Here is a 230,686-nt window from a genome sequence, read left to right as displayed (position 1 = left end):
CCGGAGCTGGGCGAGCAGCTCCTTCGCGTCCTGGATCGGGTTGCCCTTCGAGAGCTGGTAGGCCTTGCAGACGATGTTCCCGTCCTCGTCGATGAGCACCGCCTTCGATGAGGTGGAGCCGCCGTCGAGGCCGATGACCCCGCGCACCACCTGGCCGGGCGCGAGCTTCATCGGGGTGAACCGCGGGATGCTGTAGAGCTTCCGGAACTCGTCGACCTCGTCCCGGGTCTTCACGAGCGGCGGGCCCGCGCTCTCGCCGAGCCGGGCCTTCCTGCCGTTCGTCATGTACTCGACGAGCCCCGATTTGCCGGCGTAGCGGCCGACCTCCGGCGCCTCCTTGAGCCCGTAGACGCACGCGCCGAACGCCGCGTAGTACTGCGCGTTCTCCGGGACGAAGATCGTCTCCTCGACCGGCTGGTCCTTCGGCCAGTCGTAGCCGCGCTCGTCCCAGGTCTCGGGGATCCGCTTGCGCCAGCACTCCTGGAGGAAGGGGAGGTAGGTGTTGGGGCCGCCGAGCAGGATCACCTTGTGCTTCAGCGTCGAGCCGCGCGTCAGCACCGACAGGTTCTGGAGGACGATCGCGTCGGCGAGAGAGCAGAGGATCTCCGTCGAGGGGATGCCGCTCTTCACGAGGTTCACGATGTCCGTCTCGGCGAAGACGCCGCACTTCGCCGCGACGTGGTGGAGCTTCGAGTCGTCGAAGTGGATCTTCACCACCTCCGTCGGCGGGAGGCCCACCTTGATCATGCACTTGTCGATGGTGGCGCCCGTGCCGGAGGCGCACTTGTCGTTCATCGACGGCGCGGCGGTCTTGTCGCCCGTCTTCTCGTCCCGCTGGAAGATGATGATCTTCGCGTCCTGCCCGCCGAGCTCGATGACGCTGCCCACGTCCGGGTGCAGGTTCTCGACCGCGAGCGTGACCGCGTTGACCTCCTGGACGAACTTCGCGCCCAGGCCGGGGCAGAGGGGCGCCGCGCCGGAGCCCGTCATGAACACCCGCCAGCTGTCCCTCGGCGACGCCGGGAACGACGCCTCGATGGTCTCGAGGAGCTCGAGCACCTTCTCCGGCTGCTTCGTCTGATGCCGCTGGTAGTCGCTCCAGAGGATCTCGAGCGTCTGCGGATCGAGCACGACGGCCTTCACCGTCGTCGAGCCGACGTCGATGCCGACCACGACCGGTTCCTGGATCTGCCTTCCCATCGGGGCTCCTCCCACCGCCGTCGCCGGTCCCCAGCGTCCGACTGACTGGCTGGTCAGTCGTGATGGCTACAACGGGATGTCCGGGAAATCAAGCAATCCGGTGCGTCTTGGTCGCCGCGCGACGCCGTTCTCCGGGCATCTCGGGCCATCGCTGCGTCCAGGGTGCAAGGTTCCGACGCCACGCTCGGTTGCGGCTGGTTGCGTCTGATGGCGCGTGGTGCCCCCCGCGTCCGCGTGTCGTGCGCTGTGTCGCGAACTTTCCGGATCTTTTCAGACGGCGGGCCTGCTCGACGCCGGAGGGGAGACATCGGTCCCCAGATGGCGGGCCGGTGATGGTAAAGCGACCGGCCCATGGACAAGGCCGAGCGCCGCCAGGCGCTCCTCCGCGCCGCGCGTACCGTGTTTTCCGAGAAGGGGTATCACGAGGCGAAGGTCGACGACATCGTCGCGCTCGCGAAGGTCGCGAAGGGGACGTTCTACCTCTACTTCCCCGACAAGCGCTCGGTGTTCGGCGAGCTCGTGCGCGGCCTCTTCTCGCGGCTCGGCGGCGCCATCCTGCGCGTGGACCCGTCGGCGGACGTCGAGGCGCAGGTCAAGCACAACATCCGCGCGATCGTGGCCGTCCTGCTCGACGATCCGGCGCTGACGAGCATCCTCCTGTCGCACGCGGCCGGGCTCGACCCGGCGTTCGTCAAGGAGCTGCGGGCGTTCCGCCAGGAGGTGAAGCTCCTGCTGCAGCAGAGCCTCGCCGAGGGGCAGCGGCTCGGCGTGATCGAGCCGGGGGACACCGAGCTCTACGCGACGTTCACGATCGGCGCGCTGAAGGAGGTGCTGTTCGAGAACGCCCTCGAGGAGCAGGCCCGCCCGCGCGAGCGGATCGTGACGGCGCTCCACGATTTCCTGCGGCGCGGCTACCTCCGGATGGACCCCGCGGCCGGGCTCGCGGCGCGGGGCCCGGAGGGCGAGCGCGCCGCGCCCGCGACAGGGGACGCCCCCGGCGAGGCGCCGGAGCGGGTGAGCCCGTCGCGCGGCCGGCGGGCCAGGTCGAGAGGCGACTGACCGGCGCGTCAGTCAGGGCGGGGACTACCCAGGTCAGGTCGGCGGCGTAGGGATCAGGCGCCGCGCACGACCACGTGCCGGATGAAATTGTGCAGCGTCCGTGTGCCGAGCTGATCCGGCGCGATGGGGGCGAGGAGCGCCGGGACGTCGCGGCCCTCGGCCTGCAAGATCTCGCTCCGCCACGCGATGTAGCCGGCGATGACGTCGTGGTCCATCTCGGGGTGGAACTGCACGCCGTAGCACGTGCTCGTGAAGCGGATGACCTGGTGGTCGTCGAGCTCGGTGAACGCGAGGCTCGTGGCGCCCTCGGGCAGCGTGCCGACCGTGTCGACGTGGGTCGCGTGCGTCTCGAAGCTCGACGGCAGGCCGTCGAAGAGGGGGTCGTCGGCGCGGCGCTGGACGCGGATCCTGCCGATCTCGCGGCCGCGCGGGTTCCGGACGACCTCGCCGCCGAGGGCCTGGGCGAGGATCTGATGGCCGAAGCAGATGCCGAACGTGGGGGTGCCGGCGTGCACGACGCCGCGCAGCCACGCCTCGCAGCGGAGCATCCAGGGCTCGCGGTGGGGGACGTTGGCCGACGAGCCGGTGACGACGAAGGCGGCGGTCTCGGGGGCGCCGGGCGCGGGGAGCTCGTCCGTGCGGGCGTCGACGGTGGCGTATCCGCCGCTCCAGCTGGCGCCGATCGTCTGCTCGATCAGGTCGGCGAACTGGCCGCGTCGCTCGAGGACCGGGGGGACGGGCTCACCGGTCTTCACGATGACGATCTTCTTGCGATGTCGCACCCTTCCAACATAGCGCAGCGCCGCTGCCGGGCGAGGGCGGGGCTTGGCAGCGCGGGGCCGGGGCGCGAAGATGCGCCCCGATGTCCGCATACGTCGTGTCTCGCCCCGTCTGGCGCCGGTTTCGCCCGCGTTTCCTGAGCCGCGCAGCGGCGCACGTGAGGGCCGGCGGGCACGCGGCCATCGTGCTGCCGGACGAGCGGGTCGATCTCCTGCTCTCCATCGGCGAGGACGGGAAGCTCACGGAGCTCGGGCTGTGGTCGCTCCTGTCGATCGAGCAGCAGCGCTTTCGCCGCGTGGGCGAGGGGCCAGCCAAGGGGCTCGCGACGGCGCGGGTGAAGCGGCAGTACGAGGGCTCGGTCCTCGACTGGTGCGAGCGCGACAGCACGCACCCGGGGGCGATCCGCGAGGTGGCGCTCGACTGCCTGGCCTGCGGCGCCTGCTGCCACGACGCCAACGTGCTGCTCGACGAGGTGGACCTCGCGCGCTTTCGGGGCGCCGGGCGCGGCGACCTCACGGGGCGCGCCTACGTGCGGCGGGCGCGGGACGGCAAGATCACGCTGCGCTTCGCGGCGAGCGGGCGGTGCCAGCACCTCTGCGAGGACCTGCGCTGCGCCATCTACGAGATCAGGCCGGACAACTGCCGCGCGTTCGTCGTGGGGAGCGAGGCGTGCCTGTCGGCGCGCGAGGAGACGCTCGGGATACGGGACGGGGCGCCCGCGGAGCCGTGAGCGGCGGGCTCGCCGCGGGGCCCGCGGTCACGTGACGGCGGGGTGCGGCGGGGCGAGCGTCGCACGCCGTCAGAACAGGAGCCGGACGCTTCCGCCGAGCGGGCCGAGCTGCAGCTCGGCCTGGGTCCTGGCGCGATCGAGCTTCATCTGACCCGTGATCCAGAGCGGTACACCCGTGAGGGTCATGGCGCCTCCGACGCTCATGAGCACGGTGGGAAAGACCCATGCGCGAGACGCGCAACCGCAGGAATCGTCGCCGCTCGGTCGGGTGAGGAAGAACATGCCTGCTCCGACGGAGCCGAGGACCAGTCCGCCCACGGAGAGGCCGGTGCCCACGTCGCGCCGGGTGGTGTCGACCGCGGGCGCCGTCGACTCGGCGTGCGCGTCGCCCACGAGCAACAGGATCACCCCGAACGCGGCGAGACGCATGCCGGCGAGGATCCCTGGTCGCGGCGCGCCCGTCAAGACGACGAGAAGCTTCTCTATCGGTCGCGGAGGTGGCGCCGAGGACGCGCGGGAACGCGAGGCTCGAGGCCACGATGTCCTGGGCAGGGCGCTCACGTCCGAACGCTCGCGAGCTGGCCCGCCACCGCGGCCTCATGGAACGCCGAGAGGTCGTGATAGGTGGCCGCCCGGTCCGGCAGGCCGTGGGTGGCCAGCCAGGCGACGCCTTCCTCGATGCTGGCGAAGACACGATGTGGAAACTGCTGGCGTCCCAGGGCGTTGAGCCCCGTGACGATGCTGCGCACGAGCGACGCGCGAAAGCCCGACCCGATGTGAATCACCGCCGAGTGGGACACGATGCCATCCACCGAACCCAACATCCCGGCGAGGGCGCTGCGGCTGCGCGTGTCGGGTACGATGGCTTCAGGGGTCACGATCTGCAGCAGCCACACCTTGCGGGACGGGGAGCTCGCCTGCGCCCCCAGGATCGCCGCCTTCAGGGAGGCGGCGTGGTGCGGGTGGGTCGTCTTCATCCAGACCGCGGCGGCCAGGGAGCTCCAATAGCCTACCGCGACATCCGCTGTCGCCTCGACGACCTGACAGCTCGCGCGCAGTGGGTGCTGCTCACCTGCCTGGGTGAGCGACCGCTGCGGTGCGTCGATGAGAGGTCCCCGTGCCGTCGACGATCTGCTCACTCCGCTCGATTCTACGCGAACCTGGCGAAGATCATGGCGAAGAACACGGCGAAGAGTGGCCACGAGGGAGCCGCTCGACCGATGGGAACACACGGGGGCACCTGAACGAAAGAACCTGTTGTGAGGTTTCGGAGGGTCGGTACGATGCCAGGTGATGCGGCTTGGGTACTGGCTCGTCGTTGGAATGGCGATGTTCGCGGCGTCTTCGGCCAGGGCAGATGCGCCGAAGACGGACGCCGCGATCCGGAAGGCTCTCATCGCCGAGTCACGAGCGGCGTACAGCGGGAGCTGCCCGTGTCCTTACGATACCGATCGAGCGGGCAGACAATGCGGCAAGCGCAGCGCTTACTCGCGGCCGGGAGGCGCCGCGCCTCTCTGTTATGATCACGACGTGACGAAGGAGATGATCGCCGAGTACCGCGCGCGCGACGCGGGGCGCACCCGCCAGGACTCCGCTTGTTCCGGCACGAGCAGCGGGGTACCGGTGCTCGACGCGACCGGAATCAGGGGGCTCCGGTCCCTGCTTCATCACGGTCCTTCCCTTCCATGATGGTCTTCGCCTGAATCGACGGCTTCCTCGCCGTCGCCCCGCGGAATCGCATACACTGCGCGAATGAGCCACGTCGTGATGCAGGCAGCGGAGTTCTCGACGGTCGCCGCGGCGGAGCAGGCCGCGGCGGAGCTGCGGCGGCTCGTCGCGGACTACGTCACCTACGAGAAGACCGCCGACGCGCCGTGGAGCGAGGGCGCCGTGCCGGCGCCGCTTGTCGAGCTCGGCCGGCGGCACGGTGTGCCGTGGCCGGGCGACGCAACGTCGCGGTTCCTGCTCAAGGGCCTGTTCAACGACGAGGCGAACGTGCTCAGCGTCGATCGCCTTGTGTTCTTCTGGGGCGGCGGCTTCGATCTCGGCGGCGCGTGGCTGCGTGCGGTGCTGCTGCGCGGGCTCGGCGCGGTGCGCTGCACCGACCTGCCGCAGCTGGTGGTGCGCGTGGACGATCCGCAGGCTCGCGCGGCGGCGTCGGGCGAGTTCCTCGTCGAGGAGGACTTCGAGGAGCAGTTCACGATGACGTCGGACGACGCCGTGCTCGACGGTGCGCTGTTCATCATCACGTTCGAGCGCGACGGCGACCGCGTTCACCTGACGTTCGACGACTCGGGCGTGCAGGAGTGGGCGTTCGTCGCGATGCTGCCCCAGCTCTCGGGCGACGATCCCGCGCTGCGCGCCCCCGCGCGGGGCCTGCACGCGAGCGTGGTCGATGGCGGAGGGGCGCTCGGCTGAGGGCGAGCGTCATCGCGTCAGGGTGCCTGTACGCCGACGTCGGCAGCACCGACCCGTGCTCGTGGGTCCAGAGCCGGGTCTCCAGGTCATCTGTGCGGCTTGAACGGCTTCTGAGCCGCTCAAAGCGCTAAGGTCCGCCGTCCTCCTCGCCTGGCCGCAGGAACACCCCCACGCTCCGGAGATCGCGGTGCGCATAATGCACCTTCACGGTCTCCGCGTGCGCGCGCCGCCCGAGCTTCTCGTATGCCATCATCAGCAGCTCGAGCGCGGCGCCGCGGTACTCCTCCTTATCGAGCCAGTGCAGGTCGAGCCCGAACGTCAGCGCCGCCGCGGGCCGCCCCTCGGCGCAATCGCGCTTCGCCGACGCGATCCACGTCTGCACGCGCGGCGGCTGCGTCTTCCACGCCTTCACGCGCTCGTCGGGCGGGCCCACGCGGATGCTCCCGGCGCCGGGCGGCAGCGCGGGCCCGAACGTGCCGAGGGTCGGGATGCGGTCCGCATCGAGCCAGCGTTGCGCGGGCGGGTCCTCGGCGAGGGCCTCGCGGTCGGCCTCCTCGAACCATTCGAGGGCGGCGAGCGCGGCGTACACCTGCAGCGGGGCCGGCTCCTCCTCGTAAGGGCCCGAGATGCGCTCGCGCGCGCGGGCAGCGAGCACCGCGAGCGGCGTGGGCTCGCTGTCTCTCCAGGTCTCCGCGGAGTCGCGGGCGTAATTGTGCGCGATGCACGTCGGCGGATCCGCGGGGTCGTCGTACCACAGGCCATGGTGCAGCCCGTCGGTGTCGCCCCACATCACGGTGACCAGCTCGGGCGGGTCGGCGCGGAACCGGCACTCGAGCCGCGGGTCGAGCCCGCCGCGCGTCTTCCGCTCGAGCCCGCCGTCCTCGAACCAGATCATGATCCCGCCCGGCGATCGCCCGAGGTGGCTCATCCCCTGCCGCTCCAGCTCGTCGAGGCTGCGCCAGAAGGCCGCGAAGGTCGCGAGGTAGCGCGGCAGCCGCAGGCCATAGACCTCGTTCATTCGTGCGGCCACGGCCTCGAAGCGGGCGTTCATCGACGCGAGCGCCTCGGCGCGGCGGCGCGCCCCGAGCTCGTCGGTCGCGAACATGCCCTCGGTGAAGCGCGCCGGCGCGAGGCCCATCGTCGCCTCGAGCGGCGCGTCGAGCTGCGAGGCGAGGCCGCGAGACCTGAGCCCCTCGAGCGTCGCGGCGAGCTCGTCGAGCGCCGCCGCGGGCTCGCTCATCCGCGCGAGCGGCACGACGACCAGCTCTCCGGACGGCCCTCGGTTCGTGCGCGCTTCGAAGAGGCTGAACTCCGCGACGAGGCCGAGCCCCGGCGCGAAGTGCGGCGGGTCCCAGCTCGCGAGCTGGGCGCGCTCGTCCTTGACGGGGAACATCTTCTCCCAGCGCTCGCGCGCCAGCGCGAGCGCTGCCTCGATCTCCGGGTTGCTCATGGCGTTCGCCCTCCTACGCGAAGTCGGCCCCGCCAGGAGCGGAGGCGGACCCGCTGGACGCCCGCCGCGGACCGCGCTCCCTCACCCGCCGAACCTCGGTCCAAAGCACGCGCGATTCGGCGGCGCCTCAGAAGTACTCGCAGGCGTCGGGGCAGTCCATATGGGGCGGGCAATCATCTAGAATGCTGCAGTACGAGTCCTCGGGGCACTCCGAGGAGAGTTCGCACACGAACAAGCAGCTCCCGCGATAGCAGGTGGCGCCCGTCGCACACTCCGTGTCGGAGATGCAGCCCGTGTTCTCCTGACACTCGCCGATCTTGCTGCTGCCCGAGGTGCCCTGGCAGAGCTGACCCGCGGGGCAATTGCTGTCGACGGTGCAACTACCGGGCGCTCTGCATTGACCCGTGCTGTACTGCCCATCCGGGAAGACGCAGATCAGGCCTTCATTGCACCAGTTGTCGTCTTCGCACTTGCCGTCCAGCGGGCTCGTCGGCGGCGGATCTTGCAAGAGCAGGCACCCTCCCGGCAGCAGAAAGAGCAGCGCAGCACACAGCGTGCGGAGCAACATCAGAACGTCCCCATGATTGAAAGTGAGGTGAGCCCGATGCCGGGCGCGCCGACTCCGGCGACGAAGGTGCGGCCCGGCGTCGAACGCCCCCCGGTCGCGGGCGGCTTCTTGTTCGGCGCAAAGACGTACGAGCTCAGCACCATGCCCGCGCCGAGCCCGGTGACGGCCCAACCTACGGTGTTCCAGGTGCGGAGCGTGCCGAAGTTGGAGGGCGTACTGCCGATGAGCGCGGTCGTACCGACCGTGACGCCGCCGGCGACGAACGCCACCCAGCCCCAGCCGTTCGTCTTCCCGACCCAACCCGGCGTCTTGCCGGGCGCGTCCTCGCCCACATAAAACCAGGGCGGATCGGGCTTGTCGGCCGCGACGCTGAGCGCGGGCCCGCCCGACGCCGTCGCCGTTTTACGCTCGACCTTGAGCGCCCCGGTCGTCTCGCCGAAGCTCAGCCCGAGCGACGAAAGCGCGATGGCCGAAGGCACGCCGAAGCCCAGGCCTTCGATGCCCTTCCCGGTCGCCTTGAACGTCATGATCGCGACCACCTGACCCTTGTCGTCGACAAGCGGCCCGCCGCTGTTACCGGGGCTGATGCTGGTGTCGGTCTGGATCAAGCTGGTGCCGTCGAACGAGCGCTGGCCGCTGACGATACCGCGCGTCACGGAGAACGACAGCCTTTCGCCGCCGGGCGCGCCGAGCGCGAACACGTCGTCGCCGGTGCTGGGGGACGGCATGCGCAGCGTCAAGCACGGCGTCTCGCGTGAGCGATCCTTCAGCTGCAAGAGCGCGACGTCCGACTGCTCGTTGACGCGCATCACGGTCGCCGGAAGCTCCTTGCCGTCGCGGAAGCGCACAACCACCTCGGGCGTCGTCGCCACGTGCGCCGCGGTGAGCAGCAAGCCATCCGGAGAGATCACGACAGCGCTGCCGACGCCGTCGTTGAGCTTGACCAGCGCCGTGGCGTTCAAGACGTCCTCGCTCATCTTCGGCATCACCAGGGTGCGGGCCGGGCAGCCGCGCATCTCCCCGGGCGGAAACTCGGGCGCGGCCGGCGCCTCCGCAGGGGTGTCCGAGCCCCGGAGGGCCTGCACGAACATCGGCCGGGCGAGCAGCGAGCGCAGGCTGCCGAGCAGCAGCGCGTTGCCGGCCGCCGCGCGGTCGAGCTCGCGCATCTCCATCTCCTCGTGGTTCGACGTCATCTGATAGACCACGGTGTTGGAGGAGCGATGGAGCAGCTCCCACTTGATGGTGATGCCGCAGGTGAGGCCTCGCTCGTCGGAGCAGTCCGCCGCCGTCAGCGTCCCGGCCAGGAGGAAGGCCGCCTCGCTCGAGCGATCCTGGTTCAGCGCCAGGTTCTCGCGGCCGAGCGCGCGGTAGCCGAGCTCGCGCATCTCCTCCAGAAACATCACGAGGAATTTTTCCTTGACGATCAGCACGTCATCCAGGTTCGGCGCCTTCACGACCACGTTCGAGATCGTGACCGTCCCGAGCTCGCTGCCGTTCACCTTGATCGGCTCCACCGGCCGCACCGACTTCGCCTCCGCGAAGCGCGGCGCCAGCAACAACGCCGAAACGCCGAATCCGGTCAGCAAACCGCGGCGCAACCAAACCCCGAGGGTCCGCAATTGGTTCATCCCGTGCTCACGAAATCCTGAAACCTAGCCTATGAGCTGCCTCTCTGCGTGCGCAGCTCCGGCTGGAAGCCATTTCCAGCGACCAAAGAACCCTATGCTCCTCGGTGGCGCCCACGATATCTACCTCAGGCGCTGTGTCGAGCCCCATTGCACAGTTACGTCGCCATAATCGACGCGGAAATTTCCACTGTTAGCCGATGGGAAATCCATCGATTGGACGCCCCCGTGTGTGCTCGCCGCGGCGCCTGAATGAAAACGTCGACACGGCGTAACACTCGATGCTCCAAACCCGCGCCGCGAGCCGCATCACCCGGCGGGTTACGCCGGGTGACGCTCTCGAAACAGCCCGGGAAGGCGGACCACGAGAACGCTCCCTGACGCAAGCTCGCCCCGAGGTCCCACGGGCAGGCCATGCTTGACAGGAGCGACCGCCCTGGCGTCTCCTGTCCTCCGCGGCGTTTTTCATGCCTTGCCCCATGGAGTCGCTGATCCCCGGCTCGCTCGACGATCTCCTCAGCGGCGCTCGTACCTCCGGGCGCTCGCCGAGCCGGCCCCTCGCCTCACCGCCGAAGGGCGGGGAGGGGCTCGCAGGCCTGCCCACCGTCGAGGCGGTGCTGGACGCGATAGCGGAAGGCCGGGTGCATCCCGAGGCGGTGTTCTTCATCGACGCGACGTCGGAGTACGTGGACGCCAAACGCTTCCTCCGGGCGGAGCCCGACGCTGCGCTCGACGGTGCGGCGGTGCGGCGCTTCTTCGAGGTGGAGGGGGGTAGCCTGCTCCTCGCGGGGGTGCAGGACTGCTTTCCGGCCGTCGGTGCGCTCACAAGCGCCCTGTCCGGAGCGCTCTTGGCCCAGGCCAACACGAACCTTTACCTCACGCCGGGCGGGGCGCAGACCTTCCCCCGCCACTGGGATACCCACGACGTTGTGGTGCTCCAGCTCGAGGGGCGCAAGCGGTGGATCATCTACGAGCCCCTCCTCGAGGCGCCGCTGCACCGCCACCACGCCTGCCGCACCGCGGAGCTCCGCGAGATGACCCCGCGCTGGGGCGAGATCGACATGCAGCCGGGTGGAGCGCTGTACATCCCCCGCGGCTATCTCCACGAGGCGACCGCTGTCGGGGGCCCCTCGCTCCACATCTCCTCCGGGATCCACCGGATCACGTGGCACCGCCTCGTCGAGGTGATGGTGGCTGACGCGCTGCGGGAGTGTGCCGAGGACCTGACCTTCCGGGGAGACTGCCCCGCAGGGGGGGCGCACCTCGCTGCAACCATCCAAGAGGGGATTGCGCCCCGCGTCGAGGCGCTCGTGAAGCGGCTCCGCGAGATCGATGCAGCGGAGGTGCTCCAGTCCCTCACCGAGCCGGCCGACGGGGAACAGAGCTAGGAGCCAGGAGCCAGCCCCGCGCCCGCTCGCGCGGGGCGCTTCTTCTTGCGGACAGGTGCGAATTCTCGGTAACTTGTGAGGGCAACCTCTCCTGCGGCCGCTACACCGCCGCGTACTGATCATCGGCCACTGCTCCAAGGAGATCACGGATGTCTACAACGCCCCGATCCAAAAAGGTGAACGTCCCGAAGCCCGCCGCCAGCGCCCACGTTTGCCGACATGATCCGACGCCCATCACGCGGAAGATCAGCATCCCCAAGCCAGCCGCCAGCGCCCACGTTTGCCGGCACGACCCGACGCCGAGCAAGAAGACCAAAATTTAACCCTAGTGCTGGAGGTGCGTCGCCATTCCCTCCGGCCTCTGGGTGACACGACACGCCCCGGGGGGGACGACCGCCTGCAAGGACTCCCCCTGCATACCGCGCCGTTTCGCCCGTCCCGACCCATGCCGTCGCACGGCGACGGGCGAGCCGGGTTCACGGACTCTCGGGCAGACGTCGTAGACCCCAAGGACGTCTCCTCGCCCGCGGCAGCGGCCTCCTCACGGGAGTGATCCGATGGCTGTCCACATCGGCATGAGCTACCATCCGGAGCTCCACGACCTGCTGTGGCGAGCCAGGGATGAGGGGCTCGTCGACTTCCTGGAAATACAGCCGGAGCGATACATCTACAGTCACTTCGAGAGGGGCCAGATGAAGCGGCTGCTCTCCGACTTCGGCACGTCGTACTGCTTTCATTTCGCCTGCAACTCGCTGGGCAGCGCCGATTATCGCCTCGATCGCAACGCGCGGGCGCGTCGAGACGTCGTCAATCGGTTGGCCCCGCGCTGGTGCTCGGATCACATGACGTCCTGCCGCATCGGCGACCTCGACCTCGAGAAGAACCTGCCTCTGCTGCGGACCGACGAGACGCTGCAGATCCTCGTGGAGAACATCAAGCTCTTTCAGGAGGGCCTCGCCGCGCCGTTCCTGCTCGAGAACATCGCCACGATGTGGGAGCTGAAGCGATCGACGATCGCTCACGACGACTTCTTTGCCCGGGCCGTCGAGATGGCCGACTGCGGCATCCTGCTCGACCTCCACAACCTGTACGCCGACCAGCTCAACCACGGGCTGGACCCGAGAGCGTTCATCGATCACTTGCCGGCGCACCGTATAAGGCAGCTCCACCTCGCCGGAGGCTCCTCTCACGACGGTTACTATTATGATGGCCACGATCACGAGGTCCCCGAGGTCGTCTTCGAGCTGCTGGAGTACCTCCTGGAACGGGCGACCCCGGAGGCCGTGATCCTGGAGCGTGAGGCGCGCTTCAAGGACCTGCCCAGGGTGTGGGATGATCTCGTCCGGATTCGAGGGATGTGCCAGCGATGAGCCGCACGAGCGTCGCCCGCTGGCAGGAGCGCTACCTGAGGAGCCTCGTCCAGGGGGGGACTGCCGAGGGAGCCGAGCTCGGCGACGAGCTATCCCAGTACAGCGAGTCGTGCCTGGCGAGCATCGCCACGTCGTTCAGGGCTTCGATACAGCGCTCGGTCAAGAGCCACTATCCGGTGTTCTGCGGCCTCACGGCGAGGAGGCGGCGGCTCTGGGACTGCCTCTATTCTCACGTCAGCATGGATACCGATCGAGGAGCCATGATCAAGAAGATCTTCGGCGTCCTGTATTCATGGGCGGAGCGCCTGGACGGCGCATGTCTCTACAGAGACCTCCTGAGGGTGGAGCGGGCGGTCGCCCTCGCGCAGTTTCATCAGGCGCGGCCCCGGATCACGGGGCCCCTCAACATGGACACCTCCCGCTTCGGGATCCACGACAGCGGCCACCTTTACTGCATGAAGCTCGCCTCGAACGTCATGGACCTGTATCCAGAGATCGATCGCATCAGCGTCCTTCAGGGCAGAGGAGAATCCATCTACGCGATCTACTACTCCCGCGACAGGCAGGGCGTGATGACGCATCGGCTCTCGAAGCAAGCCGCCGAGGATCCCTGCAACCTGCTGAGAGGTGAGCTGAGCTGAGGCGGACGCCGGGCCCGCCCGCGCCTGCAGCGAGGAGATCTGCGCGATGAAGATCTGCATCATCAGCAAGTTCCCACCCATTCAAGGGGGCGTCAGCACCAGGACCTACTGGATGGCGTATGCGCTCGCCAAGCGCGGCAATCAGGTCTGGGTCGTCACGAACGCCGATGAAGCAGAGGCAGATTGCCGGATGGCCATGACCCCATCCGACAGGCGGCGGCTACAGATCCGCTTCGCGAACGGTGGCTCCGTCCGCTACGTCTCGTCGGAGCGTCCTGGGTACGACCTCTACGTCCCCTGGGCGAACCCGTACGTGACCAAGCTGGCCTCCATGGCGACGGACATCGTCAGGGAACACTCCTGCGACCTGATCTACGCCTACTACCTGGAACCGTACGGGATGGCTGCGTCTCTCGCGGCGCAATGGACGGGGGTCCCCTGCGTCCTGGCGCACGCGGGGAGCGACATATCGGTCCTGATGACGAGGCCGTGGCTGAGGACCTCCTACGCCGAGATCCTGAAACGGGCGCACAGGGTCGTGACGGCGAAGCACTTCGATGACCTCTTCGTGGGGCTCGGCGTGAAGAAGAGGCGGCTCTACTACCTCGGCTCCGACTCCCTCCCCACGCACTGCTTCCGCCCCGGTGCGCCGAGGCTCGACGTGAACGAGCGCCTGGCGGAGGCGCTCGCCGGCAACGACTGGCTCCATGCGTGCTTCCGCGAATCCGCCCCGAAGACCTTCGATCCCCGTGTCCCCACGCTCGGGATGTACGGCAAGATCGATCAAGCGAAGGGCATGTTCGACTTCATCCGGGCGCTGGGAATGGTGAAGCGCCGGGGCGTCGACGTCCAGGCGATCATGATGTGCGGCGGCGCCGAGAGGAGCTGCCGCGAGCTCGCCGCGTTCATCCGTGAAAACCGGGTGGAGGAGAGCGTCTGGCTGCTCCCGTTCATGCCGAACTGGGTGATCCCGAGCTTCATCAACACCACCACAGCGACGTGCTTCCTGGAGCGAGACTTCTTCATCGACTACCACACGCCGGGCGTACCGAGAGAGGTGCTCGCGTGCGGCAGCTGCCTCGTCCTGTCGGGTGATATCCACAAGAAACGAGGTTACAAGGAGGGCCTCGTGGACGAAGAGAACTGCCTCCTCGTGCGGGATCCGAGGGACCACGAAGCGCTGGCCAGCAAGCTCGAATGGGTCGCGCGCAACCCCAGGGAGGCGGAGCAGCTCGGGCGTCGTGGCCTCCTCCTCTCGCGCATGTGGGAGGATTTCGACGAGTACATGGAGGATCTGCATACCATGTTCCATGGATTCGTCGGCGCATAGGGCTTCACGGCGCTCCCCCTCCCGGATGCTGGCCTCTGTTCCTTGAGACATCGCGGGCGATGAAGATACAAGAAACCACGGTCAACGGACGCAAGGTCATCCTCGTGGATCACCTCTTCCGCAAGAAGAAGATCGAGCAGGTCTACCGGACCCTCTCGGAGTCCTACGTCTACTACCGAGGGCAGCTCAGCTCGAGCGCGGATCACTTCCCGAAGATGGTGGCGCACTTCGTGGACCTCGAGGCGTTTCAGGCGCTCTTCTTCTACGAGGAAGTCTTCGGCCTCATGAAGCAGTGCTACGCGGACGTGCCCCACCACCTCTACAAGGCGTACGTCAATCAGACGTCCTACGGCGACGTCAACTACCCGCACGTCGACTGCAAGCCGCGTCGCCGAGACGTGACGGTGCTCTATTACGCCAACCCGCGCTGGGACCGCGAATGGGGGGGAGAGACGATGCTCTACGACGACTCGGGGGCCTTCAACCTGGCCGTCTTGCCGGCCCCTGGGCGCGTCTTGATCTTCCCGGGCGTGACATGGCACTGCGCGGGCATTCCGAGCAGGGTGTGCCCCGTGTCGCGGTTCACGCTGGCCATGAAGTACACGCTGTCCGCCAAGGACGCCCGGGAGGTTCGCTCGAGCAGGCCGCGAGATGCGTGATCGAGGCGCTATGTTCAGGGAGAGAGCGGCGATCCGCGGAACCGGAAACACGAATTCAATCGATGGGGGGTCGCCATGAGGATCAAGACGCACCTGGTGTCGATGCCGTGGGCCGATGTCTATGTCCCCTCGGTCCAGCTCGGCGCGCTGAAGGCGCATCTCGATGCCGCGTTCCCCGGCCGCTTCACGACCAATACGTACTCTGCATTCTGCTCGGTGTTCCTCGACGCCGGCGAGTCGGACCTGTACTCGGAGCTCTCGGAGTTCAGGGAGTTCCCGTACTTCCTCCTCGCTCTGGAGCGGTTCATGAGGCCGCGCGCGTCCGTCGAGGGAGCCCCCTCCCTCGACGAGCTGCTCTCGATCGTGAACGCTCCGAAGCGCGGTCGCGTCAAGCTCACGAAGCGCTCGCTGACCCGCCTGAGGAACGCGACGCACAGGTACATCGACGCAGCGCTGGGGCCGGAGCTCATCCGGAGCGGCGTGAACCTGATCGGCTTCACGCTTAATTACAACCAGGTCTATTCGTCCATTTACTGCGCCCTCTACCTGGGCCAGCGGTACCCGGATCACAGGTGCGTCTTCGTGTTCGGTGGGGCGAGCGCGGCGGCGCCCAGCGTCGCCGACGTGCTGAAGCGGCTAGGCATTCGCGGGTTTGGTGTGCTCGGAGAGGGGGAGAAGAAGCTGGAGCGGCTCGCGGCCGCCTACCTGCGTACCCCCCTGAGCGAGATGGATCGTCTCCACGACAGCATCCCCGGCGAGGTGCAGGGGATCTATGACATCCAGACCAACCAGATGGATCTCTTCACGAGAGATCCGGCGAACTTCGCATCGCAGCTCGCATCCATCCGAGACCTCGGCGTCCCGGATCTGGAGGAGTACTTCCGGGCCGTCAGGAGGGTGTTCCGGGGCGCGGAGGTGATCCGACCGTTCAGCAAGAACGTGATGCTCCCCGTCGAGGGGAGCCGGGGATGCTTCGCCAAGTGCGATTTTTGCGGCATCAACGTCAACTGGGAGGGCTTCAGAAAGCGGCTCGCGGCGGACATCGTCAAGGATGTGCTGTCCATGACCAAGCGCTACGGGGTGCGGCGTGTCCTGTTCATGGACAACGTCTGCGACACATGGGCGGAGGGCTATGCCGATGAGCTGATACGGCTCAACATCCAGATTCCGGCGACGATGGAGCTCCGGGCGCACCACCCTGAGAGGTTCTGGACGAAGCTGGCCCTGGCCGGGGTCGACGCTGCTCAGGTTGGGATCGAGTCCCTGGCCTCGTCCCTGATCCGACGAATGAACAAGGGGACCAGGGCGCGGCAGAACATCCTCGTTCAAAAGTGGCTGAAGGAGCTGGGCATCCGCTCGCTCTCGAACCTGATCATCGGGCACCCCCGCTCGACGATGGATGACATCGCCGAAACACAGCGGATCATCAAGGAGACGCCCCACCTGGGGAACTACAGCCTGTCGGATTATACGTTGTCTTATGGAAGCCCTCTCTTCAACCAGCTCGGTCCTGATGAGATGGCGCGGCTCAGGCCCGATACCTATCTGGAAGGTCTGGAGGGCGTCGAGCGATTCCTCGTGCCCTACTACGGCTACTCGGCGCCCGAGGGGTGGTTTGAGCCCGGCGTGATCGAAGGCTGGCGCAGCTTTGCCGGATGGTACGAGGAGCACGTCCAGTGGGAGCGTGGGATACCAGCCATGGAAGTTCACAGGGTGGGCCCGGGCGAGCTGCTCATCAGGGACGAGCGCTCCGGGGATCTCGTCGAGACGGTTCTCGATGGAGAGCTCGCGTGCATCTATGATCTGTGCCACGCCGGCATGGATCCAGGGCGAGCGGCAGCGGCCGCCGGGCTCCAGCAGGAGAAGGTCTTGCGGCTGCTCGGTGAGCTCGTCGAGCGGCGCCTCGCGCTCGAGGTGGAAGGCCACTTCATCTCCCTGGCGCTGAGACCCAGGGATGAATTGCTCCGGAATCACTACGTAGCATCGGCAAGCCGGCAGACGGAGGCGACGAGGCCCGCGGAGGCGAAGCCGCAGGCGAGACGACTCTCGCTGATAGGATGACGGCGGAATCCTCGTGGCGGCGGCGCCGGCTTCCCGCGGCGCCGACCACGCATCACCCCCCACGCGGCGCCCTCGTTCGCCAGGCATGCTCGCCTCCTCCCGCCCCCCTTCGCTGTCGCGCGCGGGATGCGGCGCCTGGACGACGAGGGCTACGCGTCTTTGGCAAGAGACTTTCCTTCTGCTTCGAGGGCAGCCTTGATGACCCCGATCGCCTTGGGGCCCACGCCATGAAGCGCCATGAGCTGGGCTTCCGTGAGCCGAGCGACCTGGTCCAGGCGAGAGACGCCGGCCGAAGCGAGCGCCCGCAGCGCCGGCTTCCCGATGCCCTTCGGAAGTGGAGATTCCGGTCGTTCTCTCGTTCTGCTCGCCATGCGCCTCGTTCCATGTCGGTTGTCGCCTGGGTCGCTAGCGTTCAGCTTCGCCGGCGAGCCTCAGCGCCATGAACACGTACAGAATGTCAGGTACAGCGACCGTGGTACAACATCGTAGCACTCCCGTGCCGGGGTAGCAGCGGCCGGGCCGTGCCGCGGCCGGACCCAGGTCCCTGTTGCCGAGCATGGCAGTCCTCGAGGAGCCCGTCGCATGAACGCCGACGCCATCGTCCTGCAGACGCCGCCTGGCGCACCGTTCACCTTCGGAGTCACCGTCAACCGCAGAGCGCCGCGCAGCTTCCTGGTGACCGAGCCGGGGCAGGACGGGCGGCGTTATGAGCTCGCCCGGGTGGAGCAGCCGGACTACCTCGACCTCTTCGAGGCGCTGGCGCGCGATCTCGGGACCCGCACGCCGCTCGCCCGCACCCCGCCGCCGCCGCGGAAGGGCGGGGCGCCGCTGCGGCCCCTGCTGACCGAGGCCATCGCGCCGGAGATCCTCTACGGCTATGGCGACCCGTGCGTGGTGCGGGTGGGCGAGCGCGCGTGGCGCTTGCTCGTGACCTCGAACGACGCGCCGAACGCCTTTCCCATCCTGGCCTCGAACGACCTGACGACCTGGCGGCTGACCGGCTTCGTCTTCCCGGAGGGGCGCGCGCCGGCCTGGACGCTGACCGGCCGCAACCAGGCGGACTTCTGGGCGCCGGAGATGCACCGGGTCGGGAACGAAATCTGGCTCTGCTTCACGGCCCGAATGCACGACCGCTCGCTGGCGATCGGCCTCGCCCGAGGCGCGAGCCCGGACGGCCCGTTCGAGGCGGAACACGCGCCGATCGTCACCGGGGATGTGATCGACGCCCACCTCCTCGTGGACGCCCACGGCGCGCCCTGGCTGGTCTGGAAAAAGGATGACAACGGCGTGTGGCCCCGCCAGCTGGCCGCCTTGCTTCACCGGGAGCCCGCCGTGGTGCGCGAGCTGTTCGTGGCCCGCAAAGACCAGCGCACCGCGGTCCTGGCGCTGACGCTGTGGCCGTGGGTGGCGACCCTCGAGCCCATGGAGCAGTTCTTCGTCCTGCAGCCGCTGATCGAGGCGGCGACCTCGGACTTCACGGGGTTCGCGGGGCGGCTGGAGGAGCTGCGGGCGCGGGCGTGCGGCGCGGAGGCGGAGGAGATCGCCGGGATATCGCGGGCGCTCAGGACCCGCATCTACGCTCAGCGGCTGTCGGCGGATGGCCGCAGGCTGGAGGGGGAGCCCGCCGTCATCCTCGAGAACGACCAGCCCTGGGAAGCGCACCTCATCGAGGGCGTCTGGATCACCCAGGAGGGCGGGCGCTATCATCTGCTTTACGCCGGCAACGACTTCTCGACCGCGTACTACGGTATCGGCGCGGCCGTGGCGGACGCCCCCACGGGCCCGTACCGCAAGTTGTCGGAGGTCTTCCTGAGCTCCAGTGAAGAATGGTGGGGGCCAGGGCACCCGTCCGTGGCCGTGGGCGCCGACGGGCGTCACCACGTGTTCCTGCACGCCTTCCGCCCCGGGGAGGCAGGGTACAAGGCGTTCCGGGCGCTGCTCGCCGCGCCGATCCGCTTCGAGGGCGGCGTCGTCTTGCTGGATACGTCGGTCTGGCCGGCGGCGCGACCCGACCCAGGTTGAGGTGACCGCCTGCTACGTGTGTGCGGCGCGTGAGATCACGCCGAGGTCTCGCGGCGCGTATTCGGCCCCTTCGCCGCACGTCTCCACTCGCCGGGCGACTGTCCGGTCCTCTGCCGGAAGAGCTTCGAGAAGTGCTGCGGGTGCTCGAATCCGAGCGCGTAGGCCACCGCGCTCGCGCTCGCGTCCGACGCGAGGAGCCGCGCCTTGGCGGCCTCGATGAGGGCTCGGTGGATGTGGTCGCGCGCGCTCGTTCCCGTCTCCGCGCGGAGGAGATCGCTCAGGTAGTCGGGCGAGTACCCGAGCGCGCGCGCGCAGGATCGAACCGTGGGGAGCCCGCCTTCGACCTGCGCGGCCGACGCGAAGCACGCGTCGAGGTGGCGGTCGAGCCGCTCCGCCACGCCGCCCGCCCGCGCTCGGACCTCGATCTGGCGCGCGTACGCGCGCTGGCAGTACGTGAAGAGGAGCTGGAGCTGCGCCGAGAGCACGTCCGGCGCGAAAGCGTCGGGAGGGACCGAGGACTCGCGCTCGATCTGCCGGACGAGGCCCGTGAACGTCTCTCGCTCCGGCCGTGTGAGGTGGAGCGCCTCGTGCGTCGCATAGCCGAAGAACCGGTACTGGTGCATCGCGTCCGAGAGCGGCGTGTCGCGCAGCACGTCGGGGTGGAAGACGACGGTCCAGCCCTCCCCCTCGTGGGCGAGCTCGCTCTCGCCGCCGATCGGCGTGATCACCTGGCCCGGCGACGCGAAGACGATGATGCCCTCCTGCCCGTCGTGCACCTGTCGCCCGAACTCGGCGTGGCATTCGTCCCCGCGCTTCAGGCTGATCACGTAGAGCCCGGACTCGATGGGTCGTCCGATGATCGGGATCTCGATGCGCAGCGGCTCCTGCCACGACGCGGCGATCACGGAGACCAGCGGATGCGCGGGCGGCGGGCGCCCGATGAGCCTGTGGATCTGCTCTATCGACCCGAGCCTCAGCGCGTCGCGTGTGCCCACGCGATTCGGGGTATCACGCGCCTACCTCGATCACAACGTTGCCCCGCTTGCGCCCCGTCTCGACGTACCTGTGCGCATCCGCGATGGCCTCGAGCGTGTAGCGCCTGTCGATGACCGGGCGGAGCGCTCCGCGCGCGACGAGCTCCGAGACCTCGGGGAGCGCGGTCTTCTTGTCGACGGACATCCCGAAGACGAGCTTCCTGCTCCCGAAGAGCCGGCTCCATGCGTCGCGCAGGTAGAGCTCGGCGCCCCCGACCGTGATCAGGTATCGGCCTCCCCGCGCGAGGCAGCGCCGCGCGCGCGCGAACGAGCTCGCGCCGACCGTGTCGAACACGACGTCGAACGCGTCGGCGCGCGCCGCGTAGTCGTCTCGCGTGTAATCGACGACGTGGTGCGCGCCGAGCGAGCGCACGAGATCGGCGTTTCGCCCGCTGCAGACCGCCGTCACCTCCGCGCCGAGGTGCCGCGCGACCTGGACGGCCGCCGTGCCGATGCTCCCGGACGCGCCGACGATCGCGATCCGCTCGGCGGTCCGGAGCCGCGCCCGGTCGCGGAGGAAGTAGAGCGCGGTGGTCGGTCCGTCGACCAGCGAGCACGCTTCTTCGTGGCTCAGGCCGGCGGGGGCGTGCGCGATCGACGCGTCCTCGGACAGGCACACGTACTGCGCGTACCCGCCGGACCCGAACCCCGTGAAGCCGAACACGCGATCGCCGGGGCGGAACCGCGTGACGCGCCGGCCGACGCGCTCCACGGTGCCGGCGACCTCGATCCCGAGCACCCGGAAGCGCCGCCGCGGCCGGAAGAAGCCGAGCACGACCCGCGCCATGACCGTGTCGCCTCGCCGCATCATCTGGCACGCCGCCGTCGCCGTTGTCGCGTGCACCCGGATGCGCACCTGATCGTCCCGCGGCTCCGGCGCGGGCATCTCGCGCAGCTCGAGGACCGAGGGAGAACCGTATCGCTCGTAGACGGCTGCCTTCATCTGCATAGGGAGCAGACTAAGGACGCGGCGGGTGTGCTCGAAAGCATCGGATCCGGGAAAGATGGATCTCTTTCCGGGATGTGCTCGGCGCGGGCGCGCCGGCGCGGGATCTCACGGGGCGATGCGCCACGCCCGAGCCCCCCGGCGGGCCTGTCAGTCGGTCTCGGGGCGCACCGACGCCGAGATGATGCCGTCCGTCTCTGCGGGTGAGCCGTCGGCGTTCCTGGGGTCGTGGATCTCGATGGTCGTGTAAACCGCCTTCAGCCGGGCGGACGAGCGGTCCTCTGCGGGCTCGCCCGGCTCCTCGGCCAGCAGCGGCTCGACCCGGGCCCTCGATGTGTCGAAGACGCGGAAGAGCGGGAGTCGATGATCCGGGATGAAGTAAAGCTCGCCGTCCGCGCCGCGAAAGAGCGTGCCCGGTACGTGCTCCTTGCCGTCGTGCGCCCGCGGGCGCGCGTCGGATACCGGCTCTGCGGCATCGGCATCCACGGAGAGCAACTCTGCTGCTTGTCGTTCCGCCATGACTCAGGTCCTCCTTGGGCAGCCCGTCGACGCCGCCGAGCGGAGGCGGTCAGGACGTCCGCCGCTCACGATCGACGGATCCTAGAGCGACAAACGGGTTGAAACCACGAGAAAAAACAAAAAATCACGGGGAGGCGGGGAGGCGGGGAGCGAGAGACGGCAAGAGGGAGAACTTCATTTTTTTTCTTCCTCCCCGCCTCCCCGCCTCCCTGTGAAAATTCTCCGGGTTTCAACGTGATTGATCGGCGCTCTAGCGCTCGCGTAGCCGGACATAATGGTACTCGCGGAGCAGCGCGCGCAGGAACATCGGCTCGTCGCGGAACCCGGCCTGGAGCGCGGCCTCCGAGAGGTCCCGCGGCACGAGGCCCTCGCCGCGCCTCTCGACGTACCATCGGAGGAGCCCCTCTCGGGACAGCGGCGCCGTGGCCAGGTCGGGGTCGGCGAGCCCGGCCTCCTCCAGCGAACGCTGCTTGTCGCGGGCGCGCGTCCAGAGCCCCACATACAGGTCGTCGAGGCGGAGCTGGTCCACGAGGTGCGCGCTGATGTGCGGCGCCGCCCAGCGCTGCACCGCCACGACCTGGGTCTCGCTTTCCATGAGGCGCGCGAACTCCTCCGCGCGGAGGCCGTTCGCGCGGAGCCAGCCCTCCATCGCCTCGGCGTTCAGCAGCCCGCGCGCGCGACGGAAGCTCAGGATGGCCTCGTCGACCTCCTCGCCCGGCGGTCGCGGCGCCTGCTCGTCCGAGAGCGCCCGCGAGAGCAGCCGCGTCAGCGCGCCCTTGCGCGCCAGCGTATAGGCGACGGGATGGAGCCGCGCCTCGTCGAGCAGCGCGCTCTGCATCCATGAACCGTCCCCGGGGTCGGCGAGCGGATCGCCGAGCGGCGCGGCGGCCTGGCGCAGCGAATCCCAGAAGATCGTGGCCTCGAAATGGTAGCGCACCTGCTTCGGCGTGAGCCCGGCCGCGAGCCTCTCCTTGATCACACGGAGCATCGCGAGCGCGTCCGCGCGCTTCTGGTCGATCTGGCGCTCTCGCAGGAAGCTCCTTAGCGCCGACAGCTCGCCCGGATCGCTCCCCTGCGCCGAGGCCTCCGAGAGCAGCCGCGGGTAGTCGCGGTCGGGATAGAACAGCCGCTTCGCGATCTGCAGCAGCGCGGCGCGGGTCGTCGGCCGGATGACCCCGCGCTCCTCCGCCGCCGCCAGCGTGGCGCGGATATTGACCATCGCCACCGAGAGCGCGCGGTATCCATAGGCGGCCGGCGCGTGCGCGACGGCGACCTCGTCGTCGTCCTCCAGCTCGGCCCGCGCGTAGGCTTCGAACACCGCGCCGACGCCTTCCATGCCGAAGGGCGACAGCTCGACCGCGCGCAGCGCGCCCATGCTGGCGCTGCCGAACACGTGCACGCCTTCGCGCATCGCCCAGAGGATCTCCTTGTGCCAGACCGCCGGCGTGCCCTCGAAGTAGCCGTCGACGATGCCTATCACCGTCGCGCCCCGCTGCACGGCGCGGTAGATGTCGCCGTGGGCCGCCGGCGGCAGGATCACCGCGTCCAGCACCTCGGCGGCGTCGGCGGCGGCCAGGGTCGGGCCCAGGAAGAGGTGGACCGTCATCCGGCCTGCCCCCGCTGCGCCCGGGCACGCGCGCCGGGCACATAGCTGCGGTCGCCGGACAGCGGCTCGAGGCCGGGCACCACCAGGCGAACGACCGGAACGCCCAGCTCCGGCCGGGTCAGCTCGAACACGATCGCCCGCGTCATGCCCGCGGCGCGCAGGCGATCGAGCTCCCACGCGACATCGGCGTTGAAGGTGTCGGCAGCAAAGGTCGGGCCCTCGGCGAAGGGGCGTCGCGGGCCAGGCCGCCCGAGCTCCTCGCGTGCAGCAGCCGTGATGTTCGGGTCGCGCTGCCGCACGTACTGGCTGGGATAGCGGTCATCACGCGAACCGGCGATCTGGGTGAGCCGGCTCTGGGCCGCCTCGGTCAACGCGCGCAGCAGCGCGATCTCGCGCACGGGATGACAGCCCATACCCTCGTTGACGCCGAGCCTCCGCAGGGCGTTGTCGCGTCGGTCGCAGATCTTGCACAGGAACGCGGGGATGCCGATGTCCGACGTGATCTCCCACACGCCGACGGCGACGTCCGCGCGCTCGTACCTGTCCAGGACCTCGCGGCAGCCTCCCTCCTGGATGCTGTCGAGATCGATCCGGGTGGCCGCGCGCGACGCCGGGCTGCGCTGCCGCCACAGGGTCGTCGCGTCGCGCTCCACCGCCTCGCACAGACCGTGGCTGATCGCCTCGAGCGCGCCGTTGCCGGAGGCCAGGCCGTTCGAGCTCGCGACGAAGCCGACCATGGTCCGGTGCATCGCGACCGTGTAGTTGGTATGCACCACCTCGAACGGCACCCACACCGGCTCGCGCTGGAGCAGGTCGACCCCCTCGATCCAGAGGATCGGCAGATCGTCGTGGAACTGAGCGCCGGAGATGCGCGGGAGCGCCTCGACGTCCACGACGCGGTGGGTGTAGCGGAGCTCCTCGTACGAGGCCAGCTTGAGCGGCAGGTCGATCCGCTCCGCGTGATAGGACTCGACCGACTCCATGAGGCCGGACGCCTGGGCCGACCGGAGATCCAGCCCCTTGCCTTGCGATACGGACAGCGAGCGGGAGTTCGGCCGACACACCATCACGACCGGGACACCGATGCTGTCGAGGCCAGTCACGTCGGCGATGCGGGTGATGCCCATGACGGGCATCAAGCGACGCACGCGGCGCAGCGTCTCGTCCGGATCTATCTGGCGGTGGGTGCCGGCGAAGTAGCCTTTCGGGACCGGGCTGTCCAGCGTGCTCGGCTCGAACCGGAGATGCATGTGGCCTCCGGAGGAGACCCGGAACGCCTCGGGGGTGTCAAGCGCCCAGGGAGCGACCGACCCGGGCCCGGTGAGCGTCAGCGGCGTTGTCCTGCTTTGCGTCGGCGCGTGCTCCGGTGCGGACTCGCCATGACCGTCTGGCCGCATCAACCCCCGCGCAGCGCCCAGCCCATCAGCCCCGCCAGCACGATATAGACGACCATGGGCGCAGCGGTTCGCCGGATCACCTGCCCTTCGCGGCCGAGGATCTGCGCGACGGCGCACGCGGCGACCACGTTGTGAACGCAGACCATGTTGCCGGCGGCCGCGCCCATGCCCTGGAGCGCCAGGATCGCGACCGGATCGTGGCCGGCGTCGGCCGCCACGCCGTGCTGGAACAGGGCGAACAGCATATTGCTGAACGTGGCGCTGCCCGCGATGAACGCGCCAAGCGCCCCGACCCACGGGGCCACGATGGGCCACGCGGCGCCGACGCTGCGCCCGGCGACGTCCGCGAGCGCGAGCGGCATCGCCGGGAGGCCCTCCGCGTTGACCCCCGAGTGGATGAACAGGCGCACGGTGATCACGGCGGCGGCGAGCGGCACCACGGTCCTGGCCGCGACGCCGCCCGCCTCGACGACCGCCTGCCCAACCGCGCGGCGCGACAGCCCGAGGAGCGCCGCGGCCGCGAGCGTCGTCATGACGAACACCGCGCCCGGCGAGTGCAGCGGCTGGAGCGTGGCCGAGATGCCGGTGCCGAAGAGCTCCCCCGGGCCGACCGTGACACCCGCGAGCGCCTCGCCGAGGGGCAGCGCGCGCACGCGCGTCACGGAGAGCAGCGCCGCCAGGAGGACGTAGGGCGCGAGCGCGCGGACGAGGCTCGGCCCGGGCCGCGGCGGCGCCTCGCGCGCGGGCGCCGCCGCGTCGCGGCCCGCCGGTGCGCCGGTCGCCGCGGCATCGGCGGGCGCCGGCGCGGGCGGGAAATCCCAGCGTTGCCTCGGCACGAGCAGCCCGCGCGACGCCAGGAGCAGCGCGAAGAGCAGGCCCACGGCGGCGCCCACGAGGCTCGGGAACTCCGGGCCGAGGGTCCAGGCCACCGCGGCCGCGGCGGCGGCCTGGGCCAGCCCCGTCGCGAGCGCGAACGGCACCGCCTTCAGGCCGTCGCGCAGGCCGCGCCGATCGCCGAAACCGGCGGCGAGCGTCAGCACGAGCACCGCGGGCATGAGCGTCCCGAGCGCGAGGTCGTAGAGCGCGATCTGGCGCCCGATGGCGGCCGCGTCGGGCGCGACCGCCCCCGCGGCGGCGCGCTCCGAGAGCCCGACGAGGCCCTGCCCCATGCCGACGATCATGGGCGTGCCCACGGCGCCGAACGAGACGGCCGTGCTGTCGCCGACGAGCGCGGCGGTCACCGCGGCGAGCGGCGGGAAGCCGAGCCCGATGAGCAGCGGCGCCGTGATGGCCGCCGGCGTGCCGAAGCCCGCGGCCCCCTCGATGAACGAGCCGAAGTGCCAGGCGATGAGCACGGCCTGCACCCGGCGGTCGCGGCTCACCGCGGCGAGCGACGCCTGGATGGCGCCCATCGCGCCGGACGCCTTCATCGCGGCGAGCAGGAAGAGCGCGCCGAAGACGATGTACAGGATGCTGATCGTGATGAAGCCCCCCTCGACGACGGCCGCGAGCGCCCGGACCGGCGGGATCCGCCACGCGAAGAGGGCGATCGCGCCGGCCGCGAGCGCGCACACCGGCATGGCGCGCGACGCCTGCCACCGCAGGCCGGCGAGGAGCACGAGGGCGGTCAGGATCGGGAGGGCGGCGAGCGCTGCGAACATGGGTCCTTGCGGAGCCCCGATCGACGACTGCCGAGCGGCCGTGCAGGCTCCTCGTAGAGCGAATACATGCAACGGCCCGACGGCGCCAGGCGTCGTCGCCGCTCGGCGGGCCCCGCGGAGATCACGCCGCTCCGCCGGGAGGAGGGCTGATCGGACAGGCCACGTCACGTCGGCTCAGACATGGTCCGCGTCCGCCGGGCTTGCGCGCCGAGGCTGGTGCGCTTGCCTCACCCATGGTATCGGTCTCTGCGCAGCGCTCCGTCATGGTGTGTCTCATCGCGTGGGCGCTGTGAGAAGGGTCGTAGATGCGAAGAATTCACATTGCTCTGGGCGTGCGTTCACTGACGGACTCCATTGCGGATTACACGCAGCGCCTGGCGGCCCAGCCGCACGTGATCGTGCCGGACCAGTACGCGCTCTGGCGCACCGACACGGTGAACTTCTCCATCCGTCAGATCCCCGCCGGCGAAGCTCCGGCGTTGCGTCATCTGGGCTGGGAGGACGACGCCGCCAGCGCCTTCTCCGAGACGCGGGATTGCAATGGGATCGTCTGGGAGGAGTTCGGTCCCGAGCAGCAGTTGCAAGAGATCCTCGGGCTCTGGCCCGACGCCCAGATCAAGCGCTGACTCCGAGCTGACAGCGAATCTTCCGGAAGGACCTCGACAGCTGGCGTCCCGAGGGACCCGCCTCGGCGGCCTGCGCAGCGGACGAGAGCCGCCCGCCGGACCGCAATGGCTTCCTCACCGCGCTCGGCGAGTCGACAGACGTTCCAGATCGCTCACCCGACGGCGCGATCGTGAGCCCGGCGCCCGGCGATCGCCTGGAGATCCCCTGAGCGGCGCGCTCCTCGCTGGCCCCCTCGCGCTGACACGCGGAGATGACGCCTGTCATGGGAGGGTGACAGCGAGGGTGTCATGAGCGCGTGACGGTGACGCGCAGCAACCCGGTCGCCGGTCGCGGCCGGCGTGTCGCGATCACGGCCTGATAGCGCCCGATCCGGCGTCTCGCCCCCGGAACAGGAGGCAGCGCCATCGCTGCGCGCGCCGGGTGGCCGCGCGCGGCATATGCGTTGCAATCGCCTTGTCATCGCCTTGTCGCGGTCGCGCCGGGGCAGCGATGGCCGTTATCCAACATCGAACTCGTGGAAAGGAAGCATGTCATGAAGAACAATGCACTGCTGCTGGGATCCCTTGTCGTCGGCATCATGGGCGCAGGTTGCGCCGTGGCGTACGAGGCCGAGGAGGGCGAGGTGGGCGACGCCCAGCAAGCGTTCGTGTCCCGTGCGTGGGCGTATGCGTGGGCGCACCAGGCGACGGGCTCGTTCACCGCGAGCTCGAGCTACTCGCGGAACTCCTCTGGAGACGTGTCCGGGCAGGGCGTGAACAACACCGTCACGCAGCTCGGTGCGGGCCAATATCGCGTGCGGTTTCCGGACGTGGGCGCGGCGCCGGGCGGTCATGTCCAGATCACGGCCTACGGCGCGGGCGCCGAGCGCTGCAAGGTCAATTCCTGGGTCAGGAGCGGCGATGACGTGGATGTTCATGTCAACTGCTTCACCGCCGGCGGCGCGCCGGTCGACACCCAGTTCAGCGTCGCCTATGTCCACAAGTCGGGCACCGGATCCTCGGGCGAGGCGTACGTCTGGGCGAACAACCCGACGGCGTCGGCGTACACGCCCGCCGCGACGTACCAGTTCAACTCGAGCGGCGTGGACAACACGATCGCTCGCGAGGGGGTGGGCTATTATGCGGTGACCCTGCCGGGGCAGACCGCGGGCGGCGCGACGGTCGAGGTGACGGCCTACGGCCCGGGCAGCGATCACTGCAAGGTCGGCAGCTGGGCGCAGTCCGGAGACGACGCGGTGGTCCGCGTGCGCTGCTTCGACAGCTCGGGCGCCCCGTCGGATAGCCAGTTCACCCTCAATTTCGCGCGCTCGAGGCCGGTGAACGGCGGGCTCTCCTACAGCTACGCCTGGGCGAACAACGCCACGGCGGCGGCGTACACGCCGAGCCTCTCCTATCAGGAAGGCTACATCGCGGGGGACCTGGGCGAGGTGGAGGCCGACATCACCGCAGGGCGCACGTCCGCTGGCCGCTACTCCGTCAGCCTGCCCGGCATGTCGGCGTCGGGCTCGAACGTGCAGATCACGGCGTACGGCACCGGACCGGAGTACTGCAAGGTCGTCGGCTGGTCCGGCACCGAGACGAACGCGAACGTCAACGTCGCCTGCTTCGATGCCAGCGGCGCGCCGACGGACACGCGCTTCGTCCTCGTGTACACGGACGACAAGTTCATCGTCCTGTGAGCTGCAGGGCGGGGGGCCTGCTCCGGCCCGCAGGCGATGGGGGCGGCGCCCAGCACGGGCGGTGAATTCTCTTCGGAGATCCGTCAGCAGCCTCGGTGAACTTGCAGGCTGTAGCTCGTTGCCCCGCCTTGCCTCGCCGTCCCACCCCGGGCAGGCTTTGCCCATGGGGCGGCCGGGTTCTTCTCGAACTTGCCGTCGTCGCCATGAAAGACCCGACGAAGCGGCGGTGGGTGGTCGTCATCGCCGTGAGCCTTGTCCCTCCGGGGCTTGCATCGCTGGAGCTCGCATGGTGCATGCCCCGCTGGCACACACCAGACGCGCTCAAGCTAGCGGCCTCGTCTCTCGGCTGTGCGTTGACCGTGTCGGTGCTGGTGCTGGTGCTGTGGCAGGCGTTCGTGAAAATCAACGATGAGGGCGTCGCTCATCCGCTGTCACGGCCGATTTCATGGGCCGAGATCGTCTCCATTCGCGGCAATGACAGGAAGATCGAGCTGAGAACCGCGTCCAGGCGTGTCGTCATCGCGCTGTGGCCCTTCCGCTCTCGTCAGGAGCTCATGGGCTACATCGCGGAGCGGCTCCGCCGGGCAGGGCGCGACGGGCTCGTCCAGTAGACACGGAGCGCCCGAGGCGCTCTCGCCTGCGCTCCGTCATGGCAGGGACGGAGCGCAGGCGCGGCCGCGCAAGCCGACGGCGCCCGGCGAGATCGACACGCTCGTGCCCGACCTCGCGGGCTGGCGCCGCGAGCGCATGCCCGAGCTGCCCGAGACGGCGTACTTCGCGCTCGCCCCGGACTGGAGCCGCGTAGTGGCTTCGCGGCCCAGCGCCGATCTCCTCGCAATTGCACGGAACCGGGACCGCGGGAACAGCGCACCGAGACAATTGGGCCATGAAACTGGCTAAATAGAGGCAGAATCTAGAGAATCAGTTCTGGATCTGGCCAAATTAAAGCTCGATTCAGAGTTTCATCTCTCGGATCCAGGTGATGGAAGGCCACATCGAGAGAATCGACTCTGGGAACCAGATCGATCTACCCAGGATCCAGAGAAAGTTCTCAGGAATCGAGCGAAACGGCCTGCCCGGGCCCTGTCGGATCGATGATCCGTGGACGCGCGGCACCGGATCCGGCCATGCCGCGCGGGAGGACGAGGGGCTCAGCGCTTCAGCTCAGGGCGCCGCCGCTCCCTGCTCGGCCGGCGCGGCCTGCGGCGCGGGGGCGGGCGGCTGCGCGGCGGCGCCCTCCTGCGCCGGCGCATCCATGGCGCAGCGGAAGCCGATCCACGCGTGCGCCGTCACTGGCGCCGCGGCGGTGCGGTACGTGGCAGAGAGCTTCTCGGGGCCGTCCAGGAAGCTGCCGCCGCGCACGACCTTGAGCGGGAAGGACGGGTCGCCCTGCGGGTTCTCGCCGCCGGGCGGCGGGAAGACGAGGCCGTCCGAGACCCACTCGGACACGTTGCCGGCGAGATCGTAGACGCCCTCCGGGGTGCGATCGCTCGGGTGGACGCCGGACGCGCAGGTCGAGACGTCGGCGCCGCGCGCGAGGCAGCCCTCGTTGCGATCGTAGCAGGCGCGCTCGCAGGCCGGCGCCTCGTCGCCCCAGACGAAGGCCCGGCCGGCCGCGCCGCGCGCGGCGACCTCCCACTCCGCCTCGGTGGGCAGCCGCCGGCCGCGGAAGCGGCAGTAGCTCTCGGCCTGGGAGTAGTCGACGCAGTTGATCGGGTGCCCGGTCGCGCCGCGGGGCTCGTTGCAGCGCCGCGTCCAGAGCTCGACCTCCCGCTGCTCCTCGGGCGTCGTCGGCGCCTTCGCGCCGGGCAGGAGCTCGGGCGTCAGCGAGACGTGATCCGCCGTGGAGCACATGCGCTGCTGCATGCAGGCCCGGTAGGCGCGGACGGTCACCTCGTTGCGATCGATGTAGAACCCGCGGGTGAGCGTCACCTGGCGCGCCTCGCCCGCGGCGCCGATCGTGGTCGAGATGGGGCCGATGAAGACCATGTCCGCCGGCGGCGCCGCGGCTGCGGCGGGCTCGGCGGAAGGCGCCGCGCCCGAGGCGCTCGCGGTCGGCGCGGCGCTGGCGGGCGCCGGCACGCCCGCCGCGGCCGTCGCGGCGCGCCCGGCGGACGACGTCGCGGTGGCGCGCGCGGCCGGCGCCTTCGCCGGCTTCTTGTCGGGCGCCCGCGTCAGGACGTACGCCGTCGCGCCGGCGCCGCCGAGCACGAGCGCCGCCACGAACCAGGGAAGCGCCGCGCGCGCGGCGCTGCGGCGCTGCGGCGGCGCTGCGACCGGCGGCGCGGCGTGCGGCGGTCCGCCCGCCGCGGCCTGGGGGTGCGGGGCCGCGCCGGCCGCAGGGGGGCCGGCGGGCGCGACCGTCTCGATCATGGAGTCCTCGACCTGCGCGGTCCTGGAGCCCCCCGTCGCCAGCGCGCCGCCCCCGTCTCTCGCCCGAGGCGCCGCGCCGCCCGTCACGCCGGCGGCCGGCAGCCCGCTCGCGCCAGCGGCCTGCGGCCCGCTCGCGCCAGCGGCCTGCGGCCCGCTCGCGCCGTGGCTCACCTTGACGATGGCAGGCCGCGCCGGGGCGGGCGCGTGCGCGTCGGCGAGCATCGTCGGCTCGCTCGGCCCGACGGCCACGCCGAGCCCCTGCGCGGCCGCGTACTCGGCGGTCGACTGCCCCGCCGCGTGCTCCGCGGAGGAACCGCCGCGGCCCGCGAAGGACCCCGCGCGCTCGCCGTGCGCCGCGGCCGTGAGCGCGTCCCAGAACTCGCCTGCGCTCGTGAAGCGGTGCTTGGGCTCGATCGCGAGCGCCTTGTCGAGCACGCGCTCGATCGCCTCGGGCGCGTCCGGGAGCCCGCGCGCGCGCAGCGTCGGGCGCACCGCCGGATCGGCCGACGCGACGTAGAGCTGCGTGGGGTCGTCCCCCTCGAGCGCGCGCCTGCCGCTCACGAGCTCGACGAAGATGAGCCCGAGCGCGAACACGTCGGTCCACGGGCCCGTCGCGCCGCGGGCCTTGTTGAACTGCTCGGGCGCGCCGTAGCGCGGCGTGAACGCGCTCGGCCCCTGCCGGGTCGCGGCGAGCGCCTCGGTGAACGTCGGGTGATCGGACAGCACCTTGGCGATGCCGAAATCGAGCACCTTCAGCGTCCGCGCCCCGCCGACCTGGGTGAGGAACAGGTTCGCCGGCTTCACGTCCCGGTGCGCGACCTTGTGCGCGTGCGCGACGGCGAGCGCGCGCGCGGCCGGGGTGAGCAGCTGGATCGCCTCGGCGATCGACATGCCGGCCTCGCCCCGCTCGCGCCGCTCCCGGAGGTATTGCCCGAGCGTCTGGCCCTCCAGCCACTCCAGCACCAGGTAGGGCACCCACACGCCGGCCTGGGTGGTGAACGCGCCGACGTCGAGCGCCTGCACGATGCCCGAGGTGGCCCGCGACAGCCGGTGCAGGATCCGCCCCTCGCCCCGCAGCGTCTCGAGCAGCGCGTCGCGCTCCGCGGCGTCGAGCGAGGCCGGCAGCTTCAGGCACTTGATCGCGATGAGCTCGCCGAAGCCCTCGTGCATCCCCCGGTAGACGACGCCGAACCCGCCGTCGCCGATGACGGCGGCGACGCGGTACTTCCCCTCGATGGTCTGCCCCGAGAGGCCAAACGGATCGTCGGACGGCTCCGCCATGCCCCGCTCCTAGCGCGTCGCCGTGCCCAGGCAAAGGGGCTTCCGCGCCGCTCGTCCCCGCAAGCTCGCGCGGCTTGATCCTTGATCTGCTCGCATACGCTCGCTCAGCCTGCGTCCGGCTTGCGCCCGCCAGCGTCCTGTGTGCGTCCGGCTTGCATCCGGCGGCCTGCGGCCCCATGCCGGCGCTGATGAAGACGCCGCGAGCGCTCGTGATCCTTGCCGAGGGAGCCGAGGAGATGGAAACGACGATCATCGTCGATGTCCTGCGCCGCGCCGAGGTCGAGGTCGTCCTCGCCGGGCTCGATGGCCCGGGCCCGGTGCGCTGCAGCCGAGGCGTGCGCCTCGTGCCGGACGCGGATCTCTCGGCCGTGACGGGCGACTTCGACGTGGTGGTCCTCCCGGGCGGCAAGGGCGGGGCCGACCGGCTGGCCAGCTCGCCGGCCGTCGGGGAGCGCCTTCATGCGCAGGCGCAGGCGGGCCGGATCGTCGCGGCGATCTGCGCCGCGCCGATCGCGCTCGCGGCGCACGGGCTCTTCCAGGGCCGCAGGATGGCGTGCCACCCGTCCGTGAACGACGTGGTGTCGGCGCACGGCGAGCTCCTCGCGAGCCCGGTCGTCGAGGACGGGCTGCTCGTCACGAGCCAGGGGCCGGGCACCGCGATGGCGTTCGCGCTCGCGCTCGTCGCGCGGCTCCGGGGCGAGGAGATCGCCGCGAAGGTGCGCGCGCCGATGATGCTGCCGGCCTGAGCGAGATCGGCGCTCGGCCGGCCGGAGTTCCTCTAGGCAATCAAGGCCGTTGGGTTTGCTTTCCGTATTCAGGGAGGTCGAGATGAAGCTTGTTTCCAAGAGCGCAATTGTCACCGGGGGTGGTCAGGGGATCGGTCTCGAGATCGCGAGAGACCTCATGAGTCGCGGCAGCAACGTGCTGCTCTTCGGCCGGACGGCGGCGAAGGTCGAGGCGGCGGCCGAGGAGCTGAACCGCGCGGCCGACGGGCCGGCGCGCGCGCTGCCCTTCCTGGGCGACGCGTCCCGCGCCGAAGACGTGTCGCGCGCCGTCGAGGCGGCGACGTCGGCGTTCGGATTGCCGGGGATCCTCGTGAACAACGCGGGGATCGCCACGCTCGCGCTCCTGACGGACCTGCCGGAGGAGGATTTCGACCGCGTCCTCGACATCAACCTGAAGGGCCCCTTCCTCTTCATGAAGGCGGTCGCCCGCGGCCTCATCGCCGCGAAGCAGCCGGGCGCTGTCGTCAACATCAGCTCCATCAACCAGGTGCTGGCGACCGACGGCATGTCGCATTACTGCGCCTCCAAGGCGGCCCTCGCGCAGCTCACCAAGGTGGCCGCGTCCGAGCTCGGGCGCCACGGCATCCGGGTGAACGTGGTGGCGCCGGGGCTCATCCGGACGCCGCTCGTCGACGGCATCGGGTTCACGGCGGGGCTCAGCGCCCAGAGGTTCCTCGAGCGCACGCCGCTCGGGCGGATCGGGGAGACGACCGACGTGGCGCCCGTGGTCTCGTTCCTCTGCAGCGAGGAGGCGCGCTGGATCACCGGCGATACGGTGTTCGTCGACGGCGGGAACAACCTCCACGGCCTGCACAGCTACTGGGACACGATGAACGCCAGCCTCTGAGGGCCGCGCGTCTCCGAGGGGGGCTCCTCCGGACCGGCACCCTCGGGCTCTGGCGCCGTGATGGGCGGGGGCCTGCGCCCGTCCGGCGACCCACCGCCGCCCTTCCCCTTCGTTTGCCGGACCACTGTCGCCCGCGGATGGCCTTATACTCCGCCGCGTGCTGCCGCTGCTCGCCCTGACCGTCATCGTCGTGCTGTGCCTTGGCTACCGCTTCTACGGGCGGATCGTCGCGCGCAACTACGCGCTCGACGACGGCGCCGTGACGCCCGCGGTGAAGGTGAACGACGGCGAGGACTACGTCCCCACGAAGCCGTTCTACCTCTTCGGGCAGCACTTCAGCGCCATCGCCGCCGCCGGGCCGATCGCGGGGCCCATCCTCGCCGGTCAGGCGTTCGGGTGGCTCCCGTGCATCCTCTGGATCGCGATCGGCGTCGTGTTCATCGGCGCGGTGCACGACTTCTCCGCGCTCATCGCGAGCGTCCGCCACGAGGCGGAGAGCGTCGCCGAGATCGCGAAGCGGCACATCGGCCGGCGCGCCTGGCTGTCGATGATGATCTTCATCTGGCTCGCGCTGTCCTACGTGATCGTCGCCTTCACGGACATCACGGCGAGCACCTTCGTCGGCAAGACCGAGGAGTTCGAGGGCGGCTCGTTCCAGTTCAACCCCGGCGGCGCCGTCGCCGCGGCGAGCGCCGCGTACCTCGGCCTCTCCATCGTCATGGGCGTCGTCGAGCGGTACCTCAAGCCGCCGCTCTGGCTCACCACGCTGATCTTCGTGCCCGCGACGCTCGGCGTCGTCTGGCTCGGCACGAAGATCTCGACAGCGTTCGTCCTGCCGCTCGACAACCCGCAGCGCGCGTTCGGCCTCATCATCCTCGTCTACTGCCTCATCGCCTCGCTCCTGCCGGTCTGGCTGCTCCTCCAGCCGCGCGGCTACCTGGGCGGGTTCGTCCTCTACATCGCGCTCGCGGTCGGCGTGATCGGGATCTTCTTTGGAAACCTCCGTTACCCGGGGGAGTTCGAGCTGCGGCAGCCCGCGTTCACCACGTTCAACGCCGGCGGCGCGACCGGCATGCTCTTCCCGTTCCTGTTCGTCACCATCGCCTGCGGCGCCTGCTCCGGCTTCCACGGGCTGGTCTGCTCGGGGACGACGTCGAAGCAGATCTCGAAGGAGACGCACACCCACCCGGTGGGCTACGGCGCGATGCTGGCCGAGGCGTTCGTCGCGCTGATCGCGCTCGCGACGCTCGTCATCGTGGCGCAGGGGACGAAGCTGGGCGGGCCGGGCAAGATCTACGGCGACGGGATCGGCAAGTTCCTCACCGTCATCATCGGCAAGGAGCACTTCCTGTTCGCCGCGACGTTCGGCGCCATGGCGTTCTCCACCTTCGTGTTCGACACGCTCGACGTCTCGACGCGCCTCAGCCGCTACATCCTCCAGGAGCTCTTCAACTGGAAGGGGCGCGTCGTGTCCGCGGCCGCGACCGCGATCTCGCTGGCGCCGCCCACGCTGTTCATCTTGACCGCGCGCCCGCCCGCGCCCGGCGTGCGGCCCGCGTACCTCGACTTCTGGACGCTGTTCGGCACGAGCAACCAGCTGCTCGCGGCGCTGACGCTCCTCGCGGTCACCGTCTGGCTGCACCGCGAGAAGCGCCGCATCTGGTACACGGCGATCCCGATGGTGTTCGTCATGACGATCACCGTGTGGGCCCTCATCCTCCAGGTGCGGACCGCGTTCACCGCCGTGCGGACCGAGGGGCTCGCGCTCAACGCGACGACGATGAACGGCCTCGTGGGGCTCGCGCTGATCGGGCTCGCTGTGTCGATGATGGTCGAGTCGGTGAAGGCGCTCAAGAACGGCCCGGCCGCCGAGCCGGCGCCCGGGCCGGGTGCGCTGACGCGGTAGCGATTACCCCGCCGCGGCGCGCTCCCGCAGGCGCGCCTCGGCCAGCCGCTCGGCGGCGAGCTGCGGCGAAACGCCGTCGCTCGCCGCGATCTCGAGGACCCTGAGGACCGTGTCGTAGATCGCCTGGACGCGCCGGTGGACCTCGGCGCGGGACCAGCCGAAGAGATCCGCGCCGCCGCTCAGCACGCCGCCTGCGTTGGCCACGACATCCGGGATGTAGAGGACGCCGCGCGCGGCGAGCGCGTCGCCGTGGCGCGGCTCGAGGAGCTGGTTGTTGGCCGCGCCCGCGACGATCTCGGCCTTCAGCTCCTGCACGGCGCGGTCGTCGAGGACGCCGCCGAGCGCGCACGGGGCGAAGATGTCGGCCTGGGCCGAGGCGATCGCGTCCGGCGGCACGATCGTGGCGCCGAGCTCGGCGGCGACGTGGCGGGCGCGATCCGGGTCGACGTCCGCGACGAGCAGCCGCGCGCCGAGCCGGTGGAGCTCCGCCGCGAGCCGGCCGCCGACGCTGCCGCAGCCCTGGAGCGCCACGGTCCGGCCCGCGAGCTCGTCGCTGCCCCACCGGTGGCGGGCCCCGGCCTGGATCGCGCGGAGCACTCCCTGCGCCGTCCACGGCGACGGGTCGCCGCCCTCGCCGGCGAGGCCCTTCACGTGGCGCGTCTCGCGCCGGATGAGCTCCATGTCCGCGGGGGTGGTGCCCACGTCCTCGCCCGTGATGAACCTGCCGCCGAGGCGCTCGATGAAGCGCCCGTGCGCGCGGAACAGCCGCTCCCGGTCCAGCGGCTCCGCGCCGCTGCGGAGGACGACCGCCTTGCCGCCGCCGACGTCCATCCCGGCGAGCGCGTTCTTGTAGGTCATCCCGCGCGACAGGCGCAGCGCGTCCACAAGCGCCGCCTCGTCGCTCGCGTACCCGAGGAGCCGCGTCCCGCCGAGCGCCGGGCCCAGCGCGGTGCTGTGGATCGCGATGATCGCGCGGTAACCCGCGGGCTCGTCCGTGCAGAACAGCACCTGCTCGTGCCCCATGGCGGCAAGGGTGTCGAACACGCTCTTCATGCCGCGCCGAGCGTACCATTCCGCGGCGACCCCCTGGGCCGGGGCGCTCTGTGGACGTCCCGCGCGTCCCGCGCCGCAGCGGCCTGTCGGGCGGGGGCGGTCGGGGGCGGCCGGACCCGTCCGCCCTCACAGGTCCGAAAAGCGCCAGAGCCGCGGCGGCACCCGCGCTACGACGCCTGCATGCGGATCGACGAGGACGCGTGCTACCGCGCGCTCGAGACCCGCGACCGTCGCTTCGACGGTCGCTTCTTCACGGGGGTGCGCTCGACGGGCATCTACTGCCGCCCCATCTGCCCCGCGCGCACGCCGAAGCGGGAACGCTGCGTGTTCTTCCCCTCGGCGGCCGCCGCGCAGGAGGCCGGCTACCGCCCGTGCCTGCGCTGCCGCCCCGAGGCCTCGCCCGGGACGCCGGCGTGGCTGGGCACGTCGGCCCTGGTCTCGCGGGCGCTCCGGCTCATCGCGGAGGGCGCGCTCGACGACGAGGACGCCCCGGCGCTCGCGGCGCGGCTCGGCGTGGGCGAGCGCCACCTGAGGCGGCTCTTCCTGCGGCACGTCGGCGCCTCCCCGCTCGCGGTGGCGCAGACGCGACGCCTGCTCTTCGCGAAGAAGCTCCTCGACGAGACAGCGCTCTCCATGACCGAGGTGGCGCTCTCGTCGGGCTTCTCCAGCGTCCGCCGCTTCAACGACGCGATCCGCGCCGCCTACGAGCGCTCGCCGCGCGAGCTGAGAAAGGCCGTAGCGAAGCGGGGCGGGGGAGGGGAGGGTGGGGAGGCCAGGGGAAGGGAGGGCGGCGCGCCGGACATCGCGCTCCGCCTCCCGTTCCGGCCGCCGCTCGACTGGGGCGCGCTCGCGGGCTTCCTCGGGGCGCGCGCGATCCCCGGCGTGGAGTCGGCGGGCCCCGGCGCCTACCGCCGCACGGTGCGCGTCGCCGGCGGGCACGGCGTCGTCGATGTGCGCGCGGCGCCCGGCGAGCCGTACCTCCTCGCGCGGCTGCGGCTGCCCGGCACGGAGGGGCTCATCCACTGCGCGGAGCGGCTGCGGCGGCTCTTCGACCTCGGCGCCGATCCCGACGCGATCGCCGCGCACCTCGGGGCCGATCCGCGGCTCGCCCCGCGCGTCCTGGCGATGCCGGGCGTGCGCGTGCCGGGCGCGTGGGACGGCTTCGAGCTCGCGGTGCGGGCGATCCTGGGCCAGCAGGTGAGCGTCCGCGCCGCGACGCAGCTCGCGGGCCGCCTTGTCGAGCGGCACGGCGAGCCGCTCGCGGTCCGCGGCGGCCTGCCCGAGGGCGCCGAGGGGCTCCGCTTCGTCTTCCCGGCGCCCGAGGCGCTCGCCGCGGCCGATCTGACGGACCTCGGCCTGCCGCGCGCCCGCGCCGCGACGATCACGGCGCTCGCGGCGCGCGTGGCCTCCGGCGAGGTCGCGCTCGACGCCTCGCGCGGCCTGGAGGAGACGGTGCGCGCGCTCTGCGCGGTCCCGGGCGTCGGCGCGTGGACCGCGCACTACATCGCGATGCGCGCGCTGCGCGAGCCGGACGCGTTCCCGGCCACGGATCTCGGCCTGCGGCGCGCGCTCGGCGGCGTCTCCGGCGCGGATCTCGCGGCCATGGCGGAGGCGTGGCGCCCGTGGCGCGCCTACGCCGCGGTGCTGTTGTGGATAGCGGACGCGCAGGGCGCGCGGCCCGCGGAGAGGGAGGTGTCGAATGGATCTCTTGCTGGATGAGGTCGAGTCGCCGCTCGGGGTCATGCTCCTCGCGGCCGGCGGCGGCGCGGTCCACGGGCTCGATTTCTCGGACTGCGCGCCCCGCCTTCGCACCTTGCTGGAGGCGCGCTACGGCGCGGTCACGCTGCGCAGCGCCGCGGATCCTTACGGCCTGTCCGGTCGACTGAGGGCCTACTGGCGCGGCGATCTCGCCGCGCTCTCCGACATCCCCGTCGAGCCTGGCGGCACCGCCTTCCAGCGCCGCGTGTGGGCGGAGGTCCGGCGCATCCCTCCCGGCGCGACGCGCGCTTACGGGGAGGTCGCGGCGTCGCTAGGTCAACCGTCGGCGTCCCGCGCCGTCGGCCTGGCGAACGGCCGGAATCCTGTCTGTCTGATCATCCCGTGTCACCGGGTCATCGGGGCCGGCGGAGAGCTCACGGGGTATGCCGGCGGCCTGGAGAGGAAGCGGTGGCTGCTCGCGCACGAGGGCGCCTCAGGGGAAGCAGGAGAGCGGCTGCTCCGCCTCTAGGATGTAAACGCAACCCATCAAGGCGAGGCAGCTGCTGTGCTCGTCGAACTCAAACGAGCAGCGGGACTCGCACCTGCTGTCGACGGTCCCGCCGCAGCGCTCCTCGATGCAGCAGTACATCGCCGCCTGGGTCTCCCGGCACATCGTCCGCGCCCCGCAGGCCTCGATCTGGTGGCTGATGCAGTCGAGGCAGTTGAAGGATTGGCCGGCGAACGAGCGGGGGGGTGTGGTGTCCGCTTCGAGGCAATCGAGAAGGCACCCGTCCCCCTCGCACGTCTCGACGCACGTCCGCGTCTCGGCCGTGCACCGCGGCAGGAGCGTGACCGGCAACGCTTCGAACGGCTCCGAGCACGCCGCCGGGACGCACGTGCCGCTTCGCCCGCACTCGGTGAACCGGTCCTCGCAGAGCACGCCATCGCAACAAGGCTCGTTGAGCCTGCCGCACGACAGGCACTTGCCGTCGGTGCAGTTCTCCCCGTCGTCACAGGCGGTGCCGCAGGTGCCGCAATGGTTCCGGTCCGTGGAGAGGTCCGCGCAGGCGGACCCGCACAGCGTGAGGCCCCCCGGGCACGTGCACTGCCCGCCCTCGCAGGTCGTGCCCGCGGGGCACGACGCCCCGCAGGCGCCGCAGTTCTTCGGGTCGGACTGAACGTCGATGCAGTGAAACCCCGAGGAGCCCTCCAGCGGACAGTACCCCTGCCCGGCCGGGCACTCGCACCGCCCGCTCACGCAGCGCGCATCGTCGGCGCCGCAGAGGGCGCTGTCCTCGCCCTCGTCGGCCGTGCCGTTGCAGTTGTTGTCGGCGCCGTCGCACAGCTCGGCGAGCGTCGGGGCGTTGCGCGGATCGTCATCGTCGCAGTCCGTGCCGCCGCAGATCACGGGCAGCGCGTCGTCCCCGTCGCCGTCCAGCCCCTCGAAGACGCACTGCCGGAGCGACTCGTTGCAGCGCTCTTCCTGGGTGCACGGATCCGCGTCCACGCAGTCGGCCGGCGACGCGCACGCCTTGTCGTTGACGCAGGCGCCCCTCGCCCGATCACAGCGCCCGCTCGGACAGCGGGCGTCGTCCGCCTCCGACTCGCACCGACCGCCGACGCAGCGATCGACCGTACAGGGGACGCCGTCCGCGCAGTCCTGCGCGCTCTCGCAGGGATCGCCTGACCCTTGCTGTGGCGCGCTGCCCTTGCAGCTCGCGAAGAGGAGGGCCGCCGACGCAACCAGCGAGGACAGACGAAGGAGAAAGGCGGTACGGCGTGTCAGCAGAGAGGTTTTCACGAGGCGCTCTTACGACGATAGGTTCGGCCGCGACCTCCCCACAAGCCGAGCGCCGCTTTGCGACGGCGCGCCTCGAGGAGCGCCGCGTCGAGCCGCAGGCGATCGGGCGCGGTCATGGCCGCGCGCTCCTGGCGTACGCGCGCGACGAAGCGCGGCGACGCGGGTACCGCGTCCTCGTGATCCAGGGAGATCCGAGCGCCGCGCGGTTTTACGAGGCCTGCGGCGCGCGGCGCGTGGGCGAGAAGGGCTCTGCCAGCATCCCTGGCCGGCTGCTCCCGGCGCGCTCTCGAACAGCTCGGCAGGTGATCTGATGTAGCTGCCGCGCGGCGCTCCGGTCGACCCCACGGGTGGTCTTGTGTGGCTGCCGCGCTTTCAGCAGAACCAGTGTCGATAAACGACAAACGCGTTGAGCCCTGGTGACGGATTTGCCCGCCCGGGCTGTTGAGGAGGCCATCTGTCCACGATAGCGCCGTCGTGTGCGGGGGTTGGTTCGGGCGAGCTCGGGCGAGGTGGGATCCGCGGAAGGCGAACGGCGGCGTCGGCCGCGGTGCCTCGCGGAATGAATCGAGGAGGGGTCAGGATGAGAACCGTGCGTTCTTCGGCGGTGGTTGGGTTGTGGATCGGCGCGTTCGCCATGCCGGGTTGCACTCAAATTGGCTCGGACAGCGACGATGTTGGAGGGGGTTTCCCTTTCCCCCCCCAGCACGTCGTCGGGCTGGGTCCAGCGTAGAGGTGATTCATATCGTGGGTCCGTACGAGTTCACGACCGGCGTGGAGCCGATGAAGATCAACGAGTTCATGCCCGTAGAAGGCTCGCGGCTGACCCACATCGCCGAGTGATCCCCCGGCCCCACGCGGCCCGGGAGAGCTGCCGCTGGCAGAAGGCTACTTCTTCCCGCCGAGCAGCGACGCGATCGTCGGATAGTCGCTGTCCTCGACGGCGCCCTGGATCACGCACGTCACCTGCCCGCTCGGCGCCGCGAGCGCGTGGATCGGCAGCTCGGTCGTCTCCTTCACGCCGAGCGCCCGCAGCCACGCCGCCCGCTGGGGCCCGTCGGGCAGCCAGTACGAGGCGCGCACCCCGGTGCCCGGCTGCGCCTCGAGGAACCGCGACAGCTGCCGCTCGTCGTCGTCGATCGAGATGAACGCCAGGTCGACGAGCACGCCGGCCGCCCGCAGCTTCTGCTGCCACCCGAGCAGCCGAGGCATCTCCTCCAGGCACGGCTTGCACCACGCCGCCCAGAAGTTCACCCACACCCACTTGCCGACGCCGAACCCGATGTTCGCCGGCAGCTTCTCCGCGCCGCCGGCGGCGACCGCCGTGAGCCCGCCCGCCGAGGGCGCAGGCCGCGGCGACTGCCCCGCGCACAGGAGCCGCGGCGCGGCCGGCGCCGCCCCCGCCGTGGCGCTCGCCGGCACCGTGGCGCTCGCGGGCGCCGCGGCCCCCGGCGCCGTCACCGCGTTGCTCCGCCCCTGGCCGGGTGTCGGGGGCGGCGGCAGATCGGCCTTCTTGTCCGCGTCGCACCCGCCCGCGAGCCCCGCGGCCACGGCGAGGGCCACGAAGGCGCCCCGGAGGGCGCCGCTCCTCCTCGCGGGGCTCACAGCTGACAGTCCACCCACGAGACGAAGGCGCTCCGGTTGATGGCCTCGGCCGTACATGCCTTGTTCTTGCGCGAGACGTTCCATTGGCAGTATTCCGCGCCGAGCTGCGCGAACTCGTTCCCGAGCCACAGCATCCCGACCTTCTTGTCCAGGTCCTGCTCCTTGAACTTGTCGGAGATGTCGAAGAACGCGCTGTTCGCGCGCTTGTGCGACAGCGTCCGGTTGAACTCCGGCCCACCCGTCTTCGACGCGCGAGCGACGATGAAGAAATAGCGGGCGCCGCGCCGATCGAGCCACATCTCCTCGATCATCTTCTTGCCGTCGTCGTCGAGCTTCTCCGAGGCGTCGTCGAACATCACGACCCCGCCGCGCTGCCTCAGCGGCGTGAAGAGCGCGTTGAAGTCGTCGTCGCTGATCGACGCGAGCGTCTTCACGTCGGCCGGCTGGCACCCGCGCCGCGCCTCCGCCCCGACCAGGCCGCACGCGTTGAGCACCCGCTGCAGCACCGTCTTGAACGCGGGCGTGCAATACGGCGCCTCGGCGTCGTTGGCGATGGCCACGGCCGGCTTCACCGCCGCGGCCACACCCGTCTTCAGGCGCTGCGACGCGGCCTGCACCTCGCTGTGCACCGTCACCCCGGACGCGACAAGAAGCGCGCACCCGGCCACGATTCCGATGATCCCTGCGCCTCTCATGATCTCCTCACTTCGTCCGGAGCGCCGGCGCGAGCTGCCTTATCGCGTACGACATCCCGATGTCCGTATCTTCGTCGCAGAGCCGCGTCGTGCCCAGGAACATCTGCGGCGTCGAGACAGGGAGCTTGTTGTCCACGATGTAGCGGAGCATACGGTTCAGCCGCAGCGCCGTCTCCTTCGAGTCCATGCATGCGTCGAGCCCCGGCCAGCGCTGCCGGATCGCCGCCTGCACGTTGGCGATGCCCGCGCCCGCCTTCGCGCCCTCGAGCAGCGTCTCCTGGTTCTCGTAGGCCCACTCGAGCACATCCATCGCCCGGTGATCGCTGCACAGGATGGCCTTCGAGAGGAGGCACGCGCCCGGGTGCACCGGCCGGTCGAGCATCCAGTTGCACTCGCTGTCCAGCGGGAAGAGCACCACCGTCGCGTCGAGCTTCTCCCACACCCCCTCGGACACGAGCCGCTGGTGGAACGCCTTGCAGGTCGGGCAGAGCGGGTCGACGAAGAGGGTCGCCGGCTGCACCGCGCCCGGGCGCGTCACGTGGAGCAGCGCCCCGTTGGGCTCGGCCGGCTTCTCCAGCTTGCCGCAGCCGGTCATGTAGCTCGCGTAGCTCGGCAGCGCGCTCGCGTAGAGCAGCGCCGGCGTCACCGTGCACACGGCGAGCGCGACGAGCCACCCCGGCAGGAGCAGCAGCGAGCCCACGCGGCGCGGGGGGGAGGCGGGCGCTGCGGCGGCGCCGCCCGGCCCGTCGACCCCGAGGGGCGCCCCGGGCACGGTGGGCCCCACCCCGGCCGCGCCTGCCGACGAGGGCGCGCGGGGCGCCGCGCTGGACCAGGCCGCGGCGCGGGCCGCCCTGCGGTCCTCGAGGAACGCCCAGACGCCGCCGGCCGCGAGCAGCGCCGACGAGACGTACATGCCGACGCACGTCTTGCAGAACACCCCGAGGCGCACCGCCGAGATGGTCGCCATCAGGAGCGACACGGCGAGCGGCGTGAGGCCCGCGACGAACAGGAAGTGCGCCGCGCGCCGCGGTGCGTGCTGGGCCGAGAGCAGCACATAGAGCGCGAACGCCGCGAAGAACGCGAACGCCCCCAGGGCGAACAGCGAGATGGGGATACCGCCCCAGAAGCTCTCGCGGAACAGGGCGGAGTAGGGGCTGTACATGGCCACGCGGCACGCGGTGTCGGCGCCCGCCTGCGCGCCGAGGCCCGGGACGAAGCTGCAGTGCAGGTCGTGGACCTGCCGGTCGAGGTGCCGGATGTAATCGAACGTCGATGAGGCGCTGAACGCGAGTCCCAGGAGCGACCCGCTGAGCGCGAGCGCCGCAGGCCCGCGAGGTCCACGACTGCCTGACATGGCCGAGTGGATTACGCGACGTCGGGCAACGCGTCAAATAAGGACGTCTGTGCGCGCGGGCGTCGCCCGCCCGCGATGACGCACGCGCCTCGCGATGCGCGGTCCCGGGGAGCGGTCGCCCCGCGCCCCGCGCCACGCGCGTCGCGACCGCGATGCGCTGAGCCCGCCGGCAGGCTTTGCCGAGCCCGCCGGCCCAGCGGCGCGCGCCGCCAGGCGCTGGTCGGCGTTGCCCACGCGATCGGCCGCTGCTAGGAGCCGGCCCGGGGGGATTCGGGATCCCAGAGCCAACCGATGACGACCTCTGCACCCGGCGCGGCGAGCGGCGCGCCCCTTCCTGTGAAGCTCGGCCCGTTCGATGCCGAGTTCCTCGCGGACCTCCCTTACGACCCCTCGGTGCTCTTCTTCGACGAGCTCCTCGAGGTGGACGCCGAGAAGGGCCTCGTGCGCTGTCGCATGCCGACCGACAGGCCGATGCCGCTCGTCGACGCGCAGCGGGCGCACCCGCTGCTGCACCCGCGCCACGTCGCCGGCGCCATCATGGTGCACGCGACGGGGATGCTCGGCTTCGTGCACGCCTACCACCTGCTCGGGTTGCGCCACCGCGAGGGCTGGATCGGTTATGGCACCAACATTCACCGGGTGGTCTTTCGCAAGCTGGTCCAGCCGGGCGCGCCCATCGAGGCGACGTGCGTGGCGACGCGCTCCCGGCTCGGCGTCAAGCGGCACATGATCCGCTATTCGTTCGAGTTCCGTCACGAAGGCAGCGTCTGCTACGAGGGCGATCAGACCGCCGTGTGGATGCGCGTGCACGACGTTCCAGCCACGGATTCCCGACCCGCGCTCGAGGACCCGGAGCGATCCCTCGCTTGACCCGCGCGTTCGTCTCGTCTACCCGCCCTCCCCATGCAGGATTTCGATGCAGGATCGATCGTCCCGTCCACACGCGATCTTCTCCAGGTGATCTCCACCCGCAGGAAGAACATGGCTCTTGTCGGGCTCGTCGGCTCGGAGGCGCCCGCGGAGGACGCGGCGCGGCTGCATGAGCTCAACATCTCCGCGCTCGCGTTCGCCGAGGCAGGGCCCGCCATGCAGGGGGCCGCGCGGGCGACGAGGACGGTGCCGTCGCTCTGCCTGTCGCGGGTGAGCGATCGCGACGGCGCCCTCGCGGCGCGCTACCACGGGGCGGACGGGGTCTGCATCGACGCGACGCTGCCGCTCGACGACTGGGACCGCCTCGCGAAGGGGGCGAGGACGATGCGCATGCTCCCGCTCGCGCTGGCGGAGAGCAAGGAGGGGGCCGAGGCCGCCGCGAAGGTCGGCGCGCGCGCGGTCCTGGTCCGGGGCGCGTCGGCGGAGGCGGTGATCGAGGCCGTCGCGTCGCTCCCGAGGGCGCTCACCGTCGTCGCCGAGGTGCTCTCGGCCGACGTCGACGCGCTCCGCCGCCTCGTCGGCCACGTCGACGCGGCGATCGTCCCGCCGGGCGTCCACAAGTCGGCTCAGTTCCCGGCGCTCGTCGCCGAGGTCGATCCCTGAGCGCTGAAAGTTCGGGCCGCCCCTCGACGGCGCGGGCTCCCTCCTCCACGATCCGGCCTCGATGAGCAACGCTCACGGACTGGAAGAGCGGCGGCGCGCGCTCCGCGAAGGGGCGCTCGTGCAGGCCATGCCCGAGCTCGGGACGCTGATCGTCACCGGCTCGGACCGGCAGACCTGGTTGAACGGCCTGGTCACCTGCGATCTCGCGCCGCAGAAGCCGCTGCCTGCCGGGGCGAAGGCCGCGCCCCCCGCGGGCGGCGCGTACGGGCTCAACGTGGGGAAGACGGGGAAGATCTTCGCCGAGGTGTGGATCGTGATCGCGGCCGATCGCATCTACGTCGGCGCGCTGCGGGAGCGCGTCGAGCAGCTCCGCGAGCTCTTCGACCGCCACCTCATCATGGAGGACGCCGAGGTCCAGGACGCCTCCGGCGAGCACGCCTGGGTCTTCGTCCACGGCCCGCGGTCCGCCGATCTCGCGGAGGCCGGGCGCGCGGCCGGCGCCGAGGCCGCGATCGTCGACTGGACCGGCCTCGGGGGCGCGCTGCTCGTGGCGCCCCGGCAGGCCGAGGGCGCCGTCCTCGAGGCGCTCCTCGCCGAGGGCGAGGCCCGCGCGGTCCTGCCGGTCACGGCGGTGGCGTGGGAGGCGCTCCGGGTCGAGAACAACGTCCCGCGGTTCGGCGTCGACTTCGACGACCAGAACTTCCCGCAGGAGGCCTCGATCGAGGAGCGCGCCGTCTCGTTCAGCAAGGGGTGCTACCTGGGGCAGGAGACGGTGTTCATGCTCCAGGCGCGCGGCCACGCCAAGAAGCGGCTCGTGCAGCTCGCCGTCGAGGGGGAGGGCGGCGTGCCCACGGGCGCGGAGATCGCGCTGCCCGACGGCGCGGCGGTCGGCGCCGTCACGAGCCAGGTCGAGGACCCGCGCGGGACAGGGCTGCTCGCGCTCGGCTACGTCAAATACAAACACGCCGTCCAGGGCACGGCGCTCCGGGTCGCCGGCCGGGCGGCCGAGATCACGCGGGCGCCGAAGGCGGGGGACGGGCCGGGTCGGGCCAAGGTCTAGCGCCCCGCCGTCGCAGACGGACGGCGGGCCGGAGGAGCGCGGATAAGCGATCTCAGGGGAAGATCTCGCGCTCTCCATACACCGCGGCGAGCCGCTGCAGCGCCACGGCATAGGCGGCGAGGCGCAGCGTGCACTTCTTCTGCCGCGCCATCTCGGTCACCTCGCGGTAGGCCCGCTTCATCGCCTTCTCGAGCCGGGAGTCGACCTCCTCGAGCGTCCATGTCTCCGAGCGCTTGTTCTGCACCCACTCGTAGTAGCTCACCGTGACGCCGCCCGAGTTGGCGAGGACGTCGGGAAGGATATGGATCCCGCGCTCCAGGAGGATCTTCTCCCCCTCAGGGGTGCACGGCCCGTTCGCGCCCTCGGCCACGAGGCGGACCTGCAGCCAGCTCGCCTCCTCCACGCCGACCTGGTTCTCCAGGGCCGCCGGGATGAAGATGTCCGCCTTGAGCCGGAAGAACTCCTCTCGGCTGATCGGCTTGCCGGCAGGGTAGCCCGCGATCGAGCGGTTCTTCTTCACGTAGTCCTGCAGCTTGTGCGGATTGAACCCTTCCGGATTGTAGAGATACCCGGTGTGATCGCCGACAGCGACGGTCGAGGCGCCGAGCTTCGACAGGAGCACGGCCGTGTGCGAGCCGACGTTGCCGAAGCCCTGCACGAGCAGCGTCGAGCCCCCGAGGTTCACGTCGTTGTCCTCGGCCCACTCGGTGATGCAGTGGACGACCCCCTGGCCCGTCGCCTTCTCGCGACCGTACGTGCCGCCGGACGCCACCGGCTTGCCCGTCACGACGCCCTTCACCGCCTGCTTGAAGAGCTGGCCGACGGTGTTCATGTACGTGTCCATGGCCCAGGCCATGGTCTTTGCGTCGGTGCCCATGTCGGGAGCCGGGATGTCCGTCTCCGGGCCGATGTTTCCGCCGAGCGCATGGAAGAAGCGGCGGGTGATCCTCTGGAGCTCGGCGCGCGACACCTCGTTCGGGTTGAACTTGATCCCCCCTTTCCCGCCGCCGAGCGGCAGGTTCATGAGCGCGCACTTCCACGTCATCATCGCGGCCAGCGCCTTGAGGTCATCGAGCGATACCGTCTCGTGGTATCGAATGCCCCCCTTGAACGGCCCGAGGAGGTTGTTGTGCTGGATCCTGTAACCCTTGAAGAGCCGGATGCTGCCGTCATCCATCCGTACAGGGAAATTGACGATGATCTCGTTCTTCGGCTGGCTCAGGATCGTGGTGATGTAACCCGGCAGCTCGATCAGCCGGGCAGCCTCGTCGAGATAACCCTGGACGACTTTGAAGAACTCGTATTTGTGCCTGTGGCTCGGAGCAGCAGGGACGCTCACAGGCGAAGTCGTGGTCTTGGTACTGAGCTGTTCTTCCATGGCTATGTAACTTTCTAGTGCGCTGAGCCCTTCCGTTCAACGTCGGGCGCAACCATGCGATGCGTCATCGCGGTTCCGGACGGGCGGGGCGATGCGTCAGGCTGCCAGTGTGCGAGGAGGCGCCGCGTTGACGGCAGGAGAGCCGCGTCGGGGGCGAGGCTGCGGCGCGTGCGTGCGATGTGGGTGTCGCGCATCGATGGATGCGCGGTCTTTGGACGAGGCACGGCGCACGGCGCGCGACGCCGTTCAGGGCCTCGCCCACAGGACATACAGATACGTGATGGTCCCGGTGACGAGCAGGGCATCGACGCGGTCGAGGATGCCGCCGTGGCCGGGCACGATCCCGCCAGAGTCCTTGATCCCGAAGGAGCGCTTGAACAGGGACTCCCCGAGGTCTCCCGCCTGACCGAGGCCGCCCGCGACGATCGCGAGCGCGAGCGCGTCCACGAGCGGCAGCGACCGGAGGAACCAGAAGTGAGCAAGGAGCGCGCCGATCACGGCGAAGAGCAAGCCGCCCAGGGCGCCCTCGACGGTCTTCTTCGGGCTCACGGCCTCGTAGAGCTTGTGCCGGCCGAGGAAGCGGCCGGCGAAATAGGCGCCGGTGTCGGAGAACCAGGAGAGAAGCATCGCCAGCACGACGAACGAGGGGCCGTCGGCGCCCCCGTCGCGGCGGAGGAGCGCCAGCGCGCCGAGCCCGCCGCCCACGTAGAGCGGGCCGAAGGTCATCGCCAGCACGCGCAGCGCCGCGGTGCGCATCTCGCCGAGGCGCACCAGCGTGATGAGCATCGCGACGAACGGGAGCAGGAAGATCAGCGCGAGGAGCGCGCCCGGCGAGCCGCTGAACCGCCAGATCACGCCGAGGACGGCGAGGGTGAGCGCGACACCGATGGCCCGCGCGACGCGGTCGTCCGCGTGCGTCATCGCGAAGAGCTCGAGCGCGCCGATGGCGGCGGCGACCGCGACGAGCGCCGCCCAGCCCCAGCTCGGGCCGAGGTAGAGCAGCGAGAGGAGCAGGGGAGCGGCCACGAGCGCGGTCATGACCCGCATCGTGAGGTTGGAAGCAGCCAATCTCAGACCCCCGTCCGTGAGCCGTCGTGGGACCCGTGCGAGGCGGGCGCGGCGATCTCGCGCGCGCGCCACGGCCGCTCCGCGTCGAGCGCGCCCCGCGCGCTGGCCGGCTCCCCCCCGGCGCCGCCCTCCGCGTCGTGCGCGGGCGGCGCCGCGCCGTCGCGCCGCTGGTAGGCCGCGATGGCGGCGAACAGGTCGTCCTCGGTGAAGTCGGGCCACAGCCGCTCGGTGAACGACAGCTCGGCGTACGCGGCCCCGTAGAGCAGGAAGTTGGAGAGCCGCTGCTCGCCGCCGGTGCGGATGATGAGATCCGGCTCGCCGACGCTCAGGCTCGGCAGCCGCGCGGCGAGCAGCGCCCCGTCGATCGACTCCGGATCGAGCCTGCCGGCGACCGCCTCCATCGCGAGCTCGCGCGCCGCGGCGGCGATCTCCTCGCGCGCGCCGTAGGACAGCGCCAGCGCGAGCGTCATCTGGCGGTTCGTCGCGGACGCCTTCCGGAGCGGGTCGAGCACGTCGCGCACGGCCTCGGGGAGCCGGCTGATGTCGCCGATCGCGACCAGGCGGATGTCGTTCTCGAGGATCTCGCAGCGCTCGCTCATCAGGTACTCGCGAAGCAGCCCCATCAGCGCGTCGACCTCGTTCCGAGGCCGCGCCCAGTTCTGCTCGCTGAACGCGTACAGCGTCAGCGCCTCGACGCCGAGCCTCCGGCAGACGCGCACGATCCGCCGCACGGCGGCGCTGCCGGCCTTGTGCCCGGCCTCGCGCGGCTCGCCGCGCAGCTCCGCCCAGCGACCGTTGCCATCCATGATGATTCCGACGTGGCGCGGGAGATTTCTGGCTTCTACGAGGTTCATCGGCGGGGGCAGTTTCCTCTGTTGACTACCGACTGTCGACTGTTGAGTCTTCACGCCCATGAGCACAGGGGTTGGTCTCACGGTCACGCTGCGCGTCAGGATGGGCGCGCACGACGCACATTACGCGGGCGAGCTGTGCGATGGAGCGCGTATTCTCGCGCTCTTCGGCGACGTCGCAACCGAGCTCCTGATCCGTCTCGACGGCGACGAGGGGCTCTTCCGTGCGTACGAGGCGGTCGAGTTCCTCGCCCCGGTCCGAGCAGGCGATTTCATCGAGGCGACCGGGGTGGTTACCAAGGTCGGCGCCACGTCGCGCACGATGGCGTTCGAGGCGCGCAAGGTCGTCGCCAGCGTCCGCGAAGCCGGGGTGGCGCCCTCGGCGGCCGACGCGCTGGCCGAGCCGCTCATCGTCTGCCGGGCGCTCGGCACCTGTGTCGTCCCGAAGGAGCTCCAGCGTCGGCCGCGCCTCGTCCTGCCAGCGCTGTCGGCGCCGCCCCCGGACCACGCGCAGCTCCCGGAGCCGCGGCCGATCATCACGCCGCCCCCCCGGATCCTTGTCACGCCGCCGCAGAGCGCCCTCATCCTGACGGCCGCGATCGTCGGCGCGGAGACGACCCGGGCGCAGACGCCGCACCTCCCGATCACGGCGCGCGAGCTCGCCGACGAGGCCGCCCGCTGTCGCGACGCGGGCGCCTCGGTGGTCCACCTGCACGTCAGGAACCCGGACGGGTCGCCGAGCCAGTCGCGCGCGCTGTTCGCCGAGGCGATCGCCGCGATCAACGAGAAGACGGACGTCATCGTCCAGACGTCGACCGGGGGCGCCGTCGGGATGGGCGTCGACGAGCGCGCCCAGCCGCTGCTCTGCGGCCCCGAGATGGCCACCCTGAACTGCGGCACGATCAACTTCGGCGACGGGATCTTCGACAACACCCGGCCCCTCATCCGGGACATGGCGGCCCGCATCCGCGCCGGGGGGAGCGTCGCCGAGCTCGAGTGCTATGAGGTCGGCCATATCCATGAGGCGCTCAGCCTTTTCGCCGAGGGGCTCCTCGCGGAGCCGCTCCACTTCCAGTTCGTCCTGGGGGTGCCCGGCGGCATCGCGGCGCGCGAGGACGTGCTCCGGTTCATGATCACCCAGATCCCCCAAGGCGCCACCTGGGGCGTCGCCGCCGTGGGCCGCCACCAGCGCCCGATGACCGAGCTCGCCATGCAGCTCGGCGGGCACGCGCGGGTCGGGCTGGAGGACAACATCTACCTGGACAAGGGGGTGCTCGCCGAGGGGAGCACGCCGCTCGTCGCGCGCGCCGCCGCCTTCGCGCGGAGCGTCGGCCGCGAGGTGGTCGAGCCGGACCGCGCGCGCCAGCTCCTCGGGATCCGCCCGCGCGCCGCGGCGGCTCAGGCCGGCGCGGCCTCCGGAGGGAGCGCGCGCGCGCAGGGATGACGGACCGACCGCTCTCGCCGTGGATCGATCACCTGCGCGGTCGGCTCCCGATCGCGCTCGGCGTCGCTCTTCTCGGGGTCGTCGCGCGGCTCTCGACCCCGCCCCCGCCAGCGCGGACCGCGGACGCCATCGCCGGGATGCTCGGGGAGGCGATCGGCGGCGCCGTCGACCCGGACGACTTCGTCTGGGAGGAGCGCGGCGGGTTCTTCTCCGACGCGCTCCTCGGCCGCCGGGTGCTGTTCCTTGGCGTTCCGCGCGTCCCGCGCGTCCCGGATCCGGGCGCCGCGGAGCGTGGGCCCGAGGCGGAGCGCGGGCCTGACGCGGAGCGCGCGCCCGACGGGCGCGGCGCCGCCGACCTGTACCGGGCGCGCGTGCGGCTCACCCGCTCCGGCCGGCCGGTGAGCCTGGACGGCGTGCGCAACCTGACCGGGACGCCCCTCGGCGACGATCGCGGCCTCGTTGCCCGCGGCAGCCGCGTCGCGGTGACCACCACCGCCTTCGGCGTCGTGCAGGGGATCACCCAGCTCGATCTGGGCGGCGATGGGCGCGCGGGAGCGCGGCCCGTCGGCGAGCGGCTCCGCGCGGCGATCGACGGCTGGCTCGAGACCGGGAGCGTGGACGGCGCGTCGCGCACCGAGATCTCGTTCGACAACCCGCCCGCGTCTGCGCGGCTCGATCTCGTGGACGAGGGCCTGGTGATGGCGCTCGGGCCGGAGGCGGTCCCGGCGGCGCTGAACGCCGGCACCGGCGAGGTCGACACGGGCGGGCGTGATCCGTTCGTCGCCCGCGCGCACCACCTCCCGCGCCGCGTGCCCTCGCTCGGCGAGCTCGCCGGGCCGTCCGCCGAGCGCCTGCTCGGTCCCACGGCGGCGGCCGCGGTCGAGCGGCTCGCGCTCGCCGCGGATCGCGCGGCGGCGGGGCTGCGCGCCGCGCCGGCCGCCGCGTACGTGACCCGCGGCCCCGCGTCTGCCGAGCCCGCGCCGGAGGGGTGGCCTTCGCTCTGGCCGCCGCCGCCGGTCGCGCCGGCGGTCGATCCCCCGCTCCCGGGGGAGGGCGCCTGGGAGCTGGTGGCTCCCTCGCTCCCGCGCGCGCTCCCCGGCATCGAGGAGGATCCGCAGCGCCCCTCCAGCCCGTTCGCCGCGACGACCCTCCGGCCCGATCCGCGGCGGCCAGAGCTGCGCGTCCACCTGCTCGCGATCGACACGCGGCACATCCGGTTCACCTTGCAGGCGGGGCACGAGGCCCCCAGGCCGACCGTCGGCCCGCGCGGCACGGGGCAGCTCCCCCACGCGCCGACGCTCCGCGGCGCCATCGGCCTCGGCGCCTCCGCGCGCGCGCCGGGCGCGCGCCACGCGGGGACGGAGGCGCTCGGCATGGTCGTCGGCGGCCGCCCGCTCGTGCCCCCGCGCGACGGCGCGGCGACGCTCGGGGTCGACCTCTCGGGCCGGCCGTACTTCGGCGCGTGGCCGTCCGGCGGGGACGTCGAGCGCGTCCCCTGGGCGCTCTGGCAGCGCCCGGCGGCGGCGAGCCCCGGCGCGCCCCGCGCGGAGGGATCCGCGCGCTTCCCCTGGGCGCTCTGGCAGGGCCCTTCGCTCTTCGAGGCCGGGGGCGCCGCGGCCCCGCTCGCTCTCCTCGCCGGCCCTCCAGCGGAGCGCGCCCCGGCCAGCGCGACGCTCTCGTCCGGCGACGGCGACGACCTCGTTGTCGAGCGCGCGGCGCTGTGCATGACCGACCGCGGCTTCGTGGTCCACGCGTGGGGCAGCGCCCTCGACGCGGCCGCGCTCCGGGCGGCGCTCGAGCGCGCCGGGTGCCTCGCCGGCGTCTCGCTGGGCAGGGCGCCGGACCCCCTCGGCGTCGCCTTCCTGAGCCCCCAGCAGGACGGCATCCTGACCGCCGAGCGCCTCTCGCCCGCGATGTCGATCGCGCCGCCGGAGCACGCCGCGGCCGCGTCGCCGCGCCCCTTTCTCTTCTTCGAGTCGCGCTGGACGGACGCTCCCCCGGCGCCGGACCTGTCGCTGCCGGGCGAGAGCGTGGGCTGGGCCGCGGACGGCGGCGCGCAGCCGCCCCCGGCGTGGAGCCCGGCCGTGTACGCCGCCGACACGGTGCACCTCGGCGCGCAGGTCCGCGTCCACGCCTTCGCTCCGGACCGGTTCCTGTTCCGACTCCGCGCCGGCTCGCGCGAGATCTCGCCGCGGAGCGCGCCGAAGCTCGACGCCGAGGTGCCGGCCGACGAGCGGCGGCAGGTCCTCGCGGCGATCGGCGTCGGCACCGGCCGGCGGCGGGGCCCGCGCGGGCTCGCCGTGGGCGGCACCGTCGGCCTTCGCTTCCGCGGCGAGGGCGGCTTGCTGCTGGTCCAGAAGGGCCGCGTCGAGATCCGCCCGGCGGGCGGCGCCCCGCTCGCGCCGGGCGCGGACGCGACCGAGCTGCCGCTCACCGCCGACGACGGCAGGCTGCGGCCGGAGGCGCGCGAGATCGGGACCATGCGCCGGCGCAGCGCTGCCTGCGTGCTCGATGACGGCACGCTGCTCGTGGCCACGACCACCTTCGACAGCGACGAGGCGACGACCGAGGCGCTGCTCGACCTCGGCTGCGCCCGCGTTGTCGCGCTCGATCGCGGCGCGCACCGCAACGCGTTCGTCCACCGGGCGTACGGGGACCCCGCCCTCCAGCAGGCCTACGAGGAGACAGCGCTCTTCGCGGTCGGCGTCGCGATGCCCGGCCGGGCGCGCCGGATCACCCCCTGAGCGCGGGCGGCGGTCAGGCGTGGGACAGCATGCCTCGCAGCATGCCGAGCGCGCGCGTGTGCAGCTGCGAGACGCGCGGCTCGCCGATCCCGAGCTCTGCGCCGATGTCCTTCAGCTTCGCCCCTTCGAAGTAGTACATGCCGATCACGCGCCGCTCCCGCTCCGGGAGCTGCGCGATCGCGAAGGACAGCGCCCGCCGGGTCGCCTGCGCCGAGATCGCCTCGATCGGGTCGTCCTCGCCGGACATGTGCACCGACTCCTCGGTCGGGGTCACCTCGCTCAGGCTCACGAAGACCGTCGCGCCGCTGGCCCTGCTGGCGGCTTCCGCCTCGACCGCCTCGCGCGCTCGCCGCGAGAGCCAGTCCTGCGCGCGGAGCTCATCGACGATCGCTCCGCGGATCCGGAGCTTCGCGTAGCCGGCGAACGTCTCGCCGTCGCTCCCGCCGTTCTTGCGGAGCGAGTCGACGAGCCCGAGCATCCCTGCGCTGAGCAAGTCGTCGCGCTGCACGTTGGGCGGCAGGTGGCGCGACACCTGCCGCACCAGCTTGCGGACGAGCGGGAAGTACCCCTGCAGCACCTCCGGGCGGAGCGGCGCGCACGTCGGCTCGTGGTCGCGCGAGCCGCCCGTGCAGGCCGCCTCGGTACAGCGCGGCGGGCTACACGGGCCGCCGTCCGGCTCGATGTCCGGCTCGCCGTCTGGCTCCAACAGCTGCCACGGACCCTCGTAGGTGCAGGCCGACGTGACCTCCACGGATTCCCAAATTTCGTGCGCGCACCTTGACGCGGCCTCCGCGGACTCCCAAACCTCGCGGGAGAGCGACGCCCCCGGCTCCTGCACCGCGACGCTCGGCGATCCATTGAGGCCGAGCGCAGAGGGCCCCTCGATCAGCGCGTGCTCACACGGAACGACCGGACACGTCGCGCCAAAGGCGACCGGCTGGACGAACCCGCCCCCGTCACAGCACGCGGAGAGCGACATGGGAGGAGCGAGCCCCTCCCGCTGCAGTCGGGTCGATTGCTGCACGTGAGGTGGATTGGTGCCACAACTCTCGCAGCGTGCAAGGCAGAGCCGTGCAATTGTGTCTGGTGCGGATGTTCAGTGTGTGGATTATAGCCAGCGAGCGGGACAGCTCACCTTTTTGCGGGCGAGGTTTCAGGAGCAGGGGTGGGTGAACCTGACCCCAGGATCTTCCCCGTCTCGCTGCCGCTGCGCACGGCGTCTGAGTTTGTCCCTGTAGTATTCATGGGTTGCGGCTGAGGGGCACGGGGCTCGCCTGACCCATAGACCTCTTCTTCTGCGGACACGGGGACATCGCGCGCCGCTTCATCGGCCGCGACAGAACCCTTCGCTCCCTCGTAGCGCGGCGCCTCTCCAGGCCCCGAGTAATCCACCCAGTACACTTTATCTGATCTGACGTCCAGGTGAACGAACGTAGAGTTGGGATAATATCCGACACCTGCGTTGCGGAAACCTCGGCAGAAATCGCGGACCACGGTGTTGGGCACACCCTCGACCATGAAATCGACGGCGCGACCGTGGTTGTGGTTGGAGTGCGGGGTGTACTGGGTGGGTGAGTAGGGGCGATAACCGCTGACGACGCGGAGGGGCCTGCCGCCGAAGTGGTCGCTCACCATGGCAATCAGCGTGGCGAGCCGCGGATCGATGGGAATCGAGGCGGTGGGGGACGCGCGCATCAGCCGGCTGAGCTTGGGGAGGGCCTTGGGCACGAGCCGCCCCTTCGGCGTGAGCAGCTGGACGTCCAGCCGCTCGGCGCCTCGCACCAGGCGGACCCATCCGGGGCGCTTGGGTCGCTGCACATAGAGCTTGTTGGGCGGCATCGCCGCGTCCCTCTTCGCCGACCCCTTCCCCGGGGGACGGGCCTCGGCGTCGCGCTCCTTCGCGCTCGCGCCGCGGCTCCGCTCCCGCTCGTCGCGCAGCGCAGCGGCCCGACCGGGCGCGGCGCGCGTGGATCGCGAGCGCGCGCCGGGCTTACCCCGCTCCGGGATCACGAGGACGAGGCCCGGATGGATCCGCTGGCCAGGCTTGAGCCCGTTCGCCTCGCGGAGCGCGTCGACCGTGATGCGGTACCGCTTCGCGATCTTGCCGAGCGTCTGGCCGGCGTAGACCGTGTGCTGGCCGTCCTCGGCGACCGCCGTGCCGGGCGCGGCGCTCAGGAGAAAGGCCGCCGCGAGGGCGGCGAGCGCACATCGCAGCCGCGATGGCCGCGATGACGAAGAGGTGGGCTCCATCGCGGCCCCGGCGCGGGGGCCGATGCCGCAGAAACGGGAGAACTCCGGATGCATGAGGGGACTCTGACCTGACGTCATCCGTGCCCGACGACCGAGCCCCGGACGGTGCTACCCTGGGCTGGCGCGCGCTCGCCGGCACGACCGGCGGCGCCGCACCGCATATCGAACTTCGATAGGCGGGCGGGAGGCGAGCGTAAAGCGGTTTTTTGCCCAGCGATCGTCGGTGGTGCGAAGCTTCGCCAGAAGCGACCAGAGGCGATCACAGGGGATCGGGCGCCCGGGAGCCGGGCAACGCAGCCCGGGCTTCCCTTGCTTCACCACGGCGGGCGCGGAGCAGGACGGACGGGATGTCGGAAGGCAAGAACTTGATCGGGGTCGATATCGGATCGAGCGCGATCAAGATCGCTCAGATCAAGGAAGGCCGCAGGGGCTATGGCCTCGTGCGGCTCGGTTACGCGCCGCTCGCGCCGCAGGCCATCGTCGACGGCCACGTCATGAACGCGCAGGCCATCGTCGAGGCGCTCGGCAGGGCCTTCTCCGAGGCCAAGATCCGCCAGCGCGAGATCGCGCTCAGCATCAGCGGCCAGGCGGTCATCATCCGCAAGATCACGGTGCCGCTCATGACCGCCGCCGAGCTGGACGAGCAGATCCAGTGGGAGGCCGAGCAGCACATCCCCTTCGACATCAAGGACGTCCACGTCGACTACGAGGTGCTGCGCCGGCGCCCCGAGGCCGGGCAGATGGACCTCCTGCTCGTCGCCGCGAAGCGCGACGAGATCAACGACTACACCCAGATCGCCAGGACGGCGAAGCTCAAGCCCATGGTGGTCGACATCGACGCGTTCACCGTCCAGAACCTGTTCGAGGTGAACCGCGGCATCCCGCCGGACCAGACGTTCGCCATCATCAACGTCGGCGCGAGCCTCGCGTCGATCAACATCGTGTCGCGCGGCGCGAGCGCGTTCACCCGCGACATCGGCAACGGCGGCAACTACATCACCGAGCAGATCCAGCGGAAGCTCGGCATCAGCTTCGAGCAGGCCGAGGAGTTCAAGTGCGCCAGCGTGACCTCGGGGCCGGGCGGCGTGCCCGCGCAGGTCATCGAGACCATCGAGCAGGTGTGCGACTCGATCGCGGGGGAGATCCAGCGCTCGCTCGACTTCTTCCTGGCGACGAGCGGTGAGGGCGACATGCACCGCATCTACCTGACCGGCGGCTCGTCCAACCTGCCGGCGCTGCCCGCCGCGATCGGGCGGCGCGCCCGGGTGGCCGTCGAGCTGATCCAGCCGATGGAGCGCATCACCGTGGAAGCGAAGGAAGTCAACCAGGAGCTGCTCCGGCTCCGGGCGGCGCAGTTCTGCGTCTCGCTCGGGCTGGCGATGCGCAAGGACCGGGAGAAGCGCTCGTGATTCGCGTCAACCTTCTCCCGCAGCGGCGCGGCACGCGCGGGGCCGCGCCCCAGGCGAGCCAGCGGTGGCTGCTCGTCACGCTCGGCGTCGTGATCCTCGAGATCGTCGCGCTCTTCCTCTTCCACCAGACGAAGGTCGAGGAGCTCGACGAGCAGAACCGGAAGAACTCGCTGCTGCAGAGCCAGATCCAGGACATCCGCACGCTCGTGGCGAACCACGAGGAGATCAAGAAGGCGCTCGAGGTGCTGCGCGCGCGCGAGGACGCGATCGCGAAGCTCCAGGCCGCGCGCAGCGGGCCGACCGCGGTGCTCCTCGAGCTCGCGCAGCTGCTCACGAACGGCAAGGGGCCGACCGCCGATCCGGACAAGCTCGCGCAGCTCCGCAAGGAGAACCCGCTCGCCGTCTACAACCCGTCCTGGGACAGCCGCCGGCTGTGGCTCACGAGCTACGTCGAGTCCGAGCGGACCGTGCGCGTCGAGGGGCTCGCGCGCGACGGCACCGACGTCTACGAGCTCGCCCAGCGGCTGAAGCTGTCCTCGTACTTCTACGACGTGCAGCTGCTCCCGGGGAAGAAGGAGAACGAGAAGGCGTCGCGGCTCGAGCTCGTCTCGTTCGCGCTGCAGCTGAAGGTGAGGTACTGATGGCCACGAAGCCCATGCCCGTGCAGGCCGGCTCGGCGCTCGACCGGCTGCCGCCGCTCGCCAAGCTCGGCGTCGGCGCGCTCTTCGCGGCGCTCGTCGGCATCCTGTACTTCGTCGGCTTCTACGCCGACGTCGACTCGCAGATCGAGGGCGCCGTGCAGAAGCAGGGCGTGCTCCAGGCGGAGCTCACCAAGGCGCAGGCGTCGAAGGCCGCCTACCAGAAGGACCTCGACGAGAAGACCCGCCGCGAGCAGATGAGCCGCGAGCAGAAGAAGATCCTCCCGGACGAGTCCGAGACGCCGGCCTTCCTCTCGGCCATCCAGGGCGTCGCGACCGTCTCCGGCGTCAACCTGACGTCATGGAGCCCCACCGAGGAGATCCCGCAGGAGTTCTTCTCCAAGGTGCCGATGCAGCTCACGCTCTCCGGCAAGTTCCACCAGGTGGCGAAGTTCTTCCACGGCGTGGGGCAGCTCGATCGCATCATCAACCTCGAGGAGGTCGAGATCAAGGAGCCGAAGGTCGTGGGGAGCGACGTGGAGGTCAAGGTGGAGTGCCTCGCGACCGCGTTCCGCGCCGTGCGCGCCGGGGAGACCGCGACGAGCGGCGTGAAGCGGCGCAGCGGCGGAGGTGTCCGGTGAAGGCCGGCCGGATGATGCTGCTCGCCCTCGGGGCGACCACCGCCGCGGCCCTCGCGCTCGCGGGGTGCGAGGAGGAAGAGCCGCTGACCTCCTCCACCCAGCCGCGCCCGCCCGGGGCGCAGGCCTCCGCCTCGCCGCCGCGCGCGCCCGCGGCCGGCGCCGCGTCCGCGGCCGCGGACGCCGGCGCGCCAGAGCTGCCGCCGCTGCCGCTCCGGGAGTTCCAGGAGGCCGACTTCTCCGAGAGCGACCGGAGCCGCGACCCGTTCCGGAGCTTCGAGTCGCTGTTCGCGACGCAGGCCCGGGGTCGGGTGACGATCCAGCGCCAGGTCCTCGTGGATCGCTTCGCGCTCGACGAGCTCAGGCTGGTCGGCGTCGTCTCGCGCGCGCCCGCCCGCGCGCTGCTCACCGATCCCACGGGGCTCGGGTGGGTGGTGAAGGTGGGCGATTTCGTCGGCAAGGCCGAGATCGTCCACGCGGGCGGCCCCACGGGCGTCGACGTGGCCGTGAACTGGCGCATCGATCGGATCCGCGACTCGGACGTCGTCTTCATCCGCGAGGACCCGTCGCACCCGGAGATCCCGCCGACCACGCGCGTGATCGCGCTGAGGCCGCTCGGCGAGGAGGGCGAGGCGGCCCTCGGCGGCCCGTGACCGCCACGAATTGGGCCCGCGCCGGGCACCCGGAGTAGCCTCCCGGCAGCGTGACGCAGATCTCGCGTCACCGCGAAGCGGGAGTGCAATGAAGAGCAATCGAGACTATCGCCCGAGGCGGGGCGCGCTTCGCCGTGCTGCGGCACTCGGGGTGATGTTGATCCTCGGCGCTCCTGCGGGAGACGCAGACGCCGCCGCCCCGATCCAGGTCAGCGACGTCAGGCTCACGGCACCGGACGAGGGCAAGGCCGAGATCGTGGTCGCGACGACCGGCGAGCCGCGCTTCTCGGCGCGGGTCGCGGACGGCGGCAAGCGGCTCCTCATCGACCTCGAGGGCGCCGAGGCAGGCGGGGCTTCCGGCGCGATCACGAGCGGCAACGCGATCGTGGCCGGGGTGATGACGCAGGGGTTCGGCAAGGCGGCCCAGCGGACGACGCGGGTGCTCGTGCAGCTCGCGCGCCCGGCTGCCTACCGGATCCGCGCCGAGCAGGGCGCGCTCGTGATCGAGCTCGCCGCCGCCGACGCGACGGCGCCCATGGCGGCGCGGGCCCCGGCCGGCCCCGCGGCGGCGGCGCCGGAGCGCGAGCCGGCGGCGATCACCGACGTGCGCTTCGAGCACCAGGCGACGCTCGATCGGGTCGTCATCGAGCTCTCGTCGATCCCGGGCTACCGCGAGTCGACCGGCAAGGGGGGGCGCCGCGTCATCGAGCTCAGCGGCGTCCGGCTCCCCGACGCCCTCCAGCGCAAGCTCGACGTCGGCGCCTTCGGAGGCCCGGTGCGGGCCATCTCGACGTACCGGCGCAACAGCGACGGCTCCAGGGTCGTCGTCGAGGTCGAGCAGGCCGAGGGCGCCTCGGGCGTGGTCGCGCGCGAGGGCAACGCGCTCGTGCTGAGCGTCGCGAAGGGCGCGCTGCCCACGGCGCTCTCGGGGATCGCCGCCGACGGCGGCGCGGCGAGGCGGACCCGCACGGTGGCGCGCGAGGCGGTCCTCGACGACGGGGCGCCGAAGGTGGAGACCTCGTTCGAGGGCGCGGCGAGCAGCCAGGAGTCGCTCGTCGAGCCCGACCAGGCCGGCGCGTTCATGCCCGCGATCGCCGGGCAGCAGCGGCGGTTCACGGGGCGGCGCATCGACCTCGACCTGAAGGACGCCGACATCCACAACGTCCTCCGGCTGATCTCCGACGTGGGGCGGGTCAACATCGTGACCGCCGACAACGTGACCGGGACGGTCACCATCCGGATGCGCAACGTCCCGTGGGACCAGGCGCTCGAGACGGTGCTCCAGGCCAAGGGCCTCGGCGTGGTCCGGCAGGGCAACATGATCCGCGTCGCCCCGATCGCCGATCTCAACAAGGAGCGGGAGCTCGCGATCGCGCGGCGCAAGAGCGAGCTCCAGCTCGCGCCGCTCGAGACGCGGCTCATCCCGATCAACTACGCGGACGCGAAGGACCTCCAGGATCGCTCGAAGGACATGCTCTCGCCGCGCGGCTCGCTGGCGGTCGACGAGCGGACCAACGTGCTCATCGCGCGCGACGTCGCGGGGAACCTGAACCAGATCGAGGAGCTGGTCCGCTCGCTCGACACGCAGACGCCGCAGGTGCTGATCGAGGCGCGCGTGGTCGAGGCGACGAGCCGCTACGTGCGCGACATCGGCATCCAGTGGGGCGGCGACGGGACGTTCAGCGCGGCGACCGGCAACCCGACGGGGCTCGTCTTCCCCTCGGCGATCGGCATCGCCGGCGGCGCGACCGACTCGAACAGCCCGACCGGCGGCCTCTCGCCGTTCTCGAGCACGGTCTCGAACCCGAACTTCGCGGTGAACCTGCCGGCCATCGTCGGCGCCGGGCAGGGCGGCGCGCTCGGCTTCACGCTCGGCTCGATCAACAACACCGTCAACCTCGGCGTCCGGCTCTCCGCGGCCGAGGCGAGCGGCATGCTGCGGGTCGTGTCGAGCCCGCGCATCCTCACGCTCGACAACCGGGAGGCGCGGATCAGCCAGGGGACGCTGATCCCGTTCTCGCAGATCAGCGCCCAGGGCGTGCAGACGACCTTCCAGGAGGCCAAGCTCCAGCTGCTCGTCAAGCCGCACGTCACGTCGGACGGCAGCGTCGCGATGCACGTGAAGATCAACCGCGACGAGCCCGACTTCAACCAGACGTCGGCCCGCGGCGACCCGACCATCCTGAAGCGCGAGGCGGAGACCGACCTCCTGATCATGGACGGGCACACGGCGGTGATCGGCGGGATCTTCACCCGCAACACCGGCCGGAACCTCGATCAGGTGCCGTTCTTCGGGGACATCCCGGTCCTCGGCCTCCTCTTCCAGCGGCGCCGCGCGAGCGACGTCCGGAACGAGCTCGTCATCTTCCTCACGCCGCGCATCGTGAACCGCGCCGAGGCGCTCGGCCGGTAGCCCCCGGGCGCGGCGCGCCTCGCCGCGCCCCTGAACCCCCTCAGGCGCGCTTGCGCCGGGCCGCTTCCCGCGGGCTCGGGGCGGTGTCCGTCACGACGCCGCGCAGCCACGCCCGCGCGGGATCGCCCTCGGTCCGGCTGTTCCACGCCATCGCGATCTCGATGGGCGGCAGCTCGAACGGCAGGTCGAAGGTGCGGAGCGGCACCAGGCTGGAGAACGCCCTGCCCAGGCGCGTGGCCACGGTGGCCACGAGATCCGACGCGGTGATGGCGTGCGGCACGAGGAGCACGTGCGGCACCGTCATGGCCTCATGGCGCGCGATCCCGCGCGCCGCGATGAGATCGTCCGCGACCCCGTCGTGGGCGCCGCGCCTGGGGACGACGACGTGCGGGAGGGCCGCGTAGGTCTGGAGATCGACCTGCCCGCGCGCCGTGGGGTGGCTCATGCGCGCGAGCCCCGCGAAGCGATCGTCGAAGAGGGGCGCGCGGCGCAGGTCGGAGGGGAGGCTCTCCTGCGGGAAGACGCCGATCGCGAGATCGATCTCGCCGCTCCGGAGCGCGTCGACGGCGCGGCCGTCGAGCGGGAGCAGGTGGAGCGCGAGCCTCGGTCCGCCCTGCGCGAGCGCCGCGTTGAGCCGCGGCAGGAGGACGAGCTCCACGTACTCCGTGGCGGCGATCCGGAAGGTGCGATCGCTCGCCGCCGGGTCGAACGCCGGCGTCGTCTCGCCGAAGAGGCCCGCGAGATCGTGGACGATCGCGGCGACCTGCGGCGTCATCGCCTCCGCGCGCGAGGTGAGCGCCATCTGCCGGCCGACCCGGATGAGCAGCGGGTCGGAGAAGAGCTCACGCAGCCGCGTCAGCGCGTGGCTCATGGCGGGCTGGCTGAGGCCCACCCGGCGGGCCGCGAGCGTCACGCTGCGCTCCTGCAGCAAGGCGTCGAGCGCGATCACCAGGTTGACGTCGATCGCCGAAAGATTCACTCCGAGAATATACGATGAGCCATGTATCCATACCGTGGATACTTTCGTTTTCTTGCGCGGGCGCGCGGCGGGCGCGGCGAGGATGCGTGATCCCGCGCCTGCGGGCGCTGTCGTGCGGCCTGCGCGGCTGCTAGGGTCGCGCGCGGCTCCCCCCTGATCGGCGGTGCCTCGCGGAGACCATGACATCGCCCGTTCTGCTCGGGGGGATCGACTTCTTCCATCTCATGAACGATCGCGCCATGCGATCGCGCGGCCAGGCGGGCAACCACTGCCTGTTCGTGATCGAGCTCGACGGTCGCCTCGATCTGGCGCGGCTCGCGGTGCGGCTCGAGCGCGCGACCCGGGCGCTCCCCGAGCTCCGGTTCCGGCTGGATAGCAGCGTGCTCGGGCGGGCGGGGCGGCCCCGCTGGGTCGTCGATCACCACCGGCGCGCGCCCGGGCTGCGCCTCCACGAGGTGGCGGGCGAGCGCGAGCGCGCGGCGCGCCTCGAGGCGCTGCTCGCGGACCGGACCTCTGCGGAGCGGCCGTGGGCGCTCGACGTCGTGCGCGACGTGGGCGACGGCGACACGGTCGTGCTCCGCCACCACCATGCGCTGACGGATGGCAGGGGCGCGGATCGGCTCGCTGCCTGGCTGGGCTCCGGGAGCGGCGACGCGCCCGACGACCCGCCGCCGCGGCAGGAGCGGCACGACGCGCCGGAGCGCCTGCTGGCTGCCATGGACCGCGACGAGCGGGTCGCGCTGGCGCGCGCTTACAAGGCCCACGTGCTGTCGCTCGGCCGGGCGCCCATCCTGTCGCTCGCGCGCGCCTGTCCACAGGTGCGGCCCTCGGCCTCGCGCGTCCTCCGGCTCACGCTCTCGGCGGAGGAGACCCGCGCCTTCGATCTCCGGGTGCGCCAGCGCGCGCGGCTCGCCGAGACGAGCCTCATGCTGATCGCGGCGACGCGGCTCGCCGACCGGGCGCTCGCGGGCCGCGGCTTCGCCCCGCCGCACCATGTGATCCCGCTGCCCCTCTCGCTCGACCCCAAGGCGGGGGCGCGGCGGCTCTTCGGCAATCACCTCACGATGGCCCTGCTCTCGCTCGGCCGCGACGAGCTCCACGACGACGCGCGCGCGGTGGCCCGCCTCGCCGAGCAGCAGCGCGCCGTGGTGCGTGACAGGCTCGATCTCGCCATGATCGCCGCGCTCGATCTGGCCCGCTGGCTCCCCGGCCCGATCTACCGCTGGCTGGGGGATCAGCCCTTCCAGGGGGAGCTCGCCTCGCTGATCGTCTCGAACCCCGGCGCGGTGACGGTGGAGCGGTTCGCGGGGCTCCCGGTGCGCTCGGCGTACCCGCTGCCCGCGGTCGTCGCGCCGCCGGGCTTCCAGGTGATCTTCAGCCGCTTCGGCGGTCGCCTCTCGGCGTCGATCATCCACGGCGACGGGCTGCTCCGCCCGGACGAGGCGGAGGCGATGCCGGGCGCGCTCCGCGCCGAGCTGCTCGGAGAGCCCGCGCCGCCGGGCGGGGGCGCGGTATAAGGGCTCTCGTCATGCGCACGTTCGATATCGTCATCATCGGCAGCGGCATCGCCGGCGGCTTCCTCGCGCGGCAGCTCCGCCTCGCGTGCCCCGATCTCGGGGTCCTCGTGCTCGAGGCCGCCGAGGCGATGGAGGATTACAAGGTCGGCGAGAGCACGGTGGAGGTCGCGGCGAACTACATGGTTCGCCGGCTGAACCTCGGCACGTACCTCTACCAGCACCAGCTGCCCAAGAACGGGCTCCGCTTCTTCTTCGACTCTCCGGACAAGGATCTCCCGCTGCCCCGGATGAGCGAGATCGGCTCCGACCACATGCCGTTCCACCCGAGCTTCCAGCTCGAGCGCGCGCGGCTGGAGCGCGATCTCGTGACCATGAACCGCGCCGCGGGCGCCGAGGTCGAGCTCGGCGCCAAGGTGGTCGACGTCGCGATCGACGGGCGCGGCCGGCACACGGTCGTCTACGAGCAGGGCGGCGAGCGGCGCGAGGTCGCCTGCCGCTGGGTGTGCGACGCCTCCGGGCGGCGGCATGTGCTCTTCCGCAAGCTCGGCGTGAAGGTGCACAAGGAGGCGCGGCTCAACACGGCGGCCGCGTGGGGGCGTTACCGCGGCGTCGCGGGGCTCGATGGGGTCACCGACGCGGCGTGGCGGTCGCGCGCGCGGTACACGTCGCGCCACCTGTCGACGAACCACTTCATGTACGACGGGTACTGGATCTGGTTCATCCCGCTCGCCGGCGATCTGATGAGCGTGGGCGTCGTGTTCGACAAGGACCGGATCGGCGCGGGCAACGTGCCGGCCGGGGCGCTGCCCGGGCCGCGCACGCGCGCGGAGTTCGAGCGCTTCCTGGGCGCCCACCGCGCAGCGCGCGAGCTGCTCGAGGGGGCGGAGCTCGAGGATTTCCAGAGCTATGCCCACCTGCCGTACCACGCGGAGCAGTACTTCTCGACCGACCGTTACGCCGTCACCGGGGAGGCCGGCGCGTTCACCGATCCCTTCTACAGCCCCGGCTCCGATTTCATCGCGACCGCGAACGAGTTCATCACGCAGATGATCCTCTCCGACGTCCGCGGCGACCGCGCCGGGTTCGAGGAGAAGGTCGCGGCCTACGACGCCTACTACCGGTTCAAGTACGACAGCACGCTCCGGCTCTATGAGCGCATGTATCCGGTGTTCGGCAGCTTCGAGCTCTATCGGCTGAAGTATCTCCTCGACTTCAACAACTACTACAACCTCGTCGTCTGGCCGTTCATGGCCGACCGGGTGACGGACGTGGGTTGGATCCGGGAGGAGCTCAAGTTCACCGAGCTCGTGCTGCGCGCCCTCTCGACGATGGGCGAGCACTTCGCGTCGCTGGCGAGCGATCTGCGCGCGCGGGGGGAGTACTTCGCGCAGAACGAGGGGCGCTTTGCCAACGGGCTGAACGGCGTCGCGCAGCTGGAGACGCGGCTCGGACCGGCCATTGACGAGCGCTTCCGGCGGGAGCAGGTCGACCGCGCCTACGGGAGCGTGTTCGCGGCGCTTGTCGAGAGGCGGCTCGGAGAGCAGGGCCTCTCCGACCGCGCTCGCCTGGTCTCCGAGCTCACGCTCCCGCAGGTGCTCGTGTTCCGGGACATCACGCCTGAGCGGCTAGCGCGCCTCCTCCAGCGCATCGGCGAGCGGATGACGAAGGAGCTCCGCGAAGAGCTCCCGGACGCGGGCATCGAGCGGATCGAGCTCGGCGCGAGCGGCGTGATCTCCGTGACAGGGCCTGCCGAGGGGACCAAGGCGCATGCCGACGCCCTGTCCCGGGCAAAGGCGCTCTGGGACGCCTCGGCGGGATCGCTCGCTCACATCGCCCTCTGAGCCTGCTTTCGCGGGCTCCGGGACCGCGGTCGTCGCCGCCGTCGGCGAGCGCCTCGCGCCTGCCTTGTCCAGCGCCCCCGCGGTTTCTCCTGTACGCGCGCCCGTTCCGCAGTATCACAACGGCCGATGCGGTGGAGAGCAGCAGGTGGGCGTCTGGGTCAGTGGGCCGTCTCCGTGGCGCTGTCGATGGGCGCTGTCGGCGCTTGCGTCGGCGCGGTCGCCGAGGGGGGCGCGCCGCCGCGGCAGGAGCCGCCGGAGCAGGGGTGGATCACGGCGTCGGCGCCCGACGCGGGCGGCGCTCCGCGCTGTCCGCACGGCGCGCTGGAGGATCCGCACCGTGGCTTCGTGCGTTGCCTAGAGCCCGGCGAGGCGGATGCCGGCTGGCTCCCGCCGTCGCCGCAGCCCGAGCCCCCCCCTCCCGATGGCGGTGTCTCCCCGCCGGACGGCGGTGTTCCCGGCGACGCCGGCCCCATCGACGGCGGCGTGCCCGACGCATCGATCGTATCGGCCCCGCTCCCTCTCATCGAGATCAAGGAGCCCGAGTTCATGAACGGCGACGTCCCGAACGTGGCCAAGCGGCTCGAAAAGGTCGCCCCCGACCTGGCGAAGTGTGTCGCCGACCACGGCGGCCTCTCTGGCGTGTCGGGCAGCATCAAGGTCCAGTTCCTTGTCCGGGTGCGTGGCCGTGCCGAGGGTGTCGAGATCCTCGACTCGCGTGGCGTCACCCCCGACGCGCAGCGCTGCATCCGTCAGCTCCTCAAGAACAAGCCCATCGGCACGCCCAGCGCCGACCCCGTAGGCGTCACCGTCTCCCTCTCCCTCCGCGCCCCGAAATAACGGCCCCTTACAAACACCTGAGGGCGCATTCCGCGCGCGTCGCCGCTGGGACCACGACCCCCAGCCCCCGCCCCTTACAAAGAGCCAGGGCGGGCGGGGGTGGTGCGCGAGCGGGCGGCGGGGGTGGGCCCCACGAATCCGAGGGCCGGCCCGCCCCTCCGCGCCCCCCTCTCTGACCGAGTCCCCCGTCCAGCCCGGCACCAGCCCCCCAAAAGGCCCGAGTTCGTGGGGGGACCCCCGCCGCCTGCTCGCGCACCACCCCCGCCCGCCCTGGCTCCGTCGCCCCTTGGGTTGACGCAGCCCCCACGGACTCTATCCTGCCGCGCCGCTGTGCCCGACCCGATGCTCACCCGCGAGATCGCCCGTCGAAAGACGTTCGCGATCATCTCCCACCCCGACGCTGGCAAGACCACCCTAACCGAGAAGCTCCTGCTTTACGGAGGCGCCATCCAGCTCGCCGGCGCCGTGAAGGCCAAGAAGGCGCGCGCCCACGCCGTCAGCGACTGGATGGAGATGGAGCGCGAGCGCGGCATCTCCATCTCCACCAGCGTTCTCCAGTTCCCGTACAAGGGCCGGCTCCTGAGCCTGGTCGACACCCCGGGCCACGCGGACTTCAGCGAGGACACCTACCGCGCGCTGATGGCGACCGACGCCGCCATCATGATCCTCGACTGTGCGAAGGGCGTCGAGACGCAGACGAAGAAGCTCTTCCGTGTCTGCAAGCTCCGGCAGATGCCCATCTTCACCTTCGTCAACAAGCTCGACCGCCCCGGGCGCGACCCGTTCGAGCTGATCGGCGAGGTCGAGGAGGTCCTCGGCATCGGCGTCTACCCGGTCACCTGGCCCATCTCGGCGGGCGGCAAGTTCCGCGGCGTCTATCACCGCGAGCGCAAGCAGGTCTTCCTCTTCGAGCTCGTCGCGCACGGCGCCGAGATCGCCCCGATGGAGGTCGTGTCGCTCGACGCGCCCGAGCTCGTCGAGGCGCTCGACGAGGAGGGCGCCCGCCAGCTGCGCGAGGACATCGAGCTCATCGACGCCGCCGGCGACGCGCTCGATCGCGACAAGCTCGCCCGCGGCGAGGTCACGCCCATGTTCTTCGGCAGCGCCATCACCAACTTCGGCCTTCCGCAGTTCCTGGACGCGTTCATCGAGCTCATGCCCCCGCCCGCGCCGCGCGGCAGCGACAAGGGCCCCATCGCCCCGGACGACGACCGCTTCACCGCGTTCGTCTTCAAGATCCAGGCGAACATGGACCGGGCCCACCGCGACAGGATCGCGTTCCTCCGCGTCTGCTCCGGCCGCTACGAGCGCGGGATGAAGGTGCACCACGTGCGCCTCGGCCGCGACATCCGGCTCACCAACCCGGTGCAGTTCATGGCCCAGGAGCGCACGCTCGTGGAGGACGGCTTCGCGGGCGACATCATCGGCGTCTTCGACCCGGGGCTCTTCCTCATCGGCGACTCGCTCTGCAGCGGCTCGCCCGTGAAGTACGCCGCGCTGCCGCAGTTCCCGCCGGAGCAGTTCGCCCGCGTCGTCATGATCGATCCCATGAAGCGCAAGCAGCTCAAGAAGGGCCTCGAGCAGCTCGCGCAGGAGGGCTCGGTCCAGCTCTTCCGGCCGCCCGAGGGGCGGGAGGGCGAGGCGATCCTGGGCGTCGTGGGCGAGCTCCAGTTCGACGTCGTGAAGCACCGCCTCGCGGCCGAGTACGGCGTCGACGCCCGGATCGAGCGGCTCTCGTTCAGCCTGGCCCGCTGGGTCGAGGGCGAGCCGGTGCCCCTCGCCGAGCTCGAGTCGAACCTCTACGGCTACGGCGCCCTCGACGTGCACGGGAATGCGGTCGTGCTCTTCAAGGGTGACTGGCAGCTCGATGCCTGTCAGAAGGCGTTCCCCAAGGCGCGCTTCGTCGAGCTCGGTGGCTCGATCTCCCCGGTCTGACCGAGCGACGCGCGCCCGCTTCGGAGACGGGCCCACCTCGACGTTTTCGGTGCTCAGCGCACTGGAGTGCGCCTCCGCGCCGAAAACGCCGATCTGGGCCCGTCTCCTGTGCGGGAGCGCGTCGCTCTGCTTCGTGGGGGGACCTGGGGCGCGCTACTCGGCGAGCAGCGCGGGGAGGTGCCGCACGGACGGCGAGCCGTGGCTGAGCAGGCGGTCGTGGTAGGCGCGCTCGGTGAAGCCCGGCTTGCGCTCGTGCTCGGCGCGCAGGCGCATCATCTCGGTGAAGCCGTGGAAGTACGTGGTGAGCTGCGCGCTCGTGAGCCGGGCGCGCCGCCACTTGCCGACGGCCTCGCCTTCCTCCTGGAAGGCGTCCTTCGTCATGAGCGAGAGCGCCTCCTCCTCGCCCATCGCGCCCGCGTGCACCCCGTGGTCGAGGAGCGCGTTCACCGACATGCGCAGCACCATCTTCTGGCGCTGCATCCGCACCTTCGGGCCGCCGAAGCCGTGGTGCGCCATCAGCCACTCGGTGTAGACCGCCCACCCCTCGACGAACGGGCCGCTCGAGAAGACCGCGCGGAGCTTCGAGGGGAACTTGTTGTTGTGCATGAGCTGCAGGAAGTGGCCCGGCATCGCCTCGTGGACGGTCAGGTCGGCGAGCATGCTCGAGTTGTACTCGCGGTAGAACGAGTCCACGCGCGCCTTCGGCCAGTCCTTCGGCGTCGGCGCGATCGCGAAGAACGTCTCCTGCTTCGCCTCGAGCGGGCCGGACGCGTCGCAGTAGGCGATCGCGACGCCGCGGCGGTACTCGGGCATCTCGATCACCCGGCAGGGCTCCTCCGGGATGCGCACGAGGTCGCGCGCGCGGACGAAGTCGGTCGCCTCCGCGAGGAGCTTTTCGGACGCCTTCACGATGGTCGCGTTCGTCGGGTGATCGGCCGCGAGCGCGTCGAGCACCTTCCTGATCGCGGCCATCTTCTCGTCCTGCGCCTCGACCCTCGGGAAGGGCTGCTTCCCGAAGAGCGCCGGCCAGAGCTCCCTCGAGGTCTCGAGCATCTCGGCGTGCGTCGCCGCGAGCAGGGCGCGGGCGCTCGCGACCACGCCGTCGACGTCGATGGTCGCGTCGTCCAGCGTGAACCGGAGCTTCTTCTCGAAGCGCGCGCGGCCCAGCCGGAAGTCGCCGTTGCTCCTCGGGAGCAGGTCCTTCTCGAGGAACGCCTGGAAGCCCTCGAGCGCCGCCGCCGCCGCCCTCGCGGCCGCGTCGAGCTCGGCCTGCTGCGCCGGGGCCGACGCGAACAGCGCCGGGAGCTCGGACTTGCAGAGCGCGATGAGCCCCTTGTTCTGCGCGATCGCCGTCTCGGTGTGGATGCGCGGCGGCGCCGCCGTGAGGCGCTGCTCCGCGGCGCGCACGAGCGCGGGGATGCCCGAGAGGCGACCCCCGAGGCTCCGCAGGCGCTCCTCGAGCGGCGCGAAGCTCCTCGTGATCAGGGGATCGAGCCCGTCGCCGACGAGGCCCGTGTACACCATCGGGTTCCACGTCGCCTCGCGGAGCTCGTCGATCGCGAACAGCCAGGAGCGCAGCTGGTTCTCGATCATCGCCGCGTCGACGCGGCTCTGGACGCCGAGGCGCGCCGCGGGCAGCGCCCCGAGCTCGGCCAGCGCCGCCTCGATCGTGCGCCGGCGCGCGGCCTCGCCCTGCTCGGTGACGTCCGGCCACACGGCGTCGTACCGGTGGTCCCCCGCCTCGGTGGCGCGGACCGGCTCGTCGCGCAGGTACTCCTCGAGCACGCGCGCCGACAAGGCCGCGAGCGCCTGCTCGGCGCCGGCCTCCGCGCCGTATCGAGCGTCGGCCGGGCTCACCACGGCCGCCTTCGCGAGGGGTTGCGTGGGCGGCGCGGCGCGCTCGGCCGGCCCGCACGCGCAGAGCAGCGCCACGAGCAGGGAAAGATGGCCGCGGAGCGATCTGCGGGAGAGCGATCTGCGGGAGAAAGAGAGCTCATGGGAGAGATCATGGTGTCGCACCTGCGCGTCCTAGCGCCAGCTCGCCGAGAAGGGAACGCGCCCAGCGGTGGCATCGGCCTCAGTGCGCGCTGCCGAGCGAGGCCTTCGCGAGGCGGGAGATGCCGTCCACGTCGCCGTGCACCGCGTCGAGCAGCGGGCCGAGCGCGAGGCGGAGCGGCTTCGAGTTCGGGTGCCGGAGGATGCGCGCCACGCTCTCGGCCGCCAGCTCGTTCAGATCCTGCTCCGCGTAGCGATCGATGTGGGCGCTCGACAGCGCGAGGCCCGGGAAGGCGGTGCGGCAGAGCGCGTCGATCAGCTCCCCCGCGACGCCCGCCGCGATGTTCGCGGCGCCCAGCGCGACCCGGGCCTTCTGCGCGCTGATCGCGCACGACTCCGTGCGCAGCTGGCTGATCACGGGCGAGCCGAGCACCGTGTGCCAGCGGGAGAGCTCGGCGGCCCGGCTCGCCTCGAACTCACCCGGCGGCGCGTCGGAGACGGGCAGCAGCGCGGCCAGCTGATCGGCGGCGCCAGGATCGATCGCGACGCGGCGCACGATGATCAGATCGTGCGCCCGCAAGCATCCGAGGAGCAGCCGCGTGGACGTGTCGCGCAGGAGCGGCGCGAGCGCGGCCGCGATCACGGTGGGGGGCGAGCCGATGAGCCCCGGGCTCGACGCCCGCGCGGCGCCCGCTCCGGCGGCGCGAGCGCGTGGCGCGCCGGAGCTCGGCGGCGAGCGCACGCTGATGGGCGGCGGGATGCTCGACGGCGTGCTGCGACCGACGGTCGGAGGCGCGCCGGGAGCCAGCGCCAAGGCGCGGCTGCTGGCCGGCGGCGCGCCGGTGGCCCGGCTCGCGCCGCCCGGCGAGGGCTTGTTCGATGGCGTGCGCGCGCCCGCGATCCGCGTGGGATCCTGGACGGGAGGCGCCGGTCCGCCGCGCCGCGACTGCGTGGTGCGCTCGGTCACGACGTGCAGCGACGCGAGCTCGATCGCGCGGAGCCCCGGGAGGCCGCGCGGCGCGCGGGCCGCGATGGCCGCGGCGAGCTCGGCCTCTTTGCCGAGGAGCGCCTCGTGCTCTGCGGTCTCGCGCAGCAGGTCTCCGGCGATCTGCGCGCACCGCTCCGCGGCCCTGTCCGCGGCGCTCCGCGTCTGCGGCTCCTTGAAATAGAGCGTTAACTTTCCCCGCAGGGTCTCCCGATGCGTGCCCGCCGTGACAACCTGCGACGCGCTCTCGACGTTGGCAGGTTCACGCCCCCCGAAAGGCCAGAATCCCATGAGCCCATTGTCGCGCGATCCTGGGCCCGGGCGCGAGCGCTTCGAGCGCTCGCGCCCTCACGCTCGCTCAATGGCGAGGCGGAACGGAGACATAGCGATTGCCGCGTTCGTAGAATCGCCACGGCTTCTTCGCCCACGCACCTGCATAGTCGACGTTGATGCGAGGCGACCTGCCGATGGGCCCAGCAGCGCCGGGCAGCAGCGAGAGCTGCGCTCCGCAGACATCCATCCCGTACGCGGAGCGGTCGAGCCCCAGCGCCTTGCACAGCTTCCCCGGCCCGTTGGTGAGCTCGATCCGCCCAGGCGCGACGCCGCGCCGGCGGCTCATGAGCGGTAGGCCGATCATCGGCTCGATGGCGCGGATGAGGACGGCGTGCGGCTCACCCTCCGAGGCCACGACGATGTTGAACGCCCAGTGCATGCCGTAGAGCTGGAACACATAGGCATAGCCCGCCGGCCCAAACATGACCTCCGTCCGCACGGTCCTTCGCCCGCCCGCGCTGTGCGCGGCGAGGTCTTCCGGGCCGCGGTACGCCTCGGTCTCGACGATGCGTCCGGCGGCGGTGCCCTCGGGCGTCGTGTGGACGAGCACCTTGCCGATGCACGCCCGCGCGACGACGAGCGCGGGGCGAGCGTAGAAGTCACGCGGCAGCGGCGCCGCTCCTTCGAAGAGCGCGGCGCCTTCGCTGGGCGCGCGGGGCTCGGTTGCGGGACGCACGGCGGGCACCGCGCTCACTCACTCCGCGCGGGGGCGCGCCGCCCGGAAGCGCTTGTCGATGAACGAGAGCACGTCGTCGCGGTGCTTCCTGGCCTGGAACTCGTGGTGGAAGACCGCCGCGATCTCCAGGGCGGGCGTGACGACGTAGGTGATCCGCCGGGCGAGGCCGATGAGCGGCCAGAGGACGCCGTAGGCGCGGCACACGCTGCGATCGCGGTCGGCGATCATGGGGTAAGGGACCTTCTGCGCCTCGGCGAACCGGCACTGCGTCCTGTGGTCGTCGGTGCTCACGCCGACGATGCTGGCGCCCGCGAGCGCGATCTCGGCGTGGTTGTCGCGGAAGAGCTGGGCCTCGACGGTGCAGTGGGGCGTGAAGGCCTTCGGGAAGAAGTACACGACCGTGCAGAGCCCACCCTGCGCCGACAGCACGAAGCGCTGGCCGTCGATGGCCAGCGTGTCGATCTCCGGCGCGCGCTCGCCGACCTTCAGCATGCCGACGCAATCTGCCGCAAGTCGCCCCCGGCGTCGACCGTGGCTTCAACCTTCGATTCCGAGCCGCTTCAGCCTGTAATAGAGGGTCGTGCGCTGCATGCCGAACTGCCGCGCGACCTCCGCCTTGTTCCCTCCGCAGCGGTCCAGGGCGGCGAGGAGCTCCCGCCGCTCGATGTCGTCGAGCTGGGAGCTCAGGTCGAGCCTCGGGCGCGCGCACGCCGGCGCGGCGGGCTCTCTTCCGGCCGGGTCCGCCTCCGGCTCCGCCGGCGCGGCGGCCCTGGGCGCGCGCGCGGGCGGTTCGGCCGGCTGCGCGCGCGCCGTGAACGCGAGGTGCTCGGGCAAGATCACGTCGCCGCGCGACAGGATGGCGGCGCGCTCGACCACGTTCTCCAGCTCCCGCGTGTTCCCTGGCCACGTGTACGCCGCGAGCTTCGCGATCGCCTCCTCCGACAGCGCGGTGGCCGCGCGCGCGTTGCGCCGGGCGACCTTGCGCAGGAAGTGCTCGGCGAGCGCGCGGATGTCCTCGCGCCGCTCCCGGAGCGGGGGCAGCCTGAGCGGGAACACCGAGAGCCGGGAGACGAGCTCGGGCAGCACGCCCGCGCGCTCCCAGGCCTCGTCGATGCCGGGCGTGAGCGACAGCACGACGCGCACGTCGACGCGCGTGGTCTCCGTCGATCCGAGCCGCTCGACCTCGCCGTCGGTGAGCACGCGGAGCAGCCTCGCCTGGAGCGAGGGCGTGAGCGGCGCCGGCTCGTCGAGGTAGATCGTCCCCCGGTGGGCGAGCTCGAGCCGGCCTGCGCGCTCGGCGAACGCGCCGTCGAAGGCGCCTCGCCGCCAGCCGAACAGCTCGCGCTCGAGCGTGTCGCCCCGGAACGCGGCGCAGGTCACCTTGACGAACGGCTGCTCTTCCCGCGGGGAGCCCACGTGGATCGCCCGGGCGACGACCTCCTTCTCCGCCCCTTCCTCGCCCTCGATCAGCACGTGCGTCGCCGCCTTCGCCACCTCGCCGATCCGGGCGGCGACCTCGCGCATGGCCTCGCTCTCGCCGGCGATCTCGCCGAAATCGATCGGGTCCCGCTGCTCGCGCTCGAGGTAGCCCGCGTACTGCGCGAGCTGCTCGCGCAGCCGCCGGTTCTCCCGGAGGGTGGCGACCCCGGCGATCGCCTGCCGGAGGATGACGGCGAGCTCCTTCGAGTTCCAGGGCTTCTGGACGTACCGGTCGACCGCGCCCGAGTTGACCGCGTCGATGAGCACCGTCATGTCCGCGTAGGCGGTGAGCAGCACGCCCGCCGCGTCGGGCCGCCGCTCCTTCGCCTGCTTGAGGAACTCGATACCGCTCATCCCCGGCATTCGCTGGTCCGCCACGATCACCGCGGGATCGAGGCGATCGAGGAGCGAGAGGGCCTCGGCGCCGCCCAGCGCATAATGGATCTTGAACGACTTCCTGAAGGCGAACCGGAACGCGTCGAGGTTGTCCTGCTCGTCGTCGACGACGAGGACGTCGAAGCTGTTCCAGTCCAGATCGCGCATCGGGTCGCCCTGCCTCCCAGAGTTACTACAGCTCGGCACGATCGCGACAGTGGAGGTGGCGCGCTGGGCGGGGGGACGGCGCGGCGGCGCTCGGGCGCGTGCGCGTCCGGATGCGCCCAGGCGGAGGCGAGCGCTCTTCCGACCGCGACGCCGGCGAGGTCGGGCGGATCGATTTCTCCGCCGGCCCGGAAATACGCGGTAAGCTCCGCCCCCGCCCGCGAAGAGGGCGGGCTGGGCGAGCCCCACACGGAGGAAGCCGGATCATGCTCGAGGACGTCATCAAGGAGCTGCGCGAAGGGATCGAGAAGGCCATCGAAGCTCTCCGGCGAGACCTGGCGAAGGTGCGCACCGGGCGCGCGAACGCGGCCATGCTCGACGGCATCCGCGTCGACTACTACGGCGTGCCGACGCCGATCGTGCAGATGGCCACGGTGTCCGTGCCGGAGCCGCGGCTCATCAGCGTCAAGCCCTGGGAGAAGAACCAGGTGAAAGCGATCGAGAAGGCGATCCGGGAGAGCGATCTCGGCCTGAATCCCCAGGTGGACGCGGATCTCATCCGACTCCCGATCCCGCCGCTGACGGAGGAGCGGCGCAGGGAGATGGTGAAGCTGACGAAGAAGAACGGAGAGGACGCCAAAGTCGCCATCCGGAAGCACCGCCGGGACGCGAACGAGATGATCGACTCGCTCGAGAAGGACGGCGACGTCAGCGGCGACGAGGCCGACCGGGCCAAGAAGAAGGTCGACGACGTGGTGGCCGAGGGGACGAAGCAGGTCGACACGGTGATCGCCGGCAAGGAAAAGGACATCCTGGACGTGTGAGCGGGCCGTCGGCCGGGCGGGCGTCGGCGACCGAGCTTGGCAGACCGGAGCGCCGTGCGGCCGCCCCTCCCCGCGACCCGCGATGGGGCCGGCCCCTTCGAGGAGGGCGGCGCGGCGGCGTGGCGGCGTGTGATGCGCGACATCGCCTGCCGCGCAGCGCCCCAGCGTGTCGTGACGCCGCGCGCGCCGAGCCCGGCCCGGCCTGGCGACGCTTCGCAGCCTTGTTGTCTCCATGTCCGCGCGCGACCCGCGGCTGCCGCCCGCTCCGGCGCTTGCGTCCGATCGCCACGGGGTGAGGCGTGCCCGGGACCAGCCCAGCTCACAATGAACCGTCCCGTGAAGCGAAGAAGTGAAAAAGAGGCTTGCGGTCCCCCCGGTCGGAGTCGGTAGGATCGGGAAGGTCGGCGGTTGGGCGTGCGCGGTTGGGCGTGCGAAGGCGTGCGAAGGCGTGACAAGACGTGAGAAGACGCGCGAAGACTCGGAAGACGCCCATTAGGGGGCGAGAGGCCCTGCTTGACAGGTTTTCGCTAGCGTGAAATGGTTGGTGTTCGAAGCCGAAGGCCCGGAGCCGTCTCAAGGATTCCCGAGGTTATGCGAGCGATCGCTTCAGGAATGACGGACGTTGGTCTCCAACGCGACCACAACGAGGACAGCTACGCCGTCCTGTCGGAGTACGACCTGTTCATCGTCGCGGACGGCATGGGGGGCCACCGCGCGGGGGACGTAGCCAGCAAGCTGGCGACCGAGTCGATCGCGGACTTCTTCCGGTCCACGTCGCGGGAGGACGCCACCTGGCCATTCCACTTCGACACCAGCCTGTCGGAGGAGGAGAACCGGCTCCAGGCGGGCATCCGGGTCGCGAACCGCCAGATCTTCGAGCGCAGCATCCGGTCGCGCGACTGCGCCGGGATGGGCACGACGGTCGTGGGGGCGCTCTTCTCGAAGAAGAAGAACCGGATCTACGTCGGCCACGTCGGCGACAGCCGCGCGTACCGCGTCCGCAAGGGCTCGATCAGCCAGCTGACGCGCGATCACTCGCTGTTCAACGACTACATCATGGCGATGCCCGAGCTCACCGAGGAGCAGCGGGCCGAGCTTCCGCGCAACGTCATCACCCGCGCGCTCGGGATGCACGACAGCGTCTCCGTGGATCTGCTCAGCGATGAGCCGCAGCCCGGCGATGTCTACCTGCTCTGCTCCGACGGCCTGAGCGGGATGCTCTCGGACGACCAGATCCTCCACATCGTGAGCTCGACCGAGGAGGTCCCGGAGATGTGCCGCCGCCTCATCGCCAAGGCGAACGAGAACGGCGGAGAGGACAACATCACGGCGCTCGTGATCCGGATCGACGAGCAGGACGAGGCCGAGCTCCCCCACAGCGCGACGATCGGCCCGCCCGCCGACTCGCAGCAGGTCAGCATCGGCGATCGGTCGACGGTCCCGGCGGTGTCGGCCTCGCGCTCCGAGAAGAGCTGACGCGCGGGGCACCCCCCCCCGCGCCCGCCTGTCAGCTGCCAGCGCGGCTCAGCCTCCGCAGCTGTCGAAGGCCAGGACGCCCAGCCTGATCTGGCATATCTCGCCTTCGTTCAGCATCGCCGGGCACTCGAAGCCGACCCAGATCTTGCCCGCGTCGACCCCCTGCTTGCCCTCGAACCAGAACTTACACGGGGTCGCCTTATCGGAGTAGAAGGTCTGCTCTGCCGTCTTCGCGGAGGAGAAGCTGATGTCGCCGGTGGCCGGCGCGTCCTGGGTCGCCGCGGGGGAGATGGCGTCGATCTTGACCTGGATCTTCGACAAATCGGCGGGGTTCTTGGCCACCGCCGAGACGGAGAAGGTGCCCGAGCCGGACACGGAGCAGTCGACCGAGGCGCCGTCCTCGCCGTCGGTGAGCAGCTGGACCTTCTGGACATCGGTCACCTCGCCAAGGGTCGCGATATGCCCCGGTTGGGAGCAGTCGATGCCCGGGTCGGCGAAGTTCATCTTGTATGCGCCGCGCGGGGTCGGCGGCTCCGCGCCGCTGCAGCCGAGGCCGAGGAGGGGGAGGAGGCCGAGCACGGGCACGAAGCTGAGGCGAGCGAGACGCATGGAAAGCTCCGGTGGTAGGTGGCGGCCCCAAGGCCGCTCCTCGCTTCTATCGTACTCGGGGGTCCGCGATCAAACGGCGGCAGCGCCGCGCGCGTTCACGCGCGCTTACGTGCCCGTCGCGCGCGCGTGCGCGTGCGCGTCGTCCAGCGCCTGGGCGACGTCGTTCGAGAGGTCCTCGGTGGCCTCCAGGCCCACCGAGAGCCGGAGGAGGCCGTCGGCGATGCCGAGCGCCTCCCGCGCCGCGGCGGGCACGGAGGCGTGGGTCATGAGGGCGGGGTGCTCGGCGAGCGACTCGACGCCGCCGAGGCTCTCGGCGCAGGCGAAGATCGCGAGCCGCTCGAGGAACCTGGAGGCGACGGGGAGGCCGCCGCGCACCACGAACGAGATCATCGCCCCGGGCGCGCGCATCTGCCGCGCGGCGAGCGCGTGGCCGGCGTGCGTGGGGAGGCCGGGGTAGTGCACCGCCTGGACGGCGGGGTGCCCGGCGAGCCTCCCGGCGATGAGCGCGGCCGACGCGCACTGCTGGCGCACGCGCACGCCGAGCGTCTTGATCCCGCGGAGCACGAGGTAGCAATCGAACGGGCTCGGGACGGCGCCGATCGCGTTCTGCAGGAACCCGACCCGCTCGGCGAGCGCGTCCTCGGACGTGACGAGCGCGCCGCTGACGACGTCCGAGTGCCCGTTCAGGTACTTCGTGCTCGAGTGCGCCACGACGTGAGCGCCGAGGTCGAGCGGCCGCTGGAGCACCGGCGTGGCGAAGGTGTTGTCGACGACGAGCAGCGCCCCGTGCGCGCGCGCGATCTCGGCGAGCCCTGCGATGTCGAAGATCTTGAGCATCGGGTTCGTCGGGGTCTCGATCCAGATCATCCGCGTGGCCGGGGTGAGGGCCTTGCGGACGACGTCGAGGTCGCTCATGTCGACCGAGGTCGAGGCGAGGCCCATCGGCCGCATGACCTTGTCGAAGAGCCGGAAGGTGCCGCCGTAGACGTCATCGCCCGAGAGCACGTGATCTCCGGGACGGAGCGTGTGGAGCAGGGTGGCGGTCGCCGCGGATCCGCTGCCGAAGGCGAAGCCATGGCGCCCCCCCTCGAGCGCGGCGATGCACTCCTCGAGCGCCTTGCGGGTGGGGTTGCCGCTGCGGGAGTACTCGAACCCCTTGTGGTGGCCCGGCCGCTCCTGAGCGAAGGTGCTCGAGAGGACGATCGGCGTCATGACCGCGCCGCTCGTCGGATCCGGCGGCTGTCCGGCGTGGATCGCGAGCGTGTCGAGGCCGAGCTTGTCGTGACCTAGGTGGGGCTTCATGCGGGCGAGACTTATCTCATGGGCCGCGTGCGTCCACGGTTTTGGCGCGCAGGAGGGCCGAGTCAGCGCGCTGACTCGGCGCCGTCCTCGGCCCGCGGAGCGGCCGCGTCGAACGCGTCGAGCAGCGCCCGCGCCGTCCCGACGCGGCGCTCCGGATCGCGATCGAGCGCGCGAGCGAGCGCTCGGCGCTGCCCCGGCGAGAGCGCGTCCGCGACGGAGAGCGGGTCGAGGCAGAGGCCAGATTCGCTGATCTCGACGAGCGCCGCGGCCTGCTCGCGCGCGCGCGTGAGGCTCGCGCCGGTGGCGAAGGAGACGAGGGTCGCCGCCATGGAGTAGACGTCGCCGCGCTGGGTCGGCGGGGATTCGCCGCGGGCGATCTCGGGGGCGACGAAGGGAACCGTGCCCCGGTCGGCGGTCTCGAGGTCCGGATCCATGCCGCGGAACCGCGCGGCGCCGAGGTCGACGAGGCCGATGTCGCCGAGCGGACCCAGCAACACGTGATCAGGGCCGAGATCGCCGTGAACGAAGCGGACCGGGCCTCCGGCGTCCTCGATCTCCTGGAGCTCGGCGAGCGTCTCGATCGCGGTCCTGACGACGTGGGTGATGAGCGACGCGGGCGGCGGCCGGCCGCGGCCGCGCCATCCGTCGAGCACGTCGCGGAGGGATGTGCCCTCGCGCCGGCTCTCGAGGAGGAATGGGCCGTGGCGATCGGCGCCGACGCGCGCGAGCGCGGGCAGGGCGGGGTGGCGAACGAGGGAGAGGACCTTTGCCTCGCGGACCATGGCGGCCCGCCCCGCGTGCTCGTGGAGGACGCCGGGGACGAGGCGCTTGCACACAAGCGTGGGGCCGGGCGGCGGGCCTCCGAGCCGCACCAGCGCGACGTCAAACGTGGCGCCGGCGCCGAGGTGCTCGATCAGCTGGGTGCCGTCGGGAGCGGGGTAGGGCATGCCGGCCGCCTGTGGCCTCTCACGCGTCCGCGCGCTGCGCAGCGACGAGCTCGTCGCACGCGCGAAGCCACGCCTGCGCCTCCTCTGCGCCGGCGCCGCCGCGCAGGGCGAGCGGCCACCGCGCGTCGCGCCAGCGCGCCGCAAACTCGGCCCAGCGCGCCGGTGCCTCGCGGCGCCCGGCCAGGGCGGCGACCCTGTCATCGATGCTCTGGAACGGAAACACCGGCTTGCCGACCCCGAATCGCGCCTGCACCCAGTGGACAACGCCGATGAGGAGCCCGTACCGGCAGCGGCGGCGCTCCTCGTCGACGCCCACCACCGGCGATCTCCAGTCGAGGTGAATGTCGTCGAGCTCAGGCGGCCGCGGTTCATGCTTGCCGACGCAGAGGTGGACCGCCTCCTGATCCGGCCGGTGCACCTCGCGCCAGCTGTCCGCGTCGAGCGGCTCGCCGCCCCGGAAGAGCTCCGCCATGCTCGCCGGGAGCGAGCCGAGCAGCGCGCCCCGCTGGTGCTCGATCCCCCCGAGGATCGTGTCGCGCGCCACGCGGCGGCCGCCCGCTCCCGCGAAGTGGCGGTCGAGGCGCTCGCGCATGGCCGCCGGCTCCACGTAGACCACTTTGAATCCAGCGCTCCCGCCGCACCAGACGTTGCGCAGATACCTGATCTGCGTCCACAGGCCGAGCGTCGGGTCGATGCCGCGGAGACGCTCGAAGATGCGCACAACGACGTTGACGCACGTCGGCCCGAACCGGGTGAGCGCCTCGCCGAGGTCGCGCGGCTCGGGGGCGCCCCAGAACGCGTTGTCCAGGTTGAGCTCCGCCCCGGGGCAGCGCGCGAGCCGGTCGGCGAGGCTCCTCTCCAGCGCCTCGCGCAGCGGGCCCGCGAGACCATCCAGGTGCGGGCCGGCCCCGGCGTCGAGTGAACCGGTCATGCGGACATCCTATCACGCCTGCCCGCGCGGCTCCGAGCGCGGCCACGGCCGCCTGTGGGATGACGGCGCACCTGCACGGGAGGAGGGCGGCGGCCAACTTTTCTCCGCAATCTGCGGCAACTCACTGCGTTCAGCGCGAACGTGATAGAAGTCGTGGGCACCGGCATGGATCCCAAGATCTTGGAGATGCTCTTCATCGCCGTCAGCAACGGCGTCGCCCTCTTCATCGGCGCTTACCTGGCGCGGAGATCGGCGGATCTCAGCGCGGAGCGGCGGGCCGAGCACGAGGAGAAGGCGGAGCTCCAGAGACAGCGGCGAGAAGCGCTCTTGGAGCGACTGGCGCTCCAGCGGCGCGCGCTCGACGACTACGCGCGGATGATCGTGCGGTGGTCGTCGGTGCCCCCGTCCGGAGCGCCGCGGACGAAGGAGGAGGACCTCGCGGCGGACCAGGAGTCCATCGCGATGTACGCGCAGATGGCCAACGCGTACGGGAGTCGCCAGTTCGCCGAGCAGGCCGCCGCGACGCTGCACGCCGTGCGCGCCGGCCGGGGCAACGTCCAGGTGTTCCCGTTCGCCGTGCAGATCGCCTCCGCCTGCTACCAGGAGATGATCCGGGCGATCTCCGAGCTCGAGAAGGAGATCGGCCTGCCGGCGCCGCGGTCGCCCGCGCGGCCGTTCCTCCCGGACGAGGAGCTCGCGAAGGAGGCGACTCGGCTGTTCTCCAGGAACGTCGTGGAGCAGCGTTCCGGGATCGATCTCGGCATGGTCGACCAGATCCTCGAGCGCGTCAGGGTGAACCCGTCGCCCGAGGAGACGGACAGCCCCAGGTAGCGCTCACGCCGCCGGCTTCACTGGCTCCATCCCGCCCGGATGAGCGCGTAGAAGAGGAGGAGCCGGGGCACCCGGAACAGCACCATGGTCAAGAAGTAGCGCAGCGGGATCCGGTACAGCCCGGACAGGTAGCAGAGCATCGAGAAGGGGATCGGCGAGATGCTCCCGATCGCGATCGCCCAGTATCCGTAACGCTCGAAGAGCCGGTCTATCCTGGGTCGCGTCCGCTCGATGCGCGCCGCGAAGAGGCGGATCCGCGCGAGGCGGCCGGCGAGGCGGTAACCCGTGCAGCCGCCGACGAGCGAGGCGGTCGAGATGGCGATCAGGGGCGCGACCTGCGAGCCACCCGAGGTGATCGCGGTCAGCATGTAGAACTGCGGCGGGATCGGGAACGAGAACGCGTCGGCGAGGAAGGTGCCGACGAACATCCCGGCGAGGCCGAAGCGGTCCACGAACCCGCGGCCGAGCGCGTCGAGCTGCTCGCGGGCGAGGTGCGCCGCGAGCGCGATCCCCGCGAAGAGCGCGGACAGGCTGAGCGCCAGCTGGACGAGCGTGCGCCACAGATCTCGCCGATCGCCGCGCGGGCGCGGCTCGCCCTGCGGAGGCGTCAGACCGCCTCCAGCCGGCGGCGCTGCAGCCGCTCGATGATCCGCCTGCTGCGGAGGGTGCTTTGAAATATCCGCGTCGCCTTCTCGAGGGCGTCGAGGAGCTTTTGCTCCGCGCCGTGCTTGTCGACATAGGCGAAGGGCCGGTGCGCGTTGATGACCTCGAACGAGTCCTTCTCGTCGTGATGAGCCGAATAGAAGATCACGGGCACTTCCGGCTGCACCTTGCGGATCTGGTCGCAGACCCAGAATCCCTCCAGGCCTGACATCCGCACATCGACGATCACCGCGCACGTGTCCTCGGTGAAGGCGGCGACCCCGTCCACGGCCGAGGAGCATACGACGAGGCGATATCGCTTCGAGAGGAGGGCGCCGAGCGGCTGCCAGATGCTCCTGTCCCCGTCGACCAGGAGCACGAGAGGGAGCCGCGTGGACTCGGGCTTCTCGTGATCCGGTCGCTCGGCTGGATCGGCTTCGAGCAGGGTGTCGGATTCCTTGGAGGGCATTCGTCGTCGATCGTGGAGGCGCGTCAGGACGCGCGATGACGCAATGTACCACGCCCGGCGCGTCGGGCCAGCGCGGTGGGCGGCGGCCAGGGATTCGTCTATGCTGGGTCGCTCGCCGGGGAGAGTCTCCGTTCCACAACCGAGGTGAGCTGCCCATGAAGAACGCAGAACTCCGATCGATCCCGCTCGTCATCGCCGCCGTTGTCGGCCTCTTCGCCGCGGGGGCCGCGGGGTGCAAAGACGAAGAGATCCTGAACGCATGCAGTGAGCTCTGCAAGCACCGCATCCTCTGCGCGGAGGAGAACGACGCTCCGCCGCCGAGCAAGACCAGCTGCGAGACCGCGTGCCTCGGCCTCGAGGGGAATGACCTCGTGGAGCGAACCGAGGAGTGCGTGAACGAGGCGTCCTGTGATTACGTCGCGTGCGCGGACCCTTGAGCAGCGTCCAAGCCCGCGCGCGGGGAGGCGGGGGCGCCTCGCCTCCCGGGCGCGATGAGGGGCGGCGCGATGAGGGGCGGCGCGATCAGGGCTCCGCGTCGCACTCGGGCGCGTCGCGGAGCGGGCCCGAGGCGCGCGGTCCGTCGAAGCGCAGGAGCTCGAGATCGACGAGCTCGAGGCGCTTGAGCGTCAGATCCAGCGGGCCGACCGACACGCCTGCCACCGCCTCGGCGTAAGCCCGCACGCCGCCGTCGACCCGCGCGTCGTACGAGCAGTAGGGCGGCGCGGCCTCCGCCGTGACGCGCGCGTACGCCTGGATTCCGACGTTCGGGCCGACGATGCCGTACAGGCGCGCCCGGAGCTCCGCGCCGGCGCTCACCTTGCCGGACGCCGTGATCGGGCCGGGCGCGCCGATGAAGGCCGAGCCCGAGGCCGAGCCGGAGGGCTCCCAGATCGTGCTCCACGTGCCGTTCCTGTAGTCGACCCCGGCCTCGATCTCGGCGGTCGCCTGCGCCACGGCCTCCACCTCGGCGGCCGTGAAGGACAGCCCCAGATCCGCCTTCGCCCTCGGCACGACGTCCGTCGTGACGACGACGGGGACGGGGCCCACCCAGAAGGTCAGCGTCGGCAGCGGCAGGCTCGGGACGCCCCCGGCGAGCTCCAGGAGATCGACCGAGCAGCTCCCCGTGACCGTGCCGGTGCCCTGGAGCCTGGCGCTCACGTCGAGCTGGCCCGACGCGACGAGGCGGAGCTGCTTCAGCTCCGGCACCGGGTTGAGCTTGCCCCTCGGGCCGATGTGGACCTCGAGATCGAGCGCCGGCGAGAGCTCGGCCGTGACGTCGAGCGCCGCCGTCCCGTGCGCGGTGACCCCGCACGACGCCGGGAGCGAGGCCGAGGAGAGATCGAGGAGCTTCATGGAGGCGCCGGACGAGATCTTCAGGGCCTCCGCCGCGCTCGCGATCTGCTCGCCGTCCTCCGCGCCGAGCTCGCGGATGCGCGCGGCGTGATCGTCGATGGCGCGCGCGTACTCGCGCGCGTCGTAGTGGACGTGGAAATGGCCCTCGGTGATGAACTCCGTCAGAGGAGCGGGCGTCGTCGCGAGCGCCACCCGCGTCGCGTCGATCGCGCGTACGCTCACGACGCGGGCGAGGTAGCCGCCTCCCTGCGTGCCGCCGAGCACGTCGCCCGCGGCGAAGGGCGTCATGCTGCCGTCATGGGTGATGACGAGCTCGTGGTCCCCGAGCGCCGCGGAGACGAACCCCGGCTCCTTCTCGGGCACACGAGCGCGCTCCGAGAGCGTGAGCGGGCGGACGACATCGACGGCGCCGGGGGACGGCAACTCGGTAGGATCCGCGGCGTCGCTCGAATCCACGGCGCACGCCGCGAGCTGAGGTGCGCTGATCGCGATGAAAGCAGCGGAGATGAGGCGCGCCGTCGACGCGCGTCTCCCGGGGAGAGTGGTCTTCATGCGCGCGGACGCTACGCGGGGTTTGTGGCGAGTCGGTTACAAAAATGAGACTTGCTGTCTCCGGGAGAATGGGTAACGGCTCACTGCGATGGATGGATATCCATGAATCGATAGCTCCGAGGCGCGAAGGGCGCTTATCGAAGCGAGCGATTCGCGACGCCGCGCGAGCTCGTCCACAGCTTGGCGTGCGGGCGCGCTCGTCCCTGCTCCTCACCGCCTTGCCTCGCCGCGCGCCCCCGGGCAGGCTTCGCCCATGGGCTAGCCGACGCCATCCAGCGGACGCTGGAGGTGTACGTGCTCGGCGCGGATCGCCGCCGGGGGCCCGCGGTCGTCCACCGCGACGCCGCCCGCGTCCGGGTCGAGCCCTTCGACGCCATCGAAATCGAGCTCGCCGCGCGCCGGGCAAGGTAGCCGGCAGCCCTCGCCAGCGGACCCAAGCCCCCCGGCTTCGTCCACCTGTCGAGCCCTCGGGTCGCCGCTTTCGCCAACGATTTCGGGCTGTTCTACCTGGGGTGAGTAACGGGATTCGAACCCGCGACAACTGGAGCCACAATCCAGTGCTCTACCAACTGAGCTATACCCACCGTTCTTCGCGGCCCGTTGGGCTGCGAAGGCCTGGCAGAATACTCAGCTCCGCGCAGAGTGCAATCAGGGAAACGCACCGCGTGTCGCGTTTCGAGCCCCGCATCCCCGCCCCGGCTTCCCGCGCTTCCCGCGCTTCCCGCCCTGATCCCCCCTCTAAGGAGGCGCCGGCCTCCTCCAGGCAGAGGACCCGGCGGGCCCGTTCACGCCTCGGCCCCGGTTTCCCGGCGCGCGCCGCCGGTCGCCTCGCTCAGAGCGTCGTCCACCGGCGCAGCGCGGCCCGGCGCGCCCGGTCCAGGTCCGCGCGGTGGCGGGTCGAGATCGGCGCGCGCTGCGCGGGCGGCGGCACCGACGCTCCAGCCGGGTCGTCTGCTGCCTCGCAGCCGGATGCCGCGAGCAGCGCGGCCGTGAGCGAGCTCTCGAGCGCGGTCAGGTCGTAGCCGCCCTCCAGGAAGATGGCGAGCCGCCCCCCCGCCTTCGCGGTCGCCATCGCCGCGAGCCGGCGGCCCATCGCCGCGTACGCCGCGCGCGACAGCTTCATCGCCGCCATCGGATCGCGCTCGTGCGCGTCGAACCCCGCCGAGACCAGGATCAGCTCGGGCGCATACTCGTCGAGCACCGGAAGGAGGAGCTCGTCGAACGCAGCCTCGTAGACCGCGTCCGTCGCGCCGTCGGACAGCGGCACGTTCACGGTGTAACCCGCGCCGTCGCCTCCGCCGAGCTCGCTGGCGGCGCCGGTGCCGGGATAGAATGGCCACTGGTGCAGCGAGCAGAACAGCACCCGCGGATCGTCCCAGAAGATGTCCTGCGTGCCGTTGCCGTGGTGCACGTCGAAGTCGACAACCGCGACCCGCGAGAGCCCGCTGCTCAGCGCCGCCCGCGCCGCCACGGCGACGTTGTTCAGGAGACAGAAGCCCATGCCGGCGTCGCGCGTGGCGTGGTGGCCGGGCGGACGGAGCAGCGCGACCCCGAGCCGGCCGGGGCCGGCGAGCACCGCGTCGACAAGCGCCACCGCGGCGCCCGCGCCGCGCCTCGCCGCCTCGACCGAGCGCGGGACCACGTACGTGTCGGGGTCGAGCGCCGCATAGTGGCCGCTGAGCCGGCCGAGCGACTCCAGGTACCGCGGGGCGTGCACCCGGGCGAGCTCTTCCTCGGTGGCGTCGCGCGACGCCACGTGCTCCAGCGAGAGGCCGGCCGCGGCGCAGCGCTCGATGGCGCGGCGGGCGGCTTCGAGGCGCTCGGGGCGCTCAGGGTGCGCGCCTCGCGAGCGATGTTGCTCGAACAGCGCGTCGTCGACGACGTAGAGGCGCGGGGCTTCGGAGTGCGGCGGATTCAAGTGCACCATGAGCTGGGTGGAGAGTTGTAGCAGCGCCGCAGCGGATGGTAGCTTGCCCTGAGCCCCGGAAAGAAGGAGTGGAGACGCAGGATGCGCGGAAAGATCATCGCAGTCTTCGCCGTGATTGTCCTCATGGTCGGAGGGCTTTTTTACGCCCTCACGCGCGCCTCCCTCGCGGAGATGGGGCGCCCCGGCGAGGCGCCGCGCGCGCTCGCGGCCGCCATGGCGCAGCTCCAGGTGGACGGCCTCGTGCTGGAGCGGTGGCTCGACTCCCACGCGAGCGACCCGAAGCTGCGCGAGCCGTTCAACGCCGGCACCGCCCCGGCCCGCGCCGAGGCGGCCACCAGCGCCGCCAACGCCATCCGGGAGGCGGTCGTCGCCTCGCCCGAGCTGGCCAGGACCCCGCCCTCCCTCGTGGTCCTGGTGGACACCAAGGGCGTGGTGCTCGGGCGGAACGCCTCCGCGCTCATGCGCGGAGACGACCTCGGCGCCGTCTACCCGTCGCTGAAGCTCGCCATCGAGCAGGGGGTGACCGGCTCGGACGTGTGGGTCAGCCGGGCGCGCAACGAGCAGCTGCTCGCGTCCTACGCGCCCATCCGCAGCGACGCCGGGCAGATCATCGGCGCCGTCGCGGTGGGCACCGCGCTGAACGACGAGCGGCTGACCAACGCGAGCGAGCGCACGAGCGGGCGCGTGCTCGTCGTCGCGATGCAGTCGGGCGACGGGCTCGACGTGGTGGCGAAATCGCGCGACGCTTCCCCGCAGTTGGTCGCGGCGCTCACGGCGTCGCCGGCGAAGGACGGCGCCCTGAAGGCGCTGCGCTCCGGCCAGACGGTCGACATCGGCGGGCTGTCCGGCGAGTACAGCGCCGTCGGGCACGCGCTCGACGGCTACGGCGACGGGCGGCGGGCGGTGCTGCTCAGCATCGCGCAGCTCCGGACGCCGGGGCTCGCGAGCGCGCTGCTCTGGCCGCTCCTCGGCGTCACCGCGCTCGGGCTCGTGCTCGTCGTGATCGCCGCGTACTTCCTGGACGCGTACATCTCGCAGCCGGTCTCCGAGATCGAGGACGGCCTGCTCGCGATCATGAACGGCCGGACCGACCTCCGGTTCCAGATCGAGCACGCCGAGCTCGGCGGGCTCGTGTTCCGCCTGAACTCGCTCCTGAACCAGCTGCTCGGGGTGCAGGAGGACGAGACCGACGCCGAGGGGCGCCCATCGCGCGCGCCGACGTCGGCGTCCTTCCGGGACGCCCTCGAGGTCGACGAGCGGATGGCCGCGCTGTCCGCGGGCGAGATCCCGGCCGACGCGAAGGCGCTCCTCGAGGAGCCGGAGGACGCCTACTACGCGCGCATCTTCGCCGAGTACATCGCCGCGAAGAAGTCGCTCGGGGATCCGGTGGACCACATCACCCGCGACGCGTTCGTCGCCCGCCTCAAGGCGAGCGAGCAGGAGCTCGGGCGGAAGCACGGAAAGCCCATGCGCTACAAGATCGAGGTCCGCGGCAAGGAGGTCGTGCTCCTCGCCGTGCCGCTCGCCTGACGCGCGCGGCGCAGGAGCCCGGGAGCGAGGGGAGGCGCCGCGCCGCCCGCCGCTCGGCGGCACGCCGCGCGCGCCGCGCCGCGTGTTTCAGTGCAGCACGGCGTCCGGGCCCTCGTGCAGCTCGACGCGCCCCGACGAGGGCTCGCGGCGGAGCGCGATCACGTCGGAGAGCTCGCAGCCGAGCGCGATCGCCGGCGATGAGGTCGTGACGATCCACTGCACGTTGGGCAGCGCGGCGCGCAGGCGCGCGGCGAGCGATCGCTGGCGGTGCACCGGCTGCTGCGCCTCGATGTCGTCGATCAGCACGACGCCCTCGGCGAGGCGAGGATCGCCGCTCGGGTGCGCGGACGCGAGCGCGCGGAGCGCGAGCGCGCCGAACGCGACGGTGTGCCGCGCGCTCCGCCCGAGATCGTCGAAGTCGATGCGCTGGCCGTCCGCGCGCTCGAAGATCGGCTCGAGCCGGAGCGGATCGACGCCGGCGTACGTCACGCCGTGGCCGTCGAGCAGCGCCTCGAGCACCTCCTTGAGCGCGCGATCGAGCGCGCCGAGCCGCTCTGCCTGGGCGCCCGGCCGGGCGTCCGTCTGCGCGTCGGAGAGCACCTCCGGCCGGCTCTTCCGGCCGTCGCGCGCGATCGCCGCCGCGATCGGGACGAACGAGAGCACCTGCTTCGTCTCGCGGGTGAGGTCGGTGCGCGTCGCGTCGTCGAAGCTCGCGGCCGCGCGCACGTCGTAGCGGAGGATGCTGCGCTCGGGCGTCGTCAGCACGATCGCGCTGCGGGAGAACCAGCGCGCCCCCGAGAGCGCGACCAGGACGAAGCCCCCCTCGGCCGCGCGCCGCTCGAACAGCGACTGCTCCCTCCGCCGCAAGATCGCCGCGTCCTCGGGCTCGTCGAGGCGCGCGTTCGGGCTCGTGACCCGCAGCGGGTGCGCGCGCGCCGGGTCGTCCGTGCCGAGCATCCAGTCGGCGACGACGAGCGGCTGCGAGCCGTCGTCTCCGCGCGGCCTCGGCTGCGCGATCGCGTACCCGGGCCGGGTGGACGCGATCGCCGACAGGATCGAGGTCTTGCCCACGCCGTCGCCGCCGAAGAGGACCACGAGCCGGCGCGGCGCGCCGGCGGCGTCCTCGAGCGAGAGCGAGAGGTCCTCGAACGGGCCGAGATGGACGAGGCGGACGCGGGAGAGCAGCACCGCCCGCGAAGCTACCACCGCGCAGCGCGCGTGGAACGCCGCCATTGGCGTGGTCGCGCGGGCGCCCCCGCGCACCCGGTGGCGCGTGGTGGCGCGTGGTGGCGCGGCGGCCTAGATTTGTCGTCCGGGGTCGTCACCGTGCTGCGCAAGCTGCCTCCGCCGGATTTCCGCTACGTGTGGCTCCACCCGGAGCCCGGCTCGACCGGCGCGCTCGCCGCGGCCGGGACCGCGGGGCTGGCGGGCGCCTCCGCGGCCGTCTGGAGCGCCGGGAGCCACGCGCTCTCGCTGGGGCTCATCGCGATGGGGAGCGCGCTCGGCCTGCTCGCGCTGGTCCGCGCCGATCACCGCCCCCCGATCCAGCGCGGCGCGCGCGAGGTGACGATGGCCGTCGTGCCCTGGGGGATCGTCGTCGACCCGGATACGGAGCCGCGGGTGCTGCGGTGGCCCGCCGTCAAGCAGGTGAGCGTGGACGTGTCGCACACGATGCGCGGCGGGACGCCGGCCATCGTGTCGAGCCTCGTGACGGTGCACACCGAGCGCGAGGTGCTGGCGGGTCGCGCCGCTGGCGCGGTGGACCTGGAGCGGCTCCTCGCCAACCTCGAGGGGTATGCGCAAGAGGCGTCGCGGCCCGTCGCCTCCGACCTCGAGGGGCTGGCGGTGCTCGGCGACGGCGTGACCGAGCCGATCGCCGCGGCGCTGCTGCAAGCGGCGGACGGCATCTGCGCGACGAGCCGCGGCGACGCGCAGCTCGCGCTGCCGGTGGGCGGCTACCGCACGGCGGCGGCGCGCGCGGCGGCCCCCGAGACGATCGCGGCGCTGCGCTCGGCGCTGTCGTGGAGCTACGACTGCCCCGCCGATCCGCGGCCGCTGGCGGCGATCCTCGCGGGCGCGTTCGGGGCGGTGGGGCTCGTACCCGAGCTCCTGGGGCTCGCGAGCGCGCCGCACCCGGTGGTCGCCGCGTTCGGCAAGGCCGCCGCGCTCCGTCTGGGGGCGCCGCCGAACCGCGCTGGGTCGCTCGACGAGGTCGCGGCCTTCCTGTTCGAGGAGGACGTGGAGATCGGGAAGCGGTGGATCGCGTCGGGCCCGACACTTTGTTTGCGACCTCGGGCCCAGGCTTGCTAGCTAAAGGGGTCGGCAGCGCGTGCGCTGCGGTTCGAGCGGCCTGCGCGCGGAGGCCGTCGTTCCGCGGCGCTACGTCCTCATGGCGCGCTGCCGGCGGGTCGTCCAACGCGCCGGGTCGGCTATGAAACGGGCTCCGTCGCCACCGAAGCCGTCTTCAACGGGAGCGCGCAGCCGGCTGGCCGTCGCGGGGGTCCTCGGCCTCTCGCTCGCCGCGTGCGCGGAGCACCACGCGGCCGGGCCGCCCCCGTCGCAGAGCACCGCGCGCGCCGCGCCGTCCGCGGCGCCGCCCGCGGGTCTCGCCCTCGTGCCGCCCGCGGGTCTCGCCCTCGCGCTGCCCGCGCCGCCCATGGTGGACGGCGCCTGGGTCGAGTCGGTGCGGCTCGAGCGCTGGGCCGAGGCGGCGGAGCGGCTCGACGCCCTGCCCATGGAGCAGCGCGCGCTGCCCTCGATGAAGTACGCGCGGGCGCGCGTCGCGTTCGAGCTCGGGGATCATGGCAAGGCGGTGGAGCTGCTGCATGGCCTGGAGCAGGGGCTGCCGCTCCTCTCGCGCGAGGTGGCGCGCTACCGGGCGGAGGCGGCGTTCGTGGCGGGGCCGTTCCTCGAGGCGGCGGCGTACTTCGAGCGCTCGGGCAGCGCGACAGGCCTCGCGCGCGCCGCGCTCGCCACCATGAAGGGCGGCGATCTCAAGCAGGCTCGCGCGCTCGCCGATCGGGCCGTGGCCGCGGCGCAGCGCGCGCGCAGGTCGCGCGACGAGGCCGCGGCGCGGATGGCGCGGGCGCGCGTCCAGCTCGGCGTGCGCGACGCCGCCGAGCGCCCGGGGGAGAAGGCCGCCGCGGCGGCGCTCGCGCAGGCCGACCTCCGGTGGATCGTCAAGAGCGCGCCGTCGTCGCCCGACGGGCGCGAGGCCGCGGCGCTCCTCGCCGCCTTGCCGGGGCAGCTCTCGCAGGAGGAGCGGCTCCAGAAGGTCGACGCCATGGTCGCCGGGGGCAGCGCGGCGGAGGCGATCGCCGAGCTCGACAAGATGTCGGGCGTGCCGGCGTCGGAGCTCCACCACCGCAGGGCCACGGCGCTCTACCAGGCGCGCGACTACGAGGCCGCGGCCGCGGCGTTCCTGAAGGTCGCCGCCGCGCCGTCGGCGCGCCAGGCCGAGCAGCTGCACCTCGCGGCGCGCTCGCTCTCGCGGCTCCGGCGCGAGGCGGAGGCGATCGAGCGGCACCTCGCCGTCGCGCGCAGGTTCCGGAAGACCCGCTGGGGTGAGCTCTCGAGCCTGCTCGCCGCGCGGCTCCTCATGCAGGTCGGGCGCTACGCGGAGGCCGTCGCGCAGTACGGCCGGTTCATCGACGCCTATCCGCGGAGCGATCGGCGCGACGACGCTGTCTACGAGCGGGCGCTCGCGACGCTGTCGACGGGCGGCGCCGCGCGCGTGCGGCGGCCGCTGGAGCAGCTCGCGCGCGACGCGAAGCCGGCCGACGCGGCGCGGCTGCGCGAGCTCGCCGGGCTCGCGGCGCTGCGCGGCGGCGACCGCGACGGCGCGGTGCGGCTCTGGACGCAGGTGATGCGGGAGCAGCCGCTCTCGTGGGGCGCGCTGCTCTCGCGCTCGCGCCTCGCAGCGGTGGGCGCGCCCACGCCGCCGCTGCTCATCCCGGCGTCTCTCGGGGACGCCCCTGCGGTGGAGGTGAAGCTGCCGCCGGCCGCGGCGCTGCTCGCGTCGATGGGGCTCGACGGCGACGCGGAGAGCTACCTCGCCGAGAACGAGCGAGAGGCGACCGCGGCCTATGCGGGGCAGGAGAGCGAGGCGCTCTGCCGGATGTACGGCATGCTCTCGCCCGCGAAGCGCCGCTACCGCGTGGGCACGCAGGCGGTCTCCGCCGCGGCGCTCCAGCGCGCGCCCTCGCAGGCCGATCGCTGGACGTGGGAGTGCGTGTATCCGGAGCCGTACGCCGGCGAGGTGCGCGCGCTCGAGGCGCAGCACGGGCTGCCGAGGGGCCTCGTTCACGCGCTGATGCGCCAGGAGAGCGCGTTCGATCCTGTCGTGGTGAGCCCCGCGAGCGCGGTCGGGCTGATGCAGCTCATGCCGTCGACAGCCCAGAAGGCTGCGAGCGAGCTCTCGCTCGGCTTCGACCTCGGGCAGCTCAAGAGCGCGCCGCTCAACCTGCGCCTCGGCGGCTTCTACATCGGCAAGCTGCTCCGGACGTTCGAGGGCAGCCTGCCGCTCGCGACGGCGGCGTACAACGCCGGTCCGAAGGCCGTGTCGCACTGGCTCGGTGGGGGCATCGACCGGGACACCGATGTGTGGGTGGCGCGCATCCCGTACGACGAGACGCGCACCTATGTGGGTCGCGTCCTCTCGAACCTGGCGCGGTATCAGTGGCTGGCCGGCGGGGACGCGGCCGTGGAGATGCTCCCGCTCACGCTCCCCGCGGACGCGCGCGCGCCGGCGGACGCGTACTGAGCGCGGTCGCCGGGGACGGCAGCGCAGGGGTTCCTCCTGCGCTGAAATTGCGCTGTGCGCTTGAACTCGCAGGCGGGTGCCTTCACCGTGGTGGGGTGGCAGGGACCGCTGGAAGTGACGGCGTGTTCAAGCGGTGTGGGGTCCTCATCCAGCCCTACGCCGACGCTCGATCCATCGGCCGGCTGCTCTCGTCGGCGCTGGCGTGGCTCCTCGTCGTCTTCTCCATCGCGTCGCTCGTGGAGCCGATCGCGGGCCCGATCGTGGCGGCCGTCATGGTGCCTTTCGCGCTGCTCGGGTCGTTGCTCGCGCTGCTCTGCCTGGCGTGCTTGCTCTACACGCCGATCGCCTGGCTCTGGGCGGCGGTGGGCTCGTCCGGCGCGGCGGTCGTCCGGGTGAGCAACGCGCTGTGGATCGAGCGCCCTGGCGATCGGCGCGCGTTCCCGCTCCTCTCGCTCACGCGCGCGCGGCTCTCGAGCTCCGGCGGCGAGGTCGCCTTGAAGACCGACGACGGCGATGTCATCCGGGTGCGCGTCGACGATCCGGTCGACGCGGAGCGGCTGCTCGGGGTGATCGCCGCCGGGCGAGCGCAGGGCACGTGGAGCGCGCGGCTCTACGACGACGCGCCGTCGCTGCCGCGGCGCCGCCTGTTCGTCGGGGTCGCGGCGCTCATGTCGCTGCTCTGCTGGTCGGTGCTCGATTTCGACGTGGCGCTCTCGCTCGGCGTCGTCACGGGCGCCTCGGCGTGGGTGCTCGCGGCGCTGCTCAGGGAGGGCTCTGCGCGCCGCGTGCTGGTGGCGGGCAGCGACGGGCTCTCGCTCCGGGACGACGCCGGCGAGCGCTTCATCTCCTTCGCCAGCATCGAGCGGGTCGAGGAGACGGCGCTCGGGGTCGAGCTCGCGCTCGCCGGGGGCGAGGAGCTCTCGCTCACCCTCGTGCCGCCGCAGCTGCTGCGCGATCCCAGCGAGACGGGGCTCAGCATGGTGCTCGCCGAGCGGCGCCGCGAGCACCTGCTCGCGCTGCTGCGGGAGCGGAGCGGGCGAGGCGCCCACGACGCGGGGCGCGCTGTGGCGCTCCTCGGGCGCCGCGGCCTGCCTGCGCCCGCCTGGCGGGCGGCGCTGCGCCGCCTCGTGGGCGAGGCCGGCGCCGACTACCGGACGGCGAAGCTCACGCGGGAGCAGGCGTTCACGGTGCTCGAGGACGGCGGGGCGCCGGCCGAGCTCCGCATCGGGGCCGCGCTGGCGCTCGGGGGCTCGCGCGACGGCCAGACGGAGGAGCGGCTGCGGATCGCGGCCGAGGGCTGCGCGAACCGAGACGTGCGGCTCGCCCTGGAGCATGCGGCCGAGGGCGACGTCGACGACTGGATGCTCGAGCAGGCGCTCTCGTCCTCGGGGGCGGAGCAGGCGGCGGCGGCGCCGCCGCAGCGGTCTGCGGCGCGCGCGGCGTGAGGCGGGTCGCGGCGTTATAGCCGCCGGCGCGCCGGGCGGGTGGGCGGGCTGGGTTCGGCTGGGCTGGGCTGGTCGATTCTTCTCGCCCTCGGGCCTTCCAGTTCTGGGTACTCTCTGTGGAGGACGCGCGGCTCCTCGGGTCGGTGTCCAGCCGAGCCTCCGCGGGCGCCTGCTGCGCGCCCGTGGTCCTCCAAGGTAGACCCCTCCGATGGAAGGCCCGCTCCAGGACCCCTACGCTTCGGCCGCAGTTCACGCGCCGCGCCCCCGTGCGCAGGCAGGCCGCGCCGCGCGGATCGCGCTGCTCGTCGTGGCGCTCTTCGCGTCGGTCGGGTTCGGCGCGCTCGTGGTGGCGCCGCGCCTCGGCGGTCCCGCGCCTGCGCCCTCGAGCGTCGTGGTCGCGCGGCCGTCTCCTGCGCTCGTCATCGCGATCCGCGACCTGTCGCGGCTCGAGACCACGGAGGTGCACGTCGAGAAGGTCGTGGATCTGGCCGACCGGCAGAACCGCCTGTTCGGTCTGGTGCAGGCCACCGATGCCCTCCTGCTCGTCGCGGTCGGCCACGTCACGATCGGCGTCGATCTCGCGCGGATCGGCGAGGGCGACATCGCGATGGATCCGGAGACCGGGGTCGCGCGGCTCACGCTGCCCGCGCCCGAGGTCTTCTCGACCCGGCTCGATGAGGACGAGACGTACGTCTACACGCGGTCGACCAGCCTGCTCGCGCGGCGCAACGAGCAGCTCGAGGCGCGGGCCCGGAAGGAGGCGACGGCGGCGATCGAGAAGGCCGCGCTCGAGGGGAACGTGATGGCGCGCGCGAAGGCGCAGGCCGAGCGGCAGATCACGGCGCTCGCGACGCAGCTCGGCGCGAAGCGGGTGGAGATCCGCTGGCGCGAGGTCGGCGGCGGGGGGGGCTGACGCGGGGCGGGCGTTCAGGGGGATCGGGGCTTCTGAGCTCCAGCATCTCCACGTCGAGCACGCCCCTCATCCTATCATTGGCTGGCCAACAGCGGGGCGCAGCGGCCTCTCCGACGCGTATCGATGAGGTCTCCAGCTACTGGCGGTCTCTCACCAAAGGCGCTTTGCGGTGCGACGAGAGCACCGGGCGATCAGAACGACGCGGACCCCTCCCGCGAGTCGCGATCCAATACGAACCATGTGATCGCCTCGCCACCGACGTACTTCGTCAGTGCGTAATTCGCTCCGGAGCCAATGACAACTCCGATGCCGAATGGGAGCGCCTTCTCGAGCGCCTTGCGGGTGAAAATGATGCCGAGCTTCTTGAACAGCTCTTTGATCGCCTGGAGCGTGGCGCCCTTCAAATACTGGCGCAGCATGTTCACCCCGGCCTTCGAGGCGATGCGCGCTGTGGCTTCGATGCCTGCCTTCTCGAGGGCGCCTCCTGCGGCGATCAAGAAGCAGAGGTGACGAGCGTCCTCTCTGTCGAGATCCCAGCCGAACGCAGCCGCCAGACACATGCACATGTCGACCTGCAGCTTCATGCAGATAGCCGCGTCGGCGAGCCCTCCGCCGAGCATCGTCACGGCCGTGCCAAGCCCGGGGATCACGCCAGTTAGCGCGGTGGCTCCTCCGCTCGTCGCCGCGAGGCGACAGTAACGTTTGACGACCATCCTCGCGACGGCCTCCTGATGGGCCTGCTTCGACGCGTCCGGGTTGTCCTTTCGACTCTGATCGAGGTACTTGTCAACCATCGATCGGGCATCGCTGTGGCTGATCGAGATGGCCTCGACCGCTTTCAGGAGGCGGCCTCCGGCTTCGTCATATTCTGCTGTCATGAGATCCTCTCTCTGTTCGCCGAGCGGCTGGAATTTTAGCCGCAGCGCGAAACACCATCTCCCGCGACGAAGGCGGGCGTCTGCGCGGCGAGCGCCAGAGCGCGATCGTGGGTCGCGCTCGCGGCCCACTCGACCACGCGTCGCGAGAACAGGTCCACGATCACGGCCAGGTACAGCCAGCCCTCGCCGGCGCGGATGTACGTCACGTCGGTCACCCAGACTCGGTCGGGGGCTTGGGCATCGAGCTGCCGCTCGATCACGTTCGGCGCGATCGGGCCGTTGTGCCGCGAGTCGGTGGTGCGGCGGGAGCGCCGCTTCCTGCGTGCCGCGAGCCTTTGAGCACGCATCAGCCATACGACCCGCTTTTTGCCGACACGCATGCCGCGAGCACGCAGCTCGGCTTGGACGCGCGGGCTGCCGTATCTGCCCCGACTCTTTTGGTGCACGGTCCCGATCTTCGCGCAAGTTGCGCATCGGCCTTGGCCCGCGCGGATTCCGAGCGTTTGGCCCATGTGTAGTAGCCGTTGCGCGCGACCTGCAGCACCGCGCACAGCACCAGCACCGGGTAGCGCACCTTCTCAGAGTCGATGAATGCGAACCTCACTCGCTCTCCTTCGCGAAGACGGCCGCCGTTCTTTCTCAGATGTCACGCTCCTTCTCCAGCCGCTTCACATCGCGGCGCAGTCGCTGCAGTTCCCCATCCCATCCCTGCCTCCTGGTGCCTCCGGGGGTGTCCACGGAAGCGGGGGGAGGACCACTCGTCATCGGCTACTCTTCGCTGCAGCCATCCACAGCACGGACGCGGGACGTCCACCGCCAGTCTCCTCAACGCGCAAGATTAGGTCACGGATGTCCGGAACCGAGCGTCCTACGGTGAGCTCGACCACGGCTTCGAGACCGCGAGCCTTCCTAGACTCGAAGGGATACTGCGAGAGCGGAAGGAAGGTGTCGTGTCCGCGTGGGTGAGGATATGGCCTGGTGTTTCCGCTGTTCATAGGCGAGAGCCGCACGCGGTCCCCGTGACGTTCGAGGAGCCGCGCGGTATCGATCGTGAGCACTGTTTGTCGTCTATCACGATACTCCACGGCTTCGAGCAGGCGCTTGAGCCTCTTCTCGGTCAGCCAGAAAAAGACCATTGAATTCAGGATCCGGTACCACTCGGACGGTGACAGACTGCCCCCGAGGGCGCGACGGAGCGCCTTGTCGCTCATGGGCTTCTGGTCCCGTATGACTGCCGTCCCGTGGACCGGGTGCGTGATCGTAAGCGATCCAGGTCGGTGCGCGGACTCGATGGCGTCTCGCTTCGGTCCGTGGACCTCAAAGAGATCTAGGAGAGCGCTTGTGCTCAGCAGCCCGTGTCGCATGATTCCAGGCCAGCTTCCGGCCTCAGCCATGTGATAAAGGCGAGGGTAGCGCATCGCAAGGGTTTCGCGAGTCACTCCCATCACCACCGCCTCCGGTCGACGATGCTGCGCAAGTGGAACCTGGTTGTGATGAGCGATACGGGCGCTGATGTCACGCGCTCAACCTCGTCGATGAAGCGGATGGTTTCCGGTGTGAGTTGCTCGAAGCGGCGGGCGTCCTTGTTCGCGATGTGGATGTAATCGACGAAGGTCAGCGCGACGTCGGTCGGTCCATTGAGGCTCGCCGCGCTCCGCAGAAGGGCCCAGTCGAACTCGCCCACGCGCCGGTTGCGCTTCGTCGTCGAGGTCTTCTCTGCCTTTCGCAGTTCATCGGCGTCGATGCCTGAGCGCCTCGCGATCTCGTCCCAGTCAAGCTCGCCCGCCAGCGTTCCGGACGTCCCGCCGCTCGGGTTCTGTACCCGGATGGGATAGGTTCGGCAGACCATGATCGTCTTGCGTACCCGGCTCGGAGCGATGCCAGCCTCGGCGAGGCAGCCGCTCACCGTCGTATCACGTGAAGTGACGAATGGGTACTGGCCGTGGTGCAGGCTCAGGCCCGTGCCCTGGGTCCCTTCAAGCAGTATCCGACTGGCCGAAGAGAACGCGTCGTCCAGGACCTCCCGCGTCGGCCGGATATAAGGCGCAAGCTCCGGCACGTCGAGAGCGCGACGGACCGGCGGGGCCGCCGCCGTCCGCAGGATCTTGCGCGATGTTGCCGCCCCCACGCCTCGTCCGGTCGAGCCGATCGAGCCCGCGAGCTTCTCTGCCTCGAACGTGATGTCTGCTGCCTCGATGACCATGGCCTGCGGATCGATGAAGAGCCGGCCCTGTGGCACCCGGCAGTCCGCGACCTCCCTGCACAGCGTATCCACGTCGAGCGTGGCGCCGGGACCGAGCACAAGCTTCGCTTCGGAGCGCCGGGTGCCCGAGGGGAGGAGGTGGAAGGTATACGGCTCCGGCTCCTCGTATACGGTGTGCCCTGCGTTCGGGCCGCCGACCCGGACTAGAAGATCGTACTCGGGTGCGAGATACGACGCGATGTGCCCCTTGCCCTCGCTGCCGTACTGACCGCCCACGATCACGTCGACGACCTGCTCGACGCCCCGGCCGTAAAGCCCGAGGTGGCTCGCGACGCGGACGAAGACGTCCTCAGGAGAGCTGCGCGCGGTGTCGATCACGACATCGGCGATGTCTTTGAGCTTCTCGATCCCGCTCTCTGTGGCGTTGGAGCGCACCTCGTCGTAGGACGTGAACTCTTTCACCGCACGGTTTCGATCCCGGTACCGCTGCGCGAGAATGCCGCCGGAGGCCGTGAGGTGCACGTGCGTTGTACGGAGGCCGAACGCCCTCCGGATGGCGTCGACCTGAGCCTCGATGCGCACCGCGTCCACGACCACCGTCACGTTCTCCCCAAGCTTCGAAACCGACCTGGTCAGCGCCTCGGCGACCCACAGCCCTCCAGTCTCGCGATCCAGCCGCTCTCCGGCCTCCTGGAGCGCACCCCGCTCCGCCGCAGTCCCAGCCATCGCGTGGATGAGATCGCGGGTCTTAAGCCGCTTGAACGGGTATCGGTTCACCAGCGCATCGCCGAGCGTCGTCTTGCCGGACGCTATAGGCCCCGAGAGAAGGATGACTCGATTCACCATCGTGCACCTCCGAAAGACGAAACGCTTGCGAGATTCATTGAATATCACCCCTTGAGGGCGCCCTCTGGCCTCTACCGGCAGGTGATGAGCTCCGTGTCTCAACGGCACTTGCGGAGCACTTCCACCACCCGATCGACATGGATCCCTTCGTTGCGGAAGAAGCGGTCCTTGGTTCCTGGCTCGAGGAGCCATCCGCCGCTGTGATGCAGCGCGACGAGCTCCCAGTGCTTGTTGAACACGGGCGAGCCGGATGAGCCGGGCAGCGTGTCGGTCAGGTACTGCACGCGGCCCTCGCCCACGTAAACAACTAGGTTGTGGAAGAACGAGAGCTGCTTCTGATCGCCGCCGGGGTGCTGGATGATGTTGACCCGTTCGCCGAGTTCGACCCGGGATGGCTGGAGGGCGATCGTCCCCCAGCGCGCGGAGGGCCCGCCCGCGACCTTGACGATCGTGCAGTCGTCGTCGCTGGAGGTAACGAAGAAGGCGTCGGGGTCGAAGCGCAACTCCTCCGGTTCCGCGTCGCGGCCCTCGACCGTTTTCTGGTAGTTGAACTGGGCGGTCGCGGCGGCAGCGGCGTCTCGGTCACCGAGGACGTGGTGATTGGTGACCAGGACGTCACCGGCGATGAGAAAGCCCGTTCCGAGCGAGCCGTCGGAGACCTGAATTCGCGCGACCGCCTGAGCGCGGCGAATGCCGATCTCGAGGTAGCTCACGGGGACGAGCGAGCTCTGAGTAGCGAGGATCTTCTCGAGCGGCGGACCGCCGCTGCCCCGCCACGGGAGCGAGTTAATGCTCGGCCCTTCGGCGTAGCGTACCGCGGCACCCTCGCGCAAGCGCCTAAGGATCTCGTCCTCGGGGTACTCCTCGATGGCGCGGTCGAGCACCGCGTAGACCCACTGCGCGCCCCGCTTCTGCGCCTCGTCGAGGACGCTGTGCCAGGTGAGGTCCGCTCGGTTGTGGAAAGCGATGCGGGTTGCGTCGAGCTTGATGTCAAAGAGGAATCGGCGCACCTCGGCGTCGGACGGGTACTTCCACGAAAGAGCCTCTCGTAAGGTGCGTATCCCTTCGCGGGAAAGAGCCTGGTTCATCATCTCCTCGTTCTCCGGTTGAGCACGCCGGCGTCGTCGCCGCGCGCAAGCCGCGCCGTGCGTCTCTCAGAGCTTCTGTGCAAGCTCTAAGAGATTGTCGTCGTCGCGGTATTCTCTCAGCGCGCAATGCACAATATCGGCGAGGCAATGCTGTTTTCTGGCCTCCTCGAGGATGGCGTCCCAGATGTCGATGATGCTCCCGGAGATGTTGACCAACAGCAGGCCGATCCCCGCTTCCCTGGCGATGCGCCGTGCGACCTGCTCAGTGTCGTAGAGCACAGCAAGAGTGTTTCGTAGGCGGACTGTGTCGCTGTCGGACAGCGTGGGTCTCCGCCTAGTGCTCCTCTTCGCGCGGGGGTCGGCAGCGGCCAAGCCTTCGACGATCATCCAGAGGTTGCCTTCCTCGTCCCCGGCGCAGAGCAACCCGGAGCACGCTGCGACGCATCGGAACCACGAGGTCCCGACCAGGGTTCCCAGAGGCCTCCCCGTCTCCAGGCTGAAGGCCCGCACCGTCTCGTCCTCGGATGCAGTGAACACGCGCGCGCCGTCGGGCGAGACGGCACAGCCGAACACGCGCCGGGTGTGACTGGGAATCTGGCGGACATAGCGAAAGCTCGGCAACTCGCGCACCTCGATCTGGCCATCGATGCGGGCGAGCACCACGCGCCCGCCGTCCGGCGTTATCGCTGCGGCGAGGAGTCCGCCCGTGAGGCGGATCGACGAGGGGGCACGTGAGGTGTCGGTGAGGTGCCAGAGCTTCACCGCGCCGTCTCGAGAGAACGACAACAGTCGCTTTCCGTCGGGGGTCAGCGCGATGCCGTTGATTTGCCCCTCGTGCACGCCGAGCTGCGAGGGCTCGTCGAGCGTCGCCTCGGAGCGCATCCAGAGCGTGCCGTCTCGGGAGGCTGTGATCATCCGTCCGTCGGGCAGGAACGCGCAGCCACTCACCAGCTTCTGATGCGCTTTGGCGGTCTCTACGCGCACCGCGGTGAGCTCGAGATCCAGGTGGAATAGCAGCACGCCGCCGTCCCGCGCCCCGGCGAGTACGCGGCGCCCATCGGGAGAGATCGCGCAGGCAGTCACCAAGTCGGCGTGCCCCGTCAGCGTGGCGCGGCACTCGCCGGTCGCCGTGTCCCAGAACTTGAGCAGCCGGTCCTCCGATGCTGAGACCGCGAACCGGCCATCGAGGGTCACCGCGGCCGCGGTGACCGGCGCAGCGTGCCCGTCCTGGGCCATGAGGCTCTCCGGACCTCCGAGCTCCCACAGCCTGGCCGAGCGGTCGTGCGACGCGGAGAGCATCCGGCGGCCGTCCGACGTCGCGGCGCACGCGGACACCGCGTTCGCGTGCGCCGCGAGGCGCAGGATGCGGCGCTCGGCGGCGAGATTCCAGACGGCGATCGCGCCGTCTGCCATCCCGCAGAGCAGGTGGCCACCCCACGGGAGGATCGCGAGCGCGTCCACGCGGCCCTGTCCCGCACCGACGCGCTGGAGGCATTGGCCAAGGGCGAGCTCCCAGCGCGAGAGCGTGCCGTCTCCGCTCGCGGCGAGCACCTGCTCGCCGCCCGGCATGAGGGCGAGCGCCGTAATCCAACCCTCCTCCGAGGCTACCGGCGAGGGCGAGCGCGCCTCACCCCTCGGCGAGAGCTCGTACAGGCACTCTCGGGACGCGAGGTCCCAGACGCGGACCGAGGCGTCCCTCGAGCCGGAGATGAGCTGACCCGCGGGGGTCGTGATGCACACCGTCACGTAGTCGCGGTGAGCCTCCAGCGTGCCGACGATCTGGAGCGAGCTTCTATCCCAGAGCGTGAGGGTCCCGTTGTCCGAGCCGACCACGAGCATCCGGCCGTCGTGGCTTATCGCGCAGGCGGTGGCCCAGCGACCGCCGTTGTCGAGCACGCCGATGCAGCCGCCTGTCGCGAGGTCCCAGAGCCGCGCCGTCATGTCGACGGACGTCGACAGCGCGAGCTTGCCGTCCGGCGTGAGCGCGCAGCCCGTGAGCTCGTCGTTATGTCCTTGCATCGTCGCGAGCACCTCGCCGGAGACGAGCGCCCAGTAACGCAGCACGCGATCGGCCGAGGCCGACAGGGCGCAGCGCCCGTCGGGGCTCACGACGCACGCGACGATCGCCTTCGTCGGCTCGCAGAATGTGCGCAGCGGCGTCGGTCCGAGGCGCACGCCGTGTAGAAGGCGCAGCGGGGGCAGGTTCCCCTCGAAGTGGAGCATGCGCGCGATCTCCTCGGAGGGCCATCCGGCGCAACGCAGGCGGTTGTAGAGCAGCGAGGGGAGCAGCCCCTGATCGCGGTAGGCGGACAGCCGGGTCGCCTCCGCGCGCACGGCCGCGAGCACGGCGGTGAGATCGAAGGTCGCGCTGCCTTCCGAGGCGCCGATGACCGCCTCCAGATCCCGCTCGATGGAGGTGACGTCGAGCTCGCGGCACTTCGCGTCCAGATAGCCGACGTCGACGCACAGGCGCTGCGCGCCGTCCACGTCGCCCGCCTCAATTCGGTGCATCACCGCATGCCGGAGGGCATAGCGCCGTCCAGCCGGGTCTCCCTCGTCGGGCGGCCACGCCGCGATCCCTCCGAGCAGGTGCAGGTGATGATTACGGATCGCCCGCTCTCCGAGCTCGTTGACGAAGACCTCGCGCACGTGCTCGTGACGCAGCCGATAGCCGAACTGGCTGTCATCGTGCCAGTGCGCAGGCTCCTTGCGCAGCAGGTGGAACGTGGCGCGCAGGAACTCGTCAGCAGCGGCGGTCGTCGGATCGCTGCCGAGCAGCTCGCCGAAGACGTGCGGCGGGAGCGCCTCGCGCGCGGCGCAGGCGAGGCCGAGGCCCTTGAGGATCAGCCTGCGTCGCGCTTCGTCCAGGTCGCGGAGCTCGTCGAAGATCTGGTGGAGAAAGGGGGTGAGCCCCTGCGAGATGCGCGCCGATGTTCGTTGCGCCGGCGGCTGGCCGGCGAGCCAATCGCAGATCCCGCTCGCATACAGCATGTTTCCTCGCGCGCTGCGCACGATCACGTCGATGAGCGAGGCGTCGAACGGCGCGGGGAGCGAGCGTGAGCGCTGCTCGCAGATGGCTCGGCACGCGGACTCGTTGGAGGGCGCCCACTCCTCGTCGTCGAGGTCGAGCGTGCGCGCCTGTTCGACGACGCCGGGCCAGTCGTGTCTTCGGTACATCGGCCGCGAGGCGCCGAGGAGGACGACGCCCTTCGGCGGCACGCGCGGTAAGAAGCGCGGCAAGAGGCTCTTGCCGTTTCGGTCCTTCGCCGCCTCGTCGAGCCCGTCGATGACAATGACGAGCTTGTCTGCGCGAGGCACGAGATGGCGCTTCGAGACGCGCCGCAAGAGCTCCCCGAACCGGGTCTCCACGGGTTGCTCGGCATCCGCCAGCTCCGGGAGGAGCCGCTCGATCTGCGCGCAGAGGTTGTGCACCACCGCTTCGGGGCGATCCCAGTCGTCGTGGTCACGCCGGATGAAATGGTGCGGTGTGTGGGGGGGAAATACGTCCAGGAGGCGATTGATGATGGCGCTCTTGCCGGCGCCGGCGCTCCCCAGGAAGAGCACCCACCCGCCACGGGGCGCGCTGTCCTCAATCAGCCAGAGGAGCCTCTCGACCACCTTGTCGCGCCCGAGCAGCTCGCCATGCCTGGATCGTTCTTCTTCGAAATCGTTGATCGCGCCGCTCACTTTGTCACTCCTCGTGCCGATGGACGTTGATTGATCCAACGATAGAAATGTGCGCCTCGTGGTCGCCCGTGCCGGCTCAGCGGGCAGCGTCGCGCGGGCGACGCCTCGCGAGCTTCAGGATCTCGTTCTCTGGCACCTGCTCGGCGCGGAGCAGCGGGACATCTCTCTTGAAGGCCGTCACCCGTCCATCCTGGAGCAGATGAAACTCGCCTGCTTCCTGGCCGGGGATGCGGGCGCTGACGTCCACCCGCGCGTCGCTCAGGAGCGGCTTCATCTTGTCGAGCGCCGTCTGCTGTGTCACCCGACCAACGAACCAGCTCCGGAGGTTGTCACGACACCTGTAATCGAGGTCTCCCGGGCTCTGGGTCGCGAGCAGGACGCCGAGGCCGCCGGAGCGCGCGCGGCGCAGGAGGTTCTCCATGGGCGCCTTGGTCGCTGGCTGCGACTGCGCCGGCAGGTACATGTCGGCCTCGTCGAGCAACACCACCGCGCGCAGGTGGGGCGACGGCGCGCGGCTCACCCAGCGGCTGAGCGCGAGCAGGAGCTGCGCGACCCAGAAGAGGACGCGCGCGCTGTCGCCCAGGAATTTCGTGCTGACGATGCTGAGCCGCGTCTTTCCAGGCTGCGAGTGGCGCCCGAGACCGAGGAGCAGCTCGACGTCGAGCGCCTCGCCGTCCATCGAGAGCAGGTCCGAGGTGTTCAGCTTGAGCACCTCGAGGTCGTGCACGAGGTCCTTGAACAGCCGTGTATCGAGCCGCCCGAGGGTGGCGACGAGGGCCGGATCCTCGTTCGCGATGAGCTCGATCAACGACGCGACGTCGAGCTTGCGCGAGGCGCCGTGCGCCGCGAAGAGCTGGAATGCCTGCACGAGGATGGTACGGAGCCCCTTGTCCTTGCGCGTCTGCTTGTAGCCCAGCATGTCGCCGAGGGCGTGGGCCGCATAGCCGGCAGCCTGATCGCGCTCAAGGTCCGGGAGCCCCTCGATGCCGCTCGGCATCAGCGAGAGTCCGAGCTGGCGGCCACCGGGGTGGCCCGGCGTGAAGAGGGCGACGTCGAGTCGCTCCGCGAGCGCCCGCTGCCGGGCGTCGAGCGCCGCCTCCGGGTGTGCGCGGGTGAAGAGCGTCTGGCGCGCATAGCCGCAGAGATCCCCCTTGCGGTCGATGAGGATGGCGGGAACGCCGTGGAGCAGGAGCTGCTCGATCAGGTTCAGCGCCAGCGTGGTCTTGCCGCTCCCCGTGCTGCCGAGGAAGGCGGCGTGCGCCGTGAGCTGCTCGGCGTCGAGCATGAGCTTGTGGGAGACGAGCTCCCCGGTCGTGCCGAGCGCGAGAGAGAGGGCCTCTCGCTGCGCCGCTCCGTTCGCGCTGCCTGGCGTCGCACCGTCGGGCTCGGCGGCCCGGGGCGATGCGCCCGGGCTCGCAGGTGACGTATCGAAGGGCGACGGCGCCGCTCCGCGCGACCGAGGCGCCGGGGCGGACGGTGGGAGCTCCTGCTCGAAGCGGTCGAGGCGGTCGAGATCCAGCACGTGGATGAGCGGCAAGAGACGCGAGATGTGGTTCTCTTCCCTGAGCCAATCGCTGAAATGCTCGCGTCGCACGTGGGTCTCGTGGAACCTGTGGAATGCGGCCAGCGTGCGCTGATCGCTCTCCTCGAAGACCGCCTTGCGGCCGCCGTTCTTGAGGATCTCGGCGAGCGTCGAGTGCACCTGCGTGTTTGGATTGCGCGGGAACTCGCCGCAGCGGAGCAGCGCGAGGGTCCGGCGCCCAGCGCGCTTGCGAGCATCCTCGAACTGCGCTCGGAGCCCGCCGCCCTGGGGTGCCCGGTTGCAGACCACGACGAGGATCTCCTCGACGACGCGAGTCGCTCCGCCCGGGATCGGGACCCGGACGTCGATCTCGATCGCCTCGTCGTGCGGCCGGGCATCGAAGTGAATGCCACTCTCGATCTCCTCGGCGCAATGGCTCACCGCCCACGCGAAGAGCGCGGCGATCTCGGTCTCGTCCTCGGATGGATCGTCCTCGAACTGCGCCAGGAAGTCGTTCCACTCCTGTTCGATCTTCTCCTTGGCCGCACGGACGTCTTGGTCGGCGGGGGCCCGGGGCCGTACGCTGGGAGGAGCACTCGTGCCCCATTGCGCCACGATCCGGCCGGCGTCGATGCACGCATCCCGGAAGATCTGGCACTCATTGAGCGCCGCGCGGACGCTCATCCCCGAGAGCTGCTCCACGAACCCTCGGGGGATGGGGTAGAGGGAATTGGCTGCGCCGTCCGCCGGCGCATGCCCTGCCGTCTCGTACAGGTAGGCGAGGCGCTTCTGGATGATCGGTATGATCTCCTCTTTGCGCCTCTCCGCGACCAGGTGGACCGGCGCAGGGTCGCGCTCGACGCGATCGAGCGTCGACCGGGTGAGCCGAGCGCGCATCGTCTCGTAGTAGTCCTTGAGGCAGGCGATCACGATGATGGACGAGGGAACCTGATCGGCGACCGCGCAGAGCGAGGACATCACCCGCCGGAACAGGGACTCGGCATCGTTGACACGGTACGCATCCTCGAACTGATCGACGCAGAGGACCAGCGCGCGGGAGTCGCACGCCCACATCAATCGGCCGAGCTCCTCGACGACGCGCTGGGCGTCCTCGTCCTCCCGCTTCGGCGACAGACCTCCGAGGAGCTTCTGCTCTCGCTCCGAGAGCACGTCACAGCGCAGGTACTTCACGACCCGCTTCTTCAGCGCCGGATCTTGCCGCTGCAGATAGAGCAGGGCGCGGATGAGATCCAGGTCGAGATCGGCGTAGCGGGGGTGTCTGATGAGCCTGTCGGCGGCGCGCTCCACGAGATCGACGACCTCGTCCTCGTCCAGGTCCTCGCGCTCGTTCAAGGAGCGGATGGAGTCCGGATCACCACACCTCGCCGCGACCGCGTTGGAGAGCCGGAGCAGCCCCGAGCCGGTCCCCAGCGCCTCATAGTAGGTCTGGTCGAGCGAGTCGACGAGGTTGCTCACCAGGTAACGGCTGTAGCTCGTGACCGAGGTGGTCATCTGCATATACCCGACGAAGCCGAGCCCGTTGAGGTGAACGTGGTTTCGGAAAGAGCGCACGAGGTGCGTCTTTCCGCTGCCGGACTCGCCGAGGAGCAGCAGGATCCGGCCCGCGTCGAGGCCCGGCGGGGTCGTCACCTGGGTGAGCAGCCGCTGGAAGGCCGTCCGGGCCTCCTCATGGACGGAATCGACGTCGAACGGATCCTCGCGCCAGATCTGCCCGCGATGCTCCACGGAGTGGAACACGTCTTTCTTCGCTGTCGACAGGAACACGTCGAGCAGGGCGTCCTGCTTCGTCATGGTGCACCCCTTCTCCCTCTTGCTCGTCGACGCCGGCGAGGTGCGTGCACCTCGCCGGCGCTCTCCACGTCAGATGCGCACGAAATGGAACGTCGTGCTGAGATACCGTGTCTCCGAGGCGTCGACGTCGGCCGGATCCATGGCCTCGACCAGGTCGGCGCGGTTGAGTGCCAGGAGCCCACCGCGATGCGCGGAGACCAGCCGAGCCTTGAACGCGTCCGTGTCGCCGATCGCGACGCCGTCCTCGGTGAGGCGCCGGAGCACGTGCGAGATGAAGACCTTGTTGTCTCCGAACCGCCCGCTTTTCGACGCCCGCGCCGCCTCGAGTACGCGCGTGGCGAAGGCCGACTCGTCCGCGGGCAGGGGGGCTGCCTGCGGAGCGAGCAGACCGCGCGCTCCCGTGCCGAGGGCCGACGCCTTTCTCACGAGCAGGTCGATCGCCTGCTTCAGTGTCCCCTGAGGAGGCGCGTCAGCTTGACGGCTCAGCAGCACCCGCATGACCGCCTCCACCGTGAAGGGATCTGCCGTCGTGACGCCGATGGCGCTCCAGGCGACCGCCCCAAGCACACGCGAGAGCGATGGGGCCTGGCCCAGGTTGAGGTGGAAGGCGCTGGCGAGGAGCGTCGCGATACGCGTGGCCTCTGCGGGTGGCACGTCGACGGCGATCTCCCTCCAGCCCTTCGCCGTTGAGGTCTCCTCGTCGATTACCCGGGCCGCCGCCAGTTCCTTGATTTTCCTCCAGCTCAGTTTTTTCTGGTGCGCCGGGTGGAGAGCCGCGCGAATGACTCGTTGGCCGTCGCTAGTGATTTGATAAGAAGATCTCCTCGCGCGCCTAGCGAAACCGGATTGCACGAGGTCGATGAGTTCGTTCTCGATGAGTCGAGTCGCGTCGTTTTGGCCTGGCCTACCTTTGAAAAGAAACATCAGCCTCTCCGCGATCTGGCGCGGGGTGAAGCCATCGAGATTGCAGAAGAGCCGGCCGAGGACGTAGGTGCCCAGACCGGAGAGGACGATCTGTTCGCTGGAGCTCATCGGCCTACCTCCATCGCCCTCGCGGTGGGCATCGCGGCGCGGCGGTCCACGCGCTCGCGGATCAGCTCCCATGCGTCGGTCGGTTCGAAGTGATAGCGCACCTGCTTTGGCTCGACGGCACCCGTGAAGCGACCGCGCAGGACCTCCAGGAGCGCCAGTGCGTCGGAGCGCTTCTGGTCCACCCGGCCATCCCGCAGGAACTCACGCAGCGCCGCGGTCTGCTCGCGCGGCACGCCCTCCTCCTCGGCGCGCCGCAGGAGGATCGGATAGCAGCGGTCCGGATAGAACAGCTGCTGGGCCAGTGCCTCCAGCCGCTCGCGCGTCTCGCCAGGGATCACGCTGGCTCGCTCGGCGGCGCGCAGGGTGGCGCGGATGTTCACCAGCGCCTCGCTCAGCGGGCGATAGCCGTCCTCGGCGGGCGCGTGGGCCACGGCGACCTCGTCGTCGGCGTCGAGATCGCCGCACGCGTACCCGTCGTAGATGGCGCCCACGCCCTCCATGCCGAAGAGCGAGAGCTCGGCTGCGCGGAGCGCCCCCATGCTCGATGCGCCGAGGACGTGGACCCCCTGAGCCATCGCCCAGAGGATCTCCTTGTGGGACACGGACGGGACGCGCTCGAAGTAACCATCGATGAGGCCGATGGCGACGGGTCTCTCCAGCGCCGCGCGGTAGATGTCGCCCTGGGCCGCGGGCGGCAGGAAGATGGCGTCGATCTGCTGCTCGCCCTCCGCTGCCGGGAGGGTGGGACCTGTGAAGATGCAAAGATTCATGATCTGCGCTCCGAAAGGCGCCGCTGCGCGCGCGCGCCGGGGATGTAACCGGGGACGTCGTCGAGTGGCTCGAGGCCCGGAATAACCACGCGCACCACCGGGATCTCGAGCTCAGGACGGGTGAGGTCGACAGCGACGATCTGGTTGAGCCCCGCTGTGCGCAAGCGCTCGATCTCCCAGGCGACGTCGTCGTCGAAGGTTTCGCCCGCGTAATCGGGCGCGTCGTCGAAGCTGCGCTGGGGCGGCTCACCCGCGTGCTCTTCCAGGAAGCGGTTCGCCGCGCGGAGATCGTCGTCAGGCCCGTTGCCGCGGGCCCGGACGTCGTCGCGCACGCCGGTGACGACGGTGAGCCGGCTCTGCGCTGCCTCGGTGATCGCACGCAAGAGCGCCACCTCGCGGGAGGGGTGGCAACCGAAGCCGAGCATCGGCGCGATGGGCCGGTGCAGGTTGGGCGCGCGATCGACGAGCGTGCAGCAGAAGGCCGGGACGCCGATATCGGATGTGATCTCCCAGAGAAACGGAACGACATCGGCGCGCTCCACCTGCTCCAGGAGCGTGCGGCACCCCGGATCGTCCACCGTGGACAGGTCGATCCGCGTCCGGCGCTGGTGTTCGGGGCCCGAGAGCCTCCAGAGCGTGGCGGCGTCCCTTTCGATAAGCTCGCAGATCGCGTGACTCACGGCCTCGATCGGGTGGTTGCCGGACGCGAGCCCGTTCGAGCTCATCACGAAGGCTCCGCTCGCGGCGAGCAACGGCAGCGCGTAGTCCGTGTGGACGACCTCGAACGGGACCCACGTGGGCGCGCCCGTCACGAGATCCAGGCCAGCCACCCAGAAGAGGCGGAGATGGTCATGGAAGTCGACGATGGACAGGCGCGGCAGGTTGTGAACGTCAAGGAGGCGATGGCGGTGGCGGAGCTCGCTGACGGTGCCGAGCTTGAGCGGGAGCTGGATGTGCTCCGCGTGCCATTGTTCGATCGACTCCATCACGCCCGAGGCGCGCGCGGCGGCGAGGGTCGAGCCCTTGCCTTGCGAGACCGCGATCGATCGCGCGTTGGGGCGGACGACCATGACCACCGGCACTCCGAGCGTGTCGAGGCCGGTCACGTCGGCGATCCGGGTGATGCCCATCGCCGGCAGGAGGGGCCGGACTCTCTCCACCGTCTCATCGGGAGATACGAGGCGGTGGGTGCCCGCGAGATAACGCTTGGGCGCTGCCGGCGGAGGGCCCGATCGCTGCTCGGCACTGGCGCGGTTTGCGGAGGTGGTCATGGAAGCCCTGGCTCTCCGCTCAGCGCTTGAAGCGCGACAGGTTGAGGACGTAGCAGTTGATCCCGACGGGGACGGCTGTCGGCTGCGCGACGTCCGGGGGAAGCCGCTCGTCCGTAGGGTCGGGGCTCATGGAGAGGAAGTTCGTGCGGTGCAGTCCCTCGAGCAAGAGCAAGACCTCCTTTGTCGTCTCGACGAACCCGGGTCTCAGGGAGGGATTCAGGACGAAGCGTCCCCACGATTGGCAGTGGACGACGTAATAGTCGCCCTCGCGAGTCTCGAAGGTTTCGCCGCTCTCCGCGCGGATCGTGCCTTTCTTGGCGCAGATGACGAGATCATAGGCGGCGAGCCTTCGCCCGCTGCTCAGCGCCGCGTAGGCCTCCTGGACGACGAGATCATCGCCGGCCGTCTCGGGGAGGTTCTTGATGTTTTTTTCGCATATGACATAGACCCCGACGTCGCCCTGGAGAAAGTGCACGAATGCTCCGGGCTTGCCGGTCTCATGGAGAGAGGCGACCTTGTCGCGGATCTCGGGCGGGACGTCGCGCTCGGCCCAGCGGTTCTCTGCGCTCGCCCACGCGCTGGACTCCAGCTGGTAAACGGGGTTCGACTCGCGATCGATGGTGAAGACAATGCCTCTTCGATCGTTGCTGCACGGGATCTCGTTGGACATGGTTCGGCTCCGTTCTCGTTTTGTCATCGCAACTCCACACGTGGCGCGCGCGGACCGGGCGCGGACGGGGGCCGCGCGGCGGGCCTCGGCGCGCCGTCAAGTAGATCGGTTGAGTCGAGGCTCAGCTCACGCGTAGCCGCCGTGGCGGGCGCCGCGGAGCGCCAGCGCGAGCGGCCGGCAAGCGCGGGCCTCGTGGCCTGACGCGAAGGCGCGCGCTGCCGCCTCGAGCAGCTTGGTGAGCCGACCCGGCAAGCGCTGCTGCCGCGGGTCGAGCACTGCACGTACCTGCGCGATGGCGCCCTCCAGGCGACCACGCGCGAGCTCCACCCGGCAGAGCGGCAGCCTGGCCAGCCACTGGAAGGGGTAGACGAGGGGGAGGGGCTCCCAGCAGACGAGCGCCTCCTGGCCTGCCTCCTCGGCCCGTGCGAGGTCGCCGCGCTGGAGCGCGCACCACGCGAGGGTGCCCAAGGCGGCTCCGGCGTACTCGCGCACGTTCTCTGCCCTTGCCAGCTTCAAGGTCCGCTTGGCCAGGTTCTCCGCACCCTCGACGAGGTTCCGCCTGCGCTGGATGAGCGTGAGATAGGTCAGGCAGCGCGTCATGACCTCGAGGTCGCCGCTCCGCTCCGCGATCGAGAGGGCGTCGCGCATCTCGGCCTCGGCTTGGTCGGGGTCGCCGTACAGCATGCGGACGATCGCGAGGCTGCAGCGGGCGGCCAGAGCCCAGTGACCTTCGGGCGGTGCGTCCGCGGCCTCGTACGCCGTGACGCACTCGTCGGCGAAGCTCAGCGTCTCGGCGGAAGCGACGAACCGATCGCGCTGGATGCCCCGCTGCGTCAGCGCGTGGAGGTAGTGGGCGCGGTGCAGCGATGTACCTCTCTGCTCCAGCACGGGGCGGACGGTCTCGATGAGGGCATCCAGCCGGGCAAGATCGGCGAGCCAATAATGCACGGAGATGCGATCCAGATAGATCTGGATCCACTCGTTCCACCACGTCTGGGCCTCACCCGAGGCTCGCTCGGCCTGCTCACCGACGAGGGCGGTCTCCGCCTGCCCGTAACACTCGAGCGCCCTGGCGTGCTGGTGGTGCATCTCCCAGGTCTTGCCGATCTTGCGGTGGAGCCGGGCATGGTCGACGCGGGGAGTCGCCGCGCCGAGCGCCGCGCCGTAGGCATCGCGGGCCTCGGCCTGACGCCCGACGAGCCCGAGCACGTCGCCCAGCGCCTCGTGGAGTTCGGCGAGCGCTGCAGGCGCGGCGCCAGCGGTTGAGAGGGCGCTGATGGCCAGGCGATAGAAGCGGACGGCGTCGCGGTTCGCATAGACCTCGGCGGCGCGCTGCGCGGCTCGCGCGAAGTGCGCGCCGGCCTTGCCGTGGAGGCCTGCTCCCGCGAAGTGGTGCGCCAGCACTGGCGCCTGGGCGCCGCGCGCCTCGAGCGCCTCGCCGGCGCGCTGGTGTAGCGCGGCCCGCGCTTCCGGATCGAGCTGGCTGTAGGCCTTCTCGCGCAGCTTGTCGTGCACGAAGCGCAGCCGAGCTGTCTCCGTCTCCTCGAGGATTCGCCGCGCCCGGAGCTCAGCAACTGCCTCGGTGGTCGCGTCTTGTCCGAGTGGGCCCGCGAAGAGGAGCTCGTCGTCGAGCTCCTGCCCTAGCACCGCCGCCCACGCCGCGAGCACCCGCGCCTCCGCGTCGAGCAGGTCGAGCCGCCGTCCGAGCAGCTCGTCCAGCGTGCCCGGGATCTGGAGGGAGGCGAGCGCCGCGGCGCCGCGCCCCTTGAAAGAGAAGCCGCCGCCCTGCTCCCGCTGAAGTTCCCCTGCGTCGAGCGCCGCGCGCAGGTACTCGGCGACGAAGAACGGGTTGCCGTTCGCGTTGCGGATGAGCGCGTCGAGCACGGTCCTGGGCGGCATGCTTGGCGAGAGCATGCCCACGACCATGTCCTCGATGTCGCGAGCGGCCAGCTTGTCGAGCCGGATCGAGGTGGCCCCCGGGGCGTGCGCGATATCCTCGAGCTCCGGGCGAGTCTCCTCCATCCGGTAGGTGCCGATGATCAGTACGCCACCGCGCTCGTCGGGCTCGGCTCGGGCAAACGAATCGAGCAGGGCCAGGGTCAGATCATCGGCCCACTGGAGGTCGTCAAGGAGAAGGCAGAGCGGCCTCGCCTCGGCAAGCGCCCGAAGGGTCTCCCGCAGCGCGGAGACGACGCGCTTCCGCGCCTGCGAAGGCAGCAGGGGCGCCGGCTCCGATAGGCTCCCGAGCGCTCGCAGCTCTGGCATGTAGGCCGCGAGCACCTCGCGGCGACCGCCGAAGAGCCGGTCTGCTTCTGTCTCGGATGCGCGCGCTTGATCGACCGCTGCCAAGAGCGTCGTACGTAGCGGTTGCAGCGGGGCGGCCATCGCCGCCATCGCACCCGCCTCGCCGGCCCCAGGCGCAACACACACGCCCGAGAACACCTGGAGCGACAGCCCATTCGCCATGACGGCGCGGCTCACCTCTCGCACGAGCCGCGTCTTCCCGGAGCCGCTCTCCCCGTGCACCAGCGCGATCGCATCTCGCCTCTCGGAGGCGGCGCGCTGGGTCATCATCTGCAACTTGCAAACGGCATCGGTGCGACCTGCGAGCACGGGCCGGTACAGGTACACGCGTGGCGGCGGGCCCTCGTCGCGCTCGGCGGCCGCGCCCAGCGCGACGAGCTTTGTGGCGACGTCGGCGGCGTACTGGACCCGACGCTGTGGATTCTTCGCCAGGAGCGTGAGGATGAGGTCGTCGAGTGCTGCCGGGAGGCCCGTGACAAGAGCCGAGGGGCGCTGAGGTGAGGCCGTGCGGTGCTGCTCGCGAAGGGACGAGGCGTCGCCAAGGAAGGGAGGTCGTCCCGTCACACACTCATAGAGGATGCAGCCGAGCGCGTAGAGATCGGCGCGCGCGTCGACCGGTTCCCCCTGGAGCTGCTCCGGGGCCGTGTAGGCCACACTGCCGGCGAGCGGGTACACGTCGAGCTCCTCGCGGCCAGCGCCGCCGAAGTGAACAGCGATCCCCAGGTCGACGAGGACAGGGCGTCCGTCGTCTTGGAGGACGATGTTCGCGGGCTTGAGATCGCGGTGCACCAGGCCCTCGCCATGCAGGTAGGCGAGCGGCGCGCAAAGGCGACGGATGAGCGTGAGCATCGTGCCGAGCGGGCGCGCGGCCGCGCTCGCTGCGGGCGCGCCGGTGCGCAGGCGGACGCTGGCCGCAACGGACCCCGAAGCCTGCACGGGAATAGTGATCGCCGCCCCCAGGCCGGCGTCCTTCGAAAAGGTAGCCGCGAGGTGATCCCGGAGCGTGTCGCGCCGGAGGAGCGGCATTGCGACCCAGGGCACGCCGCCGGTGACATCCTCGTCGAGGAAGCGAACGATGCCAGGGTGGTTCAAGCGGCGGAGCACCCGCGTCTCACGGCGTATCGCGGCGAGGTGGTCGGCGTTGTTCACGCCGAGCACCGTCTTGATGGCCACCTCCTCGCCTGTCAGGGAGTGTGCAGCGCGGAAGACGACGCCCATGCCGCCTTTGCCGAGGAGTTCGATGATCCGGTACGGGCCGAGCTGGCGAGGCTCGTCCGGTGCGTCGCTGGCTGCTCCCTGCTCGTCGATCATCCGAGAGCAGGAGGCTACCGCAGCTTCGACGCCGGCCTGGCGTCCTATCCTCCGGGGAGACCGAGCGGCAGACGCGGGCCCCTGGAGGCGCTCCCCCTCAGGTTTCCTTTGCGGCATCGTCGTGCTGCCTTCGCTCTTCCTGCTCACGTCACGGACACTCAGCACGTTGCATGCCGAGCCAGGCGCGTCGCGGATCCCCGCGAAAATCCGCATGATTGCTCATCGCCTGCGCGGAGCGCTGGCCAAGGTTCGCCACCGGCGGGCTAAGGTTCGCCACCGGAGGGTCGAGGTTCGCCACCCGGTCGCCAACGATGGCCTATCACTTCGGGAGTTTGATGCCGAAAACCTCCATCTTGTACCTCAGCGTCCCGCGCGGGATTCCGAGTAGCTCGGCCGCTCTCCTCACATTCCCCCCCGTCTTTCGGAGCGCATCCTTGATGAGCTGCGCTTCCGTACGAGCCCGCTCTGATCGGAGCTTGCCGCCGGTCGCTTGGGTCTCGGCAAGATCCGACGGCGGAACTGCCACAGGGGCACCTTCGGCTCCCACCGGCAGGGCGTTCGCGAGCAGACGCGGCGGCAGATCCTCCAGCTGGATTTGATCGCCCTCGGCCAACACGACAGCGTGATCGATGGCGTTGCGGAGCTCGCGCACGTTTCCCGGCCAGCTGTACGTGCGGAGCAGCGCCATCGCCTCGGGGTCGATGCCACGCACGCTGCGGCCGTTGTCATCGTTTGCGCGTTTCATGAAGCGTTCCACAAACGCCTCAATCTCATCAGACCGCTCGCGCAGGGGACGCAGCTCCAGCTCAATCGTGTTCAGCCGATAAACTAGATCCGTGCGAAACTGGCCGTCCTCGACCATCGCCTTAAGGTCGCGGTGCGTGGCCGAGATGACCCGCACGTCGATTTTCGTCTCTTGGGTCGCGCCGACCCGGCGGATGCTGTGCGTCTCGAGGGTTCGGAGCAGCGTCTTCTGTACTTCAGGGTCGAGCTCGCCGACCTCGTCGAGAAACAGTGTCCCTTTGTCAGCTGCCTCGAAATAGCCCGGCTTTGACTGATCGGCACCGGTAAAAGAGCCCTTTTCATGGCCAAAGAGCTCCCTCTCGACGATATTGCTAGGGATCGCGCCGCAGTTTACCGCGATGAACGGCTTGCCCGCGCGCGGACCGCGCTCATGGAGAAAGCGTGCGAGCACCTCTTTGCCCGTACCGGTCTCGCCCTTGATATGTACGGGAACGCGCGCCGAGGCCACGCGCTCGGCCTTACTGAACAGCTCTCGCTGAGACGCGCCGATGATCGGGGCGTCTGAGCTGTCTACGTCCCCTTTCGACCGCCGGCTGGTCGACTCATCAACGACGGGACATTCCAGGGTCGCGCGGCCCGCCGCCTCGCGTGCTCGGTCGACGAGCTTCGGCGCCGAGCTCCCGGCCTTCTTGTAGACGGCCAGGCCGACGCGGCGAACTCCGCCTTCACCGGCGCCGTAGGCGACCGCTGTCGCCATCCGAGCGGCGTTCTCCGCGCTCGCCTCGGGTAGCAGGATCAGCGCCGTATCCGGCCTGCACAGATGCACGCGATCAACAGCCCTCAGAGTCGCCGGAAGCTGCATGGCCCACGACCCGGATTTGGTGCTCGCTATTTCCGCTTCACCGGGGCGCACTGCAATGATCGCAAAACTTCGGTTCAAGCACTGCGCACGCGCGAGCTCAGCGTCGAGCTCCCGATAGAAGGCCGCCTCGCCCAGCACAATCGACGTGGCGACGGGACCGAGGGCGACCACATGAGCGCTGACGTTTCCCAGCATGGCCTCTCCACCCGGCGTGAGCATGACGGGCCCGTCGATCCGCTTGTGGTTCACCCAGGTTCCGTTGGTGGAGCCGAGGTCCTCTACGAGGACGTAGCCGTCGACGAACGTGAACCGCGCATGCGGCTGGGAAATGATGGTGTCGGGGATGCAGAGATCCGCGGGCGCGCGTCGGCCGACGACCATCGTCGGTTGGTCAGGATCGAGCCGCATCGCTTCGACACCGCCCCGATGGCAGAACAAGACGGAAACGCCGTGCGGCCGTGGTCGTGCGGGAGGCCCATCACCGCCGCCCGGGAGCTTCTCGGTGCTCGTGTCGTTCCGTCCGTCGTCGTGCCGCTGGTCGTCCATAGCTCTTCCCCTCGTGAAGATTAGAGGCGCAACCCGTCCGGCGTCGATGCTCAAGATGCCCGACGGGCTCCCCGCCGCGTTCGCCTCAGGCGGTGATGCTCTGTCCGCCCTATCCGCCGCTGCAACAGGATTCCGCTCTCCCCAGGGCGAGGCCGCGGCCGAACTGGTCGACCTTGCCCGCGAACGTGATCGGGGGGCACGATGATGTCCGGCGCTCTGCTTCCGCATCTCCTCGCTCCGCCCTCCTGGGTTCGACGGCCGCTCGATCGCGAGCGGCGTGTTCTCTGGGCCGAGCGCGAGCAGCACGCAGTGCGGAACGCGGCACTCCGGGGGTTCGCTCTTGATGTCACCGCGGCGCGCGACGACATGCAGCGCGCGTTCCGGCGCCAGGCGACTGAACGCGCGCACCCGGATCAGGGACGCGATCGCGTGTGGCTCGAGCGGCGGACCGCTGCGCGCTCCCAGCGCTCCTGCGCTGCGATGGCGTCGTCGGCGGCTCGGACGCCGTCGACGAAGAGCGCCGCGTCCGCTGGATGGTTCAGGTCGAGGCCGAGCCGGAGCAGCACCGCTCGGTCGCGTGGTGGCACCATGCGGAGGATCTCGGCGGCAGAGCGGCGCACGGAGGGCATGGGGGGAAAGTAGCAGCCCGGGGGCAGCGACGGAGCGCCCCGCGAACGAGGCGGCGCTGTTTCCCCCTGTTCGACCGCCTGGACGCTCGAAAGCGACGGCGACCGTGGCGCGTCGACGAGGATCCGGTCCCTGTTTCCAGCCCTCCCGGAGCATGGGCCCGCAGTTCAAGGAAGTGTCACCGCAGCTCCCGGTCAGAAGTGTTACCAGGGCTCCGCTCGTACATGCTGCGCGGCCTCGGCGACCTCCTGCGCAGCCCCGGCGGTCCTGCTGCGCGGTCCCGGCCGCCCTCCTGTACGGCCTCGGCGCCCTCCTGCGCGGCCCCCGCGACCCTCCTGCGCACCCATTTTGGTGTCCTACCGTACGGTACCGTGGCTCCTGCGCGGCACCGGCAACCCTCCTGCGCACCCATTTGGGTGTCCTACCGTACGATCACGTGGCTCCTGCGCAGCCCCGGCGCCCTCCTGCGCAACCCCGGCGCCCTCCTGCGCGCCCAGTTGGTTGCCCTGCGTTGCCATGGCTCGACGCCTGCGCGTGGCCGTCGCCGCTGCTGCGCAGCTCCGGCGTCCGTTTGCGCGGCGCCTCTGTCTCCTTGCGACCTTGCGCTTGCGAGCTTGCGACGAAAACGTCGGTATCGTGCTCTCCTGTGACCCGAAGCCTCGGTGGCGCCGATTCCCTCATTGAGCGACCGCCCCTCTGCTCGGAGGGGCGCTGACCTCGACAAGGAGACATTTCATCGCCATGGCACCGAAGGCAACCACCGCAGCTTCATCCAGGACCAAGAATGCCCAGAACACGCGCGCTTCGAGCGACGCCGGAGGCGCGCACCGCTCGTCGGGCGGTGCGCCCGAGTTCACGCTGAGCGCCGAGCGAGAGGCCGAGCTGCTCCGAGAAGCCGAGTCGCTCGGCGATAACGCCTCACTCTTTCCAGGCAAGCTCGCTCGACGCGTCATCTGGGCGAGCCGCATCCAGCTCGCCGCCGAGCGCGACGCGGCGGATCTCGTGCGCACGCCGTTCCCCGACGACGAGCCCCCGCTCACGCGCGAGGAGATCCGCGGGCTTCGTGAAAAGATCGAGCTCCTGCGCGTCGTGCAATCGCGCTGGCAAGCGGCGCAGCAGCGCCAGGAGCGGGCCGTCGCGGCCTTCCAGAAGCCGGCCGCCGAGGCCGCCCAGATCAAGCAATCGCTCCTCCGCTTCTTCGATCTCCGCTTCAAGAAGAGCCCCGAAGGTCAAAAGCGGCTCATGGCGATCCGGGCGGGCAGCGGCGACGCGGATCTGGTCCAGGACGCCTCCGATCTCCTCTTGCTCTGCTCCGAGCACGCGGAGGCCGTTCAAAAGGCGCCTCGCGGCGAGGCCGCCGCGGCGGATCGCCTCCGCGAGCTCTCGCCGGTGCTCGCGCGCATGCTCGCCGACAAGACGCTCTCTCTCGAGGCGGTGCGCTCGCGCAAGCTCCGCGACGCCGCGTACACCCTCGTCGTGAACGCCGAGCGGAAGCTGCGCGCCGCCGCGGAGTACTGGTACGCGGGCACCGACAAGATGAAGGACTATGCGCCGTTCCCCGTCTCCCGCGGCGCCTACGGCGGAGGAGAAGAGGAGGGAGAGGACGGCGGCGAGCCGGAGGAGGCCGAGCCGGACGGCGAGTCGGAGGCGGGCGAGTCGGGAGACGACGAGCCGGGCGATGAGGGGCAATCGCCCTGAGCTCGCGCATCATGATCGCCAGCGCCCTCAGCCGCGCCGTCGTCGTCGGGGATCTCGTTGCGGCTCGTGTCGTGCACGAGGCGAACGGCAGTCACGCAGCGCACCGAGGGCCTTTGTGCGTCGCTTGTAGAGCGTAGAGAGAGGTAGCCCCGCGTCTTCTGCCACCTGGGCCATCGGGATCCCATCCAGATCGTGTGCCCTGAGAACAAAGCGCAGCTGCGGGTCAAGCTCGTTCACCGCGTCGATGGTGCCCGTTCTGACGCTGTGGGATTCCATCGCAGCAGAGGCATCCGGTGCCGGATCGGGCACATCGATCAAATCGACGAGCTCCTCCCTGCGGTGCTGCATACGTTCGCGATAGTGCGCGGCGACGTGCACGGTGATCGCGTTCAACCAGCGTTCAGGCCTGCCGCGCTTCGGATCGAACCTGGGCCAGCTCTCCCAGGCGTTGAGCCAGACTTGGCCTGCGACGTCGGTACGATGGCACACTGGGACCCCCAGCCTCCGCAGCCAGCGCAGCACGGCTCGTACGACCGCCGGGCAAAACAGGCGCGCGTACGCGGCGGCGCGCTCGTCTTCATTCATCACGTTTCGTCTCCTGGACGCGAACATCCTTGTCTGGACGCAAGGTAGATCTCGGCCTCGTGCTGTCCGACGACATCACCTGCGCCACCGCCCGCTGCCTGCCGGAGGGACGCCGAGGACTCAGCGAATTTGCGTCAGGAGCGCTTCACGCTCTGCGGCGAGCTGGCCTTGCGGAAACTCCCCTGCATGCGTCTCGAGCAATCGGCGCGCCTCTGCCTCTGCGACCGCGTTATGGTCCTCGATGGCCCTACGGGCCTCGTCGATGAGGCTCTGCTCGCGCTCGCTGACGGTTGGGACCACGGCGCGGACGGGGAACGAGGTACGACGAACCTGCGCGCCTGACGGAGCAGGCGCCCGTGCGTCTCGGTCCTGCGCCGGCTGCGCGATCTCCTGGGCGGTCGGCGCGGTCGGCGCGGCGGCCGCGCGCGTGGGAAGTTGGACTGCGATCTCCTGGGCGGTCGGCGCGGTCGGCGCGGCGGCCGCGCGCGTGGGAAGTTGGACTGGCGGCTGCGCGATCTCCTCCACCGCAAGTGCGGGCGCAGGAGTGCGCACCACCGCTGCCCGCAGCCACGACTCCGGGCTGAGCGAGTCCGGCAACGTCGCGATGACGGTGCCGGCCAGCACGACGACCGTCCCCTGCACCAGGATCTTGATGCTCAGGCGGCCCAGCTTGCTCAGCCACCCCTCGCGGCCCCGCAGATCGAAGGCGAACGGGACGCATGCAGCGTCGCCCCATCCGCGCGAGCGTTGCCGCGCCCTCCGGCGTTTCACCGCCGCGTCGAGGTCCTCGAGCGCTCGGAGGTAGTGTGTACTCACCGTCTTCGGGTTGAGCCCCAGCTCGGAGGCGATCTCGATGAGCGGCACCTCCTCGAGCCTGTGTTTGATCAAGACGTCGCGGTACTTGGGGTCGACCTGGTTGATCAGGTCGCGGAGGAGCGCCTCCCGCTGCTGCCTGCGGAGCATCTCTTCCGGGGTCGGGCACTCCGCCTGAGGCTCGTGATCGTCGAACGACGTCAGGACCTCCCCCCGACGGCGTGCGTTCCGGACGTGGTTCCGCGCCTGGTTCCGGACGATGGTGGCACCGTAGGCCGCCCGAGCCTCCCCGAGCTCGATCCGCTGATTCGCTTCCAGCTCCCGCAGCAAGGCGTCCTGCGCGAGGTCCTCCGCGTGTCGCGCAGGGACACCGAAACGCCGCGCGAGGCGCCTGAAGAACTCGAAGCCGGTAGGGGTGCTGCCTGGCTCGCCCATAACCGGTAAAACACCTGAGCCGTGTGGAGGGCTTCAAGAAAATGCAGGACGGCTCCAGTATCAGTCGGATAGAATGCGACATGTAGGCGCGGATCCTGCGACAGCAAGGCAGGGGCGGCCGCATTCCCCGATCGGGCGGGATTTTCTCATCGGAACGTTCAGTTCATGCGACTTTCAGCGCCGTTGACGCGCCACGGCTGGCGTAAGTACCGTCGTGCATGCGTTTTGTCGCGCAATCGCTCTGGATATCCTTGATGCTTGGCGTCGTGGTCGGCACTACGCATCCGGTCCATGCGGAGGACCGGAATTCGGCCCCCGCACGAAGCGACGATTCGATCGTAAAGGACCATCTTCGCCGCGCCCGGCGAGCTCGGGCATCGGGAAAGTGGACCGAGGCACACGCCGCGTACAAGGCGGCCTTCGAGGCGATCGACTCGACAGCTGTTACAGAGAGAGAATCCGCTGAGATCGCTGGAGAGCTGGGCCTTTGCGAGCTCAAGTTGCGCAAGTTTCGTGACGCAGCGGAGCACCTGGCTTGGAGCCTTGAGCGGCGCAAAGCGCTTTCTCCTGAGCAGCAAAGAGGATTCGCGGACGGACTGGCCAAGGCCGTTCCGTTCGTCGCGACGCTCTATCTGTCGGTGGATCCGCCGGATGCCGAGGTGTTCATTGACGGCAAGCCCATCGGCTTACCCAGGCGGACCTACAGACTGTTCTTCGAGCCTGGCAAGCACATGGTGCGGGCCCGAGCACCGGGCCGCGAGGAAGGCTCCCAGACGCTGGACGCGCAGGCGGCGACCGAGCCGACCATGACGATCCAGTTGCCACGCGCGGCCGAGAGCAGCGCCAAGGACAACGCGCCCGCGGTGCCCAAGCCCCCGAGCGCATCGCCCCCTGCGCGCCCGCAGGCTCCCGGGCAGCCTGCGTCGTGGCCGACGACACTGCGCATCGCGGGGTTCGCCGTCACGACGGCCACCCTGTCCGCGGGCAGCCTGCTCATGATCCGGGCCACGAATCTTGACGGCGATCTGAGCGAACGGCGCGACGGGCTCAACGGCGGTGCGACGGCGAGCGGGTCCAGGTGCTGGCAAGCGGCGGACCGCCCGGCGTGCGCTGACCTGCTCCGCCTCCGAGACGAGCGCAACCTGTCCGCGGGCGTGGGCACGGCCATGTTCATCGCCGGCGGTGTGATCGGGGCAGCGACCGCCGCGTCCTTCTTCACGGACTTCTCCTTCCTGGGGCTCACGCCGGTTCAGGATCGGATCCACGCCTCGCCCGTGGCGACCGGGCGAGAGATCGGCGTGATGATCGAGGGGCGGTGGTGAGGACATCGGGGGCCGAGAAGATGAGTTCGAGGGAAGGCCGGCGCGTGGCGACGTCGGTCGTCGCTGTCGCGATCTTCATGTGCGGCGCGAGCATGCTGACAGGGTGCCCCTACTCCGACCCTTGCTGGGAGGTGGAGGCGTGCGAGCCCGATCCGGTGCCTCCGCCCGGTCCGTGCGAGGGAGAGCCCGGCACGGCGCCGGCGCTGGATGAATGCGGGGTGTTCGTCAGCGAGCAGGGCGACGACAACAGCCCCGGAACGAAGGGCGCGCCGGTGAGGACGTTGCAACACGCGATCGGGCTCGCCGCGCACGGGCGAGGCCATGGCGAGGAAGCGACCCGGCGCGTGTACGCCTGCGGCGGGGAGTTCGCGGAGACGATCACGCTGCCCTCGGGGGTCGACCTCTGGGGCGGGCGCCTGTGTGACGGCGGGGGTTGGTCGTACGAGGGCTCATTCGGCGGGCCCGATCACCCGACGATCATCGCTCCGCCGGGGGGGATCCCGCTGAGGGTCCTAGGGGTGGAGGGTACGGCGCTCGCGGGGGACAACGCGACGTCGGTGATTGCCGGCGTGCGCGTCGTGGCGGCGGACGCCTCGGCGCCGGATGGAAAGTCGTCGATTGCCGTGATTTTGAGCACGGGGGCCACGGCGATCGTGCAGGATAGCGTGATCGTCGCGGGCAACGGCAAGGACGGGGAGCCGGGAGAGGACGCGGACACCGAGCGGGCGGCGGACGGCATGGTGGGGAACGACGGCGTGGACGCCTGCACCGCGGACTCCCCGACGGGCGCCCTTCCGGTGGTCACCGTGTGCGACGATGGCATCGAGTCCATCGGTGGATATGGTGGCGACGGCGGGCTGGAGTCGGGGAGCGACGGGGCCTCGGGAATGCCGACACCCGCGCAGATTTCTGAGCGCGATGGCCACGCGGGGCTCGGCGCGGACCTCATGCGATGCAGCGAAGGGGGCGATGGCGCAGATGGTCCCGACGCCGGTCGCGCGGACGGCGCGGTGGGCGTGGGCCACCTCGGCAAGGATGGATGGATCGGCGTCCGGGGCGAGGACGGGAAGCTGGGCGGCACCGGCCAGGGGGGCGGCGGCGGTGGCGGCAGCAAGTCGCGTGGGGACATGGTCGCGTGTCGGGCAGGCCTGCCCCAGGGGGGCGCCGCCGGCGGCTCGGGAGGGAGCGGCGGCTGTGGCGGTCGGGGCGGCTATGGCGGCGGCTATGGCGGGGCGGCCATCGGCATTGTCGTGCTGGACGGCGCGGAGCTGACGATTGGGGCCAGCGACGTGATCACGGGCAAAGGCGGCGAGGGCGGGGTGGGCGGGACGGGCCAACTGGGGGGGCTCGGTTGGTCTGGTGGTCATGGGGGCGGGACTTCTGACGCTCGCATGTGGACGGGGTGCCCTGGCGGTTGGGGAGGCAACGGCGGTCGCGGAGGTGATGCCGGCGGCGGGCTCGGAGGCGCATCCGTCGGCATCGCCTACGTCGTGCCCAACTTCGCCATTCGACCCGGAACCAACATTGTTGCCGGACCCGCCGGTAATGGGGGCCTCGCGGGGAACGCCGGCCCGGGGGACCAGGTGGGCAAAGGGGAGGACGGCCCGTGGGGGGAGCTCTATCATTTCGGTGCGGCAAGCGAGCCGCCCCATTGATTCGCGCTTCGCGAGACGCTGCCAGCGAGGGATGCCGATGCGCCTGAATTCCGCGATTCTCTTGGTCCCTCTTCTCCCGCTCGCCGCGGCCGGTTGCGGCACGGCGCCGGGGGTGAACGACCCTGACGGCGCGCCGCCGTGCGGCCGTACGTCGACGTGTGCCGGGGATCCGATCCCCGATTCGGTCTGCCTGGAGCAGCTCGCGGCGGGGCGAGCGATCGACGGCTGCGGCGTGTTCGTCAACGATCCGGTTCTCGGCGGTGACGACGCGAATCCCGGCACGAAGGACAGGCCGGTGACTACCCTGCCGCGCGCCATCGAGCTAGCGCGCACCGGGCGCGGTCGGGTGTTCCTCACCCGCAATGCTTTCGTGGAGTCCATCACGCTGCCCTCCGGGATGGATCTCTACGGAGGCTTCGACTTCTTGGAATGGGAACGGCCGCCCGAGATTTCAGATCCGGTGTACGGCACGGCCAAGCTCGTTGGCCCCGTTGGGCACACCCCGCTGACCATCGAGCCGGCGCGGGCCGGCGATACGGGGGCAGCGGACGGGGTCTCGATCATCGATCACATGTTCATCCGCAGTCCAAGGCATATCGGGGTGATCGTTCGGTCGGGCGCCGTGGTGGAGATCATCGGAAGCACGATCGAAACCGAGCAGGGATTGAGGGGCAACGATGGGGAGAAATGGCCGGGACGGGCAGCGACGGGGCCGGACGGGCAGTATGGGGAAGACGCGTGCTCCGCAGCGACGGTTCCGGGTGGGGCCCCGCCGGTGAACTCCTGCGAGGGAGGGCTCCCGAGCGCCGGTGGCAAGGGCGGCGATGGGCTCGCAGACGGCGCTAGAGATGGGGCGGACGGCGAGCCCGTACCCCAGCCGAACCCCAACTACGATGGGGAAGGAGGACGTGGCAACCGGGCAGACGGTGGTTGTAGCAACGGCGTCGCCGGGAAGAGCGGTATGTGGGGTACCGCCGGTGCACCCGGCACGGGCCGCGGGCGGATCGATGAGACCGGATGGCACCCCGACAGGGCCGGCGACGGCGCCCGGGGGATGCCGGGCCAAGGCGGCGGCGGGGGCGGCGGCCGCAGGGGCGGGCTCGCGGTGTGCGACGCGGCGTCCAAGGGGGGCGCCGGCGGCGGCTCCGGAGGCGCGGGCGGCTGCGGGGGGCGGGGCGGCCGAGGGGGCGAGAACGGCCAACCGAGCATCGCGATGGTGGCGCTCCACGCCAAAGTGACGGTGCGCGATAGCATCATCACCGCCCGCGACGGGGGCAAAGGCGGCGACGGCGGGGAGCCGGAGGAAGGGGGCTATGGCGGCCGAGGCGCACCAGGAGGCGCCGTGGGGGACGGCACGTGGTCCTGCGAGGGTGGCAGCGGCGGCCTCGGAGGCGAGGGCGGCTACGGCGGCCCCGGGCGCGGCGGCGACTCGATCGGCATCGCCTACCTCGACGAGGACCAGCTCACCCTGGAGGGGGTCACCTTCGAGCTGGGACTGCCGGGCGTGGGCGGCACCAGCTGGAACCACGATGGCAGCACGACGATGGGGCCGAGCGGCGAGGCCCACGAGGCGCTTCGCTTCGCCGAAGCCGAATAGCCGCGGTCACGTCTGGGGGGGACGGCGCCGGCGAGGCCAGGTTCGAGGCGAAGCGGCGGGGACCGCTCGTGGCGGAGGTCGACGGGTTCAACCTGCAAACTGCGGTACGGATCGAGAGCTGGGACGATGAGGGGCGGGAGCGGCTCGTCTTCCTGGCTATGATTTCGAGCAGACCGTCGCGGTTGTCGTTGGCCGAGCCCTCGGGGCCTCCATCACCGCGCGCACACCTCGGCCGCCGCGCGCACGCTCGACACCGCAGGCGCACGCGTCAGCGCGAGGACCTCGTCGAACGACCACTGATCGCCCGCGTGCTCGCCGTACTTGCTCGCGAGCACGCAGCCGTCGGGCGCGACGAGCCAGCGGCGCTCAGGTTGCGGTGACGACGGTGACCTCGCCGGTCGTGTACAGCGCGGAAGTGTCCCAGGCGAGCCCTGGGGCGAGCGGCAAGGCGATGTTCACGGAGGCGAACGTCCCCGTGAGGTCACCGCTCCAGCCGAGCAGAGCGATGGTGTCCCCGGCCTGGAACGACACGGACCCGGCGGCCGGCACGACCTCCAGCGCCCCATCGAGGTGGACGTCCCCATCCACCTGGAGGAGCGGCGAGGAGCTCGAGCCTGCGACCGTGATGCGGAGGGCGGCGCCCGGCCCCTGGCTGTAGGTGCCGGCGATGCCGGTCGAAGGGTAGACCTCTCCGACGGAGAGCTGGCCGGCCTGCGTGTTGGCGAGATCGCCCAGGAAGCTGCCGGTCTCGAGGCGCCCGCCGGCGAAGTCGAGGTCGCCCGCATCGACGTCGATCGCGCCTGCGACGAGATCGCCCTTCGCGAGCCGCACGGAGGGCCCCAGATAGGGATAGCCGCCGAACAACAGCGCTGTCCGGAGGAGGCCGCCGATCCTCACGGAGGCGCCCTTGTCGATCAGGAGCGACGGAGACTGCGACAGAGAGGCGAAGATTGAAACATCGCCGCTGTTCAGCCACGACGCATAGACGTCGTTCACCTCGACGAAGCCACCTCCGAGCTCCGAGCGGATCTCGGTATCTTCTGTGGTCAGGGTCCCATAGGCGCCGACGGTGAGCGTGCCATATCCGTGGTTCGATCCCACCTGGAGGAGCCCCTGGTTGGTCCAGGTGCCGCCCCAGCCTCTGACGCTCGCGCGGCTGTTCATGAAGCCGTCGCCGCCGATGCGCGCGTCCACGGTGGAGAGCTGGCCGCTGCGAATGTCCAGCAAGCCGCGGCTCCTCAGGCCCAGGACGAACGCTCCCGTGCTCACCCACCTCGTCGCGGTGCCCGTAATGATGGCTTCGCCGGTGCAGGTCCCGCAGCTGCGGCCGATGATGCCGCCGAAGTAGACGTCGTGTGAGAAGAAGCTCGCTCCTTGCTTGAGCTCCAGGGTTCCATGCCCCTGCGTGCCGATGTAGGTCGTCGTCCTGCTCGTCAGGGTGGCGTCGTACCCCTCGACGAGCGCGCGGCCAGAGTTCGTGTCGCCTCCGATGCCCACCACGAGATCATCGGTGATCGCCTCGGCGCCGTGACGGATGACGATCCGACTCTCGAGATCGTCGCCGACCTCGATGGATCCGTTGTTGATCCAGGTCGAGCCATACCCGTCGACCAGGATGATGCCGGGATCGACGCTCGTCCGCACGGTTGCGCCGGGGCTGATCAACGTCCCGCCATCGGTGACCTCGACCGCGCCGGCTCCCACGCGGAGCCGGTTCGGTCCGAGGTCCCATGGGTCCGTTGGGTTCTGAGGCGATACGTTTCCCCAGATGGTCACGTCGGCAGAGGCTGGGCCTCCGACGCTCATCGATGCAGCCGCGATCAGCGCCGAGAGGGTATATCGAGCTCGGTGGTTCATGATCCTTGTCCCTTCCCAAGAAGACTTGGTTCCTTGAGAGCCCACGGTCGCCTGGATACCGCCCGCGATCGCCCGATACCTCCGCAGCGACAGAGCGCTGGGCGCGCATGGTCTCCCATGGTGCACCGATATGCGAATCCGTTTGCAATTGCAACACCTTTGTCGCATCACCCGTGGCCTGGGCTCGGACGAGCGTTCAGGCGGCGCTCCGCGAGCTGCCTCCGATCTCGCCGGCGTACCGCAGGACGATGGGCTCCTCGAGGCGCGGCTTCTCAAGCGAGGACACCACCTGGCCGAGCAGGCGGCGGGCATGTTGCGATATGGGCCGGTGCCCGCTGCGCAGCGGCCCGACCACATTGCCTGGCTCGAGACGAAGCTCGACGCCGTCCCTGCGCTTGCCGCGCGCGTGGCGAACGATGCCGAGCACGGTCTCGCCGGCATAGCGGCGGTGCTCCCTGAGGTCGGCCTCGCGCGGGCCCCTACGCAGGCGGGCCGCCCCAGGCGTGAGCGCGGCCGCGAATCGCGGTAGAACGCGGGGCGCCATGCCCCGCAAGCTCACCGGATCGCTCTTCCGCAACGACGCCGGTCGGTAAGCGCTGCATGAAGCGCCGTCGGCCCCAACCTCGGTCAGCTGTTGCAGAATGGGGTTGTCAAGCGGAGGGCAGCGACGTGGCCGAGCTCGATCACGTGGCTCGCGGGCCGCTCTCCGTTGAACGGCCCTGTACCCGCGGCGTAACATCGACGGAGAACCATGCGAAGCCCGAGCCTTACGTGCCTGTCCTCTGCGCTGTTGCTCGTCGCGGCCGGCTGCAGCGCCCCACAGCCAGAGGGCGCGCCGTCGGAGTCCTCCTGTCTCGAGCGCCTCGCCGCCGGTATTCCGGAGGTTGGCTGCGGGGTGTTCGTCGCCGGCTACACCCTGGGGGCGGATGACGAACACCCCGGCACGAGGTCCAGGCCGGTGCAGAGCCTGGACCGCGGCATCGAGCTCGCGAGTACCGGGCGAGGACGCGTCTTCGTGTGCAACCAGTCGTTCCGTGCTCCCATCTGGCTGCCGTCCGGCGTGGATCTCGTCGGGGGATTCAACTGCACGACGTGGGAGCGTGAGAACGACGATCCCACGCGGATTACGTCGCTGAACTCGAGCTCCCGCTCCTTGACCGTCATGCCGCCGGGCCCCGGAGAGACGGGAGCCGCGGACGGGGTATCGATGATCATGGACGTGCAGCTCTGGGCGGAGGGCTCGACCGCGATGCTCGTCCAAGCCAATACGGACGTGGAGCTGATCCGGGGCCAGATTCACACCGGAGCCGGGAAGGCGGGCGACGACGGCTACCCGTGGCCCTCGCCGAACCGGGGAAGAGACGGACACGATGGGCAGGAGGGGGGAGACGCGTGCTCGGCGGCCACCGTTCCTGGCGGCGCAGCAGTGGAGAACCCGTGCTTCGAAGTCATCCCGAGCGCCGTCCCGAGCATCGGTGGCAAAGGAGGGGATGGGCTGCCCGACGCCGCTGGCGACGGCGAGTACGGGGAGCCGCGCGTGGCGGCCACCTCGACGGACGGACGGGGGGGAGCGGGGGAGGAGACGGACGCCCCTTGCGAAGCGGGTCGAGCCGGGCTCGATGGCGAGCCCGGTGCGCTGGGCACCGTCGATGGGGGCATCGGGGACATCACCCCGAGAGGGTGGGAAGGCGGCAGAGCCAGCTACGGAGGCGATGGCACGCCAGGCCAGGGCGGCGGCGGGGGCGGCGGTCGTCGGGGCGGGCTCGCCGTCTGCGATGCGGCGTCCAAGGGAGGCGCCAGCGGCGGCTCCGGGGGCGCTGGCGGCTGCGCTGGCCGAGGCGGCCGAGGGGGCGAGAACGGACACCCGACGATTGGCATCATCGCGCTTCACGCCAAGCTGACCGTGCGCGACACCTCGATCTGGACAGGCGAGGCCGGTCCGGGCGGCAATGCAGGCGCCCCCGAGAAAGCCGGCAGAGGCGGTCGAGGCGGGAAGGGAGGCGCCTTGGGCGACGGCACCCGGGCCTGTGCCGGTGGCGACGGGGGCGACGGAGGCCCCGGCGGCTACGGCGGCCCCGGACGCGGCGGCGACTCGATCGGCGTCGCCTACCTCGACGAGGATCGGCTCACGCTGGAGGGGCTCACGGTCGAGCTCGGGCCGCCGGGCAAGGGCGGTATCAGCTGGAACGTCGATGGCACGCTGGTGAGGGGACCGAGCGGCGAGGCCCACGAGACGCTTCGCTTCGCCGAAGCCGAATAGCCGCGGTCACGTCCGGGGGGGACGGCGCCGGCGAGGCCAGGTTCGAGGCGAAGCGGAGGGGACCGCTCATGGCGGAGTTCGACGGGTTCAATGTGCAAGCTGCGGTAAGGATCGAGGGCTGGGACGATGAGGGCGAGAGCGGCTCGTCTTCCTGGCCATGACTTCGAGCAGACCGTCGAGGTTGTCGTTGACCGAGCCCTCGGGTGCTCCATCACGGCGCGCACACCTCGGCGGCCGCGCGCACGCTCGACACCGCAGGCGCACGCGTCAGCGCGAGGACCTCGTCGACCGACCACTGATCGCCCGCGTGCTCGCCGTACTTGCTCGCGAGCACGCGGCCGTCGGGCGCGACGAGGAAGTCGGCCGGGAGCCCGAAGCGACCGCCGGTCGGGATCAGCGCGGGCGGCCGCTCGCGCCCGCGCAGGATCGCGATCGCGCTCCGCGCCACCGAGCGGACGATGGTGGGCCACACGCGCGGATCGAACACCGAGAGGAGCGACGGCTCGGCGCCGAGCTCCGCGTACAGCCGCTTCTCGGGATCGGGCACCACCGCAAAGGGGAGCCCGCCCGCGTGGAGCCGGAGCTCGTCGGCGCTCGAGTGGAACACGACCACCTCGCGGATCCCGGCCGCTGCGATCTCGTCGTGACGGACGGTGATCGAGCGGAGGTGGAGGTTGCACACCGGACAGCCCGCGAAGCGACGGAGCTGGAGGTGCACGATCTGCGTGGGATCGGGGATGCGGATCCGCTCGCCGTGGACGCCCACGAGCTCGCGCGCGCCGAGCACGGCCCCGGGCGCGAGCCTCGTGACACGGCGGCGCAGGTCGCCGATCAGGCCGAGGGCCGCGATCGCGGCGATCGCCGCGGGGACGATCTGCCCGACGCCGGTGATCTCGAAGAAGGCATCGCTGGGGAGCTCGTAGGTGGGCGGCGGGAACATCCGGAGGAGCAGGTCGCGAGGCGCGCCCGCGAAGAAGAGGACGTTCTTGGCGAGGTGGTTGTATGCACCCTCGAAGAGCCCGATCGACGTCACCGGGAACGCGAGGGCGAGCGCTGCGAGCGAGCCCCCGGAGATGCGGCCGGCGCGCGTGCCCGGGCTCCGCCGGTACCCCGCGTACGCCAGCGCGATGGGGACGCAGAGCGCGAGCGCGACGGCGGCGCCGTGGAGGCGCCACGGCGTCGCGTACCGAACGCCGCCGTAGACGTGGTGGATCGCGGTCGCGACGAGCGTCGTGATCGCTCCGATGATGACCGCCCGGGCGCGCGGGCTGGGAGAGGTGGCGTCGACGTTCACGGTGCTCATGCAGGGCACCGTGGCTCGTGCGCGCGGCGCAAACCATCGCCGAAGGCGAACAACTTTCGTGCATGATACGCATCAATCGAGGTGCGATATGGACCGGCTCGCAGCGATCGAAGCGTTCGTCGAGGCCGCGGAGCTCGGGAGCTTCACGCTCGCCGCGCGCCGGCTGCGCGTCACGCCGTCCGCGGTCAGCCGCCGCATCACGCAGCTCGAGGGCGAGGTCGGCGTGCGGCTCTTCCACCGCACCACGCGCGCGGTGACGCTCTCCGACGAAGGGCGCGCGTTCTTCGAGCGCGCCCGCGCCGCGCTGCGCGAGCTCGACGACGCGCAGCGCGCCACCTCGGGTCTGCGCGATCGACCGGCCGGGCTCCTCCGCGTGGAGGCGCCGACGGTGATCGGCCGTCACGTGATCGTGCCGGTGCTCGCGCGCTTCGCCGAGCGCTACCCCGACGTCGACGTCGAGCTCGTGCTGCGCGACGACCCGGCCGATCTCGCGTCGGAGCGGATCGACGTCGCGGTCCGGATGGGCATGCTGCCGGACTCGGGTCTGATCGCACGCCCGGTCGGCCGCTCTCGGATGCTCGTCTGCGGCGCGCCCGGCTACCTGCGCGAGCACGGCCGGCCTCGCACGGTCGACGACCTCGAGCGCCACGTGCGCCTCGGGTACGCGCTGCACGGCCGGCTCATCCCGTGGCGCCTCCGCGACGGCGTGAAGGTGCGCGAGATCGCGCCCACGCGGCGCCTCGTCGTCGACGACGGCGAGGCGCTGATCGAGCTGGCGATCGAGGGCGCCGGCCTCGCGTGGCTCTGCGACTTCATGCTGGCGCGCGCGGGCAAGGCGCGGAAGCTCATCGAAGTGCTCCCGGACACCGCGTGCGATGCGGTCGCGATCTCGGTCGTATCGCTCCCGACCCGCCACGTCCTGCCGAAGGTGCGCGCCTTCACCGATCACCTCCGCCGTGCCCTCGCGCCCGACGGCGCGGTGAAGCGGCGCTCTACGCGATGATTGAGAAGAGCCTCGCCTGCGCCCGGATCGGCGCCGTCTTCGTGCCGCAGAACCTCGGGGGCGGCTCGGGCCCGTACGAGGCGCGCTTTCGGTCCGAGGACTCCGACGAGCGCCAGCAAGTCCGCGCCCACGACACGCGCTCAACCTTCATCACTGTCGCTCTGGCGAACGGCCGCAGCGAGACCTGGGTGGCCGACAGAACCGGCCATCGATCGAGCGTGATGATCCAGAGATCACGCCGAGCCGCCAGGACGTTTGCAGAGCTGGGCCTTGGCGAGCTAGCTTCCCTCGCCTAGGCGATCCCCGAGCTCGCCGGAAACGGCACAGGAAACGGCACAGACGAAGGCGAGCGTGGGCTCCCAAAAGTAAAAATCAAAGTAATATCAACAACTTGGCCCCGTGGCGAAATGGCAGACGCGGTGGATTTAAAATCCGCGGCCCTCGCGGGCGTCCCGGTTCGAGTCCGGGCGGGGCTACCTCGTACGTGCGGCGCGCCGAGCTGGCGGGCGGTGACGCGATCTGGAGCCGCGGTACCCTCGTCGACCAGGAGCCGCCAGCTCGATTGAGCTTCAACCCGCACCGGCACCTCGGCACCCGGAGCCTCACATCCTCCGAAGTTGCCCGAGGTTGCGCAGCGCGCTTCGTGGTGTGGGGAACCGGGCGGGAGCGTCGGGTCGACCTCGCGCCCAGCGGCGGCTCACTGCTGGCCGCCTCGAACGGGACCAGGTCGCGCAGGTCGCGCACCACGCCTCGTGGCGCTGACGTGCCCGGAACGCCCCATGCCCGTCACGGTCTGATGGGAGCCTGCCATGGTCCGGCGGGAGCCCGATGGGAAACGGTGCGCGGCCACGCTCGTGTCCTCTGGGCTCGACAAGCCGAGTGGATTCGAGTAATGGGAGCGCCACTCCATGGATCTGGACATCGACTGTTTGCGTGAGGCGAAGGTAGAGAACGTAGAACGTCTCGCGCACGCTCTGGGCGTCAAGCTGCCCGAGCACAAGCGCCACGACAGGCGCGCCTACAACCGTGAGCTCATCCGCGTGGTGATGCAGGGCATCCGGCGCGACGCCGAGCGGTCGCGTGGCCGCAGGTTCTTCGGTCGCAGCTGACGATTCCAGCCCAACAGTAGGCCACGGAAGGACGCTGACCGACACTGTCCCTCTCCCGCTCCTGGCAAGACGGCAGTTCTCCGCGCCGATCGGAGAATCGCGCTCCGGGGGTTTGATCCTTCTCGAAAGCCGCCCCTAGCGGCCTATCACCCCCCAGCGGCCTCCCGTCGCCCCCCCCACGCCCGGCGGCCACCGCCTCGCGGCCCACCGCCTCCCCAGCCGCCTACCGCCCCTGCGGCTTGCTCCGCAGGGTCAGCCGGCTCCCGGTGACCCGGCTCCGTGCCGCCATCAGGAGCGGCGCCGCGGGTGTGAGCGGATCCACCAGGTCGTTCACCTGGAGCATCGCCCTGTCCGCCACCTTCCAGGCCGCCGACAGCCCCGACGCCCCCTGCTGGGGCGACCCGGCGAGATCCAGCGCCCGGCTCAGCTCCTTGCCCACCTGCGCGATGCGAGCGAGCTCCTCCCGCGACGACCCGCCCTCCTTCGCCGCCGCGTAGATCGTCCGCACCACCCCGAGCAGATCCCGCACGGCATCGAAGGGAAACGGCGGGACGCTGACCGGAATCGGCACTGAGCCAATGTACAGCAACTCGCCCCGCAATGGACCGATCGCATTCCCTTATCTCGCGTAAGATTTCCTCTAAATCGTCTCAGATGTAACTTTAGTAACAGAAATAATCAGTTGAGCGGCCCCACCGCCTCCTCCACCGCGGCGAGGAGCGCTCCGCTCTGGATGAGCTCCGCGGCCGCCGCGATGTCTCTGTAGAGGGGGCGGTCCTCGGTGAGCCCGGGGACTACGCGGCGGATGGCGGCGTGGGCGGCGGCGACGCCCGCGCTGGGGCGGAGCGGGAGCCGCTGGTCGACGCCCTGGGCCGCCGTGATGAGCTCGATCGCCAGCGAGCTCCGGACGTTCTCGATCACCTGCGCGAGCTTTCGGGCGCTGATGCTGCCCATGCTCACGTGGTCCTCGCGGCCGGCGCTCGACGGGATCGAGTCGACGCTCGCCGGGTGGCAGAGCACCTTGTTCTCGCTCACCAGCGAGGCGCTCGCCACCTGGGCGATCATGAACCCCGAGTGCAGCCCGCTGTGCGGCGCCAGGAACGGCGTGAGCCCTGTCGAGAGCGCGGGGTTGACCAGCTGCTCGACCCGCCGCTCGCTGATGTTCGCGAGCTCCGCCGCCGCCATCGCGGCGAGATCCAGGGCGAGCGCGACCGGCTGCCCGTGGAAGTTGCCGCCCGAGATCAGCTCGGCGCCGCCATCCAACCCGTCCCCGAGGAACACCGTGGGGTTGTCCGTGACGCTGTTGACCTCGCGGGTCAGCACCTCGGCGGCCCAGGCGACCGCGTCGCGCGTCGCGCCGTGGACCTGGGGCATGCAGCGGAGCGAGTAGGCGTCCTGCACCCTGGGGCAGTCCGCGTGGCTCTGCATGATCTCGCTGCCCGCGAGCAGCGCGCGCAGGTTGCCGGCCGTGCCGGCCTGGCCCGGGTGCGGGCGGACGCGCATCAGCCGCTCGTCGAACGGGCGCTTCGAGCCCATCAGCGCCTCGAGGCTCACCGCGCCGGCGATGTCCGCGACCGTGCAGAGCGCGGCCGCGTCCCGCAGCGCCAGCGCGCCGAGCGCGGTCATGTACTGGGTCCCGTTGATCAGCGCGAGCCCCTCCTTCGCCGCGAGCTCGATCGGCGCGAGGCCGGCCTTCGCGAGCGCCACCGCGCTCGGCATGAGCTGCCCCTCGAAGCGCGCCTCGCCCTCGCCGATGAGCGTCAGCGCGAGGTGCGCGAGCGGCGCCAGATCGCCCGACGCGCCGACCGACCCCTGCGCCGGGATGCGCGGGCTCACGCGGCGCTCGAGCAGGGCGGCGAGCAGATCGAGCACCTCCGTGCGCACCCCCGAGTGCCCCAGCGCGATCACCTGCGCGCGCAGGACGATCATGGCGCGCACCTCGGCCTCGCCGAGCTCCGGCCCGACCCCGCAGGCGTGGCTCCGCACGAGGTTGCGCTGGAGCGCCCGGATGTCGTGATCCGCGATGCGCGTCTCCGCGAGCGCGCCGAAGCCGGTGTTGATCCCGTACACCGCCGGCGCAGCGTCGCCCGCCGCCGCGATCGCGTCGATCGCCCGGCGCGAGGCCGCCGCCCGCTCGCGCGCCTCGGCGCAGATCGCCACCGGACGACCGCGCCGCGCGACCTCCTCGAGATCCGCGAGCGAGAGCGATCGGCCGAGGAGCAACGGACGTGACGGACGCGACGGATCTGACGGAGGCGGAGGAGGCGGCGAAGAAGGAGAACCAGCGGCGGCGCTCGGCGTGGAAAGGGTCACGAAGGCGCACGCTAGAGCGGCGGATGCCCCGCGAAAAGCCAGCTGCTCGCCGTTGGCGGAAGAATCCAGTGCCCCGCGGGGATCGATCCGCCTATCCTTCGGGCGCGCGTTCCCGGCCGGGCGCTGGTGAGCGGCTGCTTGCTTCCGATGCGCTTCACCTTTGTCCCCCTCGCCCCCCTTGCGTTTGCTGTCGCGCTCGCCTCGCCGAGCGCCGCTCAGCCCGTCGAAGGAGCGAGCACCGGGCAAGGCTCGCCGAGCGCCGTTCAGCCCGTCGAAGGAGCGAGCTCCGGGCAAGGCTCTCCGCCAGCCCCTCCGGCCGCGCCGGCCGCTCCGGCCGCCGACGACTTCGAGGAGCGGCTCGTGCTCGACACCGGCCGCAAGCCGCCGCCCCCGCCGGATCCCACCCGGTCGACGTTCTCGCTGCAGGGCGAGTACCAGCTCCGCTACCGCGCCATGAGCGATCTGCCGCTCCGGGCGCCGCCCCTGTCGGCTCCGGGCGCGACGACGCTCGGGCAGAGCCAGTACATCGCCCACTGGCTGCGCCTCTCGCCGCGCTTCCACTTCAAGGACAAGGCCTCGATCGTGGCGCAGATCGACGTCGTCCGGGGGCTCATCGCCGGGGACACCACGCGTGACGTCGAGCAGGTGCGCGACGCGCGCGCCGCCCTCGCGTGGTACGAGGTGCACCCGCGCACCCTCTACCTGGAGCTGCCGTGGGCGCTCGGCGTCGTCCGGGTGGGCCAGCAGAGCGCGCACTGGGGGATGGGGCTGGTCGTCAACGACGGCGAGCACGCGAGCATCTTCGGCGACCACGAGCGCGGATCGCTCATGGAACGCGTCCTCTTCGCGGCCACGCCGATGGGGAAGGGCGGGCCGCTCCACGTGACCGTCGCGGCCGACCTCGTGTTCGAGGACAACGCGGCCGACCTGCTCGGAAACGACGTCGAGGGGCAGGACGAAGGCGAGGGCGATCGCGCTTTCCAGGCGGTCGTGTCCGCGCTCTGGCGAGAGCGGCGCGGCGAGATCGGGATCTACGGCGCCATGCGGCGGCAGGCGCGCGAGCGCCGCGCGAAGACGAGCGCGGCCCGGTTCAACGAGGTGCTCACGGCCGGCATCCTCGACGTGGCAGGCAAATTCAACGCGCCGGTGCCGGGGGGCGGCGCCCACATCTACGGCGAGCTCGAGGCCGCGGTGATCCTCGGGTCGGCGTCGTTCGCCCCGAGCGGGCCCCCGCCTCCTTCCGGCCGCGGGTTCGGGCGCTCGCCCGTGGTGGTGCGCTCGGTCGGCGGCGCGGCGACGCTCGGCGCGGTGCACGTCGCGGGCCGCGGGGGGCGGCCAGCCGGGCGGTGGGGGCGCGTCGTCACGGAGATCGAGGCCGGCTACGCCTCGGGCGACGACGACCCGATGGACGGCGTGTCGCGGCGCTTCACCTTCGACCCGAGCCACAACGTCGGGCTCCTCCTGTTCGACGAGGTGCTCGCCTGGAAGACCGCGCGCGCCGCCACGATCGCCGAGCGGGAGCTCTTCGCCGCGTCCCCCGAGCCGGGCATCAGGTCGCTGCCGTCCAAGGGCGGCGTGCCCGGCGCCGCCTACGTGAACCCGCGCATCCTCGTGCGGCCGGCGCGCTGGCTCGACCTCAAGGCGGGCGCGGTCATCGCCGAGGCGACCTCGGATCTGGTCGATCCTTACGGCGCCCCGCGGGCGGGCGGCAGCCTGGGCAACTACGACGGCGGCGACAGCCGCCGCCGCGATCTCGGCGTCGAGCTGGACCTCGGCGTCGACGCGCGCATCGCGATGGGCAGGCTCGTCACCCTCCAGTTCGGCACCGAGGCCGGGGTCCTGTTCCCGGGCGGCGCCTTCGACGACGCCGCGGGCGCCGAGCTCCCCGATCAGTACCTGCTCACGCTCAAGCTGGGCGTGATCCACTGAGCTGGCCAGGGCGCGCCGGGCCCTCGGCCGAGCTCGCGCGGGACACAGCAGACGAGGGCCGCCCAGGGTGCTAGAGGGCGGTTGCGAGGGCGGCCCGCCCGCGCGCAGCAGCGGGCGCCCCTGGCAGACAGAGGGGAGAAACGATGCGCAAACGACTCGCGCTGAGCCACCTTCCGACACCGATCCAGCGCCCGCAGCGGCTCGCCGAGGCGCTCGGCGTCGACCTCTACGTGAAGCGCGACGACATGACGGCGGGCGCGGAGGCCGGCAACAAGATCCGCAAGCTCGAGTACCTGCTCGCCGCCGCGCGGGAGGAGGGCGCAGGCAGCGTGATCACCTGCGGCGGCCTCCAGTCGAACCACGCGCGCGCGACCGCGCTGGTGAGCGCCTCGCTCGGCCTGCGCTCGGTGCTGTTCCTGCGCACGAGCGATCCGTCGGCGGCCGCGCCGCTCGAGGGCAACGTGCTGCTCGACCGGCTCGCCGGCGCGGAGATCCGGCTGATCTCGCCCGAGGCGTACAGGGACCGCGGCGCCCTGATGGCCGAGGCCGCCGCCGAGATCCGCGCGGCGGGCGGACGGCCGTACGTGATCCCCGAGGGCGGCTCGAACGGCCTCGGCGCGCTCGGCTACGTGCGCGCGATGGAGGAGATCCGGAAGCAGCTCGATCTCGGCCTCGCGGGGGGCAAGCCGTTCGACGTCATCGTGCACGCGTGCGGCTCCGGCGGGACGGCGGCGGGCACGGCGCTCGGCGCGGCCCGCTACGAGGTCGCCGGCGAGGTGCGCTCGATGGCCGTCTGCGAGGACAGGGCGACGTTCGCGCGGATCGTGGTCGGGATCATGGACGACGCGCGCGCGCTCGATCCGCGCCTCGGCTCGCCCGCCCACCTCGTGATCGACGACTCGGCGAAGGGACCTGCCTACGGGGTGTCCACGCCGGAGCAGCGAGCGCGGATCCTCCAGGTGGCGCGGCTGTCGGGCCTCGTCCTCGACCCCGTGTACACGGGCAAGGCGTTCTCCGGGCTCTGGGACCTGGCCGAGCGAGGCGAGCTCTCGGGCAAGCGGGTGCTGTTCCTGCACACCGGCGGTCTCCCCGGCCTCCTCGCCCAGGGCGCGACCTTCGCCGACGCCCTCTAGAACAGATCAGAGCCTCAGGGCGCGCCGCGCCACCACGCGTCGGCCATCGACGCGTCTTCCAGGGTGTCGATCTCCATGTAGCCGCCGTGGGTGTCGAGCTTGTGGAGGTCCGCGCCGGACTCGATCATGTGCTGGAGCAGATCGATGAGGTAGGCCCGCTGGAACGTGCGGCCCTCGCGGAACTCCGGCCGCTCCGAGAAGGCGTCGCGCGCGGCGTCGAAGGCGGCCAGGAACTGCCCGGCGCCCCGCGACGAGAGCTTCATCACCCCGATGAACTCGCCGGTCGCGGACTCCGAAGGGATGCGGCGCGAGATCTGGAGGACGCGATCCCCCCCGGGGCCGCCGGCGCGGAGCTTCTCGGCGTCGGTCTCGGGGTGCTGCGAGCGGCCCACGTAGCGGCGCCGCCAGTCCGTGTCGCAGGCGAGCGCGATGTCGTGCGGAGAGCGGACCAGCCCCGCCACGATCTCGGGCCGGTAGACGATGTCGGCGTACGTCGAGACGAAGCCGCCCTCGAGGTGCTCGCGCGCGCAGAGGAGCGAGAGAAGGATGTTGTTCTGCTCCCAGTCGCGGTTCTCGACGTACGTCAGATCCGGGTAGGCGGCCCGGATGACGTCGGCCTTGTAGCCGCAGACGAACACGATGTCCGACCGCCGGAAGCCGCCCGCGGCGAGCGCCTCGAGGATGCCGTCGAGCATCGGGCGCCCGAGGATCGGGACCAGCGTCTTCGGCAGCTCTTCGGTCAGATGACGCAACCGGCTGCCCCGGCCCGCACCGATGATCACGGCCTTCACGACACCGCTGTTACCATGAACGGACTCGATCAATCACGGACAATCACGGGAATTTCCGCGGAATCCCTCGGAATCTCGCGAAGATAGAGGTGACCCGAGGCCGCGCGGATCCGGCGCCCGTTACGGAATCGTGACCGTGAGCTGACCCCCTGCCGCGCGTCACCGGGTTAGGACGCGAACATGGAGATCGCGATCGTTCTCATCGCCCACTCTACGCTCTCGGTCTTTTTCCAGACCTTCTTCCTGCACCGGTACGCCTCGCATCGGATGTTCACGATGTCGAAGCCATGGGAGCGGATTTTCCACTTCCTCACGTACCTCACGCAGGGCTCGTCGTACCTCGTGCCCTGGGTTTACGCGATCTTGCACCGCATGCACCACGCGTACAGCGACACGCCGAAGGATCCGCACTCGCCGCGGTACTACTCGAATGTCGTCCGGATGATGCTGGACACCGCGCACCGCTACGACGCGATCTACGACGGCACGGCCGACGTGGAGCCGCGCTTCCTCGGCGGCTACCCCGAGTGGCCCGCGCTCGACCGCATCGGCAACGCGTGGATCGGCCGGCTCGCGTGGGGCACCGGCTACGTGCTCTTCTACGTGGCCTTCGCCTCGCACTGGTGGCAGTTCCTGTTCCTCCCGCTCCACTGGACCATGGGCCCGCTGCACGGGGCGATCGTGAACTGGTGCGGCCACCGCTACGGCTACCGCAACTTCAACAGCGACGACGACTCCCGCAACACGCTGGTCCTCGACTTCGTGACGCTCGGCGAGCTCTTCCAGAACAACCACCACAAGTACGCGATGAGCCCGAACTTCGCGGTGCGGTGGTTCGAGATCGACCCGGCGTATCAGGTCATCCGCGTGCTTGCCTGGGTGGGGATCATCCGCCTGTCCGACAAGGTCCAAGTCGCCCGGCTCGAGCCCGAGGTCGCGCGGGCTGAAGGCTAGAGCGGTCCGCCGGCCGCGCGTGCAGCGCGGCCGGCCGTGAAGCGGCGCGCGGAGCCGAGGCCCCGCGCGCAACGGCTCACTCGAACAGCTGCCGGAACGCGCCGGGGACGTCCTTCGGACCGATCTGCTCCTTGCGCTTGTTGAACTCCGGCAGACACGCCTGGTAGGCCGCGTCCACCCGCAGATCGCTCCCGTCCCAGCTCGGACGCCAGATCTCCATCGTCTCGCCCGCGAGATCGATGACGTCCTTGAACTGCCCGCGCTCCTTCAAGATCTGCGTGCTGAGCCCGTACATCAGCAGCCCGCCGGGGATCGCCCCGAGCGCCGTCGTGGCCAGGGCCGGATAGCAGATGCGCGCCGTCTTCGCCCCGAACCGCTCCCGGATCTCCGCCATCGTCTTGCGCTGGAGGATCTTCGCGCCGGCGAGCGGGCCCATCGCGTAGACCGGATCGTCGCTCGGGTAGTCGTAGTCGCAGAAGGACACCACGCTCTCGCCCTTCGCGATGAGCCCCGCCGCGGCGAGCGGCTCGACCCACAGGAGCGACGACGTGCCCATGAACTTGTTGGTCCGCTCGATGTCGGCGTCGTTCGCGACGTCCACCTCGACGAGGCCGAGCTTGCGGATGTTCTCGGGGCGCGAGAAATCAGGGATCTGGAGCACCGGATCGAACGCGACGTCGAGGTCCTTCACCTTCGTCGGCCCGTGCTCCGCGTACCGCTTCATCGCGCCGGCCGCGATGCCGTTCACGAGGTGCACCGCCCGATACCGCTCCTTCAGCGCGGCGACGACCTCGTCGATCACCTGCGGCCTCGTGGCGTCGTTGTTCCAGAAGCGCGCGGTGAGCCCCTCGGCCGCCGCCGCGTCCGAGATCGCCTTCACGTGGTGCGGGCCGATCTGCATCTTCTCGCTGTCGAAGTGCACGGCGAAGACGGCGGCCCGCTCCCCGAAGAGCAGCTGCAGGGCGAGCGCCCGGGTCATGCCGTTCGAGCCGCCCAGGATCAGCACCGCCGTGTCCGGGGCGATGCGCGCGCCCGCCGGGCTGATTCGGGCGCGGTGCGCCGCGAGCTGCTCGGTCGCCACGCGCGCGCCGTGCTCGGCCAGCGAGCCCACGAGCGAGCGGCGATCGAGGCCGCCGAGAGGAAGCTTCTTGAAGGTCTCTAGGTCATCCATCACGTCCCGCGTCTTACCGTCTCCAGCGCTCGGCGTCACGACTGGACAGCTGCAGGCCGTCCGAGCGCTCCCGGAGCGGCGCTCGAAGGGAAGCCCCGCCTCCGTCCGAGCCGTGATAGATAGATCGCGTGAAGACGGTTCTTGTCACTGGCGGCAGCGGGTTTATCGGGCGCGGTCTCGTGAAGGATCTGCTCGCGCGGGGTGATCGGGTGACGGTGCTGACGCGCGACGTGGCGCGGACGCAGGCGGCGCTGCCCGGGGCGCGCGTCGTGTCGTGGAGCTCGGACGCCCCGGGGCCGTGGTTCGAGGAGGTCGACGGCGTGGACGCGGTCATCCACCTCGCGGGCGAGACCATCGTCAAGCGGTGGACCGAGGAGGCGCGGCGCGAGATCCTGAGGAGCCGCGTCGACACGACCCGCCTCATGGGCGAGGCGATCGGCAAGGCCAAGCGCAAGCCGAGCGCGTTCCTCTGCGCGTCCGCCGTGGGCTACTACGGCCCGCAGCCGGGCGACAAGGTGCTCGACGAGGACGCGGCGCCCGGCGAGGGCTTCCTCGCCGACGTCGTCGTCCGCTGGGAAGAGGCGGCCCGCGCCGTCGAGGAGCAGCACGGCGTCCGTTCGGTGCAGCTGCGCATCGGCGTCGTGATCGGCGAGGGCGGCGGCGCGCTCGACAAGATGATCGCCCCCTTCCGGTTCTTCCTTGGCGGGCCCGTCGGCGACGGAAAGCAGGTCATCTCGTGGATCCACCGCGACGACGTCGTGGGGATGACCCTGCTCGCCCTGGACAACGACGCGGTGCGCGGCCCCTTCAACATGACCGCGCCGAACGCGCAGACCGGCGACGAGGTCGCGCAGGCGATCGGCGCGGTGCTCCACCGGCCGTCGTGGCTCCGCGTGCCCGAGGCCGTGGTGAAGCTGGGGATGGGCGACGCGGCCGAGATCGTCACCACCGGGCAGCGCGTCTATCCCAGGCGGGCGGAAGAGCTCGGATACAAGTTCCGCTACGCCCGCATCGTGCCCGCGCTCGAGTCGATCCTCCGCAGCTGAGCGCCCGCCCGCGGGTCGAGGTCGATCCTCCGCAGCGGAGCGCCCGCGGGTCGAGCTCTCGCCGCCCTGCGCCGGGGCGCGACCGCGCTCCAGCCGCCGCGCCGCCGCCGGAGCGGCGCGCTCGAGGCGGGCAGCTGGGCGCCGCGATACGGCGCCCAGCTGCTGCCCACACGAGACAAGAGCCGCCGGTGGCGCGCTGAGAAGTCGACCTGTGTCGAGCAGCGCACCATCGGGAGCCCGGACGGCGGTTTCCCAGCGCTCCCCCAAGCGCTCCGTCCGCTTCCATGCTTACGTCATCGCGCTCCGAGAATCTCTCGGGATGAGTTGGATTGGCGCGTGCAGGGTATCCCGACTGGATGTCGACGTGCACCCTCCAGAAGCGCTGCGAGAACCAAACTCGTTAGGGGAATCCCCTTGCCGCAGCGCACAATCGCGGGGTTACTCGTCGTCCTCGTCTGAGGCTCGTCCGAGGCGCGGTTTCTGGTGCGTGAGAGAGGGGAGGAGCCAGGCGCAGTCTGCGCTCGCTGCCCGGACAGCGGATCACCCCCGAGCTGCTCCGTTGTGGTTCGGTGTGGAGCCCCGCGCGGCCGGCGGGCGTGCGGTCGTGCAGGCGCGAGGTCGTGCAGGCGCGCTCAGGGGCTGAGGCCACGACTCTGGAGGATCTCTCGCACCACCGCCTGCGCGGAGCCTGTCAGCTCGGAGAGCGAGCCGCGGGCGAGCTCCACGAACTTCATGCCGCGCACGCGCTTGAGCGCCTCGACGGCCACGGCGCGCTCCTCGGCGCCCTCGTGCTGGAGGATGCCGAGGAGCATCTCGCCGGCCTCGAGGGTGTCGATCTTCGCGATCGCCCGCACGGCGCTGGCGCGCACGGCGGCGGCCTGCGACTCGCGGTAGATGCGGGCGAGCGGATCGAAGGCGTGGGCGAAGCGGAGCTCTTCCAGCGCGCGGGCGGCCTCGTGGACCACGGTGGGGTCGGGATCCACGAGCGCGTCGCGGATGGTGATGAACGTGCGCTTGTAGAGGAAGTGGGAGAGCGCGCGGACGACGGCCACCCGGATCTTCGGCTCGGCGCGGCGGAACAGGCGCTCGAGCGGCGAGAGGATCGTGTAGAGCTCGACCGTCGCGAGCTGCTCCGCGAGGCTGATGAGCTGCTGCGCGGGGGTGGCCTCGGGCGTCGCGCCCTCGACGGCGAGCGCGGTGAGCCGGGCGAGCATGGCGCGGCGGCGGGTGACCTCGGACCACTGCGCCGGGTCGAGCACGATGTCGCCGCACGCCTGGGCGGCGCTGCCGGCCTGCTCCCACTCGACGAGGTCGATGTGCCAGACGTCGGGGAAGCCGAGCTCGTGGCGGAGGTGCGCCGGCAGCGGCGCGGCGTCGATCGGCAGGTCCTGCGCGTTCACGTAGCGGCGGCCGGCGCGGGCGTAGTGCTTCTTCCGGGTCTCCTCGAGCGGCAGCTGCGTGAGCGCGCGGTAGACGCTGCCCACCTTGCTGTACTGCCCCGCCTCGCCGAGCGCGATCACGGCGGCGAGCAGCGCGTTCTCGGCGATCTCGGGCGGGGCGGCGCGCTTCTGCGAGACGGCGGACACCTCTTGCCAGAGGCGGGCCTGCGCGAGCACGGCGAAGTTGGCGACGGCGACGAGCCCCTCTTTCCGGGCGTACGCGGCCATCTCGCGGGCGAGCGTGGCGGCGGCGGAGATCTCGCCCTGCTTCTCGGCCGCGGCGACGGCCTCCTCGTAGGACTGGAGCGCGTAGTAGCGCAGGTGGTCCTCGCGCAGGATGCGGATGACGTTCACGTAGCCCTCGAGGACGTGCTCGAAGGCGCGGCTCTCGCGCCCGACGGCGATGAGGACCTGGTAGCAGTCGAAGGCGCGCTCGCGCTGGCCGATGGTCTCGTACCTGTCGGCGGCCTCCTCGAGCAGGTGGACGGAGGCGAAGACGGCCTCGCGCGCCGCCGCGGCGTCGCCCGTGCGGAGCGAGGTGCGGGCGAGGTTGAAGCGGGCGAGGCCGGCGGCGTAGAGGTCGCTGCCCGACGAGGAGAGCAGCTGGGCGAGGCGCGACCAGAGGGCGCGGGCGCGGGCGAAGTCCTGGCCGCGCTCGCGGGCGATGGCGGCCTGCGCGACGAGGCCGGCGGCCTCGTACTCGTCGGCGGCGCGGCCGTAGAGCCGCTTCTGCCGCTCCGGGTCCTGCTCGCGCTCGGCCCAGGCGAGCACGGTGCGCGCGCGGTCGATGGGCGGGACCTTGGCGATGAGCGGGCGCTGGCTCTGCTCGTTGCCGCCGTACCAGGAGACGGTGAGCGCGCTCCGCGCGTCGCCGAGCCGGACCAGCACGTCGCGGAGCTCGTCCGTCATGGCGACGTACTCCTCCTCGCGGGCGATGGTGTGCTGGAGGGCGCTGAAGAGCGCGTCGCGCGCGCGCGTGAGATCGCTCCTGGCCAGCGCGGAGCGGGCCTCGTCGCGGAGCTCGTGCAGGGGGCGGACGCCTTGGGTCATGCCGGGAGCGAGCGTAGTACACCGGCCCTGGCCGAGGGAGCCGTGGGCGCGTGCGCGGGCGACGTCGCTGGCCCGGCCGCCGGCGCCGCGAGGCGCGTGGGCGCGGCGTGAGGGGCGAGGGCTCGAGGCATCCCCTCGAGTTCTTCGGAAAATTCACAGGGAGGCGGGGAGGCGGGGAGGGAAATTTTCAAAATACTCCCTGTCTCCCCGCCTCCCTGTTCAACTTCTTTTCGTTGAAAGGGCTGCCAAATAAGGGGATTCCTTAGGGGCGCGGGGATGGAGTAGCCGTCAAACGGCGCATCGCCGGCTCGGCGTGAGGCAGCCCGCGGAAGCGTGAGAACCGGGCTGTCGATGCGGCGGCGGGCTGCTAGAGCGCGGCCGATATGAAGCTGTTTCACCAGACTCTGATGCTCGCCTGCTCTGCCGCGATCTCCGTCTCTTGCGGCGGCGCGGGCGAGCGCGCGCCGTTGTTCGACGAGGTGGGGAGCGCCGAGCTCTCCGCGTCGGCCGCGCCCGGGGCGCAGCGCGCGAGCCAGGCGACGCGCGCGCCGGGCGATCACCGCTTCTGCGGGTGGCTGCATGAGTTCCTTGGAGATCCCGAGTCGACGGAGCTCGGATACGACACCTTCGCGGCCCACGCCGGGGCGTTCGACGCCGTGCACCCGAAGTGGTGGCGCGTCGCCTCGCCGACCCGCTTCGAGAACCACCCGCGCGGCCGGGAGGCGCCGTTCGCGGGCTTTCACGACCGGCGCGTCCTCGACCGCACGACGCCCGGCGGCGCGCGGACCCGGCTCATCCCCCTCATCGCGGCCATCGACCGGCCCGACGTCGTCGCGGTGCACGCCATGCTCCACGATCCTGTGCTCCTGGCGAGGCACGTGGCGGGCATCGTCGGGCTCGTGATGGAGAACGGTTACGACGGGATCGACATCGATTACGAGCACCTCTCGTCCGTCCTCGGGCCGGGCGAGACCGTCCGGGCCGAGCGTGCCGCGTTCTCGGCGTTCGTCGACGAGCTGTCGCGTGCCCTCCACGCGCACGGAAAGGAGCTCTCGCTCGCGGTCCCGGCGGTCGTGTCCGCGAATGGCGTGTTCGACTACGAGGCGCTGAGCGCCTCGGCGGATCACGTGCACGTGATGGGGTACGACTACCACTGGCACGACGGACCGCACGTGGGCCCTGTCGCGCCGCTCGGGTGGCTCCAGGAGACCGTCTCGTACATCGGGGCGCTCGACGGCGGCGCGCGCCGGGAGAAGTTCCTCCTCGGGCTGCCGAACTACGGACTCCTCGGGCCGGAGGCGCCGGGAAGCGGGGGCGCCGTGGTGGGGTGCGAGCCGCTCAGCAAGTGCCTGGAGCTCGCGGGCGACAGCTACGAGACCAGCACCGAGCACATGAGCCGGTGCCCGGACGACGAGGGCGGGCGGCTCGCGGCAGGCAGATCGCCGAACCGGCTTCTCTCGAGCGGGGAGCGCGTCTTTTTCGAGGACCTCGCGTCGCTCGAGGAGAAGGTCGTCGTCGCCAGGCAGGGCGGGCTCGGCGGGGTGACGTACTGGAGCATCGGCGGCGAGCCGGGCGGGGCGGCGTTCTTCTCGATGATCGAGCGCCACTTCCCGAGGTGATCGCCGCGCCCTGCGGCCGCCTCGGAGCCCTGCGGGGACAGGCGCTCAGACCTTGAGGAAGATGCCCCGGCGGTGGAGAGGATAGAGCAGCGCGAGCCAGAGGGAGACCGCCGTGAGCGCGAAGGCGAGGGAGGCGTTCAGCGGCGAGAGCCACGGCGCGAAGAGGCGCGTGTAAAGGAGATTGTTGACGCTCATCGTGGCGCCGTCGTCTCCGGTCGTGTTCACGTAATAGAGCAGGTGGATCATCATGGTCGAGCCCGCATAGGCCGCGATGGGGTTCGCGCCGAAGATCAGGAACGGAGCGCCCCATCGCTGCCATCGCTTCACGTCCACGATCCACACGCACGCGGCGGTGGCGAGCGCGGCCACGCCGGCGGTGAACAGCGCGAACGAGCTCGAGTACAGGCTGCGGTTCCACGCGAACCGCTGTCCCCAGAGCAGGCCCAGCGCGATCCCCCCGGCGCCGGCCGCGAGGAGCCCGGCGACGCGTGTGCGGAGCTCCGAGGCCCCGCACAGCCAGCGGCCGGCGAGGTTCCCCAGCATCACCGTCATCGCGGCCGGGACCGTGGCGAGGATGCCCATCGCGTCCCAGCCCTTGCGCGCGATGTGCGCTCCGAGGAGATACCGATCCACCCGGGCCGCCAGCGTCTGATGCGGATCGTCGAGCGGATAGCGTTGCAGGATGAGCCAATAGCCGATCAGGGTGGTGGCGATGATGACCGCCTGCTGACGGGCTGTGGTCCTGAGGCTGAGGAGCGCCGCGAGCATGTACGCGGCGCCGATGCGCTGGAGGACTCCCGGGATGCGCAGCTGCGTGAGGCGGTCCTCGGGAAAGAACGGAAACGCCGAGAGGAACAGCCCGATCAGGATGAAGATCGCGCCGCGTCTCACGATCTGCCGAGCCAGCTCGCCGTCCGTCGCGCCGCGCGCGCGGCGCCCCGACATGGAGATGTGCAGGGTCACGCCAACGATGAAGAGGAAGCAAGGAAACACGGTGTCCGCGAGTGTGCAGCCCTCCCAATACGAGTGAGCGAGAGGCGGATAGATTGCTGGAAAATCGCCCTGGAAGTTGACCAGGATCATGGCGATGATCGTTATTCCGCGGAAGATGTCGAGCGATTTGAGCCGCATGCATCGAGTGTAGTGCGCGTGAGTTGATGAGCTACGACTGAGCGGAAGGCGCAAACAAGTTTGAGACGGCCTGGACGCCAGTTTCGGGAGGGGGATGGCGGCCATGGGCGCGTCCTGACGCCGGGACCGACCGTTCGAGCTCAGCGCGCCCGGTCCGGGCGCCGCGCTGATCGTGCCAGGGTGCGGCGGCGCCGCCTCACCGGCAGCATCGGTGCGGCGGCGGGCGCGGCGCGGGCCGGCCTGGCGCAGGCGGCCGGAGCGAACGTGCGCGGCCTCGGCCCGCGCGCGGAAGGGGGTCGCCGTGCCGCGTCCGTGCGCGTCCGTGCCGCCGCGTGGTACGGTGCGCGCCGTCACAGCGAGAGGAGAATCCTGTCATGGCACGCACCCCGTCCACGATGCTTGAGCTGGGCACCTCGGCGCCCGACTTCAGGCTGCCCGACTTCAACGGAAAGCAGGTCGCGCTCTCGGATTTCACGAGGCAGCGGGCGCTCCTCGTGATGTTCATCTGCAATCATTGTCCGTTCGTCAAGCACATCCGCCACGAGCTCGCCCGGCTGACGCGTGATTATGGTGCTGACGACGTGGCCATCGTGGCCATCAACTCGAACGATATCGTCGCGTATCCAGCGGACAACGCCGAGGCGATGGCCAGAGAGGCGCGCGAGGTCGGCTACACGTTCCCTTACCTCCTCGACGAGGCGCAGCAGGTCGCCAGGGCCTACCGGGCCGCGTGCACGCCGGACTTCTACCTCTTCGGCCCCGATCGTCGGCTGGTCTATCGTGGTCAGCTCGACGACAGCCGCCCTGGCAACGACGTCCCCGTGACGGGCCGCGATCTCCGCGCGGCCATCGACGCGGTGCTCTCCTCGGCGCCTGTCCCTTCCGAGCAGCGCCCGAGCATCGGTTGCAACATCAAGTGGAAGCCCGGCAATGAGCCGGCGTATTACCGCTGAATTCCGTAGGAATCACAGCCGGTCGGAGCCGATGCCTGCTCCTGTCGGGCAGGATTCCGGGCTGACGCCCCGGGCATTCCAGTCCGGGTTCTATATTCCCCACATCCTGTGCGTCGCTCCAGCGGAGGGCCCGGCGTCGCTCGGTCATGAGGGAGGTTCCGCCGCACGGCGCCTGGGGGATGGTCCGTCCCCATCTCTCCGTCTCCCCATTTCCCCATCAATTTTCGTAGGCCCGAGGAGGGAGGTTCTGCCGCACGGCGCCTGGGGGATGGGCCGATGTTTGAGCACGTGGCCTGAGCCTTGCCCAGCGGGCAAGGCTCAGGCCACGTGCGAGTTCGGCGGGGCCCCCAGGCGCCGTGCGGCAGAACCTCCCTCCTCGGGCCGGTCCTGCCGGTCTTTCTCCCCGAGGATCGCCTTCGCCGCGCTGGCCCGAGCCGCCCCGCTCGCCACCGTCGCGTGGTCGACCACCCAGTGCGCGTCCAGCAGATCCAGGTAGTCGAGGTCCAGCTCCCCCCCGGATGGCAGCATGAACACCGCCGAGATGTGCGCGTGGCTCTGCACCGCCTGCACCATCTCCCGCGGGATGTAGAGCGCCGCGTGCGTGAAGAGGTGCACCACCGGCGTGCGCGGATCGTGGTGCCGCGTCAGATCCAGATCCGTGGCGAGCTCCGCGAACACCCGCGCCGGGTTCCTGCCCCGCTCCCCCTTGAACGACAGGAGGTGCGCCGTCGGCAGCTGCCCGTTCTTCGCCCGGTAGAGCTCGTACAGCCGCGCGTCGAAGAAGCGGAACGCCACGTCCTCGCCCTCCAGCAACAGCCGCTTGCCCGTCGCGATCGCCATCCCCCGGGCGAACGTCTGGCGATCGCCGCGCATCGACGCCGACGCGTCGATGAGCAGGTAGTGGATGCGCCGCTGCTCGTCCCGGCTCTGCTCGCGCGCGAAGTACAGCACCTCGTTGTCCGCGATGCGGCGCGCCAGCTCCATGTCGTCCCACGCGAGCTCCGTCAGCACCATGCTGTCGATCGAGCCGCGCGTGCCCAGCCCCGAGTAGCCGTGCGCCGCCGTCGTGCCCGCGGCCGGGCGCGTCTTCGTCTCGAGCACGCTCGGCAGGATCTCCAGCGAGAAATTCACGATGTCGTTCGCCTCGGGCGACGAGAGCGCCGCGAGCAGATCGACCTGGGCGAGCGCCCCGGCCGACGCCTCCGAGCCCAGCATGCCGAACAGGCGCAGCGTCTCGATGTCGAGCGCGTCCGACATCGTGAGCACGTACAGCCGGGAGACGTCGAGCGCCTCCAGCGCCCGCTGCTCGAACTCGCGCCGCGCCGACAGGAACAGCCCGCGGAGCTGCGGCTCGATCCCCTCGAAGAGCGCCGCGTCCGCGGGGAGCATCGCGCGGTAGGCCGGCGGCGTGTGGGTCCGCGCCGCGACCGCGCCGAAGAGGCGCGACAGCACGACCGTGACCAGATCGTCGCTCATCCGGAGCTGCGCCGCGCACCGCGCGGCCTCGCTCTCGGCGAGCTCCCGGAGCACCGCCCGGTACCCCTCCACGATGCGCTCCGCGTCCCGGAGCCGGCCCGCGAGCTCCCTCGGGTCGCAGCGCGGGCCGAGCTCCAGCTGCTCGCGCGGCGTCGAGAAGAGCAGGCCCGCGTCGTGCACCAGCGCGAACGGCAGGACCACCCCGAGCCGCTCCAGGCTCTGGTGCCACCGGATCGCGCGCAGCGCGAGCGACGAGCTCAGCGGGCGCACCTGCGAGAACGCCAGCGTGCCGAGCGGGCCGGCGATGGAGGGGTTCGCGAGCTGGGACGTGGGGACCGGCACGGCTACAGGCGCGCGGCGCAGCGGAAGCCGATGCCCGGCGCGCTCGCCGTCGCGAGCTGGTGGTAGCGGAACGCCGGGTTGAGCCAGAGCGCGAAGCCGCCGTTGTAGGCGCCGCCCCGGATCGCCTTGCGATCGCCGGCCGGCGCCCCCTTCGGGTTCACCTGCTCCTCGTCCTTGTAGGTCTCGAACCAGTCCGCGGTCCACTCCCACACGTTGCCGACCACGTCGTCGGCCCCGAACCTCGTCTTGCCGTTCGGGAACGAGCCGACCGGCGCCGTGCCGGAGAAGCCGTCGTCGGCGTCGTACATGCGCTCGCTCAGCGTGAGCCCGCGCGCCTTCTCCCACGCCGTGCACTCGGTGCCGCACGCGTTCATGAAGGTCTGGTCGCCGGGCTTGTCGCCCCAGGGGAATTTGCGCCCGTCGGAGCCGCGCGCCGCGTACTCCCACTCCGCCTCGGTCGGCAGGCGCTTGCCGTGGACCTCGCAGTAGGCGTTCGCGAGGCTCCACGGCAAGCAGTTGATCGGGTGCTTCGCGAGCTCGGGCTTGCCGAAGGTGCACTGCTCGGCGAGGGCCGTCAGCGTCTTCTGGTGCGCGGCGGCGGGCGCGCCGCTCGTGTTCGGGAAGTCGGGCGCGGCCGGGGGCCGCTTGCACTCTCCCTTGTCCGAGCACGCCTTGTAGTCGCCCGCGGTCACCTCGTGGACGTCGATGCAGAACGTGTCGATCGTCACCTTGTGCGCGGGCTGCCACAGCTTGAACTCCGGCTCGTCGGAGCCCATGAAGAACTTGCCGCCCGGGACGAGCACCATCCCTGCAGGGCACTCGGTCCGCCGCTCGGGGAGCGCGGCCGCCGCGGCCGTGGCGCTCGCCGTCGGCGCCGCCGCGGTGGCGGACGCGGTGGCGACCGGCGCGCTCCGCGACGCCTCTTCCTCAGGCGGCGCGGAGCGCAGCAAGCTCCAGGTGATCGCGCCGCCGGCCGCGAGCGCGAGCGCGACGCCGCCGAAGAGCAGCGGGCCCTTCGACCTCGGCGCCGCCGCGTCGCTCGCGGCGCTCGAGCCGGCCACGGAGACCGGCTGCGACGTCAGCGCGGGCGGCGGCCCCGGGGCCGTGGAGGGCGCCGCCATCGTCGGCGCGGTCTGCGCCTGCAGCGAGATCCGCGGCGAGGACGGGAGCCGCGGCGCGGACGCGCGGGGCGACGGCGCCCCGGGCGGGGGCGCGAGCGAGCCGCCGCCCGTGGAGAGCGCCCAGGCCGGGTCCTCGGGGAAGACCGCCCGGTGCAGCGCCGACCAGAAGCGGCCCATGGTGGCGAAGCGGTCCGCCGGCGCGACGGCGAGCGCCTTCGCGAAGACCGCCTCGACCTCGTCGCTGACCGTGAGGCCGAGCGTCCGCGGGGTCGGCCGGCGCGACGGATCGCGGCTCGCGACCGCGAGCTGGAGGTAGTCGTCGCCTTGCAGCGCCGGCGCTCCGCCGAGCATCACCTCGATCATGATGAGCGCCATCGCGAAGACGTCGGTCCAGGGCCCGGTCGCGCCGTGGGTCCGGCTGAACTGCTCGGGGGCGCCGTAGCTCGGCGTGAACGCGGTGATGTCCTTGCCGGTCTGGGCGAGCGCCGTCGCCGCCGCCGCGTGATCGGCCATCACCTTGGCGATGCCGAAATCGAGCACCTTCACGAACGTCGAGGCGTCGCGCGGCTGGCCGACGACGAACAGGTTCGCCGGCTTGATGTCGCGGTGCGCGATGTTCCGCGAGTGCACGAGATCGAGCGCGATCGCGGCCGACTCGAGCAGCGCCATCGTCGCGCGCAGGTCGCGCGCCGGCGCGCCGTCGGTCGTCTCGTCGTAGAGGACCCGATCGAGCGGCCTGCCGTCGAGCCACTCGAGGACCATGTAGGGCAGCCACTGCCCGTCCGGCGCGTTGAACGTGCCGATGTCGCGGGCCTGGACGATCGCGGCCGAGCGGCTGGACAGCTCGGTCATGAGCTTGCCCTCCTGGATGAACGCCTGGAGCAGCTGCTCCCGCTGCTCGGCCGGCGCGCCCCCGAGGAGGGTGAAGCACTTGACGGCGACGGGCTGCTTCCAGATGACGTGCTCGGCCCTGTAGACGACGCTGAAGCCGCCTTCGCCCACGGCGTGATCGATCCTGTACTTGTCGGCGATCAGGCTGCCGGCGATGTTGAGCGGATCGCTGCGGTCCGGGTTCTGGCTCATGAGATCCCTACGCACCGCGGCGGGGCCCCGATCGGAGCGCCTCGTGCGTGCGTCGGGGCCATCTTAGTTGCCTCGCCGTCGGTTGGAACCCTTTCGCGCGATCCGGCGCCCTCCCTGATCCGGAGGCGCCGCCCGCTCCGGGTGTCCGATATGGCGGATGTCCCAAGGCCCGTTGGATGGTGAGCGAGCCCGCATTCAGGGATCCTTGTGGGCGCGATCCATCTCTTGACAGAGATCTTCGTCCGTTATATTGGATGACACGTTCGGTGGTTCCCTGCTGGCGTCGCTGCTGCCCAGCCGGGTGCTCCTGACCGCGGCCTCTCGTCTGCGCGTCGTGCGTGGGACGCGGAGCGCAGGCCGGGGAGTGAGGGGCCGCCGCCTGCGAGGGCGTGGTGCGCGTTCGCGCCGGCGGCTGGTGCCGGCCGTGCGCGCCGCGCGTCGAGGGTCGTGCGCCGTGCGTCGTCAGCAGCTGGTTTGATCCGAGGAACAACGCGCTTGAAATCGATCAACGGAAAGAAGTCGCACACGGTCCGCGCGGCAGCGGCGCTCTGGCTCGTCGCCGCCGCGCTCCCCTCCCAGGCGTCCGCTCAGCAGCCCGTGGCGCCGCTCCAGGCGCCGGCGCCGCCCCAGGCCCCGGCGCCGCTTCCGGCCCCCGCGCCGCAGGAGACCGGGGCGGCGGCCGGCGTCGAGCCGCTGAGCCGCCGGGTCGCGGAGCTCGAGCAGCAGCAGCGCGGGCTGATCGAGCGCCTCGAGGCCGAGCGCAAGGCGGCCGCCGAGGAGCGGGCCAGCGCGGCGAAGGACAAGGGAAGCGCCGTCAAGGTGACGGCGGCTCCTGGAAAGGGCTTCACCGTCAAGACGGCGGACGACAAGTTCTCGTCCACGATCCGGGCCCGCGTGCAGCTCCGCGAGACCATCACGCACACGGGAGAGGACGACACGAACGAGATCAACGTGAAGACGGTGCGCCTCACGACGAGCGGCCATGTCCTCTCGCCCGATCTCAAGTACACCGTGCAGCTCGCCTTCGGCGGCAACGACTTCGAGAAGGACAGCCCCTCTCCCGTCTTCGACGCCTTCGTCGAGTACACCGGGATCCGCGATCTCAACGTGCGTGTCGGCCAGTTCTTCGTCCCGTTCGACCGGGCGCGGACCACGCGCGAGTTCACCCTCCAGCTGGTCGATCGCCAGATCGCCGTCCGCGAGTTCACGCTCGATCGCGACGTCGGCCTGATGCTCTCATCGCCCGATCTCTTCGGCCTGGGAGGCAAGCTGTCGTACAACCTCTTCGTGGGCGGCGGCGAGGGGCGCAATCGCTTCGGCGGCCAGAAGCACGGCCCGCTCGCGGTGGCGCGGCTCGCGGTCCGCCCGTTCGGCGCGTTCGACGACGACCAGGAGGGCGACCTCTCTCGCGAGGCGAAGCCCCGGCTCGCGGTGGGCGTCGCGGGCGCCTACAACCACCAGACCAACCGCCAGAACAGCACCTATGGCACGACGCTCGCGCACGGCGCGGCCGACTACCTGCACGGCGCGGCGGATCTCGTCTTCAAATACGGCGGCTTCTCGCTCTCGGCCGAGGCCGTGGTGCGCCACGCCGAGCGGGATTCCTTCGAGGGCGAGGTCGACGGCGCGCCCGTGCGGGAGTGGACCCGGTCGGGTTACGGCTACTTCGTCCAGTCGGGCTTCCTGCTGACCGAGCGGGTCGAGGTCGCCGCGCGCTGGGACCAGATCTTCGCGGAGCGCGGCACCGATCCGAAGCTCGTCGATCTCGTCGACACGCAGGGAAAGCAGGTCGGCGGCGGGCTCAATTACTATGTGAACGGGTATGCCCTGAAGATCCAGGGCGACTATTTCTACATCTTCGGCAAGGACACCGCCGAGGCCCGCCACGTAGGTCGCCTCCAGCTCGACGCCACGTTCTGAAGCGGGAGGGCCGCGCCCGGGGGCCCCGCATCGCCAGGCCGCCGCCTCAAAGTTCAATAATTGAAATTGCGAACGAGGATGAGCGCCTTCTCATTCCCGTCCATGTCGTCCTCCCAGGCCACCACGAAGCGGCCCTGATCATCCATGGCAGTCACAGGCAACCGTTGCTGGCCGCTCGAGTCGCTGTTGATGGTGAAATCCGCCCGATGCTGCGCGCCGCCGGCCGTGAAATCGCGACCCAGGATCTGATACGCGCCGTTGTCGTCCTGGTCGTCCTGCCAAGCCACCGCAAAAGCACCGTCGCCGCGCATCCCAACGCTAGGCGCAAGCTGTTGACCATCAGCCACGCTGTTCACGGCCATCACCCCGAACCGCTCCGCGCCGGTGATCGTGAACCCGCGTGCATAGATCTGGTAGTAGCCGTTGTCGTCCTGATCGTCCTCCCAGGCCACCACGAAGTTCCCGTTGTTCGCCATGCCGATCGACGGCATGGTGTGCTGCCCCGCCGTGCTCGTATTGACCGCTCTCTGCGCAAAGCGGTTGCCGCCCGTGGCGGTGAAACCTCGATGATAGATCTGGAAGTTGGCGTCGTCGTCCTGGTCGTCTTCCCAAGCGACGACGAAGTCACCATCCGCATCCATGGCGATGGCCGGATTGAACTGCTCACCCGCGGCGACGCTGTTGACGGTGAAGGTCGCGATGCGCTGAACGCCGGCCGCAGTGAAGCCGCGCGCCAAGATCTGATAGTACCCGTTCCCGTCCTGATCGTCTTCCCAGGCGACGACGAAATTGCCGTTGGCGTCGCAGGCCACCGCGGGCCTCGACTGCTGACCGCCCGACACCGTGTTCACCGTAACATCGTGGAAGCGCTCACTGCCATTGGCATTGAAGCCGCGCGCCAGGATCTGATATGCGCCGTTCCCGTCCTGATCGTCTTCCCACGCCACCACGAATCTCCCCGAGTCGTCGATGGCGACGCTCGGGTGCCTCTGCTCGCCTGAATCCACGCTGTTCACGGCGATCTGCGAGAACCGCGCGTTGCCGTCCGGGTCGAAGCCGCGCGCGTAGATCTGACCGACGCCGTTGTCATCGTGGTCATCTTCCCAGACCACCACGAAGTTGCCGTTCGGCGCCGTCGCGATCTTGGGATCGAAGTGCTCGCCCGTCAACTGCACGTTGGCCATGCGATCCTTGAACAAGATATCGCTGGCCGTGTAAGCGTACGTGGGCAGCGCAGCCTGCATGTCGTAGCTGATGGCGTAGTTCTGTTGGTTGTGTTTGGTCGCAGTCGGGCTCTGCGCCTTGTTGTAGTTCAGGTACAGCGTCGCCTGACAGTCGGCGAAGATCGCGCAGTTGCCGTCCTCGACGCTCAGCGTTTCCACCGTGATCTGATTCTGCGCCGGCTCGAACGTGAGGACGCGCAGCCAGCCGTTGCCCAGCGCATGGCCGTTGCCCAGGACCGGCTCACTCTGAAAGTCGTTCAGGATCTCGTGTACGTTGTTGCCGTTGTTGCCGGTGCGGCGGCGATACGACACCCCCTGGATGTGTCCGCTCACGGACATGAACACGTTGCTGTGGCGCTGGATCAGCTCTTCCCAGAGGTCCACGCCGTCGCGGCCCTCGAGGTTGTAGCTGTCGGCACAGCCGCTCGCGTGCTCAGCGTTGTTGTTCATGTGGCAGTGCGTGGCCACGATGACGCGGCGGTCCGGGTGGTTCGCGATGACCTGATTCGCCCACGTCACGACGTCCTTGCGCGGCGCGAACTCGAGGCTCACCACCATGAACTTGAGCCCGCCGGCCTCGAAGTACGTGTAGTTGTTGATGTTCGATGCGTCGTAAGCACCGCCGTAAAACGACTCGCCCTCGTAGCGCGGCTGGCCGAAGTAATCCGCGTACAGCGAGCTGCGCTTGTAGGCTTCGTTGCTCGGGTAGATGTCATGGTTGCCGATCGTCATGCTGTACGGCACGCCGGCGTTGTCCAGCAGCGTGTGCGCGGCGCTCGCCACGTCGTACTCGATTGCGGTGTCGTGATTGGTGATGTCGCCGAGGTGCACCGCGAACTTGATGTTGCGCGCGGCGCGGTTGTCGACGAGCCACTGCATTTGGTGTTCGTAGACTTCGTACGAGGAGAACTCGCTGTAGTTTTGGGTGTCGGGGATCAACACGACCGAAAACGCGGCTTGCGCGCTCGCGGAGCGTGTCGCTACACAACACAGCGCGAAAGCGGCTACAGCGAGCATCAAACGGTAGGTTTTTGTCATGTACGGGTGCTCCCCTGGCCAAGACGGACGAGCCTGGCTCTGTTCGCTGCCGCACTTGTATGCGGTGCAGGTTGCAACTCCGTGCGGCTCCAGTTACCTCTGGTTGCCGCTCGGCGTGCGCTGCGCCGCGAGGTCTCGTCGTCCACCGTCAAGTCGCGACGCCGTCGCGCTGCTGAAACAGAGGCGCCACGGAGCACGGGTAGCCTCCGCCGGGCTCGCCAGTCCGTGAGCCGGATACGCTGCACTCTCGAGAGCCATGACTCGAACCGCCGCCCCTAGAGCCGCCGACCCGACCGCGTTCGAGGGGGCATCGGGCCGCACGGCCAAAGATGCCAAGACCCTCGTCGCTTTGTCGCGGCGCATCGCTTCCGAGCCCTTCGTTCACTTCACGCTGCTCGGGGCGCTCGTGTTCGCCGGACATCTCCTGGTCACCCGCGCGTCCGACGTGCCCACGCTCGACGTGTCGGCGTCCAAACAGCGAGAACTCGTCAAGCTGTTCGAGCAACGCCAGGGCAGGGCCCCGAACGACACAGAGCGCGAGCAGCTGATCCGACGCTACGTCGAAGATGAAGCGCTGTTTCGCGAGGGCTTGCGCCTGTCCCTCGTGCACACGGACCCGATGCTGCGCGCGCAGGTCATCGCCCGCGTGCGCGGCATGCTGCAAGCCGAGCTCAGCCAAAAGCCGCCCACGGACATCGAGCTACAAACCTACCATGAAGCGCATCTCTCGGACTACGCCGTCCCTGAGACCATCAGCTATCGCGAGTACCTGATTCGCAGCGGGCCGGACGCCGACGGCGACGCACGGCGGCTCTTGTCGTCGTTGGAACGACAAGAGCCGGCCGACGGGCCGGGGCTGCCCATTCCAACCGACTATTCGCAACGCTCCGAAGCTCAGCTGGCCTCATTGTACGGCCCCGAGCTCGCACACGAACTCTGGACTCTGCCGAGCAGCAGCTGGCGAGAGCTGCGGTCCAGTCGCGGAGTTCACATCGTGCGCGTCGCTGAGCGCACCGCGGCGTCGGAGCCCTCGTTCGAGACCATCCGCGAGCAGGTGAGCGCGGACTATCGCAAGGATCGGACTGCGCGCGCGTTTCAAGCGGAGCTCAGCCGCATCACATCGCAGTGGCGCGTCCAGATCGCGGAGCGGCCATGACGAGCGGGAAGTGGCTGCGGGCGGCGGCGGCGCTGTGGATCACCCTGTGTTCCCTGTGCGCAGGGGCCGCGCACGCCCACACGCTCTCGCTGAGCGTGCTGGCGCTCGACGAGCGCTCACCTGGCGAGTTCATCGCCAGCTGGGAGCGCACGCAGGGCATCCAGGACGTCAGCGCGGCGTACGACTTGCTCAAGCCCGTGTTCCCTGAGCACTGCCGGTTCGAGGCGCCGCGCCTCGATTGCGGCGCGCGCGGGCTGTCAGGTCGCGTCGGGTTCGACGGCCTGGGCGATCTCTCGACCTCCGGCATGATCAAGATCCGGTGGGTTGACGGCAGTGACCAGATGCTGAGCCTGACCGCCGCGCAGCCCCACGTTCGAGTGTCAGAGGTGCGGACCGATACCAGGGCGTTGCGCGGGGTGTCCAATTTTGTCTGGATCGGGATCACGCACATCTGGCTCGGGCTGGATCACTTGCTGTTCGTGGTGGGGCTGCTCTGGCTGCTGGACTCGTGGCGCGTGCTGATCAAGACCGTCACGGCGTTCACGGTCGCGCATAGCTTGACGCTGGGAGCGGCGACCTTCGGGCTGCACGGCCTGCCTACCGCCCCCGTCGAAGCCGTCATCGCGCTCAGCATCGCGTTCGTCGCCGTGGAGATAGCTGGCGAGGCACGCACGAAGCGGCCGAGCTTGACTCGCCGATGGCCCTGGTTCGTGGCGTTCTCGTTCGGGCTCTTGCACGGCTTCGGTTTCGCCAACGCGCTCGCGGTGCTGGAGCTCTCCAACGCGGATCGCCCGATCGCGCTGCTCTGCTTCAACGTCGGCGTGGAGATCGGGCAGCTGGTGTTCATCGCAGGCTTGCTGGCGCTCCGCGCGGCGTTGCGTAGGCTCGGGCGCGCGTCGGGCGTTCGTCTCGCGACCGCCGGTTACTACGCGATGGGCACGCTGGCGATGTACTGGTTTTTTGAGCGGATCGCCGCTTTCGTACCCGACGTCTGACCGTCTAGCTATAGCGGCTGAGCGCGGCGCGGGCCGCAGCACGGTCCTCCTCGGAAGGCCACGCGGCGGCCAGCTTGCGTTCGACGTCCGGCTCCAGAACCAGAGCTTTCGGCGTTGTGGTAGATTCGCCGCCCGGAGGTCATTTCGTGGCACGATTCCGTGGCATTTTGACGTCCATCGCCGCTGCGGCCGCGGTGGTTTCCTGCGGGGGGGAGACCCGGCCGCCCGCGCTGGCGCCGGCGGCCTCCGCTTCCGTCGCGCCCGTCGCGACGAACAGCGTTGAGCCCCCGCCTGCGGCTCCGGCTGCTCCCACGGCGTCGACGGCGGCGCCCGAGCCGCCCAGGCTCGCCGCGCCGAGCCCAGTCGCCAGGTACACCGGCTTCGCCAAGCCGGAGAGCGTGCTCTACGACGCGGACAACGACCGGTACCTCGTGTCGAACATCAACGGCAATCCGGACGACAAGGACAACAACGGCTTCATCTCCGTCCTCTCGCCCGACGGTCAGGTGACGAACCTGAAGTGGATCGAGGGCGGCAAGGCCAAGGTCAAGCTCGACGCGCCGACGGGCTCGGCGATCGCGAAGGGCGTGCTCTACGTCGCCGACCTCACGACCGTCCGGATGTTCGACCTCAAGACCGGGGCGCCGAAGGGAGAGATCGCCATCCCCGGTACGACGTTGCTGAACGACGTCGTGGCGGCTCCGGACGGCAAGGTCTACGTGTCTGACTCCGGCTTCAAGATCACCGCGACCGGAACCCTGGAGGCGACGTCGAGCGATGCCATGTACGTCATCGAGAAGGGCAAGGCCAAGGCGCTGGTGAAGACCACCGACCTGCACATGCCGAACGGCCTCGCATGGTCCGACAAGGGGCTCGTGGTCTGCTCGAGCGGCGCTCCCGAGGTCTTCCGCCTGGATGAGAAGGGCGCCAAGCAGGACGCGACCACCACGGCGCCCGGCGGTCGCCTCGATGGCCTGATCTCCCTCGGGGACTCGCTCCTCGTGACCAGCCACGAAGCGTCGGCGGTGCTTCGCGGGAAGCTCGGCGGAACCTTCGTGGTCGCGATTCCCGAGCAGAAGACGCCCGCGGACATCGGTTACGACACGAAGCGTGGACGCGTCCTTGTCCCCCACGTGATGGTGGACACGGTCGACGTCTACGAGCTGAGGTAGTCTGCGGACGAGAGACCCTTCGCGATGGAGGAAGGCCTCCTCGAGGCGGCGATGGAAGGTTGACGCCCCACGGGCGTCAATCTTTCACACCGACAAGCCGCATGAAGCAGAGCGCTCCGGCCTCACCGAGGTGTCGAGCGCAGCGCCATCCAACGACTTCGTGCGCCGGGTATGAATCGGGGCTCTCGCTGGCGAGTTGTGTGAATTTCTGATAGTGCTCGATGAATGGCGTAGTCACGTCCACCTCCACGACGACGCGCAGGCCCGCGGAAACGAAGGCGTCGCGCCACTTCTCCGCGCTCACGAAGCTTGACCGCCAAACATCGGAGAGCGTATCCAGCCAGTTCTCCTCCTGTAGGCTTCCGGGGTCTCGGCCGAGGCAGGTGTCTTCGAACGCGACGCGTCCGCCAGCAATCAGCCAGCCGCTCGCCAGCTCGAGCAGGCGCACAGGATCGGCGGTGTGGATCCATGAGTTTTGGCCCCAGACGACGGAATAGGCGGGTTCTGGCGTGAGCGCCATGATGTCAGCGCATGTAAAGGTTACCGTCGTCTCAAGCCCTGTGAGCCGGGTCAGCTCCATGGCGTCGCTGTGCCGCTGCGGGTTCAGGTCGACGCCATGGACTCGGCAGCCGTAACGGCTGGCAAGGAGTCGTGCCGGCCCCCCGATGCCGCTGCCGAGATCGAGGACATGGTCCGAAGGGCGGACGCCACATGCCTCCGCCAGCTCAAGCACGAACGGTGCGCCTCCGACGTGATTCCGCTCCGTGATCTCGCGTTCCTCATCGAACGCGAGATCGTCCTCGGTGAGCCGGGTTTTATGCTCACCCGCGAGCCGTTGCTTCAGGGTTTCGAGGCGCAGCGGATGGCCTTCGTAGACTTCGAGCACCTCCTCGGGTGTGAAGTGACGGACGCGCTTTCTCGTCATCGGAGCGACCCCATGGCAATGGTGAGTGGGCGAAACGTGGCTCAGGCTTCTGGTGTGTGGCGCTCGTGTCGCTGGTTGCGGTGTCGTACATGTGCACGATGTCGGGGACTGTGCGGCTTGCGATCGGTCTGCCGATGTCTATCGGAGGTCTGCGCTGAAGGGAGGTCAGCAAGCGGTCACCGTTCGACGATTCCAAGGATCCCATTCTGGATGAAAGAATCGTCGGAACAAGTAGCGTTTACCGCTGATGACAGGGACGGAATCGAGCTCGGCCCTGGTCCGGTTTCGCGTATCGCCAAGAGGCGAGTCGTCGCTGGCAGCTGGCCGATTGGACGAGGGATCGCCATGCAATCCGTGTTGCGGTCCGTGTATCTCTGCTTTTCCTCTGGTCCGCATGATGCGTGGATTTCATGAAAGAGGCCGTGTTGCGATTTTTGTGGCCGATTGCAAAGAGCGTGCAAGGCGCGCGGGCCCGCTGGGAGCTCTCGTGCTTCTTCCTTGTGCCTCCCCCGCACCTCTCTCCCTCTCTAGCTATGACTCTAGCTAAAAGCTTGCCAATCCCACTGCGCGGCGCCAGGCGCGCGTGCGCCGGCGAGCTCGGCGCGGCCGCCATGGCGCTGGCCGAGCTCGGGCGCGTCGCCGGCAAGGGGCTCGAGGACGGGCGCGGCGGTGGCGGTCGGGGCGGACGGCAAGCGCGGCACGATCGCCGTCGCGCCCAGATCAACAGAGCTTGGGTCGGGAGAGCTCAGGAGCGCACACCGGGAGCGCGTCAGCTCCTCAGCTCTCGGTGCGCCATCGCGCCACGAGGTCGCGCGCCGCCGACGACCACTCGGTGAAGGCGAACGTGAACCCGGCCTCGCGCAGGCGTCCCGGGACGACGCGCCGGCTCTTCAGCACGAGCTCGGTGTCCGTGCGCATCACGAGCGCGCCGACCTCCAGCATCCATTTCATCGCGGGCAACCCGAAGCCGATACCCCAGGCCTCGCGCAGCGCGCGCATGAAATCTCGGTAGGGGAGCGGCCCCGGCGAGGCGAGGTTGACCGGCCCGGAGATGTCGTCCCGCTCGATCAAGAACCTCGTCGCTCGCACGAAGTCGCGATCGTGGATCCACGACACGAACTGCTGCCCTCCGCCGGCCGGACCGCCGAGGCCCCGCCGGGTGAGCCCGAGCAGCACGTCGAAGATGCCGCCGCGATCAGGGCTCATCACCATGGAAGCGCGGATCGCGATCTTGCGCGTGCGCGGCGTCTTGGCGTCGTCCAGCGCCTGCTCCCACGCTCGGGCGATCTCGACGCTGTTGCGCCAGGTCGAGGGGACGTCCGGCTCGTCGCCGCCGAGGAGCCCGGTCGCCTCGTCGTTGGGCGCATCGTGGCGGTGCGCGTAGATCGTGGCCGTGCTCATCTGCAGCCATACGCGCGGCGGCTGTGAGGCGGCGGCGATCGCCTCGCCGACGGCGCGCGTCGAGTCCACACGAGAGCTCCTCATCGCGCGGAGGTTCTCGTCCGTGTAACGGCAGTTCACGCTGCGGCCAGCGAGGTTGAACACCACGTCGGCGCCGTCGAGCTCGCTCGCCCAGGGACCGAGCGTGCGTCCATCCCACGGCACGACCCGCCCCGCGGGCACGCTCGCGCTGCGGCACAGGACGATCACCTCGTGTCCGTCGGCCGCGAAGGCGCGCGCAAGGATCTGACCTACCTGTCCGCTCCCACCCGGAAGGACGATCTTCATGCCGCGAGCCTACCGCGGGCCGCCGCGAATGCACAGGCCGGCGCGACCACGAGAGCACGCCGCGCCGGCGCCTGGCGAGGGCGCGCCAATCCCGGGCGCGCTGCCGGAGCGACCGCGCCTCGGAGCGCATGGTGGCGTGTTCGCCCAGCCCCTCAGTTGGCAACGCGTGGGCGGGCGCTCGTCATGCTTCGGCCTGCTCCTTGAGGAATTGACGCACGAACTTCCCGTAAGCCTCTTTCATGGGCAGATCGTCGTCGACGCGAAGCCTGCGACGGGTGGCCGGGACGCTCTCTCCGGTCCTCGGGTTCTTTCCTGCCTTGGTTATCGTCTCCCAATAGATGCCCGACCCCCGGCGCTGCCACGCGGGCACGTCGTTGAAGTTGATCCCACGGGAGAAGAGCAGCTCGTTCTTTCCAGCGACGGAGAGGCCGAGCATCGCATGGGTGGCTTCCTTGACGCTCTTGCCCTCCTTTCGGAGGGTCCAATAGCACCAGTTGTTGAGAGCGGACCGCGTCGCGTCCGCCTGCCGCCAGCGAAAGTAGTCGACAACGTCTCCGCGCCGGGCGCCGAGCCACAGGCGCGCGTCAAACTCCACCGGCGCGCCGAGCGAGAGCGAGAGGCTGGCGGCGGCGGAGCTGGCGGCGATGGAGACCAGCTTCTCTACTCCGCGATCGAAGACGTTGCTCTCGTGGGGGAGCAGGATGGAGATCTCGTCGCTCTGCGTATGGGCGTAAGAACCGTGGAGAGAGGTGAGCACGGCCTTCGCGGCGTCCGTCATCTTGCGATGGAACCCCGCGTCGAACGGTTTCTCGCAGGTGCGCTCCGTCAGCCGCGAAAACGAACGGCCGTCCACCCGAATGACGATGTACGCGCCCTGCAGCGCGCGCAGCTCGTGAAAGCACTCGCCCAGTCGCATCTTCGCATCCATCTCGTCACTCTTCATTCGACTGCTCCTGCCAGACCTCCTGCGCGAAACCATCGTTCGTCATCGTCATGTAGTAGAGCTCGGTCACCAGGCGGGCCTGGCGCACGTCGCGCTTCTTCGCGTTGGGAAAATTGTCCTTGCTGACATGCACGTGCGTCCCGGAGAAGTGGGTCCGGAAGAACGTGGTCTTGCCCGATGCCGGCAGGCCAACGAAGAGGATCACTGCCGGCGAGCCCATCGACTGGCGACCTCAGCAGGGCGTGCGCGCGTCGCCCAGGTAATAGTCGCGCTGCGCCGGATAGTAGTCGGCGAAGCTGGGCAGCGGCTCGCCGAGCCTGGAGGCGACGAGCATGTCGAGGTAGTACTCCCAGCCCGGCCCGACATCGCCGGCGAGCGTTGGATCGGCGAGGCGCTGGATGAAGGTGAGCTCGGTGATCTCACCCTTCGCCGCGAGCGACAGCTCGAGCCGCCACTCGCCGTGATCGTCCTTGGCCGAGAGCGCGAGGCGATGCGGCGGCTCGCACGTGTCGATCGAGAAGTCACACCACGGCGCCCCCTGCTCGAACGCCATCTGAAGGCGCACCGTCTTGCCGGGCCCCGCTTCGCCCTCCCACGGGCCGATCCAGCGCGCCGTGCTCTCGGAGGCGGTGACGCTCTGCCAGACATCCTCGATGGGGGCGCGAAAGCTGCGCGTGATGACGAGATCGGCGCCTGTCGCCGTGCTCCGGACGTGGCCTGTGGGTCGGGGGCTCATGCGGTCTCCTTCCTTCGTTTCGCTTGGTTGTGGGACGGGGGTGCGGTCGCCATGCGCCGCTGCCGGCCGACGCGGTGCACCTCGGTCTCGAGCGCGTCGAACCGGCGGTGCCACGGGCTCGCCGCGTGCAGCTCTCGCAGGAACGCCTCGATCTCGGCGAGCGCACCGAGCTCGAGGCGGTACTCGCGCTCGCGACCGCACTGGACGTCGCGCACCAGGCCCGCCTCGCGCAGCACGCGCAGGTGCCGGCTGACCGCCGGGCGGCTGACCGGAAACGCGCCGGCGATGGCGCCCGCCGTGGCGGTGCGATCGCGCAGCATCCGCAGGATCTCCCGCCGGATCGGATCCGCCAGCGCCTGGGCAACGGCGTCCATCGGCGTGATGTGTAACGGATGTGTTACGCGTTCGTCAAGTCCTCCGCCGAGCGCAGGGAGGCTTCGCAGTCCGGCGAGAGGCCCCGATCGAAGGCGAGCCCGCGCGTCTCGAGGCGCCGTTCACCCTGGACGCGGGAGCCGGTCGGCCAGCGCCGCGCGCACCGTCGCGCCCGTGGCGAAGAGGCGGCGCGCCCGCGGCCCGGTCGCGGTAGGATGCGGCAGGGCGATCGGAATGCAGGCCGGACAGCATGTGACCCCGACGATCAAGCTCGTGCGCCCCCTGGGCCAGGGCGCCATGGGCTGCGTCTGGATCGCGGAGCACCTCACGCTGGGCACGCAGGTCGCTGTGAAGCTCATGGCGCCGAGCTACGCAGAGGACGCGCGATCCGCGGCGCGCTTCCGGCAGGAAGCGCAGGCCGCCGCGCGGCTCAAGAGCCCGCATGTGACCCAGGTCCTCGACCACGGGATGACGGGGGAAGGGCAGCCTTACATCGTGATGGAGCTCCTCGAGGGCGAGACGCTCAGGCAGCGCATGGAACGGTCCGGGCCGATGCCCATCGACGAGGTGATACGGCTCGTCGGGCAAACCGCCAAGGCCCTTGGAGGGGCCCACCGGCTCGGCATCGTGCACCGTGACATCAAGCCGGACAACCTGTTCGTGATCGACGTCGAGGGGGAGCCTTTCACCAAGGTGCTCGATTTCGGGATCGCGAAGCGGGTGGATGCGGACGTGCGGATGACGTCGACCGGGATGACGCTGGGGACGCCGCTTTACATGAGCCCGGAGCAGTTCGGCGACATCGGCCGCGTCGATCATCGCACGGACCTGTGGGCGCTCGGGGTCGTCACGTATGAGGCGCTGACGGGGAAGACGCCGTTCACGGGTCCCACGTTGTTCGCGCTGGCGATGGCCGTGCAGAAGGGCGTGTTCGAGCCGCCGAGCGTGCTGCGGCCCGAGCTGCCTGCCGCGATGGACGCGTGGATGGGCCGGGCGCTGGCGGTCGACCTCGAGGCGCGGTTCGGCGCGGCCATGGATATGGCGGAGGCCCTCGGCGCGGCCGCACAGCGGGCACACGAGCGAGAGCGGAGATCGGCGGCGCCGCGGAGCTCGCGCGAGGGCGTGGCCCTCGCCGACACCCTGCCCATGCCGGGTGAGAAGGCTGCCGCGCAGAGGGTTCCAGAGCAGGTCGTTGCGCCGGAGGCCTTCGAGCCGGCCGCCGCGCTGGGGGCGGACGTCGCGGCGAAGCCGAAGGCGGAGGACGACGCCCCCGCGCCACTTCGCGTGGACGCAAGCCGCAAACCGCTCCGAAGACCTGGACACAAGGAGAGGCACCCCACCCGTGTCGTCGGTGAGCCCGGTCTCGAGATCGATGACGACAGGCTCAGAAATACCCTGTCTCTGTGCGTGCCCGGGCACAAGGCTCGGGCCGTTGCTTTCGACGAGCGTGACGCGGTGCTCGTCATCGCCTTCGGCACGGGCTTGGTGCTGTGCCTGGACCTTGCGGCGCGGCGCCCGCGCTGGTGGCAGCGTCTTCCCTCGCGTGTGCTCTGCGTCACCGCGCGCGCGGGCAGGATCGCTGTCGGCTGTGGTGACGGGAACATCTGTTTGCTTGATCCCGCGGACGGCACCATCGAGGAGTCCTTGCCAGGTCATGCGGCCGTGCGAGGCATCGACATCCACTGGAATGGACAGAGGCTCGTCGCGTGCGGCGATGACCGGCTCGTCACCTTGTGGAGCGTGACCGCCGGTGAGCGCCTGCACGTCGGCAAGGAGCACTCCGATCGCGTCCGGAGCGTGGCGTTTGTCGCGGACAGCACGATGCTCGCATCCGGCGGGCACGACGCGACGGTGCGCCTCTGGGACGCGTCGCTGCGGCAGGTGCGGGTCTTGCGGTCCGAGGGGGGCGCCGTGCGGAGCCTCGCGGTCGCGGAGCGAACGCGCACGCTGGCGGCGGCCTGCGATGACGGCACGATCCGATTCTGGGACACGCGGACGTGGGAGCCGTCGCCGACGGCCTCGTTCACAGCGCATACGAAGCGCGTCGTGTCCGTGGCCTTCGTGTCGCAGTGGGAAGCGCTCGTCTTTGGCTCGGCCGACGGCACGGTGCGAGCCGGCGGCCGCGTGATTGGCGGGTATGCCAGCGCCGTCGAGTGTATGGCGGCGAGCAGGGAGGGGGAGTATGTAGCCTCGGCGTGCGCGGACGGCGCGGTGCGCGTACGATATCGAGGGTGGGATCGCTGGTGAGGGCACCTCGCGGATGCGATCTCAAGAGGTCGGCCTCCGCGTCGGCGCACTCCCGCGAGGGCGCATCCAGAGACCGCCTCGTCGATCGTGTGCAGCTCAGGCGACACGCGGAAGAGGCGCGCGGCCGGGCCCGCAGGTAAATTTCGTCCAATACGCGGTCGGCGCGATAGTCCAGGATGAGCGCCGACCCGGATCGCCAAGCCTGGCGCGCGCGGAGCGCCGCTCGACCGTCAAGGCACCTCCCGCCGTTCCCCCGGGAAAGGCCATGATCCGATACGAGCACGAAGGAGCGCGACGATGACGAAGAGCAAGGTCCACCCCGTCCCGGAAGGTCAGACGTGCTTCCCCTACCTGAGCGCGCGGAGCGCCGCGGAAGCCATCGAGTTCTACACGCGCGCGTTCGGCGCGCGCGAGGACTCGCGCATCCCGATGCCCGACGGGCGGATCGGCCACGCCGAGCTGTCCATCGGTCGAGCTCGGTTCTTCCTGTCGGACGAGTATCCCGAGCTCGGCGCCATCAGCCCCGAGACGCTGGGAGGCAGCAGCCCGGCCGTCGTCGTCTACGTGGAGGACGTGGACGCGCTCGTCGCTCAGGCCGCGGCGGCAGGCGCGACCATCGATCGCCCGCCGCAGGACAAGCCGTTCGGAGACCGGACGGCCTGGCTCCGCGATCCGTTCGGCCATCGCTGGTCCTTCGCGAGCCGGATCGAGGACGTCTCTCCCGAAGAGCTGCAGAGGCGCCTCTCGGCGGTGTAGCGACCCGCCACAAGGGCGGCCCCGGAGCGGGCGGGGAGGGCGAGCGCGAGAATTGCGGCGCTTCACGAGGGGGAGCTTGCTAGGGTGCGCGGACGTCCATGCCCCCTGACGAACGCGCTCCTCTCCCGCTGCCGGCTCCCGCTCCGCTCACGCCTCCGGAGGGCTTCGCGGAGCGCCTCGCGGCGATCGGCGTCACCCTCGACGCCGCGACGATCGCCAGGCTCGGCGATTACCTCGCGCGCCTGCTCGCGATGAACGAGCTGATGAACCTCACCTCGGTCACGGATCCGGTCGAGGTCTGGGAGAAACACATCCTCGATTCGCTCACGCTCCTGCCCCTCCTGGAGGAGCTGAGCGCGGGGGCGCGCCTCGCCGACATCGGCTCGGGCGGGGGCCTCCCCGGCCTTCCGGTCGCCATCGCTCGGCCCGATCTGAGGGTGACGCTGGTGGAGGCGACGCAGAAGAAGGCCTCGTTCCTCACCGCGGTGGCCTCGGGCCTGGGGCTCACCAACGTGTCGGTGCGCGCCGAGCGCGCCGAGCAGCTCGGCAAGGGCGATCTCCAAGGCGCGTTCGACGCGGTGACGGCGCGCGCGGTGGGGCGCCTGGTCATGCTGATCCCCCTGACGGTGCCCTTCGTGCGGCCGAGCGGGATCGTGCTGCTGGTGAAGGGCCAGCGCGCCGAGGAGGAGCTCGCCGAGGCGAGCTGGGTCCTCGGGCGACAGCGGGCCGCCTTCGTGAAGACCGTGGCGACGCCGACGGGGAAGATCGTGATGCTGCGGAAGTCGGGGGAGGAGCCGAAGCGCCATCCCGGGCGGTGATCCCCGGCGGTGTTCCCGGGGCTTCCCGCCGTTCTTGTCGGGTCGGCGGGCGAACACGCCTGCTCGGCTCAGTCGGAGACCATCGCGCGGGCCTCGCCTTCGAGCGGAGGCTCGCGGCTCCCCTCCCTGGAGAGGGTCGCCCAGAGGCGAACGGCGCGGCCCAGGTACAGCGACGGGTCGCCGTCGTTCAAGAACGCGCTCAGGCCCACCTCCTGGCGAACGCCGTCCTCCACCTCCCGGAGCCGCACCCATCGCTGCAGGCCGTGGAACGTGAGCAGCTCGCCGGAGGAGGCGTCGTCCACGCCGTAGCTCAGGATGCCCTCGGGCGCGCACGCGTTGCAGCGGATGCTGAGCCAGAGATGGTATCCTCCCTGGTCGCCCTCGGCGAGCTCGACGGTGGCGCCGGGACCGAGCGCCGCGAAGGACGTCGAGCCGCTGCCCACCTCGAACCAGGTCGATCCGGCGTCCCCCTCGGAGGCGGGGTCGCGGGCCGCTTCCGGGCTGGACGCGTCGCTGCAGCCGGCACCGCCGAGCACCGCCGTGAGCCCAATGCCGATGCGGGCGCGGCGGAGCGCGGGGAGCATCGCCGTGCGCGTTCGGGCCGGTGCTGGGCGCCGCGGCCGCGACCAGGCGCGCCGCCCCATGGCCAGGCCCAGGAACAGAAGCGCCGTCCACTCCGCTGGCGCCGGCGGCGCTCCCCCCTCGGCCTGGCACGAGCAGCCGCCCCCCGCGACGAGCCCGCGCGGATCGGTCGTGTCGGATGCCGGTGGGCCGAGCCGCCGGGCGAACACCCGCGGACTCTTGTGCTCCACATCCGACTCGAACCGCGAATAGACAACGAGCGACACGCCCCCGCCCAGCGCCGCGATATCGGGCGACCGCTCGCTTCCCGGCTCGGCGGAGACCGCGAAAGGCGAGCTCACCGCGCCGTCCGGCGAGAGCGCGACGCCGTGGACGTCCAGCGAATCTGCCGAGCCCACGGGCTCTTCCCAGACGGCGACGAACCGCTGGCCGTCGAAGACCAACTGCGTGCCTCGACGCCTCGGCCCGGTCCATTGGCACCCCGCGTGCTCGGCGACGCGCAGCGGCTCGGGATCCAGGGCGCCGCCGGCAGCGCTTACCCGGATCATGCCCACCCGCGTGAGGCCGCCGTCCTCCTCGCAGCCACGCCACGCTACCACGTACATCTCGGCGCCGTGGGCCACCGCGAGCTCGGTGACGCGGAACGTGCTCGCGAGATCGACCAGCGCTATCCCGCCGGGATCGAGGATCTCGTCCCCAGGACCAAGCCTCGTCGCACGGATTCCGGGGCTCAGCGCCCCGGGCGACCAGACGAGCAGGCGCTGCGTGCCGTCGAATCCGACCGCGCGTATATCGTCGACCATGGGGCCAAGGCCATCCGGGAGCGCGGTGCGGCGCACCTCGCCCGCGTGGCTCACGCGCACCATCGACCCATCGCTCAGCAGGGCAAACCCAGCCGGGTCGGGGGTGACGGCGAGCCCTCGGTACAGCGCGGCGCTACCGAGATCCAGCGGCTCGGGGGACAGGATCTCCAGAGCTGGGGACAGGCGTGTCCCAAACACGTCTGCATTGTCATCTTCGCCGAACCTGGAAATCCCCACCGAGAGCAGGCTCGATCCGTGCGACACGAGCTCCCAGTTCGCCGCCGCGTTCGCCATGCGGGTTCCGCCCTCGTCCACGACGCGGCCGTCCGCCGCGACGCGCGCGGCGAAGAGCGCGTCGCTCTCGCCCACGGCGCGGCCGCGGTCGTCGAGCCACGTGACGACGAATTGCCGGCCGTCGGACGACACCTGAGGTTCCGATTGCGCGTTCGTGCCGCGGCCGAGGCGCAAGGGCGGTGCGTCGAGGAGGGTTCCATCGCTGCCCAGCCGCGCGCCGTGGAGGCCGTTGCGAAACCCGTCCGGGCGATCGTTCTGCCAGATGACCAGGGCGCCCCGCTCCGCGAGCGCGCCGCTCTGCGCCTGCGGTGATACCTGAGTCGGGCCTCCTCCGAGGACCGCACCTGCAGCGCTCAGCCGGCTCACGTGGAGGTAGGCCGGCAGGCCTGCCAGAGCGGAGGAGAGCTCGGGAATGCGCGACCAGAGCACCCTCACGTGCTCGCCGTCGAACGCCGCGTCGTCGAGCACGGGCTCGGAGAGATCATCCAGATCGGGCTGGATCAGCGCGCTCGCGGGATCTGCCAGCGTCCCCTGAGGCGTCACACGCCGGGTCCACAGTCCCTCCTGACCGGACCAGGCCACATGGTAGTTCTCGCCGTCGAATGCGACCCGCGGGCCCGATGGTGTCCAGGGAAGCACCGGAACCGTGTCGACGAGGAAGCCGCCGGGATCGAGGACCTCGCCGGTCACGCTGACGCGGGCCGCGCGGATCTCGCCGTCTTCACGGCCCTCGCCCTGCTGCCAGACCACGAGGTAGCCCGCGCCGCCGAACGCGACGTCGGCGGAGCCGCCCTGGGAGAAGCTGGCGACGACGGCGCTTCCGGGCGGATTCGCCTCGTCGTTCGGGGCGAAGCGCGAAGCGCGGAGCTCGCGAGCGCCGCCGTCCGGCTCGTAGAATGTCTCCCCGACGATCAAGAAAGCGTCCCCGTCCGAGGCGAGCGCGATCTCACGCAGGGGCTTCGGGCCCAGCGGGACGACGAGGCCTCCCGGATCGAGGACCTCGCCGGCGGTCGTCACCCGCACCGCGCGCACGGTAGGTGTCGCGTCGACGTCGCTGCGCGCCGAGAAGATCACGAGGAAGCGCTCGCCATCGAAGGCGATCTGCGGGTGATGTCCTGTGCCCAGCGCGAAGCCGAGGGGGTCGGGCACGGTGCCGTCCGCAAGGACGCGTGTGGCATAGATGGGCTCATCGCGGTCGGGCTCGCCGGTGGTCCAGGCGGCGAGGTAGGCAGCTCCGTCGAAGGCGGCGGCCTTATAGCGGCCGTACGACCCGCTCGGATGGGCCGGGATGACGGGAGCCGGCCCCTCCACCGGTGGACCGAAGGCGAGCTCGGGAGACACGGCCGGCGACTCCGGGGGCGCCGCTGCGGCAGGCGCAGCCGCCAGGAGGAGCGCGAGCACCGCGGCCCAGGCGCTGGAGAGCCAACCCGTGCCGGCAGGCGCGAAGAGTCGAGATCCGCGCATACACCTTCCTTGCTCGACCGCTCGCCGCGACCGAGGCAGTCGGAGAAAAGATAGATTCGCGCAGCTGCAGCTCGCCCGTGTGGCTTTTGTTCTCGGGTGCGACGGTCTCCCTCACCTTTTGTCGGAGATGGTGAGCCTCGTGAGCGCCGTGCGCACAGGCATCCGCAGCGCAGAGCCCGCCTGGCTGCAGTGGGCGTAAGCAAAAGAAGCCGGCTCGCTGCGCGATGAGGTGTGCGCGGTGAACGGAGCGGGCTCGTCGCCCGCCATCGCGGGCTCTTTCGGCCTCCATTCTTGTGTTTCGCCGAGCTTGAGCTGGACGACCAGGCCATTCGTCAGAACAAGGGTCCGCGTCGGCCACGTCGGTCCGGTGTCTACAAGAGCATCACCGTCGGCATCAGATATCGCTGTAGGACGGCGATTTTGTGTGCGTCCAAACTCTGGAAGTACGACGCGCCCCGGCGGTCACCGGTCCGGCAGGGCCACGATCCCGACATAGGTGGGCTCGGGGACCTCGGTGACACGGCCTGTCGGCTCGAGGGCGCCTGTCGCCTCGTCCACGCGAAACGCGACGATGTTGCTCGAATCCTGGTTCGCGACGAGCATCAGCTTGCCAGTCGGCGCGATCTGGAAATGGCGCGGCGTCATGCCCTGCGTCGAGGCATGGCCGGCGGGCGTGAGCGTGCCCCGCTCGGGATCGACCGCGAAGATGGCGATGCTGTCGTGGCCGCGGTTCGACCCGTACACGAACTTGCCCGACGGGGACACCTGGACCTCGGCGGAGAAGTTTCCCTCGGCGCTCGCGCCGTCGGGCAAGGTCGAGACCGTCGCCAGGGCGGTGAACGTCCCGCGCGACGCATCGTAGCTCAGGGTGGTGATCGAGCCCGCAGACTCGTTGATCACATAGGCGAACCGGCCGTTCGGGTGGAAATCGAGGTGTCGAGGCGTCGTGTCCTCGGGGAGCGAGAGGGCTTTCGGGTCGTTCGGCTCCATCTGGCCCGTGTCCGCGTCGAAGGTGAGCTGCGCTATCTCGTCGAGCCCGAGGTTGGTGACGAACGCGAACCGGTTCGCCGGATCGGTCACGGCGTGGTGCGGCCTCGTCCGGCGACCGAAGGACACGTCGAAGGCCGCCTGGCCGAGCGCGCCGTCCTGGCCCACGGGGAGCACCGCCGCCGTCCCGCCGGCGTAGTTGGCGACGAGGACGAAGCGCCCGGAGCGATCCGTGGACAGGTGGGCGGGGCCCGCGCCCTTCGAGGACGCCCTGTTGATGAGCTCGAGCGCCCCGCCCTGGGGATCGATCCGGAACGCGCTGACCGCGCCGGACAGCTCCCCGTCCACCTCGTTCAGCTCGTTCGCCGCGAAGAGGCGCTGGTGCGCGGGGTCGACGGCGAGGAAGGTCGGGTTCATCTCGGCGTCGAGCGGGCCCTGCACGGCCGAGAGCGCGCCGTCGGCGCCGTCCAGGCGGAAGACGAAGAGCCCCTCGTGACCACCGACATAGACCACGAACGCGCGTTCGGCCTGCGAGCCGCCGCCGCCCGCGCCGCCGCCGCCCGCGCCGCCGCTGCTCGTGCTGCTGGCGCTCGTGCTGCCGGCGCTCGTGCTGCCGACGCCCTGGCTCGCGCCGTCACCGCCGCCGGCGGCCGCGCCCGTCGTGGCGCCGTTGTTCGCGGCTCCGGCGCCGGATCTGCCGCATCCGAGCCACAGTCCCGCCGCCAGAAAGAGGAGCGCGCGCTGCATCGACCTGGTTTCTCCTGCTTCCTGCGTTAGACCTGGCCAGCGCCGCGGTGCAAGCGCCACGGCGTGATCCTCGTCGCGGCGCGCCGCGGCAGGTTCGCGGCGTTCACGCCGCCTCGTGGCGAAGGCCGGGGAGGATGCGCGGCGCGGCGCGGCGCCTCAGGCTCGCCCGCGCAGCGACCCGGCGGCGGCGCCGAGGAGCGCGCCGGACGCGATCGGGAGGCCGTGGGCGAACGCGATGTGGAGGAGATCGTCGATGTCGCAGTGCGTCCCGATGCCGACCACCACCCCGAGGCCGCACAGGGCCCCGATCGCGGCGCCACGCCACGCCGGCGCCGACAGAAACGAGCGGCGCAGCACGAGCGCCGCCAGAGCGAACGGCAGGACCGCCGTGCCGACGGCGCTGGCGACGCACCGGAGGTGCTGGTCCAGCGGCACCGGCGGATCGGCCACGGGCGAAGTCGCGACGGCCGCGGCCAGGAACCCGGCCGGCACCGCGACGACGAGCGTTTGGATCGCCCTCACACCGGCCGGCAGGCCCCGGGCGCGCGGGCTCAGCGCGAGCAGCAGGCCGAGACCGGAGAGCACCGCCGTGACGGCGAGCGGGACGGCGACCCGGAGAGAGGGGAGGTCGTCGCGGAAGCCTTCCCACCAGCTCACGATCAGGATCCAGCCGAGCCCGGCCAGGAGCGCGCTCCAGGAGCGGCGCTCACGCGTCGGGCGCGTCAGCGACGGCTCGGCCGGCGCCTCGGCCACGACGGGCGGCGGGCGGGCGGCGAGGTGGGCCGCGGGATCGGGGATGTCCTTCAGCCCGCTCAACAAGTCGCGCTCATTCGACATTGGCACCTCCCCGGACGCTCCCCTGGCCCTTGCCCCGGCGGCGCTCTTCCGCGCCTCCTGGTTCGGCCTCGGGCCGACGCTTGAGATCGTCGAGCGCCGCCCGCAGCGCCTCGTAGGCGCGGAACGCGCGGAGCTTCACCGCGCTCGTTGTCGTCCCCAGGATCGCCGCGGCGTCCTGCACGCTGAGCCCCTCGTACCGGATCAGGATGAACGCCTCGCGCTGCGACGCCGGCAGGTCCGCCAGCGTCCGCTCCACCGCCCGCGCCGTCTCGGAGGCGATCGCGACCGCCTCGGCGTCCGCGCCGCGCGCGTCCGGCGGCTCCGCGCCCGGATCGCTCGGCAGGCGCTCGGTGCCGCGGTGCTTCTGGGCGCGCGCGTGATCCAGGTAGACGTTGCGCGCGATGGCGTAGGCCCACGGCGCGACGGCGCCGCCGCGGGCGAAGCTCGATCGGGCGCGGTGCATCCGCAGGAACGTCTCCTGTGTCAGGTCGCCCGCGAGCGTCTCCGAGCCGCTCATGCGGGTGAGGTACGCGAGGAGGCGCGCCGCGAGCGCGCGGTGCAGCTCCGGAAACGCGCGCGCGTCGCCGCACGCGTACCGGTCCATCGCTTCGTTCAGGGCGAGCTCATCCATGGCGGTCCTGACGGCATACACCGTCTGCGCGCCGGCGATCATCGCGACGCCCCGAGGAGCGCCCCGCGCTCGGCGAGATCGCTCAGCAGGGCCGCGGTGCTCTCCAGCACCGGCCCGTCGACCGGGTGTCCCAGCGCGGCGCAGCCCGCGACCACGGCCTCCCCGAGCGCGGCGCCCGCGAGGAGGCGGCCCAGGATCTCGGCCGCGAGCGGGGTGAGCTCGAGGAAGCGCACGTCGTGCGCGGCGTCGCGGTACACGAGCAGGCGGGTGGGCTCGCGGGCCGGCACGTCACGCGCCGACGCGTCGCCCTGCAGCCTGTGGACCGCGTGCTCGTAGCGCACGAGCGCCGCGGCCCGCTGGAAGCGCGCCCCCCGGTCGAGCGACAGCGCTTCTTCGCCCAGGGGCCCCGGCGCATCATCGCCCGGTGTTGCCGGCGTCTCGTCGCCGAGCGGCCCTGACGCTCCGCCCGCGCCGGCCTCCTCGTCCTGCTCGGCGCACGCCGCCGCGAAGGCGGCCAGCTCGTGGCGCGCGAGATCCGCGAGGTACGCGGGGACCTCCGGATCCTCGGCCCAGCGCGGCGCGGCGAAGCCCACGAACTCGAACGCGACGTCGCGGAGGTAGCGCGACCGGGGCGGCTCCGCCTCGATGAAGCGCGCCACGTCCGCCTCGAACCGCGCGCCGAGCCGCGCCGCGGTCCGCGGGATCCCGGCGCGGATCGCGCCCGTCAGCCCGCGGCGGATGAGGCTCCGGTAGAGCAGTAGCCGCTTCGGCGGGAGCGCCGCCATCGCCTCGAGGTCCGGCCCCTCGAGCCCGGCGCGGACGAGCCACGCGCGGGGATCGGCCGCGATCGCCTCGCCGTCCGGCGCGGTCACGCTCCGCTGGAGCGCCCGCTCCAGCGCCGCGAGCTCCTGCGGTGGCGTGTTCGACGTCTCGCCCGCCCCGCCCGCCTCGCGCGCCGCGCTCACGCCAGCGCCTCCCGCGCGGCGAGCCCGCGCCGGTACGCCGCGTCGACCTCGGCGAGCTCGGCGAGCAGCGCGCCGAGCGGCGGTACGTCGTTGTCCCGCTCGAGCACGACCGGCACCGGCCCGGTCCGCGCGACCGCGCGGGCGAGCAGGTCGAGCACGGGGGCGATGGCCGGCGCGCCGTGCGTGTCGACGAGGACCTCCGCGTCGTCGCGCCACTCGTGCCCCGCGACGTGCATCGCGGCCACGCGCTCGGGAGGGATCTTCTCCAGGAACGCGACCGGGTCGAAGCCGTGGTTCCGGGCGTTGACGTAGACGTTGTTCACGTCGAGCAGGAGCCGGCAGCCGGCGCGCTCGAGCACCTCGACGAGGAAGTCGGCCTCGTCGAGCGAGGCGCGGCCCGGGACCAGGTAGTAGGTGATGTTCTCGATCGCCATCGGGCGCTCGAGCCGCTCCTCCGCCTCGCGGATGCGGGCCGCGGCGTGGGCGGCGGCCGCGGACGTGTGCGGGAGCGGCAGCAGGTCGTGGAGGAACGCGCCGTCGACCCCGGAGAAGCAGAGGTGGTCGCTGTGGAAGGGGGGATCGAGCCGCTCCAGGAACCCCCCGAGCGCGCGCAGGTAGCCAGCGTCGAGCGGATCGAGCCCGCCGACGGACAGGGTGAGCCCGTGCGTCAGGATCGGGCGGTGCTCCCGGACGCGCTCGATCGCGGCGGGGAAGTAGCCGCCGCGCCGCATGTAGTTCTCGGGGGAGAGCTCGAAGAAGGGGACGGGCAGCGCCGCGTCGCGCGCGCCCTGATCGGGCGCGTCGAGCGCCGCGAGCACCTCGTCGAGGAACTCCCATCGGAGCCCGAGGCCGACGCCGGTGAGCGCGCTGCCGGTCATGGGGGTACGGGGAGGGCGCGGGAGGCCGCGATCAGCCGCAGGTGCCCTGGCCGCAGCCCGCGTGGCCGGGCTTCTTCGCGGCAGCGCCCGTCTTCTTGGCGGCGGGCTTGGCCGGGGCGCCGGTGGCCGGGGCCGCGGTGGGCGGCGTGGGCGGCGCGGCTGTGGCCGCCGGGGTGGCCGTGGGGGCGACCTGCGGCGAGGTCGCGGCGGACTGCGCGTCGCTCGGCGCCGGCTCGGCCGGGGCGGCGGGGACGTTCGCGCCCGCGGCGGCGTCGCCGGAGGCGGCCTCGGTCGGCGCGGGCGCCGGCGCGGGCTCGGCCGGGGCGGTCTGCTCTGCGGGGACCTCGCTCGCGTTGACCGGCGCCTGCGCGCCGGCGCAGCCGCTCATCACCATGGCGCCGGCGCTCAGCGCGGCGAGGGTCTCGTAAATGCTCTTCTTCGACAGCATCGTGTGGCTCCTCTGGTTCTCGTCTCGATGGGCCTGCGCCCACCGTTGTCGTCTCGACGGGCTGCGCCCTCCGGCGGGCGAGGCGTCATCCGGCTTCCGGCGGCTTCCGGACCGCCGTGTCATCTCAGAGCCGCAGCGTCGCCGCAACGGCCCACGTTCGGGCGGCGCGCCGCGCTCACCGCGCGCCGCCGTCCGCTGCCGCCGCCGGCGCCGTGGGGGCCGCGCCGGCGGTCGCGGTCAGCTCGAGCGTCACCATCGCCTCCTTGGCGACCTTGGGCGAGAGCACCTCGAGCGTCTTCTGGGCGAGCTTGCCGAACGCCTCGCGCGGGCGGACGTCGTGCTCGGCGAGCCCCACCGGGAACGGCTTCGCCGTCTTCACGGTGACGCTCGCGGGCCTTTCGCCCTCGTACCTGAACGTGGCGATGAGCTCCACGGTCCTCGGGGACTGCCGCTGGTGCAGCAGCAGGTCGCCCGACGCCGTGACGGTCACCGTCCGCTCCGCGCCGGACAGCTTCGAGAGATCCTTCTCGCCGGAGGTCGAGATCGACCGGATCGCGAACTGGGCCTTCTCGTTCTTCGCGCGGACGTCGTCGGGCGTGTCCTTCGAGATCTCGAGCCAGGTGCGCGCGTGCTGGTTCTGCAGGTCGCTCTTCTTCTCCTCGCCGGGCTTGCCGTCGTCGCCCACGGCGGTCTGGAAGAGCTCGATCGTGGAGAGGTCGACCGTGATGAGGCCCGTCGTCCTCGTGATGTCGGCGGGGTCGACCTGGAGCGTCCCCGCGGCGGCGCCCGCGATCCGCCCCCGGATCTTCTCCTGGGGCGCATCCATCACGAGCTCGACCTTGCTGCCTGCGCGGTCGATCGCGAAGGCCGCCGCGGCGGGCGCCTTCGGCTCCGGCGCCTTCAGCTCGGTCGCGGCGGGCGCGAGGCTCGGCTGCTCCCCCTGGCACGCGGCCGCGCCCAGGCCGGCGGCCGCGAGCGCGAGGAGGAGCAAGGTCCTTGTCCGGATCGTCTTCACGCTCGCCTCCAGGCTCTCTCGGGTTGTTGCGCGCCCGCGCGCGAGGGCGCGCGGCGGTCTCCACTTGAACAGGAAGGAAGGCGCCCGGGAAGGGAGATCGGGGCCATCGCCCTGGCTCGCCCGCCCGCTCGGCGTCGCGGTTCCATGAGTCCCATGGCCGAGATACGTGCGAGCGGGGCCGTGGTTTCGGTCGCGCCGCGGTTTCGGCGGCGGCCGGCTGCCCGGCGCAGGGCGGAGCGCGCGGGGCCTGGGTTGCACAGCCGCGTGTGGCCTGCGGTGTGCACGAGGCGGTCGTCGAAGACGGAACGAGCCAACCGGAGACAACTGCAATGAGCACGCGACGACTCGCGGCGGCCGCCATGACCGCCGCCGGAATGATGGCGCTCGCCGGCGCGGCAGAGGCGCAGGGCGCGGCGGGCCGGGATCAGCAGGTCCGGCCGACAGGCAACCTCCCTCCGGCGGATCAACCGCTCATCCGGCGCATCCCGGAGCCCACTGTCGCGGTGGAGGGCGGCCTTGGCGTCCTGGGCTTCCTGGGCGGCGCCGCGGGCGTCGGGCCGAGCTGGAACGTCCGGGTGACCGGGAGCATGTCGCCGCGCGTGGCCGTCGAGGCCAACTACACAGGCTCGGTGAACGAGCGCGCGATCGTGGGGAAGTCGCTCGTGATGACCTCGTTCGACGCGGGTCTGCGCTACAACATCCTGCGCGCCGACGAGGCGGTCGTGCAGCCGTTCGTGGTCGGGGGCGTGGGCTACGTGGGCTGGGCGGGCCGCGGCGGCGATGCGTTCGCGCTGTCGGTGCCGCTCACCGCGGGCGTGGAGCGGCTCGTCACGCGCAACGTCAAGCTGGGCGCTCGGTTCAACTTCCGTCCTGCGTTCTTCGACGACCTGAGCCTCGGCGGCGCGACGAGCCCGACGGGCGGCGACACGTGGGCGCTGCTCGCGCACGGCGGCGGCGCGTTTTGACCTGGCCATGGGGTCTTGACCTGCGCCGCGCCTGCGGGACGAGGCGAGCGTGGGCCGGGACCCTGTCGTCCCGTGGACGTGGAGTGGAGTACGCTGCCGCCCGCTCGGGCGGTGACCCGCCTTCGGGGTTCCGCGACCGGGCTTCATCCACGGAGAACGACGGTATGAACACGCGCAGCGACTGGCCCCGTCGGGGCCTGAGCCTCTTCTTCACGGGGCTCTTCTTCACGGGGCTCGCGCTCGTCTCGAGCGCGGCTTGCTCCAGCAAGCAGCCGGCGACCCAGGGGACGTCGACGGCGGCGGCGGGCGAGCGGCGGGAGAACGACTGTTCGACCGGGCCGCTCCTCGAGTGCCCCGAGGGCCAGCTCGACGGCTGCGCCAACGGGACCACCACGGAGCATCGATGTGTGGAGGCGGGGCGGGGGAGGTGCCTCGACATCCGGGCGGCGCTCGTGAAGTGCCTGGACGGCGAGATCCTGACGCACGACGGCTGCCCCGAGCCGGCCTACATGCAGCGGTGCGCGCCCAGGTCTGCGCAGCTGCCGTGAGGTGGCGGCCGGGGGGCGTCGCTCGAGCAGTGTTCGCAGGAGTGCGCCGGGTCCCACTCGATGTCCTCGAGACCCAGCTTCCGCACCCACGCGAGCTCCCACATCTGCCTCGCGCTCACGTGGATCACGTTCCCCGAGCGGGGCATGTCGCTGGTGTTGATCCGTCGACGTCTGGACATGGGCTCTCCTCCTCGCGCGATCGAGGGCGCCCATTCTGCCGTTGACGAAGCGGCTCGCCAAGGGCCCTGTCACCGCGATCGCCAGTGACAAGATGCCTTGCGGTAGCCGTCAGAAATTATCACGGGTCGACTTGATTTCTCCTCGCTGTCCGGTCCGCAGCGCGCTCACCGGCCGTCCTGGCGTCGCGCCCGCCGGCCGGGCGGCTCAGCGATGCTTCCCCGCTGCACCGGGGCGCGGCGCACCCTCCGCGCCGGGAGCTGTCGTCGAGATGATCGGCCCCCCCGCGTACGAGCCGGCGCCGCCTTCGCTGCCCCAGCTATCGACCTCGTCGGGCGGGGTGTCCTCGAGCTCGCCAGATGGCGTGATCGGCCCGCGGACGCCCGGGACGTCCGCCTCTGGGAGAGGCCGCTTCTCCTCGCTGACCTCGTGCGCGAGGCGCGGGTCGCCCGGCGGATCGTGCGTCGTATCGACTCCCATGTCTCCTCCTTCCCGAGGGCTCCTGGGACTGGCGCGCTCGATCGTCCACTCCTCCCCTGCGGCGGCTGTCCCGGCTGCCCGCCGCCCCGGCTCACCCCTCGTCCATGACGGGGATCGTGAACCTGAACGTCGTCCCCACGCCCACGCGGCTCTCCACGTGGATCGTCCCCCCGTGCGCAGCCACGAGCTCCCGGGCGATGGCCAGCCCGAGCCCGGTGCCCTTGTAGCCGTTCCGCTGGCCGCGCCAGAACCGCTCGAAGAGGTGGGGCAGCTCGTTCTCCGGGATCCCCGGCCCCGTGTCGGCCACCGAGAAGACGACGTGCTCCTCCCCGCGCTCGCACCGCAGCGTGATCGCCCCCTGGGCGCCCGTCACCTGGAGCGCGTTGCTCAGGAGGTTGGTGAGCACCTGGAGCACCCGATCGCGATCACACGTGACGAGCGGGACGTCGTCGGCCGCCACGACCCCCAGCTGGACCCCCTTCTCCTGGGCCTGCGACTCGAACGTCTCCACCGCCTCCCTGCCGATCTCCCGCGGATCCTGCGGCTGCCGGCGAAGCGCCAGCCGGCCGGCGCGCAGGCTCGCGAAGTCGAGCAGGTCGTGGAGCAGCCGATCCATCCGGTGCGCCGAGCGCTGGATCGCCTGGATCGCCTTCGTGTCGCCCTTCTCTCCCCGCGTCGCCGCGCGCTTCGTCATCACGGCGGCCGCCGTGAGGATCGCGCTCAGGGGGTTCCTGAGGTCGTGGGACACCGTGGCGAGCACGTTGTCCCGGAGCTCGATCGCGCGCTGCGCCGCCTCGTACAGGCGGGCGTTGTCCGCCGCGAGCGCCGCCCGCTGCGCCAGGTCGTGCGCCACCGCGAGGTCCGCCTCGTCGTAGATCCGGCCGGACCCCGCCGTCGCCAGCGTGATGCAGCCGAAGGTGCGGCCCCGCGCGACCATCGGGACCACCAGGGCCGACGTGATCCCGAGCGCCCGGGCGAACCGGCGGAAGGCGCCGTTCTCGTCGAGCGAGGCGACCAGCGGGTGCGACAGATCCCCGATGAGCTCCGGGCGCTCGCTGCAGAGGGCCCGCTCCAGCAGCGCCGTCAGCGGCGGCGGGGGATCCATTTCGCGGAAGAGCGCCCGCGCCCTCTGGAGCTCCTCCGGGCGCGTGTGCGTCACCGTGATCCCGCGCGACTGCTCGAGGTCCGGGAGCGTCTGGATGACGCACCAGTCTGCCAGCTCGGGGACCGTCAGGTGCCCCACCCGGTCGAGCGTTCCCTGGAAGTCGAGGGTGTCGCTGAGGGCGGCGCTCGCGGCGGCCAGGAAGCGCTCCCCCCGCTCGGCGCGCGTCCGCTCCGTGATGTCGAAGAAGGTCACGACGGCCGCCATCACGCGCCCGACCGGATCCCGGACCGGCGCCGAGCGCACGAGGATCCGCCCGCTTGCGCCGTCGTCGCGGACGATGTCGATCTCCTCGTCGATCACGACCTCGCCGGTCGTGATCGTCCGCGCGAGAGGCCAGTCCCGGGCCTCGTACGGCCTGCCCGACCGAGGGTCGAAGCCCCGGCAGACGGCGTATCCATCGATGTCGCTGATCTCCAGGAGCGGCAGCCCGAAGATCGTCCCGGCCTGGGGGTTCGAGAGGAGGACGCGCCCCGTCGGCGGCTCGGCGATGACGAGCCCCGCCGGCATCTGCTCGACGACGGTCGCGAGCAGGGCGCGGGCGTCGTCCGCCTGGCGCCGCGCCGCGCGCTCCTTCGCGACGAGCTGCGCCTGCACGATGATGCCGGTCGCCCGGCTGGTCATCGTGCGCAGCATCAGCGCGTCGTCCTCGGAGAACTCCTCGGCGTTGCGGGAGCCGAGGATCGCGACGCCGATGGAGTGCCCGTCGTGGAGCAGCGGCACGCCGTAGACGGCGCGCAGCCCCCTCGCCCGGATTTCCCGCGCGGTCACGGGCAAGCCGCCGGCCGCGGCGTCGAGCGACGTGGGCCCGCGCAGCGCGAGGACCGCGCGGGCGAACTCCCGCGCCGCCTCGAGCGGGGGCCCGGGCAGCGGCCCGTCGTCGATGCCCGCGGTCGCGTGGACCTCGAGGGCGTCCCCGTCCCCGAGCAGGACGATCGCCACGTCCACTGCGGCCGCCGCCTCCCGGGTGGCGCGGACGAGCGCCTTCAGGAAGGTGTCCAGATCGCTGCTGCCGAGCGCGGCCGTCGAGATGGCGTCGAGCGCCTGGAGCAGGCGCACGCGCGCCGCCTGATAACGGGACACCGCGTCGGCGATCGCCTCGTCGATCGTCCCGTTCAGCTGGATGACCTCACGCCCCCCGTCGCCGCCGTCCCGCTCCCACAGCTCCAGGATCACGGCGCGGAGCGCCGCGTACTCCATCACGACGTCGGCGAGATCGTACCCGTGGGCGAGCCGGCTCAACGCGTGGAGCCCAGGGAGCCCCCGGTGCTTCCGGTCGACCGCGGCCGCCGTGCCCGCGCTGCGCGTGCCCTCGGCGATGTAGGCGAGGATGTCCGGCAGGTGATCGGTCGGCCTCGGCGCCGGCAGCCGCCGCGCAGGGCTGAGCGCCTGGACTCGGTACTTCCAGGCATCCAGGAGCGCGTCGTGGTGGCGCTGGATGAAGTCGGAGAGCCGCTTTGGGTTCGGTCTACCGAGCAGATCCATCGGGGACCTCACGATAGCGCGAATCCTTGAGCGCGTGTTCACCTAGCGCAGACTCGAATCGACGAAATCGACGAGAGAGCGCCGCTCCCGGGCGGAGCTTGCTCGCCGCGCGCGCCACACGCCGCGAGCGCCACGTGGGCGCGGGTCAGCTCCGGATGCCTGGCGCCTCGTGTCCGCTCTGGGCGACATACTCCAGGTATCCCCCGCCATACACGCGCGGCCCGTCGGGCAGGAGCTCCAGGACGCGGTTGGACAGCGCGGCGAGGAAGCGGCGATCGTGCGAGACGAACAGCATGGTGCCCTCGAACGAGGAGAGCGCCTCGACGAGCATCTCCTTGGTCGCCATGTCGAGGTGGTTCGTCGGCTCGTCGAGCACGAGGAAGTTCGGCGGATCATAGAGCATGATCGCGAGCACGAGGCGCGCCTTCTCGCCGCCGGACAGGATGCGACAGGGCTTGTCGATGTCGTCGCCCGAGAAGCCGAACGCGCCGGCGAGCGTGCGGAGCGAGCCGATCGAGGCCTGCGGGAAGGCCGCCACGATGGACTCCCAGACGGAGCGGGTCGGGTCGAGGAGCTCCATCGCGTGCTGCGCGAAATACCCCAGCTTCACGCTCGCGCCCACGTTCACCCCACCTGCGTCCGGGGCGGATGCCCCCGCGACGAGCTTGAGGAGGGTGGATTTGCCGGCGCCGTTTACGCCCATCACACACCAGCGCTCGCGGCGGCGGATCAGGAGGTCGAATCCGTCGTAGATGGAGCGCCCGCCGTAGGACTTCTTCACCCCGCTGAGCCGCGCCACGTCGTCGCCCGAGCGCGGCGCGGGCTTGAACTCGAAGCGGATCGTCCTCCTGCGCTTCGGCGGCTCGACCTTGTCGATCTTCTCCAGCTTCTTCACGCGCGACTGGACCTGCGCCGCCTTGGCGGCCTGGGCCTTGAAGCGCTCGATGAACCGCATCTCCTTCGCGAGCATCGCCTGCTGGCGCTCGTACTGCGCCTCGGCCTGCTGCTCGTTGATGGCGCGCTGCTGCTCGTAGAACTCGTAGTTGCCGGAGTAGCTGGTGAGCTCGCCGCCGTCGATCTCGATGATCTTGGTGACGATGCGGTTCATGAACTCTCGGTCGTGGGAGGTCATGACGAGCGCCCCGGCGTACTGCTTCAGGTACCCTTCGAGCCAGATGATCGACTCGATGTCGAGGTGGTTGGTCGGCTCGTCGAGCAGGAGCGCGTCGGGCCTCATGAGGAGGATGCGGGCGAGCGCGACGCGCATCTTCCACCCGCCCGAGAGGGCGCCCACGTCGCCGTCCATCGTGGCCTGGCTGAAGCCGAGCCCCGCGAGGATCTCGCGCGCCTTGGCGTCGAGCGCGTAGCCGCCGAGCTCTTCGTAGCGGGCCTGGGCCTGCCCGAAGCGCTCGATCAAGCTCTCCATCTCATCCATCCGCTCGGGGTCGGCGAGCGCGGCCTCGAGCTCGCGGAGCTCCGCGGCGACGTCGGAGACCGGGCCGGCGCCGTCCATGGTCTCGGCGACGGCGCTCCTGCCCTTCATCTCGCCGACGTCCTGGCTGAAGTAGCCGACGGTGACGCCGCGATCGATGGCGACCTGGCCGCCGTCGGGCGCCTCCTCCTTGGTGATCATCCGGAAGATGGTCGTCTTGCCCGAGCCGTTGGGCCCCACCAGGCCGACCTTCTCGCCGCGGTTCACCGCCGCGGAGGCCTCGAGGAAGAGGATCTGCTTGCCGTGTTGCTTGCTGATGGAATCGAGACGGATCACGAGGGGCGCTGCCGCTGGGGGCGGCTCCTTTCCGCGCCCCCTATACCAGACGGCCCGTCGCGCGATGCGGCATTTCGTCCGCCGCCGCCGTCAGCGGCGGCGCGCCGTGAACCGCGGTCAATCGGTGCATTGCCCGTCTTCCGGCGCATTCCAGGCGCATTCCGGGCGCATTGCACAGGAGCCCTTTTTTTTCTCTCCTGCTATGGGCGCGCTTTCCATCTCCTTTTTCGCGCTCATCCGCGCTTGATGTCGCGCGGCCGAGGGGGCAGAAGGCCCGGCATGAGCAAGGTCCAGATCCTCTCTTATGCCGGCTGCAGCACCTGCAAGCGAGCGCTGAAGTGGCTCGGCGAGCGCGGCGTCGACGTCGCCGTGCGCCCCATCGTCGATGAGCCGCCGACGGCCGCAGAGCTCGCCCGGTGGGTCCCGGCGAGCGGGCTCTCGGTGCGTCGGTGGCTCAACACGAGCGGGCAGAGCTACCGCGCGCTCGGCAAGGCGCGCGTGGACGCCGCGAGCGACGACGAGGTCACGCGGTGGCTCACCGAGGACGGGAAGCTCGTGAAGCGGCCTGTGCTGGTGAAGGGAAACCGGGTGCTCGTGGGCTTCCGCGAGGACGACTACGCCGCGCTGTTCGGCTGAGCCTCAGGGGGCCGAGGTGAAGCGGCCTCCCCGGACCTGGCTCAGCTCGAACGAGCTCTCCGGGTCGAGGTTGTTGTCCGTCGTGCCGCTCCGCGAGCGGCGGATCACGACGTCCACGTCGCAGCTCTCGGGCTCCTGCGAGCTGGTCTCCTCCAGCTCGCCCGCGCCGATGGTGTACGTCCCCGGGTCGCCCCCCACATCGAACGTCTTGGAGAAGATGCAGTCGCCCTTCACGTCGATCACCATGTCGTCTCCGGACGCGCTCGGCGCCCAGGCGATCGTGAGGTCCTCGCCGCGCGGGACTGGCTCTCTGGGCAGCGCCTCGAGGTCGAACGGATCGGGGAGCGTCCCCACGTTGTTCGTCGCGTCGTCGTCGCCCTCGTCGTCGCGGTCCAGCAGCACCTTGATCTCGGTGCCTCCCGCGCCGACGTCGACGGCGGCCTCGTAGACCCCATCGCTCTCGGCGGACATCGCGACCGCCTCGCCGTCCACGGTCGCCGAGATCCGATCTCCCGCGCTCAGGATGACGTACGTGTTGCTCTCGTCGCCGCCGGCCTTGAGGGTGGCCCGCAGGGTCGTCGACGACGCGCTCTCGGCGATCGCCTCCAGGGTCGCCGAGATCCCTCCGGTCTTGATCTGCTGCGAGTCGAGCGTCTCCGTGCAGCCTGCGAGCAGACCGGAGACTGCGACCCCGAACATGGCCATCGTGGTCTTCGTGATCATGAGTTCCCTTTCCTCACCGCCTCACCCGCCAGGGCGCGTCGGCCTGTAGTTTTCCACGGGATACTACGCTCGGCCGCGCGCCACGACGAGGCGCAAGGTTCCGACGGTGCGCGGCGCGGCCGTCGTGGATTTCCCTTGGACGTCGCATCGCAACGCGGCTTCGAGGCGGCGTGAGCGCGCGCGTCGCCCAGGCGCCGCGCCGTCGTGGCGCGCGCCACATCGCCGCGCGCGCGCCGCGCCGTGGTGGCGCGCGCGCCGCGCTACCGTGCGTGCGCGAAGGCGGCGACAGGCGCGGGCTGGTTCACCACTGGCTGCGCACCACGACGCCGCCGCCGGTCGGTCCCGCGAGCAGCGACCAGCTCACCGCGCCTGCTTGGCGGTAGGGCGCGGCGCTGGCCTGCGAGCCGGACGAGGAGGGCTCCGTCAGGAGGAGCACGAGCGCCGTCCCGGCCAGCGCCGCCCCGGCGCCGAAGCCGATCGTGCTCACAAGCCCCAGGTCCTTCGCGCGCTTTCCAGCGGCCTGCCCTTCGGCGGTCTTGCACACCGCCCTGCCGGAGCCGACGTCGTCGCAGTCCTCCTCCGCGTGGCGGCTCTCGCTGAGCGCCATCGCTCCCGTCACGCCCCCGGCGATCAGCCCGCCCAAGGCGAGCCCGCCCGTCACGTACGTCAGCACGCGCCGGCCGCTGGTCCCGGTCGGCGCCGGCGTCCGCGACGCGCCCTCGTCGCGCTGCGACGGCGACAAGGCGGGCTGATGGGGAAGCGGCTGATCCGCCGGCGGCGCGGGCGGCGGCGCCTCGGGGAGCTTCACCTCGAGCTCGATCGTCTTCTGCTCCGACTTCTCGATCGTAAACCGCACCTCGTGCGTGGGCCCGCCCGGCGCCTTCGTCGTCACGACGTGCTCGCCCGGGTTGACGGGGAGCGCGATCCCGAGCGAAGGCCCCTCCAGCGTGATGCCATCGCGCTGCACCAGCGTCCCAGCGGGCGCGTCGGCCGGCAGCGACAGCGTGAGCTGTGGTACGAGCGGCACGAGCGCGTCGCGCTGCTCGAGCACGAGCTTGTAGCGATCGTACTGCTTGAGCTGCTCGGACTCCGACAGGCGGGAGTAGAACGAAAGGAAGTCGTTGTAGCGCGCGACCGCGGTCGCGGTGCGCCCCCACTTGGCCTCGCACTCGGCGAGCGTGAACAGCCGCCCTGCGCGAGGATCGAGCCGGTAGCTCTCGGTGAGGGCAGGGCAGCCGGTCTGGAACTTCCCCGCCAGCATGTCCGCGAGGCCGCGGTTGAAGAGCGACTCGGCCACGGCCACGGCGTCAGGCTGCGCGTTCGCCGGCGCGGCGATAGCAATGCACAGGAGTCCGCTCAAGACGGACCCGGGCCAGAAGGTTCGCATCGGAGATAACAGGAGATACCTCCTTTGGGACCGCCCCAGGCAAAAAATCAGCGCGTTGTAGGGCCGCGCTCAGTCTGCCCCGTAGAGCGACTCCCGGGGCTTCGCTGCGTTCGCTGAGGGGGAGGCGGTCGGCGCGATCTTGCGCCAGGCGCCGGGTGGCGGCGCCGGGGTGCGCGCTGCCGGGGTGCGCGCCGCTGGCGAGGCCTTTGAGTTCGCCAGCACTTCGGGAGCGATGGCCAGGCCGCCGTCCGCGGGCGGCGCGGCGGCGGAGCTCGCTGGCGCCGCGAGATCGGTCGATCTGGGCGTGCCGGCTGCCTCGGGCGTGCCGGCCGCCGCGGGCGTGCCGGCCGCCTCGGGCGTGCCGGCCGCCTCAGGCGTGGTGCCGGCCGCCTCGCGGCGGGCGGCGCCCGCGGCGGCCTCGGGCGGCGTGGAGGGGGGCGCGACGGCCGCAGCCTGCGTCGCCTGTGCGTGCTCGGTGGGGCCGGGGGCCGGGGACCGGCCCTTGCTGAACGCGGCGAAGGCGATGGCGCTGCCGCCGACCAGGGCGATGGCCGCGACGGCGAGCGCGGATCGGCTTCGCGGCGCCGCCGCCGCGCCGGTTCCGGTGCCGACCCTGGTCTCCACGCCCGTGGACGACTGGGCGGCCACCGGCATCGACGACGCGGGCCCCTGGTTCAGCTGGCTCATCCGCGGGATCGGCGTCTCCAGCCCGACGAGGCGCGACGATCTGATCGTCATGGGGGCGATGTCGAAGACCTCGGCGAGCGCCTCCACCGCGGACGAAGCGGTCGGGAAGCGCGCCTCGGGCTCGCGCGCCGTCGCCTTCGCGAACCACGCGTCGAAGCCGGGGGGCAGCTTCACCCCCTCCGTCTCCGCGCGCGCGGACGCGGGCTCCTGCGGGCCGTGCATCGCGATCACCGCGAACGCGAGCGAGTTGCTGTACTCGCGCATGTCGTTCAGCCAGTAGGCCTTGCCGACGAGGGTCGTGTACGCGATCATGCCGAGCGCGAAGAGGTCCACCGCCCGCGTGATCGTCTCGCCGCTGAACTGCTCGGGCGCCATGTAGAGCGGCGTCCCGAGGGCGGCGGTGTTCGCCCCTTCGACCGCCGTCTCGGCGACCAGCTTGGCGATGCCGAAGTCGAGCACCTTGATCCGGATCTCGTCGTCGTCGTCGCTCGCCGCGAGGAAGAGGTTCGCGGGCTTCAGATCGCGGTGGACCACGCCGGCCGCGTGCGTTTTGTCCAGGGCGTGCGCGGTCTGGCGCAGGTAGGCGATGGCGTTCTCCGGCGGCAGGCGCCCGCCGCGGCGGATGCGCTTGCTGAGCTCCTCGCCGCGGAGCAGCTCCATCACGAGGAACGGCATGCCGGTGTCCAGGTCGATCCCGGCGTCGAACACCTCGACGATGTGCTCGGTCGCTATGCGCGCGGCGATGCGCGCCTCGAGCTTGAACCGCGCGTGGAACTCGGGGTTCTCGGCGAGGTGCGGGTGCATGACCTTGAGCGCCCGCCGCCGATCCGTCTCGACGTGGACGACCTCGTAGACCGCCCCCATCGCACCCGTCGCGATGCTGCGCACGACGCGGTACCTACCAGCGAACAGCATCCCCTCGTTGAAGTTCAGCGACATAGTCTCACCCGCGTCGAACGAGGTTACACCACCTGGTCGGACGGCCGCACTCGTTAACTTGCAGACCTTACAAACTTGCAGGCCGTAAGACTCCCCACATGGAACTCCCGATGTAGGGCGCGTTCGCTACATCTGCGCGCACCAGGCAACAGGTAAGCGCCCTGCGCTGATTGGCGCCGCTCGCGCGGAGCGCCGATCGTCGTCGCTCGTCGTCGCTCGTGGCCGCTCGTGGCCGCTCGTCGCCGCGAGAAGATCCCGTGATTCCGTGGCTTACGGGGCTCTTCAGCGGTGATGTGGCGCCCGTCCGTTCTGATCGTTTTTCACGACAGACACATCGACATCGTCAGATGCACCGGCGGAGCGTGGGCGCCGCCTGTCCCCGTCAGAGCACGAGCACCGCCAGCAGCCGGGGCCCGTGGAACACGTCGAACCCGCCGATATCGAGCTTGCGACCGATCGTGTAGATCGTCTCGTCTCCGCGTCTGGTCGCGCGGATACTCGATAGGATACCCTGGCCGATCGCCTCCACGTTGTAGGACAGCTCGGTGAGCAGGCGGAGCCGGCTGAGGTACGAAGTCAAGCGGAGCCGCAGCCCCACCGACACGTTGCCGGAGAGCGCGATCATCGTCGCCTCGTCGACCTCGCGCGGGGCGCCGGGGACCGCGGGATCCGCGGAGAAGGCGTAGCGCACCGGGCCGGCGCCGCCGTAGAGGCCGAGATCGCCGAACGGCGCGAGCCGCGGCCACTCGCCGTTGCCCATCCGCACGCTGAAGCCGCCCTGGTAGAACCGCGACGTCACGCTCTGGGCGGGGCTTTGCCGCTCGAAGACGTAGACGTCGCCCTCGCCCGGGTCCCGCTCGCGGAGCGCATAGAAGATGCGCGGGAGCTTGTAGTCGATGTACCTGAAGCCCGCGAGCAGCTCCTCGAGGTAGAGGTCGTCCGCGGCCTCCGGGAAGAGCTTCGTCAGGTCGAAGCCGACGTCGATCTGGCGGAGCAAGAGCTGGAAGGGCGCGCTGGCGACGGCGCCGGCGTCGCGGTCGGTCGCCGGATCGACGGCGAGCTCGGTCACGTTCCCGGCGGTGAAGCGCGCGATCTTGAGGCTCGTGCTCACGCCGGCGAGGTCGGCGCCGATGTCGAAGACGTCGCTCGCGAAGCCGTTCAGGCCGAGGAGCCTGCCGAGCGAGCCGTCGTACTGGATGTCGCCGTCCGACGAGAACAGCCGGTCGGTCTTGAAGCCGGCGTTGAGGCGCGCGGCGTCGCGCGCGTGGTCGAAGTCGTACGTGAGCAGCGCCCGGCCGCCGACCATGAACACCGGATCGACGTCGTAGGCGAGCCGCCGCGTCCTGCCCCGGTAATCGTTGACGCCGCCGGAGGAGCCCGCGCTCGCGAGCTGGTGGAAGAACAGGAGCTCGACGTCGCCCTTCAGCTTCAGGTGGACGGCGTCGAGGCTGATCGCCCGGCCCTGCTCGAGAAAGCCCTCCTGCGCCTCGAAGCCCGCCGTGTCCTCGAGCGGCGTCCGCGCCGGCGCGGAGAGCGCCTCGGCGCAGGCGGAGAGCGCCGCGCGCTGCTCCTCGAGCACCCTGGAGATCGCCTCCGCGCGCGCCACGGCGGCCCTGTAGCCGGGCTCGTCCCGCGCGACCCGCCGGGCCTGCTTCACGACGTACGGCGCCACGGCGAGCGCCTCGATGTGCATTCGCAGGACGAACGACAGCGCCTGGAGGGCGTCGCGCGCGATCGTCCGGGCGGGCTCCTGCCCCGCGCTCGCCGCGCGGAGCGCGGCGGCGGCGAGAGCGACGTCCCGGTGCGCTCCGGCGAGCGCCCGCCGCCGCGCGGCGGCCCTCGCCTTCGCGGCGGCGACCTCGGGCGTGTCGGGGGCGCCGAGGGGCCTCCCGGCCGAGAGCCGCTCGACGCTCCGCTCCTCGGCGGCGAGCGCCCGCGCGTGCTCGGCGAGCGCCTGCCACGCGGCCGGCAGGCGGCTCGCGGCGCTCGCCTCGCCCGACGGCGCCGCGAGCGCCGCGAGCGCGTCGAAGAGGCGCGCGAACGCGGGCGGCGCGCCGCGCTCACCGCGCGCGCGTCGTCGAAGAGGCGCGCGGGCGAGCGCCTCGTCGAGCTTCGCGCGGTAGAGCTTGGCGAGCGGGACCTCGTGCTCTCCGTCGTAGGGGGGCGTCTCCTCGAGGCGCGCGCGGAGCCGCTCCGCCTCGACGTCGTCGAGGCGGAGCGCCGCGATCCACGCGTCTCCCGGGGAGTACGGGGTGCTCGAGAGGACCTCGTCGGCGAGCCAGGCCGCTCGCTCCAGATCCGCGGCGCGATCGTCGATGATGGCGCGGCGGGCGTCCTCGTTCGCGAAGGCGCGGGCGGCGCGGACGTTGTACGTGGTTGGCCCGCAGGCCGAGGCTGCTGCGGAGGCGAGGAGCAGGAGGCCTGCGAGCGCCGGGCCCGGTCGCATCGGCGAGAGTCTACCACGGCGTGCGAGCGCACTGGACGCCGCGCCGCCGGCCTGCTCAGAATGCGCGCCCGTGGCTCCCAGCCGACCCAGCGAGATCGACGGCGCGCGGGCCTGCGGCCTGCGATTCGCGGCTCGCGGCTTGCTGACCCGCCGTCCTGGCCGCGGAGCACAGCGGTCGCTGGCGGCGAAAGAGCCACGTGTGAAGGAGAAGAACCGGGATGAATGATGCCACATCCAGCTGCGACATCGGCATGATCGGGCTGGCCGTCATGGGCGAGAACGTCGCGCTCAACATGGCCGACCACGGGTTCAAGGTCGCCGTGTACAACCGCACGGTGCAGGTCGCGAAGGACTTCGTCGCGAGGAACCCGAGCACGCCCGGCGGCCTGGTCTGCTGCGAGACGCTGAAGGACTTCGTCCGCGCGCTGAAGAAGCCGCGCAAGGCGGTGATCCTGGTCAAGGCCGGTCCGCCGGTGGACATGGTGGTCAAGCAGCTCATCGAGGCGGGCGTCGAGCCGGACGATATCGTCGTCGATCTGGGCAACTCGCTCTGGACCGACACGATCCGCCGGGAGCAGGAGTACGCGAAGCAGTGCAAGTTCTTCGGCTCGGGCGTCTCCGGCGGCGAGGTGGGGGCGCGCTTCGGCCCCTCGCTGATGCCCGGCGGCGATCCCGCGTCCTGGCAGCACCTGGAGCCGATCTGGCGCGCGATCGCCGCCAAGGTCGATCCGGCGACGGGCAAGCCGATCGAGGGCGCGTCCCCCGGCAAGCCGGTGGAGGGCGGGGTCCCTTGCACGGCGTACATCGGGCCGAACGGCGCGGGCCATTACGTGAAGATGGTCCACAACGGCATCGAGTACATCGACATGCAGCTCATCTGCGAGGCGTACACGCTCCTCGACGGGCTGCTCGGGATGTCGAAGGACGAGATGTCCCGGGTCTTCTCCGAGTGGAACAGCGGAGATCTCGACTCGTACCTCATCCAGATCACCGCCGATATCCTCCAGCAGAAGGACCCTGTCCAGAAGGACAAGCCGTTCGTCGATTTCGTCCTCGACACGGCGGGGCAGAAGGGCACGGGCAAGTGGACGAGCAGCAACGCGCTCGACATGGGCATCCCCGCGAACGCGATTGCGGAGGCGGTGTTCGCCCGTTGCCTCTCCGCGCTGAAGGACGAGCGCGTCGAGGCCTCGAAGCAGCTCTCTGGCCCGACCCCGACCCCGGTCGCGGACCGGCAGGGGACGATCACGGCGATCCGCGACGCGCTGTATTGCTCGAAGATCTGCGCCTATGCGCAGGGCTTCCAGCTCATGGCGGCGGCGCAGGCGGAGTACAAGTGGACGCTTGATTTCGGCACGATCGCGAGCATCTGGCGCGGCGGCTGCATCATCCGCGCCCGCTTCCTCCAGAAGATCACGGAGGCGTACACGCGCAATCCTGGCCTGACGAACCTGCTGCTCGATCCGTACTTCAACGATCAGATCAAGCAGGGGCAGTCGAACTGGCGCAAGGTGGTGTCGATCGCAGCGCAGAACGGCGTCTGGGCGCCTGCGTTCATGTCGGCCCTGTCGTATTACGACGGGTACCGTGCGGCCCACCTGCCTGCGAACCTCTTGCAGGCGCAGCGAGACTACTTCGGGGCGCACACCTACGAGCGCACGGATCAGCCGCGCGGCAAGTTCTTCCACCTCGACTGGCCGCACCCCTCCCGTCCTCAGCTGGACATCAAGGGCACCGGCGGCGGGCACTGAAGCTCCGCGCGATCCCCGTCCTCCTCGCCTCTCCGCCAGCGTCCTCCCGCCGGCTCCTCCGCGTCGCGCAGGCCGACGAGATCGGTCGCGTACTGCATCGTCTCCCAGTAGGTGGAGACGGGGGCCGGCCTTTCCGCCGTGAAGATCGTCCCGGGCGGCCTCGGGCTCAGTGACGCCGCAGGGCGCAGCGATGCGGCGGATCGCCCTGCGGGCGGCCTGCACGTCGAGCGGGATGCGGCCGCCGAGGAAGTACGCGGGGTTGATGCGGCCGCAAAGGAGGTTCGCGTCGGTGGTGGTCGGCTCCTCTCCTCCTCGACCGTAGCAGGCCGGCCCCGGCATGGCGCCTGCGGACCGCGGGCCGACCTCCAGCCGTCCGGCGTCATCGATGCGGGCGATGGAGCCGCCGCCGGCGCCGATCTCCGCGATATCGACCACCGGGATCATGAGGGGGTATCCGGGGGACGTCGGGGTCCACTCCACCTTGCTTGTACTCGGTGGTGACGCGCGCCTCTCCGCCCTGGAGGACAGCGCACTTGGCGGTGGTGCCCCCGATGTCGAGGGAGATGATGTCGCGCTCCTCGAGGAGCTGCCCGAGGGCGAAGGCGCCGAGGACGCTGCCCGCAGGCCCGGACTCGACGAGGCGGATGGGCGCGGCACGCGCCTCGGGAAACGTGGTGATGCCGCCGCTCGACTGCATGACATGGAGCGATGTGCCCGCCGCGCCGAGCGCAGTCAGGCTGCTCTCCAAGCTGCTCAGGTAGGCGCCGGCGAGCGGCTGGACATAGGCGTTCAGCACTGTTGTGCTCGTGCGTTCGTACTCGCGCCACTCCCGCGTGATCTCGGATGACGCGCTCACCGGTGTGGCGGGGGCCTCCGCCCGTGCGATCTCGGCGGCGCGGCGCTCGTGGGTCGGATTCCGATAGGCGTGCAAGAAGCAGATGGCGATTGCGCGGCGCCCCCGTCGAGGAGCGCGCGGACGCGTGGATGAAAGCCCCTATCCGGGCGGCCTCGATCCGTGCTGGATCGAGGGTCTCTAGAACACCGCGCGTGAGATCGTCCGGTGTGGTGGGGACCTTGGCCAGCGAGAGCTCTCCTGTGTCCTCATCGAAGGCTACGAGGTCGGTGAACGTTCCGCCGATGTCGCTGGCAGCACGCATGAACACGCCTTCCTGGGCCGGCCGGCCAAGGCAGGGGCCGGGCAGCCAGAGGCAGCGTGGTCTCGTGAGATCGCCTGGTCCGGGGCGCCGGGGCGACGCAGCCGCTCCGGCTCGGATGGATTCCTGTGCTCCTGGCGCGCCCGTGTCACCAGTGGGGCTCGTGCAGGCCCGCCAGGCGCGGCCGGTGGAGGCTCCGGGCATTCATCGCCTCAGCCTGCTGCACTGCTCGCCCGCGCGGCAAACGGATTGCAATCCGTATTCCCGAGAGTCGTTGTTTTGTGGGATGGTCCACCAACAGAGCCGTGGCGTTTCTACCGAATCGCGGATACGACCTCGACATGCCCTCACGGAGTGGAGAAGCCATCGAGGTCTCGGGGATCACGCTGGACGTGCTCGTCCATCAAGGGATCGAGACGGCTCTGTATCGAGGTCGCCGTCGAGGAGACGGCGCGCCCGTCGCCGTCAAGGTCACACAGAGCGATTACCCGACCTTCCGCCAGCTCGCCCGGCTCCGGCGAGAACACGCGATCTTGCGCGCTCTCTCCATGCCGGGCGTGCCGCGGGCGCTCGACCTGCTCCCGCATGGCCGCGGCCTCGCGCTCGTGCTCGAGGACCTCGGCCCGACAAGCCTCGCCGATTTGATCACGAGGCGCGGGCGGCTCGAGGCGAAGACGACGCTGCGCATCGCGGCGCCGCTCGTGCGCACGCTCGACGCGCTCCACCGGCAGCAACTCCTCCACAAGGACATCAAGCCGCGCAACGTGATGATCGACGAGGCGACGCTCTCGCCGCGCCTGATCGATTTCGGCATCGCCGCCCGCCTGGCCCAGGAGACCCAGGAGGCTTCGGCGATGGAGGGGCTGGAGGGGACGCCTGCGTACATCGCGCCGGAGCAGACGGGCCGGATGAATCGACCTGTCGACCGGCGCTCGGATCTGTATGCGCTCGGCGTGACGCTCTACCACATGCTGACCGGGGCCACGCCGTTCCAGGCCGCGGACGCGACGGAGGCGATTCACGCGCACCTGACGCGGGTGCCGGCGCCGCCGCACGCGGTCGTCAAGGACGTGCCGCGCGGCCTGTCCGACGTCGTGATGAGGCTGCTGGAGAAGGCCCCGGAAGATCGCTACCAGAGCGCGAGGGGGCTGCTTTCGGATCTGGAAGAGTGCCAGAGGCGGCTCGATGCGAGCGGGACCGTGGCGCCGTTCCCGCTGGGCCGGGACGACCTGGTGGAGGACGTCGTGCTGCCCGATCGGCTCGTGGGTCGCGAGGCCGAGCTGGGCGCTCTCAAGGCCGAGCTCGATCGAGCGCGATCCGGCGCGGCCACCCTTGCGCTCGTGGCAGGCCCGCCCGGCATCGGCAAGTCGGCGCTCGTGCGCGAGCTCTGTGCGACCCAGGCGCGCGAAGCGTACTTCGCCCCCGGCAAGTTCGACGCGATGGGGAGGAGCATGCCGCTGTCGGCCTTCTCGCAGGTGATCCGCGCGCTCGTGCGGCAAACGTTGGCCGAGCCGCCCGACACCCTCCTGGCGAAGAAGCACGCGATCGAGGCCGCGCTCGGCCAGAGCGGGCGGGTCGTGACCGACCTCTGCCCGGAGCTCGAGCTCGTGATCGGGCCGCAGCCGCAGCTGCCGGCGGCCGGTGCGAGCGAGGCGAAGAACCGCCTGGCGCTGCTGATCCGGCGCTTCCTGTCCGTCTTTGCGCGTGAGGACGCCCCGCTGGTCGTGTTCTTCGACGACCTGCAGTGGGCCGACCTGGCGTCGCTCGACCTGCTCGGCCGCCTGCTTATGGATATGGATGCGCACCACCTGTGCGTGGTCGGCGCCTACCGCGACGAGGAGGTGGACGCCGCGCACCCGCTCACCGCGACGATAGGCACGCTGCGCGAGGCGGGGATCGAGCCGTTCGAGCTCACCCTCGGGCCGCTGCCGCCCGCGGCGGTGACGGCGATCGTGGCCGAGGCGCTGCACGCGGACCTCGGGCGAGCCGAGCCGCTCGCGGCCCTGATCCGGGACAAGACGCACTCGAATCCGCTCTTCATCGGCCAGTTCTTGCGCGAGCTCGAGAGCGACGGGCTGCTCCGCTTCGACCCCGAGGCGCGCGGGTTCGTCTGGGACCTCACGCGCGTCGAGGGCGCGATGGTCACCGACAACGTGCTCGCGCTGATGGCGCGCAAGATCGAGCGGCTCGCGCCCGCGACGCGCCGCGCCCTGATGTGCGCGTCGTGCATCGGCGCGTCGTTCGATCTCCGCACGCTCGCGACGATCGTCGAGAAATCGCCCGCAGCCGTCGCCGCGGATCTGCGCGAGGCGCTGCGCGAGGGGCTGGTCCAGCCGCTCGGCGGCAACTACCGGCTCCTCGAAGAGGCCGGGGACGCGCTCGATCCGATGGACGTCGCGGTCCCGTACCGCTTCCTGCACGACCGGGTGAAGGAGGCCTGCTACGCGCTCGTGCCCGAGGCGGAGCGGCCGGCGGTGCACCTCTCCATCGGCCGGCTGCTCGTGGCGCGCGGCAGCGGGGCCCGGGGCACAGCCCGCTTGTCCGGCGGCGCCCCGGATGTCAGCGGGCAGGTGCCGGACGAGGACCTGCTCGAGGTCGTGCGTCATCTGAACCTGGGCGCGCGGGAAATCACGGACGAGACCGAGCGCATGGATATCGCGCGGCTCGATCTGCGCGCCGGCCGGCGGGCCATGGCCGCCACGGCCTTCGAGGCGGCGGCGAACCTGTTCGCGGCGGGCCGGGCGCTCGCGTCGGAGGAGGGGTTCTCGCGCGATCACGAGGCGAGCTTCGGGCTCTGGCTGGAGGGGGCCGAGGCCGCATACCTCGCCGGCGCGTTCGAGGAAGAGGAGTCGCTCGCGGCCACCGCGCTCGCGCGGGCGGAGAGCGCGACCGAACGCGCGAGCGTGCACAGCCACCGCGTCCGGGCCCTGTCCACGCGTGGCCTTTATGTCGACGCGGTGCGCGCGGGGCTCTCAGGGCTCGCGGAGCTCGGCGTGACGATGCCCGAGGATCTGGCCGCGCAGCAGGCGGCCTTCATGGAGGGAGTCGGGGACGTGGATCGGTTGCTCGCGGGCCGCTCCATCGAGGCGCTCGCCCACGCTCCGGTGACCGAGGATCCGGCGGATCGGCGGATCTTCTCGCTGATGTCGGAGCTCATGCTGCCCGTGTACTTCACGAGCAAGGCGCTGTTCGGGCTGATAATCGTCGAGCAAGTGCGCCGCTCCCTCGCGCGTGGCCTGTCCGAGACCAGCGCGTTCCCGTATGTGGGCTACAGCTTCATCCTGGCCCTGGTCATGGGGCGGTACGCCGAGGGGCACGCGTTCGGCCGGCTCGCGGTCTCGCTGTGCGAGCGATGGCAGAGCCCGGCCCTCGCCGCGCGCGTGCACCTCATCTTCGGCACCATGCTCCACGTGCGCGAGCCGCTCCGCAACGCGCTCGATCATGGGATACGGGCGCGGGACGCCGCGCTGGCGGCCGGGGACAACGTCCACCTCGCCGTCGTAGTGGCTTACTGCCTGCCGCAGTGGCTCATCGGCGCGGGCGTTCCGCTCCAGGAGGTGAACGCCGAGATTGGCCGGTGCCTCGTCTTGGCGCGTCGAACGAAGGACCCGGTCGCGATTGCGACCGTCACCGTGGCGCGGCAGCTCGTCGCCTGTCTGACCGGACAGACCAGGGGCCGGACGAGCCTGGACAGCGACGGCGCCGTGCTCAGCGAGGAGCTCGCAAAGCTGAACGAGCAGGAGCACCCTATCGCGTTCTATTACGAGCACGCGTTCCGCCTCTTCCTGCACGTGCTCTACGGCGAGCACGAAGCCGCGCTCGCGGCGGCTGCGGACGTGGGGCGGCTCGCCGGGGGGATGACCGGCGAGTACTGGGTGATGAACGCGGTTTTCCTCGAGGCCCTCGCGCGGGCCGGGCTCGCGCGCGAGGCCGCGGATCCCGAGGCGCGCAAGGAGCACGAGTCCGCGATCGAGCCTCACCGGAGCCGGCTCGACGCGCTTGCCCAGAGCTGCCCGAGCAACTATCGGCATAAGGTCGCGCTCCTCGACGCGGAGCTCTGTGCGCTGCGGGGCGAGCGCTGGGAGGCGATCGAGCAGTACGACCACGCCATCGAGCTGGCGCGCGAGCATGAGTATGCGCAGGACGAGGCGATCGCGAACGAGCGGTGCGGCCGGTTCCTGCGCTCGCTCGGCCGCGAACGCGCCGCCCAAGGCTACCTCGCCGACGCCTTCCGTGGTCACTTGCACTGGGGCGCGACGGCCAAGGCCGAGGCGCTCCTCTTCGAGTTCCCTAGCCTCGCCGCGCGCATCAGCAAGCGCGACACCAGCTCGCAGAGCAGCACATCGGAGTCGGTGACGTCCCAGACGACGCTCCTCGGTCGGGCCACGATGGGGAGCCTGCGCGACGCCGCGGTCGTACTGCGCGCGGTGCAGATGATCGCGGGCGAGGTCGTGCTCTCCCGGGTGGTGAGCCGCCTCATGCAGATCGTGCTCGAGAACTCGGGGGCGGAGCGAGGCATCCTGCTCCTCTCGCGGGACGACCGGCTCTTCGTCGAAGCGGCCTTCCGGGCCTCGCCCGAGTCGATCGAGGTGGGGCAGCGGCGGCCGCTCGAGGACGAGCCGGAGCTCGCGCAGCAGACGGTGCTCTACGCGTGGCGCACGCGCGAGGCGCTGGTGCTCGACGACGCGGCGGGCGACTCACGCTTCGCGTCGGACCCGTACCTCGCGGAGCGCAAGACGCGCTCGATCCTCTGCATGCCGGTGAGCAGCCAGGGGCGCACGGCGGGGATTCTGTATCTCGAGAACAACGCGACCGCGGGGGTGTTCAACGCGGTGCGGGTGGAGCTCCTCGGCCTCCTCTCGTCGCAGGCATCGATCGCCATCGAGAACGCGCTGCTTCTTGAAGGAATCCAGGCGGCAAACGAGGAAGCCCACCTGGCGAACGCCCGGCTCGAGCGGGAAGTCGAGCAGCGGACACGCGAGCTCGAGCGCTCGAATGCCGAGCTCGCGCGCGAGCTCGAAGACCGGATACGCGCCGAGACGGAGCGCGCCGCGCTCCGGGAGCAGGTGGTGGAGGCGCAGAAGGCCCGACTCCTGGAGCTCATGGCGCCGCTGATGCCGATCAGCGAGGACGTGCTGGTGATGCCGATCATCGGCACGGTGGAGGCGGAGCGGGCGGCGCAGATCATGGAGGTGGCGCTCGCGGGGGCGCAGCAGACCGGCGCGCGGGTGCTGATCCTGGACATCACCGGGATGCGGTACGTGGACACGAACGTCGTGGCCGCGCTCGTGTCGGTGGCGAACGCGCTGCGTCTGCTCGGCACCGAGCCGCTGTTCACAGGCATACGGCCTGACGTGGCGCGGACCATGGTGGAGCTCGGCGTGGATCTCCAGGCGATGACGACGCTGTCGACGCTTCGGGCGGGTATCGCGCGCGCACTTTCGGGCTCGGCGACTCCAAGGAGGGGCGAGGGGCTCCGGCCCGCGCGCTGAGATCACTCACACGTCCGCGTGCAGCACGAGGCAGCCGGAGCCCACGGCTTCGCGGCGGCAGGTCTGCTGGCCGTCGAAGATGGATGGTAGCCGGCTCGCCGCCGCGCGCGATGGAGGCGTGGCCAAGGCCGGGAGCGCCAAGGCGGCGCGCGAGGCCACGGCGGAGGCGGCGCGGCGCAAGGGGCGCGTGACACGCGGGTGTACCGGATGCGCGGCGGCAAGCTGGAGCGGCTGACCCGGGACCACGCGCTGCTGGAGGAGCTGCTCCGGGCATCGATCGTTCTGTTGCTGTTCCTTCTGGTCTCCGGATTCCAGCGACAGGCGAGCGCCGCAAGCAGTGAAAAGAAATCATCTGATGCGGTGACAGTTTCAGGCAGTCAAACGTAAGTTATCGTTTTCGTGGGCGATCCAGGCGAGAGGACCCTTGGCGAGCAGCGTCGTTGACGGCAGAATGGGCGGCCGCAGCTCGGGAGGAGCGCCCGCCCATGTCCAACCACCGACGGAACAACACCAGCGATATGCCCCGCTCGGGGAACGTGAGCCACCTGAGCGCGAGGGAGAGGTGGGAGCTCGCGTGGGTGCGGAGGCTTGGCCTCGAGGACGTCAACTGGGACGCTGAGGGCTACTGCGAGGACTGTAGAGCGGAGCGAGCCGCCCGAGAGGAGGCCGCGGAGGACATCGCAAATACCCCCGAGACGCGATTCGAACAGCTCAATTGATCACGTGGTAGGGCGCCTCGCGGCTACGGATGGCCATGGCGGCGAGAGCGCCTGTCGTGCCGCCGTCGAAACGGTACACTCGTGTCTCAATGGCCCGGTCAACTCGATGGCCCCGGTCAAGACGAGGGCCGACCCGACGGAGGATCGACCTCGCAACTCCTCCGCGGCGCGGCCCCGCGGGGCCACGCCGAGGTGAGCGCGCCGAGGGCCTCGCCTCCCCGAGCTCCGACCCGACCTCAGGTGAGGCTGATCCGGGGCCGCAGGTTCTGCTCGCGCAGGAACGGCTCGATGTCGTCCACGATGTCGAGCTGCACCCCCGCCAGGCTCATCGCCGCCCCGATCGTCTGGATCCCCATGCGCCCGAGCTTGTTCATCTCCGGGGGCGGGCGCACGACGATGTGCTCGATCTTGTCGCGCACGTTGAGCCCCCACTGGGTCAGGATCACGCGCGCCTCGCTCTCGTACCGCACCATGAGCCCCATGTCGTAGATGAAGAACGCCCGCTCCCCCGGGCGCATGACGCCCACGAGCTTCTGGTACGCGTCGACCGAGATGAACCGCGCGGCCTCACCGGTCGCCACCGTCTCCCGCAAGAGCTGGACGACCATGCCCGCCGGCTGCGTGATCCACACGCCGATACTCCCGGTGTCGTCGAGCAGGTGCGGCTGCCTGCGGAACGCGAGTCTGCGGTTCGACGGGAGCATCTCTCTAAAGACAATAGCCATTCCGGCTACCGGGGCCCGCCCGCGACGACCGGAAGCGCCCCACCCGCCCGACCGGTCCGGTCGAGCCGAAGCGCGCTGTTGTTTCACACATCACCGGACGAGCTCCTCCCATGGGGTGAACGCTGCGTCATGGTGGTCGCAAAAAACGGATTCGGCCAGAAATGTGTGATCCTGCCGCCTGGGACCACCCACGGGGACGCCCCACGGCCAGGCGGACGCGGGCGTGGCCGCTCTCGACCGGTCCCGCGAAGGCAGGCTATGACGACGATCTCCTGGCATCCCTGTGCTCCCCCCTGGCCGAGCAGCTCGCGCGCCCAATGGCCCGACGCCTCTCGCGCGGCGCAGCGAGCGGCGAAGGGAAGCAGCGCGCGGCCGTTCAGGCGAACAGCGCGGCGCAGGCCGACCCGATGAGGTTGACGTGCTCGAGCCGGGCGACCCGGGGCTCGACGCGGGAGCCGACGAGGGCGCGCAGCGTCTCCTGCACCCGCGGCGCATAGCGGGGATCGCCCCAGAAGAGGCTGCCCTCCGCCAGGATGCCGACCCCGGGAGGGCTGTCGAGCACATCGGTGACGGCCGCGAGCCCCGCCGCCACGAGGTCGGCCGAGCGCTGGAGCAGGTCGCCAGCCACCCGCCGCTCCTCGTCGGAGCCCTCGTCGCGGAGCCGCACGAGATCCGCGGAGCTCGTCAGCGGGGCATGGTCCGGACACAGCCGCCCGAAGAGCCGGGGCAGGTAGGCCCCCGACACCGCCTTCTCGAACCGCTGCGCGCCGGGGTTCTCCGAGGTCGCGTCGAGCTCCGCGTCGAACGGCTGGAGGTGCGGAGGGTTGAAGTTTCCGTTCTCGAGGTTGACCGCCATCGGCGCGACGAAGTGGCCCGTCTTGAGCTTCGGGATCCGGCCGGCGGGGAGGAACGTGGCCATGTTGGTCCCCGTCCCCACGATGAGCCCGATGTACGCCGCGGGCTGCGAGCCGCCGTGCGCGAAGGCACCCCCGAGCAGGCTCGCCACCGTGTCGTTCAGCACCCGGACCGGACCGGGCCGGAGCCTCCGCGCGCCGAGCGCCCGGCCGAGCCGCTCGCCCACGCTGGTGCCCTCGACCCCGGCGACCTGGACGCCCTTGGTCCAGCGGAGCAGCCGCGCGTCGAGCGACGGCAGCGTCTCCGACGGATACGAGAAGCAGTACCCCACCGGCAAGCCGTGCACGGCCCCCAGGCGCTCGACCAGCTCCGCCTGCACGTCGAAGAAGGCGTCGCCCGTGATCTCCGGCCCGCCCGGGAACTTCGCAGGCACGGGCCCGGCGACGATGCGCGACTCGCCGCCCGGCAAGAGCTCCACGATGGCGGCGCGCAGGTTCGTGCCGCCCGCGTCGACCACCACGGCGCGGCCCATCATCCCTCCCGGCGGCGGCGCGAGATAGGCAGGGAGCGCGGCGATCTCGGTGCCGGGCGTGGAGAGGCCGAAGACGATGCGCGCCGCGAGCGTGCGGCGGATGTCCTGGAGCTCGGTGAGCGAGAGCTTCATCGGCGGAATGCTTACCCTCAGGCCCCTGAGAAGGAAATAACTTTGCAAGTGGCGCAAGTGAGGCTGAGCGTGCTTGGCGTCGGCCTCGCCCGGACGGCAAGGGGCCAGCGCCTCGCTGCCGCGATTGCGCTGTGCGTCACCTGGAGGAGGTCGCTGGAGAGCGGTTGTCGTCCACACCGAAGACGACGGGATAGACCACCGTCGCAACGCTCTTGCGGTCTGCGGCGGAGGGGAATCGGAGGCCGCGGAAGACCTCGAGCACGCAGCCGACGACCTTGGCGTCGCGGAGCGGGGGAGCGGGCGACGACGGCGGCGTCGCGCCGGGCGAGGGCAGCGCAATGAGGAGCGGCGCGTCCTCGGGCGGGCGGTCGGCGTCACCCGCGTAGGTGACCTTCCCTTCTCCATCGACGACGAGGTGTACGGGCAGCCGCCCTTGGAGCTTGGGGTTCTGGCGAAGGCCCTTTTCAAAGCAAGCGCGCATCTCGCCGAAGCGCTCCTGGACGACGCTCCGCACGACGTGAGGCGGGATATGGGCTTTGCCCTTCATCGGGTCATAGGGGTTGCTCTTGCAACGGGCGGCAATGCCCCTCACGGCCTTGGCGTCCTGGTCGAGCTCCCGCTCCAGGCCGGCGCGGGCGACACCGGCCTTCTTGCGGTCGGGAGCGCCGAGCGACGCCTGGAGCTTGCGGGCCGCGGCGCCGGTCCGGGCGAAGCTCTCCCGGAGGTCCTTGGCGCCCTGGGCGAGCTCCGGATCGGAGGCCTGGACCGCGGCCGCGCGGGCCCAGAGGTCGAGCCGATCCGCGATCCTCCCGAGCACGTCGGGCGGCGTGTTCAGGTCGGATTGCCGGAGCACTTCGATCATCCTCGAGGCTTTCTGGACTTCCGGGCCGAGCGCCTTGCAGTCGGCCTCGATCGAGCGCGCGGCGCCGCCTTTCCCGGGGAGGGGGATGGGGGTGGGGCGGGAGATCGGGGTGGGGCGGGAGATCGGGGTGGGGCGGGAGATCGGGGCGCGCTCCTTCACGGGCGAGCGGGCGGGCGGGCTGTTGTTCCCGGCGGAGCGGACAGGCGTGCTCGCCTTGTCGGACAGCGGGATCGGGGCGCGCGGCTTGGGGGCCTCGGGCGCGGTGTCGCGGGCGCGCGTGCTTCTGGGCGGGCGGAGGGCGGCGCGCTCCTTCTCCTCGGGCGAGCGCAGGGCGGCGCGCGCCTCGCGGGTCGAGCCCTCCGGGACGGCGCGCGGGGCGGCGACCCCGGCGTGCGTGGGGTCGGCGTCGGCGGCCGGCTCTCTCCGCGGCGCAGCTCCGCAGCCCAGCAGGGCATGAACTCCGACGAGGACGAGCCACGCGCTTCGCATTCGTTCCTCCGAGGTGCGTCCGACGTACGAGCCGCCGTTTTGATACAGTACACCGGTCCGAACATCGCCAGCAGGCGAAACGGCGGGGCCTCCCAGGAGGTGGGACAGGCAGCGCAGGGAGTGTGACGTGAACAAGCGCGAGAAGAACGGTCGCGGGGGCGGGAAGGACGATCACGGCAAGGGCGGGGGCGAGCTCGCGGATGCGGCGCATGCGCTCGAGCGCGAGCTCGTCCGCTTCGAGGAGCTCGCGGAGTCGGCGCGGCGGCTTTCCCTCGACACCCGCAAGGGGATCGAGCGCGCGGCGAAGTCGACGACCGAGGCGGCCGAGGCGCAGCAGCGCGTGAGCATGGCGCTCGGGTCGCTCATCGCGGCGATCGCGGCGGCGCGGGATCGCCACGAGGCGACCGCCACGGCGCTCGCGGCGCGTGGCGAGGAGATCAAGCGGCGGGCGGAGCAGCTCGGGGAGCTGTTCCAGCGCTTCGCGGCGCTCGGGGAGGAGGGGCGGAGCATCAACCAGCTGGTGCAGGAGACCGCGGCGCGCCAGCGGGATGCGACGACGCCGGAGCAGATCCACGAGGTGGTGGCGGCGATGGACGAGGTGGAGGGGAGAATGGGGCGCCTCGCCGACGAGGCGCGCGCCCTCGCCCAGGCGGCGACGGCCGCGGGGATCGTCGACCTCGCGGAGCAGGCGGACGGCATGCGGCAACAGGTGACCGCGATGCGGAACAAGGTGGGGCTCCTGCGAAAGGGGATGCTGTCGCGGCTGGGAGGGGGGCCCCAGCCAAACTAGGGGGCAGGGCGTCCTCGGTGGGGAAAGGGGGCGAATACGATCGGAGAGGAACGGCTAGAGCGACAAACGGGTTGAAGCCGCACGCAAACAGCGAGAAGTTGGGACGCCAAGCGGATCGGCGTTCTACGCGGACGGCGAGCGGCAGAGCGTGAAGTAATGGTCGAGCGGGCGCTCGCCCTTGAACGCCGCGCCGATGGACACGTCCTTCGAGACCCGACGCATGAAATCACGGGTTCCGTTGTAGACGAAGAACTGGAGTCCTTTGCTGTTGGGGACGACCCGGGGCCAGCCGTCAGGTACGGGGCCGTCAGGGACCTGGAAGTAGTCGATCACGATGGCGCCACGCTCCTGCCACGCAGGATTGCCGGCCGTCGGGACCGCGACGAAGAAGCCCGGGCCAACCCAGGGACGCGTGAGCCCCTCGTTGTAACCGAAGAGCCGAGCGCTGCCGTCCTCGGGCAAGGCAAAACGCTTCTCGAAGAAGCGGAATGTGGGCGGGAGAGGAAGGCTGTTCCTGCCCTCGTGATGAACCGCCACGCGGGGCGGGGTGCCGTCCGGGACGAAGAAGTCGAGCGTGATCGGGGGGGCGTGGCTCGCGGCGGCATAGAGCGCCCGCTGATCCGCGCGCGTCGTGGTCGACAGGGCGCTGCGGCGCTCCTCGTGCGTCAGGCCATCGAGGTGCTCGGCGATACGAGCTATCGGGGCGTTCTGGCGAAGAAGTTGGACGAGCTCCGACATGGGCAGCGGAGCATAGCAGCGTTCGGCTGCGGCGCAGAGGGCCGGCCTCGCCCTGGAGCGAGGCCGGCGGCGGGAGATGCGAGATGGGATGTCGCGGCGAGCGCGCGTCAGAGGCAATTGACGGGAGAGCGCAGCAGCTCGGCCGTGGTGTCCGTCACGTCGGCGCCCTCGATCCCCGCGGCGAAGCGGCGGAAAGCCTGCTCGTCACCCCTCGTCAGCGCGAACGCCGCGCAGACGGCGGCGGGGTGGGCCGAGCGGGCCGCAGGCGAGCGGAGCACCCGGGCGAGGCCGTCCAGCGCTCCCTGGTTGCCGGCCGCCGTGGGCGCGGCGGAGGCCACCACGGCGCGGAGATCCGCGGCGAGGACATCCGAGACATCGGTCGCGCCGAGCACGCCGGCGAAGAAGGCGCGAAAGACCGAGAGGACAGCCGGGTCGAGCCCGTCCACGTACGTCGCGAGGTGCCGGATCGCGAGCACGCGCGCGCGCACCGAGCTCGCCATCTGCGCGACCCTGCCCCACGTGCGGAGCGCCGCCTCGGGCGGCAGCTTGAACTTGGACAGGTACTGGAGCCGCACGTCGGAGACGCCGCCCGAGGCGAGCCCTGTCTCGAGCGCGGACCAGTCCTCGGCGAACAGCGCTTCGGGGGACACGACGGCGCTGCACGACGCGTAGCTTCCCACGTAGTCGAGGCCGTAGCTGTGAGGCGCTCCAGCGAAGAGGCCGGTGAGCACGCTCGACCACGCGCCGCGGACGTCGGCGTCGAGGCCCGGCGCGCACGCGACGTCGCACGCCGCGGCGAGCGATACCGCCCGGGCCGCCTCGCCGTCGAGGCCCTCGACGAACGCCTCGAACTCCTCGGGCGCGAGCCCCTCGGGCAGGCCGTCCTGGAGCGCGGCGAGCTGGTGCGCGCCGCCCACGTCGAGGAAGCGCGAGACGCCCTCGGGGTCCGCGGGGACGCGGCGCGGAGCGAGCGTCGCGGCGTAGGCCTCGAGATCGCGATCGGTGGTCAGGAAGGCCCACTCGGGGTGGCGGTCCTGGGGATCGACGACGAGGAGCTCGCCCGGGCGCGCGGGCGCGACCTCGACGCGCTCGCCGGGCGTGAGCGTCTGCACGCGGGTCGGGCCGTCGCCGGCCACCCACGCGAGCTCCAGGGGCGCGACGAGCGCGCCCTCCGGGTCGTGCACCGTCACGAACGCTCCGCCGGAGGGCGCGGGGTCGACCGTGAGCCACGGGAGCGCCTTGGCGACGACCGCGCGCCGCGCGCGCGCAGCCGCCTCCGGGCCGAGCGCCGGCGCGAAGGCGTCGAGGAACGCGTCCGTGCCGATGGTCCCGAACCGGCGCTCCTCGAGCACCCCGCGGAGCGCCGACCAGAACGCCTCCTCGCCGGCGAGGCTGCGGATCTGGGTGAGCAGCCAGGCGGCGCGGCCGTAGGGGCCGCTCGTGTACTTCTCGCCCGGCGCGAGCGACGGATCGCGGACGGCGTCGCCGTCCCGGGGGCCGAGCTCGTCGCCGTTCAGCGTCCCCGCGCCGCTCTCGTCCGTGTAGACGCGGACGCCCTCCTGCTCGAGCAGCGTCGCCATGCCCTCCTTGATCCAGAGGTCGTCCCAGCTCTCCACCGTCACGAGGTCGCCGAACCACTGGTGCGAGAGCTCGTGCGTCGTGAGCAGGAGATCCGAGGCGAGCGCGGGCTGCGTGCTCCGCTCCTCGCGCTGGAAGCTGATGCTCGCGTGCTCGATCCCGCCCACCGAGAAGTCCGGCAGGAGCACGAGCGCGTACTTCTCGAAGGGGTACGGCACGAGCAGCTCCTCGAAGCGGCCGATGGCGCGCGCGAGCTCGTCCACCATCCTGCCGTGATCGCCCGGCAGTCCGCGGCGGTGCCAGACCGCGATGGGGAGATCGCCCTTCGTCCCGCGCTCGACCTCGAAGTCGCCGATCGCGAACGCCATGAGGTAGGGCGGCAGCGAGTAGGCGGTCTCGTACCGGACGAGGTGGCCCGACGCCCCGAGATCCTCGTCGCCGACGAGATCGCCGTTGGCGATCAGCGCCTCGCCGCCGTCGACGCGCATGGCGATCGAGAAGATGGCCCGGTCCGAGGGCGCGTTGTGGCACGGCATCCACCGCGACGCGCCGAGCGGCTCCGACACCGTGTAGACGGCGCGCACGGCGACCGGATCGCCCATGCGCGCCGGCACCGCGCGGAGGGCGTCGCCGGAGAGCGCCTCGTAGTCGATCTCGAGCGCGATCGGCGCGCCGCTCATCGCCTCGGGCTCGCTCGAGAGGTCGATCGCGAGCGCCTGGCGCTCGCGATCGAGCGCGTGCGGGAGCGCCCCGCCGCCCTTCCGCCGGACCTCCTTCACCTCGGCGACGGCGCTGTCGAGGACCACCGCCCTCGGGCCGTCTCCGGTGAGCGACAGCGTGAGGCCCAGCGTCGCCACGAGGCGGCTCCGCTCCCAGTCGAACTCGCCCCGGAGGTCGTAACGCTCGACGTCGAACGCGCTCCCCGCGAGCGGCGCCGGGCCCTCGTCCGAGCACGCGGCGGCGAGCGACCCGAGCAGCAGGCAAGCCACGCGGAGCGCTCCGGGGCGGTGTTTCTGGAGTGTGCAGTGCATCGCGGTTCCTTCGATCGGAAGAGGGATTCATCTCGCGAGGCCAGGCGCCAGCGCTCGGACCCCCCGAGCCCACGGCGGCGCAGCGACGCGTAACTGACCGCGGGACAGTTACAGAACCCGGGCGCGTGGCCAAGCCATGTGATCGCGCCGGAGGCCACGGCGAGCCGCTCGGTGATGAAAAGAAGGGGCGCTCGGTCGCCCGCGTCACGGTCGCTCGACGCTCCGGGGCGCCGCGCGTGGAGGCCGCGCCTCGGGCGCGCGTGATCGCCCTCTGCCGTGCTCTACCGTGCTCTCCGCGCTCCGCTCATGCGCGCGGGGAGGGAGAAGGAGCGATGATCAGCTGCCCAGTCGGCAAGGAGGGTGAGCGCATCGACATCGCATCGACGGTGAGCGCCTCTCCCGCTCCCCGCTCGCGCGCGAACGGAGGTGTGGATGCATGGTATTGCAGGCGCGCACCCTTGCGCACTCTGGGCGCGAATCGCCTTTCATTTGTAAGGGTTGCGGCGACCTGTGCGAGGATGCTCCCCGCCATGGCACAACACAAAGATGGGTGCGCGCGGGGGCGCTCGTGGGTCGCGCCGCTGGCTGTCGGCGCGGCGCTCGGCGTCGCGCTCGTTCCGAGGAGCTCGTCCGCTCAGACGTGGACGGGCGGGCGGACGACGCCGCTGCTCGACGAGATCGTCGCGATCGACAGGACCGGGGAGCCGCGGTGGCCCTACGGCGACGAGGACGTCGCGGGCGACGGCGAGACCTTCGACACGCCGGAGCGATCGATCGACTTCCGCTCCGCGTACGCGGTCGCCGCCGATGGGCGGTTCTGGGTGCGCGGGTATGTGTCGGAGACGGCCGCGATCAGCGGGGAGACGACGCTCTTCGTGTTCATCGACACCGACAGGAACCGGCAGACCGGCGGCACCGCCGCGACGGCGGGGATCGACGACCGGTTCACGAACGACGAGTCGCCGGGCGGCTACGAGGTCGTGCTCGGCGTGAAGGGCGACGGCACGCTCGTGAGGGTCTGGTCCTTCGCTGGGGCGTCGGGGCGGTACGAGCCTGTCGACGTGACGGGAGCGCAGGTCGCGACCGAGGCAGGGACGGACCTCGACCCCCTGCTGATCAACGACCCGACGCGGGGGTACGCGCAGGCATCCATCGCGCTCGACCTCGTGGGCGTCGGCGTGGCGTGCGAGGCGAACCTGTACTTCCGGTCGGTGAACGACGCGGCGGCGCTCGGTCCGGGCGATCTCGACATCGGCCTCTCCGCGCCGTGCGTGGCCGGCGATGCGGACGGCGACCGCGTGCCCGACGTGATCGTCCCGCCCTCCGGCTGCACGCGCGACGCGGACTGCGCCGGCAGGGGCATCTGCGTGGACGGCGACTGCATCCTGCCGGTGTCGTGCGTCGACGATGTCGACTGCGACGCGGACGAGGACTGCTCCGCGGACAACCGGTGCGTCCCCACGCCCGGGGACACCTGCACGTCGAACGCCCAGTGCGGCGACCTCGTGTGTGTCAGCGGGCAGTGCGGCCCGTGCTCGCCAAGCGCGTCCGAGTGCGGCGCGGACCTGCGCTGCGCGCCGACCGGGCGCTGCGTCGACGGCGGGGCGTCGAGCGGCGCGGGCGGCCCGGAGCTCATGCCGGGCGATGCGGTCCAGGGCGGCGCCTGCGCCTGCGCGGCCGGGCCCGCGCCGTACGGAGGGGGAGCCCTGTCGTTGCTCGCCGCCGGCGGGCTCGCGCTCCGGTTGCGGAGGCGCCCGCGCCGCGGACCCGGAGCCGGCCGATGAAGCCGATGAAGAGGAGAACCATGCGCGCACCGATCCTCGCCGCCATCACCTGCGCTGCCTGCGCGGTCCTCGCCGCCGCGACCCCCGCGTCGGCGCAGAGCACGGACATCGACGTCGAGCGCTTCAAGCCGGCCGTCACCCACGACGCCTTCGTCGTCACGGAGGGCTCCGGCGTCCGCGAGCCCGGCGATCCATGGGCGTTCGGGCTGTTCCTGAACTACGCCCGCAACCCGCTGATCGTCGCGACGGGCGACGGCGAGGTGCGCAGCCAGATCGTGAGCGGCCGCCTGGGCGCCGATCTCATGGCGTCGGTCACGATCGCCGAGCCGTTCGCGCTCGGCCTCGACATCCCGTTCTTCCTCGCGCAGTCGGGCGAGGGCTCTCCGTCGTTCGCGGGCCTCGGCGACATCCGGCTCGTGCCGAAGCTGCGCCTGCTCGACGACCGCGACTCCATCGGCCTCGGCCTCGTGGCCGAGCTGCGCGTCCCGACGCACACAGGAGATTTCGCGGGCGGCGCGCGCAACGTCGTGTTCTGGCCGCGCATCGTGCTCGATCACCGGTTCGCGCCCGGCCTCAGGTTCGGCGTCAACGCGGGCGTCGCGATCCGCGAGGGGACGACGTACGAGAACGTCGAGGCGGCGAGCGAGCTGACGTACGCCGCGGCGCTCGGCTACCGCTTCGGCGGCATCGACGGGAAGGTCGAGATCGGCGCCGAGGCGAACGGCGGCATCGGCATCGCCGCGGACAACCTCGACGAGGAAGAGACGCCGCTCGAGGCGCTCGGCTACGTGAAGATCAACCCGAGCGAGGAGTGGGAGATCACAGCGGGCCCGGGGATCGGCGCGCTGGCCGGCTACGGCGTGCCGATCTTCCGCGTGTTCGCGGGCGTGAAGTACACGCCGACCTCGCACGACAGGGACCACGACGGCGTCGACGACGAGCGCGACCAGTGCCCCGACGTCCCGGAGGATCGCGACGCCGACTACGACAGCGACGGCTGCCCCGAGGAGGACGCCGACGACGATCACGACGGCGTGCCGAACGCGGACGACGAGTGCCCGGACGAGAAGGAGACGATCAACGGCGTCGAGGACGACGACGGCTGCCCCGACAAGGGCGAGCCGCGGGTCGCCTACGAGGAGGGGGAATTTGTGATCCGGGACACCATCCGCTTCCGGACCGGCTCGGCCGAGCTCGAGCCGGACTCGTACAGGACCCTGGATCAGGTGGCGCTCGTCATGAAGGCGAACCCCGAGATCGAGCGGCTGCGGGTGGAGGGGCACACCGACGAGACCGGCACGCCCGAGCTGAACCAGGAGCTGAGCGAGCAGCGCGCCGAGGCGGTCCGGAAGTACCTGATCCAAAAGGGCGTCAGCCCGGGCCGGCTCACGGCCGAGGGCTTCGGGTCGGACAGGCCGGTGGCCGAGGGCACCGACCCGGCGAGCCTGGCGAAGAACCGCCGCGTGGAGTTCGTGATCGACGAGTGAGGCGCGCTCGCCCGGGAGCGGCGCGTCGCGCCCTCCCGGGCACCGCGGCCGGCCCGCGGCAGGGCCGGCCGCCGCGGCGGCGCGCCGTGGCGCCGGGCGCTGCCGGGCGTCAGAAGCGGCCGTGGATCGCCAGCCCGCCGCCGGTCGTGCCGACGGCAGGCGCGACAACGATCCGCGCCGCCGCGGGCTCCGTGTCGCCGAGCGACGTCACGAACAGCGCGACGCCGGCCGCGAGCCCGACCCCGCCGACGATGAAGCCGGCGGTGGACAGCTTCGCGGCGCTCTTGGCGTCCTCGACAAGCGCCACGCCGCGGGCGTCGCAGAGCGTCTCGGTCCGGCAATGATCATCCTGCGCCTCGTTCCAGCGCGAGCTGGCGAGGAGCCCGAAGATCGAGCCGGTCACGACGCCGGCGACGCCGACGCCGCCTGCCACGAAGGCGAGGGTGCGGCGGGTGTCCGCGCCGCCGTCCCCGTCGCCGCCCGCGGCCGGCCGGAGCGGCGCGGCGAGCGGCCCGGGCTGCCCGCCGGGCGGCAGGGTCGCCGCGGTCGCCGCGGGGTCGTCCTCGAGCGGCGGGACCTCCACGGTGACGACCTGGCCGGGGCCGGCGGTCTGCGCCTCGACCGAGAACGGCCTCTTGCCGGGCGCGGTCGCCTCGACGCGGTGCTTGCCCGGATCGACCGGGAGCGGCGCGCCCCACGCGCCGGCGTCGAGGACCGCGCCGTTGCGCCTCACGACGAGGCCGTCCGCCGGCGTGGTCACCGTGATCGCGAGGCGCTCGAGCTTCTTCTCCAGATCGGCCGCGCGGCGGGTCGCCTTCGCCTCGCGGTCCGCCTGGCCGGACCGGCTCGCCATGTCCGCCGCCTCGCGGAACGCCGCCCAGGCGCTCGCGCTGCGGCCGAGCCGCTCGAGGCAGTCCGCCAGGTTCCACTGGGTGCCGTAGCCCGGGTCCAGCCGCTGGCTCGCCGCGAACTTGGGGCACGCCTCGGCGAGCTTGCCCTGCGCGACGAGATCGCGCCCCTCGCGGAAGAGCGCCTCGGCCGCGGCCGCCTGGTCCGCCGACGGCTCCGCGCGGGCGACACCCGCGGAGAGCGACAGGAGCGCGGCGACACACCACGCGACGCGGCGGCTATTTCCTCGATGTCTCGTCATCGTCATTCCTCGGGGGCCTCTGGGGCGGCCTGGGCGCGGACGGCCTCGGCGCGGGCGGTCGAGCGACGCCGCTCGCCGGCGCCGACGCGGCGGCGCGGGCGGTCGTCGCGGCGGAGGGCAGCGCCGCGGGCATCGACGAGGCCGCGGCCGGCGGATCCGCGGGCGTGTCGGCGCGCGGCGGCTCGGCGCTGGCGGACGGCGCCGGCCTGGCCTCGACGCCGGCGGACGGAGGCGGCTCGGCCTCGGCGCGCGCAGGCGGCGCCGGCTCGGCCGACGGCGCGGGCGCGGCCGGCGGCGCGCTGCGCACCGCCAGGTAGACGCCCGCCCCGCCCGCGAGCGCGGCGGCCAGCACGCCGCCGGCGATCAGGGCGACGGGCGGGCGCGACGCCGGACGCTCGGGGCGGTTCGACAGCCGTACGCTCGTGGCGGGCGCCGTCGCCGACAGCGCATACGGTCCGGATGGCCCGCCCGACGGGCGCCCCGCGGCCTCGAAGGGCGCGGACGACCCGCGCGGCGGGGTCAGCGCAGCGCCGAACGGCGCGCTCGAGGCGTGCGGGGAGGCCGAGATGGCGCCGAACGACGCGCGCGACGCGCGCGTGGCGGGGTCGAGCGGCACGAGCATCGCCTCGACGATCGCCTCGCCGCCCGGCAGGAACGCGCGCAGCGCCGCCGCGAGCTCGCCGGCGCTCGCGGTGCGGCCCGCCGGATCGATCACGAGCGCCCGGTGCACAACGCGGGCGACCTCCGGCGGCACCCAGGGCGCGATCTCCTGGAGCCAGCGCACCGGGGTCGTGCAGATGGCCAGGACGAGCTCTCCGAGGCCGGTCAGGTGCTCGTTGGGCCGATGGCCCGAGAGGGCGTGGTACAGGCTGACGCCGAGCGACCAGACGTCCGAGCGCGCGTCGATGGCGCCGTTGCCGCGCGCCTGCTCGGGCGACATGTAGAGGGGAGAGCCGAGGAGCGCGCCGCTCTTCGTCATCCCGCCGTTGCCGAGGCTGTTGTCCGTCACCTTGGCGACGCCGAAGTCGAGCACCTTGATCACGCGCTGGCCGCCCTGCTTCTTCGCGAGGAACAGGTTGGCCGGCTTGATGTCGCGGTGGACGATGCCGGCCTCGTGCGCGCGCTCGAGCCCCAGGCACGCCTGCAGCCCGATGCGGAGCGCGAGATCGACCGGGAGCGGGCCGAGCCGCTCGATGAGGGCCTGCACGTCCTCGCCCTCGAGGAACTCCATCGCGATGTACGGCGCGCCGGTCTCGCGGTCGCGCCCGGTGTCGAACACCTGCGCGATGTGCTCCGACTCGACCGCGCCGACCGCGCGCGCCTCGCGCTGGAAGCGGCGGACGAGCTCGTCGTCCGCGGCCTGGCCGAGGATGACCTTCACCGCGACGCGGCGGCCGGTGCCCGCGTGCCGGGCCTCGTAGACGGCGCCCATCCCGCCCTGGCCGAGCAGCCGGAGCATCGTGTAGCGGTCGTCGAGGGTTCGACCGATCATCGCGCGAGGCCCGGGCCATGAGCGCGCGGCGTCGAAAGCGCGCGCGAGGCGTCCATCCGGTCGAGGACCGCCCCGCGGTCCGGCTGCCGGGGGGCGCCGGCGGCGGGCGCGCCGGCGATGCGGGAGGCGGCTGGAAGGGGAGGCCTCTTCACGGCCGCAGGCTAGAGCACCTCCAGCCCCGCGTCATCCCTCGCCGCACACCTTGCACCAGGGCAACCTCACGAGCGTGTGGTGCGATGTCTCGAGCGTCGCGAGGTCCTGGATCAGGAACCTGCCCCCGAGCCTGGAGGGCGTGTACGCCGAGAGCACCTTGAGGGCCTCCATCGCAACGAGGTGGCCGAGCAGCTGGCCCATCGTGCCGGCGTGCGGCGCGGGCTCGGCCAGCGAGCGCGCCGCGGGCGAGGGGCTCAGCGCCTCGGTCGTCGCGCAGATCCGGCACGCCGTCTTCCCCGGGAAGACGAGCGGGCCCAGGACGGCCGTCGTCCCCGCGAGGTGCGAGAAGAGCGAGGCGATCCCTGCGCGATGGCCGAACCGCGCGACGCGCTCCAGGAGCTCCGCGTCGTCGCCGCGCACCGCCGCGACGAGGAGGTGAGGGCGCCCCTTCGGCGAGAGGAGGTCGTCCCCCTCCAGCGCTGCGGAGGAGCTCTCGTCCACCCGGCAGAGCGGCGCGTGCTCGCGGATCAGCGCGGCCACGGCGCCGCGGCGGGGCGCGCCGAGCGCCGCCTCCCCCCGCGCGCGGACGACCGCGACGTCGCGGGTGCCGACGGCGCCGCCGTCGATCAGGCGGAGCGCGGAGACGCCCGCCCCCGCGAGCGCCAGGGCGGCCGAGGCCCCCCAGGGCTCGAGGCCCACCACGAGCACGCGCGCGTTCGCGATCCGCTGCGCCGCCTGCTCCGGGGCCGACGACCACTTGCGGAGGAACTCGCGCTGCCCGTGCAGGCGCTCGCCGTCGCCGGACGGCGCCCCTCTGGGCACCGGCTCGACCAGCCCGCGCGCCTCGAGCAGGTCGAGGAACGCCGTCACGCTCTGCCGCGAGTAGTCCGCGAGCGCCTCGACGAGCGCCTCCCGGTCGCGCGACCCGTCGAGCAGCGGCACCATCCGCTCGACGAACGCGCTCACGTCCAGGCCGGTGAGCTGGAAGGTGCCGAGATCGGAGCGGAGGATGACGCCCACGTCGGTGGGCGTGATGCTGGCCGAGCGGCTGAGTCGAATGCTGGGCATGGTGCTCTCCGACGCTTCTGGTTCAGGCACGCTGAGGCCCGCTCCGGCACCCGGCCGGCGCGGGCTGACCGACGCAGACGATGTACAGGGTGTCTTCCTCCGCCGGGAGCGCCAGGAAGGCCTTGAGCTCCTCATCGTAAAAACCGCCGATCGCCACCGGGCCGAGGCCCATGGCCGTCGCGACGAGATAGAGGTTCTGACCCAGGTGCCCTGCGTCCAGCCACAGGAATCGATATCCGCGCTGGCCGTATTTCCACATCGTGCGGAACGGCACCGCCGTGATGATGACCACGACATTGGTGTTCAGGATCATGTCCTGACCCGCCGTGAGATCCACGAGCGCGGCGTGCGCGCGGCCTTCCCGGCGGAGCTCGAGCTCGTGCGCGCGGGGGTCGTAGTGGTACAGGCCGTCCGGGACCCCATCGACGGCCTGCGTCGCGACATAGATCTCGAGCGGATACCGGCCGCCGGCCGAGGGCGCCGGGCGATCGCAGGTCCACGCCCCTTCGACGTTTCGCGTGCCACGAACGCCGTAGCTCGCGTGGAGGAGCCGCCCGAGCGCCTCGATGGACATCGGCCTGAGGGCGAATTCGCGCTGCGACCGCCGCTGCTCCATCACCGCGCCGAGCGGGGCGTCGATCGCGAAATCGCGCCCGGGCAGCGGCGTGCGCGCCGAGCCGGCGTAGGTGCGGAAGTTGAGCGGCTGGAGATCCCCGTCGAACGGCGGCTCCAGCGGTCGCGACCTCACGTGGGAGGACTGGAGATGATAGAGCCGCGCAATGTCCGCCTCTTTGCTCCTTGCCATGGTGTCCTCTCTCAGGCCATCGGGTGAGGGTCAGGGTTGATGCCGTGGGGGGTCATCGAACGGAGACGCGGATTACCGAGCTGAGCGAGCTGGTGGCCGAAATGGATCTGCTGGAAAGCGGGCCCGAGCGCCCGGACGACACGGAACGGGGTCACCGCGAGGTCGGGCGACGTCACGTCCACGATCGCGATGCGCAGCCCCGCGGCCTGCACACGCCGGGTGAGCTCGGACAGCGAGACCTCCTCGGGCTCCTCGAGCTCGGCGGCGGTCACCATGCTCCCCCGGCGGAGGAAGGCGAAGGCCGCGGCGCGGCTCGGGGGGAGGTAGTAGACCGCGTGATCCTCGAGCGTGAGCACGTCCTCCGGCCGCTCGGGGATGGCGACGTGTTCGCCCGTCATCAGGCGGAAGGCGTAATTGCCTATCTGGCCCTGCTCGAGGATGGCTTTCCGGATCGCGGTGAGGGGGCTCAGGTGGGCGGAGATCGAGACCACCGCGCCGGGCCAGCGCTTGCCGTCGCCGTAACCGACGCACATCACCACGGGGACCGAGACGCCCGCGTCGAGCAGGTACAGCTCGATCCTCGCGCCGCGCTCCTCGAGCTGCCTCGCTATCTCGTGCAGCTCGGGGTCGAGCGAGTCGTCGGGCAAGATCCGCCGCCCTGGCCGGCGAGCGAGCCACGAGATCATGAACGCGTCGCGCTCGATGAGCTCGAGCGCGGCCCCCATCGACGCGCCCTCGAGCGTCGCGCCCGCGGCGAGCCCGTTCGAGGTCACCTGGCAGAAGTGGGCGTGGTGTCCTGCGCAGTAGCCGTAGTAGGTCGGGAGCGCCGGAACGTAGACGGGCGCGCCGGTGTCCATCCAGCGCCCGAGGGCCCAGTCCATGGGCGCGGCCGGATCGACCCGCGCGTAGGGGAATCCGGGCTTTGCATACTGCTCCTCGCTGTAGAGACAGAGCTGCTCCGGCGCGATGAAGTCGCCCTTCATTCCGGCGACCGAGGAGCGAAGGAGCTGCTTTCGGTCGACGAGCTCGGCAGAGTAGCGCTCGACCGCCTCGCCGGTCGCTCCGATCAGGGCCTCGACGGCCGTGACGCCCTTCCCGATGCCGGCCTGCGGCTCGCGCGAGCGGCGGGCGTGCGGCGAGCCGTCGGTGTACTCGCCGAGGAGCGCCGTGGCCGTGACGCACGCCTCAGGGGCGAGCGCCGGGCTCGCCGCGTCCAGCATGAGGCGGTGGACGATGCCCGCCCGCGCGTCGACGACGCCGGCGAGCATCCGCCGGAGCGCCGCGGGGTCGGGTGCGTCGCGCAAGTGTGCGCTCGAGCCCGGACGTGGGCTTCCGGTGCGGAGAGCTTCGGCGGCGCCGCCGCAGACCGCGCACCAGGGCATCTGCAGGACGGCGTGGAGCGACGCCTCCGGGTCGACGAGGCCCTGGACCATGAACCGTCCCGCGAGCCGCGACGCGCCTCGGTTCACCAGCAGATCGACGGCCGCGAGCGCGACGGCGTGGCCCAGGAACGCCGGCATCGGGGCGAGGTAGGTGCGCCCGCGGCGCTCCGGGCGCGCGGCGAGGAGCGACGCGTGGAGCGCGTGATCCGCCTCTGGCTGATTGCTGAGAGCGAGCCTCCGCAGGCGGCAGCAGTCCCAGCACGCGGTCTCGCCCGGCACGACGGCCGGTCCGATCACCGCCTCGAGCCCCTCGAGGTGCGCGCTGAGCGACAGGACGGACGCCGCGTGAGCGAAGCGGGCGACGCCCTGAAGGACGAGGAGATCATCGCCGGAGACGCAGGCGAGGATCAGGTCCCAGCCGGTATCCTCCTGGACGATCGGGCGCTCCGCGGCGGCGAGCAGCGTCCCGGGCGTGATCGCGCAGCCGGGGGCGAGCCGCGACAGCGCCGTGGAGAGCGCACGCGCTCGATCCTCTCCGAGATCCGCCTCGGCGAAGGGGCCGAGATCGTCGGCCGTGACCTCCCTGTCGTCGAGGACGTGGAGCGCGCCGACGCCCAGACACGCGAGCTCGGTGGCCGCGATGACGCCCCACGGTTCGAGCCCGACGATGAGGACGCGTGATCGCGCGAGCTTCTCGCGCGCCTCGGCCAGCGCAGGCGGGGCGGTCCCCTCGAGCGCGGGAGCGGTGGTCGCTGAGCTGGGCAGTTGAGTGGCCACGCGAGATCTCCAGGAAAGCGCAGCGCGGCGGCGCTCCGGCGAGCGGCCGTCCTGCACCTTCGGTAAAGAGGTCCAATCCCGGTGCTCGGGGAGCTGTGCCCCGGCAAGCGAAGGAGAGAAGAGACTCGAGATCTCACCAGACCGCGCGCCGTCGCGCGATCGTGGTGAGCCGGGGGAGACGGGAAGGTGTCTTTCAGACCGCGCGCCGTCGCGCGATCGTGGTGAGCCGGGGGAGACGGGAAGGTGCCTTTTCGAACTCTCGCGCTCCTCGTCTCCCTCCAGGGCTCTATCGCTCGGCCTCGCCGGCCTCAGGGCTAGCTACAGCCGCCGCAACGACACCCGCCGCAACGACAGCCGCCGCAACGACAGCCGCCGCACCCGCCGCAACGACAGCCGCCGCACCCGCCGCAACGACACCCGCCGCAACGACAGCCGCCGCACCCGCCGCACCCGCCGCAGTTGTAGTTGGCCGGAGTCGCTGTTGCCATGTCGTCCAGCCTGGTCGACAAATCGTCGATGGCGTTGCGCAGCTCCTTCACAGTAACGTCCAGATCTTTCGGAGAATTGTTTTCGATCTTCGGATCACTCATCGCAGAGCCTCCCACAAGTAGGTGAGGCACGCAAAGGGTCTTCGTCAATACGGTGGTTCGTCTCCGCGCGACGGAAGCTCGGTTGGACTCCCTATCATTCCAGGGCGCCCCGATCCGTGGACAGTGCGAGAGACGCCGCCGCCAAAGGAGGGCGTCCGCGGGCTCCTTTCTCATGCTCGCCCCACACCGGTGGCTCTTCCGGGTAACCCGGATCGCCGCCGGAGCAGCAGAGAAGGCCGGAACAACATCGAGCGTGACTCCCTGCGTTCCCTCCGTGTGCCCGGGCGGCTGGACTTCCGAAATAGGCCCATCTGTCAAGCTCGCCTGCGATCTGGAGCCGTCCTCCGCTCGGGCCGGAGATGCCCAGGGGCCGTCGGGGACAGAGCGCCTCGCTCGAGCCGCCCGCCTCGATACGAACAATCCTGGATAACGCGGCACGCTGCGGGCGCGCGTGCACCGCGCCGTGCGCGCCGCTTCATTCGATTGCTTTTGTGCGCTGTGTCCGGTACGCGGTCTGCCGCTTCTCGGGTGCTCCTGGCGCCCATCGATAACGGAGTGTCATGCGCCGTACTTCGCTCGGACTTGCGATGGATCGTCTCGCTTTGTGGTTCGTCGCTGCGTCAACGTGGCTCGTGGGCTGCGGCGTCGCGGAGAGCCCCTCGACGCCCAGCGCGGCCGAGGTGGGGTGTGCGGGCTGCACCGTGCTGAAGGGAGGCATGGTGTTCGACGGCACGCGCGCCGCCAGGGCAACGGTGGTGATCGAGGGCGACAGGGTGAAGCAGGTCGTCTTCGGCGACGCCGAGCCCCGCGTCGAGGCCGGGGGCGGCGAGGTGGTGGACGTCGCCGGCAAGACGGTCCTCCCCGGGCTCATCGATCTCCACGTCCACTCGCTGAGCGTCGCCGGGCCCTATGCTTATTATGACGGCGACCTCCACCTCGAGGACCACACGAAGGCGATGCTCCGGGCGGGCGTGACCTCGTACCTCGACCTCGGCTCATCCCAGCACGTCATCTTCGAGCAGCGATCGCGCATCGACGCCGGCGACCTCCTCGCGCCGCAGCTCTTCGCCGCCGGGCCCCTGCTCACGCCGACCGGAGGGCACCCCTGCTATCAAGGCAGCCCGCCCGGCGACTACTGCGTCTTCATCGACTCGCCCGCCGACGTCGACAAGGCCTTCGAGGCGCTCCTCCCGAGGGCCCCCGATTTCATCAAGATCGTGCTCGAGGGGGGCGGATCGCTCCCGCTGCCGCGCCTGACGCGCGCGTCCGTGGCGGCGATCCAGGAGGCCGCCGCGGCCGCGGGCGTCCGGGTGATCGCCCACGCGACGGCGGCCTCGGACATCGAGGCCGCGCTCGACGGCGGCGTGACGCTCTTCGCGCACGTCCCGGACGAGGACCCGATCTCAGCAGACCTCGCGCGGAGGATGGCCGCCGCCGGGGCCGTCGTCGTCCCCACGCTCGCGGTGGCGGACGGCCTGTACCGCACGGCCCACGGGGCGCTGGCCGAGCTCGACGACCCCGCCCTCGTCGATGACGTGCCGGCCGGCGTGATCGCGGCCCTGCGTGACCCCTCGTTGCTCGCGGAGCTCAGGACAGCGCGTTTCCTGGAGCTCGTGAAGCGGCGGCGCGACCATGCGATCGCGAACCTCGTCACCTGCTACCAGGCGGGGGTCACCATCGCCGCCGGCACCGACGCCGGCAACCCGGGCGTCTTTCACGGGCTGAGCCTGCGCCGCGAGGTCGCGCTCCTCGTCGAGGCCGGGATGTCGCCCCTCGAGGCGCTCGCCGCCGCCACGCGCCGCGCCGCGGACGTGCTCGGGCGGCCCGATCTCGGGCGCCTCGAGCGAGGGGCGCTCGCGGACGTGCTCGTGGTCGACGGCGATCCGCTCGCCGACGTCCGCGCGCTCGAGCGCGTGTCGCGCGTCTACAAGTCGGGCGTCCTCCTCGATCGCGAGGCGCTCGCGTTGCCGCGCAAGACGGGCCTCGCGCGGGAGCCCAGGACGGGCTCCGGCCCCGGCGAGACGTGCCTCGCCGCGTCGGAGTGCGCGCCCGCGCAGTCGTGCAACCCGGCCCAGGTCTGCGCCGCGACCTGCAGAGCCGCCTCGGACTGCGCGCCGGGGAGCGCGTGTTTCCTCGATGGCGGCTCGTTCAGGGGGGCCTGCATCGACGGCGACGGCTGCGATCTCTTCGCGCAGGACTGCGACAACGGCGCTGCCTGCGTGTTCTGGGGCAACGGCTCGACGTCGTGCTGGAACGCGGGCGCGGGCTCGGACGGGCAGCCGTGCGACGCGTCGTTCGCGTGCGCGCCCGGCAGCATCTGCGACCCCTCGAACACCTGCAGAGCGCTCTGCGATCCGCGCGGCGAGCGCGCCGCGCCGTGCCCGAGCGGCGAGCGGTGCGCGGATCACAGCGCGCTCGCGGGGCTCCCCGTGGGGACCTGCGAGCCGGCCGGGCGCCGCTGAGCGCGCGACGAGGCCGGGCGCGCGATGGCGCCGCGCGCGCTCAGCGCGACACGAGCAGCCAGGCGATCACGCTCCCGATCGTGAAGAACACGACGCCCGCGCCGGCGATCACGGCCCGCGACGTCCGCCGCTCGATGAAGCTGGCCGCGGCCCGGAGGCTGGACGGGGCGGCGATGGCGATGCCGCTGTCGGGCGCGCTCATCTTCTGGACGGCGGCGTCGAGCGCCACGAGCACGGCGCGCGCGTGGGGGAAGCGGTCGTCCGGGTCCTTGGCGAGCAGGCGCATCACGACCGCCTCCAGCGCGGGCGGGACGACGACGCCGGGGGAGCGCTCGGCGATCGGCGGCGGCACGGCCGACCGGTGCTGCGCGAACAGCGCCGACGGCTCGACCGCCGTGAAGGGGTGCTTGCCCGCGAGCATCTCGTAGAGGATGACGCCGAGCGCGTAGAGGTCGGCCCGCCGGTCGACGGAGCGCATGCCGAGCGCCGCCTCGGGCGCCATGTACGCCACCGTGCCGAGCAGCACGCCGGCGTTCGTCAGCGAGCGGCGCGAGCCGTCGTCGGTGATGGAGAACTGCTCGATCGGCACCTTGGCGAGGCCGAAGTCGATGAGCAGGACGCGCTCCTCCGGCCCGTCGAGGACCATGACGTTGAGCGGCTTCACGTCCCTGTGCACGATCCCGAAGTCGTGCGCCGCGTTGAGCGCGCTCGCGAGCTGGCGCGCGATGTTCGCCGCGCGCAGCGGCGGGACGGGGCCCTGGTCGATGAGCTTCCGCAGCGTGATGCCGCGGATGAACTCCATCACCATGAACCACGCGCCGTCGTCGAGCTGGTTGATCTCGTAGACCGCCGCGACGTTGGGGTGGAAGATGTGGCGACCGGCGAGCGCCTCGCGCTCGAAGCGCTCGATGAGCTCCGGCAGCTCCTCGGCGTCCGGGTGGAGCACCTTGACGGCCACGTCCTCGCCGGTCGCGAGCTTCTTTGCCCTGAAGACGGCGGCGATGCCGCCCATCGCGACGAGCTCCTCGAGGCGATAGCGGTGGACGAGCGTGCGCCCGACGAACGTCATCGCGCGCTCTCGCGCCGCGGAGCTCGCCTGGCCTCCCGCGATGAACACGGACTCGCTCATGCTGCCGCGCCTCCAGGCCGAGCCCCGCGCGCGGCGTCGTCGACGAGGCCGCAGCGCAGGGCTCGCACAGCCGCGCCGCGCGCTCCCCCGTGACCGCGCGCCACGCGGCGGAACAGCGGATCCACCCTGGATGACATCGTACGTTCACACACGCGGCGTCCGGAGGGTAGCGCCCCTGCGCGCCCAGCGCCATCTTCCCGGTTGGGCGCGGGGGCGAGGCGCTCGTGAGGGAGCGGGCGGGCGGCGCCGAGGCTGGAGCTCACGAAGCGCGCGTGAGCCAGGCTTCCCGAGCGGCCTTCGGGAGATCGCGCCCACCGCCGCCGCCGCGCGCGCTCTCTCGAGATTCCACCGCTCCGCCGTGATCGTGAGTCGCCGGGCTGCGCCGTCTCCTGCGCTGATGGCGCTGCCTCATCGTGTCTCCGGCCGGGGCGTGCGGAGACCCCTCATCGCCTGTGCCTCACGGCCGCGCGACGGGAGCGCCGGCCGCGCGAGGTGCGGAGTCGCGCCCGCGGCCCCGACGTGGCGAGAGCCCGTTGCGCGCTGGGCGGCGCTCGCCCGTCGCCGGCGGAGCGCGACCACTTGTCGGTAGATCCAGCGACATTGCCGGAGCTCCAGCCGCGCGCGCCCGCGCGGGGCGGCCGAGCCAGCGCGCCCGCACGCCCGCGCGCGCCGGGGTCGAGCCTGCTGTCCTGCCACGAGCGCCCTCGCCCGCTGCATCGGCGTCATCCGCCTCCGGATCCGCACGAGGCGTGCCCGGTCGTGCGCGGACGAACTAGGGTTGAAAACACATCAAGTTCACAGATGCGTTTCTTCGACAGGCTCGTGTAGCCTGTATGGGTGGAGGTTTCCATGCACAGCACAATGCGTCGCACCGTTCTCCTCGGGCTCGTTTCCGGACTCGCCGTGGCAGCTTGCTCCACGCCTGAGGCGTCGAACCTCTTCGTTACCGGCGGGTCCGGTCCGGGGACCACGGCTTCCGCGGGAGGAGGCGAGGGCGGCGCGCCGGGCACGGGAGGCGCGGCGGGCGTGGGCGGCCAGGGCACCGGGGGCGAGCCGGGCGTGGGCGGAGCGACCGCGGGGAGCGGCGGGAGCGGGGGCGTGGGGCCCATCATCGACGAGCCGCCGGTCTGCGGGGACGTTTACGTCGATTGCGACGCGGATGCCGAGAACAGCTGTGAGGTCAACGTGACGAACGACGCCCTCCATTGCGGCACTTGCCCCGTCGACTGCGATGGCACCTGCCGGGACGGCACGTGCATCCGCACCTCGATCCACATCTCGGGCCAGCGGGATCCGCTGTACCTCGCCATCGCCAACGGCGTCGTGTTCTGGACCAACGGGGAGCAGGGCGTGGTCAGGCAATGGACGCAGGGCGAAGCCGTCGCGATCAACATCGCCACCGCGCAGGTCCAGCCGGCCGATATCAAGGCCGACGCCACCCACGTCTTCTGGGCCAACCAGGGCGTGGCCGGCGAGAGCGACGGTCAGGTGATGAGGGCGCGGGTCGGCGGCCAGGAGGCGCCGGTCGCGATCGCCGCAGGGCAGCCCGATCCGTTCGGCATCGCGATCGACGAGGAGTTCGTCTACTGGACCAACCGCGAGGAGGGCGGCTCCGTGGTCCGCGCGCGGAAGGACTCGGACGGCAACGGGCCGTTCACCGTCATCTCGGACGGGGGCGGGACGACCCACGCCCTCGCGGTCGACGAGACGCACGTCTACTGGACCGTGCGCGACGAGCGCGGCATGGTGATGTCCGCGCCCAAGGGCTCCACGGGCGAAGGCCCGTTCACCACGCTGGCGGCCGATCAAGGCCAGGTGCGCGAGATCGCCGTCGATGCGACGCACGTCTACTGGACGACCAGCAGGACCGGCAACGTGATGCGGGTGGCCAAGACCGGCGGAGAGCCCACGGTGATCGCGAGCGGCCAGGGGAACCCGAGGGGCATCGCTGCCGATGCGACGGGCGTTTACTGGGCGGACCCCACCTCACCGAACGTCATGAGGATGCTGCCGAACGGCATCATCGGGGCCGTGGCGGCCGGCGAGCCCTCGCCCTACGGCATCGCCCTCGACGCGACGCGCGTCTACTGGACCAACGGGCTCGGAACGAACGGCACCATCGTGAGCGCCCCGAAGTAGCGGTCGCGGGCGGCCAGCGCGCGCGGGATCGAGCACCCGAGGTCCGCGAGGAGCCGACGTCCCGCGCGTCCTTCAGCGCCGCGGCGCCGCAGCGCCGCGCGCTCCGGGCGGTGCTCGATCGGAGCTCGCGGCGCCGCCTCGCCGACGATGTCGCGCGTGGAGGTCGGGGCTCCGCGTGCTACAAGCTCGCCCTGTGCTGCTCGAGACGTTCTCCGTGGGTCCGCTGGGGTGCAACTGCTCGATCCTCGTCGACCCCGTGAGCAAGGGCGCCGTGGTCATCGACCCCGGGGGCGATTTCGACAAGATCCGCGCGCGCGTCGAGCAGGCCGGGGCGAAGGTCGCGGCCATCGTGCACACGCACACCCATATCGATCACGTGGGCGCCACGGCGCCGCTCCAGCGCTGGTCCGGCGCCGCGGCCCGCATTCACGAGGCCGACCGCTTCCTCTACGACATGCTCCCCGTCCAGGCGGCGATGCTCGGCATTGCGCTGCCGGAGCGGTGCGAGGTCGACGGCGACCTGAACGACGGCGCGGTCGTGAAGGCGGGCGGGCTCGATCTGCACGTGCTCCACACGCCGGGGCACACGCCGGGCAGCGTCTCGTTCCTGGTGCTCGCGGAGACGGGCGCCGTCGCGTTCACGGGGGACACCCTGTTCCGGCGCAGCATCGGCCGGACCGATCTGTGGGGTGGCGACTCGCAGGCGATCGTCTCCTCCATCCGGGGCAAGCTGCTCACGCTCGATCCGTCGACCCGGGTCGTTACCGGACACGGCCCCTCCACGACGATCGGCGAGGAGCGCGACAGGAATCCCTTTTTGCGGTCGTGACGCGCCGCTCGCTCGCGCGCTCGCTTGTACACGTCGCCGCGGTGCTTTCTCGCGAGAAAGTGCTTGCATCCCGTCAGGATTCTTTCGAAAAATGCCGCGCGACGATGACGCGCGTCGGCCCACTCGAGCCGGGTCGACCGCTGTCCGCCGCGGAAGTCGAGCACGATGAGCACCGAAAGCGCGCCTGCCACGAAGGTTGATCTCGAGATCCTAGCCACGCCGCATCCCCTCGGCGACGCGGAGCGCGCGCAGCGCATGCAGAACCCTGGCTTCGGGCGCGTGTTCACGGAGCACATGGTCGTGATCCCGTACGCGGCGGACAGGGGCTGGCTCCGGGGGCAGATCCGGCCGTACGCGCCGATCACGCTCGATCCTGCGGCGATGGTGCTGCATTACGGTCAGGCGATCTTCGAGGGCTTCAAGGCCTATCGGCAGCCGGACGGGCGCATCAAGACGTTCCGGCCGGAGGCGAACGCGCGCCGCTTCAATAGCTCTGCCCGCCGGCTGGCGATGCCGGAGATGCCGGTTGATCTGTTCGTCGGCGCGGTCGACGCCCTGATCCGCCAGGATCGCGCATGGGTCCCCTCGCCCGTGGGTGAGAGCCTGTATATCCGACCGTTGATGTTCGCCACCGAGGTGGCGCTCGGGGTGAGGGCGTCGCGCGACTACGATTTCCTGGTGATCGCGTCGCCTGCGGCCGCGTATTTCCCTCAGGGCGTGAAGCCGGTGACGGTCTGGATCTCGGAGGATTTCGTCCGGGCGGCGCCGGGCGGCACGGGCGCGGCCAAGTTCGCGGGCAACTACGCCGCGAGCCTGCTCGCGCAGATGAACGCCGCGGCCGAGGGCTGTGCGCAGGTGGTCTGGCTCGATGCCGTCCAGCGCAGCGTCGTCGAGGAGATGGGGGGAATGAACATCTTCTTCGTCTACGAGGAGCGGGGGCGCCCCGTGATCGTGACCCCCGAGCTGACAGGCACGCTCCTGCCGGGCATCACCCGCGACAGCATCATCCAGCTCGCCCGGGATTTCGGCTATGCCGCGGAGGAGCGCAGGGTCACCTTCGACGAGTGGCGCGCGGCGGTGCGCGAGGGCCGCATGACCGAGGCGTTCGCGTGCGGGACGGCCGCGGTCATCACGCCCATCGGCGCCGTGAAGTCCCGCGAGGGGACCTTCTCCATCCACAACAACGAGACGGGCCCCGTGGCGGCGCGCTTCCGCGAGGCGCTGCTCGACATCCAGCACGGCCTCGCCCCCGATCGCCACAGCTGGATGCACGACGTGGTCTGAGCGGACGGTCACCCGCTTCGGATACGGGCCCACCTCGGCGTTTTCGGTGCTCAGCGCACCGGAGTGCGCTTGCGCGCCGAAAACGCCGATCTGGGCCCGTCTCCTGTGCGGGTGACCGTCCGCTCCGCGCTGCGCGGCATGGTGCAGAGGGTGGCCGTCCGCGCTGCGCGGCATGGTGCAGAGGGTGGCCGTCCGCGCTGCGCGGCATGGTGCAGAGGGTGGCCGTCCGCGCTGCTCGGCATGGTGCAGAGGGGGGCGAAAACCGCTCTACTGGGCCGCTGGCGGGCGCTTGGACTTCGCCGTCAGCCCGTATTCGTGCAGGCGGTACTGGATGGTGCGTATGCTGATGTCCAGGAGCTCGGCCGCGCGCGTCGTCGAGCCGTTCGTCGCCTCGAGCGTCGACAGGATGGCATAGCGCTCTATCTCCGCCATGGTGGCGCCCGGGATCCGCAGGGCCCCCTTGGCGACCGGCGCGGCGTCGATGGGGAGGTGCTCCGCGTCGATGCGCGCGTCGTCGCACAGGACGACCGCCCGCTCGATCGCGTTCTCGAGCTCCCGCACGTTCCCGGGCCACCGGTGCGCGATGAGCTTCGCCCGGGCCTCGTCGGTGAACCCCTCGATCTTGCGGTGGTTCTCCGCCGCGAACCGGCGCAGGAAGTGATTCGCCAGGAGCAGCACGTCGGTGTCGCGGATGCGCAGCGGCGGCATGTCGATGTGGACGACGTTGAGCCGGTAGTAGAGGTCCTCCCGGAAGTGGCCCTCCTGCACCGCCGCCGCGAGATCGCGGTTCGTCGCCGCGATGAGCCGCACGTCGACGGTCACGGAGTCGTTCCCGCCGACGCGCTCGAACGTCCTCTCCTGGAGGACGCGGAGCAGCTTCACCTGCGTCGAGGGGGCGATCTCGCCGACCTCGTCGAGGAAGAGCGTCCCGCCGTGCGCCTGCTCGAACCGCCCGATGCGGCGCTTGTCGGCGCCCGTGAACGCGCCGCGCTCGTGGCCGAACAGCTCGCTCTCGAGCAGGGACTCCGCGAGCGCCGCGCAGTGCAGCGTCACGAAGGGCCCCTTGGCGCGCGAGCCCTTCGCGTGGATCGCGCGCGCGAGCTCGCCCTTGCCCGTGCCGCTCTCGCCGGTGATGAGCACCGTCGCCCGCGCGCCCGCCACCTGCCGGGCCATCCGGTAGACCCTCTGCATCGCCGGGCTCGTCCCGATGAGCCCCTCCACGCCCTCGCCCTGGCGCTCTCGCAGCTGCCGGCGGAGGTTCTCCGCCTCGACCCGGAGCGCGCTCCGCTCGAGGGCGCGCTCCAGCGTGAGGAGGAGCGCGTCGAAGTCGACCGGCTTCGTCAGGTAATCCTCGGCCCCCGCCCGCATCGCCAGCACCGCCGAGGTCACGTCCCCGAACGCGGTGACGACGATCACCGGCAGCGCCGGATCCTGCTCGCGCAGCTTCCCGAGCAGCGCCACCCCATCCATCCTGGGCATCTTCAGATCCGTGATGACGACGTCCGGCGGCCGCTCCGCCGCGACCTCGATCGCCTCGACGCCGTCCGCCGCCGCGTCGACGGTATAACCCTCCTGGCGCAGCAGCTTCTCCAGCCCCGAGCGCGCGCTCGCCTCGTCGTCCACGACGAGCACCCTCGAGCTCTGCCTCTTCTCAGCGTTCATATCGTTCCTTCCGAACATACCGTGTCCGCGAGGCGCTGCGACACTCGTTCGGCGGCGGCAGGGGGCCGGCGGGAGGGCCGCGCCGGGGCAGGCGGCGGGCGACGCAGCCGTTGCACGCGGGCGCAAGCCGTTCGCCGGGCCTGCGCGCCCCCTGCTCAGGCCGCGGGAGGGAAGGGGGAGCTCGGCCGCGTGGCGCGCGAGGCGTCGGCGAGCGCCGCGTCCGCGGTGGCGCGGAGCTCGTCGCTCAGGGCGATGTAGTCGATCGGCTTCGTGTGCACAACCGCCGCGGGCTCCAGCCCTCGCCCGAGGCGCGCCACGAGGTCGGGGTACCCGGTGAAGAAGAACAGCGGGAGATCCGGCCGGAGCGATCTCGCGTAGCGCGCGACCGCGATTCCATCGGCGTGGGGCATCCGGAAATCGGTCACCAGGATGTCCGGGATCGGGCGGCGGGACAGCCGCGCGATGGCGAGCGCGCCGTTCGTGGCCAGCTCCACCCGGAAGCCGTCCTCTTCGAGCAGGCGCTCGAGGAGGCGAGCGCTCTGCACGTCGTCGTCCACGAGCAGGATCAGCGGTTGTTCGGTGCTGCGCGGTTCCACGCCCGGATCTCTACCAAGTTGCGTGCCAGCCCTCGGGCCGCCGCCGCGCGCGGCCAGCCAGGAGAGCGGCGGAGGTCAGCCGGAGCGGCGCAGCGGGAGCGTCACGCGGAAGAGCGTCTTCCCCGGGCGGCTCTGGAATTCGATGGTCCCCTCGTGATCGGTGACGATGCGGTGAGCGATCGCCAGCCCGAGCCCGGTGCCGTTCGGCTTCGTCGAGAAGAACGGATCGAAGATCGGCGCGTCCGGGCTCGCGATCCCGGGGCCGTCGTCCTCCACCTCGACGACGGCGTGGCGCGGCTGCCGCCGCGCGCGGAGGGTGACCGTGCCGCCTCCGGACGCGTCCACCGCCTCGATCGCGTTGCGGAGCAGGTTCAAGAGGACCTGCTCGATCTTCGCCGGATCGAGGTCGAGCACGATGTCGGTCGAGGGCAGGTCGACCTTCACCGCGGCCTGCGCGCCGGCGCCGTCCGACGACGCCGCGACGCGCGCCGCCCGCTCGCAGAGCGGGACGACGGGCGTCGGCCGGAGGTACAGCGGCTGCGGCCGGGCGAAGTCCAGGAACTCGCTGACGAGCGCCGAGAGGCGGCGGATCTCGTCGCGGACGACCTGGATCGCCTCCAGCGTGTCCGGGTCCTTCAGGCCGGCGCGCGCGAGCCCCCGCTCGAGGAAGGTCACGTGGAGCTGCGCGCCGTTCAGCGGGTTCCTGATCTCGTGCGCGAGGCCCGCCGCGAG

184 protein-coding genes, 2 tRNA genes and 4 pseudogenes (2 of these 190 only partly in view) are annotated in these 230,686 nt (G+C 71.1%); 81 read left to right on the top strand and 109 right to left on the bottom strand.

Features of this window, described 5'->3' with window-relative positions; translation table 11 throughout:
• Positions 1-1,200, bottom strand: the start of a protein-coding gene (locus WMF11_RS34770; protein WP_437903545.1) for a BadF/BadG/BcrA/BcrD ATPase family protein. The gene continues 2,409 nt to the left of window position 1, outside the view; 1,200 of the gene's 3,609 nt are visible here — the first part of the coding sequence; its start codon is at positions 1,198-1,200; the stop codon falls past the left edge of the window.
• 351 nt (positions 1,201-1,551) lie between these two features.
• Here WMF11_RS34770 and WMF11_RS34765 point away from each other — a divergent pair, with 351 nt between their 5' ends.
• Entirely contained in the window at positions 1,552-2,259 is a 708-nt protein-coding gene (locus tag WMF11_RS34765; protein ID WP_012238857.1) for a TetR/AcrR family transcriptional regulator, read from the top strand.
• A 53-nt stretch (positions 2,260-2,312) separates the two neighbouring features.
• On the opposite strand, the gene WMF11_RS34760 is transcribed toward WMF11_RS34765, so the two are convergent.
• Positions 2,313-3,041, bottom strand: coding sequence for a glutamine amidotransferase (locus WMF11_RS34760; protein WP_437903544.1), 729 nt, complete (start codon positions 3,039-3,041; stop codon positions 2,313-2,315).
• An 80-nt stretch (positions 3,042-3,121) separates the two neighbouring features.
• Between WMF11_RS34760 and WMF11_RS34755 the strand changes: the two genes are divergently transcribed.
• A complete protein-coding gene (locus WMF11_RS34755) occupies positions 3,122-3,769 on the top strand; it encodes a YkgJ family cysteine cluster protein (protein ID WP_437543465.1) in 648 nt (215 codons plus the stop codon).
• Positions 3,770-3,838: 69 nt separating this feature from the next.
• On the opposite strand, the gene WMF11_RS34750 is transcribed toward WMF11_RS34755, so the two are convergent.
• Both WMF11_RS34750 and WMF11_RS34745 read right to left on the bottom strand, forming a co-directional pair.
• On the bottom strand, positions 3,839-4,198 hold the full coding sequence (locus tag WMF11_RS34750; RefSeq protein WP_437973774.1) for a hypothetical protein: 360 nt from the start codon (positions 4,196-4,198) through the stop codon (positions 3,839-3,841).
• A gap of 128 nt (positions 4,199-4,326) precedes the next feature.
• Entirely contained in the window at positions 4,327-4,908 is a 582-nt protein-coding gene (locus WMF11_RS34745) for a hypothetical protein (RefSeq protein WP_437973773.1), read from the bottom strand.
• A 184-nt stretch (positions 4,909-5,092) separates the two neighbouring features.
• Here WMF11_RS34745 and WMF11_RS34740 point away from each other — a divergent pair.
• Positions 5,093-5,335: pseudogene (locus tag WMF11_RS34740) on the top strand (hypothetical protein); the annotation flags it as partial.
• Positions 5,336-5,521: 186 nt separating this feature from the next.
• Positions 5,522-6,187, top strand: coding sequence for a hypothetical protein (locus WMF11_RS34735; RefSeq protein WP_437973772.1), 666 nt, complete (start codon positions 5,522-5,524; stop codon positions 6,185-6,187).
• A gap of 127 nt (positions 6,188-6,314) precedes the next feature.
• On the opposite strand, the gene WMF11_RS34730 is transcribed toward WMF11_RS34735, so the two are convergent.
• From WMF11_RS34730 to WMF11_RS34720, 3 genes are all read right to left on the bottom strand, one after another.
• The gene (locus tag WMF11_RS34730; protein ID WP_437973771.1) at positions 6,315-7,637 is read right to left on the bottom strand and encodes an ADP-ribosylation family protein; all 1,323 of its coding nucleotides are present in this window, start codon (positions 7,635-7,637) and stop codon (positions 6,315-6,317) included.
• 127 nt (positions 7,638-7,764) lie between these two features.
• On the bottom strand, positions 7,765-8,205 hold the full coding sequence (locus WMF11_RS34725) for a hypothetical protein (protein WP_437903539.1): 441 nt from the start codon (positions 8,203-8,205) through the stop codon (positions 7,765-7,767).
• On the bottom strand, positions 8,205-9,791 hold the full coding sequence (locus WMF11_RS34720) for a S1C family serine protease (protein WP_437973770.1): 1,587 nt from the start codon (positions 9,789-9,791) through the stop codon (positions 8,205-8,207). The genes WMF11_RS34725 and WMF11_RS34720 overlap by 1 nt, the downstream gene beginning before the upstream one ends.
• 518 nt (positions 9,792-10,309) lie before the next feature.
• Here WMF11_RS34720 and WMF11_RS34715 point away from each other — a divergent pair.
• The 7 genes from WMF11_RS34715 (at position 10,310) to WMF11_RS34685 (ending at position 19,301) form a co-directional block, all read left to right on the top strand.
• Entirely contained in the window at positions 10,310-11,218 is a 909-nt protein-coding gene (locus WMF11_RS34715) for a JmjC domain-containing protein (protein ID WP_437973769.1), read from the top strand.
• 557 nt (positions 11,219-11,775) lie between these two features.
• Positions 11,776-12,588, top strand: a complete 813-nt coding sequence (locus WMF11_RS34710; RefSeq protein WP_437903536.1) for a multinuclear nonheme iron-dependent oxidase — start codon at positions 11,776-11,778, stop codon at positions 12,586-12,588.
• Entirely contained in the window at positions 12,585-13,229 is a 645-nt protein-coding gene (locus WMF11_RS34705) for a hypothetical protein (protein ID WP_437973768.1), read from the top strand. Before WMF11_RS34710 ends, WMF11_RS34705 begins: the two co-directional genes overlap by 4 nt.
• A gap of 46 nt (positions 13,230-13,275) precedes the next feature.
• Positions 13,276-14,559 (top strand): glycosyltransferase, encoded by a 1,284-nt coding sequence (locus WMF11_RS34700; protein ID WP_437903534.1) that lies wholly within the window; start codon positions 13,276-13,278, stop codon positions 14,557-14,559.
• A gap of 59 nt (positions 14,560-14,618) precedes the next feature.
• Positions 14,619-15,218: a 2OG-Fe(II) oxygenase gene (locus WMF11_RS34695; RefSeq protein WP_437903533.1), complete on the top strand. Its 600-nt coding sequence runs from the start codon at positions 14,619-14,621 to the stop codon at positions 15,216-15,218.
• A 75-nt stretch (positions 15,219-15,293) separates the two neighbouring features.
• On the top strand, positions 15,294-17,279 hold the full coding sequence (locus WMF11_RS34690) for a radical SAM protein (protein ID WP_437973767.1): 1,986 nt from the start codon (positions 15,294-15,296) through the stop codon (positions 17,277-17,279).
• A 582-nt stretch (positions 17,280-17,861) separates the two neighbouring features.
• A complete protein-coding gene (locus tag WMF11_RS34685; protein WP_437973766.1) occupies positions 17,862-19,301 on the top strand; it encodes a family 43 glycosylhydrolase in 1,440 nt (479 codons plus the stop codon).
• A gap of 35 nt (positions 19,302-19,336) precedes the next feature.
• Here WMF11_RS34685 and WMF11_RS34680 read toward each other — a convergent pair whose 3' ends face one another.
• The 6 genes from WMF11_RS34680 to WMF11_RS34655 form a co-directional block, all read right to left on the bottom strand.
• Positions 19,337-20,296 (bottom strand): helix-turn-helix domain-containing protein, encoded by a 960-nt coding sequence (locus WMF11_RS34680; RefSeq protein WP_437903530.1) that lies wholly within the window; start codon positions 20,294-20,296, stop codon positions 19,337-19,339.
• 13 nt (positions 20,297-20,309) lie between these two features.
• Positions 20,310-21,278: an NAD(P)-dependent alcohol dehydrogenase gene (locus WMF11_RS34675; protein ID WP_437979368.1), complete on the bottom strand. Its 969-nt coding sequence runs from the start codon at positions 21,276-21,278 to the stop codon at positions 20,310-20,312.
• 153 nt (positions 21,279-21,431) lie between these two features.
• Positions 21,432-21,800 carry a hypothetical protein gene (locus WMF11_RS34670; protein WP_437973765.1) on the bottom strand — a complete coding sequence of 123 codons (369 nt, stop codon included), beginning with the start codon at positions 21,798-21,800 and terminating at the stop codon, positions 21,432-21,434.
• Between the two features lie 250 nt (positions 21,801-22,050).
• Positions 22,051-23,406, bottom strand: coding sequence for a TfuA-like protein (locus WMF11_RS34665; RefSeq protein WP_437973764.1), 1,356 nt, complete (start codon positions 23,404-23,406; stop codon positions 22,051-22,053).
• Positions 23,403-24,656 carry a YcaO-like family protein gene (locus WMF11_RS34660; RefSeq protein ID WP_437973763.1) on the bottom strand — a complete coding sequence of 418 codons (1,254 nt, stop codon included), beginning with the start codon at positions 24,654-24,656 and terminating at the stop codon, positions 23,403-23,405. Before WMF11_RS34660 ends, WMF11_RS34665 begins: the two co-directional genes overlap by 4 nt.
• 146 nt (positions 24,657-24,802) lie before the next feature.
• Positions 24,803-26,464, bottom strand: a complete 1,662-nt coding sequence (locus WMF11_RS34655) for an L-lactate permease (protein ID WP_437973762.1) — start codon at positions 26,462-26,464, stop codon at positions 24,803-24,805.
• Positions 26,465-26,769: 305 nt separating this feature from the next.
• On the opposite strand from WMF11_RS34655, the gene WMF11_RS34650 reads away from it, so the two are divergent.
• From WMF11_RS34650 to WMF11_RS34635, 4 genes and pseudogenes are all read left to right on the top strand, one after another.
• Positions 26,770-27,090, top strand: coding sequence for a hypothetical protein (locus WMF11_RS34650; RefSeq protein WP_437709522.1), 321 nt, complete (start codon positions 26,770-26,772; stop codon positions 27,088-27,090).
• Between the two features lie 533 nt (positions 27,091-27,623).
• Positions 27,624-28,769: a hypothetical protein gene (locus WMF11_RS34645; protein WP_437973761.1), complete on the top strand. Its 1,146-nt coding sequence runs from the start codon at positions 27,624-27,626 to the stop codon at positions 28,767-28,769.
• A 230-nt stretch (positions 28,770-28,999) separates the two neighbouring features.
• Positions 29,000-29,380, top strand: coding sequence for a hypothetical protein (locus WMF11_RS34640; protein WP_437973760.1), 381 nt, complete (start codon positions 29,000-29,002; stop codon positions 29,378-29,380).
• Positions 29,381-29,453: 73 nt separating this feature from the next.
• A pseudogene (locus WMF11_RS34635) lies at positions 29,454-29,597 on the top strand (Uma2 family endonuclease); the annotation flags it as partial.
• A gap of 336 nt (positions 29,598-29,933) precedes the next feature.
• Here WMF11_RS34635 and WMF11_RS34630 read toward each other — a convergent pair.
• A complete protein-coding gene (locus tag WMF11_RS34630; protein WP_437973759.1) occupies positions 29,934-32,423 on the bottom strand; it encodes an SUMF1/EgtB/PvdO family nonheme iron enzyme in 2,490 nt (829 codons plus the stop codon).
• A 188-nt stretch (positions 32,424-32,611) separates the two neighbouring features.
• Here WMF11_RS34630 and WMF11_RS34625 point away from each other — a divergent pair, with 188 nt between their 5' ends.
• The 3 genes from WMF11_RS34625 to WMF11_RS34615 all read left to right on the top strand — a co-directional run bounded on the left by WMF11_RS34625 (position 32,612) and on the right by WMF11_RS34615 (position 35,961).
• Positions 32,612-33,169, top strand: a complete 558-nt coding sequence (locus tag WMF11_RS34625; RefSeq protein ID WP_437973758.1) for a DJ-1 family glyoxalase III — start codon at positions 32,612-32,614, stop codon at positions 33,167-33,169.
• An 82-nt stretch (positions 33,170-33,251) separates the two neighbouring features.
• Positions 33,252-34,055, top strand: a complete 804-nt coding sequence (locus WMF11_RS34620) for an SDR family NAD(P)-dependent oxidoreductase (RefSeq protein ID WP_437973757.1) — start codon at positions 33,252-33,254, stop codon at positions 34,053-34,055.
• Between the two features lie 157 nt (positions 34,056-34,212).
• The gene (locus tag WMF11_RS34615; RefSeq protein ID WP_437973756.1) at positions 34,213-35,961 is read left to right on the top strand and encodes a carbon starvation CstA family protein; all 1,749 of its coding nucleotides are present in this window, start codon (positions 34,213-34,215) and stop codon (positions 35,959-35,961) included.
• A gap of 3 nt (positions 35,962-35,964) precedes the next feature.
• On the opposite strand, the gene WMF11_RS34610 is transcribed toward WMF11_RS34615, so the two are convergent.
• Positions 35,965-37,014: a Glu/Leu/Phe/Val dehydrogenase dimerization domain-containing protein gene (locus tag WMF11_RS34610; protein ID WP_437973755.1), complete on the bottom strand. Its 1,050-nt coding sequence runs from the start codon at positions 37,012-37,014 to the stop codon at positions 35,965-35,967.
• 180 nt (positions 37,015-37,194) lie between these two features.
• Here WMF11_RS34610 and WMF11_RS34605 point away from each other — a divergent pair, with 180 nt between their 5' ends.
• Both WMF11_RS34605 and WMF11_RS34600 read left to right on the top strand, forming a co-directional pair.
• Positions 37,195-38,733: an AlkA N-terminal domain-containing protein gene (locus tag WMF11_RS34605; protein WP_437973754.1), complete on the top strand. Its 1,539-nt coding sequence runs from the start codon at positions 37,195-37,197 to the stop codon at positions 38,731-38,733.
• Positions 38,714-39,241 carry a methylated-DNA--[protein]-cysteine S-methyltransferase gene (locus tag WMF11_RS34600; protein ID WP_437903519.1) on the top strand — a complete coding sequence of 176 codons (528 nt, stop codon included), beginning with the start codon at positions 38,714-38,716 and terminating at the stop codon, positions 39,239-39,241. Before WMF11_RS34605 ends, WMF11_RS34600 begins: the two co-directional genes overlap by 20 nt.
• Here the strand turns inward: WMF11_RS34600 and WMF11_RS34595 are convergent.
• Positions 39,206-40,513 carry a MopE-related protein gene (locus WMF11_RS34595; RefSeq protein WP_437973753.1) on the bottom strand — a complete coding sequence of 436 codons (1,308 nt, stop codon included), beginning with the start codon at positions 40,511-40,513 and terminating at the stop codon, positions 39,206-39,208. The genes WMF11_RS34600 and WMF11_RS34595 overlap by 36 nt on opposite strands.
• Between WMF11_RS34595 and WMF11_RS34590 the strand changes: the two genes are divergently transcribed.
• Positions 40,408-40,824 carry a GNAT family N-acetyltransferase gene (locus WMF11_RS34590; protein WP_437973752.1) on the top strand — a complete coding sequence of 139 codons (417 nt, stop codon included), beginning with the start codon at positions 40,408-40,410 and terminating at the stop codon, positions 40,822-40,824. The genes WMF11_RS34595 and WMF11_RS34590 overlap by 106 nt on opposite strands.
• Before the next feature lie 574 nt (positions 40,825-41,398).
• Here the strand turns inward: WMF11_RS34590 and WMF11_RS34585 are convergent.
• The 3 genes from WMF11_RS34585 to WMF11_RS34575 are packed head-to-tail and all read right to left on the bottom strand — an operon-like array spanning position 41,399 to position 44,164.
• On the bottom strand, positions 41,399-42,115 hold the full coding sequence (locus tag WMF11_RS34585; protein WP_437973751.1) for a thioredoxin-like domain-containing protein: 717 nt from the start codon (positions 42,113-42,115) through the stop codon (positions 41,399-41,401).
• On the bottom strand, positions 42,112-42,810 hold the full coding sequence (locus tag WMF11_RS34580; RefSeq protein ID WP_437543395.1) for a hypothetical protein: 699 nt from the start codon (positions 42,808-42,810) through the stop codon (positions 42,112-42,114). Before WMF11_RS34580 ends, WMF11_RS34585 begins: the two co-directional genes overlap by 4 nt.
• A 7-nt stretch (positions 42,811-42,817) precedes the next feature.
• Positions 42,818-44,164 (bottom strand): vitamin K epoxide reductase family protein, encoded by a 1,347-nt coding sequence (locus WMF11_RS34575; RefSeq protein ID WP_437543393.1) that lies wholly within the window; start codon positions 44,162-44,164, stop codon positions 42,818-42,820.
• Positions 44,165-44,455: 291 nt separating this feature from the next.
• On the opposite strand from WMF11_RS34575, the gene WMF11_RS34570 reads away from it, so the two are divergent.
• The 3 genes from WMF11_RS34570 (at position 44,456) to ygfZ (ending at position 46,757) form a co-directional block, all read left to right on the top strand.
• Positions 44,456-45,034, top strand: a complete 579-nt coding sequence (locus tag WMF11_RS34570; RefSeq protein ID WP_437973750.1) for a hypothetical protein — start codon at positions 44,456-44,458, stop codon at positions 45,032-45,034.
• Positions 45,035-45,067: 33 nt separating this feature from the next.
• Positions 45,068-45,697 carry a hypothetical protein gene (locus WMF11_RS34565; protein WP_437903513.1) on the top strand — a complete coding sequence of 210 codons (630 nt, stop codon included), beginning with the start codon at positions 45,068-45,070 and terminating at the stop codon, positions 45,695-45,697.
• Between the two features lie 61 nt (positions 45,698-45,758).
• Positions 45,759-46,757 carry a CAF17-like 4Fe-4S cluster assembly/insertion protein YgfZ gene (gene ygfZ, locus WMF11_RS34560; RefSeq protein ID WP_437973749.1) on the top strand — a complete coding sequence of 333 codons (999 nt, stop codon included), beginning with the start codon at positions 45,759-45,761 and terminating at the stop codon, positions 46,755-46,757.
• Positions 46,758-46,809: 52 nt separating this feature from the next.
• Here ygfZ and WMF11_RS34555 read toward each other — a convergent pair whose 3' ends face one another.
• From WMF11_RS34555 to uppS, 3 genes are all read right to left on the bottom strand, one after another.
• Entirely contained in the window at positions 46,810-48,135 is a 1,326-nt protein-coding gene (locus WMF11_RS34555) for a Glu/Leu/Phe/Val family dehydrogenase (protein ID WP_437903511.1), read from the bottom strand.
• A gap of 246 nt (positions 48,136-48,381) precedes the next feature.
• The gene (locus tag WMF11_RS34550; protein ID WP_437543385.1) at positions 48,382-49,173 is read right to left on the bottom strand and encodes a phosphatidate cytidylyltransferase; all 792 of its coding nucleotides are present in this window, start codon (positions 49,171-49,173) and stop codon (positions 48,382-48,384) included.
• A 32-nt stretch (positions 49,174-49,205) separates the two neighbouring features.
• Positions 49,206-50,057, bottom strand: a complete 852-nt coding sequence (gene uppS, locus WMF11_RS34545) for a polyprenyl diphosphate synthase (protein ID WP_437903510.1) — start codon at positions 50,055-50,057, stop codon at positions 49,206-49,208.
• Positions 50,058-50,115: 58 nt separating this feature from the next.
• Here uppS and WMF11_RS34540 point away from each other — a divergent pair, with 58 nt between their 5' ends.
• Together WMF11_RS34540 and WMF11_RS34535 are read left to right on the top strand one after the other, a co-directional pair.
• Positions 50,116-51,498 (top strand): 3-keto-5-aminohexanoate cleavage protein, encoded by a 1,383-nt coding sequence (locus WMF11_RS34540; protein ID WP_437973748.1) that lies wholly within the window; start codon positions 50,116-50,118, stop codon positions 51,496-51,498.
• Positions 51,495-54,242, top strand: a complete 2,748-nt coding sequence (locus WMF11_RS34535) for a hypothetical protein (protein WP_437973747.1) — start codon at positions 51,495-51,497, stop codon at positions 54,240-54,242. Before WMF11_RS34540 ends, WMF11_RS34535 begins: the two co-directional genes overlap by 4 nt.
• Positions 54,243-54,255: 13 nt before the next feature.
• On the opposite strand, the gene WMF11_RS34530 is transcribed toward WMF11_RS34535, so the two are convergent.
• Positions 54,256-54,993 (bottom strand): sigma-70 family RNA polymerase sigma factor, encoded by a 738-nt coding sequence (locus WMF11_RS34530; RefSeq protein ID WP_437973746.1) that lies wholly within the window; start codon positions 54,991-54,993, stop codon positions 54,256-54,258.
• Positions 54,994-55,373: 380 nt separating this feature from the next.
• Positions 55,374-56,546 carry a DUF882 domain-containing protein gene (locus tag WMF11_RS34525; RefSeq protein WP_437973745.1) on the bottom strand — a complete coding sequence of 391 codons (1,173 nt, stop codon included), beginning with the start codon at positions 56,544-56,546 and terminating at the stop codon, positions 55,374-55,376.
• A 293-nt stretch (positions 56,547-56,839) separates the two neighbouring features.
• On the opposite strand from WMF11_RS34525, the gene pilM reads away from it, so the two are divergent.
• The 5 genes from pilM to WMF11_RS34500 all read left to right on the top strand — a co-directional run bounded on the left by pilM (position 56,840) and on the right by WMF11_RS34500 (position 62,243).
• Positions 56,840-57,901, top strand: a complete 1,062-nt coding sequence (gene pilM / locus WMF11_RS34520) for a type IV pilus assembly protein PilM (RefSeq protein WP_012238809.1) — start codon at positions 56,840-56,842, stop codon at positions 57,899-57,901.
• On the top strand, positions 57,898-58,542 hold the full coding sequence (locus WMF11_RS34515; RefSeq protein WP_012238808.1) for a PilN domain-containing protein: 645 nt from the start codon (positions 57,898-57,900) through the stop codon (positions 58,540-58,542). Before pilM ends, WMF11_RS34515 begins: the two co-directional genes overlap by 4 nt.
• Complete coding sequence (locus WMF11_RS34510) at positions 58,542-59,180, top strand: type 4a pilus biogenesis protein PilO (RefSeq protein WP_437543374.1); 639 nt, start codon at positions 58,542-58,544, stop codon at positions 59,178-59,180. Before WMF11_RS34515 ends, WMF11_RS34510 begins: the two co-directional genes overlap by 1 nt.
• Positions 59,177-59,830 (top strand): pilus assembly protein PilP, encoded by a 654-nt coding sequence (locus tag WMF11_RS34505; protein ID WP_437973744.1) that lies wholly within the window; start codon positions 59,177-59,179, stop codon positions 59,828-59,830. Before WMF11_RS34510 ends, WMF11_RS34505 begins: the two co-directional genes overlap by 4 nt.
• Positions 59,831-59,918: 88 nt before the next feature.
• Positions 59,919-62,243 (top strand): type IV pilus secretin PilQ, encoded by a 2,325-nt coding sequence (locus WMF11_RS34500; protein WP_437973743.1) that lies wholly within the window; start codon positions 59,919-59,921, stop codon positions 62,241-62,243.
• A gap of 40 nt (positions 62,244-62,283) precedes the next feature.
• On the opposite strand, the gene WMF11_RS34495 is transcribed toward WMF11_RS34500, so the two are convergent.
• Positions 62,284-63,222, bottom strand: coding sequence for a LysR family transcriptional regulator (locus WMF11_RS34495; protein WP_437973742.1), 939 nt, complete (start codon positions 63,220-63,222; stop codon positions 62,284-62,286).
• Positions 63,223-63,401: 179 nt separating this feature from the next.
• Here WMF11_RS34495 and WMF11_RS34490 point away from each other — a divergent pair, with 179 nt between their 5' ends.
• The 4 genes from WMF11_RS34490 to WMF11_RS34475 all read left to right on the top strand — a co-directional run bounded on the left by WMF11_RS34490 (position 63,402) and on the right by WMF11_RS34475 (position 69,352).
• Positions 63,402-64,739 (top strand): wax ester/triacylglycerol synthase domain-containing protein, encoded by a 1,338-nt coding sequence (locus WMF11_RS34490; protein WP_437973741.1) that lies wholly within the window; start codon positions 63,402-63,404, stop codon positions 64,737-64,739.
• 11 nt (positions 64,740-64,750) lie between these two features.
• Positions 64,751-66,580, top strand: a complete 1,830-nt coding sequence (locus WMF11_RS34485) for an NAD(P)/FAD-dependent oxidoreductase (protein ID WP_437973740.1) — start codon at positions 64,751-64,753, stop codon at positions 66,578-66,580.
• A 186-nt stretch (positions 66,581-66,766) separates the two neighbouring features.
• Positions 66,767-67,417, top strand: coding sequence for a hypothetical protein (locus tag WMF11_RS34480; protein WP_437973739.1), 651 nt, complete (start codon positions 66,767-66,769; stop codon positions 67,415-67,417).
• Between the two features lie 342 nt (positions 67,418-67,759).
• Positions 67,760-69,352, top strand: a complete 1,593-nt coding sequence (locus WMF11_RS34475) for a peptide chain release factor 3 (protein ID WP_437555533.1) — start codon at positions 67,760-67,762, stop codon at positions 69,350-69,352.
• Positions 69,353-69,505: 153 nt separating this feature from the next.
• On the opposite strand, the gene WMF11_RS34470 is transcribed toward WMF11_RS34475, so the two are convergent.
• The 5 genes from WMF11_RS34470 to WMF11_RS34450 all read right to left on the bottom strand — a co-directional run bounded on the left by WMF11_RS34470 (position 69,506) and on the right by WMF11_RS34450 (position 75,363).
• Complete coding sequence (locus WMF11_RS34470) at positions 69,506-71,371, bottom strand: DUF885 domain-containing protein (RefSeq protein ID WP_437973738.1); 1,866 nt, start codon at positions 71,369-71,371, stop codon at positions 69,506-69,508.
• A gap of 58 nt (positions 71,372-71,429) precedes the next feature.
• Positions 71,430-72,623, bottom strand: coding sequence for a hypothetical protein (locus WMF11_RS34465; RefSeq protein ID WP_437903498.1), 1,194 nt, complete (start codon positions 72,621-72,623; stop codon positions 71,430-71,432).
• A gap of 67 nt (positions 72,624-72,690) precedes the next feature.
• The gene (locus WMF11_RS34460; RefSeq protein WP_437973737.1) at positions 72,691-73,350 is read right to left on the bottom strand and encodes a DNA-3-methyladenine glycosylase; all 660 of its coding nucleotides are present in this window, start codon (positions 73,348-73,350) and stop codon (positions 72,691-72,693) included.
• A gap of 9 nt (positions 73,351-73,359) precedes the next feature.
• Positions 73,360-73,833: a peroxiredoxin gene (locus WMF11_RS34455; RefSeq protein ID WP_437903497.1), complete on the bottom strand. Its 474-nt coding sequence runs from the start codon at positions 73,831-73,833 to the stop codon at positions 73,360-73,362.
• A 45-nt stretch (positions 73,834-73,878) separates the two neighbouring features.
• A complete protein-coding gene (locus WMF11_RS34450) occupies positions 73,879-75,363 on the bottom strand; it encodes a sigma-54-dependent transcriptional regulator (RefSeq protein WP_437903496.1) in 1,485 nt (494 codons plus the stop codon).
• A gap of 263 nt (positions 75,364-75,626) precedes the next feature.
• Here WMF11_RS34450 and frr point away from each other — a divergent pair, with 263 nt between their 5' ends.
• Positions 75,627-76,184: a ribosome recycling factor gene (gene frr, locus WMF11_RS34445; protein WP_437543352.1), complete on the top strand. Its 558-nt coding sequence runs from the start codon at positions 75,627-75,629 to the stop codon at positions 76,182-76,184.
• Between the two features lie 612 nt (positions 76,185-76,796).
• Positions 76,797-77,660: a Stp1/IreP family PP2C-type Ser/Thr phosphatase gene (locus WMF11_RS34440; protein ID WP_437903495.1), complete on the top strand. Its 864-nt coding sequence runs from the start codon at positions 76,797-76,799 to the stop codon at positions 77,658-77,660.
• Positions 77,661-77,708: 48 nt separating this feature from the next.
• Here the strand turns inward: WMF11_RS34440 and WMF11_RS34435 are convergent, their stop codons facing one another.
• From WMF11_RS34435 to WMF11_RS34420, 4 genes are all read right to left on the bottom strand, one after another.
• The gene (locus WMF11_RS34435) at positions 77,709-78,269 is read right to left on the bottom strand and encodes a hypothetical protein (RefSeq protein ID WP_437973736.1); all 561 of its coding nucleotides are present in this window, start codon (positions 78,267-78,269) and stop codon (positions 77,709-77,711) included.
• A 105-nt stretch (positions 78,270-78,374) separates the two neighbouring features.
• The gene (locus tag WMF11_RS34430) at positions 78,375-79,571 is read right to left on the bottom strand and encodes a cystathionine gamma-synthase (protein WP_437973735.1); all 1,197 of its coding nucleotides are present in this window, start codon (positions 79,569-79,571) and stop codon (positions 78,375-78,377) included.
• A gap of 62 nt (positions 79,572-79,633) precedes the next feature.
• Entirely contained in the window at positions 79,634-80,518 is an 885-nt protein-coding gene (locus WMF11_RS34425) for a protein kinase domain-containing protein (protein ID WP_437903494.1), read from the bottom strand.
• A gap of 19 nt (positions 80,519-80,537) precedes the next feature.
• Complete coding sequence (locus tag WMF11_RS34420) at positions 80,538-81,449, bottom strand: hypothetical protein (protein ID WP_437903493.1); 912 nt, start codon at positions 81,447-81,449, stop codon at positions 80,538-80,540.
• A 165-nt stretch (positions 81,450-81,614) separates the two neighbouring features.
• Between WMF11_RS34420 and WMF11_RS34415 the strand changes: the two genes are divergently transcribed.
• On the top strand, positions 81,615-82,280 hold the full coding sequence (locus tag WMF11_RS34415) for a hypothetical protein (protein WP_437543340.1): 666 nt from the start codon (positions 81,615-81,617) through the stop codon (positions 82,278-82,280).
• A 17-nt stretch (positions 82,281-82,297) separates the two neighbouring features.
• Here the strand turns inward: WMF11_RS34415 and WMF11_RS34410 are convergent, their stop codons facing one another.
• Both WMF11_RS34410 and WMF11_RS34405 read right to left on the bottom strand, forming a co-directional pair.
• The gene (locus tag WMF11_RS34410; RefSeq protein ID WP_437294033.1) at positions 82,298-82,732 is read right to left on the bottom strand and encodes a YqaA family protein; all 435 of its coding nucleotides are present in this window, start codon (positions 82,730-82,732) and stop codon (positions 82,298-82,300) included.
• Between the two features lie 155 nt (positions 82,733-82,887).
• A complete protein-coding gene (locus WMF11_RS34405; RefSeq protein ID WP_437543336.1) occupies positions 82,888-83,391 on the bottom strand; it encodes a response regulator in 504 nt (167 codons plus the stop codon).
• Positions 83,392-83,546: 155 nt separating this feature from the next.
• Between WMF11_RS34405 and WMF11_RS34400 the strand changes: the two genes are divergently transcribed.
• Positions 83,547-83,828, top strand: coding sequence for a hypothetical protein (locus WMF11_RS34400; protein ID WP_437543333.1), 282 nt, complete (start codon positions 83,547-83,549; stop codon positions 83,826-83,828).
• A gap of 85 nt (positions 83,829-83,913) precedes the next feature.
• Here WMF11_RS34400 and WMF11_RS34395 read toward each other — a convergent pair whose 3' ends face one another.
• The 4 genes from WMF11_RS34395 to WMF11_RS34380 all read right to left on the bottom strand — a co-directional run bounded on the left by WMF11_RS34395 (position 83,914) and on the right by WMF11_RS34380 (position 87,223).
• Complete coding sequence (locus tag WMF11_RS34395; RefSeq protein ID WP_437973734.1) at positions 83,914-85,296, bottom strand: hypothetical protein; 1,383 nt, start codon at positions 85,294-85,296, stop codon at positions 83,914-83,916.
• 258 nt (positions 85,297-85,554) lie between these two features.
• Positions 85,555-85,752, bottom strand: a complete 198-nt coding sequence (locus WMF11_RS34390) for a hypothetical protein (protein WP_437973733.1) — start codon at positions 85,750-85,752, stop codon at positions 85,555-85,557.
• Positions 85,753-85,804: 52 nt separating this feature from the next.
• Positions 85,805-85,880 (bottom strand) — tRNA-His (locus tag WMF11_RS34385).
• A gap of 248 nt (positions 85,881-86,128) precedes the next feature.
• The gene (locus WMF11_RS34380) at positions 86,129-87,223 is read right to left on the bottom strand and encodes a histone deacetylase family protein (RefSeq protein WP_437973732.1); all 1,095 of its coding nucleotides are present in this window, start codon (positions 87,221-87,223) and stop codon (positions 86,129-86,131) included.
• 81 nt (positions 87,224-87,304) lie between these two features.
• Here WMF11_RS34380 and WMF11_RS34375 point away from each other — a divergent pair, with 81 nt between their 5' ends.
• Complete coding sequence (locus WMF11_RS34375) at positions 87,305-88,753, top strand: MXAN_5187 C-terminal domain-containing protein (protein WP_437903488.1); 1,449 nt, start codon at positions 87,305-87,307, stop codon at positions 88,751-88,753.
• Positions 88,754-88,840: 87 nt separating this feature from the next.
• On the opposite strand, the gene WMF11_RS34370 is transcribed toward WMF11_RS34375, so the two are convergent.
• On the bottom strand, positions 88,841-89,941 hold the full coding sequence (locus WMF11_RS34370; RefSeq protein WP_437903487.1) for a hypothetical protein: 1,101 nt from the start codon (positions 89,939-89,941) through the stop codon (positions 88,841-88,843).
• A 138-nt stretch (positions 89,942-90,079) separates the two neighbouring features.
• On the opposite strand from WMF11_RS34370, the gene WMF11_RS34365 reads away from it, so the two are divergent.
• The 4 genes from WMF11_RS34365 (at position 90,080) to WMF11_RS34350 (ending at position 95,873) form a co-directional block, all read left to right on the top strand.
• The gene (locus tag WMF11_RS34365) at positions 90,080-91,063 is read left to right on the top strand and encodes a hypothetical protein (RefSeq protein WP_437973731.1); all 984 of its coding nucleotides are present in this window, start codon (positions 90,080-90,082) and stop codon (positions 91,061-91,063) included.
• Between the two features lie 121 nt (positions 91,064-91,184).
• Positions 91,185-93,515, top strand: a complete 2,331-nt coding sequence (locus WMF11_RS34360; protein ID WP_437973730.1) for a transglycosylase SLT domain-containing protein — start codon at positions 91,185-91,187, stop codon at positions 93,513-93,515.
• Between the two features lie 122 nt (positions 93,516-93,637).
• On the top strand, positions 93,638-94,960 hold the full coding sequence (locus WMF11_RS34355; protein ID WP_437973729.1) for a hypothetical protein: 1,323 nt from the start codon (positions 93,638-93,640) through the stop codon (positions 94,958-94,960).
• A 208-nt stretch (positions 94,961-95,168) separates the two neighbouring features.
• On the top strand, positions 95,169-95,873 hold the full coding sequence (locus WMF11_RS34350; RefSeq protein WP_437543316.1) for a DUF4230 domain-containing protein: 705 nt from the start codon (positions 95,169-95,171) through the stop codon (positions 95,871-95,873).
• A gap of 191 nt (positions 95,874-96,064) precedes the next feature.
• On the opposite strand, the gene WMF11_RS34345 is transcribed toward WMF11_RS34350, so the two are convergent.
• From WMF11_RS34345 to WMF11_RS34275, 15 genes are all read right to left on the bottom strand, one after another.
• Positions 96,065-96,751, bottom strand: a complete 687-nt coding sequence (locus WMF11_RS34345; protein WP_437903483.1) for an EcsC family protein — start codon at positions 96,749-96,751, stop codon at positions 96,065-96,067.
• A gap of 35 nt (positions 96,752-96,786) precedes the next feature.
• The gene (locus WMF11_RS34340; protein ID WP_437911053.1) at positions 96,787-97,197 is read right to left on the bottom strand and encodes a DDE-type integrase/transposase/recombinase; all 411 of its coding nucleotides are present in this window, start codon (positions 97,195-97,197) and stop codon (positions 96,787-96,789) included.
• Positions 97,098-97,355: a hypothetical protein gene (locus WMF11_RS34335; protein ID WP_437911131.1), complete on the bottom strand. Its 258-nt coding sequence runs from the start codon at positions 97,353-97,355 to the stop codon at positions 97,098-97,100. The genes WMF11_RS34340 and WMF11_RS34335 overlap by 100 nt, the downstream gene beginning before the upstream one ends.
• Before the next feature lie 157 nt (positions 97,356-97,512).
• A complete protein-coding gene (locus WMF11_RS34330; RefSeq protein WP_437979367.1) occupies positions 97,513-98,169 on the bottom strand; it encodes a DUF7002 family protein in 657 nt (218 codons plus the stop codon).
• A 26-nt stretch (positions 98,170-98,195) separates the two neighbouring features.
• Positions 98,196-99,800, bottom strand: coding sequence for an adenylosuccinate synthetase (locus WMF11_RS34325; protein ID WP_437973728.1), 1,605 nt, complete (start codon positions 99,798-99,800; stop codon positions 98,196-98,198).
• A gap of 98 nt (positions 99,801-99,898) precedes the next feature.
• Positions 99,899-100,888, bottom strand: a complete 990-nt coding sequence (locus tag WMF11_RS34320; RefSeq protein ID WP_437979366.1) for a trypsin-like peptidase domain-containing protein — start codon at positions 100,886-100,888, stop codon at positions 99,899-99,901.
• 66 nt (positions 100,889-100,954) lie between these two features.
• The gene (locus tag WMF11_RS34315; protein WP_437973727.1) at positions 100,955-104,575 is read right to left on the bottom strand and encodes an AAA family ATPase; all 3,621 of its coding nucleotides are present in this window, start codon (positions 104,573-104,575) and stop codon (positions 100,955-100,957) included.
• Between the two features lie 76 nt (positions 104,576-104,651).
• Entirely contained in the window at positions 104,652-107,909 is a 3,258-nt protein-coding gene (locus WMF11_RS34310; protein WP_437973726.1) for a helicase HerA-like domain-containing protein, read from the bottom strand.
• Between the two features lie 69 nt (positions 107,910-107,978).
• Positions 107,979-108,941: a hypothetical protein gene (locus tag WMF11_RS34305; RefSeq protein ID WP_437903478.1), complete on the bottom strand. Its 963-nt coding sequence runs from the start codon at positions 108,939-108,941 to the stop codon at positions 107,979-107,981.
• Positions 108,938-109,711, bottom strand: coding sequence for a TfuA-like protein (locus WMF11_RS34300; RefSeq protein ID WP_437903477.1), 774 nt, complete (start codon positions 109,709-109,711; stop codon positions 108,938-108,940). The genes WMF11_RS34305 and WMF11_RS34300 overlap by 4 nt, the downstream gene beginning before the upstream one ends.
• Positions 109,708-110,982 carry a YcaO-like family protein gene (locus WMF11_RS34295; protein ID WP_437903476.1) on the bottom strand — a complete coding sequence of 425 codons (1,275 nt, stop codon included), beginning with the start codon at positions 110,980-110,982 and terminating at the stop codon, positions 109,708-109,710. Before WMF11_RS34295 ends, WMF11_RS34300 begins: the two co-directional genes overlap by 4 nt.
• Before the next feature lie 19 nt (positions 110,983-111,001).
• Positions 111,002-111,652 carry a hypothetical protein gene (locus WMF11_RS34290; protein WP_437903475.1) on the bottom strand — a complete coding sequence of 217 codons (651 nt, stop codon included), beginning with the start codon at positions 111,650-111,652 and terminating at the stop codon, positions 111,002-111,004.
• 126 nt (positions 111,653-111,778) lie between these two features.
• The gene (locus WMF11_RS34285) at positions 111,779-115,267 is read right to left on the bottom strand and encodes a serine/threonine-protein kinase (RefSeq protein WP_437973725.1); all 3,489 of its coding nucleotides are present in this window, start codon (positions 115,265-115,267) and stop codon (positions 111,779-111,781) included.
• Positions 115,268-115,586: 319 nt separating this feature from the next.
• Positions 115,587-117,419: a sigma 54-interacting transcriptional regulator gene (locus tag WMF11_RS34280; protein WP_437973724.1), complete on the bottom strand. Its 1,833-nt coding sequence runs from the start codon at positions 117,417-117,419 to the stop codon at positions 115,587-115,589.
• A 413-nt stretch (positions 117,420-117,832) separates the two neighbouring features.
• Positions 117,833-118,048, bottom strand: a complete 216-nt coding sequence (locus tag WMF11_RS34275; protein ID WP_437973723.1) for a hypothetical protein — start codon at positions 118,046-118,048, stop codon at positions 117,833-117,835.
• A gap of 739 nt (positions 118,049-118,787) precedes the next feature.
• Here WMF11_RS34275 and WMF11_RS34270 point away from each other — a divergent pair.
• Positions 118,788-119,744, top strand: coding sequence for an ATPase (locus WMF11_RS34270; RefSeq protein WP_437973722.1), 957 nt, complete (start codon positions 118,788-118,790; stop codon positions 119,742-119,744).
• Positions 119,745-119,771: 27 nt separating this feature from the next.
• Here WMF11_RS34270 and WMF11_RS34265 read toward each other — a convergent pair whose 3' ends face one another.
• Together WMF11_RS34265 and WMF11_RS34260 are read right to left on the bottom strand one after the other, a co-directional pair.
• Positions 119,772-120,329: a sigma-70 family RNA polymerase sigma factor gene (locus WMF11_RS34265; protein ID WP_437903466.1), complete on the bottom strand. Its 558-nt coding sequence runs from the start codon at positions 120,327-120,329 to the stop codon at positions 119,772-119,774.
• Between the two features lie 120 nt (positions 120,330-120,449).
• On the bottom strand, positions 120,450-121,577 hold the full coding sequence (locus WMF11_RS34260; protein WP_437973721.1) for an RNA polymerase sigma factor: 1,128 nt from the start codon (positions 121,575-121,577) through the stop codon (positions 120,450-120,452).
• Between the two features lie 218 nt (positions 121,578-121,795).
• Between WMF11_RS34260 and WMF11_RS34255 the strand changes: the two genes are divergently transcribed.
• Genes WMF11_RS34255 through WMF11_RS34245 form a run of 3 tightly spaced genes read left to right on the top strand, consistent with a single transcriptional unit; the run spans position 121,796 to position 126,151 of the window.
• Positions 121,796-122,899 (top strand): hypothetical protein, encoded by a 1,104-nt coding sequence (locus WMF11_RS34255; protein WP_437903462.1) that lies wholly within the window; start codon positions 121,796-121,798, stop codon positions 122,897-122,899.
• A 20-nt stretch (positions 122,900-122,919) separates the two neighbouring features.
• On the top strand, positions 122,920-124,554 hold the full coding sequence (locus WMF11_RS34250; protein WP_437903460.1) for a hypothetical protein: 1,635 nt from the start codon (positions 122,920-122,922) through the stop codon (positions 124,552-124,554).
• A gap of 37 nt (positions 124,555-124,591) precedes the next feature.
• A complete protein-coding gene (locus WMF11_RS34245) occupies positions 124,592-126,151 on the top strand; it encodes a hypothetical protein (protein WP_437973720.1) in 1,560 nt (519 codons plus the stop codon).
• A 212-nt stretch (positions 126,152-126,363) separates the two neighbouring features.
• Here the strand turns inward: WMF11_RS34245 and WMF11_RS34240 are convergent, their stop codons facing one another.
• Both WMF11_RS34240 and WMF11_RS34235 read right to left on the bottom strand, forming a co-directional pair.
• Complete coding sequence (locus tag WMF11_RS34240) at positions 126,364-126,486, bottom strand: hypothetical protein (protein ID WP_437973719.1); 123 nt, start codon at positions 126,484-126,486, stop codon at positions 126,364-126,366.
• 31 nt (positions 126,487-126,517) lie between these two features.
• Positions 126,518-128,008, bottom strand: coding sequence for a hypothetical protein (locus WMF11_RS34235; protein ID WP_437973718.1), 1,491 nt, complete (start codon positions 128,006-128,008; stop codon positions 126,518-126,520).
• A gap of 130 nt (positions 128,009-128,138) precedes the next feature.
• Between WMF11_RS34235 and WMF11_RS34230 the strand changes: the two genes are divergently transcribed.
• Both WMF11_RS34230 and WMF11_RS34225 read left to right on the top strand, forming a co-directional pair.
• Positions 128,139-128,537, top strand: coding sequence for a hypothetical protein (locus tag WMF11_RS34230; RefSeq protein ID WP_437973717.1), 399 nt, complete (start codon positions 128,139-128,141; stop codon positions 128,535-128,537).
• Positions 128,538-128,759: 222 nt separating this feature from the next.
• On the top strand, positions 128,760-130,268 hold the full coding sequence (locus tag WMF11_RS34225) for a hypothetical protein (RefSeq protein WP_437903452.1): 1,509 nt from the start codon (positions 128,760-128,762) through the stop codon (positions 130,266-130,268).
• 211 nt (positions 130,269-130,479) lie between these two features.
• Here WMF11_RS34225 and WMF11_RS34220 read toward each other — a convergent pair whose 3' ends face one another.
• Positions 130,480-131,571, bottom strand: coding sequence for a peroxiredoxin-like family protein (locus tag WMF11_RS34220; RefSeq protein ID WP_437973716.1), 1,092 nt, complete (start codon positions 131,569-131,571; stop codon positions 130,480-130,482).
• 88 nt (positions 131,572-131,659) lie between these two features.
• Between WMF11_RS34220 and WMF11_RS34215 the strand changes: the two genes are divergently transcribed.
• The 4 genes from WMF11_RS34215 to WMF11_RS34200 all read left to right on the top strand — a co-directional run bounded on the left by WMF11_RS34215 (position 131,660) and on the right by WMF11_RS34200 (position 133,683).
• Entirely contained in the window at positions 131,660-132,574 is a 915-nt protein-coding gene (locus tag WMF11_RS34215; protein WP_437973715.1) for a LysR substrate-binding domain-containing protein, read from the top strand.
• On the top strand, positions 132,571-132,870 hold the full coding sequence (locus WMF11_RS34210; RefSeq protein ID WP_437903446.1) for a hypothetical protein: 300 nt from the start codon (positions 132,571-132,573) through the stop codon (positions 132,868-132,870). The genes WMF11_RS34215 and WMF11_RS34210 overlap by 4 nt, the downstream gene beginning before the upstream one ends.
• A 97-nt stretch (positions 132,871-132,967) precedes the next feature.
• Positions 132,968-133,050, top strand: a tRNA-Leu gene (locus tag WMF11_RS34205).
• 432 nt (positions 133,051-133,482) lie between these two features.
• Entirely contained in the window at positions 133,483-133,683 is a 201-nt protein-coding gene (locus tag WMF11_RS34200; RefSeq protein ID WP_272095040.1) for a hypothetical protein, read from the top strand.
• 223 nt (positions 133,684-133,906) lie between these two features.
• On the opposite strand, the gene WMF11_RS34195 is transcribed toward WMF11_RS34200, so the two are convergent.
• Both WMF11_RS34195 and hutH read right to left on the bottom strand, forming a co-directional pair.
• The gene (locus WMF11_RS34195) at positions 133,907-134,254 is read right to left on the bottom strand and encodes a hypothetical protein (RefSeq protein WP_231864341.1); all 348 of its coding nucleotides are present in this window, start codon (positions 134,252-134,254) and stop codon (positions 133,907-133,909) included.
• 107 nt (positions 134,255-134,361) lie between these two features.
• Complete coding sequence (gene hutH / locus WMF11_RS34190) at positions 134,362-135,906, bottom strand: histidine ammonia-lyase (RefSeq protein ID WP_437973714.1); 1,545 nt, start codon at positions 135,904-135,906, stop codon at positions 134,362-134,364.
• Between the two features lie 237 nt (positions 135,907-136,143).
• Between hutH and WMF11_RS34185 the strand changes: the two genes are divergently transcribed.
• Together WMF11_RS34185 and WMF11_RS34180 are read left to right on the top strand one after the other, a co-directional pair.
• Positions 136,144-137,925 (top strand): hypothetical protein, encoded by a 1,782-nt coding sequence (locus WMF11_RS34185; RefSeq protein WP_437973713.1) that lies wholly within the window; start codon positions 136,144-136,146, stop codon positions 137,923-137,925.
• A 143-nt stretch (positions 137,926-138,068) separates the two neighbouring features.
• Positions 138,069-139,058, top strand: coding sequence for a D-cysteine desulfhydrase family protein (locus WMF11_RS34180; protein ID WP_437973712.1), 990 nt, complete (start codon positions 138,069-138,071; stop codon positions 139,056-139,058).
• Between the two features lie 14 nt (positions 139,059-139,072).
• Here the strand turns inward: WMF11_RS34180 and WMF11_RS34175 are convergent, their stop codons facing one another.
• Positions 139,073-139,849: an NTP transferase domain-containing protein gene (locus tag WMF11_RS34175; RefSeq protein WP_437973711.1), complete on the bottom strand. Its 777-nt coding sequence runs from the start codon at positions 139,847-139,849 to the stop codon at positions 139,073-139,075.
• A gap of 180 nt (positions 139,850-140,029) precedes the next feature.
• Between WMF11_RS34175 and WMF11_RS34170 the strand changes: the two genes are divergently transcribed.
• The gene (locus tag WMF11_RS34170) at positions 140,030-140,803 is read left to right on the top strand and encodes an acyl-CoA desaturase (RefSeq protein ID WP_437543291.1); all 774 of its coding nucleotides are present in this window, start codon (positions 140,030-140,032) and stop codon (positions 140,801-140,803) included.
• Between the two features lie 76 nt (positions 140,804-140,879).
• Here WMF11_RS34170 and WMF11_RS34165 read toward each other — a convergent pair whose 3' ends face one another.
• Entirely contained in the window at positions 140,880-141,974 is a 1,095-nt protein-coding gene (locus tag WMF11_RS34165) for a hypothetical protein (protein ID WP_437903437.1), read from the bottom strand.
• A 128-nt stretch (positions 141,975-142,102) separates the two neighbouring features.
• On the opposite strand from WMF11_RS34165, the gene WMF11_RS34160 reads away from it, so the two are divergent.
• Positions 142,103-143,020, top strand: a complete 918-nt coding sequence (locus WMF11_RS34160; RefSeq protein ID WP_437543286.1) for a TIGR01777 family oxidoreductase — start codon at positions 142,103-142,105, stop codon at positions 143,018-143,020.
• Between the two features lie 632 nt (positions 143,021-143,652).
• Here WMF11_RS34160 and WMF11_RS34155 read toward each other — a convergent pair.
• The gene (locus WMF11_RS34155; protein WP_437543284.1) at positions 143,653-145,509 is read right to left on the bottom strand and encodes a HEAT repeat domain-containing protein; all 1,857 of its coding nucleotides are present in this window, start codon (positions 145,507-145,509) and stop codon (positions 143,653-143,655) included.
• A gap of 383 nt (positions 145,510-145,892) precedes the next feature.
• On the opposite strand from WMF11_RS34155, the gene WMF11_RS34150 reads away from it, so the two are divergent.
• Positions 145,893-147,128, top strand: coding sequence for a glycosyl hydrolase family 18 protein (locus WMF11_RS34150; protein ID WP_437973710.1), 1,236 nt, complete (start codon positions 145,893-145,895; stop codon positions 147,126-147,128).
• 45 nt (positions 147,129-147,173) lie between these two features.
• On the opposite strand, the gene WMF11_RS34145 is transcribed toward WMF11_RS34150, so the two are convergent.
• Positions 147,174-148,259 (bottom strand): acyltransferase family protein, encoded by a 1,086-nt coding sequence (locus tag WMF11_RS34145; RefSeq protein WP_437973709.1) that lies wholly within the window; start codon positions 148,257-148,259, stop codon positions 147,174-147,176.
• A 374-nt stretch (positions 148,260-148,633) separates the two neighbouring features.
• Between WMF11_RS34145 and WMF11_RS34140 the strand changes: the two genes are divergently transcribed.
• Positions 148,634-149,212 carry a thioredoxin family protein gene (locus WMF11_RS34140; protein ID WP_437973708.1) on the top strand — a complete coding sequence of 193 codons (579 nt, stop codon included), beginning with the start codon at positions 148,634-148,636 and terminating at the stop codon, positions 149,210-149,212.
• A 318-nt stretch (positions 149,213-149,530) separates the two neighbouring features.
• Here the strand turns inward: WMF11_RS34140 and WMF11_RS34135 are convergent, their stop codons facing one another.
• Positions 149,531-151,030, bottom strand: coding sequence for a hypothetical protein (locus tag WMF11_RS34135; protein WP_437903428.1), 1,500 nt, complete (start codon positions 151,028-151,030; stop codon positions 149,531-149,533).
• A gap of 2 nt (positions 151,031-151,032) precedes the next feature.
• A complete protein-coding gene (locus WMF11_RS34130) occupies positions 151,033-153,234 on the bottom strand; it encodes an SUMF1/EgtB/PvdO family nonheme iron enzyme (RefSeq protein WP_437973707.1) in 2,202 nt (733 codons plus the stop codon).
• A 495-nt stretch (positions 153,235-153,729) separates the two neighbouring features.
• On the opposite strand from WMF11_RS34130, the gene WMF11_RS34125 reads away from it, so the two are divergent.
• Positions 153,730-155,154, top strand: coding sequence for a porin (locus WMF11_RS34125; protein WP_437973706.1), 1,425 nt, complete (start codon positions 153,730-153,732; stop codon positions 155,152-155,154).
• Between the two features lie 53 nt (positions 155,155-155,207).
• On the opposite strand, the gene WMF11_RS34120 is transcribed toward WMF11_RS34125, so the two are convergent.
• Positions 155,208-157,415 carry a metallophosphoesterase gene (locus tag WMF11_RS34120; protein ID WP_437973705.1) on the bottom strand — a complete coding sequence of 736 codons (2,208 nt, stop codon included), beginning with the start codon at positions 157,413-157,415 and terminating at the stop codon, positions 155,208-155,210.
• 256 nt (positions 157,416-157,671) lie between these two features.
• Between WMF11_RS34120 and WMF11_RS34115 the strand changes: the two genes are divergently transcribed.
• From WMF11_RS34115 to WMF11_RS34105, 3 genes are all read left to right on the top strand, one after another.
• Positions 157,672-158,571, top strand: a complete 900-nt coding sequence (locus WMF11_RS34115; RefSeq protein WP_437903424.1) for a peptidyl-prolyl cis-trans isomerase — start codon at positions 157,672-157,674, stop codon at positions 158,569-158,571.
• Between the two features lie 95 nt (positions 158,572-158,666).
• The gene (locus tag WMF11_RS34110; RefSeq protein WP_437973704.1) at positions 158,667-159,566 is read left to right on the top strand and encodes a HupE/UreJ family protein; all 900 of its coding nucleotides are present in this window, start codon (positions 158,667-158,669) and stop codon (positions 159,564-159,566) included.
• A 146-nt stretch (positions 159,567-159,712) separates the two neighbouring features.
• On the top strand, positions 159,713-160,738 hold the full coding sequence (locus WMF11_RS34105; protein ID WP_437973703.1) for an SMP-30/gluconolactonase/LRE family protein: 1,026 nt from the start codon (positions 159,713-159,715) through the stop codon (positions 160,736-160,738).
• Positions 160,739-160,814: 76 nt separating this feature from the next.
• Here WMF11_RS34105 and WMF11_RS34100 read toward each other — a convergent pair whose 3' ends face one another.
• The 6 genes from WMF11_RS34100 to WMF11_RS34075 all read right to left on the bottom strand — a co-directional run bounded on the left by WMF11_RS34100 (position 160,815) and on the right by WMF11_RS34075 (position 165,444).
• Complete coding sequence (locus WMF11_RS34100) at positions 160,815-161,663, bottom strand: SAM-dependent methyltransferase (RefSeq protein WP_437973702.1); 849 nt, start codon at positions 161,661-161,663, stop codon at positions 160,815-160,817.
• Between the two features lie 777 nt (positions 161,664-162,440).
• Positions 162,441-163,391: an epimerase gene (locus WMF11_RS34095; RefSeq protein ID WP_437973701.1), complete on the bottom strand. Its 951-nt coding sequence runs from the start codon at positions 163,389-163,391 to the stop codon at positions 162,441-162,443.
• Positions 163,392-163,572: 181 nt separating this feature from the next.
• On the bottom strand, positions 163,573-164,334 hold the full coding sequence (locus WMF11_RS34090) for a tRNA(His) guanylyltransferase Thg1 family protein (protein ID WP_437973700.1): 762 nt from the start codon (positions 164,332-164,334) through the stop codon (positions 163,573-163,575).
• Positions 164,324-164,554: an AAA family ATPase gene (locus WMF11_RS34085; protein WP_437903417.1), complete on the bottom strand. Its 231-nt coding sequence runs from the start codon at positions 164,552-164,554 to the stop codon at positions 164,324-164,326. Before WMF11_RS34085 ends, WMF11_RS34090 begins: the two co-directional genes overlap by 11 nt.
• Positions 164,555-164,566: 12 nt before the next feature.
• Positions 164,567-165,070: an SRPBCC family protein gene (locus WMF11_RS34080; RefSeq protein ID WP_437903416.1), complete on the bottom strand. Its 504-nt coding sequence runs from the start codon at positions 165,068-165,070 to the stop codon at positions 164,567-164,569.
• On the bottom strand, positions 165,067-165,444 hold the full coding sequence (locus tag WMF11_RS34075; RefSeq protein ID WP_437903415.1) for an ArsR/SmtB family transcription factor: 378 nt from the start codon (positions 165,442-165,444) through the stop codon (positions 165,067-165,069). Before WMF11_RS34075 ends, WMF11_RS34080 begins: the two co-directional genes overlap by 4 nt.
• Positions 165,445-165,676: 232 nt before the next feature.
• Here WMF11_RS34075 and WMF11_RS34070 point away from each other — a divergent pair, with 232 nt between their 5' ends.
• The 3 genes from WMF11_RS34070 to rsmG all read left to right on the top strand — a co-directional run bounded on the left by WMF11_RS34070 (position 165,677) and on the right by rsmG (position 169,263).
• A complete protein-coding gene (locus WMF11_RS34070; protein ID WP_437973699.1) occupies positions 165,677-167,689 on the top strand; it encodes a WD40 repeat domain-containing serine/threonine protein kinase in 2,013 nt (670 codons plus the stop codon).
• Positions 167,690-167,986: 297 nt separating this feature from the next.
• Positions 167,987-168,445 carry a VOC family protein gene (locus WMF11_RS34065; protein ID WP_437973698.1) on the top strand — a complete coding sequence of 153 codons (459 nt, stop codon included), beginning with the start codon at positions 167,987-167,989 and terminating at the stop codon, positions 168,443-168,445.
• A 98-nt stretch (positions 168,446-168,543) separates the two neighbouring features.
• Complete coding sequence (gene rsmG / locus WMF11_RS34060; protein ID WP_437543256.1) at positions 168,544-169,263, top strand: 16S rRNA (guanine(527)-N(7))-methyltransferase RsmG; 720 nt, start codon at positions 168,544-168,546, stop codon at positions 169,261-169,263.
• 68 nt (positions 169,264-169,331) lie between these two features.
• Here rsmG and WMF11_RS34055 read toward each other — a convergent pair whose 3' ends face one another.
• From WMF11_RS34055 to WMF11_RS34020, 8 genes are all read right to left on the bottom strand, one after another.
• Complete coding sequence (locus WMF11_RS34055; protein ID WP_437973697.1) at positions 169,332-172,406, bottom strand: hypothetical protein; 3,075 nt, start codon at positions 172,404-172,406, stop codon at positions 169,332-169,334.
• 462 nt (positions 172,407-172,868) lie between these two features.
• A complete protein-coding gene (locus WMF11_RS34050; protein WP_437973696.1) occupies positions 172,869-174,140 on the bottom strand; it encodes a lactonase family protein in 1,272 nt (423 codons plus the stop codon).
• Positions 174,141-174,296: 156 nt separating this feature from the next.
• Positions 174,297-174,977, bottom strand: a complete 681-nt coding sequence (locus WMF11_RS34045) for an NrsF family protein (protein ID WP_437973695.1) — start codon at positions 174,975-174,977, stop codon at positions 174,297-174,299.
• Entirely contained in the window at positions 174,967-175,608 is a 642-nt protein-coding gene (locus WMF11_RS34040) for an RNA polymerase sigma factor (RefSeq protein ID WP_437709347.1), read from the bottom strand. Before WMF11_RS34040 ends, WMF11_RS34045 begins: the two co-directional genes overlap by 11 nt.
• Before the next feature lie 38 nt (positions 175,609-175,646).
• Entirely contained in the window at positions 175,647-176,573 is a 927-nt protein-coding gene (locus WMF11_RS34035; RefSeq protein WP_437973694.1) for an HvfC/BufC N-terminal domain-containing protein, read from the bottom strand.
• Positions 176,570-177,451, bottom strand: a complete 882-nt coding sequence (locus WMF11_RS34030) for a DUF692 domain-containing protein (protein ID WP_437903402.1) — start codon at positions 177,449-177,451, stop codon at positions 176,570-176,572. The genes WMF11_RS34035 and WMF11_RS34030 overlap by 4 nt, the downstream gene beginning before the upstream one ends.
• A 31-nt stretch (positions 177,452-177,482) precedes the next feature.
• Positions 177,483-177,899: a hypothetical protein gene (locus tag WMF11_RS34025; RefSeq protein WP_437973693.1), complete on the bottom strand. Its 417-nt coding sequence runs from the start codon at positions 177,897-177,899 to the stop codon at positions 177,483-177,485.
• Positions 177,900-178,074: 175 nt separating this feature from the next.
• A complete protein-coding gene (locus WMF11_RS34020) occupies positions 178,075-178,914 on the bottom strand; it encodes a hypothetical protein (RefSeq protein WP_437973692.1) in 840 nt (279 codons plus the stop codon).
• Positions 178,915-179,243: 329 nt separating this feature from the next.
• Between WMF11_RS34020 and WMF11_RS34015 the strand changes: the two genes are divergently transcribed.
• The gene (locus WMF11_RS34015; protein ID WP_437973691.1) at positions 179,244-179,879 is read left to right on the top strand and encodes a hypothetical protein; all 636 of its coding nucleotides are present in this window, start codon (positions 179,244-179,246) and stop codon (positions 179,877-179,879) included.
• A gap of 164 nt (positions 179,880-180,043) precedes the next feature.
• Positions 180,044-180,427, top strand: a complete 384-nt coding sequence (locus tag WMF11_RS34010) for a hypothetical protein (RefSeq protein WP_437973690.1) — start codon at positions 180,044-180,046, stop codon at positions 180,425-180,427.
• Here WMF11_RS34010 and WMF11_RS34005 read toward each other — a convergent pair.
• The 4 genes from WMF11_RS34005 to abc-f all read right to left on the bottom strand — a co-directional run bounded on the left by WMF11_RS34005 (position 180,385) and on the right by abc-f (position 185,499).
• Complete coding sequence (locus WMF11_RS34005; protein ID WP_437903396.1) at positions 180,385-180,606, bottom strand: hypothetical protein; 222 nt, start codon at positions 180,604-180,606, stop codon at positions 180,385-180,387. The genes WMF11_RS34010 and WMF11_RS34005 overlap by 43 nt on opposite strands.
• A gap of 205 nt (positions 180,607-180,811) precedes the next feature.
• Positions 180,812-181,084, bottom strand: a complete 273-nt coding sequence (locus WMF11_RS34000; protein ID WP_437973689.1) for a hypothetical protein — start codon at positions 181,082-181,084, stop codon at positions 180,812-180,814.
• Positions 181,085-181,175: 91 nt separating this feature from the next.
• Positions 181,176-183,743: an ATP-binding protein gene (locus WMF11_RS33995; protein ID WP_437973688.1), complete on the bottom strand. Its 2,568-nt coding sequence runs from the start codon at positions 183,741-183,743 to the stop codon at positions 181,176-181,178.
• 133 nt (positions 183,744-183,876) lie between these two features.
• The gene (abc-f, locus tag WMF11_RS33990) at positions 183,877-185,499 is read right to left on the bottom strand and encodes a ribosomal protection-like ABC-F family protein (RefSeq protein ID WP_437973687.1); all 1,623 of its coding nucleotides are present in this window, start codon (positions 185,497-185,499) and stop codon (positions 183,877-183,879) included.
• A 279-nt stretch (positions 185,500-185,778) separates the two neighbouring features.
• Between abc-f and WMF11_RS33985 the strand changes: the two genes are divergently transcribed.
• Positions 185,779-186,135, top strand: coding sequence for a Spx/MgsR family RNA polymerase-binding regulatory protein (locus tag WMF11_RS33985; RefSeq protein ID WP_437543223.1), 357 nt, complete (start codon positions 185,779-185,781; stop codon positions 186,133-186,135).
• Between the two features lie 3 nt (positions 186,136-186,138).
• Here the strand turns inward: WMF11_RS33985 and WMF11_RS33980 are convergent, their stop codons facing one another.
• The 4 genes from WMF11_RS33980 to WMF11_RS33965 form a co-directional block, all read right to left on the bottom strand.
• Positions 186,139-186,858 (bottom strand): hypothetical protein, encoded by a 720-nt coding sequence (locus WMF11_RS33980; RefSeq protein WP_437973686.1) that lies wholly within the window; start codon positions 186,856-186,858, stop codon positions 186,139-186,141.
• Positions 186,859-187,159: 301 nt separating this feature from the next.
• Positions 187,160-188,218, bottom strand: coding sequence for a hypothetical protein (locus WMF11_RS33975; RefSeq protein ID WP_437973685.1), 1,059 nt, complete (start codon positions 188,216-188,218; stop codon positions 187,160-187,162).
• 96 nt (positions 188,219-188,314) lie between these two features.
• Positions 188,315-189,871 carry a serine/threonine-protein kinase gene (locus tag WMF11_RS33970; protein ID WP_437973684.1) on the bottom strand — a complete coding sequence of 519 codons (1,557 nt, stop codon included), beginning with the start codon at positions 189,869-189,871 and terminating at the stop codon, positions 188,315-188,317.
• A gap of 382 nt (positions 189,872-190,253) precedes the next feature.
• Positions 190,254-192,317, bottom strand: coding sequence for a hypothetical protein (locus WMF11_RS33965; RefSeq protein WP_437973683.1), 2,064 nt, complete (start codon positions 192,315-192,317; stop codon positions 190,254-190,256).
• Between the two features lie 218 nt (positions 192,318-192,535).
• Here WMF11_RS33965 and gndA point away from each other — a divergent pair, with 218 nt between their 5' ends.
• Complete coding sequence (gndA, locus tag WMF11_RS33960) at positions 192,536-194,068, top strand: NADP-dependent phosphogluconate dehydrogenase (RefSeq protein WP_437543211.1); 1,533 nt, start codon at positions 192,536-192,538, stop codon at positions 194,066-194,068.
• Between the two features lie 213 nt (positions 194,069-194,281).
• On the opposite strand, the pseudogene WMF11_RS33955 reads toward gndA, so the two are convergent.
• The 3 genes and pseudogenes from WMF11_RS33955 to WMF11_RS33945 form a co-directional block, all read right to left on the bottom strand.
• A pseudogene (locus tag WMF11_RS33955) lies at positions 194,282-194,512 on the bottom strand (hydantoinase/oxoprolinase family protein); the annotation flags it as partial.
• Positions 194,448-194,924, bottom strand: a complete 477-nt coding sequence (locus WMF11_RS33950; protein WP_437979365.1) for a hydantoinase/oxoprolinase family protein — start codon at positions 194,922-194,924, stop codon at positions 194,448-194,450. The pseudogene WMF11_RS33955 and the gene WMF11_RS33950, both read right to left, overlap by 65 nt.
• 205 nt (positions 194,925-195,129) lie before the next feature.
• Positions 195,130-195,225, bottom strand: a pseudogene (locus WMF11_RS33945) (hydantoinase/oxoprolinase N-terminal domain-containing protein); the annotation flags it as partial.
• Between the two features lie 338 nt (positions 195,226-195,563).
• Here WMF11_RS33945 and WMF11_RS33940 point away from each other — a divergent pair.
• The 3 genes from WMF11_RS33940 (at position 195,564) to WMF11_RS33930 (ending at position 201,433) form a co-directional block, all read left to right on the top strand.
• Positions 195,564-200,714, top strand: coding sequence for a protein kinase domain-containing protein (locus tag WMF11_RS33940; RefSeq protein ID WP_437973682.1), 5,151 nt, complete (start codon positions 195,564-195,566; stop codon positions 200,712-200,714).
• Between the two features lie 207 nt (positions 200,715-200,921).
• On the top strand, positions 200,922-201,101 hold the full coding sequence (locus WMF11_RS33935) for a hypothetical protein (protein ID WP_437973681.1): 180 nt from the start codon (positions 200,922-200,924) through the stop codon (positions 201,099-201,101).
• A 98-nt stretch (positions 201,102-201,199) separates the two neighbouring features.
• On the top strand, positions 201,200-201,433 hold the full coding sequence (locus WMF11_RS33930; RefSeq protein ID WP_437973680.1) for a hypothetical protein: 234 nt from the start codon (positions 201,200-201,202) through the stop codon (positions 201,431-201,433).
• Between the two features lie 236 nt (positions 201,434-201,669).
• On the opposite strand, the gene WMF11_RS33925 is transcribed toward WMF11_RS33930, so the two are convergent.
• The 3 genes from WMF11_RS33925 to WMF11_RS33915 form a co-directional block, all read right to left on the bottom strand.
• Complete coding sequence (locus WMF11_RS33925) at positions 201,670-202,158, bottom strand: hypothetical protein (RefSeq protein WP_437973679.1); 489 nt, start codon at positions 202,156-202,158, stop codon at positions 201,670-201,672.
• A 376-nt stretch (positions 202,159-202,534) separates the two neighbouring features.
• Complete coding sequence (locus WMF11_RS33920) at positions 202,535-203,677, bottom strand: hypothetical protein (RefSeq protein ID WP_437973678.1); 1,143 nt, start codon at positions 203,675-203,677, stop codon at positions 202,535-202,537.
• A 136-nt stretch (positions 203,678-203,813) separates the two neighbouring features.
• A complete protein-coding gene (locus WMF11_RS33915; protein ID WP_437973677.1) occupies positions 203,814-205,028 on the bottom strand; it encodes a hypothetical protein in 1,215 nt (404 codons plus the stop codon).
• 127 nt (positions 205,029-205,155) lie between these two features.
• Between WMF11_RS33915 and WMF11_RS33910 the strand changes: the two genes are divergently transcribed.
• Complete coding sequence (locus tag WMF11_RS33910; RefSeq protein WP_437973676.1) at positions 205,156-205,818, top strand: hypothetical protein; 663 nt, start codon at positions 205,156-205,158, stop codon at positions 205,816-205,818.
• A 123-nt stretch (positions 205,819-205,941) separates the two neighbouring features.
• Here the strand turns inward: WMF11_RS33910 and WMF11_RS33905 are convergent, their stop codons facing one another.
• Both WMF11_RS33905 and WMF11_RS33900 read right to left on the bottom strand, forming a co-directional pair.
• Positions 205,942-206,556: a hypothetical protein gene (locus tag WMF11_RS33905; RefSeq protein WP_437973675.1), complete on the bottom strand. Its 615-nt coding sequence runs from the start codon at positions 206,554-206,556 to the stop codon at positions 205,942-205,944.
• 107 nt (positions 206,557-206,663) lie between these two features.
• Positions 206,664-209,165: a M1 family aminopeptidase gene (locus WMF11_RS33900; protein WP_437973674.1), complete on the bottom strand. Its 2,502-nt coding sequence runs from the start codon at positions 209,163-209,165 to the stop codon at positions 206,664-206,666.
• 530 nt (positions 209,166-209,695) lie between these two features.
• Here WMF11_RS33900 and WMF11_RS33895 point away from each other — a divergent pair.
• Both WMF11_RS33895 and WMF11_RS33890 read left to right on the top strand, forming a co-directional pair.
• A complete protein-coding gene (locus WMF11_RS33895) occupies positions 209,696-210,949 on the top strand; it encodes a hypothetical protein (protein ID WP_437903380.1) in 1,254 nt (417 codons plus the stop codon).
• A gap of 20 nt (positions 210,950-210,969) precedes the next feature.
• Positions 210,970-212,436, top strand: coding sequence for an OmpA family protein (locus tag WMF11_RS33890; RefSeq protein WP_437973673.1), 1,467 nt, complete (start codon positions 210,970-210,972; stop codon positions 212,434-212,436).
• 109 nt (positions 212,437-212,545) lie between these two features.
• Here the strand turns inward: WMF11_RS33890 and WMF11_RS33885 are convergent, their stop codons facing one another.
• The 5 genes from WMF11_RS33885 to WMF11_RS33865 all read right to left on the bottom strand — a co-directional run bounded on the left by WMF11_RS33885 (position 212,546) and on the right by WMF11_RS33865 (position 219,263).
• The gene (locus WMF11_RS33885) at positions 212,546-213,586 is read right to left on the bottom strand and encodes a hypothetical protein (RefSeq protein WP_437973672.1); all 1,041 of its coding nucleotides are present in this window, start codon (positions 213,584-213,586) and stop codon (positions 212,546-212,548) included.
• Entirely contained in the window at positions 213,564-215,078 is a 1,515-nt protein-coding gene (locus tag WMF11_RS33880; RefSeq protein WP_437973671.1) for a protein kinase domain-containing protein, read from the bottom strand. The genes WMF11_RS33885 and WMF11_RS33880 overlap by 23 nt, the downstream gene beginning before the upstream one ends.
• A 183-nt stretch (positions 215,079-215,261) precedes the next feature.
• Positions 215,262-216,299, bottom strand: coding sequence for a TOMM precursor leader peptide-binding protein (locus WMF11_RS33875; RefSeq protein WP_437973670.1), 1,038 nt, complete (start codon positions 216,297-216,299; stop codon positions 215,262-215,264).
• A gap of 22 nt (positions 216,300-216,321) precedes the next feature.
• A complete protein-coding gene (locus tag WMF11_RS33870; protein ID WP_437973669.1) occupies positions 216,322-217,104 on the bottom strand; it encodes a SagB/ThcOx family dehydrogenase in 783 nt (260 codons plus the stop codon).
• A gap of 11 nt (positions 217,105-217,115) precedes the next feature.
• Complete coding sequence (locus WMF11_RS33865; protein ID WP_437973668.1) at positions 217,116-219,263, bottom strand: TOMM precursor leader peptide-binding protein; 2,148 nt, start codon at positions 219,261-219,263, stop codon at positions 217,116-217,118.
• Positions 219,264-220,440: 1,177 nt separating this feature from the next.
• On the opposite strand from WMF11_RS33865, the gene WMF11_RS33860 reads away from it, so the two are divergent.
• On the top strand, positions 220,441-222,315 hold the full coding sequence (locus tag WMF11_RS33860) for an amidohydrolase family protein (RefSeq protein WP_437973667.1): 1,875 nt from the start codon (positions 220,441-220,443) through the stop codon (positions 222,313-222,315).
• 40 nt (positions 222,316-222,355) lie between these two features.
• On the opposite strand, the gene WMF11_RS33855 is transcribed toward WMF11_RS33860, so the two are convergent.
• Positions 222,356-223,444, bottom strand: a complete 1,089-nt coding sequence (locus WMF11_RS33855) for a serine/threonine-protein kinase (RefSeq protein WP_437973666.1) — start codon at positions 223,442-223,444, stop codon at positions 222,356-222,358.
• A gap of 903 nt (positions 223,445-224,347) precedes the next feature.
• Between WMF11_RS33855 and WMF11_RS33850 the strand changes: the two genes are divergently transcribed.
• From WMF11_RS33850 to WMF11_RS33840, 3 genes are all read left to right on the top strand, one after another.
• Complete coding sequence (locus WMF11_RS33850; RefSeq protein WP_437973665.1) at positions 224,348-225,583, top strand: hypothetical protein; 1,236 nt, start codon at positions 224,348-224,350, stop codon at positions 225,581-225,583.
• A gap of 193 nt (positions 225,584-225,776) precedes the next feature.
• Positions 225,777-226,412 carry an MBL fold metallo-hydrolase gene (locus tag WMF11_RS33845; protein ID WP_437973664.1) on the top strand — a complete coding sequence of 212 codons (636 nt, stop codon included), beginning with the start codon at positions 225,777-225,779 and terminating at the stop codon, positions 226,410-226,412.
• Positions 226,413-226,577: 165 nt separating this feature from the next.
• A complete protein-coding gene (locus WMF11_RS33840; RefSeq protein WP_437903367.1) occupies positions 226,578-227,696 on the top strand; it encodes a branched-chain amino acid aminotransferase in 1,119 nt (372 codons plus the stop codon).
• Positions 227,697-227,963: 267 nt separating this feature from the next.
• Here WMF11_RS33840 and WMF11_RS33835 read toward each other — a convergent pair whose 3' ends face one another.
• The 3 genes from WMF11_RS33835 to WMF11_RS33825 all read right to left on the bottom strand — a co-directional run.
• The gene (locus WMF11_RS33835; RefSeq protein WP_437903365.1) at positions 227,964-229,358 is read right to left on the bottom strand and encodes a sigma-54-dependent transcriptional regulator; all 1,395 of its coding nucleotides are present in this window, start codon (positions 229,356-229,358) and stop codon (positions 227,964-227,966) included.
• Between the two features lie 155 nt (positions 229,359-229,513).
• Complete coding sequence (locus tag WMF11_RS33830) at positions 229,514-229,954, bottom strand: response regulator (protein WP_437973663.1); 441 nt, start codon at positions 229,952-229,954, stop codon at positions 229,514-229,516.
• Positions 229,955-230,029: 75 nt separating this feature from the next.
• Positions 230,030-230,686: the 3' portion of a protoglobin domain-containing protein gene (locus WMF11_RS33825; RefSeq protein WP_437903362.1), read on the bottom strand. The gene runs 945 nt beyond the window's last position; only the last 657 of its 1,602 coding nucleotides appear in the window; the start codon falls outside the window, past its right edge — the gene reads right to left on this strand; the stop codon is at positions 230,030-230,032.

The organism is Sorangium sp. So ce295, assembly GCF_051527405.1.
Classification (GTDB): domain Bacteria; phylum Myxococcota_A; class Polyangia; order Polyangiales; family Polyangiaceae; genus Sorangium; species Sorangium cellulosum_B.
Note: the sequence above shows the minus strand (reverse complement) of the source record. Positions and strands in the feature narration are given on the sequence as shown.

Coding starts and splice junctions, on each gene's coding strand:
- WMF11_RS34030 (WP_437903402.1), bottom strand. CDS start 177,451: ATGACCGGCAGCGCGCTCACCGGCGTCGGCCTCGGGCTCCGATGGGAG.
- WMF11_RS33985 (WP_437543223.1), top strand. CDS start 185,779: ATGAGCAAGGTCCAGATCCTCTCTTATGCCGGCTGCAGCACCTGCAAG.
- WMF11_RS34350 (WP_437543316.1), top strand. CDS start 95,169: ATGGAAGGCCCGCTCCAGGACCCCTACGCTTCGGCCGCAGTTCACGCG.
- WMF11_RS34405 (WP_437543336.1), bottom strand. CDS start 83,391: ATGCCCTCCAAGGAATCCGACACCCTGCTCGAAGCCGATCCAGCCGAG.
- WMF11_RS34435 (WP_437973736.1), bottom strand. CDS start 78,269: ATGCGTCTCGCTCGCCTCAGCTTCGTGCCCGTGCTCGGCCTCCTCCCC.
- WMF11_RS33935 (WP_437973681.1), top strand. CDS start 200,922: ATGCGCGGCGGCAAGCTGGAGCGGCTGACCCGGGACCACGCGCTGCTG.
- WMF11_RS33840 (WP_437903367.1), top strand. CDS start 226,578: ATGAGCACCGAAAGCGCGCCTGCCACGAAGGTTGATCTCGAGATCCTA.
- WMF11_RS34555 (WP_437903511.1), bottom strand. CDS start 48,135: ATGGAAGAACAGCTCAGTACCAAGACCACGACTTCGCCTGTGAGCGTC.
- WMF11_RS33920 (WP_437973678.1), bottom strand. CDS start 203,677: ATGAAGCTCTCGCTCACCGAGCTCCAGGACATCCGCCGCACGCTCGCG.
- WMF11_RS34630 (WP_437973759.1), bottom strand. CDS start 32,423: ATGGCGGAGCCGTCCGACGATCCGTTTGGCCTCTCGGGGCAGACCATC.
- WMF11_RS34130 (WP_437973707.1), bottom strand. CDS start 153,234: ATGAGCCAGAACCCGGACCGCAGCGATCCGCTCAACATCGCCGGCAGC.
- WMF11_RS34605 (WP_437973754.1), top strand. CDS start 37,195: ATGCGGATCGACGAGGACGCGTGCTACCGCGCGCTCGAGACCCGCGAC.
- WMF11_RS34100 (WP_437973702.1), bottom strand. CDS start 161,663: ATGACGAGAAAGCGCGTCCGTCACTTCACACCCGAGGAGGTGCTCGAA.
- WMF11_RS33925 (WP_437973679.1), bottom strand. CDS start 202,158: ATGGCTATTGTCTTTAGAGAGATGCTCCCGTCGAACCGCAGACTCGCG.
- WMF11_RS34430 (WP_437973735.1), bottom strand. CDS start 79,571: ATGAAGCCCCACCTAGGTCACGACAAGCTCGGCCTCGACACGCTCGCG.
- WMF11_RS34210 (WP_437903446.1), top strand. CDS start 132,571: ATGATTGAGAAGAGCCTCGCCTGCGCCCGGATCGGCGCCGTCTTCGTG.
- WMF11_RS34725 (WP_437903539.1), bottom strand. CDS start 8,205: ATGTTGCTCCGCACGCTGTGTGCTGCGCTGCTCTTTCTGCTGCCGGGA.
- WMF11_RS34755 (WP_437543465.1), top strand. CDS start 3,122: ATGTCCGCATACGTCGTGTCTCGCCCCGTCTGGCGCCGGTTTCGCCCG.
- WMF11_RS34540 (WP_437973748.1), top strand. CDS start 50,116: ATGAGCACAGGGGTTGGTCTCACGGTCACGCTGCGCGTCAGGATGGGC.
- WMF11_RS34260 (WP_437973721.1), bottom strand. CDS start 121,577: ATGGGCGAGCCAGGCAGCACCCCTACCGGCTTCGAGTTCTTCAGGCGC.
- WMF11_RS34170 (WP_437543291.1), top strand. CDS start 140,030: ATGGAGATCGCGATCGTTCTCATCGCCCACTCTACGCTCTCGGTCTTT.
- WMF11_RS34015 (WP_437973691.1), top strand. CDS start 179,244: ATGAGCACGCGACGACTCGCGGCGGCCGCCATGACCGCCGCCGGAATG.
- WMF11_RS34580 (WP_437543395.1), bottom strand. CDS start 42,810: ATGAGAGGCGCAGGGATCATCGGAATCGTGGCCGGGTGCGCGCTTCTT.
- WMF11_RS34380 (WP_437973732.1), bottom strand. CDS start 87,223: ATGGTGCACTTGAATCCGCCGCACTCCGAAGCCCCGCGCCTCTACGTC.
- WMF11_RS34650 (WP_437709522.1), top strand. CDS start 26,770: ATGCGAAGAATTCACATTGCTCTGGGCGTGCGTTCACTGACGGACTCC.
- WMF11_RS34250 (WP_437903460.1), top strand. CDS start 122,920: ATGAGTTCGAGGGAAGGCCGGCGCGTGGCGACGTCGGTCGTCGCTGTC.
- WMF11_RS34465 (WP_437903498.1), bottom strand. CDS start 72,623: ATGGGATTCTGGCCTTTCGGGGGGCGTGAACCTGCCAACGTCGAGAGC.
- WMF11_RS34070 (WP_437973699.1), top strand. CDS start 165,677: ATGCAGGCCGGACAGCATGTGACCCCGACGATCAAGCTCGTGCGCCCC.
- WMF11_RS33980 (WP_437973686.1), bottom strand. CDS start 186,858: ATGATCACGAAGACCACGATGGCCATGTTCGGGGTCGCAGTCTCCGGT.
- WMF11_RS34665 (WP_437973764.1), bottom strand. CDS start 23,406: ATGACGGTCCACCTCTTCCTGGGCCCGACCCTGGCCGCCGCCGACGCC.
- WMF11_RS34225 (WP_437903452.1), top strand. CDS start 128,760: ATGCGAAGCCCGAGCCTTACGTGCCTGTCCTCTGCGCTGTTGCTCGTC.
- WMF11_RS34510 (WP_437543374.1), top strand. CDS start 58,542: ATGGCCACGAAGCCCATGCCCGTGCAGGCCGGCTCGGCGCTCGACCGG.
- WMF11_RS34550 (WP_437543385.1), bottom strand. CDS start 49,173: ATGACCGCGCTCGTGGCCGCTCCCCTGCTCCTCTCGCTGCTCTACCTC.
- WMF11_RS34500 (WP_437973743.1), top strand. CDS start 59,919: ATGAAGAGCAATCGAGACTATCGCCCGAGGCGGGGCGCGCTTCGCCGT.
- WMF11_RS34600 (WP_437903519.1), top strand. CDS start 38,714: ATGGATCTCTTGCTGGATGAGGTCGAGTCGCCGCTCGGGGTCATGCTC.
- WMF11_RS34455 (WP_437903497.1), bottom strand. CDS start 73,833: ATGCTGAAGGTCGGCGAGCGCGCGCCGGAGATCGACACGCTGGCCATC.
- WMF11_RS33885 (WP_437973672.1), bottom strand. CDS start 213,586: ATGACGAGACATCGAGGAAATAGCCGCCGCGTCGCGTGGTGTGTCGCC.
- WMF11_RS34700 (WP_437903534.1), top strand. CDS start 13,276: ATGAAGATCTGCATCATCAGCAAGTTCCCACCCATTCAAGGGGGCGTC.
- WMF11_RS34525 (WP_437973745.1), bottom strand. CDS start 56,546: ATGCATCCGGAGTTCTCCCGTTTCTGCGGCATCGGCCCCCGCGCCGGG.
- WMF11_RS34625 (WP_437973758.1), top strand. CDS start 32,612: ATGAAGACGCCGCGAGCGCTCGTGATCCTTGCCGAGGGAGCCGAGGAG.
- WMF11_RS34295 (WP_437903476.1), bottom strand. CDS start 110,982: ATGACCACCTCCGCAAACCGCGCCAGTGCCGAGCAGCGATCGGGCCCT.
- WMF11_RS34165 (WP_437903437.1), bottom strand. CDS start 141,974: ATGGATGACCTAGAGACCTTCAAGAAGCTTCCTCTCGGCGGCCTCGAT.
- WMF11_RS34685 (WP_437973766.1), top strand. CDS start 17,862: ATGAACGCCGACGCCATCGTCCTGCAGACGCCGCCTGGCGCACCGTTC.
- WMF11_RS34710 (WP_437903536.1), top strand. CDS start 11,776: ATGGCTGTCCACATCGGCATGAGCTACCATCCGGAGCTCCACGACCTG.
- WMF11_RS34270 (WP_437973722.1), top strand. CDS start 118,788: ATGGCACCGAAGGCAACCACCGCAGCTTCATCCAGGACCAAGAATGCC.
- WMF11_RS34305 (WP_437903478.1), bottom strand. CDS start 108,941: ATGAGCTCCAGCGAACAGATCGTCCTCTCCGGTCTGGGCACCTACGTC.
- WMF11_RS33915 (WP_437973677.1), bottom strand. CDS start 205,028: ATGCGAAGCGCGTGGCTCGTCCTCGTCGGAGTTCATGCCCTGCTGGGC.
- WMF11_RS34065 (WP_437973698.1), top strand. CDS start 167,987: ATGACGAAGAGCAAGGTCCACCCCGTCCCGGAAGGTCAGACGTGCTTC.
- WMF11_RS34565 (WP_437903513.1), top strand. CDS start 45,068: ATGCAGGATTTCGATGCAGGATCGATCGTCCCGTCCACACGCGATCTT.
- WMF11_RS34345 (WP_437903483.1), bottom strand. CDS start 96,751: ATGACAGCAGAATATGACGAAGCCGGAGGCCGCCTCCTGAAAGCGGTC.
- WMF11_RS34050 (WP_437973696.1), bottom strand. CDS start 174,140: ATGCAGCGCGCGCTCCTCTTTCTGGCGGCGGGACTGTGGCTCGGATGC.
- WMF11_RS33895 (WP_437903380.1), top strand. CDS start 209,696: ATGGCACAACACAAAGATGGGTGCGCGCGGGGGCGCTCGTGGGTCGCG.
- WMF11_RS34145 (WP_437973709.1), bottom strand. CDS start 148,259: ATGCGGCTCAAATCGCTCGACATCTTCCGCGGAATAACGATCATCGCC.
- WMF11_RS34490 (WP_437973741.1), top strand. CDS start 63,402: ATGACATCGCCCGTTCTGCTCGGGGGGATCGACTTCTTCCATCTCATG.
- WMF11_RS34480 (WP_437973739.1), top strand. CDS start 66,767: ATGGGCGCTGTCGGCGCTTGCGTCGGCGCGGTCGCCGAGGGGGGCGCG.
- WMF11_RS34730 (WP_437973771.1), bottom strand. CDS start 7,637: ATGAGCAACCCGGAGATCGAGGCAGCGCTCGCGCTGGCGCGCGAGCGC.
- WMF11_RS33970 (WP_437973684.1), bottom strand. CDS start 189,871: ATGTCGCTGAACTTCAACGAGGGGATGCTGTTCGCTGGTAGGTACCGC.
- WMF11_RS34155 (WP_437543284.1), bottom strand. CDS start 145,509: ATGACCCAAGGCGTCCGCCCCCTGCACGAGCTCCGCGACGAGGCCCGC.
- WMF11_RS34230 (WP_437973717.1), top strand. CDS start 128,139: ATGCGAATCCGTTTGCAATTGCAACACCTTTGTCGCATCACCCGTGGC.
- WMF11_RS34025 (WP_437973693.1), bottom strand. CDS start 177,899: ATGCTGTCGAAGAAGAGCATTTACGAGACCCTCGCCGCGCTGAGCGCC.
- WMF11_RS34750 (WP_437973774.1), bottom strand. CDS start 4,198: ATGCGTCTCGCCGCGTTCGGGGTGATCCTGTTGCTCGTGGGCGACGCG.
- WMF11_RS34185 (WP_437973713.1), top strand. CDS start 136,144: ATGCGCTTCACCTTTGTCCCCCTCGCCCCCCTTGCGTTTGCTGTCGCG.
- WMF11_RS34200 (WP_272095040.1), top strand. CDS start 133,483: ATGGATCTGGACATCGACTGTTTGCGTGAGGCGAAGGTAGAGAACGTA.
- WMF11_RS34215 (WP_437973715.1), top strand. CDS start 131,660: ATGGACCGGCTCGCAGCGATCGAAGCGTTCGTCGAGGCCGCGGAGCTC.
- WMF11_RS33880 (WP_437973671.1), bottom strand. CDS start 215,078: ATGATCGGTCGAACCCTCGACGACCGCTACACGATGCTCCGGCTGCTC.
- WMF11_RS33860 (WP_437973667.1), top strand. CDS start 220,441: ATGGATCGTCTCGCTTTGTGGTTCGTCGCTGCGTCAACGTGGCTCGTG.
- WMF11_RS34005 (WP_437903396.1), bottom strand. CDS start 180,606: ATGTCCAGACGTCGACGGATCAACACCAGCGACATGCCCCGCTCGGGG.
- WMF11_RS34120 (WP_437973705.1), bottom strand. CDS start 157,415: ATGACAAAAACCTACCGTTTGATGCTCGCTGTAGCCGCTTTCGCGCTG.
- WMF11_RS34040 (WP_437709347.1), bottom strand. CDS start 175,608: ATGGATGAGCTCGCCCTGAACGAAGCGATGGACCGGTACGCGTGCGGC.
- WMF11_RS34535 (WP_437973747.1), top strand. CDS start 51,495: ATGACGGACCGACCGCTCTCGCCGTGGATCGATCACCTGCGCGGTCGG.
- WMF11_RS34690 (WP_437973767.1), top strand. CDS start 15,294: ATGAGGATCAAGACGCACCTGGTGTCGATGCCGTGGGCCGATGTCTAT.
- WMF11_RS34235 (WP_437973718.1), bottom strand. CDS start 128,008: ATGAACCACCGAGCTCGATATACCCTCTCGGCGCTGATCGCGGCTGCA.
- WMF11_RS34655 (WP_437973762.1), bottom strand. CDS start 26,464: ATGTTCGCAGCGCTCGCCGCCCTCCCGATCCTGACCGCCCTCGTGCTC.
- WMF11_RS34715 (WP_437973769.1), top strand. CDS start 10,310: ATGGAGTCGCTGATCCCCGGCTCGCTCGACGATCTCCTCAGCGGCGCT.
- WMF11_RS34620 (WP_437973757.1), top strand. CDS start 33,252: ATGAAGCTTGTTTCCAAGAGCGCAATTGTCACCGGGGGTGGTCAGGGG.
- WMF11_RS34055 (WP_437973697.1), bottom strand. CDS start 172,406: ATGCGCGGATCTCGACTCTTCGCGCCTGCCGGCACGGGTTGGCTCTCC.
- WMF11_RS33855 (WP_437973666.1), bottom strand. CDS start 223,444: ATGAGCGAGTCCGTGTTCATCGCGGGAGGCCAGGCGAGCTCCGCGGCG.
- WMF11_RS34400 (WP_437543333.1), top strand. CDS start 83,547: ATGAAGAACGCAGAACTCCGATCGATCCCGCTCGTCATCGCCGCCGTT.
- WMF11_RS34010 (WP_437973690.1), top strand. CDS start 180,044: ATGAACACGCGCAGCGACTGGCCCCGTCGGGGCCTGAGCCTCTTCTTC.
- WMF11_RS34330 (WP_437979367.1), bottom strand. CDS start 98,169: ATGCGCTACCCTCGCCTTTATCACATGGCTGAGGCCGGAAGCTGGCCT.
- WMF11_RS33875 (WP_437973670.1), bottom strand. CDS start 216,299: ATGCCCAGCATTCGACTCAGCCGCTCGGCCAGCATCACGCCCACCGAC.
- WMF11_RS34610 (WP_437973755.1), bottom strand. CDS start 37,014: ATGAAGAGCGTGTTCGACACCCTTGCCGCCATGGGGCACGAGCAGGTG.
- WMF11_RS34425 (WP_437903494.1), bottom strand. CDS start 80,518: ATGCCCTACCCCGCTCCCGACGGCACCCAGCTGATCGAGCACCTCGGC.
- WMF11_RS34300 (WP_437903477.1), bottom strand. CDS start 109,711: ATGAATCTTTGCATCTTCACAGGTCCCACCCTCCCGGCAGCGGAGGGC.
- WMF11_RS34075 (WP_437903415.1), bottom strand. CDS start 165,444: ATGGACGCCGTTGCCCAGGCGCTGGCGGATCCGATCCGGCGGGAGATC.
- WMF11_RS34395 (WP_437973734.1), bottom strand. CDS start 85,296: ATGAAGACCACTCTCCCCGGGAGACGCGCGTCGACGGCGCGCCTCATC.
- WMF11_RS34000 (WP_437973689.1), bottom strand. CDS start 181,084: ATGGGAGTCGATACGACGCACGATCCGCCGGGCGACCCGCGCCTCGCG.
- WMF11_RS34140 (WP_437973708.1), top strand. CDS start 148,634: ATGGCACGCACCCCGTCCACGATGCTTGAGCTGGGCACCTCGGCGCCC.
- WMF11_RS34415 (WP_437543340.1), top strand. CDS start 81,615: ATGGATCCCAAGATCTTGGAGATGCTCTTCATCGCCGTCAGCAACGGC.
- WMF11_RS34115 (WP_437903424.1), top strand. CDS start 157,672: ATGACTCGAACCGCCGCCCCTAGAGCCGCCGACCCGACCGCGTTCGAG.
- WMF11_RS34485 (WP_437973740.1), top strand. CDS start 64,751: ATGCGCACGTTCGATATCGTCATCATCGGCAGCGGCATCGCCGGCGGC.
- WMF11_RS34220 (WP_437973716.1), bottom strand. CDS start 131,571: ATGAGCACCGTGAACGTCGACGCCACCTCTCCCAGCCCGCGCGCCCGG.
- gndA (WP_437543211.1), top strand. CDS start 192,536: ATGAATGATGCCACATCCAGCTGCGACATCGGCATGATCGGGCTGGCC.
- WMF11_RS34255 (WP_437903462.1), top strand. CDS start 121,796: ATGCGTTTTGTCGCGCAATCGCTCTGGATATCCTTGATGCTTGGCGTC.
- WMF11_RS34285 (WP_437973725.1), bottom strand. CDS start 115,267: ATGATCGACGAGCAGGGAGCAGCCAGCGACGCACCGGACGAGCCTCGC.
- WMF11_RS34150 (WP_437973710.1), top strand. CDS start 145,893: ATGAAGCTGTTTCACCAGACTCTGATGCTCGCCTGCTCTGCCGCGATC.
- WMF11_RS34085 (WP_437903417.1), bottom strand. CDS start 164,554: ATGGGCTCGCCGGCAGTGATCCTCTTCGTTGGCCTGCCGGCATCGGGC.
- WMF11_RS34375 (WP_437903488.1), top strand. CDS start 87,305: ATGCGCGGAAAGATCATCGCAGTCTTCGCCGTGATTGTCCTCATGGTC.
- WMF11_RS34280 (WP_437973724.1), bottom strand. CDS start 117,419: ATGGACGACCAGCGGCACGACGACGGACGGAACGACACGAGCACCGAG.
- WMF11_RS34570 (WP_437973750.1), top strand. CDS start 44,456: ATGACGACCTCTGCACCCGGCGCGGCGAGCGGCGCGCCCCTTCCTGTG.
- WMF11_RS34705 (WP_437973768.1), top strand. CDS start 12,585: ATGAGCCGCACGAGCGTCGCCCGCTGGCAGGAGCGCTACCTGAGGAGC.
- WMF11_RS34310 (WP_437973726.1), bottom strand. CDS start 107,909: ATGACGAAGCAGGACGCCCTGCTCGACGTGTTCCTGTCGACAGCGAAG.
- WMF11_RS34360 (WP_437973730.1), top strand. CDS start 91,185: ATGAAACGGGCTCCGTCGCCACCGAAGCCGTCTTCAACGGGAGCGCGC.
- ygfZ (WP_437973749.1), top strand. CDS start 45,759: ATGAGCAACGCTCACGGACTGGAAGAGCGGCGGCGCGCGCTCCGCGAA.
- WMF11_RS34320 (WP_437979366.1), bottom strand. CDS start 100,888: ATGAACCAGGCTCTTTCCCGCGAAGGGATACGCACCTTACGAGAGGCT.
- WMF11_RS33965 (WP_437973683.1), bottom strand. CDS start 192,317: ATGCGACCGGGCCCGGCGCTCGCAGGCCTCCTGCTCCTCGCCTCCGCA.
- WMF11_RS34180 (WP_437973712.1), top strand. CDS start 138,069: ATGCGCAAACGACTCGCGCTGAGCCACCTTCCGACACCGATCCAGCGC.
- WMF11_RS34475 (WP_437555533.1), top strand. CDS start 67,760: ATGCTCACCCGCGAGATCGCCCGTCGAAAGACGTTCGCGATCATCTCC.
- WMF11_RS34265 (WP_437903466.1), bottom strand. CDS start 120,329: ATGAATGAAGACGAGCGCGCCGCCGCGTACGCGCGCCTGTTTTGCCCG.
- WMF11_RS33930 (WP_437973680.1), top strand. CDS start 201,200: ATGTCCAACCACCGACGGAACAACACCAGCGATATGCCCCGCTCGGGG.
- WMF11_RS34080 (WP_437903416.1), bottom strand. CDS start 165,070: ATGAGCCCCCGACCCACAGGCCACGTCCGGAGCACGGCGACAGGCGCC.
- WMF11_RS34325 (WP_437973728.1), bottom strand. CDS start 99,800: ATGGTGAATCGAGTCATCCTTCTCTCGGGGCCTATAGCGTCCGGCAAG.
- WMF11_RS34575 (WP_437543393.1), bottom strand. CDS start 44,164: ATGTCAGGCAGTCGTGGACCTCGCGGGCCTGCGGCGCTCGCGCTCAGC.
- frr (WP_437543352.1), top strand. CDS start 75,627: ATGCTCGAGGACGTCATCAAGGAGCTGCGCGAAGGGATCGAGAAGGCC.
- WMF11_RS33905 (WP_437973675.1), bottom strand. CDS start 206,556: ATGTCGGAGCTCGTCCAACTTCTTCGCCAGAACGCCCCGATAGCTCGT.
- WMF11_RS34765 (WP_012238857.1), top strand. CDS start 1,552: ATGGACAAGGCCGAGCGCCGCCAGGCGCTCCTCCGCGCCGCGCGTACC.
- WMF11_RS34290 (WP_437903475.1), bottom strand. CDS start 111,652: ATGTCCAACGAGATCCCGTGCAGCAACGATCGAAGAGGCATTGTCTTC.
- WMF11_RS34440 (WP_437903495.1), top strand. CDS start 76,797: ATGACGGACGTTGGTCTCCAACGCGACCACAACGAGGACAGCTACGCC.
- WMF11_RS33900 (WP_437973674.1), bottom strand. CDS start 209,165: ATGCACTGCACACTCCAGAAACACCGCCCCGGAGCGCTCCGCGTGGCT.
- WMF11_RS34450 (WP_437903496.1), bottom strand. CDS start 75,363: ATGCGCGATCTGGACTGGAACAGCTTCGACGTCCTCGTCGTCGACGAC.
- WMF11_RS34645 (WP_437973761.1), top strand. CDS start 27,624: ATGAAGAACAATGCACTGCTGCTGGGATCCCTTGTCGTCGGCATCATG.
- WMF11_RS33835 (WP_437903365.1), bottom strand. CDS start 229,358: ATGAACGCTGAGAAGAGGCAGAGCTCGAGGGTGCTCGTCGTGGACGAC.
- rsmG (WP_437543256.1), top strand. CDS start 168,544: ATGCCCCCTGACGAACGCGCTCCTCTCCCGCTGCCGGCTCCCGCTCCG.
- WMF11_RS34420 (WP_437903493.1), bottom strand. CDS start 81,449: ATGACCGGTTCACTCGACGCCGGGGCCGGCCCGCACCTGGATGGTCTC.
- WMF11_RS33890 (WP_437973673.1), top strand. CDS start 210,970: ATGCGCGCACCGATCCTCGCCGCCATCACCTGCGCTGCCTGCGCGGTC.
- uppS (WP_437903510.1), bottom strand. CDS start 50,057: ATGAACCTCGTAGAAGCCAGAAATCTCCCGCGCCACGTCGGAATCATC.
- WMF11_RS34245 (WP_437973720.1), top strand. CDS start 124,592: ATGCGCCTGAATTCCGCGATTCTCTTGGTCCCTCTTCTCCCGCTCGCC.
- WMF11_RS34275 (WP_437973723.1), bottom strand. CDS start 118,048: ATGCCCTCCGTGCGCCGCTCTGCCGCCGAGATCCTCCGCATGGTGCCA.
- pilM (WP_012238809.1), top strand. CDS start 56,840: ATGTCGGAAGGCAAGAACTTGATCGGGGTCGATATCGGATCGAGCGCG.
- WMF11_RS34045 (WP_437973695.1), bottom strand. CDS start 174,977: ATGTCGAATGAGCGCGACTTGTTGAGCGGGCTGAAGGACATCCCCGAT.
- WMF11_RS33870 (WP_437973669.1), bottom strand. CDS start 217,104: ATGGCAAGGAGCAAAGAGGCGGACATTGCGCGGCTCTATCATCTCCAG.
- WMF11_RS34695 (WP_437903533.1), top strand. CDS start 14,619: ATGAAGATACAAGAAACCACGGTCAACGGACGCAAGGTCATCCTCGTG.
- WMF11_RS34735 (WP_437973772.1), top strand. CDS start 5,522: ATGAGCCACGTCGTGATGCAGGCAGCGGAGTTCTCGACGGTCGCCGCG.
- WMF11_RS34660 (WP_437973763.1), bottom strand. CDS start 24,656: ATGCATCTCCGGTTCGAGCCGAGCACGCTGGACAGCCCGGTCCCGAAA.
- WMF11_RS34670 (WP_437973765.1), bottom strand. CDS start 21,800: ATGGCGGAACGACAAGCAGCAGAGTTGCTCTCCGTGGATGCCGATGCC.
- WMF11_RS34095 (WP_437973701.1), bottom strand. CDS start 163,391: ATGAAGATCGTCCTTCCGGGTGGGAGCGGACAGGTAGGTCAGATCCTT.
- WMF11_RS33940 (WP_437973682.1), top strand. CDS start 195,564: ATGCCCTCACGGAGTGGAGAAGCCATCGAGGTCTCGGGGATCACGCTG.
- WMF11_RS34675 (WP_437979368.1), bottom strand. CDS start 21,278: ATGAAGGCAGCCGTCTACGAGCGATACGGTTCTCCCTCGGTCCTCGAG.
- WMF11_RS34090 (WP_437973700.1), bottom strand. CDS start 164,334: ATGAAGAGTGACGAGATGGATGCGAAGATGCGACTGGGCGAGTGCTTT.